The 230,686-nt window shown below is 35.0% G+C and carries 194 protein-coding genes, 2 tRNA genes, 3 rRNA genes and 12 pseudogenes (2 of these 211 running past the window's edge); 112 read left to right on the top strand and 99 right to left on the bottom strand.

From position 1 onward, the window contains the following. Window positions 1–61, bottom strand: partial view of a ribonuclease R gene (gene rnr / locus PC_RS05050; protein ID WP_232086061.1) — the start only. 2,213 nt of this gene lie to the left of the window's left edge; only the first 61 of its 2,274 coding nucleotides appear in the window; its start codon is at window positions 59–61; the stop codon falls past the left edge of the window. Between the two features lie 293 nt (window positions 62–354). Between rnr and leuS the strand changes: the two genes are divergently transcribed. After that, window positions 355–2,892 (top strand): leucine--tRNA ligase, encoded by a 2,538-nt coding sequence (gene leuS, locus PC_RS05045; protein ID WP_011175597.1) that lies wholly within the window; start codon window positions 355–357, stop codon window positions 2,890–2,892. Between the two features lie 102 nt (window positions 2,893–2,994). On the opposite strand, the gene PC_RS05040 is transcribed toward leuS, so the two are convergent. Further along, window positions 2,995–3,765: a class I SAM-dependent methyltransferase gene (locus tag PC_RS05040; RefSeq protein ID WP_011175596.1), complete on the bottom strand. Its 771-nt coding sequence runs from the start codon at window positions 3,763–3,765 to the stop codon at window positions 2,995–2,997. Window positions 3,766–4,077: 312 nt separating this feature from the next. Between PC_RS05040 and PC_RS05035 the strand changes: the two genes are divergently transcribed. Genes PC_RS05035 through PC_RS05025 form a run of 3 tightly spaced genes read left to right on the top strand, consistent with a single transcriptional unit; the run spans window position 4,078 to window position 6,121 of the window. Beyond that, entirely contained in the window at window positions 4,078–4,518 is a 441-nt protein-coding gene (locus PC_RS05035; protein WP_011175595.1) for a hypothetical protein, read from the top strand. Beyond that, window positions 4,487–4,927, top strand: coding sequence for a DUF423 domain-containing protein (locus PC_RS05030; RefSeq protein WP_011175594.1), 441 nt, complete (start codon window positions 4,487–4,489; stop codon window positions 4,925–4,927). Before PC_RS05035 ends, PC_RS05030 begins: the two co-directional genes overlap by 32 nt. 21 nt (window positions 4,928–4,948) lie before the next feature. Then, on the top strand, window positions 4,949–6,121 hold the full coding sequence (locus PC_RS05025) for a class I SAM-dependent rRNA methyltransferase (RefSeq protein ID WP_011175593.1): 1,173 nt from the start codon (window positions 4,949–4,951) through the stop codon (window positions 6,119–6,121). On the opposite strand, the gene ribD is transcribed toward PC_RS05025, so the two are convergent. Continuing rightward, a complete protein-coding gene (gene ribD, locus PC_RS05020) occupies window positions 6,118–7,224 on the bottom strand; it encodes a bifunctional diaminohydroxyphosphoribosylaminopyrimidine deaminase/5-amino-6-(5-phosphoribosylamino)uracil reductase RibD (RefSeq protein WP_011175592.1) in 1,107 nt (368 codons plus the stop codon). The two genes, PC_RS05025 and ribD, sit on opposite strands and share 4 nt — an antisense overlap. A 357-nt stretch (window positions 7,225–7,581) precedes the next feature. Between ribD and PC_RS05015 the strand changes: the two genes are divergently transcribed. The 7 genes from PC_RS05015 (at window position 7,582) to PC_RS04985 (ending at window position 20,975) form a co-directional block, all read left to right on the top strand. Continuing rightward, a complete protein-coding gene (locus tag PC_RS05015) occupies window positions 7,582–8,271 on the top strand; it encodes an adenylate kinase (RefSeq protein WP_181679062.1) in 690 nt (229 codons plus the stop codon). Between the two features lie 1,110 nt (window positions 8,272–9,381). Continuing rightward, on the top strand, window positions 9,382–11,988 hold the full coding sequence (locus PC_RS05010; protein WP_011175589.1) for a synaptonemal complex protein 1: 2,607 nt from the start codon (window positions 9,382–9,384) through the stop codon (window positions 11,986–11,988). A gap of 67 nt (window positions 11,989–12,055) precedes the next feature. Further along, the gene (locus PC_RS05005) at window positions 12,056–14,653 is read left to right on the top strand and encodes a hypothetical protein (protein ID WP_011175588.1); all 2,598 of its coding nucleotides are present in this window, start codon (window positions 12,056–12,058) and stop codon (window positions 14,651–14,653) included. A gap of 705 nt (window positions 14,654–15,358) precedes the next feature. Next, window positions 15,359–16,898, top strand: a 16S ribosomal RNA gene (locus PC_RS05000). A gap of 308 nt (window positions 16,899–17,206) precedes the next feature. After that, window positions 17,207–20,156, top strand: a 23S ribosomal RNA gene (locus tag PC_RS04995). Window positions 20,157–20,287: 131 nt separating this feature from the next. Next, window positions 20,288–20,402 (top strand): 5S ribosomal RNA (rrf, locus tag PC_RS04990). Together the 16S, 23S and 5S rRNA genes form the textbook arrangement of a ribosomal RNA operon. A 288-nt stretch (window positions 20,403–20,690) precedes the next feature. Next, the gene (locus PC_RS04985; RefSeq protein ID WP_011175587.1) at window positions 20,691–20,975 is read left to right on the top strand and encodes a hypothetical protein; all 285 of its coding nucleotides are present in this window, start codon (window positions 20,691–20,693) and stop codon (window positions 20,973–20,975) included. 56 nt (window positions 20,976–21,031) lie between these two features. Here the strand turns inward: PC_RS04985 and PC_RS04980 are convergent, their stop codons facing one another. Together PC_RS04980 and PC_RS11210 are read right to left on the bottom strand one after the other, a co-directional pair. Beyond that, window positions 21,032–21,232 carry a hypothetical protein gene (locus tag PC_RS04980; RefSeq protein ID WP_011175586.1) on the bottom strand — a complete coding sequence of 67 codons (201 nt, stop codon included), beginning with the start codon at window positions 21,230–21,232 and terminating at the stop codon, window positions 21,032–21,034. Between the two features lie 211 nt (window positions 21,233–21,443). Further along, window positions 21,444–21,545 (bottom strand): annotated as a pseudogene (locus tag PC_RS11210) (IS1 family transposase); the annotation flags it as partial. Here PC_RS11210 and PC_RS04975 point away from each other — a divergent pair. The 5 genes from PC_RS04975 to PC_RS09925 all read left to right on the top strand — a co-directional run bounded on the left by PC_RS04975 (window position 21,545) and on the right by PC_RS09925 (window position 29,783). Continuing rightward, entirely contained in the window at window positions 21,545–22,141 is a 597-nt protein-coding gene (locus PC_RS04975; RefSeq protein ID WP_011175585.1) for a ParA family protein, read from the top strand. The pseudogene PC_RS11210 and the gene PC_RS04975 sit on opposite strands and share 1 nt — an antisense overlap. Beyond that, window positions 22,141–22,572 carry a hypothetical protein gene (locus PC_RS04970; RefSeq protein WP_011175584.1) on the top strand — a complete coding sequence of 144 codons (432 nt, stop codon included), beginning with the start codon at window positions 22,141–22,143 and terminating at the stop codon, window positions 22,570–22,572. Before PC_RS04975 ends, PC_RS04970 begins: the two co-directional genes overlap by 1 nt. 511 nt (window positions 22,573–23,083) lie before the next feature. Beyond that, entirely contained in the window at window positions 23,084–25,072 is a 1,989-nt protein-coding gene (locus tag PC_RS09930; RefSeq protein ID WP_011175583.1) for a leucine-rich repeat domain-containing protein, read from the top strand. A 274-nt stretch (window positions 25,073–25,346) separates the two neighbouring features. Continuing rightward, window positions 25,347–27,551, top strand: coding sequence for a leucine-rich repeat domain-containing protein (locus PC_RS04960; RefSeq protein WP_011175582.1), 2,205 nt, complete (start codon window positions 25,347–25,349; stop codon window positions 27,549–27,551). 477 nt (window positions 27,552–28,028) lie between these two features. Next, complete coding sequence (locus tag PC_RS09925) at window positions 28,029–29,783, top strand: leucine-rich repeat domain-containing protein (protein WP_052278654.1); 1,755 nt, start codon at window positions 28,029–28,031, stop codon at window positions 29,781–29,783. 617 nt (window positions 29,784–30,400) lie between these two features. On the opposite strand, the gene PC_RS04950 is transcribed toward PC_RS09925, so the two are convergent. Both PC_RS04950 and PC_RS11205 read right to left on the bottom strand, forming a co-directional pair. Further along, window positions 30,401–30,592 carry a type II toxin-antitoxin system Phd/YefM family antitoxin gene (locus tag PC_RS04950; RefSeq protein ID WP_044044982.1) on the bottom strand — a complete coding sequence of 64 codons (192 nt, stop codon included), beginning with the start codon at window positions 30,590–30,592 and terminating at the stop codon, window positions 30,401–30,403. Between the two features lie 124 nt (window positions 30,593–30,716). Beyond that, window positions 30,717–31,921, bottom strand: a protein-coding gene (locus PC_RS11205) for an IS3-like element ISCpr2 family transposase (protein WP_181679061.1) whose coding sequence is annotated in 2 segments (ribosomal slippage) — window positions 30,717–31,597 and window positions 31,597–31,921 — 1,206 coding nt in all. Because the reading frame shifts where the segments join, the coding sequence is not laid out codon by codon here. Between the two features lie 847 nt (window positions 31,922–32,768). Here PC_RS11205 and PC_RS11200 point away from each other — a divergent pair. Continuing rightward, window positions 32,769–33,143 (top strand): tyrosine-type recombinase/integrase, encoded by a 375-nt coding sequence (locus PC_RS11200; RefSeq protein ID WP_320412033.1) that lies wholly within the window; start codon window positions 32,769–32,771, stop codon window positions 33,141–33,143. A gap of 77 nt (window positions 33,144–33,220) precedes the next feature. Here the strand turns inward: PC_RS11200 and PC_RS04930 are convergent, their stop codons facing one another. Together PC_RS04930 and PC_RS04925 are read right to left on the bottom strand one after the other, a co-directional pair. Next, window positions 33,221–35,308, bottom strand: coding sequence for a BTB/POZ domain-containing protein (locus PC_RS04930; protein WP_011175575.1), 2,088 nt, complete (start codon window positions 35,306–35,308; stop codon window positions 33,221–33,223). A gap of 379 nt (window positions 35,309–35,687) precedes the next feature. Continuing rightward, window positions 35,688–35,873: a hypothetical protein gene (locus PC_RS04925; protein ID WP_011175574.1), complete on the bottom strand. Its 186-nt coding sequence runs from the start codon at window positions 35,871–35,873 to the stop codon at window positions 35,688–35,690. Between the two features lie 80 nt (window positions 35,874–35,953). Between PC_RS04925 and PC_RS04920 the strand changes: the two genes are divergently transcribed. The 3 genes from PC_RS04920 (at window position 35,954) to PC_RS04910 (ending at window position 37,100) form a co-directional block, all read left to right on the top strand. Beyond that, window positions 35,954–36,139, top strand: a complete 186-nt coding sequence (locus PC_RS04920; RefSeq protein ID WP_011175573.1) for a hypothetical protein — start codon at window positions 35,954–35,956, stop codon at window positions 36,137–36,139. A gap of 356 nt (window positions 36,140–36,495) precedes the next feature. Further along, complete coding sequence (locus PC_RS04915) at window positions 36,496–36,726, top strand: AbrB/MazE/SpoVT family DNA-binding domain-containing protein (protein ID WP_011175572.1); 231 nt, start codon at window positions 36,496–36,498, stop codon at window positions 36,724–36,726. Next, window positions 36,723–37,100 carry a type II toxin-antitoxin system death-on-curing family toxin gene (locus PC_RS04910; protein WP_011175571.1) on the top strand — a complete coding sequence of 126 codons (378 nt, stop codon included), beginning with the start codon at window positions 36,723–36,725 and terminating at the stop codon, window positions 37,098–37,100. Before PC_RS04915 ends, PC_RS04910 begins: the two co-directional genes overlap by 4 nt. Before the next feature lie 368 nt (window positions 37,101–37,468). Here PC_RS04910 and PC_RS04905 read toward each other — a convergent pair whose 3' ends face one another. The 7 genes and pseudogenes from PC_RS04905 to PC_RS11190 form a co-directional block, all read right to left on the bottom strand. Further along, the gene (locus PC_RS04905) at window positions 37,469–37,738 is read right to left on the bottom strand and encodes a type IV secretion system DNA-binding domain-containing protein (RefSeq protein ID WP_011175569.1); all 270 of its coding nucleotides are present in this window, start codon (window positions 37,736–37,738) and stop codon (window positions 37,469–37,471) included. Between the two features lie 237 nt (window positions 37,739–37,975). Beyond that, complete coding sequence (locus PC_RS04900) at window positions 37,976–38,332, bottom strand: helix-turn-helix domain-containing protein (RefSeq protein WP_011175568.1); 357 nt, start codon at window positions 38,330–38,332, stop codon at window positions 37,976–37,978. Beyond that, entirely contained in the window at window positions 38,325–38,501 is a 177-nt protein-coding gene (locus PC_RS11195) for a hypothetical protein (protein ID WP_181679060.1), read from the bottom strand. Before PC_RS11195 ends, PC_RS04900 begins: the two co-directional genes overlap by 8 nt. A gap of 146 nt (window positions 38,502–38,647) precedes the next feature. After that, window positions 38,648–38,863, bottom strand: coding sequence for a hypothetical protein (locus PC_RS04890; RefSeq protein WP_011175566.1), 216 nt, complete (start codon window positions 38,861–38,863; stop codon window positions 38,648–38,650). A 210-nt stretch (window positions 38,864–39,073) separates the two neighbouring features. Then, window positions 39,074–39,196 (bottom strand): annotated as a pseudogene (locus PC_RS11975) (transposase); the annotation flags it as partial. 405 nt (window positions 39,197–39,601) lie between these two features. Further along, complete coding sequence (locus tag PC_RS04875; RefSeq protein WP_044044972.1) at window positions 39,602–39,847, bottom strand: hypothetical protein; 246 nt, start codon at window positions 39,845–39,847, stop codon at window positions 39,602–39,604. Between the two features lie 174 nt (window positions 39,848–40,021). Then, window positions 40,022–40,286, bottom strand: a pseudogene (locus tag PC_RS11190) (IS1-like element transposase); the annotation flags it as partial. Between the two features lie 211 nt (window positions 40,287–40,497). Here PC_RS11190 and PC_RS04870 point away from each other — a divergent pair. The 4 genes from PC_RS04870 (at window position 40,498) to PC_RS04855 (ending at window position 51,301) form a co-directional block, all read left to right on the top strand. Further along, window positions 40,498–42,438 (top strand): ABC-F family ATP-binding cassette domain-containing protein, encoded by a 1,941-nt coding sequence (locus tag PC_RS04870; protein ID WP_011175561.1) that lies wholly within the window; start codon window positions 40,498–40,500, stop codon window positions 42,436–42,438. Further along, a complete protein-coding gene (locus PC_RS04865) occupies window positions 42,431–43,669 on the top strand; it encodes a BaiN/RdsA family NAD(P)/FAD-dependent oxidoreductase (RefSeq protein WP_044044970.1) in 1,239 nt (412 codons plus the stop codon). Before PC_RS04870 ends, PC_RS04865 begins: the two co-directional genes overlap by 8 nt. A 414-nt stretch (window positions 43,670–44,083) precedes the next feature. Further along, window positions 44,084–46,894 (top strand): hypothetical protein, encoded by a 2,811-nt coding sequence (locus PC_RS04860; protein WP_011175559.1) that lies wholly within the window; start codon window positions 44,084–44,086, stop codon window positions 46,892–46,894. 1,533 nt (window positions 46,895–48,427) lie between these two features. Further along, window positions 48,428–51,301 (top strand): rhoptry family protein, encoded by a 2,874-nt coding sequence (locus PC_RS04855; RefSeq protein WP_011175556.1) that lies wholly within the window; start codon window positions 48,428–48,430, stop codon window positions 51,299–51,301. A 165-nt stretch (window positions 51,302–51,466) separates the two neighbouring features. On the opposite strand, the gene PC_RS11185 is transcribed toward PC_RS04855, so the two are convergent. From PC_RS11185 to PC_RS04830, 3 genes and pseudogenes are all read right to left on the bottom strand, one after another. After that, a protein-coding gene (locus PC_RS11185) for an IS3 family transposase (RefSeq protein WP_181679059.1) occupies window positions 51,467–52,569 on the bottom strand; the annotation gives its coding sequence in 2 pieces (ribosomal slippage) (window positions 51,467–52,320 and window positions 52,320–52,569; 1,104 coding nt in all). A 27-nt stretch (window positions 52,570–52,596) separates the two neighbouring features. Continuing rightward, a pseudogene (locus PC_RS11180) lies at window positions 52,597–53,318 on the bottom strand (IS1 family transposase). A 389-nt stretch (window positions 53,319–53,707) separates the two neighbouring features. Continuing rightward, entirely contained in the window at window positions 53,708–54,424 is a 717-nt protein-coding gene (locus PC_RS04830; RefSeq protein ID WP_011175552.1) for a hypothetical protein, read from the bottom strand. 587 nt (window positions 54,425–55,011) lie between these two features. Here PC_RS04830 and PC_RS11175 point away from each other — a divergent pair. Both PC_RS11175 and PC_RS04815 read left to right on the top strand, forming a co-directional pair. Then, window positions 55,012–56,216 (top strand): IS3 family transposase gene (locus PC_RS11175; protein ID WP_181679058.1). Its coding sequence is split into 2 segments (ribosomal slippage): window positions 55,012–55,336 and window positions 55,336–56,216, totalling 1,206 coding nucleotides; the frame shifts between segments, so codons are not numbered across the junction. A 118-nt stretch (window positions 56,217–56,334) separates the two neighbouring features. Further along, window positions 56,335–56,649, top strand: a pseudogene (locus PC_RS04815) (hypothetical protein); the annotation flags it as partial. Between the two features lie 81 nt (window positions 56,650–56,730). Here PC_RS04815 and PC_RS04810 read toward each other — a convergent pair. Next, the gene (locus tag PC_RS04810) at window positions 56,731–56,949 is read right to left on the bottom strand and encodes a type II toxin-antitoxin system Phd/YefM family antitoxin (protein WP_011175548.1); all 219 of its coding nucleotides are present in this window, start codon (window positions 56,947–56,949) and stop codon (window positions 56,731–56,733) included. Window positions 56,950–57,735: 786 nt separating this feature from the next. Here PC_RS04810 and PC_RS04805 point away from each other — a divergent pair. The 3 genes from PC_RS04805 to PC_RS04795 all read left to right on the top strand — a co-directional run bounded on the left by PC_RS04805 (window position 57,736) and on the right by PC_RS04795 (window position 58,798). Next, the gene (locus PC_RS04805) at window positions 57,736–58,077 is read left to right on the top strand and encodes a type II toxin-antitoxin system RelE/ParE family toxin (RefSeq protein WP_011175546.1); all 342 of its coding nucleotides are present in this window, start codon (window positions 57,736–57,738) and stop codon (window positions 58,075–58,077) included. After that, entirely contained in the window at window positions 58,067–58,369 is a 303-nt protein-coding gene (locus PC_RS04800) for an addiction module antidote protein (RefSeq protein WP_011175545.1), read from the top strand. Before PC_RS04805 ends, PC_RS04800 begins: the two co-directional genes overlap by 11 nt. Before the next feature lie 123 nt (window positions 58,370–58,492). Beyond that, window positions 58,493–58,798 (top strand): tyrosine-type recombinase/integrase, encoded by a 306-nt coding sequence (locus tag PC_RS04795; protein ID WP_011175544.1) that lies wholly within the window; start codon window positions 58,493–58,495, stop codon window positions 58,796–58,798. A gap of 517 nt (window positions 58,799–59,315) precedes the next feature. Here PC_RS04795 and PC_RS09920 read toward each other — a convergent pair. The 9 genes and pseudogenes from PC_RS09920 to PC_RS04755 form a co-directional block, all read right to left on the bottom strand. Then, window positions 59,316–60,761, bottom strand: coding sequence for a BTB/POZ domain-containing protein (locus tag PC_RS09920; protein WP_420885536.1), 1,446 nt, complete (start codon window positions 60,759–60,761; stop codon window positions 59,316–59,318). A 487-nt stretch (window positions 60,762–61,248) separates the two neighbouring features. Continuing rightward, window positions 61,249–63,000 carry a leucine-rich repeat domain-containing protein gene (locus PC_RS09915; protein WP_011175542.1) on the bottom strand — a complete coding sequence of 584 codons (1,752 nt, stop codon included), beginning with the start codon at window positions 62,998–63,000 and terminating at the stop codon, window positions 61,249–61,251. A 379-nt stretch (window positions 63,001–63,379) separates the two neighbouring features. Beyond that, the gene (locus tag PC_RS04780; protein WP_011175541.1) at window positions 63,380–63,565 is read right to left on the bottom strand and encodes a hypothetical protein; all 186 of its coding nucleotides are present in this window, start codon (window positions 63,563–63,565) and stop codon (window positions 63,380–63,382) included. Between the two features lie 320 nt (window positions 63,566–63,885). Further along, window positions 63,886–64,143, bottom strand: coding sequence for a type II toxin-antitoxin system RelE family toxin (locus tag PC_RS04775; protein WP_011175540.1), 258 nt, complete (start codon window positions 64,141–64,143; stop codon window positions 63,886–63,888). Next, window positions 64,143–64,391: a plasmid partition protein ParG gene (locus PC_RS04770; RefSeq protein WP_011175539.1), complete on the bottom strand. Its 249-nt coding sequence runs from the start codon at window positions 64,389–64,391 to the stop codon at window positions 64,143–64,145. Before PC_RS04770 ends, PC_RS04775 begins: the two co-directional genes overlap by 1 nt. A gap of 489 nt (window positions 64,392–64,880) precedes the next feature. Continuing rightward, entirely contained in the window at window positions 64,881–65,156 is a 276-nt protein-coding gene (locus PC_RS04765; protein WP_011175538.1) for a hypothetical protein, read from the bottom strand. A 20-nt stretch (window positions 65,157–65,176) separates the two neighbouring features. Continuing rightward, complete coding sequence (locus PC_RS09910; RefSeq protein WP_181679057.1) at window positions 65,177–65,455, bottom strand: DDE-type integrase/transposase/recombinase; 279 nt, start codon at window positions 65,453–65,455, stop codon at window positions 65,177–65,179. Continuing rightward, a pseudogene (locus PC_RS11900) lies at window positions 65,438–65,527 on the bottom strand (hypothetical protein); the annotation flags it as partial. The gene PC_RS09910 and the pseudogene PC_RS11900, both read right to left, overlap by 18 nt. A 191-nt stretch (window positions 65,528–65,718) precedes the next feature. Next, window positions 65,719–65,979 (bottom strand): transposase, encoded by a 261-nt coding sequence (locus PC_RS04755; RefSeq protein ID WP_011175536.1) that lies wholly within the window; start codon window positions 65,977–65,979, stop codon window positions 65,719–65,721. A 130-nt stretch (window positions 65,980–66,109) separates the two neighbouring features. Between PC_RS04755 and PC_RS10450 the strand changes: the two genes are divergently transcribed. Both PC_RS10450 and PC_RS04750 read left to right on the top strand, forming a co-directional pair. Next, window positions 66,110–66,283, top strand: a complete 174-nt coding sequence (locus PC_RS10450) for an RING finger protein (protein ID WP_079890411.1) — start codon at window positions 66,110–66,112, stop codon at window positions 66,281–66,283. 128 nt (window positions 66,284–66,411) lie between these two features. Then, window positions 66,412–66,789: a hypothetical protein gene (locus PC_RS04750; RefSeq protein WP_011175534.1), complete on the top strand. Its 378-nt coding sequence runs from the start codon at window positions 66,412–66,414 to the stop codon at window positions 66,787–66,789. A 184-nt stretch (window positions 66,790–66,973) separates the two neighbouring features. On the opposite strand, the gene PC_RS04740 is transcribed toward PC_RS04750, so the two are convergent. Next, complete coding sequence (locus PC_RS04740; RefSeq protein ID WP_044044959.1) at window positions 66,974–67,186, bottom strand: hypothetical protein; 213 nt, start codon at window positions 67,184–67,186, stop codon at window positions 66,974–66,976. 170 nt (window positions 67,187–67,356) lie between these two features. Further along, window positions 67,357–67,638, bottom strand: a complete 282-nt coding sequence (locus tag PC_RS04735) for a TraE/TraK family type IV conjugative transfer system protein (RefSeq protein WP_011175532.1) — start codon at window positions 67,636–67,638, stop codon at window positions 67,357–67,359. A gap of 539 nt (window positions 67,639–68,177) precedes the next feature. Here PC_RS04735 and PC_RS04730 point away from each other — a divergent pair. Continuing rightward, entirely contained in the window at window positions 68,178–69,563 is a 1,386-nt protein-coding gene (locus PC_RS04730; protein WP_158024974.1) for an MATE family efflux transporter, read from the top strand. A 57-nt stretch (window positions 69,564–69,620) separates the two neighbouring features. On the opposite strand, the gene PC_RS04725 is transcribed toward PC_RS04730, so the two are convergent. Next, a complete protein-coding gene (locus tag PC_RS04725; protein WP_011175530.1) occupies window positions 69,621–69,959 on the bottom strand; it encodes a TMEM14 family protein in 339 nt (112 codons plus the stop codon). 175 nt (window positions 69,960–70,134) lie between these two features. Here PC_RS04725 and PC_RS04720 point away from each other — a divergent pair, with 175 nt between their 5' ends. The 7 genes from PC_RS04720 to PC_RS04690 all read left to right on the top strand — a co-directional run bounded on the left by PC_RS04720 (window position 70,135) and on the right by PC_RS04690 (window position 76,950). Next, window positions 70,135–70,575 (top strand): globin domain-containing protein, encoded by a 441-nt coding sequence (locus tag PC_RS04720; protein ID WP_011175529.1) that lies wholly within the window; start codon window positions 70,135–70,137, stop codon window positions 70,573–70,575. A gap of 370 nt (window positions 70,576–70,945) precedes the next feature. Continuing rightward, a complete protein-coding gene (locus tag PC_RS04715; RefSeq protein ID WP_011175528.1) occupies window positions 70,946–71,389 on the top strand; it encodes a hypothetical protein in 444 nt (147 codons plus the stop codon). 90 nt (window positions 71,390–71,479) lie between these two features. Further along, on the top strand, window positions 71,480–72,046 hold the full coding sequence (locus PC_RS04710) for a DUF4019 domain-containing protein (protein ID WP_042282615.1): 567 nt from the start codon (window positions 71,480–71,482) through the stop codon (window positions 72,044–72,046). Window positions 72,047–72,204: 158 nt separating this feature from the next. Continuing rightward, the gene (locus PC_RS04705) at window positions 72,205–72,636 is read left to right on the top strand and encodes a LexA family protein (protein ID WP_011175526.1); all 432 of its coding nucleotides are present in this window, start codon (window positions 72,205–72,207) and stop codon (window positions 72,634–72,636) included. After that, window positions 72,617–73,927: a Y-family DNA polymerase gene (locus PC_RS04700; RefSeq protein ID WP_232086059.1), complete on the top strand. Its 1,311-nt coding sequence runs from the start codon at window positions 72,617–72,619 to the stop codon at window positions 73,925–73,927. The genes PC_RS04705 and PC_RS04700 overlap by 20 nt, the downstream gene beginning before the upstream one ends. 87 nt (window positions 73,928–74,014) lie before the next feature. Beyond that, on the top strand, window positions 74,015–76,279 hold the full coding sequence (locus tag PC_RS04695; protein WP_011175524.1) for a Tex family protein: 2,265 nt from the start codon (window positions 74,015–74,017) through the stop codon (window positions 76,277–76,279). Between the two features lie 74 nt (window positions 76,280–76,353). Continuing rightward, window positions 76,354–76,950 (top strand): NADPH-dependent FMN reductase, encoded by a 597-nt coding sequence (locus tag PC_RS04690; protein WP_011175523.1) that lies wholly within the window; start codon window positions 76,354–76,356, stop codon window positions 76,948–76,950. A 309-nt stretch (window positions 76,951–77,259) separates the two neighbouring features. Here PC_RS04690 and PC_RS04685 read toward each other — a convergent pair whose 3' ends face one another. Beyond that, window positions 77,260–77,457 (bottom strand): transposase, encoded by a 198-nt coding sequence (locus PC_RS04685; RefSeq protein WP_181679056.1) that lies wholly within the window; start codon window positions 77,455–77,457, stop codon window positions 77,260–77,262. Window positions 77,458–77,462: 5 nt separating this feature from the next. Further along, a pseudogene (locus PC_RS11720) lies at window positions 77,463–77,720 on the bottom strand (transposase). Window positions 77,721–78,286: 566 nt separating this feature from the next. Between PC_RS11720 and PC_RS04675 the strand changes: the two are divergent. The 7 genes from PC_RS04675 to PC_RS04645 all read left to right on the top strand — a co-directional run bounded on the left by PC_RS04675 (window position 78,287) and on the right by PC_RS04645 (window position 88,773). Further along, window positions 78,287–83,104, top strand: a complete 4,818-nt coding sequence (locus PC_RS04675; RefSeq protein ID WP_011175520.1) for a hypothetical protein — start codon at window positions 78,287–78,289, stop codon at window positions 83,102–83,104. A 13-nt stretch (window positions 83,105–83,117) separates the two neighbouring features. Further along, window positions 83,118–83,363, top strand: coding sequence for a transposase (locus PC_RS04670; RefSeq protein WP_155117138.1), 246 nt, complete (start codon window positions 83,118–83,120; stop codon window positions 83,361–83,363). A gap of 588 nt (window positions 83,364–83,951) precedes the next feature. Next, window positions 83,952–84,722: a hypothetical protein gene (locus PC_RS04665; RefSeq protein WP_011175518.1), complete on the top strand. Its 771-nt coding sequence runs from the start codon at window positions 83,952–83,954 to the stop codon at window positions 84,720–84,722. Beyond that, a complete protein-coding gene (locus PC_RS04660) occupies window positions 84,719–85,084 on the top strand; it encodes a hypothetical protein (protein ID WP_011175517.1) in 366 nt (121 codons plus the stop codon). The genes PC_RS04665 and PC_RS04660 overlap by 4 nt, the downstream gene beginning before the upstream one ends. A gap of 1,538 nt (window positions 85,085–86,622) precedes the next feature. Continuing rightward, the gene (locus PC_RS04655) at window positions 86,623–86,847 is read left to right on the top strand and encodes a hypervirulence associated TUDOR domain-containing protein (RefSeq protein ID WP_039358190.1); all 225 of its coding nucleotides are present in this window, start codon (window positions 86,623–86,625) and stop codon (window positions 86,845–86,847) included. 424 nt (window positions 86,848–87,271) lie between these two features. Next, window positions 87,272–88,126 (top strand): bifunctional methionine sulfoxide reductase B/A protein, encoded by an 855-nt coding sequence (locus PC_RS04650; RefSeq protein WP_011175514.1) that lies wholly within the window; start codon window positions 87,272–87,274, stop codon window positions 88,124–88,126. Window positions 88,127–88,485: 359 nt separating this feature from the next. After that, window positions 88,486–88,773 (top strand): hypothetical protein, encoded by a 288-nt coding sequence (locus PC_RS04645; protein ID WP_011175513.1) that lies wholly within the window; start codon window positions 88,486–88,488, stop codon window positions 88,771–88,773. A 241-nt stretch (window positions 88,774–89,014) separates the two neighbouring features. Here the strand turns inward: PC_RS04645 and PC_RS04640 are convergent, their stop codons facing one another. The 3 genes and pseudogenes from PC_RS04640 to PC_RS04635 form a co-directional block, all read right to left on the bottom strand. Continuing rightward, window positions 89,015–89,215 carry a YgaP family membrane protein gene (locus tag PC_RS04640; protein ID WP_011175512.1) on the bottom strand — a complete coding sequence of 67 codons (201 nt, stop codon included), beginning with the start codon at window positions 89,213–89,215 and terminating at the stop codon, window positions 89,015–89,017. Between the two features lie 145 nt (window positions 89,216–89,360). Further along, window positions 89,361–89,699, bottom strand: a pseudogene (locus PC_RS11970) (IS1 family transposase); the annotation flags it as partial. 45 nt (window positions 89,700–89,744) lie between these two features. Further along, a complete protein-coding gene (locus PC_RS04635) occupies window positions 89,745–89,924 on the bottom strand; it encodes a hypothetical protein (protein ID WP_079890406.1) in 180 nt (59 codons plus the stop codon). A gap of 245 nt (window positions 89,925–90,169) precedes the next feature. On the opposite strand from PC_RS04635, the gene PC_RS04630 reads away from it, so the two are divergent. Then, the gene (locus tag PC_RS04630) at window positions 90,170–91,174 is read left to right on the top strand and encodes a hypothetical protein (protein WP_011175510.1); all 1,005 of its coding nucleotides are present in this window, start codon (window positions 90,170–90,172) and stop codon (window positions 91,172–91,174) included. Here the strand turns inward: PC_RS04630 and PC_RS04625 are convergent. After that, window positions 91,171–91,440: a GIY-YIG nuclease family protein gene (locus PC_RS04625; protein ID WP_044045428.1), complete on the bottom strand. Its 270-nt coding sequence runs from the start codon at window positions 91,438–91,440 to the stop codon at window positions 91,171–91,173. The two genes, PC_RS04630 and PC_RS04625, sit on opposite strands and share 4 nt — an antisense overlap. 142 nt (window positions 91,441–91,582) lie before the next feature. On the opposite strand from PC_RS04625, the gene dcd reads away from it, so the two are divergent. After that, a complete protein-coding gene (gene dcd, locus PC_RS04620; protein ID WP_011175508.1) occupies window positions 91,583–92,149 on the top strand; it encodes a dCTP deaminase in 567 nt (188 codons plus the stop codon). Window positions 92,150–92,167: 18 nt separating this feature from the next. Further along, the gene (locus tag PC_RS11170; RefSeq protein WP_011175507.1) at window positions 92,168–93,169 is read left to right on the top strand and encodes a class I SAM-dependent methyltransferase; all 1,002 of its coding nucleotides are present in this window, start codon (window positions 92,168–92,170) and stop codon (window positions 93,167–93,169) included. Window positions 93,170–93,302: 133 nt separating this feature from the next. Here PC_RS11170 and PC_RS04610 read toward each other — a convergent pair whose 3' ends face one another. Together PC_RS04610 and PC_RS04605 are read right to left on the bottom strand one after the other, a co-directional pair. Further along, entirely contained in the window at window positions 93,303–93,920 is a 618-nt protein-coding gene (locus PC_RS04610) for a DedA family protein (RefSeq protein WP_011175506.1), read from the bottom strand. 77 nt (window positions 93,921–93,997) lie between these two features. Beyond that, window positions 93,998–94,486, bottom strand: a complete 489-nt coding sequence (locus PC_RS04605; RefSeq protein ID WP_011175505.1) for a ferritin — start codon at window positions 94,484–94,486, stop codon at window positions 93,998–94,000. A gap of 592 nt (window positions 94,487–95,078) precedes the next feature. Here PC_RS04605 and PC_RS04600 point away from each other — a divergent pair. The 11 genes from PC_RS04600 (at window position 95,079) to PC_RS04550 (ending at window position 106,076) form a co-directional block, all read left to right on the top strand. Continuing rightward, window positions 95,079–95,435, top strand: coding sequence for a hypothetical protein (locus PC_RS04600; RefSeq protein ID WP_011175504.1), 357 nt, complete (start codon window positions 95,079–95,081; stop codon window positions 95,433–95,435). A gap of 190 nt (window positions 95,436–95,625) precedes the next feature. Beyond that, on the top strand, window positions 95,626–96,150 hold the full coding sequence (locus PC_RS04595; RefSeq protein ID WP_011175503.1) for a ferritin-like domain-containing protein: 525 nt from the start codon (window positions 95,626–95,628) through the stop codon (window positions 96,148–96,150). Between the two features lie 111 nt (window positions 96,151–96,261). Continuing rightward, window positions 96,262–97,128 (top strand): SDR family oxidoreductase, encoded by an 867-nt coding sequence (locus tag PC_RS04590; RefSeq protein ID WP_011175502.1) that lies wholly within the window; start codon window positions 96,262–96,264, stop codon window positions 97,126–97,128. Between the two features lie 25 nt (window positions 97,129–97,153). After that, a complete protein-coding gene (locus PC_RS04585; protein ID WP_011175501.1) occupies window positions 97,154–98,158 on the top strand; it encodes a ligase-associated DNA damage response exonuclease in 1,005 nt (334 codons plus the stop codon). After that, complete coding sequence (locus tag PC_RS04580; RefSeq protein ID WP_011175500.1) at window positions 98,155–99,747, top strand: ATP-dependent DNA ligase; 1,593 nt, start codon at window positions 98,155–98,157, stop codon at window positions 99,745–99,747. The genes PC_RS04585 and PC_RS04580 overlap by 4 nt, the downstream gene beginning before the upstream one ends. Next, on the top strand, window positions 99,734–102,148 hold the full coding sequence (locus tag PC_RS04575; RefSeq protein WP_011175499.1) for a ligase-associated DNA damage response DEXH box helicase: 2,415 nt from the start codon (window positions 99,734–99,736) through the stop codon (window positions 102,146–102,148). Before PC_RS04580 ends, PC_RS04575 begins: the two co-directional genes overlap by 14 nt. Beyond that, entirely contained in the window at window positions 102,148–102,786 is a 639-nt protein-coding gene (pdeM, locus tag PC_RS04570; RefSeq protein ID WP_044044950.1) for a ligase-associated DNA damage response endonuclease PdeM, read from the top strand. The genes PC_RS04575 and pdeM overlap by 1 nt, the downstream gene beginning before the upstream one ends. A gap of 148 nt (window positions 102,787–102,934) precedes the next feature. Then, window positions 102,935–103,369: a thioredoxin family protein gene (locus PC_RS04565; RefSeq protein WP_011175497.1), complete on the top strand. Its 435-nt coding sequence runs from the start codon at window positions 102,935–102,937 to the stop codon at window positions 103,367–103,369. Window positions 103,370–103,946: 577 nt separating this feature from the next. After that, complete coding sequence (locus PC_RS11165; protein WP_181679055.1) at window positions 103,947–104,189, top strand: hypothetical protein; 243 nt, start codon at window positions 103,947–103,949, stop codon at window positions 104,187–104,189. A gap of 393 nt (window positions 104,190–104,582) precedes the next feature. Then, complete coding sequence (locus PC_RS04555; RefSeq protein ID WP_052278652.1) at window positions 104,583–105,320, top strand: hypothetical protein; 738 nt, start codon at window positions 104,583–104,585, stop codon at window positions 105,318–105,320. Window positions 105,321–105,353: 33 nt separating this feature from the next. Then, on the top strand, window positions 105,354–106,076 hold the full coding sequence (locus PC_RS04550; protein WP_011175494.1) for a DUF8085 domain-containing protein: 723 nt from the start codon (window positions 105,354–105,356) through the stop codon (window positions 106,074–106,076). Window positions 106,077–106,100: 24 nt separating this feature from the next. On the opposite strand, the gene PC_RS04545 is transcribed toward PC_RS04550, so the two are convergent. After that, window positions 106,101–106,679, bottom strand: coding sequence for a lipocalin family protein (locus PC_RS04545; RefSeq protein ID WP_011175493.1), 579 nt, complete (start codon window positions 106,677–106,679; stop codon window positions 106,101–106,103). Window positions 106,680–106,870: 191 nt separating this feature from the next. Here PC_RS04545 and PC_RS04540 point away from each other — a divergent pair, with 191 nt between their 5' ends. Further along, complete coding sequence (locus PC_RS04540) at window positions 106,871–108,277, top strand: MBL fold metallo-hydrolase (RefSeq protein ID WP_011175492.1); 1,407 nt, start codon at window positions 106,871–106,873, stop codon at window positions 108,275–108,277. Between the two features lie 806 nt (window positions 108,278–109,083). Here PC_RS04540 and PC_RS04530 read toward each other — a convergent pair. After that, complete coding sequence (locus tag PC_RS04530) at window positions 109,084–109,629, bottom strand: HdeD family acid-resistance protein (protein WP_011175489.1); 546 nt, start codon at window positions 109,627–109,629, stop codon at window positions 109,084–109,086. 304 nt (window positions 109,630–109,933) lie between these two features. Here PC_RS04530 and PC_RS11160 point away from each other — a divergent pair, with 304 nt between their 5' ends. From PC_RS11160 to PC_RS04485, 9 genes and pseudogenes are all read left to right on the top strand, one after another. Continuing rightward, the gene (locus PC_RS11160) at window positions 109,934–119,479 is read left to right on the top strand and encodes an Ig-like domain repeat protein (protein WP_011175488.1); all 9,546 of its coding nucleotides are present in this window, start codon (window positions 109,934–109,936) and stop codon (window positions 119,477–119,479) included. A 12-nt stretch (window positions 119,480–119,491) separates the two neighbouring features. Next, on the top strand, window positions 119,492–119,863 hold the full coding sequence (locus tag PC_RS04520; RefSeq protein WP_011175487.1) for a hypothetical protein: 372 nt from the start codon (window positions 119,492–119,494) through the stop codon (window positions 119,861–119,863). A gap of 8 nt (window positions 119,864–119,871) precedes the next feature. After that, entirely contained in the window at window positions 119,872–120,150 is a 279-nt protein-coding gene (locus PC_RS04515) for a hypothetical protein (protein WP_044044946.1), read from the top strand. Between the two features lie 306 nt (window positions 120,151–120,456). Continuing rightward, window positions 120,457–121,440 carry an ROK family protein gene (locus tag PC_RS04510; RefSeq protein ID WP_011175485.1) on the top strand — a complete coding sequence of 328 codons (984 nt, stop codon included), beginning with the start codon at window positions 120,457–120,459 and terminating at the stop codon, window positions 121,438–121,440. Between the two features lie 7 nt (window positions 121,441–121,447). Beyond that, on the top strand, window positions 121,448–122,062 hold the full coding sequence (locus tag PC_RS04505) for an HAD-IA family hydrolase (RefSeq protein WP_039358108.1): 615 nt from the start codon (window positions 121,448–121,450) through the stop codon (window positions 122,060–122,062). Between the two features lie 5 nt (window positions 122,063–122,067). Beyond that, complete coding sequence (locus PC_RS04500) at window positions 122,068–123,123, top strand: class I fructose-bisphosphate aldolase (RefSeq protein WP_011175483.1); 1,056 nt, start codon at window positions 122,068–122,070, stop codon at window positions 123,121–123,123. A 99-nt stretch (window positions 123,124–123,222) separates the two neighbouring features. Beyond that, a pseudogene (locus PC_RS11965) lies at window positions 123,223–123,384 on the top strand (hypothetical protein); the annotation flags it as partial. Between the two features lie 269 nt (window positions 123,385–123,653). Next, a complete protein-coding gene (locus tag PC_RS04490) occupies window positions 123,654–124,667 on the top strand; it encodes a phosphatidylglycerol lysyltransferase domain-containing protein (protein WP_011175481.1) in 1,014 nt (337 codons plus the stop codon). Between the two features lie 82 nt (window positions 124,668–124,749). Then, on the top strand, window positions 124,750–125,400 hold the full coding sequence (locus PC_RS04485) for a carbonic anhydrase (RefSeq protein ID WP_011175480.1): 651 nt from the start codon (window positions 124,750–124,752) through the stop codon (window positions 125,398–125,400). A 22-nt stretch (window positions 125,401–125,422) separates the two neighbouring features. Here the strand turns inward: PC_RS04485 and PC_RS04480 are convergent, their stop codons facing one another. After that, complete coding sequence (locus PC_RS04480; RefSeq protein WP_011175479.1) at window positions 125,423–125,881, bottom strand: YkgJ family cysteine cluster protein; 459 nt, start codon at window positions 125,879–125,881, stop codon at window positions 125,423–125,425. Between the two features lie 355 nt (window positions 125,882–126,236). Between PC_RS04480 and PC_RS04475 the strand changes: the two genes are divergently transcribed. The 5 genes from PC_RS04475 to PC_RS04455 all read left to right on the top strand — a co-directional run bounded on the left by PC_RS04475 (window position 126,237) and on the right by PC_RS04455 (window position 130,136). Then, a complete protein-coding gene (locus PC_RS04475) occupies window positions 126,237–126,977 on the top strand; it encodes a gamma-glutamyl-gamma-aminobutyrate hydrolase family protein (RefSeq protein WP_044045421.1) in 741 nt (246 codons plus the stop codon). A gap of 10 nt (window positions 126,978–126,987) precedes the next feature. Next, window positions 126,988–128,295, top strand: a complete 1,308-nt coding sequence (locus PC_RS04470) for an APC family permease (RefSeq protein ID WP_011175477.1) — start codon at window positions 126,988–126,990, stop codon at window positions 128,293–128,295. A 224-nt stretch (window positions 128,296–128,519) separates the two neighbouring features. Continuing rightward, window positions 128,520–129,194, top strand: coding sequence for a hypothetical protein (locus PC_RS04465; RefSeq protein WP_011175476.1), 675 nt, complete (start codon window positions 128,520–128,522; stop codon window positions 129,192–129,194). Between the two features lie 2 nt (window positions 129,195–129,196). After that, window positions 129,197–129,631 (top strand): hypothetical protein, encoded by a 435-nt coding sequence (locus tag PC_RS04460; RefSeq protein WP_011175475.1) that lies wholly within the window; start codon window positions 129,197–129,199, stop codon window positions 129,629–129,631. Window positions 129,632–129,665: 34 nt separating this feature from the next. After that, complete coding sequence (locus tag PC_RS04455; RefSeq protein ID WP_011175474.1) at window positions 129,666–130,136, top strand: hypothetical protein; 471 nt, start codon at window positions 129,666–129,668, stop codon at window positions 130,134–130,136. 74 nt (window positions 130,137–130,210) lie between these two features. Here the strand turns inward: PC_RS04455 and PC_RS04450 are convergent, their stop codons facing one another. The 4 genes from PC_RS04450 to PC_RS04435 all read right to left on the bottom strand — a co-directional run bounded on the left by PC_RS04450 (window position 130,211) and on the right by PC_RS04435 (window position 133,446). Then, complete coding sequence (locus PC_RS04450; RefSeq protein WP_011175473.1) at window positions 130,211–131,068, bottom strand: DUF2156 domain-containing protein; 858 nt, start codon at window positions 131,066–131,068, stop codon at window positions 130,211–130,213. Window positions 131,069–131,071: 3 nt separating this feature from the next. After that, a complete protein-coding gene (locus PC_RS04445) occupies window positions 131,072–132,580 on the bottom strand; it encodes a hypothetical protein (RefSeq protein WP_011175472.1) in 1,509 nt (502 codons plus the stop codon). 21 nt (window positions 132,581–132,601) lie between these two features. After that, window positions 132,602–133,042, bottom strand: a complete 441-nt coding sequence (locus tag PC_RS04440) for a host attachment protein (RefSeq protein ID WP_011175471.1) — start codon at window positions 133,040–133,042, stop codon at window positions 132,602–132,604. A gap of 134 nt (window positions 133,043–133,176) precedes the next feature. After that, a complete protein-coding gene (locus PC_RS04435) occupies window positions 133,177–133,446 on the bottom strand; it encodes a translation initiation factor (protein WP_052278651.1) in 270 nt (89 codons plus the stop codon). A gap of 112 nt (window positions 133,447–133,558) precedes the next feature. Between PC_RS04435 and tsaA the strand changes: the two genes are divergently transcribed. The 7 genes from tsaA (at window position 133,559) to PC_RS09905 (ending at window position 142,188) form a co-directional block, all read left to right on the top strand. Beyond that, window positions 133,559–134,383 (top strand): tRNA (N6-threonylcarbamoyladenosine(37)-N6)-methyltransferase TrmO, encoded by an 825-nt coding sequence (gene tsaA / locus PC_RS04430; protein WP_011175469.1) that lies wholly within the window; start codon window positions 133,559–133,561, stop codon window positions 134,381–134,383. Window positions 134,384–134,559: 176 nt separating this feature from the next. Further along, window positions 134,560–135,612 carry a Fic family protein gene (locus PC_RS04425; protein ID WP_044044941.1) on the top strand — a complete coding sequence of 351 codons (1,053 nt, stop codon included), beginning with the start codon at window positions 134,560–134,562 and terminating at the stop codon, window positions 135,610–135,612. A gap of 584 nt (window positions 135,613–136,196) precedes the next feature. After that, window positions 136,197–137,909: a protease-like activity factor CPAF gene (locus tag PC_RS04420; protein WP_011175466.1), complete on the top strand. Its 1,713-nt coding sequence runs from the start codon at window positions 136,197–136,199 to the stop codon at window positions 137,907–137,909. Window positions 137,910–138,099: 190 nt separating this feature from the next. Then, window positions 138,100–140,115, top strand: coding sequence for a monovalent cation:proton antiporter family protein (locus PC_RS04415; protein WP_011175465.1), 2,016 nt, complete (start codon window positions 138,100–138,102; stop codon window positions 140,113–140,115). An 8-nt stretch (window positions 140,116–140,123) separates the two neighbouring features. Continuing rightward, window positions 140,124–141,065 (top strand): cation diffusion facilitator family transporter, encoded by a 942-nt coding sequence (locus PC_RS04410; protein ID WP_011175464.1) that lies wholly within the window; start codon window positions 140,124–140,126, stop codon window positions 141,063–141,065. A 12-nt stretch (window positions 141,066–141,077) separates the two neighbouring features. Then, window positions 141,078–141,662: a DUF2937 family protein gene (locus tag PC_RS04405; RefSeq protein ID WP_181679054.1), complete on the top strand. Its 585-nt coding sequence runs from the start codon at window positions 141,078–141,080 to the stop codon at window positions 141,660–141,662. Further along, window positions 141,631–142,188, top strand: coding sequence for a DUF2878 domain-containing protein (locus PC_RS09905; RefSeq protein WP_011175462.1), 558 nt, complete (start codon window positions 141,631–141,633; stop codon window positions 142,186–142,188). The genes PC_RS04405 and PC_RS09905 overlap by 32 nt, the downstream gene beginning before the upstream one ends. Window positions 142,189–142,393: 205 nt before the next feature. Here PC_RS09905 and PC_RS04395 read toward each other — a convergent pair whose 3' ends face one another. Both PC_RS04395 and PC_RS04390 read right to left on the bottom strand, forming a co-directional pair. Then, window positions 142,394–144,625 (bottom strand): fibronectin type III domain-containing protein, encoded by a 2,232-nt coding sequence (locus PC_RS04395; RefSeq protein ID WP_011175461.1) that lies wholly within the window; start codon window positions 144,623–144,625, stop codon window positions 142,394–142,396. Window positions 144,626–144,776: 151 nt separating this feature from the next. Next, entirely contained in the window at window positions 144,777–144,968 is a 192-nt protein-coding gene (locus PC_RS04390; RefSeq protein WP_011175460.1) for a hypothetical protein, read from the bottom strand. A 274-nt stretch (window positions 144,969–145,242) separates the two neighbouring features. On the opposite strand from PC_RS04390, the gene PC_RS04385 reads away from it, so the two are divergent. From PC_RS04385 to PC_RS04375, 3 genes are all read left to right on the top strand, one after another. Then, window positions 145,243–146,094, top strand: coding sequence for a c-type cytochrome (locus PC_RS04385; protein ID WP_044044939.1), 852 nt, complete (start codon window positions 145,243–145,245; stop codon window positions 146,092–146,094). A 14-nt stretch (window positions 146,095–146,108) separates the two neighbouring features. After that, a complete protein-coding gene (locus tag PC_RS04380; RefSeq protein WP_011175458.1) occupies window positions 146,109–146,576 on the top strand; it encodes a DoxX family protein in 468 nt (155 codons plus the stop codon). 572 nt (window positions 146,577–147,148) lie between these two features. Beyond that, window positions 147,149–148,963 (top strand): glycosyltransferase, encoded by a 1,815-nt coding sequence (locus PC_RS04375; protein ID WP_011175457.1) that lies wholly within the window; start codon window positions 147,149–147,151, stop codon window positions 148,961–148,963. Between the two features lie 14 nt (window positions 148,964–148,977). On the opposite strand, the gene PC_RS04370 is transcribed toward PC_RS04375, so the two are convergent. Together PC_RS04370 and PC_RS11155 are read right to left on the bottom strand one after the other, a co-directional pair. Continuing rightward, window positions 148,978–150,294 (bottom strand): glycosyltransferase, encoded by a 1,317-nt coding sequence (locus tag PC_RS04370; protein ID WP_011175456.1) that lies wholly within the window; start codon window positions 150,292–150,294, stop codon window positions 148,978–148,980. Between the two features lie 216 nt (window positions 150,295–150,510). After that, window positions 150,511–150,780, bottom strand: coding sequence for a hypothetical protein (locus tag PC_RS11155; protein WP_181679053.1), 270 nt, complete (start codon window positions 150,778–150,780; stop codon window positions 150,511–150,513). 169 nt (window positions 150,781–150,949) lie between these two features. Between PC_RS11155 and PC_RS04365 the strand changes: the two genes are divergently transcribed. Then, window positions 150,950–152,221: a hypothetical protein gene (locus PC_RS04365; RefSeq protein WP_181679052.1), complete on the top strand. Its 1,272-nt coding sequence runs from the start codon at window positions 150,950–150,952 to the stop codon at window positions 152,219–152,221. A gap of 75 nt (window positions 152,222–152,296) precedes the next feature. On the opposite strand, the gene PC_RS04360 is transcribed toward PC_RS04365, so the two are convergent. Further along, window positions 152,297–153,235 carry a glycosyltransferase family 2 protein gene (locus PC_RS04360; RefSeq protein ID WP_011175454.1) on the bottom strand — a complete coding sequence of 313 codons (939 nt, stop codon included), beginning with the start codon at window positions 153,233–153,235 and terminating at the stop codon, window positions 152,297–152,299. A gap of 481 nt (window positions 153,236–153,716) precedes the next feature. On the opposite strand from PC_RS04360, the gene PC_RS11150 reads away from it, so the two are divergent. After that, a protein-coding gene (locus PC_RS11150) for an IS5 family transposase (RefSeq protein ID WP_420885535.1) occupies window positions 153,717–154,477 on the top strand; the annotation gives its coding sequence in 2 pieces (ribosomal slippage) (window positions 153,717–154,071 and window positions 154,071–154,477; 762 coding nt in all). A gap of 101 nt (window positions 154,478–154,578) precedes the next feature. On the opposite strand, the gene PC_RS04345 is transcribed toward PC_RS11150, so the two are convergent. Both PC_RS04345 and PC_RS04340 read right to left on the bottom strand, forming a co-directional pair. Next, window positions 154,579–155,556, bottom strand: a complete 978-nt coding sequence (locus tag PC_RS04345; RefSeq protein ID WP_232086057.1) for a M48 family metallopeptidase — start codon at window positions 155,554–155,556, stop codon at window positions 154,579–154,581. Between the two features lie 33 nt (window positions 155,557–155,589). Then, window positions 155,590–156,195: a LemA family protein gene (locus PC_RS04340; protein ID WP_011175450.1), complete on the bottom strand. Its 606-nt coding sequence runs from the start codon at window positions 156,193–156,195 to the stop codon at window positions 155,590–155,592. A gap of 270 nt (window positions 156,196–156,465) precedes the next feature. On the opposite strand from PC_RS04340, the gene PC_RS04335 reads away from it, so the two are divergent. The 5 genes from PC_RS04335 to PC_RS04315 all read left to right on the top strand — a co-directional run bounded on the left by PC_RS04335 (window position 156,466) and on the right by PC_RS04315 (window position 168,839). After that, window positions 156,466–158,871, top strand: a complete 2,406-nt coding sequence (locus PC_RS04335; RefSeq protein WP_011175449.1) for a hypothetical protein — start codon at window positions 156,466–156,468, stop codon at window positions 158,869–158,871. Window positions 158,872–158,997: 126 nt separating this feature from the next. Beyond that, window positions 158,998–160,311, top strand: coding sequence for a YihY/virulence factor BrkB family protein (locus PC_RS04330; protein WP_052278648.1), 1,314 nt, complete (start codon window positions 158,998–159,000; stop codon window positions 160,309–160,311). A 777-nt stretch (window positions 160,312–161,088) separates the two neighbouring features. After that, on the top strand, window positions 161,089–162,510 hold the full coding sequence (locus PC_RS04325) for an ATP-binding cassette domain-containing protein (RefSeq protein ID WP_011175446.1): 1,422 nt from the start codon (window positions 161,089–161,091) through the stop codon (window positions 162,508–162,510). A 175-nt stretch (window positions 162,511–162,685) separates the two neighbouring features. Beyond that, a complete protein-coding gene (locus tag PC_RS04320; protein ID WP_011175445.1) occupies window positions 162,686–164,299 on the top strand; it encodes an efflux transporter outer membrane subunit in 1,614 nt (537 codons plus the stop codon). Window positions 164,300–164,792: 493 nt separating this feature from the next. Further along, window positions 164,793–168,839, top strand: coding sequence for a hypothetical protein (locus PC_RS04315; protein ID WP_011175444.1), 4,047 nt, complete (start codon window positions 164,793–164,795; stop codon window positions 168,837–168,839). A 223-nt stretch (window positions 168,840–169,062) separates the two neighbouring features. On the opposite strand, the gene PC_RS04310 is transcribed toward PC_RS04315, so the two are convergent. Beyond that, a complete protein-coding gene (locus PC_RS04310; protein WP_011175443.1) occupies window positions 169,063–169,401 on the bottom strand; it encodes an RNA recognition motif domain-containing protein in 339 nt (112 codons plus the stop codon). Between the two features lie 526 nt (window positions 169,402–169,927). Between PC_RS04310 and mutM the strand changes: the two genes are divergently transcribed. From mutM to ribH, 4 genes are read left to right on the top strand one after another with little or no spacing between them, the layout of a single operon-like run. Next, complete coding sequence (gene mutM / locus PC_RS04305; RefSeq protein ID WP_011175442.1) at window positions 169,928–170,758, top strand: DNA-formamidopyrimidine glycosylase; 831 nt, start codon at window positions 169,928–169,930, stop codon at window positions 170,756–170,758. Window positions 170,759–170,778: 20 nt separating this feature from the next. After that, a complete protein-coding gene (locus tag PC_RS04300) occupies window positions 170,779–171,384 on the top strand; it encodes a riboflavin synthase (RefSeq protein ID WP_011175441.1) in 606 nt (201 codons plus the stop codon). Between the two features lie 7 nt (window positions 171,385–171,391). After that, window positions 171,392–172,630, top strand: a complete 1,239-nt coding sequence (locus tag PC_RS04295) for a bifunctional 3,4-dihydroxy-2-butanone-4-phosphate synthase/GTP cyclohydrolase II (RefSeq protein ID WP_011175440.1) — start codon at window positions 171,392–171,394, stop codon at window positions 172,628–172,630. Window positions 172,631–172,660: 30 nt separating this feature from the next. Further along, window positions 172,661–173,179 (top strand): 6,7-dimethyl-8-ribityllumazine synthase, encoded by a 519-nt coding sequence (gene ribH, locus PC_RS04290; protein ID WP_011175439.1) that lies wholly within the window; start codon window positions 172,661–172,663, stop codon window positions 173,177–173,179. Between the two features lie 332 nt (window positions 173,180–173,511). Here the strand turns inward: ribH and PC_RS09900 are convergent, their stop codons facing one another. Further along, entirely contained in the window at window positions 173,512–175,473 is a 1,962-nt protein-coding gene (locus tag PC_RS09900; protein WP_011175438.1) for a leucine-rich repeat domain-containing protein, read from the bottom strand. 93 nt (window positions 175,474–175,566) lie between these two features. Between PC_RS09900 and PC_RS11960 the strand changes: the two are divergent. Further along, window positions 175,567–175,699: pseudogene (locus PC_RS11960) on the top strand (IS982 family transposase); the annotation flags it as partial. 142 nt (window positions 175,700–175,841) lie between these two features. Here the strand turns inward: PC_RS11960 and PC_RS04280 are convergent. From PC_RS04280 to mgtE, 11 genes are all read right to left on the bottom strand, one after another. Further along, the gene (locus tag PC_RS04280) at window positions 175,842–176,228 is read right to left on the bottom strand and encodes a hypothetical protein (protein ID WP_011175437.1); all 387 of its coding nucleotides are present in this window, start codon (window positions 176,226–176,228) and stop codon (window positions 175,842–175,844) included. 115 nt (window positions 176,229–176,343) lie between these two features. Beyond that, window positions 176,344–177,045, bottom strand: coding sequence for a hypothetical protein (locus PC_RS04275; protein ID WP_011175436.1), 702 nt, complete (start codon window positions 177,043–177,045; stop codon window positions 176,344–176,346). 51 nt (window positions 177,046–177,096) lie between these two features. Continuing rightward, a complete protein-coding gene (locus tag PC_RS04270; protein ID WP_044044936.1) occupies window positions 177,097–177,852 on the bottom strand; it encodes a caspase family protein in 756 nt (251 codons plus the stop codon). A 297-nt stretch (window positions 177,853–178,149) separates the two neighbouring features. After that, window positions 178,150–179,253: a chorismate synthase gene (aroC, locus tag PC_RS04265; RefSeq protein ID WP_011175434.1), complete on the bottom strand. Its 1,104-nt coding sequence runs from the start codon at window positions 179,251–179,253 to the stop codon at window positions 178,150–178,152. Then, window positions 179,243–179,791 carry a shikimate kinase gene (locus PC_RS04260; protein WP_052278647.1) on the bottom strand — a complete coding sequence of 183 codons (549 nt, stop codon included), beginning with the start codon at window positions 179,789–179,791 and terminating at the stop codon, window positions 179,243–179,245. The genes aroC and PC_RS04260 overlap by 11 nt, the downstream gene beginning before the upstream one ends. Next, entirely contained in the window at window positions 179,788–182,583 is a 2,796-nt protein-coding gene (aroA, locus tag PC_RS10360; RefSeq protein ID WP_079890403.1) for a 3-phosphoshikimate 1-carboxyvinyltransferase, read from the bottom strand. The genes PC_RS04260 and aroA overlap by 4 nt, the downstream gene beginning before the upstream one ends. A 146-nt stretch (window positions 182,584–182,729) precedes the next feature. Next, entirely contained in the window at window positions 182,730–183,332 is a 603-nt protein-coding gene (locus PC_RS04250; protein ID WP_011175431.1) for a hypothetical protein, read from the bottom strand. A gap of 102 nt (window positions 183,333–183,434) precedes the next feature. Continuing rightward, a complete protein-coding gene (locus tag PC_RS04245; RefSeq protein ID WP_044045408.1) occupies window positions 183,435–185,072 on the bottom strand; it encodes a diphosphate--fructose-6-phosphate 1-phosphotransferase in 1,638 nt (545 codons plus the stop codon). 27 nt (window positions 185,073–185,099) lie between these two features. After that, window positions 185,100–185,891, bottom strand: a complete 792-nt coding sequence (locus PC_RS04240) for an alpha/beta hydrolase family protein (protein ID WP_011175429.1) — start codon at window positions 185,889–185,891, stop codon at window positions 185,100–185,102. Between the two features lie 95 nt (window positions 185,892–185,986). Then, complete coding sequence (locus PC_RS04235) at window positions 185,987–187,378, bottom strand: L-serine ammonia-lyase (RefSeq protein ID WP_011175428.1); 1,392 nt, start codon at window positions 187,376–187,378, stop codon at window positions 185,987–185,989. A 266-nt stretch (window positions 187,379–187,644) separates the two neighbouring features. Then, the gene (gene mgtE, locus PC_RS04230) at window positions 187,645–189,009 is read right to left on the bottom strand and encodes a magnesium transporter (protein WP_011175427.1); all 1,365 of its coding nucleotides are present in this window, start codon (window positions 189,007–189,009) and stop codon (window positions 187,645–187,647) included. A gap of 135 nt (window positions 189,010–189,144) precedes the next feature. Here mgtE and PC_RS04225 point away from each other — a divergent pair, with 135 nt between their 5' ends. Beyond that, window positions 189,145–189,345, top strand: coding sequence for a hypothetical protein (locus PC_RS04225; protein WP_011175426.1), 201 nt, complete (start codon window positions 189,145–189,147; stop codon window positions 189,343–189,345). 898 nt (window positions 189,346–190,243) lie between these two features. Here the strand turns inward: PC_RS04225 and PC_RS04215 are convergent. Genes PC_RS04215 through PC_RS04200 form a run of 4 tightly spaced genes read right to left on the bottom strand, consistent with a single transcriptional unit; the run spans window position 190,244 to window position 194,031 of the window. Next, window positions 190,244–191,281, bottom strand: a complete 1,038-nt coding sequence (locus tag PC_RS04215) for a polyamine ABC transporter substrate-binding protein (protein ID WP_011175424.1) — start codon at window positions 191,279–191,281, stop codon at window positions 190,244–190,246. Window positions 191,282–191,283: 2 nt separating this feature from the next. After that, on the bottom strand, window positions 191,284–192,051 hold the full coding sequence (locus tag PC_RS04210) for an ABC transporter permease (protein WP_011175423.1): 768 nt from the start codon (window positions 192,049–192,051) through the stop codon (window positions 191,284–191,286). Further along, window positions 192,048–192,917 (bottom strand): ABC transporter permease, encoded by an 870-nt coding sequence (locus PC_RS04205; RefSeq protein WP_042282148.1) that lies wholly within the window; start codon window positions 192,915–192,917, stop codon window positions 192,048–192,050. Before PC_RS04205 ends, PC_RS04210 begins: the two co-directional genes overlap by 4 nt. Further along, the gene (locus PC_RS04200) at window positions 192,910–194,031 is read right to left on the bottom strand and encodes an ABC transporter ATP-binding protein (RefSeq protein ID WP_011175421.1); all 1,122 of its coding nucleotides are present in this window, start codon (window positions 194,029–194,031) and stop codon (window positions 192,910–192,912) included. Before PC_RS04200 ends, PC_RS04205 begins: the two co-directional genes overlap by 8 nt. A gap of 372 nt (window positions 194,032–194,403) precedes the next feature. Here PC_RS04200 and PC_RS04195 point away from each other — a divergent pair, with 372 nt between their 5' ends. Then, window positions 194,404–195,294 (top strand): hypothetical protein, encoded by an 891-nt coding sequence (locus PC_RS04195; protein WP_011175420.1) that lies wholly within the window; start codon window positions 194,404–194,406, stop codon window positions 195,292–195,294. Window positions 195,295–195,308: 14 nt separating this feature from the next. On the opposite strand, the gene PC_RS04190 is transcribed toward PC_RS04195, so the two are convergent. Continuing rightward, window positions 195,309–196,268: a hypothetical protein gene (locus tag PC_RS04190; RefSeq protein WP_011175419.1), complete on the bottom strand. Its 960-nt coding sequence runs from the start codon at window positions 196,266–196,268 to the stop codon at window positions 195,309–195,311. Between the two features lie 471 nt (window positions 196,269–196,739). Beyond that, a complete protein-coding gene (locus PC_RS04185) occupies window positions 196,740–197,129 on the bottom strand; it encodes a transposase (RefSeq protein WP_011175418.1) in 390 nt (129 codons plus the stop codon). Between the two features lie 537 nt (window positions 197,130–197,666). Here PC_RS04185 and PC_RS04180 point away from each other — a divergent pair. Together PC_RS04180 and PC_RS04175 are read left to right on the top strand one after the other, a co-directional pair. Next, window positions 197,667–198,365 (top strand): queuosine precursor transporter, encoded by a 699-nt coding sequence (locus PC_RS04180; RefSeq protein ID WP_011175417.1) that lies wholly within the window; start codon window positions 197,667–197,669, stop codon window positions 198,363–198,365. Continuing rightward, window positions 198,362–198,547 (top strand): hypothetical protein, encoded by a 186-nt coding sequence (locus PC_RS04175; RefSeq protein WP_011175416.1) that lies wholly within the window; start codon window positions 198,362–198,364, stop codon window positions 198,545–198,547. Before PC_RS04180 ends, PC_RS04175 begins: the two co-directional genes overlap by 4 nt. A gap of 26 nt (window positions 198,548–198,573) precedes the next feature. On the opposite strand, the gene PC_RS04170 is transcribed toward PC_RS04175, so the two are convergent. Continuing rightward, a complete protein-coding gene (locus tag PC_RS04170; protein WP_011175415.1) occupies window positions 198,574–201,420 on the bottom strand; it encodes an aconitate hydratase in 2,847 nt (948 codons plus the stop codon). Between the two features lie 130 nt (window positions 201,421–201,550). Beyond that, window positions 201,551–202,336, bottom strand: a complete 786-nt coding sequence (gene surE, locus PC_RS04165; protein WP_011175414.1) for a 5'/3'-nucleotidase SurE — start codon at window positions 202,334–202,336, stop codon at window positions 201,551–201,553. A 207-nt stretch (window positions 202,337–202,543) separates the two neighbouring features. On the opposite strand from surE, the gene PC_RS04160 reads away from it, so the two are divergent. Then, window positions 202,544–203,557: a hypothetical protein gene (locus PC_RS04160; protein WP_011175413.1), complete on the top strand. Its 1,014-nt coding sequence runs from the start codon at window positions 202,544–202,546 to the stop codon at window positions 203,555–203,557. Window positions 203,558–203,561: 4 nt separating this feature from the next. Here PC_RS04160 and PC_RS04155 read toward each other — a convergent pair whose 3' ends face one another. From PC_RS04155 to PC_RS04145, 3 genes are read right to left on the bottom strand one after another with little or no spacing between them, the layout of a single operon-like run. Further along, window positions 203,562–205,388: a TraB/GumN family protein gene (locus PC_RS04155; protein WP_011175412.1), complete on the bottom strand. Its 1,827-nt coding sequence runs from the start codon at window positions 205,386–205,388 to the stop codon at window positions 203,562–203,564. A gap of 7 nt (window positions 205,389–205,395) precedes the next feature. Next, window positions 205,396–206,250: an AAA family ATPase gene (locus PC_RS04150; protein WP_011175411.1), complete on the bottom strand. Its 855-nt coding sequence runs from the start codon at window positions 206,248–206,250 to the stop codon at window positions 205,396–205,398. Window positions 206,251–206,303: 53 nt separating this feature from the next. Next, window positions 206,304–207,044, bottom strand: a complete 741-nt coding sequence (locus PC_RS04145) for a tRNA 2-thiocytidine biosynthesis TtcA family protein (protein ID WP_011175410.1) — start codon at window positions 207,042–207,044, stop codon at window positions 206,304–206,306. A gap of 175 nt (window positions 207,045–207,219) precedes the next feature. Here PC_RS04145 and PC_RS04140 point away from each other — a divergent pair, with 175 nt between their 5' ends. From PC_RS04140 to PC_RS04130, 3 genes are all read left to right on the top strand, one after another. Beyond that, window positions 207,220–207,552, top strand: a complete 333-nt coding sequence (locus PC_RS04140; RefSeq protein WP_011175409.1) for an SEC-C metal-binding domain-containing protein — start codon at window positions 207,220–207,222, stop codon at window positions 207,550–207,552. A 102-nt stretch (window positions 207,553–207,654) separates the two neighbouring features. Next, window positions 207,655–207,727 (top strand) — tRNA-Thr (locus PC_RS04135). 13 nt (window positions 207,728–207,740) lie between these two features. Beyond that, window positions 207,741–207,822 (top strand) — tRNA-Tyr (locus tag PC_RS04130). Between the two features lie 43 nt (window positions 207,823–207,865). On the opposite strand, the gene PC_RS11705 is transcribed toward PC_RS04130, so the two are convergent. The 5 genes and pseudogenes from PC_RS11705 to PC_RS04115 form a co-directional block, all read right to left on the bottom strand. Next, a complete protein-coding gene (locus PC_RS11705; protein ID WP_232086056.1) occupies window positions 207,866–208,324 on the bottom strand; it encodes a septation protein SpoVG family protein in 459 nt (152 codons plus the stop codon). Between the two features lie 205 nt (window positions 208,325–208,529). Further along, window positions 208,530–208,700: pseudogene (locus PC_RS11955) on the bottom strand (hypothetical protein); the annotation flags it as partial. An 85-nt stretch (window positions 208,701–208,785) separates the two neighbouring features. Then, the gene (locus PC_RS11950; protein ID WP_420885544.1) at window positions 208,786–209,034 is read right to left on the bottom strand and encodes an endonuclease V; all 249 of its coding nucleotides are present in this window, start codon (window positions 209,032–209,034) and stop codon (window positions 208,786–208,788) included. A 9-nt stretch (window positions 209,035–209,043) separates the two neighbouring features. After that, complete coding sequence (locus PC_RS04120; protein WP_011175407.1) at window positions 209,044–209,289, bottom strand: endonuclease V; 246 nt, start codon at window positions 209,287–209,289, stop codon at window positions 209,044–209,046. Next, window positions 209,265–209,927: a protein-L-isoaspartate(D-aspartate) O-methyltransferase gene (locus tag PC_RS04115; protein WP_044044922.1), complete on the bottom strand. Its 663-nt coding sequence runs from the start codon at window positions 209,925–209,927 to the stop codon at window positions 209,265–209,267. Before PC_RS04115 ends, PC_RS04120 begins: the two co-directional genes overlap by 25 nt. 109 nt (window positions 209,928–210,036) lie before the next feature. Between PC_RS04115 and PC_RS04110 the strand changes: the two genes are divergently transcribed. Next, complete coding sequence (locus PC_RS04110; protein WP_011175405.1) at window positions 210,037–210,468, top strand: DUF2267 domain-containing protein; 432 nt, start codon at window positions 210,037–210,039, stop codon at window positions 210,466–210,468. 238 nt (window positions 210,469–210,706) lie between these two features. Then, the gene (locus tag PC_RS04105) at window positions 210,707–210,961 is read left to right on the top strand and encodes a hypothetical protein (RefSeq protein ID WP_011175404.1); all 255 of its coding nucleotides are present in this window, start codon (window positions 210,707–210,709) and stop codon (window positions 210,959–210,961) included. A 384-nt stretch (window positions 210,962–211,345) separates the two neighbouring features. Here PC_RS04105 and PC_RS09885 read toward each other — a convergent pair. Both PC_RS09885 and PC_RS04095 read right to left on the bottom strand, forming a co-directional pair. Beyond that, window positions 211,346–212,250: pseudogene (locus tag PC_RS09885) on the bottom strand (erythromycin esterase family protein). Window positions 212,251–212,718: 468 nt separating this feature from the next. Continuing rightward, window positions 212,719–213,873: an erythromycin esterase family protein gene (locus PC_RS04095; RefSeq protein WP_269474221.1), complete on the bottom strand. Its 1,155-nt coding sequence runs from the start codon at window positions 213,871–213,873 to the stop codon at window positions 212,719–212,721. A 558-nt stretch (window positions 213,874–214,431) separates the two neighbouring features. Here PC_RS04095 and PC_RS04090 point away from each other — a divergent pair. The 3 genes from PC_RS04090 to PC_RS11135 all read left to right on the top strand — a co-directional run bounded on the left by PC_RS04090 (window position 214,432) and on the right by PC_RS11135 (window position 216,311). After that, complete coding sequence (locus tag PC_RS04090; protein WP_011175400.1) at window positions 214,432–215,178, top strand: hypothetical protein; 747 nt, start codon at window positions 214,432–214,434, stop codon at window positions 215,176–215,178. Between the two features lie 54 nt (window positions 215,179–215,232). Continuing rightward, window positions 215,233–215,511: a hypothetical protein gene (locus tag PC_RS04085; RefSeq protein ID WP_044044920.1), complete on the top strand. Its 279-nt coding sequence runs from the start codon at window positions 215,233–215,235 to the stop codon at window positions 215,509–215,511. Between the two features lie 79 nt (window positions 215,512–215,590). Further along, window positions 215,591–216,311, top strand: a protein-coding gene (locus PC_RS11135; RefSeq protein ID WP_076611751.1) for an IS1-like element ISCpr4 family transposase whose coding sequence is annotated in 2 segments (ribosomal slippage) — window positions 215,591–216,058 and window positions 216,060–216,311 — 720 coding nt in all. Because the reading frame shifts where the segments join, the coding sequence is not laid out codon by codon here. A 241-nt stretch (window positions 216,312–216,552) separates the two neighbouring features. On the opposite strand, the gene PC_RS11130 is transcribed toward PC_RS11135, so the two are convergent. Together PC_RS11130 and PC_RS11125 are read right to left on the bottom strand one after the other, a co-directional pair. Continuing rightward, window positions 216,553–217,200, bottom strand: a complete 648-nt coding sequence (locus PC_RS11130; protein ID WP_197970170.1) for an alpha/beta fold hydrolase — start codon at window positions 217,198–217,200, stop codon at window positions 216,553–216,555. Between the two features lie 622 nt (window positions 217,201–217,822). After that, entirely contained in the window at window positions 217,823–218,152 is a 330-nt protein-coding gene (locus tag PC_RS11125; protein WP_232086084.1) for a LysR family transcriptional regulator, read from the bottom strand. A 279-nt stretch (window positions 218,153–218,431) separates the two neighbouring features. Between PC_RS11125 and PC_RS11120 the strand changes: the two genes are divergently transcribed. Further along, a complete protein-coding gene (locus PC_RS11120) occupies window positions 218,432–218,596 on the top strand; it encodes a hypothetical protein (protein ID WP_181679048.1) in 165 nt (54 codons plus the stop codon). Window positions 218,597–219,128: 532 nt separating this feature from the next. On the opposite strand, the gene PC_RS04065 is transcribed toward PC_RS11120, so the two are convergent. From PC_RS04065 to PC_RS10345, 11 genes are all read right to left on the bottom strand, one after another. After that, window positions 219,129–219,419: a hypothetical protein gene (locus PC_RS04065; RefSeq protein WP_011175394.1), complete on the bottom strand. Its 291-nt coding sequence runs from the start codon at window positions 219,417–219,419 to the stop codon at window positions 219,129–219,131. 36 nt (window positions 219,420–219,455) lie between these two features. Then, the gene (locus PC_RS04060) at window positions 219,456–220,619 is read right to left on the bottom strand and encodes an N-acetylmuramoyl-L-alanine amidase family protein (protein WP_011175393.1); all 1,164 of its coding nucleotides are present in this window, start codon (window positions 220,617–220,619) and stop codon (window positions 219,456–219,458) included. A 451-nt stretch (window positions 220,620–221,070) separates the two neighbouring features. Next, window positions 221,071–221,205 carry a hypothetical protein gene (locus PC_RS11855; protein ID WP_269474211.1) on the bottom strand — a complete coding sequence of 45 codons (135 nt, stop codon included), beginning with the start codon at window positions 221,203–221,205 and terminating at the stop codon, window positions 221,071–221,073. 199 nt (window positions 221,206–221,404) lie between these two features. Then, window positions 221,405–221,848 (bottom strand): hypothetical protein, encoded by a 444-nt coding sequence (locus PC_RS04055; RefSeq protein ID WP_011175392.1) that lies wholly within the window; start codon window positions 221,846–221,848, stop codon window positions 221,405–221,407. Window positions 221,849–222,348: 500 nt separating this feature from the next. After that, a complete protein-coding gene (locus tag PC_RS04050; protein ID WP_011175391.1) occupies window positions 222,349–222,627 on the bottom strand; it encodes a hypothetical protein in 279 nt (92 codons plus the stop codon). 234 nt (window positions 222,628–222,861) lie between these two features. Then, window positions 222,862–223,620, bottom strand: a complete 759-nt coding sequence (locus tag PC_RS04045; RefSeq protein ID WP_011175390.1) for a hypothetical protein — start codon at window positions 223,618–223,620, stop codon at window positions 222,862–222,864. Window positions 223,621–224,153: 533 nt separating this feature from the next. Continuing rightward, a complete protein-coding gene (locus tag PC_RS04040) occupies window positions 224,154–225,161 on the bottom strand; it encodes an LIC_10091 family protein (RefSeq protein ID WP_044044919.1) in 1,008 nt (335 codons plus the stop codon). 355 nt (window positions 225,162–225,516) lie between these two features. Beyond that, the gene (locus PC_RS04035; RefSeq protein ID WP_011175388.1) at window positions 225,517–226,755 is read right to left on the bottom strand and encodes a hypothetical protein; all 1,239 of its coding nucleotides are present in this window, start codon (window positions 226,753–226,755) and stop codon (window positions 225,517–225,519) included. Between the two features lie 555 nt (window positions 226,756–227,310). Further along, window positions 227,311–227,733: a 2OG-Fe(II) oxygenase family protein gene (locus tag PC_RS10350; protein ID WP_011175387.1), complete on the bottom strand. Its 423-nt coding sequence runs from the start codon at window positions 227,731–227,733 to the stop codon at window positions 227,311–227,313. Window positions 227,734–227,895: 162 nt separating this feature from the next. Then, on the bottom strand, window positions 227,896–228,162 hold the full coding sequence (locus PC_RS04020) for a hypothetical protein (protein ID WP_011175386.1): 267 nt from the start codon (window positions 228,160–228,162) through the stop codon (window positions 227,896–227,898). 55 nt (window positions 228,163–228,217) lie between these two features. Beyond that, window positions 228,218–229,366: a cyclase family protein gene (locus PC_RS10345; protein ID WP_011175385.1), complete on the bottom strand. Its 1,149-nt coding sequence runs from the start codon at window positions 229,364–229,366 to the stop codon at window positions 228,218–228,220. Window positions 229,367–230,155: 789 nt separating this feature from the next. On the opposite strand from PC_RS10345, the gene PC_RS04005 reads away from it, so the two are divergent. Continuing rightward, the gene (locus PC_RS04005) at window positions 230,156–230,539 is read left to right on the top strand and encodes a DUF2608 domain-containing protein (RefSeq protein ID WP_044044914.1); all 384 of its coding nucleotides are present in this window, start codon (window positions 230,156–230,158) and stop codon (window positions 230,537–230,539) included. A 62-nt stretch (window positions 230,540–230,601) separates the two neighbouring features. On the opposite strand, the gene PC_RS10340 is transcribed toward PC_RS04005, so the two are convergent. Next, window positions 230,602–230,686: the 3' portion of an ATP-binding cassette domain-containing protein gene (locus tag PC_RS10340; RefSeq protein ID WP_079890400.1), read on the bottom strand. Its footprint extends 128 nt past the window's final position; 85 of the gene's 213 nt are visible here — the last part of the coding sequence; the start codon falls outside the window, past its right edge; it ends in the stop codon at window positions 230,602–230,604.

The following is a 230,686-nucleotide window of genomic DNA, read 5'->3' as shown; positions in this document are numbered from 1 at the left end:
TAAACTGTTCTGTAATTTTTAATAAATTATTGAATAGTTTTTCTTCTTTTGCACTCCGCATTGTGGGAGCCTTTTGTTTTGACTTTTTGCTGGTTTTTACCATAGAATTAATCAAATACCTTACGATGTGATTTAAAAAACGCGAGAAAATATAGATTCTGAGCTTTTAAACTCTTTCTTAAACATATCCTCATGATAAAAACTAAATGTTTTAAGCTTAAATTGCTTAAGATGTTTTTTTGTTTTTTTATTCATCATTTCATGTTTAGCAGTTAAAATACTCATTTTCGGTATTTTGTGTATAACACAGATACCTAATCTTCGCTAGAAAACTTAATTAACTTATGGAACAAAATGAAATACGATCATCAACAAATTGAAGCAAAATGGCAAAAGTTTTGGCAAGATAATCAAACCTATCGTTCAGACGATAATTTTCAGAAACCCAAATACTATGTTTTAGATATGTTCCCTTATCCTTCGGGAGCTGGATTACACGTAGGTCATGTTGTAGGGTATACCGCAACCGATATTATTGCCCGTTATATGCGAACTAAAGGCTATAATGTGATGCATCCAATGGGATGGGATAGTTTTGGTCTTCCAGCAGAGCAATATGCAATTCGAACAGGAACACATCCTGCCGAATCAACACAAGAAAATATTAATAATTATCGTCGCCAACTTCGAGCTCTAGGATTTAGCTATGACTGGAATAGAGAACTGGCAACAAGTGACCCAAATTATTATAAATGGACGCAATGGATTTTCACAAAGCTCTATGAAAAAGGGCTGGCCTACGAAGCTGAAATGCTTGTTAATTATTGTCCAGCTTTGGGAACTGTATTAGCAAATGAAGAAATTGAAAATGGAAAAACAAAAGATGGAGGCCATCCTGTTGAAAGAAGACCTCTTAAACAATGGATTTTAAAAATTACGGCTTATGCAGATCGTTTGCTTCAAGATTTAGACTTATTAGATTGGCCTGAAAGTTTAAAAAAATTGCAGATTAATTGGATTGGAAAAAGCGAAGGAGCTTATGTTCAATTTATCGAAAAAACAACCCAAGAAGCTTTTTCTGTCTTTACAACGAGACCGGATACTTTATTTGGAGTCTCTTATTTAGTTTTAGCTCCCGAGCATCCTTTGGTATCTCACATTACAGCTTCTAGCCAGCAGCAAGCAGTTCGCGCTTATCAAGCGCAAATAGCAAGTAAAAGTGATTTGGATCGAACCGAGCTTAATCGGGATAAAACAGGGGTGTTTACAGGAGCTTATGCAGTCAATCCCGTTAATCATAAGGAAATACCCATTTGGATTTCTGATTATGTATTGATGAATGTCGGAACAGGGGCTATCATGGCTGTACCCGCTCATGATGAGAGAGATTTTGAATTTGCGAAGACTTTTAAACTTCCAATCATTCCTGTCTATGATCCTGTTTGTGAAGAAATAACCATTCGAAATCAAGTCTTGGCTGGACAGCAATGCTGGCCGGGCCATGGTATTTGTGTCAATAGTGCTTGTGGCGATCTCTCCCTCAATGGTTTAAATCTAGACCAAGCAAAGAAAATTGTTATCAACTGGTTGGAAATTAACCATAAAGGAAAGTCTGCCACGACTTATAAATTACGCGATTGGTTGTTTTCTCGCCAGCGGTACTGGGGAGAGCCTTTTCCTTTACTCAAATTTGAGGACGGATCGGTTCGACTTCTTGATGAAGATGAACTTCCCCTATGTCCACCTGCAATTACAAATTACAAACCCACTGGCGATGGAAAAGGGCCATTAACGCAAATTAAAGAATGGGTAGAGATCATTGATACAAAAACAGGAAAAAAAGCCTTTAGAGATACAAACATTATGCCACAATGGGCAGGATCTTGCTGGTATTATCTTCGTTTTTGCGACCCACACAATACAGAAAAAGCATTTTCTCCAGAAAAAGAAAAATATTGGTTACCTGTTGATTTGTATATAGGTGGGGTAGAACATGCTGTCTTACACCTTCTTTATGCTCGATTTTGGCATAAGGTTCTGTATGATTGCGGTTACGTGCATACCCTAGAACCTTTTCAAACTCTTCGTAATCAAGGCCTCGTTGTTGCCCGTTCCTATCAAAATAAGATGCGTGTGTATGTTGAACCTCGCTATGTGGAACAAAGAGATGGCAAATATTTTGATAGCCGGACAGGAGAAGAGTTAACTAGCCAAATTGATAAAATGTCTAAAAGTAAACTCAATGGGGAAAGTCCGGATGAAATCATCCAAGAATATGGAGCTGACGCACTTCGTTTATATGAAATGTTTATGGGCCCTCTTGAAAAAGAAAAAGTTTGGAATACAGATGCTGTGTCAGGAACAAGGCGGTTTCTTAATCGATTTTATGAAATGGCATTTTCAGACAAAGTCACCAACGAAACATCTGAAGAAGGGCTTAAATTGGGACACCGTCTTGTTCATAGCGTAATGAAAGATATGGAATTGCTTCAGTTTAACACGGCAATTGCTAAAATGATGGAATTTATAAATGAATTTACTAAGTTGGTTACTTATCCAAAACAAGTTATTCAAATGGCAACTCAAGTATTAGCTCCCTTTGCACCTCATCTTGCAGAGGAAGTGTGGGAACATTTAAAATGTGAAGGATCTCTTTCTTTTACTCCATATCCGCAAGTGGAAGAAAAATACTTACAAGAGAATGTAATTACTTATGTTGTGCAAATTAATGGTAAGGTAAGAGGTCGATTTGATTTACCTAAAGATCAAACGCAAGAAAATGTCTTAGAAGCGGCTAAAAATAACCCTCATATCCAGCAATACATTAACAAAAAAGAAATTGGGAAAGTTGTTTTTGTTCCTAATAAACTCTTAAGCATTGTTTTAAGATAAAAATATGAGCTGATGTTGGATGAATAAGAATTTTTAAATTTAAAAAATTCATTCAACATCAGTCCATCGGTGCTAAATGATAAAATATTATTTTAATACAAATTATCCTTTTTTTCTTGCAATGAGTGCCATAAAAAGGGGAAATTCTTCGCGAGCTCTATTTTCCATCTTTGCAGCTTTCCCTTCACTGTTTTTATTGGAGCACCATTCTTCTATTCGATCTAGTGTAAAGCCAGCTTCTTGAAGCCAGTATGTATAAGTCGAAAGGGGATAATGAAATGACCATGTTTGTTGAGATTCGGTTCCTTGGCCTGGATGCATTTGGATAGGAATTTTCATTTCACTCATATAACGGTCCATTCTTCGGTATTGAATTTTGTTTTCTGTGTCAATTTTCCAAGATGATTGGCGGGGAATGCGAAAGCAAGGATGATTAATGACAATAACCAAAGGGGATAAAGGTTTTAAATGTTTGGAGGCATTTTGAAAAACTTTTAAAGGAAACTGGATGTTTTGCAAAGCTAAGATAATAGTAGCATGCGAAAAGTCTACTTTTTGTATAGGTAGTTTTTCGGTCACATCCGCACAAAAAAAATCACATTGAGCGCGACGATTATGTTGTCTTGCAGCTGTAATCAATTGTTTAGCAAGATCAATACCAGTGTATGAAATTTGTGAGGGAAGATGTCTACTCAAAACTCCTTGGCCACAAGCTAAATCTAATAATGATGCCTGTTCTTGGTCTGAAAAATTGAGTAGTTTGGTGACTTGTGGAATAATGACTTGTTGGTGGTAATAATGTCCTTGTTCACCAACTGAGTTGTCATACCAACGACCGACTGAATTCCACGACGTATCACGATTTTTTGTCATATAATCCTTATCTAAATGTATAAAATTATGTAATTATATATTTTTTTTAATAAGACTTTCAAAGAAAAAAAATAGTCATTCGATGGTAGCTATTATTAATAGTATTTTTTTATATAAAATATATTTTAAGTCTATCAGTTGACTCATTAGATAAAAATTGATACTATACTGCTATAGTTAAAAAGTTTTTATTGAAATTTATATTTTTCCTTTTGGCTTGCAGATTTCTAAGTATGGGTTATTGTTAATTAAAAGTTTAATCACTTTAATAGTAGTGGATAAGCAAGCGTAGGACTAAGCGGAGTATGCTATATGTTCAACAATACCTCTTTAGACGAAGTACCTTTTCTCAAGCAATTGGACGAAGTAGCCAATAAAATTGAATATTTCCAAAAAAAATATTGCCAACCAGGGGATTCTGTTACTAACCACGAAATTTCTGAATTTATAAAAGACCTTGAATTATATAATACATTGATCGAAGGAACCTTAGAGAATAGAAAATTAGTTTTGGCAAATGGACAAAAAAATAATCAACGAATTGAGCAAGCTTTAAATGCGGTTCTATTATTTCAAAAAGTGAATCCTGATGAAGGAACTAAAAAAAATATTCGACAAGTGATTGCTTCTTTATTTAATGATTCTGAGAAAGAACAAAGACGTTTTGAAGAATCTATCAAAAATTTAAGAAGTAAATGGGATAGTTACATGAAAAAAGTTCATGAAATCGTTAAAAGTAACAAAGTTAATTAATCTAGTTTATCTTTTTGAAAGTCATCACATGCAATTTCAACAACAGTTATTTTATCTTTTTGGATCTCTTTTTGGCATGTTGTCAATAGCTGCGGGTGCTTTCGGCTCACACCTACTCAAGTCAAGGTTGACATCTGAATATTTAGGAGTTTTTGAAGTTGCCGTACGTTATCAAATGTACCATGCTTTAACGCTAATTCTAATCGCATTTTTGATGAAAAGTTCTCAATCATCTTGGTTACCAAAAGCTGGTTGGACATTTATTATCGGCGTGTTTTTGTTTTCAGGTAGTTTATATACACTTGTATTAACTAATGTAAAACGATGGGGAATAATTACACCTATTGGTGGGGCAGCTTTGCTCATAGGTTGGTTTTTTTTAATGTTATTTGGTTTTTTTGACAAATAATTGATTAATATAGATTTATATATGCAACGGCATAGTGTTATTTTAAAGCCTGGTAAAGATAAAGCAATTAGGAATTATCATCATTGGATTTTTTCTGGAGCTGTGCAATCCTATCCTTCATTTAAAGACGGCCAGATTCTTCCTGTTTGTGCTTCCTCTCACCAATTGCTAGGTTATGGATATTTTAATCGTCGTTCGGGAATTGTTGGTAGAATGGTTTCGTTCAATAACGTTCCGCCATTAGAAACTCTTAAAAAACGGCTCATTTCAGCATGGAAATTTAGACAGCAGTTATTTGATTTCAGACAAACTAATGCTTATCGTTTTGTGCATGGCGAAGGAGATGCGATTCCTGGGTTGACGATAGACGTTTATCAAGATGTCTTTGTCTTACAAAGCTCAACTAAAGGAATTGACGAATTGAAGCCGTGGATTATTGAGACTCTCAACGAACTCTTTCAACCAAGATCGATTTTTGAAAAATCGATATTACCTTCTCGTAAAGAAGAAGGATTAGCAGATGTACAAAAGCATTTATCAGGAGAAGAAGTTGGCGACATTTCATTTTTTGAAAATGGTTTAAAATTTACAACGAATTTACATAAATCTCAAAAAACAGGCTTTTTTCTTGATCATCGCGAAATGCGCCAATGGATAAAAACTTTATCTTTCAACAAAAAAGTATTAAATGCTTTTTCTTACACTGGTGGTTTTAGCGTATATGCTATGGCTGGAGGAGCTAAACGAGTAGATTCAGTAGATATTTCTCAAGAAGCTGTAAATGCTTGTCAAAAACACTTTGTTTTAAATGAACTTTCCGAATTTGGCAGCCGATTCATTTGTGCTGACGTCTTCAATTTTTTACGTGAAGATGTTCTTGATTATGATCTTGTTATTTTAGATCCTCCTGCTTTTGCAAAAAAGCAAAAAGATGTCATAGCTGCTTGCCGTGGTTATAAAGACATTAATCGATTAGCAATGCAAAAAATGCCTAGAAGATCTCTTCTTTTGACCTGTTCTTGTTCACATCATGTTAATGAGCTTCTATTTCAAAAAGTTGTTTTTCAGGCGGCAGCAGAAGCAAATAGAAATGTACGCCTCATCGGTAGACATCAATTAGCCTGTGACCACCCCATTAATCTGTTTCATCCAGAAAGCGATTATTTAAAAAGCTTTCTCCTTTACCTAGATTAAACTTTTAGTAAATAATCTACTCGAAAGGAATTGTCGAACTGTTTGATATTTTGAATTTTTAACAACTTGGCTTTTTTTAGAGTCGGAATTTCCTTAGAAAATAGTGGAAGTCCGCTTTTACCTATTAATAATGGCCCTGTATAAACTGACAGACAATTAACAAGACCGATTTCTAACAAAGCACTTTGTAACGTAGATCCACCCTCGACAAGAACTTGAATAATTCCTCTTTTCGCAAGTAATTGCCATGCTTCGCGTAAGTTGACATGCCCATTTTTTGTTGCAGAAATCACAATGACCTCTGCCCCAGTTTTTAACCATTCATTTTGCCTCGTAATAGATGAAGCTTTCGTTGTTAAAACAAGAGTTGGGGCTAACTTTTGATCAAATAAGAGGCCTGTTGCAGGAGTTTTGCCGCTAGAATCAATTAAAATTCTTTGTGGTTGTTGAAATAGATGAATAGTTGGATGTCGAACTGTAAGTTGAGGCGAGTCAATAGTCGCAGTTCCAGATCCGATTACAACCGCTTGGGAATAAGCTCTTTGCAGATGCGCATCTAATCGTGCTTCAGAAGACGTTAACCATTGAGAAGTTCCATCCACAGCAGCTGTTCGACCATCAACGCTTGTCGCTATTTTTAAGACTGTATAAGGGATTTGGCTTTCACGTTGATATAAATAAGGGGTTAATACAACTTTTGCTTCTTTTTCACCAATTCCTACTTTAACATGAATACCTGCTTCTCGGAGTTTCTGAATCCCTTGCCCTCGAACTCGTGAATCAGGATCTTTTAAAGCCACATAGACATTTAAAATCCCTGCGCGAATAATCGCTTCTGTGCAAGGTGGTGTTTTTCCATGATGAGAGCAGGGCTCTAAAGTTACGTATAAAGAAGCTCCTTTAGCATTTTCACTAGCTGATTTTAAGGCATTGATTTCAGCATGAGCTTGTCCTGATGGATATGTATAACCTTTTCCAATGATTTTTTGATCTTTGACAATGACACATCCCACCCAAGGATTAGGAGGAGCATGAAGACGTGCTTTCCAAGATTCTGCAATGGCTTCTAGCATGAACGTATGATGTATTTCAGAGTTTTTCATTGAAAAATTATCCTAATAATTTAAATAAACTTATCTTAATTAACAAATGTTAACAATAAATCTAGAAAACTCAAAGCTCGAGCCAATTAAATAATATGAAATTACGGTTCTTATGCTCACATAAAAGTTTCAAAAGAATTTACTTACTCTTGGAAAAAGTAGGATATAAAAAGTTGGGAAGTAATCATTATTGAAACTTTTAATCAAATGGGGAAAACTTTTTTAGGCTTTTCTTGAGTAACGAATTTTTCAAGAAATATTAAATCAAATTGAAAATATCACTACTTTGAGTATAGTCCTTGATTAAGATTTTTATTTTGTCTATTCTATTTTTTTTTATTTAACTTTCCAATGATTATGATAAAAAGCACAAAACCTCTAGTCAGTACTCAAGCAGCCGTTGCTTTAATTTTACTTGGCCCTCCAGGCTCGGGAAAAGGAACTCAAGCAAAAAGACTTGCGCATGAATATCAAATTCCTCACATCTCTAGCGGCGATCTTTTTAGAGAGCATATGTCAAAAGAAACGATTATCGGTTTGAAGGCAAAAGAATTTATTCAAGCAGGAAAATTAGTGCCCGACGAATTTGTAATGGATATGCTGTTTGATCGACTTGCCCATCCAGATTGTGCTAGAGGATATTTACTAGATGGTTTTCCTCGTACTGTCGCACAAGCAGAAGCTTTAGCTGGTAAACGGGATATAAAAATCCCTCTGATTGTTTTATATTTAGAAGTTCCCGATGCAGTGATTGTTAAGCGAGCAGAAGGTCGGCTTGTTTGTAAGAATTGCGGAATGGTTTATAATCTTTATTCTTCTTCTCCTCGTCTTCCTGGAGTTTGTGATAAATGTGGGGGAGAGATTTATCGTCGTCCAGATGATGATGCCAACATAGTTTTAAAAAGATTAGAAGTTTATCATGAGTTGACAAGCCCTCTTATTCAATATTATACTGATCAAGGAATTCTGTTAAAATTTGATGGAAATCAAAATTCTGATACGGTTTATTACCAGTTGAAAAAATCTATTAATGAAAAGTACTTATAACTTCTATTAGATTTTTTAATTCTGATGCAATGTCTGTCAGTGAAAAGAATTCACACTCGAGTTAAAAGAAAAATTTATTGTGGTTTCACATTAAAATTTTTCATTTGTAAAATCCGTGAGGTCTAGCAAGTGCGCATGATCATTAATTTAAACTAATTTTTAAATTTTTTATTTTTAGCTACGATAAGTTTATTTAAATTATTTTTTAGAATTCTGAATAAAATTTATTAAGAAATTTAAATATAAAGACTGCAAATGCTTATTAAATCCTAGCCCAACAGCCTTTATTACTAAACTGTAGAAGCCAAACAAGTTTTCCATAGTCTGAAAGATACAAAATTGGAAATTTAGTTACAGCTCTTAAAGTTGAATTTTCGCTATTGTGGGATTGTAACCTATATCTACAGAATTTTGTTGAATTATAAAAACTTGAAATAGTTGTTGATTTAAAATAGCATAAGTCTCCTGATGAACTCAGTGTATGGTAAACCAACTTGAAATTACAGTTTGTGAATTAATTTTCCTTTATCGAATTTCATTTATAGATTAAGGTGATTCGAATTTTATAATATTGCTTGAGCATGATGTTTAAGAACTATTAAATGACTATGATAATTAAATTGTAATGAAGAGATAGTATTCTTAATAAACTTTAGACTTTCTATTTCTAATTTTTTTTATAATTCGAGAAGTTTAAAACTTATTTTAAGTATTTGTGTTAATTCAAAATCTGCAATTGTTAAGAATTGAGCAGAAAAATTCCTGCTTTTATTAAGCTGAGAATCGGTTTTATTTTTCTCTCTTTTAGTATAGCATTTTCTGTATGAAAGATGTGACATATCATTTATCAAAAATAGCAGTTGAGCTGATTAATCTAAATTAGAAAGGCAGACTCATTCAATTATTAATAAAAAATTAACAATATATTTATCCCATCTTTTTTTCCTTGAGGTAGATTGCAGTTCTCTATATGAATGAGAATTTGGATTAAATTCTATCTAAAAAATAGTTAGTGTTTAATTTTTATTTTTAATATGCATTATATTAAGAATTTATTGGATTTTCAAAATTATTTAATTTAATTAATTTTTCCAGTTAAGAAGGGATAACATGTTGGTTGGTGATCTACACACATCTATTCAATTTGGACAAAATTTTAATCCTTTCACAGCAACCGTCAATTCACTTGTGGAGACGATAACTTTTATATTTTTTAATACCATCACCCTAGGTACTTACGGTAGTTTGGAAATTTTAGCGAAAAAAAATAAGATAAATAATCTTGAACGCGTGCAAAAACAAATGCAAGAGGAATTATCTAATTTCATCCAGAAATGGAATGATCTAGAAAGCCGCTTAGCAACTGTTCGTGAAGAAATTTTAAATAAAACTCAAGGTGCGACTTTCATTTCAGAGGAAAATTTAACTACCTTAGAAATCGAAACTAAAAACTTAAAAAGACAATTTAGCTTATTATTCCCAGATTCAGATTTATCTATCAGTTTTGCTAATTTTTTAAAAAATTTAATAACAAATTTCTTAACTTTAGGTATTTACAGTGCCTATCAAAATTCTTTATTAAATAAAAAAGTTTCGCTTTTGATAAAGCAAAATAATTACATTAAAGATAAATTTCAGAGGGATAACGAGCAAAAAGAGCATCAAATTTTATCAAATATAAAAATCGCAAAATCATTTGTAAGTTGGCAAAAAGGTTTACAAGCTTATAGCCAAAATCCCCATATCATAGAAAATGAAATTTCAGAAATTAGACAAAAATTAATTGAAGACGAAGCTTGTTTAAGGAAACTAGAATCTGATAAAAAGAACTGGGAAACGCTTCATATTGATTTAACAAGATTGCAGGAGCAGTGCGTCAAACTGGACAGCCAACGTTTAGCATTAAAAAAAGTCTATGCAGACGTTTTTGAACAAATGACTTATGAAAAAACTTTAGAAGTTATTGGACAAGATAAGGCTAAAGTAAAGCAATTACAGCAAAAATTAGACCAAATTTCTCGTATAAAAAAACAGTCAGGAACGTCTATTCTTGGGCAGTTAAAACCGATAAATCCCTCAGACAAAAAGACATTAGATCAGTATGGAATCGTTTTAGCTGATGAAGAAGTACAAGGAGATTATGGTTTAAATAGTAATGATGATGAAGAGAATTTGTTTACAGATTACGTTAAACGAAATGAAAAAACAGTGACTCCGGAGAAATTCATAAATGAAAGTTTGACATATATTTTAGACAAAATGCTTAAATTAGGCAATGACTCAACATCGAATGTTAAATTTAATGATAGTGAAATGATTTATCTAGATCCAGACTATTTATATAGTAAAATGGCTATTTATCAACTTCTCGTATTAGATGTATTAGAGCATGGTGCTATTGTCAGAGACTGTCAAGGAATAAAATTGAAAATCGGAAGAGCTTCTGAGCTAGAAATGAGGCCTTCTAATCCTGCTCAAGTAGGAACTTTTGAAAATGGCCGCTTCGGAAGCAAAATCATTTTGAGAAATGAAGACCCATTTGGCCCAGTTTCGGGGACGGCAGGTTTACAATATGGAATAGATCCTGTAAGAGCAAAACGAATTTGGATTTTGTTGACTGAAGAAGAGCAACAATATCTTTATTATTGGCTTATGGATCCTTTTTTCGAAGAAGGAAGTCAAGAAAGTAAAAGTTTGAGAGAATTTGTTACAAGGGGGGATAAAAAAAGAGTTGCGCTTGTTAATCTTGTTTATGACCATGTTTGTGATATAGCTGCCTCTATTATGAAAAATTTTGAAAAGCATACAGGAGTCGTTTGGCAGGAAAAAATGACAAATGATAAACCTCTTGTAACTCCTTATAAGAAAGTAAGCATAAACATTTTGGATCAAATCGAAGACTCTGCACCTATTGTAGCATGGCAAATGAATATTGAAATTCTTGCGAAATATCCTTTGCTTTATACTGCTTTGCAAGAGGCTCAAGCAGATCATTCTATCTTACAAATGATGCAAATGATCCCTGGTTATTTGCAAAATCCTTTAAATAAAGCATATGCAGCTCAATGGAAGAGTGATGATAAAATCAAAGGACTCTCTGAACAATACTACGGGAGTCATGAATTGTTAGAAGGCTATGTTTACGATACTTCTCCTCGCGGGTGTTTGTTCTCCAATCTCTTAGCTATCATTATGACAAATGAAAATTATGTTAATAAAAGATATTTAAAATTTTTAAAAGAAGCGGTGGCAGATTGTTTAGATAACGAAGAAACAGCAAAAGAATTTAAAGATAGAATTAAACAAGATTATCATTGGTCTCTCAAACAATACCAAAAGTGGTTGAGAGGAGAATCGATAGAAATGATTTCCGAATATTCTGATATTGAGATTGAATTGACTGCTCGATTAATCGGGGTGAAAATAGGTGTATTTGTGCTTGGCCAAAATACGGCTCTTGATGAATCTGGAGCTATGATTCCAGCTGGTCAAATCAATTACTTTGGACCAAACACAAAAGAAGTTTATTACCTTTATAATCATCCGAGTGTCACTTACTATGGATTATTTTCAAAATATCATAAAGGTGAGAATTTAAAAACTTATCTAAGTTCATTTGATGAAAATGTATTTGGAGAGGGGATTGTCGAAAGGATTGAAAGCACTGTTAATAAATTGCACCTTTATTGGAGATTGTTAGCTCAAGCTAAAGATTAATTGCTTTAGGGTGTCTAAGGTATGAGAGTATAAATTAATACGAATTATCATAAGTATATAGGAATTTATGAGTAACTTGACAGTACAACCAAGCAGTTTAGGAAACGTTTATGCTCCTCAGTCTGAATCACTTATTGCATTCAATCATGTGACGTTTATTGTTTTAAATATCTTAAGTTTAGGTAAATATGGAGTCAGGCGTATTGTTGAACAACAACGAAAAATTCAACATATCAAGTGTAAACAGGCAAAGTTAGTATCTAACACGCGAGAACTTCTGGAAAGATTTGAAAATTTAAAAAATAAGATCTTTACATTAGAAAAAGAAGTTCAACAAACTGATTTGACCTTAAATTTTGATAACAGAATTGAAGATATAAATATAACGAATGAGCAGTTAAAGAAGCGGTCATTAGAAAGCATTTTGAACAACGAGCAAAGCCTTGTTATGCAAAATTTTGCAGTCCCACGCATAACTTTTTTAGGTCTTCTATTAGCTAATATTGTTTCTATCGGATTTTATAGTTTCTATCAATTTAGACAAAATAAATTACATATCGCGAATTTAAAAAGAGAAACCGAAAATTTTCAGGTTATTATTTCTCAACGACAAATAGAATTAGCTAAACAGATTAATAATCAATTAAATTTTTTACGAAGAACCAAAAGTTTAAAAGTTAAAATTGCTAGGTTACCTATCGGGAACGATTTTTTCCAAATTAATGAGAAAAAAGAGAGGCTTAAATGGCTGGCACAAGAAATTGAAAGATTGGATTCGGAAGTGAAAAACTTGGCTAAACAAAATGCTAGCTATGAGGTGGAAAAATTAGGATCCGTGGCTTTCTTAAAGTGCAGAGTAAAAGATTTAGAAAATTTAAATACTCTTATTATAGAAAAAGCTAAAAAAATGCTCTCAAAAAAAACTTTAGATAATCCAACATTAGCCTTAGAAGAGTTAAAAGTAAAAATTCGACGTGAGCAAGAACTGACACAGAAGTTATTCCAATTAAAAAAAGATTTGGAAAGAGAAAGTGCAGATTTGACACCAACTGAAAAGGTTTATAGCCAAATAGGCCAAATCAACCAAGCATATGCCCGAGTTGAAAATCAAGGCGTCATTCCAGGGGATTATGGACTAAATTTTGACGGAGATTTTGATCCATCTAAAGAAACAGAGTATGTAAAAAATTATAAAGGAATAAAGACAGCCCGAGAGTTTTTAGAAGTTCTTTACGCTAATTCATTTAAAGAATTAGTGGAATTAGCTAAACATGGAAAGATTAATTTTAATAAGCATCTCTATACAGTTAGCTATGAATGGAATTGCCAAGCCTTGTATCGATTTATGGTATTAAAATTTATGACTCATAGTCGATTAGAAGAAAATGGCTGTAGAGGATATTTATTAAAATTGAATGTAGACGGAGTTTCCCTTGCTGCTCCTGCACCTGAAATAGTGCTTGATTGCCCTTATGGTGAAACGGCTAATTCTGACCATTTACGAAGAATTAATCGAGTTGTGGATGAATTTACTTATGCAGTGGAGCCATGTCAAAATAACTCACTACCATCCTATGATCCTGAAAGTTTAAAAAGGTTGTTAGTTGATTTATCTGAGGAAGAAAAACTGCATTTATTTAATTTAGTAATGGAAGACTTAATTGAAGAAGATCATCCAGAAATGATTAATACGCGAAAATTTTTGCAGCAAAAAGATAATCAAAGAGTTGAAAAAATAAAAACAACTTTTCAATTAATTTGCAATCTTGCTTTGACGCTTAAAACAAAATTTGGTCCTCAACATTTAATCATTTTAAGGGATTTATATGACGATGAAGGGGTTAAACCTTTCAAAAAATTTAAAGTAGAAACTGGTGAATTGAAAACTGCCTCGACTTCTCAGACCGGGACAATTCCCTGGACTCCTAATCATGCTTGCTTAGACTCAAATTTGAAACATGTTATTCAGGATACAGTAAAAACCTATCAGGATTTTTATAGAGGCTTGAATCGTGAAGCTGTTAATCCAAAGGGACAAATCTGTCCCACAAATTATGTTGGAATAGATATGCAATATTGGCATAAACATCCCTATTTTAGCCCGCATGGGTGTTTGATGAGTGCGTTTTCCGCTTTATTGACAACTGAAAGGGAGCTTATATCGGAATCAACTGTAAAACAGTTGAAAAATGCCATTGCTGCTTATCTTGATATTCCTGAAAAGGCGGCACAGTTTAAAAATCAAATTTATAATGAATATAAACTCTCTATCGAGAAATACCAAAGTTATATGAGAGGTAAGAATTATCCAATTATTAATGTAAGTAATTTTGGCGATCTGGAAATTCAATTAATGGCTGAGGTCATTGGAGTGAAAATAGCGGTAATTATAGATTCAGGGATAGCGGCCAGGCAGGAATTAAATCAACCCCTTATTTTAAATGAATTTGGTTTAACAGTTCCTGAATCCAGCTATTACTACTTTGGTCCCAATACCTTCGAGGTTTTATATTTGTATAAAACTACCCTCCATGGGAATGGGAAAACGCCTACTTATGAGCCACTTTGGCCTAAGGTGAAAAAAAATTCAGCTTTGCTTACCCCAGAGTCAAAATCAGCTTATGATAAAATTTATCTGCATGCTTATTCTAATAGAGCTTTTTAATAAGCTTAATCATCAATTTATCTATCTTTCTTTTTCTATATATACGACTTCTTGAGTAGAAATTATAAAAATTGGTTTGGGTGTCTTTGGGTGTCTCTGATACCTCAACCTTTTTAAATTTACTTTAAGTAGCAATCGTTTCTTTTTTAACTTTTCTCCCGGATAAATTTTCAAAAATTTTTAAAACTAAAAAATTTTTAAATGAAATTTATTTTTTACTCAAGTTATTTATATTTAATTGTTTTAGTTGCTCTCGCCCTCCTTTGCACGATTCAAAACTATAAGTAAAGGTTGCAATGGCGATTGTGCAATGTTGGTATTAAAGCTTAAACTGACGGGAAGTTTATCTTGTAAAAAGTTAGAAGGTAAAAAAAGGAGCTAGTAAAGAAGAAAGAAATGTGGTGAGAGCAATACACTCAAGTTTTATCAACTCATAATAAGTTGTTTGTGCATTTTTTAAAGAGTTTTATTTTTTAGCTGTTGCATTAATTCCTTCATTTCGCTAATCTTTGTGTACTCTAACGATAAATTAATCGTAAGAATAGCGATCGTTTTGAGCGACGCGAGATTGTTTTGACAGTATAAGAAAGACAATGTGCAAGCAAACAATAGAGCTTGTGTGAGGCATGAAGATGCCCCACATATAGCACTACGTTTAAGTAGTGCAGATTAATATAATCAACTCAGGTTTTCAAGAGTTTATTTTTCTGTGAGAATTTGATCTTGGTTCAGATTGAATGCTGACAGCGTGGATGAGGCATGCAAGTCGAACGAAACCTTCGGGTTTAGTGGCGGAAGGGTTAGTAAGACATGGATAACTTGCCTTTAACTCTGGGATAACGGTTGGAAACGACCGCTAATACCGGATAGGGTGAAAAGAAGACATCTTTTTTTTATTAAAGTGGGGGATCGCAAGACCTCGCGGTTAAAGAGAGGTCCATGGGATATCAGCTAGTTGGTGTGGTAAAGGCGCACCAAGGCTAAGACGTCTAGGCGGATTGAGAGATTGACCGCCAACACTGGGACTGAGAACTGCCCAGACTCCTACGGGAGGCTGCAGTCGAGAATCATTCGCAATGGGCGAAAGCCTGACGATGCGACGCTGTGTGAGTGAAGAAGGCCTTAGGGTCGTAAAGCTCTTTCGCCTGGGAACAAGATGAGCTGGCTAACATCCAGTGATTTTGAGCGTACCAGGTAAAGAAGCACCGGCTAACTCCGTGCCAGCAGCTGCGGTAATACGGAGGGTGCAAGCATTAATCGGATTTATTGGGCGTAAAGGGCGCGTAGGCGGGGGTGTCAGTCAGATGTGAAATCCCGAGGCTCAACCTCGGAACAGCATTTGAAACTACATCTCTAGAGGGTAGGCGGAGAAAACGGAATTCCACAAGTAGCGGTGAAATGCGTAGATATGTGGAAGAACACCGGTGGCGAAGGCGGTTTTCTAGCTTATACCTGACGCTAAAGCGCGAAAGCAAGGGGATCAAACAGGATTAGATACCCTGGTAGTCCTTGCCGTAAACTATGTATACTTGGTGTAACTGGACTCAACCCTAGTTGTGCCGTAGCTAACGCGTTAAGTATACCGCCTGGGGAGTACAGTCGCAAGGCTGAAACTCAAAAGAATTGACGGGGACCCGCACAAGCAGTGGAGCATGTGGTTTAATTCGATGCAACGCGAAGAACCTTACCCAGACTTGACATGTAGTAGACCGGTCTAGAAATAGGCCTTTCCTTCGGGACTGCTACACAGGTGCTGCATGGCTGTCGTCAGCTCGTGCCGTGAGGTGTTGGGTTAAGTCCCGCAACGAGCGCAACCCTTATCATTAGTTGCCAACATTTAAGGTGGGAACTCTAATGAGACTGCCTGGGTTAACCAGGAGGAAGGTGAGGATGACGTCAAGTCCGCATGGCCCTTATGTCTGGGGCTACACACGTGCTACAATGGTCGGTACAAAAGGCAGCGAAGCCGCGAGGTGAAGCAAATCCCGAAAGCCGGCCCCAGTTCAGATTGTAGTCTGCAACTCGACTACATGAAGACGGAATTGCTAGTAATGGCGAGTCAGCAACATCGCCGTGAATACGTTCCCGGGTCTTGTACACACCGCCCGTCACATCATGGGAGTTGGTTTTACCCGAATCCGCTGGCTTAACCGCAAGGGAAGAGGCGTGTAAGGTGAGGCCGATGACTGGGATGAAGTCGTAACAAGGTAGCCCTACCGGAAGGTGGGGCTGGATCACCTCCTTTAAAGGACAGTTTGCTAACTTAGCAAACAGGTTGGGCAAGCTCTATGCTTCGTACATTGTCTTACTTATACTGTCAAACGACAGAAACTATTTTGAAAGTCATAAAAGTTTAAGAATCAAGTTTAATCTGAAACGTTGATTGTTCGAAAGAACAAGAAACGTGAAAAGTAAAGATGACAAAAGTCATCACAAATTCACTGATCAAAATCAGCGCTTGAGAATAATCTTCACACAAAAATTTAAGTGACATAAGCGATCAGCTTATGTGAGTCGTAACTCATACTTAATTGCTTGAGACTAAAATTTTTTGGTCAAGCTATTAAGGGCTATTGGTGGATGCCTTGGCATTAACAGGCGATGAAGGACGCGAAACCTGCGAAAAGCTTCGGTGAGCTGGAAAAAAGCATTGACCCGGAGATATCCGAATGGAGCAATCCAACCAGAGTAATGTCTGGTTATCCTTAACTGAATTCATAGGTTAAGGAGGCGACACCTGCCGAACTGAAACATCTAAGTAGGCAGAGGAAAAGAAATCAAATCAGAGATTCCCATAGTAGCGGCGAGCGAAGTGGGAAGAGCCCAAACCACTAATTTATTAGTGGGGTTGTAGGACTCATCACAACGGCTAGCGAACTTTAGCAGAACATTTCTGGAAAGTTAGGCGATACAAGGTGAAAGCCCCGTATGCGAAAAAGAGAGCTAGTCAGATGAGCACCTGAGTAGGGCCGGACACGTGAAACCCGGTCTGAATCCGGAGGGACCACCCTCCAAGGCTAAATACTCGTTAATGACCGATAGTGAACCAGTACCGTGAGGGAAAGGTGAAAAGAACCCCTGTTAGGGGAGTGAAATAGAACCTGAAACCAATAGCTTACAAACGGTCGAAGGCCTATGCCCAATGATTTGGGAATGGCTGACGGCGTGCCTTTTGCATGATGAGCCAGCGAGTTGCGTTAAATGGCAAGGTTAAGGGATCTCATTCCGAAGCCGAAGCGAAAGCGAGTCTTAAAAGGGCGTTAAGTCATTTGGCGCAGACACGAAACCAAGTGATCTATCCATGACCAGGTTGAAGCAAGGGTAACACCTTGTGGAGGACCGAACTAGTAACTGTTGAAAAAGTTTTGGATGAGTTGTGGATAGGGGTGAAAGGCCAATCAAACTTGGAGATATCTTGTTCTCTTCGAAATAACTTTCGGGTTAGCCTCGGACAGCCCTTTACAGGGGTAGAGCACTGAATTCACGCGGGGGTCTTACCGACCTACCAAAGGAAATCAAACTCCGAATACTGTAAAGTCGTCCGGGAGATAGACAGCGTGGGATAAGCTACGTTGTCAAAAGGGGAACAGCCCAGATCGCCGATTAAGGCCCCTAATTCTATGCTAAGTGAGTAAGGAAGTGGAGTTTCTAAAACAGTTGGGATGTTGGCTTAGAGGCAGCCATCATTTAAAGAGTGCGTAACAGCTCACCAATCGAGAAACTCTGCGCCGATAATATCCGGGACTAAAGCATAGAGCCGAAATCGCGGGTTTATTCTGTTAAAGAATAAGCGGTAGGAGAGCGTAGTATGCAGCGTCGAAGATGTACCGTAAGGAGCGTTGGAGCGCATACTAGTGATAATGCATGGCATGAGTAAACGATAAAGGAGGTGAAAATCCTCCTCGCCGAAAACCTAAGGTTTCCAGGGTAAAGTTCGTCTTCCCTGGGTTAGCCGGTCCCTAAGCCGAGGCTGAAAAGCGTAGGTGATGGAAAGCAGGTTAAATATTCCTGCGCCACCTAAAACATTGGTGACGGGTCGACGGAGTACGTTAAGCGCGCGGACCATTGGATGTGTCCGTGGGGCAATGAGGTTGGTTAGTAGGTAAATCCGCTAACGGAAGACCAGGTTGTCACTAAGGGAAACCTTCGGGGGAACCGATAGCGTAGCGCAAGGCTTCCAAGAAATAGACTCTAATCGTTGATGGTGACCGTACCAAAACCGACACAGGTGGGTGGGAAGAATATTCTAAGGCGCGCGAGAGAACTCTTGTTAAGGAACTCGGCAAATTATCCTCGTAACTTCGGGAGAAGAGGAGCCACAAGTTGTGATAGCACTCGCTGCTAGAGCATCCTGTGGCCGCAGAGAAATGGCCCAGGCGACTGTTTAACAAAAACACAGCACTATGCAAAGACGTCTAAGTCGAAGTATATGGTGTGATGCCTGCCCAATGCCAAAAGGTCAAAAGGAGATGTTAGCACGTTAAGTGCAAAGCATTGAATTTAAGCCCTGGTGAATGGCGGCCGTAACTATAACGGTCCTAAGGTAGCGAAATTCCTTGTCGGGTAAGTTCCGACCTGCACGAATGGTATAACGATCTGGGCACTGTCTCAACAAGAGACTCGGTGAAATTGTAGTAGCAGTGAAGATGCTGTTTACCCGCAATAAGACGGAAAGACCCCGTGAACCTTTACTGTACTCTGATATTGGCTCTTGACTTGTCATGTGTAGAATAACCAGGAGACTAAGAAAGCTCATCGTCAGGTGAGCTGGAGTCGTCGTTGAAATACTGGTCTTGATAAGTCGGGAATCTAACGAAATCCCATGAAGCTGGGATTCGGACATTGTCAGACGGGCAGTTTTGCTGGGGCGGTATCCTCCTAAAGAGTAACGGAGGAGTCCAAAGCTTGCCTCATCGTGGTTGGCAATCACGAGTAGAGCGTAAAGGTATAAGGCAAGTTAACTGTGAGACCTGCAAGTCGAACAGAGACGAAAGTCGGGCTTAGTGATCCGGCGGTGGAATGTGGAATCGCCGTCGCTCAACGGATAAAAGGTACTCCGGGGATAACAGGCTTATCGCCACCAAGAGTTCATATCGACGTGGCGGTTTGGCACCTCGATGTCGACTCATCGCATCCTGGGGCTGAAGAAGGTCCCAAGGGTTTGGCTGTTCGCCAATTAAAGCGGTACGCGAGTTGGGTTCAAAACGTCGTGAGACAGTTTGGTCCCTATCTTTTGTGGGCGTAGGATACTTGAGAGGAGCTGCTTCTAGTACGAGAGGACCGAAGTGGACGAACCAATGGTGAGCCGGTTGTTCTGCCAAGAGCATTGCCGGGTAGCTATGTTCGGAACGGATAAGCGTTGAAAGCATATAAACGCCAAGCCTCCCTCAAGATAAGGTATCCCTATCAGACACCATATAGACCATGTGGTTAATAGGTTGGGTGTGTAAGCGCAGTAATGCGTTGAGCTTACCAATACTAATCGGTCGATCGGCTTGACCACCTTTTTTTCTAAAGGATGAAAACCATTCCCTTTAGCACAAACAGTGTGGTGCGAAATAAAAAATCAAGCGTGTGAGATTGTTTTCAAGAGCTGATTTTGATAAGTGAAACTTAAACCTTTTATGATTTTCGTTTGGTGGCATTAGAGAAAGGGAAATACCTGAACCCATTCCGAACTCAGAAGTCAAGCCTTTCATCGCCGATGGTACTGCACACAAGAGTGTGGGAGAGTAGGTCGCCGCCAAACTTTTCTTTTTGGCCTTAAAACACCCCGTTTTAAGGCCCTTTTTTTTTGCCCCCTTTCTTCCCTTTTCTTTGAGGCTTCCTTGCCAACCGCCCATTATTTGCCCTGACACCCCCCAATAAAGCTACTCATGAAAATGAATATAAAGTTGTTAAATATTTGAAAGTTGCCATCAAATACTATCAGACAGTTTTCAATCTTGAGCCAAATCATCTAAAAGCAATTAAAGAATTTTCAATATTAAAACATAGAGATGTATACAATTAATTTTACTTATAAATCGGTTTTATTATGAAAAAAACTATTTTTAGGATTATAGCGTTAATTTACCTTGTTTGCGATCTTTCTGCTGAACTAAATTTCAAAGGAAAAGGAATATTGCAAAGTGATGAATTACAACAAATTTTGCTTTTGAAAAGAACTCCTTATGAAATTGGTTATCAGCACGATACTATTAAAAAAAATCTTATCCAGCGCAAAGTTGAGCGATTTATTAATCAAAAAATTTTACCTAGCAAAACACAACTTTCATTAAACAATTTTTTGATACTCTTCCCTTCGTTATTTCTCGCATAATTGATTGACTCTATTATCATAAGATTGCACTATCCTGTCATCATTGATAGGCTCATTCAACATTTTGGCCATCTCAATCCTATACTTCCTTTACCAGAAGTGATTAAAGCTCCTATCGCTAGACTAGCTAACTTATAATGTCGTTTTTGCATCAGAGAGTCTAAAAGTTTGGTTTTCCCATGCAAGTTTAAAAGGTGAGCTAGCTTGCGATCAGCCTTATTATCATTTTGATTTATTCGAATTCTTAAAGGAGTCAAAGTAAGCCTTTCTAATCATCTAAGTCAATATCTGAATTAGAATTAAGGTAGTAATAGTTTAAAAGAATCGCTATAAAAAACAGAATTCCGATAATGAAAAACGATGGGTGCATAAAAACCTTACGCTTAAACTTGTTGCTGCATTGTTAGCTTTGAAAAAATTAATGATTCTTGAACGGATTTAACACTATAAAAACAAAAATGGGTAGTGCTAAATAGGTAAGGCTCTCAATTGTCTATCGTAATCACAAATAAAGTATTTTATTAACCCAATGTGTTTAGTTAGTTTTTTAGAAAATGAAAGTGTTTTCCTTGGCTATTTTAAATGATAAAATTTCCTTAAAAGACATCATCAAGCCTACTTTGGTAGATAATCTTCAGATCGCTCCTTCTGGCGAACCAATGATTGATCTCGATTTAAAATTACATTCTTGCCCGATAAGAAGAGAATATAAGCTTAAAGTTGCACTTAAAAATGATTTAATATCCGAATATGATTTTATTTTAATTGATAACCCACCTCATATTAGTTTTACAACAGTAAATAGCCTTATTGCAAGTAACTATTATTTAGTGCCAGTGAGTGCAGAGTACCTTCCACTTGTTGGAATCCGACATCTTATTAAAACAATTGAGTTAATTAAGCCATCTAACCCATCCATATCAAATTTAGGATCTTTATTAACAATGGTAAATCGTAGAGAAAGTATTTCAAGTGACGTTGAAAATATACTGCGAGACACATTTCCTGGAGATATGTTTGAAAACGTCATTAGAGTTAATACGAAGTTGAAAGCATGTCCACAAAAAAGACAAACTATATTTCAAGCTGAAAATTCAAAAGGAAAGGGTCATTTCGATTATTTAAATGCGACAAAAGAACTTTTGCATAGACTGGAGAAAGCTTAATGGCAATAAATCCACAAGAAACAAAAAATAGTTTATTTAGTGGTTTGAAATCTACTTCTCAAAAGCCTCTTGAAGAAGTAAAACCAGAATCAGCCTCTTTAAACTACATTCATCAGCCAAAAATTAATAATGAATCTAGTGAACTTCAAGTTCAATCAGTAATAGGACAAAAGCCCAAATGGCAAAGCTTGGATAAGGTAACAGCTCTTTTAACTGCTGAACAAAAAGAAGGTCTTGACCAAGTCGCTAAAAAGATTATGAAATTTCGCTCACGTGATCTAAAAGGAAACGATTCTAAAGAAAGAATAACAGCAAATACTCTAATGAGGGCCTTAATAGATATATTTTTAGAAAAAGAAAATCATTTGTCTATGGAGATTCTTGTAGATGAAGATGATGTGAGAAAATGGATTACTAAATTATTTTCCTAACTCCTTAAGTTAGGGAATTCCTTATTTAAGGAAATTCAAACTATACAACTATTGATCTTAGAACACTTAAAATCAAAATGCTGAAGAGCCTACATAAAAACAACCAATAATCTGACATAATATAAAACGGAATTAGATGTAATGTCTGCGCGAAATTTATTTCTTAATCTGCAAAACGTATAGCACAAACAAAGCAATGAAACAAAAAGTATACTTAAAAATTTAGGCATATCAGAAAAAGATATTTGGTAGCTAATGAAGATGGCCTAAGAGCGGTTTATTTAGCTATTGAGGGCTATAGAATCAGAAAAGCTTCGGAATAAATTCTAAACTTGCAATATGGCTAATAAACAGATTTAAAGCAATTTTAATACCTACCTAAAGGATAAATTTTCTCTTAAAATGTGACTGCCTATTTTAACTTATTAATATTGCAATAATTTTATCTATAAATAATATTGTTAAAACATCTATAAAATGAAAATTTATTTTACTCAGTGGGATGGTCATTTTGAATATTTCTAATTTTGGGCTTAATTCTAGTTATCTTGTCAATACAACGAATCCATCTTACTATCCTCTTCAAGACATTAACGATCAACTTGAGAATGAAAATACTCCCTTAGACAATCCTTTGCCTAATCTAGAAGAAACTAGTGCGTCAACGATTCAACCTTCCACTCTTTCACCTTCATCTGAAGAAGTTCAACTAAGCTTTCACGAGGGAACTTCTCTAACTATTTCTCCTTCTCAGTTAGCTTTGTTAAGGGAAAAATCCCTTTATTTTAAAACTCTTTGGTCAGGAAATTTTCAAGAAACCCTGCAACACCCTCTCGATTTAACAAAAAAAGACTTTACGCTTTTGCTCAATTTCCTGATGGACGCTAACTTTAAAGTTCCCTTAGAAGAGATTATTTCTGCCATTCAACTAACCGATTATTATGAACTAACAGAAGTAGTGAAGAATTTAGAAAAACAGCTGATGGAGGAATATAAATCTCAGAGATTTGAACCTTTTAACTCTACTGAAGAAAGTTTAGTCAGATTAAAAGAGATTTTAAGTTTCGCGCAGCGCTGTCAATTAAATACATTGAAGAACTATTTAGAATTCACCGTTGTGAGCGAATTATTAAACAAGGCCTTTCTGTCGGATGAGTTTGGAAGAATTATAAATCATTTTTCAAATGAGATAAAAATTCTTAATCTTCCAAACAAAATTTTAAACAATGCCTGTTTTTTAGCATTAAAAAGTTGTGAAAATTTAAAAGTACTTCATTTTAAGGAATGCAGGCATCTCACCGATGCAGGATTAGCGCATTTAACACCCTTAACGGCTTTGCAGCATCTAGGTCTAGGCCAATGCTGGCGTCTCACCAATGCAGGATTAGCGCATTTAACACCCTTAACCGCTTTGCAGTATCTAAATCTAAGCGAATATAAGAATCTCACTGATGCAGGTTTAGCCCATTTGACACCCTTAACGGCTCTGCAGCATCTAGGTTTAAGCGGTTGTCAGAATCTCACGGATGCAGGATTAGCGCATTTAACACCCTTAATGGGTTTACAGCATCTAGATTTAAGCGGTTGCCAGAATCTCACCGATGCAGGATTAGCCCATTTGACACCTTTAACGGGTTTGCAGCATCTAAATCTAAGCAGGTGCAATAAACTCACCGACGCAGGATTAGCACATTTGACACCTTTAACGGGTTTGCAGCATCTTGATTTAAGCGGTTGCCAGAATCTCACCGATGCAGGATTAGCGCATTTGACACCTTTAACGGGTTTGCAGCATCTTGATTTAAGCGGTTGCCAGAATCTCACCGATGCAGGATTAGCGCATTTGACACCTTTAACGGGTTTGCAGCATCTTAATCTGTGTAATTGTAGAAAATTCACGGATAATGGATTAGCGCATTTAACACCCTTATCAGTTTTACAACATCTAAATCTAAGCAGGTGCAATAAACTCACTGATGTTGGATTAGCGCATTTAACACCCTTAACGGCTTTGCAGCATTTAGATCTGAGTAGTTGCTATAATCTCACCGATGTAGGATTAGCGCATTTGACACCTTTAACGAGTTTGCAGCATCTAGGTTTAATCTCTTGCGATAAACTTACCGATGCCGGATTAGTGCATTTGAAACTCTTAACGGGTTTGCAGCATCTAAATCTGAGCAATTGCAAGAATCTCACGGATGCAGGATTAGCGCATTTGACACCCTTAACCGCTTTGCAGTATCTATATCTAAACTGGTGCAGGAAACTCACTGATGCAGGATTAGCGCATTTAACATCCTTAACGGCTTTGCAGCATCTAGATTTGAGATATTGTCAAAATCTCACGGATGCAGGGTTAGCGCATTTGACACCCTTAACGGGTTTGCGGCATCTAGATTTAAGCCAATGCTGGCGTCTCACCAAAGCAGGGTTAGCACGTTTTAAAACTTTAGCAGCTTCACTCAATCTAGAAATAAGGCTGGGTAGCTTTCCATAAAGAAGGTAACTAGGGCCAAAAATAAAAGAGTGAGTATTTTGTTTTAAAAAGTTAAGGGATAAAATTTCATTAAAGTTTATCAATTCTCGTTGAGACGCTTCTCTAAGCGAAATATCCGCGATAAGATGTATTATAGGATGGAAATTAAGCTTATAAATCAATTTTATGTGACTGCCTATTTTAACTTATTAATATTGCAATAATTTTTATCTATTCATCATATTGTTAAAATAGCTATAAATGAAAATTTATTTTATTCATTGGGATGGTCATTTTGAATATTTCTAATTTTGGGTTTAATCCTAGTCAACTTGTCCCTACAACGGCTCCTTCTTACTATCCTCAAGAGATTAGTGATCCTCTTGTGGATGAAAACACTCCCTTAGACAATCCTTTGCCTAATCTAGAAGAAACCGGTGCCTCAACGATTCAAGCTCCCGCTCTTTCACTTTCATCTGATGAAATTCAACTAAGCTTTCAAGAGGGAACTTCTCTGACTATTTCTCACTCTCAGCTAGCTTTGTTAAGGGACAAATCGCCTTATTTTAAGAATCTGTGGTCGGGGCAATTTCAAGAAACCCTGCAACATCCTCTCGCTTTAATACAAAAAGACTTTACGCTTTTGCTTAATTGTGTCATGGATGCTAAATTTAAAGTTCCTTTGGAAGAGATCACTTCTGCCATTCAACTAGCTGATTATTATGAACTAACAGAAGTGGTAACAAATTTAGAAGAACAGCTGATTGATGGATACAAATCACAAAGATTTGAACCCTTTAACTCCACTGAAGAAAGTTTAGTCAGATTAAAAGAGATTTTAAATTTTGCGCAGCAATGTCGATTAAACCCTTTGAAAAACTATTTAGAATTCACCGTTGTGAGCGCCTTATTAAACCAGACCTCTCAGTTAGAGAAGTTTGAAAAAATTGTAAATCACTTCTCAAAGAAGATAGAAACACTTAATTTTTCAGAAAATGCCCGTTTAACCGATGCCCATCTTTTAACATTAAAAAATTGTAAAAATTTAAAAATACTTCATTTTAAGAAATGTTGGGGTGTCACTGATGCAGGATTAGCGCATTTGACACCCTTAACGACTTTGCAGTATCTAGATCTAAGCGATTGCGAGAAACTCACTGATGATGGATTAGCGCATTTGACACCTTTAACGGGCTTGCAGCATCTAGATCTAAGCTGGTGCAGCAGTCTTACCGATGCAGGATTAGCGCATTTAACACCCTTAACGGCTTTGCAGCATCTAAATCTAAACAGATGCGAGTATCTCAAAGATGCAGGATTGGCGCATTTGACACCTTTAACGGGTTTGCAACATCTAAATCTAAATAGGTGCAAGGATCTCACCGATGCTGGATTATCCCATTTGAAACCCTTAACCGCTTTGCAGCATCTAAATCTAAGCGAGTGTTGGAAACTTACCGATGCTGGATTAGCCCATTTGACACCTTTAACGGCTTTACAGCATTTAGATCTAAGCAGGTGTAACAGTCTTACCGATGCAGGATTAGCGCATTTAACACCCTTAACAGCTTTACAGCATCTAGATTTAAGCGATTGTCAAAATTTCACCGATGCAGGATTAGCGCATTTGACATCTTTGACGGGTTTGCAGTATCTAAATCTAAGCGAATATAAGAATCTCACTGATGCAGGTTTAGCCCATTTGACGCCCTTAACAGCTTTGCAGCATCTTAATCTGTGTAATTGTAGAAAATTCACGGATAATGGATTAGCGCATTTGACGCCCTTAACAGCTTTGCAACACCTAGATCTGAGCCATTGTAAGAATCTCACTGATGATGGATTAGCCCATTTAGCACCTTTAACGGGCTTGCAGCGTCTAGTTCTAAGTTGGTGCGATAAGCTCACCGATGCAGGATTAGCCCATTTGACACCCCTAACGGCTTTGCAGTATTTAGATCTGAGCTGCTGTGAGATCACCGATGCAGGATTAGCCCATTTGACACCTTTAACGGGCTTGCAGCATCTAGTTCTAGTCTATTGCTGGCAACTCACCGATGCAGGATTAGCCCATTTAACACCCTTAACGACTTTGCAATATCTATATCTAGGCAGTTGCAATAGACTCACCGATGCAGGATTGGCCCATTTGGCACCTTTAACAGCTTTGCAGCATCTAGCTTTAAACGACTGTAGGAAACTTACCGATACAGGATTAGCGCATTTAACACCCTTAACGGCTTTGCAGCATTTAACTCTAAACAGATGCGAGAAACTCACTGATGATGGATTAGCCCATTTGAAACCCTTAGCGGCTTTGCAGTATTTAGATCTGAGCTACTGTGAGATCACCGATGCTGGATTAGCCCATTTAACACATTTAATGGCTTTACAACGTTTAGATCTATATGGGCGTGAGATCACTGATGATGGATTAGAACGTTTTGAAACTTTAGCAGCTTCATTTAATTTAGAAATAAGGCTGGATAGATTTCTATAAAGAAGGAAACTAGGTCCAAAAATAAAAGAGTACTTTGTCCTAAGAGGATCAAGGATAAAATTTCATTAAAGTTGATCAATTTTCATTGAGACGTTTCTCTAAGCGAAATATCAGCTGTAAGATGTATTATAGGATGGAAATTAAGTTTATAAATCAATTTTAGTCACGGCATTTTCCGTCCACATATTTCCTAATCAAATAGACCCTCTAATCGCATCAAAGATCTTATAACCCGTTTGCTTCATGATCTTATCATCTCGCGGACTTAAGGCACTTTCAAATCAAAAGCTGAAGAGTTTATGTTTGAACTATATTGATCCTTATTTGGTTTTTAATTGTTCTTTATTGATAAGAATAAATTCTCTTTAAAATGGCTGCCTATTTTAACTTATTAATATTGCAATAATTTTTATCTATCCATCATATTGTTAAAATATCTATAAATGAAAATTTATTTTACTCATTGGGACGGTCATTTTGAATATTTCTAATTTTGGGTTTAATCCTAGTCAACTTGTCCCTACAACGACTCCATCTTACTCCCCTCTTCAAGAGATTAGTGATCCTCTTGTGGATGAAAATACTCCCTTAGACAATCCTTTGCCTAATCTAGAAGAAACTAGTGCGTCAACGATTCAACCTTCCGCTCTTTCACCTTTATCTGAAGAACTTCAACTAAACTTTCACGAGGGAACTTCTCTGACTATTTCTCACTCTCAGCTAGCTTTGTTAAGGGAAAAATCCCTCTATTTTAAAAATTTGTGGTCGGGGCAATTTCAAGAAACCCTGCAACATCCTCTGGCTTTAACACAAAAAGACTTTACGCTTTTGCTCAATTGCCTGATGGACGTTAACTTTAATGTTCCCTTAGAAGAGATTACTTCTTCCATTCACCTAGCCGATTATTATGAACTGGCAGAAGTGGTGAAAAATTTAGAAGAACAGCTGATTGATGGATACAAATTACAAAGATTTGAACCCTTTAACTCCACTGAAGAAAGTTTAGTCAGATTAAAAGAGATTTTAAGTTTCGCGCGTCGCTGTCAATTAAATAGATTGAAGAACTATTTAGAATTCACTGTTGTGAGCGCCTTATTAAACCAGACCTCTCAGTTAGCCGAGTTTAAAAGAATTATAAATCACTTCTTAAAGAAGATAGAAACACTCAATTTTTCAGACAATGCTTATTTAACAGATGCCCATCTTTTAGCATTAAAAGATTGTGAAAATTTAAAAGTACTTCATTGTAAGAAATGTTGGGGTGTCACTGATGCAGGATTAGCGCATTTGACACCTTTAACAGCTTTGCAACGTCTAGATCTGAGCTATTGCGAGAATCTCACGGATGATGGATTAGCCCATTTGACGCCCTTAACAGCTTTGCAACACCTAGATCTGAGCTATTGTGAGAATCTCACGGATGATGGATTAGCCCATTTAGCACCTTTAAAGGCTTTGCAGCGTCTAGCTCTAACTAACTGTAAAAATCTCACCGATGCAGGATTAACCCATTTGACAACTTTAACGGCTTTGCAGCATCTAGATTTAAGCCAATACTGGAAACTCACCGATGCGGGATTAGCGCATTTGAAACCTTTAACGGCTTTGCAGCATCTAGATCTAAGTCTATGCTATTATCTCACTGACGCTGGAATAGCGCATTTAAAACCCTTAACGGCTTTGCAGCATCTAGATTTAAGTCAATATAGAAATCTCACGGATGCTGGATTAGCCCATTTGACGCCTTTAATGGGTTTGCAGTATCTAAATCTGAGTGCGTGCAAGAATCTCACGGATGCTGGATTAGCCCATTTGGCACCCTTAACCGCTTTGCAACATCTAAATCTAAGTAGTTGCTATAATCTCACCGATGCCGGATTAGTCCATTTGATACCCTTAACGGCTTTGCAGCATCTATATCTAAGCGATTGGGAGAATCTCACGGATACTGGATTAGCTCATTTGGCACCTTTAACAGCTTTGCAGCATCTCAATCTAAGCAACTGTAGGAAACTCACTGATGATGGATTAGCGCATTTAAAATCTTTGGTGACTTTGACGCATTTAGATCTAAGTTGGTGCAAAAATTTCACTGATGAGGGATTAACCCATTTGACACCCTTAACGGGTTTGCAATATCTAGTTCTAAGCCTATGCTATCATCTCACTGACGATGGATTAGCACGTTTTAAAACTTTAGCAGTTTCACACAATTTAAAAATTATTAAATAGAAAAAACTTTCAATAAAAAGAGAAACCAGGCGGCGAAAATAAAAGCGTACTTTGTCCTAAGTAGATAAAAGATAAAATTTCATTAAATTTGATCAATTTCCATTGAGACGCTCTTCTAAGAGAGATATTCGCTGATTTTGGAGGCACTATACCAACAATTTTATGCTTGTAAACGCCAAAAATACTCTTAAATAAGGCGCCATTTTATCAAGAATAAGGAGGAGGACAAAAGAAGAGAGCTTCAAAAAAAGTAGAAAATATCAAAAAAAATAGATAAAAGTGGAGCTAATTCCTACGTTTATAGAATTTTTGCCAGAATTCTATGTTATTTCAATCCCAAAAGAATACGAAACTAAATTCGATTATCTGCTCGCCAATTTTACCAATATGCGTCTTTAAGCCAATTACGATTTTAAAATTTCAAATACACAAAAGATATAGGATTTAAGTTTTTAATGATAAGATAGTTGGTTATTTGGATCTCCAACTAAATGTTTATCTAGCAAACCAGATAAGTTAGCTAGTATTCTTAAACCCTCTCACGAAAAAAATTGATTTTTTAAGAGATAACTTAAATCCTTTTGTTGATTTAGGATTCAAATTCTGAGCTTATCTCATCAATGGCTGTTGTCAGTAGTTACATTATTAAATGCATTAATTTTTTCTAAATTCTCTACAGGGACAAAAGCACCTACAGTTTTTCCATTACGAGTAATCAAAAATCTTTCGCCTTTATATTTTGCTAAGTTAACACATTCTGACAAGTTTTGGCGAAATTCTACGAAGCTCATTACTTTTGCTTTTTCCATATCATTAACCTATATATTTTTTGATTAAATTAATAGATTTATTAGATCGCACGTTTATGACTATAAAATATAGTAAATAATTATATTGATAAATAGGTGGAGTTGCCCCTATAAAACCGGACCGCTAGCCTGCCATTTTTAATTTCCTTAAATACTCTCTTGGAGAGAGCATATTTAAAGCCTTGTGAGGGGCTTTAACGTTATAGTCTTCGATCCAAATAGGCAATTGCTGCAAAACAGCTTCAGCACTTGCCAGATTGCCGAAATAAACATAATCTCTTTTAAAAGTTTTGACAAAAGCTTCTGCCATGCCATTACTTTCTGGACTATAAGGTGGCGTGGTTCTAATGGTTAAACCAAGCATTCTACCAAAATTGACAGTTTCTTTAGCCGTGTAACAGCTGCCATTATCAGAGAGCCATTCAAGAGGTACTCTAGCTTTTGGCTGTTCAAATCTATATTCAATAGTCTCAAGCATCAAATCTCGAATCATCTGCCCATCAATACCTATTGTAGAGGCAATATAACGCATGACTTCTCTGTCACATGTATCCAACGAGAAGGCGACATGAACACGATCACCATTTAAGCATTGAATAGAGAAGCTGTCTGAGCACCATCGTGTATTGCTGTAGAGAGTCTCTACTTTGCCTGTATGTAAGCGTTTAGGACGCCTGTTTGGCCTTTGTAGCAAAAGATGATGCTGCCTCATCAGTCTAAAAACCCGCTTATGATTAATGACTTTAAGTTTTTTCTCTTTGAGAAGGCTATTGACAATCGCATGGACCCTACGATAACCGTAAGTCGGCCTGTTTTTAACCACCTCTTTGATTAAAGCTAAAACCTGTTCATTTTCCGCTTTAGAATAAAAGATTGGCTGATGAGGTAAATGCTTTTTAAGCTGCTCTATAAGATTGGATCTTGATACTTCCATCACCTCTGCTATTTTCCTTAGGCTAAATCGCTTAAGCTTGGCAATGGCTGCCGCGAGATGAGTTTTTTTTCCTGCCCAAGCCTTACAGCCTCTTTTAAAATTTCATTTTCAAGTGTCTTTTTCCCAAGCATCCGCTCTAGTTCTCTTATTCGCTTTTCCATTTCTTTCACTTGGCTTTTGGGAACTAGTTCTTCTCGGCTGCTAATTCCTTGTAGTGCTCCTTGTTCCATTTGCCTTCTCCATGCAAAAAGTTGACTTGGTGTTATATCATATCTTCTTGCTATTTGGGAAACAGATTGACCTTCTTGATATGTTTTTTCAATAATCTGTTTTTTTTCTTCTAAGGACCATCGTCTTCTTCTTTCTACTGATGTAATTAATTTACAATTAGTCATAAATCTAGTCTTACTCCTATATCTTAGAAGCAAGCCAGATGGTCCGGTTTATTTGGGGAGCACTACATTTAGCAATCTCTAGAAAATTATTCTAAGTTCCGATAACGCTTTCTTATCGGTAGTTAGAAAAAATAAAAAAATAGACAATGAAAAAATCAAAGTGTTAGAAAATTGAAGTCGGTAAAGATGGTCAATATGGAAAATCAGTTAACAATACAAAGAATTGAGAATTTTGAAGTCGGCGAATATCTTGATTTGTTCAAAACAGCAAAAGAATAGGCGGCTTTTGCAAGATCGTTTAATACCAACAAATCTTATCGATCTGATTGGAACGATTTTGTTTTTTTGTGCCAGGAAAAAAAATTAAGGCCATTACCAGCTTTACCTCAAACGATTGTCGTCTATTTGATTAGTCGAGCTGATAACGCATAGATCAATCAGAAAGGGAAATTACAAAAACCTCTCAAAATTTCTAGTTTAAGCCGTAGGCTTACCTCGATTAGCCAAGCTCACAAATTAGCTAAACAGTCTTTCGACAAAAATTGCCCCGAAATACAGGAAGTCTGGAAAGGAATAAAAGATAAATTAGAATCTGCTCAAACTCGTAAAGATCCGATTTTACTAAATGATTTACGCAAAATAATCGAATCAATCAATAAATGACATTAGTAAAGCAAATTCATTGTCAGGAGGAATACGTGACAAGGCTTTATTGTTACTGGGATTTGTAGGCGCATTTCGAAGATCAGAATTAGTTTCTTTAACGATTGATGACACTAAATTTGTTAGAGAAGGCTTACAAATTACGCTTAGGAAATCGAAAACCGACCAAGAATAGAAGGAGAGAATCATTGCTATTCCTTATGGATCAAACATTCTCACTTGCCCTGTCAGAGCCTTAAAAGATTGGCTTGATTGTTCTAAAATTAACGAAGGACCATCATTTCGACCGATCAATCGGCATGGTCAAATCATGGATAAAGCCCTAACTTCCAAATCCGTCGCATTGATTATTAAGCGGAACAAACATTTAGAAAATCAGAAACATTCATTCTCAGGGCATAGCTTACGGGCTGGATTTGCTACAACTGCTGCCATCTTTGGTGTTCCTGAGCATCTGATCATGAAGCAAACAGGCCATAAAAGCTCTGATACCATTAGAAGGTATATTCGATTGGGAAACATGTGGACGGAAAATGCCGCCACTAAAATTGGTTTATAAGCTTAATTTCCATCCTATAATACATCTTATAGCGGATATCTCTATTAAATAAGCGTCTCAATGGAAATTGATCAACTTTAATGAAATTTTATTCTTGATTCTCTTAAAACAAAGAACCTTTTTATTATTAGATAGAGTGAATTTGCTACAGTTTTAAAGCGTGCTAATCCTGCATCAGTAAGATTCTCACACCCTAACAGCTCTAGATGCTGCAAACCCGTTAAGGATGTTAAATGGGCTAATCCAGCATCCGTGAGATCATCACAATGGCTTAGATTTAGATGCTGCAAAGCCGTTAAGGGTGTCAAATGCACTAATCCTGCATCAGTAAGATTCTCACACCCTAACAGCTCTAGATGCCGCAAAGCCATTAAGGGCATCAAATGGATTAATCCATCATCAGTGAGATTCTTATAATCGCTTAGATTGAGATGCTGCAAACCCGTTAAGAGTTTCAAATGCACTAATCCGGCATCGGTGAGATTCCTACAGTTGCTTAGATTTAAACACTGCAAAGCCGTTAAGGGTTTCAAATGCGCCAAACCATCGTCAGTGAGTTTCGAACAGTAGCTTAAATCTAGATGCTGCAAACCCGTTAAGGGTGTCAAATGGGCTAATCCGGCATCGGTGAGATTATTGCAATTGCTCAGATTTAGATGCTGCAAACCCGTTAAGAGTTTCAAATGCACTAATCCGGCATCGGTGAGTTCATCACAATAGCTTAGATTTAAATGCTGCAAACCTGTTAAGAATTTCAAATGCACTAATCCGGCATCGGTGAGATTATTGCAATTGCTCAGATTTAGATGCTGCAAACCCGTTAAGAGTTTCAAATGCACTAATCCGGCATCGGTGAGTTCATCACAATAGCTTAGATTTAAATGCTGCAAACCTGTTAAGAGTTTCAAATGCACTAATCCGGCATCGGTGAGATTTATACATTCGTATAGATTTAGATGCTGTAAACCCGTTAAGGGGGACAAATGGGATAATCCTGCACCGGTGTGCCAGCAATTGCTCAGATTTAGACGCTGCAAAGCCGTTAAGGGTCTTAAATGCACCAAACCATCGTCAGTGAGTTTCTCACAGTAGCGCAAATCTAGACGCTGCAAAGCCGTTAAGGGTCTTAAATGCGCCAAACCATCGTCAGTGAGATCCTCGCAGAAGCTCAAATCTAGACGCTGCAAAGCCGTTAAGGGTTTCAAATGAGCTAATCCTGCATCGGTGAGTTGATTGTACCTGCCTAAATTTAGTTTTTGTAAAGCGGTTAAGGGTGCCAAATGAACTAATCCTGCATCGGTGAGATTATAGCTCGCACTCAGATTTAGATACTGCAAAGCCGTTAAGGGTGTTAAATGCGCTAACCCATCGTCAGTGAGAGCCCGGCACTTCTCTAAATGAAGCACTTTTAAGTTTTTACAATTTTTTAATATTAGAAGATGCGCATCAGTTAAATAACGATTGTTTGAAAAATTGAGTCCCTCTATCTTCTTTGAAAAGTGATTTATAATTCTTTCAAACTCCGCCAATTGAGAGGTCTGGTTTAATAAGGCGCTCACAACGGTGAATTCTAAATAATTCTTCAATCTATTTAATTGATAGCGATGAGCAAAATTTAAAAGTTCTTTTAATCCGACTAAACTCTCTTCAGTGGAGTTAAAGGGTTCGAATCTCTGGGACCTATATCCACTTATTAGCTGTGCTTCTAAATGTTTTATCACTTCTGTTAGTTCATAATAATCGGCTAGGTGAATGGTAGAAGTAATTTCTTCTAAGGGAACTTTAAAGTTAGCATCCATGACACAATTAAGCAGATGCGTAAATTCCTTTTGTGTCAAAGCGAGAGGATGTTGCAGGGTTTCTTGAAATTGCCCCGACCACAGATTGTTAAAGTAGCGTGATTTTTCCCTTAACAAAGCTAGCTGAGAGTAAGAAATAGTCAGAGAAGTTCCCTCTTGAAAGCTTAGTTGGACTTCTTCAGATGAAGGTGAAAGAGCGGAAGGTTGAATCGTTGACGCACTAGTTTCTTCTAGATTAGGCAAAGGATTGTCTAAGGGAGTATTTTCATTCTCAAGTTGATCGTTAATGTCTTGAAGAGGATAGTAAGATGGATTCGTTGTATTGACAAGATAACTAGAATTAAACCCTGTATTAGAAATGTTCAAAATGACCGTCCCAATGAGTAAAATAAATTTTCATTTATAGATATTTTAACAATATGATGGATAGATAAAAATTATTGCAATATTAATAAGTTAAAATAGGCAGTCACATTTTAAAAGAAAGGTTCATTTTATCAATGAAGAGCGATTAAAAAATAAGTAAGAATCAATTGAGCTTAAATATAAAATTTTTAGTTTTTAATCTGAAAATGCCTTAAGTCACGAAATTATAGGAACATGAAACAAACGGCTTATAAGTACTCTAATGTGATTACCCTGAATTTTGGATTTTCAGGCGGCCACTAAGAATAGGTGATGCTGTTCTGATAGAGTATAGATAACCTTTTAGGTTAGCGAGAGAGTGTTCAAAAACCTAAAAATGCTATTTTAAGAAAGAAGCTTTGACAAAAGCTAAATAAAAATGAAAATCTTTTGGATTGATGGTAAGGCTACAGACAGGTGATGGAAAAATTTCTCCGGCGATCCATGAAATCTCTCTGGAATTTGTCAAACGCACAAATAAAAGCTTTAAAATATAGCCCAGACGCTTAAGTAGTTGAGCGGACATTTGCTTGACTTGGGAAATAGTGAATATTTACTTTTTTGCTTCTCCTTAGTAATATGAAGGGAACATACAAGAGATAAAATATGAAATCCAAAACGCAACCTACCGAAAAAGAGACATCACCTAAAGAAAAAAGCCAGTTTAAAGAAAAATGTATGATTTCAGCTCAGGTTTGTCCTGGTGTTTACGCCAAGTCTTATGCCTTAAGATTTAAAAGCGGAGATCTTCGTTTAAATAATTTAAGCAACAAATTATTAAAATTATCATAGTATAATTGGTACATTAAGACGCACAATCGGGCAATTATTGGGTAAGCGTACAAAAAAAGCCTGATTGCGAGACAAAAATTGAATATCGGTCTTTGTAATCAATTTCACATAAAAGAATTGATGTTGTTTATGATCGAGTCATTTCTCAAGAATATGCAGTGAAAATCCATATTCAAAAATAAAAGATGCGCGAACAAAATTTTTTGTGATTTTTTGTCTAACACAAAAAGATTTTTGGTGACCTTTTCAATTCGTTTATATTTACCTATACCGTAATAAAAAAAGATTCCGTTATAACACTTGTATATACTTTAAATTTATAATATAGTAATATTGATTTATACGAGAGGTGTATTATGCAAGTTAAACATTTAGTTCAACATGGAAATAGTAAAGCCATTGTCATTGACAAATCAATTTTACAAGCTGCAGGGCTTGACGAAAATTGTTTGTTTCAAATAGTTGTAGATTCAAATACAGGTGTTACTATTCAATCGGTAAAACCAGTAAACAGCAAATTTGAAGAAGCTAAGAAATATGTTTTTAATGAATATGCTGAACTTTTCAAGAGATTGTCTGATCGATGATTTTTTTATCTGTTGAAGAGGTGATTTTGATTCATGATCATCTCGTTTCTGCATACGGAGGTCTACATGGTATTAGAGATATGGGACTTCTTGTATCTGCTATAGAAATGCCAAAGACTACAATGTTTGGTGAGTATCTACATGAATCAATATTTGACAAATCTTCTGCATATCTTTTTCACATTGTTTGTAATCATGCTTTCTTAGATGGGAATAAGAGAACAGGTGCTGCTGCGACTTTAATTTTTTTGAGCCAAAATGATTGTAAAATGAAATACGACATGCGTGAATTCGAGGAAATGGTTTGTAGAGTAGCTCAAGGATTATTTTCGAAAGAAGAAATTAGTAATTTCTTAAAACATCAAGACAAATAACTAGAAAGTTGATTGATCTCACTGAAGACTTTTCATTGGTTTTCAATTGCAATTTGTGATTAGTCGGCTTAAGATGAGTGTTGAGCATAAGCATATTAAAATACTGTTTAATTGGACATATTCCTTTGCAAACATTATGTTCAAGAGGTATATGAAAGGAAAATATAGAGGATAAATATGAAATCCAAAACGCACCTACCGAAAAAGAGCCATCACCTAAAGAAAAAATCCAATCTAAAGATGAAACCATAATTTTAGCTCAAGTTTGTCCAGGTGATTACGCCAAATTGTATGCTTTAAAATATCAAATTGGCGATCCTCGTTTATTTTTAAAAAGGAATATAATCTAGGCAACAAAATTTGAATGATCAGCATATAATTGATACGTTAAGACGCACAATCAGGCAATTATCTGGTAAGCGTACAAAAGCCTGATTGCGAGACAAAAATTGAATATCGGTCTTTGTAATCAATTGTTGATACCGCGTTTGTTGATTTAAACTCACCCCATCTCGAATGTCATTGGCTCCATAAGGCAGCCCTTTTTGATACTCTCTAATTTCTGGCTCCCCAAACATGTCGGCAAGGCGGCCAGCATGGAGGGGTTTTTGCTCAGCAAAGACAATTTTGGTGCACAATTGCCAATCAACGTTTGGCGGCCCATAAAATGCCTCTAATTAGACAAGGTTCTGTAATGCTTTGAAAAAGTCTGTTCATTTGCGGCGCGGTACAACCATTTTATTTAAAGAAGCATAAATTGCACATTCCATAGTTTATCAAGTACGCTAAGCATAAGAATCTAACAGTGAAAATATAAGCTAAAATTGTTTTGACTATTGCATCTTACTAACCATAAAAAATATTATAGTCGAGTGTTAACCATTAAGATGTTTGTTACTACTTTGTGCTCCTATCAAAGAGGCTAAAAATTGAGGGCCTCTATCCATAATTTCAAGTAGCCGAAGAGCCGCATGATTTGGTCTGCGAGAGCCTTGTTCCCATGCTTGAATTGTATTTAAACTAATATTAAGATAGGCAGCCAATAAGCTTTGAGAACAATTAAGTTTATTTCTCAGTTGTTTTATATCTTTTGCTTGATACTCTTTTGGCTGCTGTGGAATTTCTCCAGTATCGATCCTAACTTTTTTGACTCTAACATTTTTAAAACTCCCTTTTTCATAGGAAATAGCCTCTTCTAATCCTTCTTTAAGAAGGTCAAACATTTTACCCATGATTTACTTCCTCTTTTAATTGTTTCACCAAATGAACAATCAGTTTTTTTTCTTCAGCTGATAAATCTTCTTTCACATTTTTAGGATATAAGACAATGAGATAGAGCTTGCTCTTTTCTGGAATATCTAAATAGCCAACCCTAAAGCCCCCTCTTTTTCCTTTATTCATACTTTTTAATCGAGTTTTCCTTAGGCCCGACAAACCAGGGATAACATCACCTTCTTGAGGATTTTTAATTAGTTTCCAATTGTTACAATTTTTCGGATATAATTGAAATAATCCGTATTTTTGTATCAGAGGAAAAAACCATCCTATTAATTTTTTTTATGCTGTTTTTTGAGAAATTGTATTTCTTTATTTATAATGTCATATCTTTGAAAAAATCCGCGGCGGAGATTATTCTGCGTTTCTTTTAAATCATGCATTTCTTTCCAAAACAAAATATTTTCTTCTACAGGAGTACCTACATCCCAAAGACTTAATCGTCTTTCTGTGCCAATGAACTGTGTACAGGACAATTTTTTTAACATACCTTACAACCTATTTAGAATAAAATTTTTCTTTCGAAGAAGTCTTATATAATGTAAAAATTCATTCATATATAATTCTAAACACAATAAACATTTTCTTGTTCCCTCAAAGCTTGTCCTGAATATGCTTTTTCTTTTTCTCCCGTGAGAAGCTTGGTTTGTTTTTGATTGTATGATTTCATTTGTTTTTATCGTCCACACTACTGCTAGTGTTAGCACGAGCATCCATGCATCGATCTTTTTCAAATCGGTCATATGAGTATCTTCAAAGCAAAAACATTTTGTTTTTAGATATCCAAAAAGAGTTTCAATTGCCCATCTCTTCTTGTACATTTTTAATGCTTTATAGGGACAAACATTTGTTAACACGATTAAAAGCTCTCCTTTATAATTTCTCGAAGCAGCTATTTGAACGCTTACTCCCAATAATGTATGGTGGCTTTAAAGACTTTCTTTTTTCCACACTTAATTTCCTTACATATATCTCTCAAGCCCACTGTGTAGTTTCCTTTTGTGTGTAACACTTGAGTGTCTTCTTTAACTCGAATATAGCTCGGGATTTTTGAATTAATTAAAAATTCAAACCATTCGGATCCTATAAATTCCCTATCTGCTGTAAATGAATTAATATTAATTTTATCCATCACTCTTTTAAGTACTGATAGACGATCGAGGGTTTTGGAATTACCTGCTCTTCCTAAGGAAATCCAAGCTAGAGGAATGCTAATCCCTTTAAAATTAACTCCTAAGGTCAAAATATTGATGTGTTTTTTTGCCGAATTTCCAATCTGTCCTATCTAATGCCAAGTCATTTTTCTTATTTTTAAGATCTAAAATGATAATCACTAAATCTGTTATGACCTCTTGATAATCATTCAAAGAAGTTAGCCAGTTGAAAAATCTTTGTATTCGTTTGAAATTAGAATCAATTTTTGCCTTACTATATAAAACTGTTGCTAGCTCTGACAGGTTCACTGTCTTCACTATGAACAATCCCAATAATAAATTCGTCAATACAGTTAATCTTGACTTGTTCCAATTAAAATATTGACCTAAAAAATGTTATGCAGCTCGCATATGTGTTTCATAGTGCCTCCAGAGTGGTTTCTAAAGTATTATGTCACATATCGCGAATTTTTTTACATTTTCAAAAAAATTGTCCTGTACAGAGGGTTTGATAATGAAATTAATAAAATCTAGCAGCCATGGCATCCTTATAACAAAAATTCTACAAATTCCACTAAGAGACACCCTTTCCAAAAGAAATGTTCTGACAAGTTCCTTTGTTTATTCGTTAATAATTTTAGCTTCATTGTTTTCGCTCCACTTGTTTGTCACACTTTAAATAGCGAAAATTTTGCTTTTCCTGTCTTGTATAACCATTCTTCTTTACCAAATTTGATCCGCAGTTTGTAGATTTCATTGCTCTTCTCTGCTTGAATTAGAACAATTAATCTATCCAATTAGATCAGTTTATTGGAATAGCCTTACCTATTTAGCACTACCAAAAAATGCTATTTAACAAGCAACCTTAATAAGAAGATCAACTGATAATAGTTATGCTTTTTACCCTTTTCATGATAAAATCCCTCATTTCTCAATAAAATAATAAACGTGTAAACTGATCAGAATTTATGATTGCATTAATCGAATTAACAATGCGTTTTGGCGCTAAAATTCTTTTTAAACAAGTGAATCTTCAATTTAATCCAGGAAATCGATACGGATTGATTGGGGCTAATGGGTGTGGAAAATCTACTCTAATCAAAATTTTGACGGGGGAGGTTTGTGCTGATGCAGGTCACGTGGCCATCCCTCAACAGCTTACTCTTGGTTCTTTAAAACAAGATCATTATGTGTATGAAAATGAACGGGTAATGGATGTTGTGTTAAGAGGAAAACAGTTATTATGGCGCAGCTTAGAAGAAAAAAAACGCATTTTACAGCGAGAACCATTTACAGACGATGATTGCCAAGCCCTTTCTCGTTTAGAAAAAATAATTGAGGATCAAGATGGATACACTGCTGAAGGAGAGGCGGCAAAATTACTAGAGGGATTGGGAATTCGAGAAGGGTCTCATCAAAAGCCCTTACATTTTTTATCGGGGGGCTATAAGCTCCGGGTTCTTCTCGCTCAGCTATTTTTTGGTAAACATGCCATTTTAGTGTTAGATGAACCGACTAACCACTTAGATCTATATTCCATTAAATGGCTAGAAGGTTATTTACGCAATTTTCCTGGTACATTAATTGTGACATCTCATGATCGAGATTTTCTTAATAATATTTGTACGCATATTGCAGATGTCGATTATGGGACGATCAAAATTTATAAAGGAGATTATGAAACTTTTGCTAAACAGAAAAAGCAAGATCTTGAGCAAAAAGAAGCAATGCTCACTAAGCATGATAAGCGTCGAGAAGATCTACAAGGGTTTATTGATCGCTTTGGAGCTAAAGCGACAAAGGCTCGACAAGCGCAATCCAAAGCTCGTTTGGTTGAAAAAATAGAAGATGAAATGGATAGTTTAAATCTTCTTCCGACTTCTCGACTTTATCCAAATTTGAATTTTGTACCCGAAAGAGCTTCTGGTGTTACTGTTCTTAAAGCTAAAAATCTCTATAAAACTTATGGATCCAAAAAAGTTTTGGAGAATGTTTCATTTGAAATAGAACGAGGAGATCGTTTGGCGATTATTGGTCCCAATGGAATTGGGAAATCGACTTTACTGGAAATATTGACAGATCATGCCCAACCCGACCAAGGAGAATTTGATTGGGGATTTGCGACTCAAATTGCTTATTTTCCTCAAGACCATGCAAGAGAAGTGCAAGGTGACTTGAACTTACTTGATTGGCTGAGTCAATTTGATCGGACCAAAACTCAAGAGCAGGTCAGAGACCTTTTAGGTCTCGTTAAATTCTCAGGGGATACAGTTAAGCAGCCTATTCATACATTAAGTGGAGGCGAAACAGCCCGTTTAATTCTTGCTAAAATGATGCTGTTAAAACCTAATGTTTTGATTTTTGATGAGCCGACAAATCACTTGGATTTAGAAGCTATTGATGAATTAACGAAAGCTTTGCAAAATTATTCAGGAACTCTTTTGCTTGTTAGCCATAACCGTTATTTTGTTTCACATATTGCTAATCGCATTTTGGAAATTAACTATCAAAAAATAGAAGATTTTAAAGGAAGCTATCCTGAATACGTAAAAAAACAAGAAAAAGATCATTTATCCAAGCCAAAGGCTTTGAGTCAACGTTACGCACATGAAGAAGCAAAAACAAATTCTTTGTCAACTTATCAAGATCAAAAACGTCTAAAAAGTTTGAAAACTCAATTAAAGAAGCGAATATTTTTAGCAGAGGAAGAGTGTCATAAAATTGAAGAAAAGATTAAAGAAATCGAACAAATTATGACTTCTGAAGGATTTTATCAAATATCAACACGAGAAAAACAGCTAGAATATACTCAAGAAAAACAATTACTGGAAAATGCATTAATGACTTCTATGGAAAAATGGGAAACAGCAAGTTTGGAATTGCAACAAAGTGAAGCTGAAGATGAGTGATAAATCTTTGAATATTGTAGTTGTGGGAGGAGGAGCTGCTGGTTTTTTTGGAGCCATTTCTTGCGCCCATCATTTTCCTCAACATCAAGTCATTCTTTTAGAAAAAACGCGTCAACCGCTTGCTAAGGTTCGCATTTCAGGAGGGGGGCGTTGTAATGTGACGCATGCCTGTTTTGATCCTTCTATTTTGATTAAATCTTACCCAAGGGGAAGTCAAGAATTGAGAGGGCCTTTTACTCGTTTTCAACCAAAAGATACGATTGAATGGTTTGAAAATAGAGGAGTGAAACTCAAGGCAGAAGAAGATGGTCGTATGTTTCCGGTAACAGACCAGTCAGAAACAATTATTGCTTGCCTACAGCAAGCTGCTCGAGAAGCTCGTATAGATATTCGGCTTGAAAGAGGTGTCCAAAAAATCATTAAAGAGGAAAAAGGATTTACCCTACATCTTTCTAATGAAGAAATTTTAATTTGTGATAAATTGTTAATGGCAACTGGAAGCGCTCCGAAACTTTATCCCTTACTGGAAGAATTAGGACATACCATTATCCCTCTCGTTCCCTCCCTTTTTACCTTTAATGTACCTGATTCTCCCTTGTTAGATTTAGCCGGCGTTTCATTACCTGTTGCGCAAGTTCGCCTTGTCGATGAAGGAATCATGCAGCAAGGTCCACTTTTACTCACACATTGGGGCTTTAGCGGGCCAGCTGTTCTTAAGCTCTCAGCTTGGGCAGCTCGTGAACTTCACACTTTAAATTATAAAACCAAAATGGAAATCAATTGGCTTCCAAATTTATCTGAAGAAGAGATTAGGCTGACTTTTTCAAAAATGAAACGAAGCAACCCTGCTAAGTTAGTAATGTCGGAATCCTTGTTCGAATTACCTAAACAATTGTGGAAGAGGCTTGCTCAATTATCTAGTATTGATACTGATTTAAGATGGGCGATGCTTTCCAATAAACACCTTTCTTCTTTCATAACCTATTTGCGCGCTAGCCCATTTTTAATTCAGGGCAAAACTACTTATAAACAAGAATTTGTCACTTGCGGTGGAGTGGCTTTAAATGAAGTCAATTTTAAAACACTCGAAAGTCGCCGTTGCCCCCATCTTTTCTTTGCTGGAGAAATTCTCAACATCGATGGGATCACTGGAGGATTCAATTTCCAAAATGCCTGGACGACCGGATGGATTGCTGGTTGTTCAATGGGAATGCCGACATCCGTCCTCTAGTTTTCTGCTTCTTTTTTAAAAATTTTTTCTTCTTTTTAGCGATTATGAATAAAATTTAAAACCTAAATTATTTACTAAAAATCATAGGCGCAAAAAATTTATGCAATCAACAACAAATTCCCAAAAATACTGTCAAAAATAAACTGCATATTCTTAAATATACTAAATCTATTCAAAATAATTAAATTTTATAATTAACTTTATAGATTTAAATTTCTATTTAAATTTAAAGCTAATTTTATAAATGATGTAAATGTAAAATTAATTAATTCTAAGTAATCCATAATTAATTCATTAAGTCAATCTTTTATTAATTAATTATTTAATTAATAAATTAAGTGATAATATTGTATAATTAATTATATAATTAAATTTATATAATCATTTTAATAATATTATTAGTAAGGAGTAATTATGAATTCTGCTGACTTCTATAATCCTTCTTTAGTCGCCAGCACATCTTCCCCAATTGAAGGAATTCAAAAATCTTCAAAACAAATAAAGAAATCAACTGAAAAAACTATTGAGGAGGCTACCAGTAAATTAATGCCGCAGCCCACAGAAGAGGGAACGAAATTAACGCCTCTTGTAAAGCAATCGACTAAATTTTCTAAAGGAAGATTTTTATGTTCTTATAGTAAAAAACCTGATTTAAGAGCTTCAAGTATAGAAAAAAACACTTTACAAAGTAGAATTCGAATTGAATTAAATAAAAAAATCGAAAAAAAATTTAATAAAAAAACTGTAAAATCCTGGATAAATGCATACCCTCAGAGTACGTCGGAAATGATAGTTAAATTACCCCATGAAGGTTTGAGTGAATCAATTAGCATTCGACATAAGGATATTCTATGCGAGCAAAGTCAAGCATATCAAGAAATAAAAGTACAGCTAGATGAAAAAAAAATGCAATTGAATATTTTGCATCAGCGCTTAAATAATATTAATAAAAAATCTTATAATGATAAGTTAAAAGAATTAGAAGGATTAAAACGACTAAATTTAGATATAGAAGCTATTAATAAATTTTTACCAATATTTGAACAGTTTGCAGAAAGATGCCAAAAAATTGACTTGGAAAAATTAACATCTGAAGAAATCGACTTACTAAAAAAAGAACATGGGGAATTGAAAGAAGCTTATAAGAAATTTGAAAAAATAGTACAAGGTATTATACAAAAAGTAAACAAGTGTTTACCAAAAGGAAACAAATTTCAATTTAAAAATAAACATTTAATAAAAAATATGGGGGCCGTGTTAGACAGCATTGACAATATCCTTTTTGTAAGGGAAGCAAATAAATTAAATGAATTTATAGATAATTTCAAAGAAAGTAAAAAATCAATCGAACAAGATTTATTACCTTATACTCATCAATTGAATCAAGTCAAAAAGGAAGTTGATGAAACTTGTCCTTCCTACATAAAATCGTTTCTGGAAATTAAAAAGGGAAATTCAAAGCAATATAGTGAGTTTATTGACGCGATTCAATTAACTTTCGAACTGCACAATGATCCTGTTGATCCTGTCGTTCATATGGAAGTTTGGCAAACGCTATTGGAGGTTTTTAATTTTATTCAAACGCATGAACTATTTAAATTAACAGGAGAAATCAAAGAGGAGCTATGTAGAAAAAAGGATGAGGAGATTATTACTGATCGAGATTACGGCCCTTTAGATACCTACATTGAGAGTTATTTAAAACCCCTTTTGGCATTGCCAGCAGGATTAACGGCAAAAGTGCCAGCACCCGTATTTGAGGAAAAATTTAAAACTTTACTCGCATTACTTCCCGATTCTAATAATACAATGACCGTTCAACAGGCTAAAACAAAACTTACTTTATTTAATCAAGCCAAAGAAGATTTAGATAACTCTTTTAAAGTTTATCGAAACCTTTTAAATGAAAACATAGCTCAAACTAAAAAAGGACTGAATCAAGAAACAAGAATTAAAAAAGAAATTGATGAATTATCACATCAGCTAAAAGAATTAAAAGAAAAAAAAACTGTTATTTTGGATAACTTTTTTAGCGAAATTATAAAAAATGAAGATGAAAAAATTTCAGACTTATTACAAAAGGGTATTCAGCAAACTCAAGATTTTGTAGATATTTTTTTAGGCCATTATCTTGTTCATTCCCAAGAACGCTTTCCTAAACTTTTAGAAAACCATCGAGACTTTGCTCTTAGAGTCTTTGACATGTTCGAGCTATTAAAAGATCATTTATCTGAGGAGCAATTAGATAAAATCAAATTAGTTTTAAATGAATTTTTAACGCATCATATTACAAATCAAACAAGTGAGATTGAAGAAAGTTTAGAAACATCACTTAATCAGAGTAAAAAAAGTTTGGAAAAGGTTACTAAACCTGCCAAACCTTTATATAGAAAAGTTCAAGCTGCACATGAATCTGGTGATGCCTTTTCAATAGAATGCCAACGCATTAGTAAACAAGTCGAAGTACTTTTACCTTGGTTATTTGGAAAAGGATTTGTTGCTTCACCTCAAGCCGCGCATTTAGTCCCTTTTCCTGGAGTAGTCTCTTGGGATGCTAATTATCTGTCTACATTTTTTAATGACAAGCTTGGACTAGAGTTAAGCCAAGAAAAAACGGATCGATTAGACTTGTTTAATCAAAATGTGGAACCTTTTTTAAGTACCGTCCAAGTAAATGGAAAAATTCCTCAGGAATTGGTCAAAGAAGAACTACAAGCTAGGTTTAAGGTTATTGAAGAGCAATATAAGACCTTTCATTCCATTTTTAATGCTTTGATTTTTTTAAGTCATCTATCTTCTTTAGAAATGTCAGAAACTAGGCATTTACCAGAGTTTTTTAATCAGACAATGGATAAATTTTCGGAAACTGCTATAAATAATGAGAAAGGTGGTGCTAGAGGGTATAAGGTTTTATTAGGAGAGGCTCTCATTGACCTTATTGTTTCCCCAGATGAAACGCTATTCAATTTAAAAACGGGTTTGAGTGATAAACATGTAGAGTATTTACAAGCCACTATTAACACTGTTTCTGATCGACTAGAGCAATTGGCTTTCAAAAAAACGCAAAGTGGAAAATTAGCACCACTAGAGCTTGTAGAGTGCCATGCCCTGCAGAGTATTTATTTAGGAGTGAAAAATTTATGCGATCAAAAAGAATTGCCCACTGATATTCTACAAAATGAAGAACAAATTATTGAAAAAACTAAAGTTATTCTAAGTAATTAGATTCAACAGGCGGGCCTACCCGCCTATTTTAATGTTTGTTTTGCATTCTTTTTTTCACCTCATGAAAAAAAGAATTCTATTTGAATTTTAGATGTAACCAACCTAATAGGTGTAGCAAGTTATACTTGAGAAGCAAAAAATTTATCTATGACGCATTACACAAGTTCCAAAAACTTTGCACGTCAATAATCACTAAACAACTAAATCTATCATCTGTATATTTATTCCTATTTCTTAAATTTTTTATTTTATTATTAAGTGGATAATTTCTGTTTATTTTAATTACCACTAAATATCATATATTTAATTTAAATTAAAATATGTAAATCTTAATAAAAAGTCAATAAATAGACAATACCTATATCCAGAATAAATGTGGTTCTAAACTCTTTGTTCTTTAAACTAAAAAAACAGCATGAATCGACAAAGTTAGCAAATAGAAATCTTTACTCAAACAATTTTTAATGAATGGGTAAAAAAAATATGAAGTTAAATATTTTGTTTATTTTCTTGTAATTAATTTAACAGAAAAATTTGTAAGATATTTTGCTGGATTTAGGTTTGGAGGATTAGTAAAAACTCGATAAACGATGATCCTATCAATAAAAATAAAATCACAAATTTTGCCATCTACGGATTAAGAGCCTTCAATTAATAATGGATAAAAAACTAAATTCAATATTTTATCCTTGGCTGGATTATTAAATAAAACGCAGGAGCTGAGTATCCGTTTTATAATATTTTCTAACCAAGTTTTTCACTTTCATCTCTAAGCTTAACTGCTAATTTTTGTAGGAATTTTTCTATGATGTGTAAAGTTTGTGTTGTCTGTGCCGATTTCTAAATTAACTAAAATGAGAAGAGGCATTATCAATACATTTTCTTACCGAATAAACGAACTTTATAAAAATATTAAATAATATGAAGTGAATTGCTGTTTCAATTACGTTAATTATTTGAAAAATAAAAAATAAAATTAATTATCAAAATCCTTTTCATTTTTCCTATTAGGAAAGAAACTTGCTTACTTATCTGGTATCGAGACTAATTTAAGATAAGCAATGCTTTCCGATAAAAAACCTTCCTTCTTTCATGGGCCTATTTGCGTGCCAGCCCATTTTTAATTCAAGGCAAAACTATTTTTACAAACAAGAATTTGCCGCTTGCCGTGGAGTGACTTTAAATGAAGTCAATTTTAAATCACTCGAAAGTCTCCGTTACCTATCTTTTTTGCTGGAGAAATTTTCAACATTGATGAGATCACTAAATGGTTCAATTTTCAAAATACTTGGGGGAACCAACTGGACGAGTTGTTGGTTGTTCAATAGGAAAGCTTATACCCGTCTAACTTTTTAAGATTAAAATAATTAGCATTGTAAAATTTAATTTAAATATCAGTAAATATTAATAATACTAATGATTATTTAAAATACTCATTATTAATAATTAATATTATTATATTTAATTTAAAGATAATAAATTAGTTAATAATTTATAATTAAAATTAAATTATAATTATTAAGGGAGGTAGTTATGAGTAATCCTTCTGATTTTAATCCGTCTTCTTTGAACAATGGTTCGTCTTCAAGTGAGTATTCAACGTCTCTTATTAACGATCCACTTTCTTCTGATACAACTTCTTCAACAAGAGAAGTTCAAACGAATACAAAAGAAATACAAACTGTTACGGAAGGAATTACCAGTGAGATTTTTAGTGAATTCACTCATTCTAAAGACGAAACACAAAAATCACCATGTCTGACTGAACAAACTGTTAAATCATTTGTAAAAGGGAAATTTTTATGCGCTTATAATAAAAAACCTAATTTAAGAGCTTCTGAATTAGAAATTTCAAGATCATTTCAAGGTGAAATACGGGCCCGATTAAATGATCAAATTCACCAGACATTTTCTAAAAAAATCGTCAAATTATGGATAAAAACATGTCATGAAAACATCTCACAAGCTTCGGTTAAATTAATACGTTTATGCCAAACTGCACCGATAACAATTAATTATAATGACACAATAAAACAACAAATTCAAAGATATCAAGATACACAAAAAGAAATAGAAGAAACTAAAATAGAATTGAATGTTCTAAATAGGAAATTAACTAACATTGATAAAAAAAGTTATAGTGACAATCTAAAAGAATTAGAGGCATTAGAAAAAATACAAAAAAATATAGCAAAAATTAACGACTTTCTCTCAAAGCTTGAACAGCTTGTCGAAAAATATCAGAAATGCAATTTAGAGACATTAGATCCATCAGAATTAAATGCACTAAAAGAAGAATTATCTTATCTTAAGGAATTTCATTTTAGCCAACTAAAGAAAGAAGTAAGCGATACAATAACCGAGATAAATAATTATCATCGATTACAAAACAATAGAAATAAATTTCAATTAACTGATAATCAGTTAAATATAAAAACTAAGCGTGTGTTGGATAACCTTGAAAAAATTTTTTCGGGTGAAACACCAAAAGATGTCGCAAGGCAAATAGAGGAATGCAATCGGTGTATAATAGCTACTAAAAAAGATTTTTCTCCTTATACTGAAAAATTGCAGCAAATTAAGGAAGAAACTACTATAGATTGCCGCCCTACATATGAAAAACTTCTTCAAAAGATTCGGGATGAAAATTCTAATGATCTTTACCCCGAGTTTATTGCTGAAATTAAGAAGGGTCTTAAATCTCTGGATCCAGTAATCCGGAAAGATGCCCAACAAACTTTACTTTCTTCCTTTGATATTTTTGAAAAAGAAACTCTTAAATTAACTCGAAATATTCAAAATGGATTGCCTAAAGATGAAAATGAAATTATTCCCGAAAAAGATTATGATGTCCTTCAGACACATATTAAGTATTTAAAAGAAATTTTGGAATTGACCCAATTAACTTCATCTGACGCAAAATTACCGCAGTTTGAAGGCCATTTTAAAGGCTTATTTGCTTTGATTCCTGATAAAACTATAACAGTAAAAGAAGCTAATGCTAAATTAAATTTATTTAATCAAGCAGATGAAAGCCTTGCACGCTTAGTTGAGCCTTATAAAAGAGTAGTAAAAAAAGCTTATTCGGAAAGTAAACAAGAACTTGAAAAACAAAAACCTATAATACAAGAAAATATTAAAATACTATTACAGCAATTAAAAGAAAAGAAAGCGGATAAAAAACAAATTTTAAATGATTTTATAGAAGAACTCAATAAAATTCAATCTATTAACTTTTCTGATTTAATAATTTCTGATGTCGAACAAATTCAAGATTTTGTAGATATTTTTTTAGGCCATTATCTTGAACATTCAGAAGAACGCTTTCCTAAAGTTTTAGACAGTCATCGAGATTTTGCTCTTAGAGTTTCTAACATGTTCGAAATAGTAAAAGAGAATTTATCTGATCAGCAACTAGAAGAATTACAATCAGTTCTGAAAGATTTTTTATCACAGCATATTACAAACCAAAAAACAATGCTGGAAGAAGGCTCTGTTGAAACACGTACTGACCACAGGGAAAGAGCTTTAGAAAAGACTTCAGAATCTGAAAAACCTTTATATAGAAAAGTTCAGGCTATGCATGAGACTGAAGACGAATTTTCAGTAGAGTGTCAAATGGTTGGTAAAAAAGTTGAATCACTTTTACCATGGCTTTTTGGAAAGGGTTGTTTTGTTTCACCTCAAGCTGCGCATCTAGCTCCATTTCCAGGAATAGTTTCTTGGGATCTTAATTATCTGACTTCTCTTTTTAATCATAAGTTTGGCCTAAAGTTGCCGACCATAGAAAAAAATGATCAAGCTGAGCTATTTAATGAGGACGTTGCGGGCTTTATAAAGACGATCCAAAGCGAAGGAAAAGTTGACAATGGAATACTGGAAAAAGAACTCATTCAAAGATATGCTGATAGTAAAGAAGAGAAACAAGATACTCTTCATTTCATTTTCAATGCACTTGTTTTTTTAAGCCGTATTTCCTCTTTAGAAATGTCAGAAACAAGACATTTGCCAGAGTTTTTTAATCAAGAAATGGATAAAGTTTCGGAAACTTTAATAAAGGGTGGAGAGCAGAAAGACAGAGGATATAAACTTTTATTAGGAGAAGCTTTTATCGATCTTCTCGCTTTTTCAAAAGAAAGCTTATTAGATCCTCAAACAGCTTTAAGCGAGAAACATATAGAATATTTACAAGCCACAGTTAATGCAGTTTCCGAACGTTTAGAGCAATTAGCTAGTAAAAAACAGAAAACTGGAAAATTAACACCCTTAGAATTCGTAGAATGTCATGCTCTACATAGTATCTATTTAGGAGTGAAAAATTTATGCGATCAAAAAAAATTGCCCACTGATATTCTACAAAATGAAGAACAAATTATTGAAAAAACTAAAGTTATTCTAAGTTATTAGATTCAATAGACGGGCTTGCAAGCTTAATTTTAAATTTATTTTATTAGTATTTCTTGGGTAGTGCGCTAAATAGGTAAGATTCTCAATTATCTATGTTAATCACAAATAAAGTATTTTATTAACCCTGACCTTGCCCCCTGATTCCATCCAGAGTTAAATAGAGATTCAAGCAATTAATTTCTTGTTATTTTCACTTAAACTTCTAATAAATTGTTTTGGGCTTAGACCCTTTAAACTTGTATGAGGACGATACTCATTATAGTCTTCGCGCCACTTTTCAATCGTGCTACGAGCATCCTTAACATTTAAAAACCAATTTTCATTTAAGCATTCATCACGAAGCTTTCCATTGAAACTTTCAATGTAACCATTTTGCATTGGCTTACCAGGTTGAATATACTTCCAGCTAATTTTGTTATCCCATGACCACTTCAAAATAGCATTACTAGTAAATTCCGTCCCATTATCGCTTAATATGCATGCTGGCCTCCCCTCTGTCTCTATCAACTCAGATAGCTCTCTCGCAACACGAACTCCGCTGATCGAGGTATCTACCACCATCTTAAGACTTTTCCTAGTAAAATCATCCATAATTGTTAGAATCCGAAGGCGCCTTCCATTGGCTAATGCATCTGAAACAAAGTCAAGAGACCATCTTTGATTTGGCCTAGAAATCTCCTCAGGTCCTATTCTAGAACCTAAAGCTCTCTTTCTTCCACCCCTTTTTCTGATTTTGAGACCACTCTCTTTGTACAGTCGGTACACTTTTTTATGATTAATCTTTAATCCTTCCTTCTTCAGCAAAAGACAAATTCTTCGATACCCAAACCTTCTTCTTTCATGAGCTATCGAAATCATTTTATCCTTTACTTCTGTATCATTCTTCATTTTATGCTTATAGCGCCCAACAGACCTGTCGAAAGCAAGTAAACGACAAGCTCTCCTTTGACTTATGCCATGGTGGATGGTTAGATCATTCATGGCCTTTCTCTTAGCCTGCGGGCCTACCACTTTTTTGATAAAAGATCCTTCAAAGCCACATTATCAAGAGCATAATCAGCTACAAGCCTTTTTAATTTCCTGTTTTCTTCTTCTAGAGCTTTTAATCTTTGTGCCTCAGATACACTCATTCCACCAAATTTGGCTTTCCATGAGTAATAAGTAGCGGGAGCTATGCTATATTTACGACAAACTTCAGCTACTGCTGAGCCTGCTTCTACTTCTTTGAGTATTTGAATGATGTGTTCTTCTGAAAATCTTTTTTTCATTGGTTCGTTTCCTAAAATTTATTTATTTTAACACGAACCTCTATTTCTTCTTGGATGATTTTTAAGGGGCAAGGTCAACCCAATGTGATTAGTTAGTTTTTTAGAAAATGAAAGTGTTTTCCTTACAAGTCTTGCACATCTTTGTCTGCGAGTACAATTAAATCTTTCAATATAGCTTGTCTGACCAGATTGCTTGCTAACTGGTTGATGTTGACTCCAAGGATTGGTTTCATAATAGACATTAAATTTATCAGTGAAATAGAAGGCTTTTTTTAATGATTCGGGTAGTTTTTGCAAAAAGAAGCTCAGCGGTTTTTTTATCTCGAGGACCCACTTGCATAGCAAGCACTTGCCGACTTTTTTTATGGGAAACAAGCCATAACCACTGATCATTTTTCTTATTTCCTATAAAACTCCATTAAAGCTCATCTACTTCAAATTTAGCCACTTCCAACTCATCTTTCTCACGACAAGTGACTTGTGCATTTAAATCCTCAGGCAAATCATTGATAATGAGATTAATAAAATCTAGCAGCCATGGCATACTTACATCAAAAATTCTACAAATCCATTAAGAGATACCCTTTCTAAAAGAGCTTTTCTGATAAGTTCCTTTGTTTGTTAAGGATTTTAGCTTCATTGTTTTCGCTCCACTGTTTGCCACATTCTTAACAGCGAAAATTTTACTTTTCATGTCTTGTATAACCATTCTTCTTTACCAAATCTGAGCCACAGTGCGTACATTTCATTGCTCTTCTCCGCTTGAATTAGAATAATTAAACTATCAAATTAGATCAGTTTATTGAAATAGCCTTACCTACTTAGTACTATCCAATAATTTTTATCTATAAATTATATTGTTAAAATATTTATAAATTAAAATTTATCTTATACCATATGAGCGATAGAACCAATACCAATGTTACAATTGAATTACTACACCCTAATTTTGAAAATGAGGTTGAGGAATATTTCCATGAAATGATAGAGGGTAGCCGCCGCCCTTATCTAATTCAACATGTATGTAAAAGACCTAGACCTTCTGATGAAAAGTAACAAAATTATTGGTCTCAAGTGGGTCCTGAACAATATGATGAATGGCTATCTAAATAAAGATAGCCTATATATAGGACAAAATTTATTGTTCCCAAATAGGAGCAAATGTTCGTCCACTTTTACCCCAGATATTAACTAAATAGCTAACTTGATCAATTTGATTAGGATAATCGTAAGCAAGGACCTTTTTTAGACACTCTCTTGGCTCATCATTATATAAATAACCAAGCCTCTCACTAACAATTTCTCTAATAGATTTTTTAGCGTGTTCAATTGTTAAGCGCATAAGTTTCGATTCGGAAGGGATTTGTAATGTTCTAGCAAAATAAGACGTTAAAAAGGTATCATCCGCCGCTTGGTCTTCTATCGTTTTACTATATTCTTTAAGAATATCTCTAGCTAACTGATCAATACCAGCAACTGTATCTAATTTAGCAAGATTTTGCGTTTTAAATTTTTGATAAATGGCCTTTAATTCCTGTTCCATTTTGCTTTGATCCGCGTAAAAACTTGTAATTTTACTATCAAGCCATTTATGAAAAAAGCTATGAGAATTTAGTGGAGCTAATATACGCCAAGTGGCAATTTCTTCTGTAGGAAGCTTGTTTAATACTTCAATTGGAAGATCTGGATCTTGCGTATGTAACCACTCTGCAAAAGCATCTTTACACACATCCTTTACTTTAGCTTTTATTGGTAGGTTGGTTTGGACTACCTCTTTAGGTTTAGCTGCCTTATATGGCATATCCTGATCAGATTGATAGCCTTGTTTAGGAGAGCAAGGTTGTAAATACATCATAAATTAACTAAATTAAAATTGTTAATTATAAATAAACTAAAATCATTGTGTTTTATATGAATAATTCAATCCTAGTCTATTTGCTATTTTTTGATGATTTTTCTTTAGTTTGTTAACACAATAGAATAATAATTATTATACGCCTTAACGTAAATAAAATCAAAGTGTTGCTGCAAAGCTCACTAGTTTCTTCAAACCCGTATTATAATTTTACAACCCATGTTTAGGTAGCATCCTTACAGTTAGAAATATGAACTTATTAATATAAAACCATATTTTATTGTAATTGGGTTAAATTTGTTTGGACTAATAATTATTAGCCTTAAGGTCTCTGTCAGCATTTTATTTAATTTAGCACATATTGTGCAAAAGGCCTAAATCTCCTGAATTCTAGCAAAAGCAAATCATCAAACATTTTTTTATGTGATTCCAAATGAAATTTTCTCTGATGGCGTGACTTTCCATTTCAATGTTCAAAATTTATATTGATATTGGGTAATTAAGAGATAGCGTTCGGAGAGGTAGTGCTCCCCAAATGAACCGAACCATCTGGCTTGCTTCTAAGATATAGGAGTAAGACTAGATTTATGACTAATTGTAAATTAATTACATCAGTAGAAAGAAGAAGACGATGGTCCCTAGAAGAAAAAAAACAGATCATTGAAAAAACATATCAAGAAGGTCAATCTGTCTCCCAAATAGCAAGGAGATATGATATAACACCAAGTCAACTTTTTGCATGGAGAAGGCAGATGGAACAAGGAGCATTACAAGGAATTAGCAGCCGAGAAGAACTAGTTCCCAAAAGCCAAGTGAAAGAAATGGAAAAGCGAATAAGAGAACTAGAGCGGATGCTAGGGAAAAAGACATTTGAAAATGAAATTTTAAAAGAGGCTGTAAGGCTTGGGCAGGAAAAAAAACTCATCTTGCGGCAGCCATTGCCAAGCTTAAACGTTTTAGCATAAGGAAAATAGCAGAGATGATGGAAGTATCAAGATCCAATCTTATAGAGCAGCTTAAAGAGCATTTACCTCATCAGCCAGTCTTTTATTCTAAAGCTGAAAATGAACAAGTTTTAGCTTTAATCAAAGAGGTGGTTAAAGGCAGGCCGACTTACGGTTATCGTAGGGTTCATGCGATTGTCAATAGCCTTCTCAAAGAGAAAAAACTTAAAGTCATTAATCATAAGCGATTTTTTAGACTGATGAGGCAGCATCATCTTTTGCTACAAAGGCCAAACAGGCGTCCTAAACGCTTACATACAGGTAAAGTAGAAACTCTCTACAGCAATACACGATGGTGCTCAGACAGCTTCTCTATTCAATGCTTAAATGGTAATCGTGTTCATGTCGCCTTCTCGTTGGATACGTGTGACAGAAAAGTCATGCGTTATATTGCCTCTACAATAGGTATTGATGGGCAGATGATTCGAGATTTGATGCTTGAGACTATTGAATATAGATTTGAACAGCCAAAAGCTAGAGTACCTCTTGAATGGCTCTCTGATAATGGCAGCTGTTACACGGCTAAAGAAACTGTCAATTTTGGTAGAATGCTTGGTTTAACCACTAGAACCACACCATCTTATAGCCCAGAAAGTAATGGCATGGCAGAAGCTTTTGTCAAAACTTTTAAAAGAGATTATGTTTATTTCGGCAATCTGGCAAGTGCTGAAGCTGTTTTGCAGCAATTGCCTATTTGGATCGAAGACTATAACGCTAAAGCCCCTCATAAGGCTTTAAATATGCTCTCTCCAAGAGAGTATTTAAGAAAATTAAAAATGACAGGCTAGCGGTCCGGTTTTATAGGGGCAACTCCACCCGTTTGTTTCCTGATTCTTTCATCTCGTGGACTTAAGGCATTTTCAGATCAAAAACTAAGGAAATTATGTTTGTGCTATATTAACCCTTAATCTCACGGATGCAGGATTAGCCCATTTAACACCCTTAATCGCTTTGCAGCATCTAAATCTATTTGGCTGTAATAATCTCACCGATGATGGATTAGCGCATTTAACACCCTTAATCGCTTTGCAGCATCTAAATCTAAGCTACTGTATAAATGTCACGGATGATGGATTAGCGCATTTGACACCTTTAACGGCTTTGCAGTATCTAGATTTATTTGGCTGTAATAAACTCACCGATGCAGGATTAGCACGTTTTAAAATTTTAGCAGCTTCACTTAATCTATTAATAAATAAAGATATAAATAAATTTTCTTAAAGATACATATTATCACAGTTAATTCATGCAGTTCCGGTAAGAAAAAAGCTCTCTAGAGATAACTTAAATCCTTTTGTTGATTTAGGATTCAAATTCTGAGCTTATCTCATCAGTGGCTGTGTCAGCAATTACATTATTAAATGCATTAATTTTTTCTAAATCCTCTACAGGGGCAAAAGCACCTACGGCTTTTCCATTACGAGTAATCAAAAATCTCTCGCCTTTATATTTTGCTAAGTTAACACATTCTGATAAGTTTTGACGGAATTCTACGAAGCTCATTACTTTTGCTTTTTCCATATCATTAACCTATATATCTTTTGATTAAATTAATAAATTTATTAGATAACAAGTTTATGACTATAAAATATAGTAAATAATTGTATTGATAAATAAGTCATCATATTCTAAATAATATAAATTATATTTGGTGATAGGATAACGATTTAATTAATCAGCGTAATGTACACATTTGGCAATCTCTAAAAAATTGTCCTAACTTCCGATAATGCTGGTGTTAGTACGTTTTAAAACTTTAGATTTCTTACAACCCGTTTGTTTTGCTGTCATATAGCCTCGTAGACTTAAGGCATTTTCAGATTAAAAACTAAAAAACTTATATTTAAGTTTAATCAATTCTTACTTATTTTTTAATCGCTTTCGATTAATTTTATGTGCAATTAGAAGATTGAGCGGTCGAAACGACTGGAAAAACAAATTAAAGCCCTTCCAAAATCAACCCAAGCTGTATTTTATAAACTTTGTTCTGATTTGGAAAGACTTAAACCAAAACAACCTCAATGGCCCATTAGCTAAGCATCGAAAAGTGATACCTTCTGAAGCTTGTCATTGCCACTTAAAGAAGGGAAAACCTACTCCCTCATAACTGCCATTGCTAGTCTAAGCTTTGCATTAGTCATTTTAAAAGGAAGCTTCACCTTTTCGTCCACGAGCGCTAGCAGAAGCTAGGCCTGCCTTTGTTCTTTCTTTTTCAAAGGTTGTTTCCCAAGATATTGGCGAAATTCTCAAAATTTATAGGTTAAAATTTACTTGAATTATTGTATCCTAAAAGATACAATAAGCTATATGGAAGAGATCGATATTGAAATCTACGAAACCGCTAATGGTAAACGACCCTTTGAGATTTGGATCAAGGAAATCAAAGAAATCCATACAAGGGCTAAAATTTTAACCCGGTTAGACCGATTGAAGCTTGGGAATTTTGGAGATTGTAAAACCTTGCAAAAGGGGGTACATGAGCTTCGTATTCATTACGGCCCGGGCATTAGGATTTATTATGGAAAGATTGGAAACAAAGTCATCTTGCTTCTTTGCGGTGGTGATAAAGGATCTCAGGACAAGGACATTGCAAAAGCAATGGAGTATTTGAAGGATTATCAATCTAGGGAGTTAAGTTATGGCAAGTAATAAGAAGTATCAAGATTTTCTCTTAGAACAGCTAAAGGATCATGACGAGGCTGTTGCCTATCTAAATGCTGCTTTAGAAGAAAGCCTGAAGGGCGACGAAGAGTCGCAACAAGTTTTTTTGATTGCTCTTCGCAATGTAGCGGAAGCACAAGGTGGGATTGGAGCTTTAGCCAAAAAAGCGCATGTCGGCCGTGAAAGCCTTTACAAAACACTTTCAGGCGCTGGAAACCCTAAATGGCATACCTTGGTTTCTTTGTGTATGGCTATGGGATTAAATTTAAGATTAACTTAATTATTGAAGGGAAAGTTATGGCTAAAAAATTTAGCTGATGTACTCAACAGTGATTATAGACAATTTTTATAGGGATCAGCTTACTGGAATATAGGTTGTATCATCACTTATCCAGAAAGTGTTATGCAGAGCCTTAGAAACTATCTCGAAAATAGAACGGGTCAAATTTTTATCACGCGTTCGGGAAAACCTGTCATGATCAATCAAGTGGCTTTGACTTTTAAAAAAGCCGGTGTAAAAGCAAATATTCCTTTTAAAATCACTCCCCCTGTACTCAGAGCATCCACAGTAACCTATCTAAAAAAACAAGGTTTTTCGGATAGTGAGATCATGCGAGTGACGGGTCATGCTAGCTCAGAGCTTGTTTATGCCTATGATAAAGGGTCTCGAGCAGATAATGCGACTAAATTGATCAATCTGGTGATTTAAAAATGCTTGATTAGTGTTTTGTCCTTATTTGAATAAGACTGAATATGACTTGATTCACTTAAGTGATCTTCTCGTAAGGGTCCTGCAATAGATTAATAACCAAATTTACTTTATATGGTGTGTTCCTCGGCCTTTAAATCACCTCTAGTTTTATTATGGAGATATTTTTGATTAGAAATTTTTTCAATCATTGTTTTAACTTAGACTTATCTTTGTTACCTATAAACGTATAATTTTCCAAAACGACATTATCAAAACACAGAATTGCCCATGCTGAGGGATCTTAAAGCTTAAAAGAAGGGAATTTTTCTTACTACGTATAGTTTAAGGAAAACAATTTATCAACTGAATTTGTTAAGTTAATGAAAGTAGACATTCTCTAATTGTTTTCTTTAAAGTAACCTGGAATAAATATCATTCATTGATTCAAGGGTGATAATAGAATAACAAGAAAAACACTTTACAATGACTTATTGTGAATTATATCTTTAATCTTTGAAGTTAGTCGAATATCAGGTTATTGAATTAAAATGCTAGCTTTAAAGCTTGCTAATCCTGTATCGGTGAGTTTTCGACAATCGCTTAAATTTAGATACTGCAAAGCCGTTAAGGGTATTAAATGCGCTAATCCAGCGTCCGTAAGATTACGGCAACTACTCAGATTTAAATGTTTTAAAGCCACTAAGGGCCTCAAATGCGCTAATCCAGCGTCTGTGAGTTTATGGCACCAAATTAGTTTCAAATGCGTTAAAGCCACTAAAGGTGTTAAATGCGCTAATCCAGCATCGGTGAGCTCATAGCAATTAGCCAGGTCTAAATGTTGTAAAGCCACTAAAGGCCTCAAATGCGCTAATCCATCATCAGTAAGATTATCCCAATAGCTTAGATCTAGATACTGCAAAGCCTTTAAAGGTGTCAAATGCGCTAATCCAGCGCCCGTAAGATTCTCACATTTTTTTAGGAGAAGTCTCTGTAGAGCGGTTAAGGGTGTTAAATGGGCTAATCCAGCATCAGTGATGTTACGGCAAAAGCTTAGATCTAGATATTGCAAAGCTCTTAAGGATGTCAAATGCGCTAAACCGGCATCCGTGACTTTGTCACATCCCCTCAGACCTAGATGCTGCAAAGCTGTTAAGGATGCCAAATGCGCCAACCCATCGTCAGTGAGAGCTTGGCATGTCTCGAAAGTAAGTATTTTTAAATTTTTACATTCTTTTAATGCTGAGAAATGAGCATCTGTTAAATAAGTCTGATTTGAGAAATGAAGAATATCTATTTCATTTGAGAGATGTTTTATAGTTCTTTCAAACTCCGCTAACTGAGAAGTCGCGTTTAATAATACGTTCGCAATATTTAATTCTAAATCCTCCTTTAATTCATTTAATTGACAGCAATGTGCAAAATTTAAAAGTTCTTTGAATTCGATTAAACTCTCTTCAGTGTAGTCAAAGGGTTCGAATCTCTGAGAGTTATATTCATTTATTAGCTGTCCCTCTAAATGTTTCACCAATCCTATTAGTCCATAATATTGGGCTAGTTGAATAGAATAAGGGATCTTTTTCAAGGGAATTACAAACTTAGGAATCGTTAGGCAATTGAGCAAAAGCGTAAAATCTTCTTTTGTTAAATCGAGAGGATGTTGGAGAGTTTCTTGAAATTGCCCCGACCACAGATTCTTGAAATAGGGTGATTTTTCCCTTAAAAAAGTTAGCAAAGAGTGAGAAATAGTTAGAGAAGTTCCCTCTTGGAAGCTTAGTTGAACTTCTTCGGATGAAGGTGAAAGAGCGGGAGCTGGAATCGTTGACGCACTAGTTTCTTCTAGATTATCTAAAGAATTGGCTAAGGGAGTATTTTCATCCTCAAGATGATCGCTAATTGCTTGAGATGGATAGTAAGATGGGGTCGTTGTATGGACAGGATAACTAGAATTAAACCCTGAATTAGAAATATTCAAAATGACCATCCAAATGAGAAAAATAAATTTTTATTTATAGCTATTTTAATAATATGATGGATAGATAAAAATTATAGCAATATTAATAAGCTAAAATAGGCAGTCACATTTTAAGAGAAAGTTTCATTTTATCAATGAAGAGCTATTAAAAAACAAATAAGGATTAATATAGTTTAAATATAAGCTCCTTAGCTTTTAAACTGTAATTGCATTAAGTCCATGAAATGATAGAATCAGGAAACAAACGATTTATAAGTTCTCTGATACGGTTAGAGGGCATATTTAATTAGGAAATATGTGGACGAAAATGCCGCGACTAAAATTGATTTATAAGCTTAATTTCCATCCTATAATACGTCTCATAGCGGATATTTCTATTAGAGAAGCGTTTCAATAGAAATTGATCAACTTTAATGAAATTTTATTCTTGATCTACTTAGGACAAAGTACTCTTTTGCTTTCGGCGTTAGAATTCCTGCTTTTTTATTAAGGTTTTTTACCTAATAATTTCTAAATTGAGTGAAGTTGCTAAAGTTTTAAAACGGTCTAATCCATCATCCGTGAGATTCATGCAGTAGCTTAAATCTAGATACTGCAAAGCCGTTAAGGATGTCAAATGGGCTAATCCTGCATCGGTAAGCTTATAGCAGCCGCTTAGATTTAGATGCTGCAAAGCCGTTAAAGGTGTCAAATGAGCTAATCCTGCATCGGTGAGATTCTTACAGTCAGTTAGAGCTAGATATTGCAAACCCGCTAAAGGTGTCAAATGAGCTAATCCTGCATCGGTGAGATTCTTGTACCAGTTTAGATTTAGATGCTGCAAACCCGTTAAAAGTGTCAAATGGGCTAATCCTGCATCGGTAAGCTTATAGCAGCCGCTTAGATTTAGATGCTGCAAAGTTGTTAAGAGTGTTAAATGGGCTAATCCATCGTCAGTGATGTTACTGCAAAAGCTTAGGTCTAGATGCTGCAGAGCCGTTAAGGGTGTCAAATGGGCTAATCCAGCATCGGTGAGATTCCTGCACCAGTTTAGATTTAGATGCTGCAAAGCCGTTAAGGGCCTCAAATGGGCCAAGCCTGCATCGGTGAGATCCTTACAGCCAATTAGATCTAGATGCTGCAAACCCGTTAAGGGTGTCAAATGGGCTAATCCAGCATCGGTGAGATAGCACCCCCTTAGATCAAGATGCTGCAAAGCCGTTAAAGGTGTCAAATGCGCTAATCCAGCGTCAGTGGCGTTGCTGCAAAAGCTTAGATTTAGATGCTGCAGAGCCGTTAAGGGTGTCAAATGGGCTAATCCAGCATCGGTGAAATAGCACCCCCTTAGATCTAGATGCTGCAAAGCCGTTAAAGGTGTCAAATGCGCTAATCCAACATCGGTGAGATTCTCACAATCGCTTAAATCTAGATGCTGCAAAGCCACTAAGGGTGCCAAATGCGCTAATCCATCGTCCGTAATAGCCAGACATGCTTCTAAATGAAGCACTTTTAAATTTTCACAATTTTTTAATGCTAAGAGATGGGCATCAGTCAAATGGGCATTGTTTGAAAAATCAAGAGCTTCTATCTCATTTGAGAAATGATTTATAATTTTTTCAAACTCCGCTAACTGAATGGTCTGGTTTAATAAGGCGCTCACAGCGGTGAATTCTAAATAGTTTTTCAAAGCGTTTAATTGATATTGCTGCGCGAAATTTAAAATCTCTTTTAATCTGACTAAACTTTCTTCAGTGGAGTTAAAGGGTTCAAATCTTTGTGATTTGTACCCATCTATCAGTTGTTCTTCTAAATGTTTCACCACTTCTGTTAGTCCATAATAATCGGCGAGTTGAATAGAAGAAGAGATCTCTTCCAAGGGAATTTCAAACTTAGGATTCGCTAGGTAATTAAGCAAAAGCGTAAAGTCTTTTTTTGTTAAATCGAGAGGGTGTTGCAGGGTTTCTTGAAAATTTCCTGACCAAAGAGTTTTAAAATAAAGGGATTTATCCCTTAACAAAGCTAACTGAGAATGAGAAATAGTTAGAGAAGTTCCCTCGTGAAAGTTTAGTTGAATTTCTTCAGATGAAGGTGAAAGAGCGGAAGCTGGAATTGTTGGTGCACTAGTTTCTTCTAGATTAGGTAAAGAATTGTCTAAGGGAGTATTTTCATTCTCAAGTTGATCGTTAATGTCTTGTTGAGGGGGATCGTAAGATGGAGTCGTTGTATGAACAAGATGACTAGGATTAAATCCAAAATTAGAAATATTCAAAATGACCTCCCAATGAGTGAAATAAATTTTAATTTATAGATGTTTTAATAATATTATTTATAGATAAAAATTATGGCAATATTAATAAGTTAAAATAGGCAGTCACATTTTAAAAGAAAGGTTCATTTTATCAATGAAGAGCGATTAAAAAAATAAGTAAGAATCAATTGAGCTTAAATATAAAATTTTTAGTTTTTAATCTGAAAATGCCTTAAGTCCACGAAATTATAGGAACATGAAACAAACGGCTTATAAGTACTCTAATATGTTACCCTGAATTTTGGATTTTCAGGCGGCCATTAAGAATAGGTGATGCTGTTCTGATAGAGTATAGATAACCCTTTAGGTTAGCGAGAGAGTGTTCAAAAACCTAAAAATGCTATTTTAAGAAAGAAGCTTTGACAAAAGCTAAGTAAAAATGAAAATCTTTTGGATTGATGGTAAGGCTACAGACAGGTGATGGAAAAATTTCTCCGGCGATCCATGAAATCTCTCTGGAATTTGTCAAACGCACAAATAAAAGCTTTAAAATATAGCCCAGACGCTTAAGTAGTTGAACGGACATTTGCTTGGCTTGGAAAATAGTGTAAATTAAGCTTTTTTTCTGTTTCGCATAACTCTAGAGCCGTGGCTTTGACAGTTTCAACCTTATTTTAACATCAACAAATGCATTAACAGGTTAGTATAACTTAGACCTGTTAATAGCTGATTATTAAAAATTCTAAACGAGCGACTTTTTAAGAAAACCTTTTTTTTAGTCATATAGCCTCTAAAATATCGCAACTATGCTCTAAAATTTATGCCATCTACGTTTAGAATAGTTGGAAAATGCTTTTTTTTGACGAAAATATAACAGATTTCTTACGTATTAGATTTTTTGTTTTTTTATTCGTATACTTCTTTCCTATGACCCACGTTAACAATCAAAATGAGAATTTTTGAGTCATAAATTTCATAAATAATCCTATAGTCACCAACACGAATTCTATATGCGTTATCATTACCTTTAATTTTTTTTACTCCCAATGGCCTAGGGTTAGCTGCAAGTGATCTAATGTTATTTCTTATTTTTAAAGCCATATGCTTATCAATTTTAGATAGCGCTTTTTCAACCCTTGGGTTAACGAATAATTCATATTTCATTACAAATTATCCCAACCAAGTCTTTGTTCCAGCTCTTTCCAACTGATAACCCCATTATCTGCAACCTCTTTCCTTGCCTTGCCTAAAGATGAATCATCCAACTCATCTTCATAGTCTTCAATTGACATGATGACAGCTTGAGTGACAAAGTCTTTCACAGAGACTCCTTTCTTAACGCAAGCCATTTTCAGGTATGAATATTCTTCTATAGGGAAATCAACGCTTAGTTTTTTATATTGTTTTTCCATAACAAAATTCCTTGGTGATTTATTTTTATTATAGAGTTTTTCCTTTTTAGATGCAAACCTCTTTTGAGGAATACCTCACTCACTTACAAAATCGCATTCATGAGCGGCTTTTATATTACTGTTATTTATGTATTAACAATTGACAAAGCTTTAATTTTTTCCCTAATAGCCAAAATAAAAAAATCAAAGTAAGAATTAAATTGCTAAGCATGTTCAGCAACAACTTTTTTCATAGCCAATATCTAGGCATAGGGTTAGCTACAATATAAATTCATCTGTTTAAGATTGAATTTTCCATTTTTAGGTTATATTGTTCATTTCTATGCAATTTTGAGAAATGATTGCTACTAAAGTGCATATAATTAGTTGATTTGGGTTTATAAATCGTCTCTTAGAGATCTTTTATGCCTTTTGCTTCTTAAGAATATTCAAATGATTACGCTCAAAAGTGATTACGCTCAAAAGCAAAAGGCAAAGCTTTCTTTGCTATTAGTTATATAGGCTATTATAAATTGCTTTAAGGCGTTTTTCATATCTTTTTTCTTCGCTATGAAGTTGTTCTAATTCCTTTTCAACTAAAAGCATTGCTTCAAGTTTATAATTTATTTTTTCTTTCTTCTCTTTGCCTATTTGAAGCTGGGTTTCTAATTCGTGAATTTGTAGGTTTAATATCTGAATTTCTTCATTTGCTTGTTGTTGTTTCATATCTTCAATTTCCTTCATCATTACTGCTGTTTCTCCTATCATAAAACCAAATGAATTCATAGGCGAAGCCTCAAACCCTTCTAACTGATAATTTGTCTAGGATACCCTCTGTATTTAATTAACTCTTCCAACTCCCTTACCACTCTTAATCCGGAAAGAGATGTGTCTACAATCATTTTCAAACTCTCCCTAGTAAACTCATCTACAATATTGAGTAATCTGATTTTCTTTCCATTTGCAAGCCGATCCGACATAAAATCAAGGCTCCAAACTTTATTGATTTGTGAAGCTTTTATCCGCGCAAGCCTTATCCCAACTCCTCGTCTTCGAGCTCCTCTTTTTCTAACTTTTAGTCCCATTTCCTGATAAAGTCTAAAAAGCTTCTCATGGTTAATCTTAAAGCCCCTTTTTTTCAATATAAAATGAATGCGTCGATAACCAAATCAAGGTCTTTCAAGAGCCACTGCTTTAATGAGTGCTTTTACTTGTTCATCTCCTTGCCTTTTCGACAACTATCGCCCAACTGATCGACGGAATACCAACAATTTAAAAGCCTGTCTTTGGCTCAATCGATGGTTTTCTATCATCCATTTAGCACAAAGTCGCTTAGCAGCTGGACTTATCACTTTTTTGACAAGACATCCTTTAAAGCCACAATGTCTAAAGCTTGGTCAGTAACAAGTCTTTTAAGCTTAGTAATTTCAGATTCAAGGCTCCTTAATCGTTGAGCTTCGGAAACATTCATCCCACTAAACTTTGCTTTCCATTTATAATAAGAAGCTGTGCTGACTCCGTGCTTGCGACAAACTTCTGCAAGAGGTATTACAGAGTCAACTTCTTTTAGGATTTTAATGTTTTGTTCTTCTGTGAATCTTTTCTTCATACTGTTTTCCTTTTTTTAAAGGATAGCATGATTTTCTACTTTTTGTTGGACCTTTTTTGCGGGGCAATGTCACACACCTTCCGTTGAAGAAGATGTAGTAGAGGAATGCCTTAGTTGTTTTGATTGTCCTATTACTCTTCAACCTTTTACAGATCCTATTGTAGACGATTGTGGCCATACATTTGAACGAGAAGCAATTATGGAAATTTATAACAGAGCAATTGCTCAAGAAACACCATTTATATGCCCTTTGGACTCAACCAAGGTCCTAGATGTTACTAATTTGTTAAAAATTATAGCCTAGCTATTGCACAGGAAAAGGTAACCACTCTGACTGAAAAGTATACCGCTTTAAAAACAACAGATTTAGGCAAACTATCTGAAGAACATACTGCTTTAAAAATAACAGCTGTTCAAACAATTGAAGAGTTAATGCAAAAGCATAAAGTAGAGAGGCAGGAGTATAAAGTAGAGAGGCAAGAGCATAAGGCAGAGATGAAAAAAATGATTGGTGATCCTGAACAGTTTTTAAAAGATTTTAGGCCTCTTGCGCGTGAGACAGTAGAAAATCTAAATAAAATTGCTAATGTTTTACAGCAATGCTCTGTACTTGAGAGTAAAAATTCTATTTTGAAAAAAGAAGTTAAAAATTTACAAGACATGAGTATAGCAGATAGATTAGTGACCTATGTCTATCCTCATTATAATGATACTGTTTCTAAAAGAAATCTAACGCCTAAAGAACAAAAAGTCCTTAATCAATCTACTACGATAACTGCTAAAGAAATTAGTGCAGAAGAAAAAAATTAAGAGATTTAAAGGTTAAGATAGAAGAAAAATATTGGCCAACGACAGAGAAAAAAAGAGGTCTGGTTCAAAGCTTTCTGTCTGTTGGATATAATAACCTTTTATCTCCATCTTTTCTTTAGCTTGATTGCAAATCCACACTCTAGGAGGCAGAGCTGCTAACCCCTGGTTTGTTTCCTCATTCTTTTTATCTTTCAATGGGGGGATAGACGAGAAAATCAGCTCCTTCTTGGGTTTCAATGATTAGGCTTTCGATAGCTGTCACAGATGTACAAGGAATTCCCTTTGGTGCCGGACAATCAAATTTTTGTTTATAAATAGCACATGAAGGAAGTAAGAGGCACATCAATCCTAACAAGGGAAAAGAAGCAGGAAGAAAAGCCCTATTTTTACTAACCATGAGAAAGCCTCGCCTGCATTTGTTTTTCAATGAACGCTTGATTGGGAATTTCTTGACGATAAAGCTCTGCGTTTATCTCCACAGAGGGAACCGCTTGTTATGATCCTCTTGTTTCAAAAATTGAAAAGCCTCTTGAAATGCTTCCGTCTGCACGATATACGCTTGTTCATCTAAGCAAGGTCGGTTTTTTCTTGAATGATCCCCTTTAGAAGAAGGCGAGCTCCGCTGTAATTGAAATGCAAGGTATAGCCGCAATTTTCCAAGGTGGTCTGCTGGCCTGCAAGGAAAAATTTCCGATCTCCGAGCAAAGTCACCGTTAATTCTTTGGAATTGACGTAGACATTATTTAAGTAAAAAACGTAAGAAGCATTTTGTTTTTTTAAAGTCTCTTCCTCTTCCATCAACCTTTGTTTTAATAAAGCAAGATATTGAGGCTCGGTATGTAGACACATTTTAATGGGTAAGTATTCACTCCATTAAGTCAATGAAAATATTTTTTTAGGCTTGTTTTTAATTTTTCCCATTGAAAATTTATTTTTAAGTATAGTTAAGTTTTTAAAGAACTTTAAATTTAGTTTAGTGTATATCAAGCTATTCATTTCAAAGGGGGTTGACAATTCCTGCAACTTCTTCTATATTCAAAAATAATTTGAATAACCCTCAATAAAAATATTCGAAATCTACTATTGATTTTCTTTAGAGTGGGTGACAAGTACTCTACAATACTATGCAAATTTCGCATGAGAAACGATAGACCTATAATATATAAAATTCCTTTCTAAAAATTGCGCAAAAATAATTTGGTTTGTGATTTAAACTTTGAAAGTTTTTTTTCGAATTTATTTGCTGATCTTATGATGGTTTGAAAATTATTTTTTATCAGATCAGCAAAAAAATTGTGTGAAAAAATGTAAATTAAATCACTGATCAGTCGAAAAAAATCGTGAGACCAAAAGAAATTACTTTTGGACTATTGATGATAGGTGATTATATGATGTCTTCTCCTTTGTCTCCTTTGAATTTGAATAAATTAACAGCTTATCCTCAAGGTTCGATGGGGGAGTTGTGGCAAATTTCTTTTCCTTTAATGCTTTCTCTGATGTCTGTCAGTTTAATGCTTTTTCTAGACCGCCTATTTTTAGCTAACTATTCTCTTGAGGCTCTAAATGCTTCTGCTAATGCAGGAATTCTAGTTCAGTTTTTGCAGTTTTGGTGTATTTCAACTGTTAGTGTCGCTGAAATTTTTGTAGGGCGTTATAATGGATCAAAAAAATTTGAAAAGTTAGGTCAACCTGTTTGGCAAATGATTTGGCTTTCTTTAGCCTCTTTTTTTTGGTTTATTCCTCTTGCTTTATGGGCTGGCCCTTATTTTTTTGATGGTCATCCTTCTGCTTTGCTAGAAATAGAGTATTTCAAATATTTGTTGTGTTTTGGTCCTCTGGCAGCTCTTTCAGGAGCGATTTCTGCTTTTTACATTGGACAAGGACAGGTAAAGTGTGTGACTTGCGTAATGGCTGTTTCGAATCTGGTGAATATCGGCTTAGATTATTTGTTAATTTTCGGGTGGGAGCCGTGGATTCCTGCTTTAGGTATTAAAGGAGCTGCTATCGCAACTGGAATAGCTCTGACAGTTCAAGTTGTAATTTTCGGGTGGGATTTTTTCAAAGCCAGTAATCGAAAAGAAAAAGGGACTAACAAATGGCGAATTAATAAACGTCTTTTTCGGAAAAGCCTTAGTATTGGCATCCCCAATGCTTTTGCTCACACACTCGAATTGATGGCTTGGGTTTTGATTTTTCATTTGATGACAAAACTAGGAACAGATTACATCACAGTTGTGACAGTCGCGCAAAGTATTTTCTTTCTTTTCACTTTTATGACGGAGGGTGTTTCTAAAGGAGCAACAGCGATTGCTGCAAATTTTTTTGGAGCAGAGCAACATGAACTTGTGTGGAAATTACTAAAATCAGGTTTAAAGCTTTACTTATTCGTTTTTTTACTTTTAGGCGTCATTTTAGTTTGGTATCCAGATCCCTTAATCCATTTATTTTTAGTACAAAAAGAAGCTCTAAGTCCTGCCGTACTTTCTACTTTACATGCAGCATGTTTTTGGGTTTGGTTATTTTTTCTATTTGATGGAATTAATTGGTTGTTAGTCGGGCTATTAACGGCTGCAGGGGATACGCGTTTTATTATGAAAGTGGGAGGTACAGGTCCTTGGATTGTGGCTTTGTTACCCATTTACTTCTTCGTATTTAAGTGGGGAGCTCCGGCAAATATTGCTTGGATGTTAATTGCTCTGTATGGAGTTGTTTCTAGCCTCATTTACTTATGGCGTTTCAAAACCGAAAAATGGAAATATGCTTTTGTGACTTAAGCCGATGCTGAATGACGACACTGGAAGCTGCCATTCAGAATTGATTTATCTTTTTGGTTATAAAGAATTTTCTCGGCAGCAAAATGCTTTTAAATTTGTCAGCAAGTAGGCAAGTAAGGCTGTGGTTAAAACAAGCATGAGCCCAGCTGGCATGAATTTGTAAGACAGAGAAAATCGATATCCAAAGAAGGCCAAAAGAAGTCCGGCAATTAAAAGAGTTCCGTAGTAGCCCCAACTTTGTCCTTTATGGACCAAATAACCACATCCTAATAAAATAGCTGCGGTAATACTAGAAGCAATTAAAGAGGCTAGGCTGTTAGCCACGGCATGGCCGACAATTCCTCCAATCAATACAATAATGGCGTAAATCCAGATAACTTTAGGTAATCCTTGCATAGCAAACTCCTTATGCGGAAATTTTTTTCGTGTTGAAAAATTATTTTAAAACCAAACCAAAGAAATATTCAAGGTATAAACTCATTTCGGGTCTAAAGAATAAATGACAATAGATAAAATAGCTGGACAATAGAAAAATAAATTTGTTAAAAAGGAGTCTTTTTAAGGAATTTTTATGTCAATAGAAGAATTTTATGTTCCGCCCAGTGGCCCTCCTCAAGGGATTACCCCTGATTCACGCATTTATTCATTAATGGGGGAGGACAATATCTATAAAATGTTAGAAGATTTTTATTTAGAATTAGAAAAATCTTCTATTCGCCACCTTTTTCCTGCAGATATGAAAGCTGCTTCTAAAAAATCGGCCGCTTTTTTTGTTTTTATTTGTGGAGGACCTCCTTTATATCAACAACAATTTGGCTCTCCTCGCATGCGGCAACGACATTTACCCTTTGCCATTGATGAAGAAGCTAGACAAGTTTGGTTGCATTCTTTTAAACATATTCTTCAAGGTGCAGAGCAAAAATACTGTTTTCCAATGGAATATATGGGTAGTTTTTATCGCTTTTTGGATCAATTTTCTACTTGGATGATTAATACTCAATCTGAAAAATAAATTTATACTCCAGTAGACTCAAATTTTTTTCTTCAAGAGAAGGGACTTTTTTATTAAAAAAATAATTTGAATGCATTGACTTGTAGTTTTCATCCATGATATGGATAGATTATAACCTTCAATTTGAATTTTCTTTTCGAGATTTAACTTTTTGTTTGATTCGTAAAATAAAAATTCAGGCATAGGTTAACGCTCATTTTCGACTCCGACAAATTTTTACGTTAAAATAAGTTTTTTAAGTTCCTGTAATTGCTTAAAATACTGTGAAACTAGGCTCTTTTTTGGAGAAAACTAGTGTTAATATCAAATACCTATCTAGCCTGAGAAAGAGTCTTTTCAAAGGTTTGATAGTCTTAAAAGGGAGAAAACCATGTCTTGTCAAGATCAATCTTGTGGAACTCATCATCATCATTATCATTCCGACCATAGCTCGCATGGATGCTGTGAAAGCAGCTCCTGTGGAAGCCACTCTTATTGTGGAAATAGCTGTTCTTGTTCATGTGGTTGCCAAAGTTCTTGCTGTGGAGAGCAAGATCATGCTCAAAAATTTTTAGCTTTAGCAGACGCAGCATGGATGGAAGTTTTAAAAGAACGTATAAAAGAACATATCCGTGCAAACGATTCATGCATTGAAAAATTAGCACAAGCCATTTGCGAAGCTAATCAAGAAAAATGGGAAGCCAAAATGGCAAAAAAGAAAATAAAAGCTGACTTTGAAGAAAAACTTAAAAATATTCTTTGCTGCGATAGTCATTGTGATAGCCATTGTGAAACAAAGAATACAGGCAATGGAAATAAGGGTAACGGAAAATAATTTTTTAAGTGCTAATCCTAAAAATATTAAGGATTAGCACCTACCTTTTGAGGCTTGATGCTATTCTTAAAAAAATTTAAGGGAGATAAGATGAATAAGGACAGTTTGATAAAATTAGTAGGAAAAATTGGATTAGGAGTGATTTTAGTTCAAGGGTCTGCTTATGCTCAACCTTCTGTCACTTCGACATCACCATCGGCAGTATCCACACCTGTGCCAAATAGTAAAACACCTACACAAATAGTAAATCCAGTTCACGTATCTAATAATCAAGCTCAATCAGCACAAGTCGATCAAAAGGCTTGGGCAGCTTGGATGATTGAAGCAGCTCAAGTCGCTAAAGATTATGTCGAGACTCTGGATAAAGGGCAATATGCCCAGAGTTGGGAAAAAGGAGATACTCTTTTTCAACAAACAATTACTCAAAAAGAGTGGGAAACAACGCTAGATTTAGCAAGAAAGCGTTTAGGAGAAGTTCAATCTCGTACGCTGAAAGATGAAAAGCCAGCAATTGATCCCCATGGCCTTCCTAAAGGGTCTTATATGGTTATTGAGTACAACACTTCATTTGACAAGGCTCCTAATTCAGGAGAGTTACTGACTCTTAGAAGAGGCACTGATGGCCAATGGAAAGTGTTGACCTATCAAGTCAACTAAAAGCTAAGTCTGCCACGCCACTTGTCTTGATGACAAGTGGGGTTATCATTAAAAAAATCATTAGGGCTTGTTTTAATTAGATTTTCCTATCAGAATTAAAAATAAAACATTTATTTCCTAATCACTAGAATCCTAATAGTGATTTGAAGGTTAGCCCAATGACGTTGATTTTTTTAGAAAATATTTCTTCTGCTGAAAAACAATTTTATCATTTACCCTTTTACCAGCAGACGATTTCGGCAGGTTTTCCATCTCCAGCTGAAAATGAGATGGCAGATCGCATTGATTTGAATGCTTTGTTAATTAAGCACCCTTCCGCGACTTTTTTCCTTAAGGTGTCTGGTTCTTCGATGATTAATGCAGGGATTCATCATCAAGATATTTTAGTTGTCGACCGAAGTTTGCCTGCAGTGGATGGCAAAGTGGTTATTGCGTCTGTTGATGGAGAATTAACGGTAAAAAGATTAAAAATAGCATTTAAAAAAGTGCAGTTGATAGCTGAAAATGATCAATATCCTTCTATCGAAATTTCCGAAGAGATGAATCTGCATATTTGGGGGGTTGTGACTCATGTCATTCATGCTGTCTAATTCTGATTGCGTGGAATCATTATCAAGGGATCAATTCATTTTAGTAGATTGCAATAATTTTTATGTATCCTGTGAAAGATTATTCAATCCTAACCTTGAAAAGAAACCAGTGGTTGTTTTATCCAATAATGATGGATGCGTAATTTCCCGTTCTCAAGAAGCCAAGCTTTTGGGCGTTAAAATGGGGGAACCTTACTTTCAAATTAAAGCGCTTTGTGAATTTAGAAATATTCAAGTGTTTTCTTCAAATTACGCGCTCTACGGAGATATTTCAGAGCGTATCATGAACCTCTTATTCGAACATGCCCCCGACCTAGACATTTATTCAATTGATGAAGCTTTTTTAAAATATCCTTCTAGTGTTGCCCCTTCTGATTTAGTTTCTCTTTGTCACGAATTACAAAAGAAGGTTAAAAAATGGGTGGGAATGCCTATTTCTTTAGGCCTTGCTAACACAAAGACACTTGCAAAAATGGCCAATGATCTCGCCAAAAAAATTCAAAATTTCTATGTGTTTGATTTAAATTCATCGGTTCGTCAAAAGGTCTTACAAAATTATTTGATTGGGGATGTTTGGGGGATTGGACGAAATTTAAAAGAAAAATTAAATGGAATGAATATTCACACGGCCTGGGAATATGCACAAATGGATCCTTCCATTATTCGCAAACGACTGGGTGTGATTGGAGAGCGAATACTATGGGAATTAAGAGGAGTTAGCTGCTTAGAATCAGATGAAAAAGTCTCTAAAAAAAGTTTGCTTTATTCTAGGTCTTTCGGACATGTTCTTTCAGAGATAACCCCTTTGTCCGAGGCTTTATCTACCTACGTTTATACAGTGGCTGAAAAGTTAAGAGCACAGGGAAGCCTAGCAAAAGCGTTGTATATATTTTTAGAATATCAAATTCAGCCCGGAAAGAAGATGCGCTGTTATGATAGTATTACTGAAATATTTCCAGCTCCAACTAAAGACACAGGAGAGATGATTAAGGCCGCGAAACGAGGGTTAAATAAAATTTTCCGTCGTGAAGAAAGATATAAGAAATGTGGGGTCATTTTATTAGATCTTTTACCTGAATCATCTTCAAATTCTGATTTGTTTTTAAATCCTGTAGATCCCAAGCGAACACAATTAATGAATACCATGGATGCATTAAATGCTCGTTTTGGTAAAAAAAAATTATTCTTTGGAGCAATGGGAACAGACGTAAGCTGGAAGTCTCGAAAAGACTGCAGCTCAAAGCACAATCCTTCTAATTGGCAGCAGCTACCCATTGTTTTAGCTAAGTAATATTTGAGGCCATTTTTTTTCTAGATTGCAGTTAACAATAAGTACTGTTAAACTTTGACCTCCTTATGATTTTATGAAGAGAGGTTTATGTTAGAACAAACGCGCCAAGTATTTATGATTCAAATCGCTCAAGAACTTTCCCTTTCTGTCCATTCTGTCAAAGCTGTAGTTGATTTATTGGAAGCGGGAAATACGATTCCTTTTATCGCCCGTTATCGAAAAGAAGCGACCAGCAACCTAGATGAAGTTCAAATTAAAAACATTCAAGAACGACACAATTATTTAAAAGAATTAGAAGAAAGACGGCAAACAATTCTTACTTCGATTGAATCGCAAGGAAAACTGACAGATGCCCTACGAGAACAAATTTTAGCTTGTAATGTCAAAACAATTTTAGAAGATCTTTACTTACCCTATAAACCTAAACGACGCACGAGAGCGATGATTGCTCGAGAGAAGGGACTAGAGCCTTTAGCTCTTTTAATTTTAAGTCAACCTCTTCAAGGAAATCCGCAAGAAGCAGCCAGTTCATTTATTAATGAAGGAAAAGGAGTTTTGGATGTCAACCAAGCGATTTCCGGAGCTCTTGATATTGTAGCTGAAATGATTGCTGAAGAGGCTGCTGTTCGTTCGTATGTTCGAGAAATATTTGCAACAGAAGGTGTTGTTGTTTCAAAAGTGCGTTCTAGTGTCAAAGGACCGACAAAGTTTGAGCAATATTATGATTTTAAAGAAAAAGTTAAAACAATTCCTTCTCATCGCTATTTAGCTATTCGACGCGGTGAAAAAGAAGATATCCTCGATTTTTCAATTGAAATAGAGGAATTTTCTGTCATTTCACAAATTGCAAAATTAGTAAATCTTAAACCAGCTTCTCCCTTTAGTTCTCATTTATCACAAGCAGTTGAAGATTCTTTTAAAAGGCTTCTTTATCCTTCTGTAGAAACAGATGTCCGTTTAGATTTGAAATTAGCCTCGGATCGAGCGGCTGTAGATATTTTTGCCAATAACTTACGTCATCTTTTATTAGCTTCTCCCCTAGGTGGAAAGTCTGTTATTGGAATCGATCCCGGCATTCGAACAGGCTGTAAATGTGTGGCTGTCGATGAGACAGGTAAATATTTAAATACGATCACCATTTATCCTTCTCAAGGAGCAAGAGCGCATCAACAAGCAGAAAAAGACTTAGCGACTTTTATTCAGTTCTACAAACCTTATGCGGTTGCGATTGGTAATGGAACGGCAGGTCGAGAAACAGAAAGTTTTGTCAAACAACTGATCAAAAAAGATGCTTTAACGGGCACCCTGGTTGTCACTGTTAATGAATCGGGAGCAAGTGTTTACAGTGCCTCTGATGTCGCAAGGGAAGAATTTCCCGATTTAGACTTGACAATAAGAGGGGCCATTTCAATCGCTCGCCGATTACAAGACCCTCTGGCTGAACTTGTCAAAATTGATCCAAAATCAATTGGAGTTGGACAATATCAACATGATGTTCATCAATCTCTTTTACAAGACCAACTTGTTCATGTAGTGGAAAGTTGTGTAAATCATGTAGGAGTCGATTTAAATACAGCGAGCGCCCCTTTACTATCTTATGTTTCTGGGATCGGTCAGTCGCTTGCTCAAAAAATGGTTAAATATCGAGAATCTCATGGCGCTTTTAAAAGTCGTCAGCAGCTTAAAAAGGTCCCTGGATTTGGAGCTAAAACCTTTGAACAAGCAGCGGGATTTTTGCGTATCAGAAATGGAGAATATCCTTTAGACTCTTCAGCAGTTCATCCGGAGCGTTATGAATTAGTAGAACAAATTGCTAAAGATTTAAACCTCTCCTTGAGAGATTTAATTGATCATCCCGAATTTGTCGCTCAAATTGATTTAAAGAAGTATATGAGTGCCTCTGTAGGAGAGTTGACCTTAAAAGATATCCTGCAAGAATTAAAAAAGCCAGGTCGAGATCCGCGAGCAACTTTTGAACCTCCCAGCTTTCGCGAGGATATTTTATCTATTCAAGATCTTAAACCAGGGCTCCATTTAGAAGGAATAGTGACTAACGTAACAGCTTTTGGGGCTTTTATCGATATAGGTGTGCATCAAGATGGGTTAATTCATTTATCAGAGCTTTCCGATCACTATGTCAGCCATCCCAATGATGTGGTGAAAGCTGGAGATAAGCTAAAAGTAGAAGTTTTAACAATTGATGTTGAACGTAAGCGCATTTCTTTAACGGCAAGAGTAGGCCAAAATCGCTCTACTAAAGAGCCAATACAAGTTGCTAAAGAGTCTTCAAAGCCAAAAAGGCAAACCAGATCCCAAAGTAATTTTATTTCTAATCCGTTTGCTTCCCTTTAAAAATCCCCTGTTGCATGTTTGGAAAAAAGCTGTTAAAAGAGGTTTTTGAAGATTAAAAAATAGGAGAAATTGCGATGGATAACCAACCAAAAATATTAGCTTTTGCAGGCAGCTTAAGAAAAGACTCTTATAATAAAAAACTTGTTAAAAACGCGATGAAAGGAGCTGAACAAGCTGGAGCAAAAGTTACTTATATTGATTTAAATGATTATCCGCTCCCCATTTATGACGGGGATATCGAAGCGAATGAAGGGCTTCCTGAAAATGCTTTAAAACTTAAAAAGCTACTGTGGGAGCACGATGGTTTTATCATTGCTTCTCCAGAATATAATAGTTCTATCTCTGGCGTATTAAAAAATATGATTGATTGGACCACGCGTCAGGCTACACCTGAAGAAGTCTATTTAAGTTGTTTTATCGATAAAGTTGCTTTAATTATCAGTGCCTCTCCAGGAAATTTAGGAGGATTAAGAGGGCTTGTTCATTTAAGATCTATTTTAGAAAATATTCAAACTTGGGTCATGCCGAGCCAAAAAGCCATTTCCGACGCTGCTAACGCTTTTGATGAACAAGGAAATTTAAAAAAAGAACAAGATCGCAAAGCCACTGAAGAACTCGCGAAACAATTAGTTGAAAAAACAAAGAAACTTCAACTTGCCAGTGTTGCTTAAAAAGTCTTTAAATCATTTGCAGGCTTTTGGACGAAAGTTTAAATGCTTGCAATATTCACTTGAACAGATCGTTAAATGGAAATACTCGCAGCCGTTTTAGCAACCACAAAAACTTCACTTTCCCTTCTTATTCAGCTAACAAACGCCAGTTTAACGTAAGAAACCCTCAAAAATATTCTAGGAGCCTAGCAGCTTCGATTTCTGTCTTTGAAAAGAACAGTCGAGGCTTGGATGGGTTCAAGCAATAATTAGCAAAAGCAGCCATCAGATTGCTCAGAAAGTTTTATCGACTTCGGTGCCGATGATGTTTTATCTGACAGCTATTTTCAACAGATAATTCACACTTTCAATCATAGCCCTCTTTTTTAGCATGAGTTTATCCACTAACATGATCCATTGATTTTTCATCTTCTTTACTTTTGCGAAAAGATGTATTCCCTTTTGCATTAAAGTATGAGCCAGTTTTTCTGAAATAGACCCTCTATCTGCGAATGTTTTTCCTTTCATTCCTTCTACCATTTCTGGACGGGTTTGCGATCATCCATATTGCCAGTTGTCAACTTAAATGAGACAATTTCTGCATGATGATTAATCACAAGATGGAGCTTAAATCCAAAGAACCAACCGATGGTTGTTTTTCCCATTTAGCGTGGCTCTTTAAAGACACGATGGGAAGAGGCACGTTTGACATGGCAAACCGTTAATACGGTAGAGTCTATCAATAAAATCCCTTCACAGATACCCTGATGTTCTTGGATCAAGCAAAACATCGAAAAAAATGCTTCAAAGGTGAGTTGAAAAAAATCTTGAGTACCCAACAAGATGAGGGAATAGATATTTTAAAGTTGTTTTTACATGGTTTAAGTAGAAGTGTTTGAATGCTCTATCATTGAAACGATGAATGAGAAGCAAAATCGTTAGCACTTCACTTAAAGGTCTTCTAAAAGTTTTTTTGCGGATTTTTCTTTTCGTTTACTCCATTGGCGATGGATTTAAAGGCAAAGGAACAATAACACATCTTTTTAGTCGATGAGAGCGAATTAACTCTCACTTTCAGAAAAGCATAGCTGCTAATGAAGTTAAGTGAAAATGGTGGAGCTTTGCATCGACTAAAGTAAAATTTTTATCTTTTAGCTTGAAAGAATTTTGAATTGATCCCTTAGTGAGCTAGATTTAAAGCTTCAATACTTGAACCAAACTCTAGCAACCTAACTTTCTTTCCTCAGTCAGTTAAAATTCTATAATAAATTTTTCAAATTTTAAATTGATTGGAGTGTTTCTTTTTGATAGTATCTTTACGACGTGAATTTTTGTTAAATCAAAGGATAGCCAAGTCATGCAAAGCACTCATCCTATCTCGCCCCAACCTTTTAGTGAACAACCATCAAAATTAGAAGACTTAAAAAGCCTCGATGCAATTTTGGCTACTATTAAGAAGGAAAAATATTCTCGAGCCGTCGAGCAATTTAATTTTTTCATGGCCTTTTTGCCGCCCCATGCGGAAAAAGAGATACTCAAAAAAATTTTTGACTGCCTCTTGTTGCTTATTCCCGTCGTAGAGTCTCCTAAAGAGATAGAAGAAGGCATACGTTTACTGCTCAACTTAGCATCAGACGCCTGTTTTGCAGAAGAACAAAAGCAGTTAGCTAACGAACTCGCCAAATGGCATTACAAGCAAGGAAAACAAGAACGGTTAAACAAGAAACAATTTAAAGATCCCATCAATGCCCTTCATTACGCAGTAAAGGCTCAGAGCATCTCGATGGCTTCCCCAGAATCCCAACGCCAAGCTTCTCGCTACTTTAAAGTCGCTTCAACGTCCCTTAGCGTTTTTAAGCAACGTTTGAAAAAAGCAAGAGCCGAAGATAAGAGTCAGGAAGTTGTGCAACTCATCACAAACCTTGAAACGCGTTTTAAAGCGATCTGCTGCAAGGGTGAACAGCATGCTTTGATTAAATTATTCTATAAACAAGTACGTAAACTTATAGCGGCTCTATTTAGCAAGCGAGGGGGACAAAAGCCGATAGAGGCAAGTGGGCTGCATCATCTAAAACCAACGATGGATCGTTATTTAAACAGTAAATCTCTTCCCACGGCTTGCTTTATCACAACTACCTACCTAGAGAAATTAAAGGCTTATCGTGAAAAATTTCGAACACTCTATCAGGCGATCAATCCGCAGAAGTTTACGATAGAAGAGATGCGTGCTTTGCAAAAAAAAGTTTCGACGGACTTGATCACTTTTCTGCAAGGTTTAGTCGAGGATGCCATTGCCATTTTAGGAGATCCTCCGTGTTCGTACGATTTACGGGCAATGGGATCTCTAGCCAAAGAAGAGATCTGCCCCTACTCAGACTTAGAATGGTGCATTCTCATGGAAGCAATTGAGCATCGCCCGTACTTTGTAAAATTAGCTCGCCTATTAGAACTACAAATAATAGCCTTGGGAGAGGATCCCGCACAAGGCTTACCCGTCTTTACTTGTATCGGGACTAAGCACCGCTCCGGTTTCCATGTCGATTGTGGAGGCAATCCAGCGGTTGTCCCTGATCTTATCCATACCCCCGATGGATTGGCGCAGATGCAAAAAATAGAGGAGTATCCTTCTAATTCGCATAGTAATACGCTGCGCAAAACGATTTCTTTTCACCAGAGCACTCCTGAGCTCTTTGGCCTCTACCAAGCGCAAATGGGCACCTATCTCGATGAAGAGTTGCCGCAAACAGGAGAAATCAGGCGTAAGTGTCAGGCGCTACAGCTGCTAACGGATCGCCTGCAGACCTATGAACAGATTTGGTGCCATCCCTTTAAAGAGAAGATTATCGATCTAAAAAAACACTACACGGAGCTGCTCCATCATCTTTTAAATGATTTATCCCTTTATTTCGGCATGGAAGAAGCCAATACACTCGATCTCATTGATGCGCTCGTGAAAAAGGAAATTTTCACACCAGAAAGTGGCTTCTTATTGCAAGAAGCGGTGGCGGCCATTTACCTAAAAAGAGTGGGTCTCCATTTTATCTGTGGGGAACAAAAAGAAGAGGTTAGTCTAGAAGAATTTCGTGATGAAAAAGAAATCCTGGCCAAAATTTACTGGCTAGTCCTGCGCCCTCTTTACCGCAAACTAAAACACTGTCTCTCCAATCCAGAATGCTATGAATTGAAAATTTGCATTTCTAATCTGGATTCTCATTTTCAAAAAATCGATCTCCTTCGAGGAGCTTATTACGAAGAGGAGCTGTGCCCCGATAACATAGAAAATCTCAAGCCCTGGATCGCTCATTTCGTGCATCATCTCGTTTCCAGACAACGAGCTGATGCGCTTGATCCGGATCCGGCTTGGCATTGGCATGAAGCTTTCTACCAAAGACTCTCCCAGATGACTTTCACGGAACCTCTAAGAGAAATTTATCTTAAAGTCTTAGATAGCTATCCCGCGGAAGAAAATTTGGCTGCGTTAAGCGCTCATCTTGCCTCTATCCCTAATCCAAGTGGGGTTAGGCAAAGCCAGCGTTTAGAAGAAGAACAGTTTCAACAAGCAATTCTTGCCATGACAACCAACCAGCCGGATCCAGACGATCCCTTCCAAGTCAAAATCCGCTGCCCGGCAGTACCACATGCGCGGTATCTCAACCAGGCCGTGTGTGAACAAATCTTAGAAGAAACAGGCAATCTCAAACGGCAATATAAAAGCGCTCACCCTGTTGCGAGTGCAACCCATAACGGATATCAGCTGCATTTTAAACAAAAGCCGACCCATCCTTTGCTGGAATATGCCATCCATGCGCTGACGGCACGCATTGCGGGTCATTTGAGCTCCCCAACGCAGCTAGCACGTTTTGAGGTCGACATCAAAGGGAAAAAACGAGTCTATCCCGTCTTAATTTCTAAAACCATACAAGGGCAGACGTTAGAAAATGTCAAACAGCTAGACGTCAAGCAATTGACCTGGGCTTGCCTGTGTGCCTTATTGACACGTCCAGGCGATGGACGCTTCTCGAACTATGTTGTCGAAGAAAAGACGCACCGCATTTTCTGCGTCGATAACGATATTTCTTTTGTCGAACCGGTCATCCACCATTTCTTCGGACATAAGGTTCATTTTACTTCGGCTCTTTTTTGCTTAGATGCTAAGTACTATTTAGACTCTGAAGTGTTGCAGGCTTTTCTCCGTTTAGAGCCTAACCTCATTCTCAATAGTTGGCTTGAAGACTTAATCCAAAAAGATGCGGCTTATCGCGAACTTCAACTTTTTAATTCTAAAGAAGAAGAACAGTTATATGAAGAAAACCCAGAAGATCGCTTTAAAGGAACGCTCCTTTTACGCAACGGCACGGTGATGAATTTACTCGTGCAATTTTACCATCTGCAAGACCGCTTGCGCCAAGCTTTAAAAGATAAAAAAAGACTTGCCCCTATCGATCTTTTACCCTATCTCGTCAACTTACGGGGGAGTCACAAGCAAACCCTAGATCGCTGGGTTTATTTTAAATATAAGCAAGCTGCTGCAAGCAGTTTAGATCCCAAACAAAGGCTACAACAAGCGATCGACCGCCAAGTAGACATTTCTCTCACTTCCACCCAAGCCGACGCAGCCAGCTTTGGCAAGCCTCCGACGTTTGAAGAAATTCAACAGCGCGAAGAATACTCTCCTGAAAAAGCTCAAAGTGAGCTTTTTGCGTTTACCCTAAACCGGTGCACCTCAAATGTGGCGTTTGGGACAAACAAAGAAGGAGAATGGATTGAAGCAGATTTTAAGCACATGGTCAAAGGGGAAAGATTTGATCGAGAGCGGCAACGCCTCGTGTTACATGCCTTAATCTTTTTAATGAAAAATAAAGGTCTTCGACCCCGAAAAGTCACTTTAATGAACTGCGTTGTTTTAGATCACATTACGTTAAAACCTTTTTTGCATGTTGAACTCGACTATTTAAATGTAAGCGGTTGTTCATTTATTAAAGAAGAGGCCATTTTGGAAATCGAAAAGTGCTCTCCCAATCTCAAAACGCTTTATTTAAACCGTTGCGCTCAGCTGCGTGCGTTTGAAAAACCACGCTTCCCCCTCGCACCAACCTATTTGCAGTTTGCCAAATTAGAAGAATTGCAACTTAAGAGGTGTGTGGCACTTGCCTCGATTCAGCTAGATGCTCCTCTTTTGCATATTCTTAAAGCCGATAAAAATCCCCATTTAAAAACACTTTTTTTTACAACGTTTGCTCCCTATTTCAAAGGGAGTTTTATACGATGCCCGACTTTAGATTTAGAAACGGTCAAAAAAGAAAGAATAAGCAAAATTTTAAGGGAAATAAAAACCTCAGAAATTGACCGTATAGAATTATTTCAACTTTATAGGAATGATTCTTGGCTCAATTCGCTTAGCTTTAGTTACAGAATAATAAGTGATAAGAAAGCGGAAGTTATTGCTAATGGACTTGCTTTTAATACGGCTCTTAGTTTTCTTCGGCTTAATAGTAACCAGATAACCGATAGGGGAGTAGAAGCGCTTGCTCATGCTCTTGCTTACAATACTGCTATTAAACAATTCTGGCTTGACAGAAACCAAATAAGTGATGAGGGAGCGAAAGCAATTAGTAAAGCTCTTACTTCCAATAATACCTTTGAGACAATCTCCCTTGAATATAACCAAATAAGTGATGAGGGAGCGGAAGCAATTGCTCAGGCTCTTGCTTCCAATACAACTCTTAGGGAACTCTTTCTTAACGGAAACCAAATAAGCGATAAGGGAGCGAAAGCAATCTTTAAGGCTCTTGCTTACAATACTGTTCTTAAAAAACTTGCTCTAAGCTATAACCAAATAAGTGATGAGGGAGCGAAAGCAATTGCTCAGGCTCTTGCTTCCAATAATACTCTTGAGACACTCTCCCTTGAATATAACCAAATAAGCGATGAGGGAATGGAAGCTCTTGCTCAGGCTCTTGCTTCCAATACAGCTCTTAGAGAACTCTCTCTTAACGGAAACCAAATAAGTGATGAGGGAATGGAAGCTCTTGCTCAGGCTCTTGCTTCCAATACAACTCTTAGGGAACTCTCTCTTAACGGAAACCAAATAAGCGATAGGGGAATGGAAGCTCTTGCTCGGACTCTTGCTTCTCATAAGTATTTCCGGGTTAAGGGTAATCTAATAAAGCATTAAGAGGTTATAAACAATTAATCAAGCTCTTACTTCCAAACTTGTCCCAGAAACGATACAAGGGGTGAAAGGAAAAGCATTCGCAGATAAAGGGGATATGTCAGAAAAACTGACCAATATTCCACTACAAAAGGAAATGCATCTTTTCACAAAAGTAAAGAAGATGAAAAAACAATGGATCACGTTAGCGGATAAACTCATGCTAAAAAAGAGGGCTATGATTGAAAGTGTGAATTATCTGTTGAAAATAGCTGTCAGATAGAACATCATCGGCACCGAAGTCGATGGAAATTTCTGAGCAATCTGATGGCAGGTCTTGCTAATTATTGCTTGAATTCATCCAAGCCTTGACTGTTCTTTTCAAAGACAGAAATCGAAGCTGCTAAGCTCCTAGAATATTCTTGTAGGTTTCTTACGTTAAACTGGGATTAACAAAGCCCTTCAAAATAAATTATTTTAAAGGACTTAATTTTTACTAAATATGTTAACACATATATAAACATTCTATTCTAAAGCTTTTTCATAGTATTAAAAAATAATTTGATGGCTGGTGATGGTCAGTTTTCATGCCAAGTTTTATATCACCCAAACTTAAAATATTTTAATAAAAACAGCCTTATCATCTAAATGCAAAATAAATTTTAATATTAAAAAATTTTTAATTAAACTAATCTGTTTTCTACAGGCCTGACTTTAATGCGCATAAAGTTTAAAGTTGTTTAGAATGGGCTAATTATTAAATTTTTAAAATATCAAACCTTGAGTTTCAAAAACGAAAGTAATGATAAAATAAATTTTGAAAAAACAACTTGAATTTTTAACAAAAATGTATGATTAATTGGAGGAAATTATGAATCTTTGTGTCGATATTGTTAATTCTTATCAAGAGCTTAGTAAAGATGTCCATGTCAGTAAAGAAACAGGTCTTCCTGGTATTACAGATGAGGTGGCACAAAAATTTTTGAACCGAATCGGTTCATCGGCTTCTTTTTCACACATGAGTATTTCAGTTAGTATGACCACACAAATTCCTTTGGATCTTTGCTATAGTCTTTATAAATTTTATTTTTACCAAATTAAAAAGATTAATGATTTAACAGATGAAAATGCCATTTTAATACAGCTTGACAAAACTAAACAAATTGCGGATAAAGCTATTAAAGAATTTCGAGAATGTATGAAATTAATTGATGTAGGCGTAACACGAGAAATGGCCAAAGTTTTACCAAATTTCCTGTTAAATTATTTGTATGGGACTGAATTTGTGAAATTAACAGGTAAAATAAATCCAGGCTGCCAAATTGAAGAATTGACAAATTATTTTATTAGTCAAGTGCCTGAAACAAAGCTGGTCAATTTCCGCTTAGTTATTCAAAAAATGCGAAATATACATCTACCTTCTAACTTGTGGGCCATCGATGATTATAGACACAAAGTACCAAAACAAACAATGATACCAGCTGAAGTTTTTGCCAGGGTTCATCATCGAGCAATGGAAGATATGGTGCATCTATTTCATCAACATGCCGCTAATTTTGTAGATAAAATGCTAATAGATGAATTTTTTGAGGATTTCCCGGTTTTTCAAATCAATAAAGAAAGAGTAAGAGAGTTTATATGAATAATATTGATTTATGTGATAATAACAACAAACATTATTTAGCTGGTTATCAAAGTTGTCAAGAACAGGCATCCACACAAAAAAATATACAAACGACTTCTCTTTTTAGGTCGTTTAAATTTAGGGCAACTGTTACTTTATTCAAAATAGTAGATATTGTTTATCCTATATTTAAAATTTTCTTTCAGGTGCTTGAATGCGTTGGCCGTTATAGCTATTCATTAGTAAATGGACTTATTTCAATTAAAACTAAGTTTATAGGGATTGATTTTCACTTTTATTTCAATATTAATATTAATTATGATTACTCTAATACACAAAATTTACAGAATGCTGGTCCTGAACGCGCTTTGCTTTGCTAATTTTACGAGAGTATATTTTATTAGAATACCGCTAAATTAGAAATTTTTTGACAAATGAGAAATAATTACTGAACTATTAAATATTTTTTTACTGGACGTAAAAGTCATGTTGATTCACTTACCTCATATAAAATGAATTAATCGGAATGGGGTTAGGATAATGCTATTTCTAAAAATTCTCTTGAGAATAAATAATAAATATTTTAACACAAAAGTTTATAGTTTTTAAGAAAATCAAGCCATTTTCTTACAATTTCATGATTAGCCACAAAATGTTATAAAAACCGCTTCAATTATTAAAGTTGCGTATCGATAATCGTCAAAAAGTTTTTAACTGAGTATTATATTCAACTTTTTGTTGGGTAAGCAGCTGAACGAATTTGTGAATGTAAGCTAAACTTCATTTCGAATGAAACTATTTATATAAAAAACTTTTTAATTTCCCGCTCATTGAATATTCTGCCCAAGCGTTAAACATAGGATTGGATGTTTAATCCGTTTTTTACTGCACCCAAGAGTAAGGCCTATTTATTGCAAATATTCACGTATTTAATCAATTACTAGTTGATTCATAAATTTTGTTTTTTTTTTATTTATCTAAATTTTTGTTAATTTCCAAACCACATACTGCGGACGATCCAATCAAATCTAAGAATCAAATTTAACTTTAAGTAAAACAACAAGTGCTCGATTTAAATTTGTGTATGGATAAAAATAGGTAATGAAATTACTATTAAAAATAATTTTAAAGATTAAAAAGCACAAATTTATGTAAAAAAGTCGGGCTTAAGCGAAAAAAATACTTAAAAATGCATTAATAAAAAATTTAATAATTGGTAAAAAATGAACATAAGTAGCTTCAAATTACATTATCAAGGGTCATTAATCTGGTTAATTTTTTGGATGTTTGTTTTTTTTCCAATAGCCTTTGTTTTACTATTTACAAGCAGCACTTTCGAACTTGATCATTCAGTTTATTATCTTCGTTATAATGGCTCTCGTTTTTGGCTTTGCTTTTGGGTTTTGTTTTTTTTCCCCATTGCTTTCATTTTCATTTTTGTAAATGGCTTGTCTTTGTTTCAAGAGCGAATATTTTAACTCCTCTTTTGCCATCCATATTTTGTACACTTGTTAAAAGAAAGGAAATTTTTTTTGAAAAATTAGAATAAGAAGACGAATTTTATTCCATGATTTAATAAAATATAAACAAAGTATCAACACAAAACATCGCAAATTTTTAAATGATTTAACCGAAGAATTGTAAAATTTTGGCATCAGTTCAGTTATTCATAGCTAATTTTTCCCAATTGTTTACGATTTTTGGCTCACTACAAAGAGAAAATGATTTTTAGACTATTGATTGATAGTAAATTGATCAAAAAATCAAACTTAGTTATTAAAAATTGAATTATAATGCCTATTGGCCAAATTTGTTAAACTAAAATAAAATTTATAAAAAACAAAGCTAAGTAAAAAAATAATTTATAAATTAGATTAAATTTAGTTTGTAGATAAAAGAATAATTAAAAGGAGGAAAAATGACTCAATCTATAAAAAAGGGAGACTCTGTAACATGGAACTCTCAACAAGGCTCTATAAAAGGAAAAGTTGTTAAAAAAGTTGTCAAAGATGAAACTGTTAAAGTTGGGGAAAATAAAAAGCGACGGGTGAAAGCATCTAACGAAAATCCCCAAGTAATTGTAAAAAGCAATAAAACAGGAAAGCAAGCTGTCCATAAAGTAGAATCTGTAAAAAAACAGTAGGATAAAACACCCAAAAAATATTTTTAATAAAAAAATAAAAAATTTAGGCATGCTAATTTGATGATAATAATTGTCCTTTCGCCTAAAGGCTAAAATTTTTGGAGATTATCTCAGATGATTTATTCAAGTTTGAAAGATATTACGCTGCATTGAAATTCTTTAAAGCCTTACACCCATTTCGCGACAAAGATACCTTTTTTTGAAAAGATTTTCTTACTCAATTCACGCTGACGGGCGACCTGTATCACGCAAATAGGATTCACAAACTAATCTCAAAAAGACTTTAAACAAATTATAGAAATTTTGAGAATTAAATTGCCTCTCCCTTCTAATGTATTTATTTAAATACGCATTTTATTTTTTTTACTAAACTTGATACATAAGTGTAATTATCTTAAATTACCCTTAAATGATAAGGGGAAAAATGAAAAAATACCATTCTCTGACGCCGGAAGAAAATTCTGTCATCAATTTTAAAGGGACAGAATATCCAAACACAGGAAAATATAATCACTTTTCAGAACCCGGTGTTTATGTCTGCAAAAAATGTGATGCTCCTCTTTATTTATCTTCAGATAAATTCTTGTCTCATTGCGGCTGGCCTAGCTTTGATGATGAAATTAAAGGAAGCGTGGATAAGAAAGTAGATTCCGATGGGAGAAGAATAGAAATTTTGTGCCATCGATGTGGCGGACATTTAGGACATGTATTTAAAGGCGAAGGATTAACAACAAAAAATTTAAGGCACTGCGTGAACTCCGTATCTTTATCCTTCCTCCCTGCTTTAACGAAAGAGAGTTATGAACGAGCTTTATTTGCCGGAGGATGTTTTTGGGGAGTCGAGTATTTATTCCAAAAGCTTACAGGAGTTATTAAGACGAAAGTAGGATATAGCGGGGGAGTAACCATTGATCCTACTTATGAAGACATTTGTTCGGGAAGAACAAAACATGCTGAAACCTTAGAAGTTGTTTATGATAAGAATAAAATTACTTATGAAGCATTAGCGAAATTTTTTTTTGAGATCCACGATCCTTCTCAATTTCAAAGGCAGGGTCCAGATATTGGGAATCAATATCGCTCTGCTATTTTTTATTTAACAAAGCAACAAGAAGAAATAGCTCAGTGCCTAATCCAACTTCTTTCCACTAAAGGAATTCCTATCGTGACAGAAGTTATTCCAGCAAGTGTTTTTTATCCAGCAGAAAACTATCATCAAAATTATTATGGCAAAACAGGAAAGACACCTTATTGCCATATTTATACAAAGCGATTTTAATTCTTTGGTTATAAAAACAATAAAGATTAATAAAATTTTTTATTGATTGTTTTTTGTGGGGCGAATATGTTCGGGCAAAAGGCTCCAAACATTTATAAGAGCAAAAAAATTCAAAAATTTGCTCTCCCTTGGTGGTTATAACAATGAGGATGGGTGTTTGGAATAAGGTGGATTATCTTAATAAGTTATGAACTATTTGTTTCAAACGCTTTTCTTAATTTCTAATGTTACTCTCAATTCAAAAGGTTTGCTCTAAATCATATTTATTATATAAGGCGAATAAATAAGCGTTAAAAGCAGTTCTTCATAAATGTATTTTTTCATTTGATATTCATTAAACTCTCAATCAAGGAGTTCATATGTTAAAATTTTTTAAACAGCATTTAACGAAAACTTTATTTACTAGCTTAACTCTTCTTCCTTTTTTAGTTTTCGCCCATGGCGGGGGACGTTATCACGACCATCACGATGATCATCACTATCACCACTATTATGATCATGATCATTACTACCACAATAACTATTACTACGGTGGTTATTACGGAGGATATGCTTATCCGTATTATTATGGCACTCCTTATTATAATGCCTATCCCTATTATGAACCAGCTCCAAGTGCAGGAATTTATTTACAATTTGGGAAGTAAAAAAGGTAAAGTCGGCGTTAGTTAAATAAAAATTTAGCGCCGACTTTTAATAAGTTCAGCCGTTTAAACTGTTTGAGATATAAAATGACTTTAAAAATAGAAAAAGGAAAGATTGCAGAATCCGGAAACTGTATTTGTTATTAGGCAACATATTTTGAATTCCAACCACAGTAAACTAATTGAAATTAATTTATGAAGCTTAAAGGCTTTTAATTTTTCTAAAACACCAGTATGGAATTAATTATTTTTGATTTGTATCAATTGGGCAAGTATTCTTGCCGATAAGTTGATAGAAGAGACACCAACTAGCTACCGCTTCATAAAAAATAAAAAGGCTAAAAACTAGAGTTACCCAGCTACTTTCCCACCAAGCTAGAAATAAAAAAGTGAAGGCAAGGAATAAACGCACAAGACGATCGACTATTCCTATATTTTTTTGCATAATTGACCTTATCTTTCAATTCAAGAAATTTTCTTTTACAAACGTAAATCTTAAATATCTCTCTTTGGTTTTAAATTCAAGTCTATATTAAATAATGGTAGATATAGATGATAAAATTTGGATAGTGCTAAATAGTTAAGGCTCTTCATTGTGTATTGTAATCACAAATGAAATAGTTGATCATACCAATAGGATTAGTTAACTTCTTCGAAAAAAAGAGGGTTTTTCTCACAAGTTGAGAGCATCTTTGTCTAAGGGTGTTATTAAAACTTTTAATAGAGCTTGTTTTTCCCGCTTCCTTTCCAACTAAGTCGTTGTTGCATCCAAGGAGCTTCATCATACGCTGAGAATTTATCTGTATAAAAGAGGGCTTTTTTTAGCCTTCTAGTAATTTTCCCATTAGACATTCAGCATCTTTTCGCGTTCGCTTCCGGCCGTGCATGGCTAAAACCTGCCGCGTAGCAGTTTGAAAAACAAGCCACAATCGAGTCTAAAAGTTGACCAGCAACAAGCCTTTTAAAATTAACGTTTACAGCTTAAAGACTTCTTCATCGTTGAGCTTCGGAAACATCCATTCACCAAATTTTGCTTCCCATTGATAATAAGAAGCTATGCTGACTTCGTACTTGCAATAAACTTCTGTAAGAGATGTTTCAGAGTCAACTTCTTTTAGGATTTTAATGATTTGTTTTTTGAACTTTTTCTTCATACTATTTTCCTTTTTTTAAGATAGCATGATCAGGATTTGTTGCTTTTTGTTGGAACTTTTTGTGGGGCATGTCATCTTTTATGAAGGATAGCTTAGACGTAGCAACTTTTAGTTTGCTTGACAGAGTCAATCATTTTTTAAATAATAAAACATTAAAAAAAATACCGAGCGAAATTTTCTATTTTTGTTTTCATAATCTGTAGAATAAAAATAGAATGGAGTGAATGGAAAACAACAGGGTTTTTATGAAAGCATATATGACAAATAACCTAATTCGAACGATCAGTCATTTTAAAGAAAAAGAAGAATTTAATGCTTTTTTAGAAGCTTATAAGCAAGCAAGTGTAAACCTAGAAATTGACTCTTTTCAGCTTCATTTAAATTGGCCGTCTTTTTTAGAACTTATCGATTTAGAGGCATTATTTTGGTCTTTCCATCCATTAAATGAAGAAGATGCTCTTTATAGCTTTTTGCTCTCCATGTTAAATAAAAATGACCAACAAGTATTGTTAACCTGCTTGTATGATCAAGTTTTTATCGATTGTTTGACAAAAGTAAAAAACCTGCCTCAAATAGATCAAACGTTTCTTCTCAATCAAATTCAAAAAAAGCGAGATCTTATTCAGGTTCCTCTTGTTAAAGAATTATTTGCAGCTCCTTTAAATCATTATGAAAAATTATTACAAGTAGATCCTTATCATACTATTCATGATTTAACCCTCTATTTAGCTTGGGACCGTGTATGTATCAATCTCGCTGTGATCTTTGAGCATCCTTCTTTTAAATCTGTTGACGGATTGACTACATTGAAAGAATGCCTTATAGAGTCTTTTCAACATATTACGAAACAAGGAGAAACAGCCCCTGGTTTTTTTCGATTCATGGAAGCTTTGTATGCTATTTTAATGCGAGAGGAAAATTTACCAATTCACTCGGAAGAAGAGTGGTTAATTCTTTGCCAAAGTGCAGAAGCCCTGAGATCGCGAGAGGTTGTTTGCGATGCTCCTTATATCGATAAAATCCTAGTTGATAAATATTCAAATTCGAAAAAGCGTGCACAATTAATTCTAACGCTCGATTCTATAGAAAAAGTAAACGCTAGTTTAAAACTTGCTGAATTTGAAATTAAAAAATTAAATCAAGAGAAAATGGCTTGGAACTATTCTTTAGCACCAGTTGAAATTGTGTGTTTCAAACAAGAGGATCAAAAACTTCTTTTTAATACAATTATTAGACAAGAATATTTTTAATTTTCATGAGTTTGATGCTCAATTAATTCTATTTTTTGTTGACGATTCATTTTTTTTATAGAAATCTCCCGTTTAGTAGCCTCAGATCGATTAAGTTGTTTTTCTCTAAATACGATTTTTTCTGGTTCGGATATTTTAAAAAAACGGGCTCCTTTGCCTTGTTCGCGATGCTCTTTAAATCGCCTTTCAATATCTTTTGTAATTCCTGTATAAAGTTTACCAGAACGCGTTTGGATAATATAAACTTCCCAGTTGTTAGCAGTCATTTCCATACTTCCTAGATAAAAAGTGCGACATTAATAGATAAACAATCTAGCATACCATTAAAATTTTCATTTTTACTAGTGACAAGAGCGGAAGATTTTTTTACACTGAAATGAATTGTTAATATCTTAACCAGGAATCGCAATGAGTATTTGTTCGGATAATTGGATTATAGAGAAATGTCTTAAAGAGAAAATGATTGAGCCTTTTGTAGATAAGCAAGTGCGATTTGAGAATGGAGAGAAAATTATTTCTTATGGAGTTTCTTCTTATGGTTACGATATTCGAGTTTCAAACCAATTTCAAATATTTACTAATGTTTACGGTTCTATTGTAGACCCTAAGCAATTTGACACAAAAAGTCTTGTAAAAATAGAAGATGATGTGTGCGTTATTCCTCCTAATAGCTTTGCGCTAGCAATAACTTTGGAATATTTTCGCATCCCTGAAAATGTTTTGACGATTTGTGTGGGAAAATCCACATATGCCCGTTGTGGAATTATTGTCAACGTTACTCCATTCGAACCTGGCTGGGAAGGATATGCTGTCTTAGAAATTTCAAACACAACACCACTTCCGGCCAAAATATATGCCGGAGAGGGAATTGCACAAGTCCTGTTTTTTGAAGGAAAAGAGAAATGTTTGTATACATATGCTGCTAGAAATGGGAAGTATCATCGGCAAATGACACTGACGTTGCCTTTACTATAAATTATAATGGAAACCTTAATGAATCCTACTCCTCCATTTATTCTTCCTACCATTGTCGATGGAGAAGATAAAAGCTCACTATTGACGAATCGCATACGAAAAAATTATCGACACATTCGAAAATGGGCTAAGCGCACTCAAACCAATTGTTTTCGCATTTATGATAAAGAAATTCATCAATATCCTTTAGCCATTGATTTTTATGATGGTCGATTTTGTGTTCACTATTTTTCTAAAGCAGCCAATGATAATGATTATGATCCCCCTAAAGAATTAAAAGAGGCAACGATTCATGCGTTAAAAACAATTTTTAATGTGGAAGAAGAGCTCATTTTTTGGCGGACCAGATCTAAGCGAAAAGAAACACGCCAATATGAAAGGCAAGGAAATGCTAAAGAATTTTTTTCGATTGTTGAGTTTGGCGTTCAATTCAAAGTTAATCTTATCGACTATTTAGATACGGGACTTTTTTTAGACCATCGAGAAACACGTAAAATGGTGACGCAGGCTTCCATTAATAAAAAATTGCTCAATCTTTTTGCTTATACCTGTTCTTTTAGCGTTCATGCAGCTGCTTCAGGAGCTATTTTTACTAAAAGCGTAGATATGTCTAATACATACACAGAGTGGGGAAAAGATAACTTCCGACTCAACTCTTTGTCTCTTCAAAATAATGAAGTTATTCGTGCTGATTGTTTAAAATTTTTGGATGACGAAATTAAAAAAAACTTACAATACGATGTCATCGTAATTGATCCTCCGACCATTTCTCGATCTAAGAAAATGGATCAACTATTTGATATCCAAGTTGATTATGTATCAATGCTTTCTAAAGCCTTAAAATTATTACAAAAAGATGGCGTCATTTTTTTTAGTACGAATTTTCGCAAATTTGTTTTTAATCAAACTTTATTTCCCTTTTGTTTAATTCAAGATGTTTCTCATAAAACCATCCCTATTGATTTTCATGACTCAAAGATACACCGATGTTGGAAAATCATTAAGAAAGCTGATTTCTAAAAAAATTGTTAATATACCAGATATTATTCATGGTTGAAATGGCCAAGCTTTTATTTATTTTGATCAATATCAATTTAAAAAAGTTAAAAATATGAGGGGTGATAATTGCCTTAGGTTTGACTATAGTAGGTTTTTAATTCACAGTACTTTTTCTTTTTTTTGTAAAAGCATAGACAAGATAGGTTAAAGTTAATAAAACAATGATAAAAATTGTCGTTTGATCACCTTTCCCTAGATGATGGAAAAATGATAAGCCATAATCTCCAAAGAAGTAGCCGAGTGAGAGAAAGCTAGAAACCCAAACGAGGGCTCCGCTATAGGCGAAAAGAGTAAATTCTTTAAATTCTAAACGGGACATACCTGCTGAAAATCCAGTAAAATGTCTGACACCCGGAATAAAATAACCAATAAATAATGCCCATTTTCCAAAACGCTCAAACCATTGATGTGCTTTATCGAGATGTTTTTGGGTTAATCCAAACCATTTTCCTGTTCGATTAAAAAAATAGATGCCTGCTTTTAAGCCTAGTAAATAACTAGCAGTAATTCCGCAAACACTTCCTCCCAAACAAGCGATAATGGTTTCTGTAATTTTTAAACTTCCATTTTTCATCAAAATTCCGCTGATAACTAAAAGTGTTTCTTCTGGAACGGGAAAAGCAATAATTCCAAGAGCTAATAATGCAAAAAGAGCAAAAACTCCATATTGCTCAAGCCATGGTATTAAGGCATCAATATTGACATGTTCCATTTAAAATCCTTTAAAGTTCTGGGAAAGAGAGTAAAGGTTAAGGAGTATGTTTGTAAATACACTCCTTAATCAAATTTTTAGCTAATTTTCTTTTGGAAGTTTTGATCAATCACAAACAAGGCGGCTTTGTCATCACCAATTAATATAATTTGGTCTAAATTATCTTGAGCATTTTTTTCTTCTTCGACTTGCTCTGTGATAAACCATTGGAGAAAGACATGTGTTGCATGATCTTTTTCTTGAACAGCTAACTCATAAATTTGATAAATCAAATGCGTGACTTTTCTTTCCTGTTCAAGAGCAAGTTTAAAAATCTCTTCAATAGAATTAAATTTCACAGGAGGTTTATCAATTGGTTGAAGATCTACATGAAGGTTTCGATCGATGATATAATTATAAAACTTCATCCCATGCTCATGTTCCTCTTCAGCTTGTTTACGAAACCATTTTGCAAATCCATCTAAGGGAATATTATCAAAATACGATGCAATAGAAAGATAAAGGTAAGAGGAATAAAACTCGTGCTTGATTTGCTCATTTAAGGCTGTATAAATTTTGTCGTTCATAACTAAACTCCTTATGATTATAGATGATTTTTTGCTACATTCTAAACGTATTTATAATAATTTTATCACTCATCTATAAATTTGTTTTTTGAATTAAATATACTTCATCTAGATAGGCAATTAATTTTTAGCAAAAAAGTACTTTAGCAGGTTAGTTGATTATACCAAACTACTGAAATAAATAAAAAAATAAAATTTAATAGCATTCTTGAATAAAATGGCTAAAAATAGCTCTGAAAGGCAATTTTAACTTATATAAAATGAAAATTCCTAAATTTTGGAAAAAAAACATTGACGATTATTGCAATTAAATTTGTATAGGTTTTAAATGAATGGTGAACGACAAATCCTAAATAGTAAGTTTTAACTTTGCTATGAAAGGGGTCAATAGCTAAGGAAGTTTTTATAAAAGTGCTGTATTATCTAAAAAAAGCTAAAAAACTAATAAGAGCTAATATTAGATTATTTTCAGAAATAAAAATTTATCCATAGTGCTCCATTAATTTTGTCGATTCAAATTTGAATAAGTCCTTTTATTTGTTTTAGTTGCTAACATTTGAGTACATTCTTTTTTTTTAAAAAGGGGTAACATATGGCTAATAAAACTAATCGTCAGACTGAATCCAGTCAAAACCATTCTCAAAGTTCAAATTACAGAAAAAATGCCCAAACTCGTTATGAGGAAAAAGGTCTGCATCATCCTATGAGTCGCGAAGAAGCTGGCCGCCGAGGAGCAGAAGCTCGTTGGGGAAGAGAACACGATGAAGATTACGATGGACGTAGAAGCCATCGAGGCAGATCTTCAGGTGAGGAGCCTATGAGTCGCGAAGAAGCAGGTCGCCGAGGAGCGGAAGCTCGTTGGGGAAGAGAACATGGTAACGACGATAGCAAAACTTTTTCTGGAAATGATTATCAAGGCAATACTGATGAGCAAAACGATGAAAGTTAATATTCATTCATCTTTCTTAAATAAAAAAATAATGTTGTAAAAAATAAATGATAGGAAATCTTGATTTCCTATCTATTTTTCTTTAAGGAACGTTATCGATTCAAAGTTCTTCACGATTGAATTTTTATTAAGCAAGTATTCAATCTCGATTCCTTTTGATGGATAACATAAAAACATAAAGGATAGGTCAATGAAACAACAACAAACTGGCTTACATAAATTATTTATTGATGAATTGCAAGACATGTATAGTGCGGAAAAGCAAATTACAGAGGCCATGCCCAAATTAACTAAATCAGCTTCTCTACCTGAATTAAAAGAAGCACTCATGGATCATTTGAAAGAAACAAAAACTCAAGTAGCTCGTCTGGAACAAATCTTTGAGATAATGGGTTTACCAGCCAAAGAAAAACTTTGTAAAGCGATGGAAGGAATATTGAAAGAAGGAGAAGAGCTCACAAAAATTATGGAAAAATCAACTACATTAGATGCAGCTATTATCAGTGCTGCACAAAAAGTTGAGCATTATGAAATTGCTTCTTATGGAACGCTGTGTAGCTTTGCTAAACATCTTCAGTTGAATAGCCAAATCCGAGATCTTCTTAAAGATACACTTGATGAAGAAAAGGCTGCGGATAAAAAATTAACAAAGCTTGGAGAAGGCTCATTTTTTACATCGGGAGTCAATGCTGAAGCCGCAGAAGCAAAAAAATAATGCATAAATAAAATTAAAGGTTATTTCTTAAAGGACTTTTTACAAAATGCCTTCTATTTTGTAAAAAGTCCTCTTATTCTAAACTTATTATTCGAAATTTAGGAGATTCTGATGATTGAAAAACAGAAAGAAAAGACATTTCCTCCTCAAAAGCAAACTCCTCCTGGTGAACAATTTAAAATGTATCCTTTACCTAAAGATGAGAAAAAAGATTTAAAAGGAAGCGGTAAATTATTTGATCAAGTAGCCATTATCACGGGAGGCGATAGCGGGATTGGAAGAGCAGTAGCGATTAGTTTTGCAAAAGAAGGAGCTGACATTGTAGTTGTTTATTTAAATGAACATAAAGATGCGGAAGAAACAAAAAAGCTTGTTGAAGAGAAAGGGAGAAAATGTTTGTTAATTGCAGGGGACATTGGCCAGAATAGTTTTTGCCAATCCGCGATAAAAGAAACGATTCAAGCTTTTGGAAAACTCAATATTTTAGTCAATAATGCGGCTGAACAGCACCCGCAAGTTTCTATTGAAGATATTACTGAAGAGCAGTTAGAGAAAACTTTCAGAACGAATATTTATTCTTTATTTTTTATGACTAAGGCTGCACTTCCCCATTTAGAAAAGGTTAAAGGGACCATCATTAATACAACCTCTGTTACGGCTTATAAAGGAAAAAAAACTTTAATTGATTATTCAGCGACTAAAGGCGCTATTGTTGCTTTTACTCGTTCTTTATCTTTATCATTAGTTGAAAAAGGAATTCGGGTCAATGGCGTGGCACCAGGGCCTATTTGGACACCTTTAATTACTTCAACTTTTTCTGAAGAAAAAGTTTCTGTTTTTGGTTCTAATGTTCCTATGAAGCGAGCTGGGCAACCAGATGAAGTAGCCCCTTGTTATGTCTTCTTGGCTTCTCAAGATTCTTCTTATATTTCAGGACAAATTTTGCATCCTAATGGGGGAGAAATTATTAATGGTTAAAAAAATTGGAATTTAAGGCTCCCATATGGAAATTCCTTTAAAAGTCATTAAACAAGGTTTATATTGCCCAGACGGAGATTTCTTTATTGATGCTTGGCAACCAGTCCCTCGTTGCATCATCACGCATGCGCATGGCGATCATGCTTATGCTGGTCATGGACACTACATTGCAACTGATGAAACGATTAAAATTCTACGGAAAAGAATTGGAGGCGAGTTTGAAAGCGAAGCTTTAACATATAATCAGAAAATCAAACTTGGAAATACATGGGTTTCATTGCATCCAGCAGGGCATATTTTAGGATCGGCGCAAATAAGAATCGAAACACCTGGCTGTGTCACAGTCATATCGGGTGATTATAAGCGAGCAAAAGATGAAACGTGTTTACCATTTGAAGTAGTTGAATGTGATATTTTCGTCACTGAATCTACTTTTGCCTTGCCCATTTATCAATGGCCTCATAGTCACACCATTGCCAAACAGATCAAAGAGTGGTGGTTGGAGAATGCCACTCATGATTACCCTTCTATTTTATTTTGTTATTCACTTGGCAAAGCACAACGGGTTTTGTCGATGTTAGCGGACCAAGAAAATTTTGTGTATTTGCATGGAGCTATATGTTCATTGTCAAAAATCTATGCAGAAATGGGAATCAAAATGGCTCGTTTTAAGCCTGTTTCGGAAGGTGAAAAGGGGATGAAATTTTCTAAAGAGCTTATACTAGCTCCACCTTCGGCAGCGGGAACTCCATGGTTGAAACGTTTTCCAAGTTGTCGGACAGCTTTGGCGTCCGGTTGGATGCAAGTAAGGGGAACAAGGCGTCGCCACGCTTTAGATCGTGGGTTTATTTTATCTGATCATGCAGATTGGAAAGCATTGATTGAAACAATTTCACAAACACAAGCAAAAATTATTTTAACTACTCACGGGAATGCTTCTACGTTGGCTCAATATTTACGCGAAACGCGAAACCTCGATGCCAGAGAGTTAAAGGGGCTAGATGTTACTTTAGTGAGTGAGGATCAATGAAAAATTTTTCACTTCTTTTTGAACAGATTGATCAAACACAATCAACGAATGAAAAAGTCTCTTATATTCAAAAATATTTTGCTGATTCTTCCCCAGCCGATGGAGCATGGGCTCTTTTTTTTTTAAGCGGGCATCGTTTAAAAAGATTAATTAGTGGAAAGAAATTATTAAAGTGGTGTCAGGAACTTTTGCAACTTCCTGATTGGTTGGTAGAAGAATCATATGCAGCCGTAGGAGATACAGCAGAAACAATTTCTTTATTATTACCTTTTAAAGAAAAAGAAATTAAAAATAAACTGACCCTTTCCGAATGGATGGAAATGCGAATTAAACCACTTCAAGGTCTTCTAGAAGAAAAACAAAAAGAGCAGATTTTTCTTTACTGGAATGAACTGAACACTAAAGAGACTTTTATTTTTAACAAAATACTGACGGGTTCTTTTCGCGTTGGTGTTTCTTCTTTGTTAACATTAAAAGGATTAAGCCAAGCATTAGAAATTCCTCGTGAAATTTTAAGTCAGCATGTAATGGGAACCTGGGAACCCACAGCAGAATTTTTTGCTAGTTTGAGTATCACAGATGATCGTAAACAATATTTAAATCCTTATCCCTTTTATTTGGCTTATCCTTTTGAAGGCGATTTAAAGACATTAGAAAATCCGTTTGATTGGTTAGCAGAATGGAAATGGGATGGGATCCGAGCACAAGTTGTCAAAAGGGGAGGGGAATGTGCCATTTGGTCAAGAGGAAATGAATTAGTTTCTTCGCAATTTCCCGAAATTATGGAAGTTTGCAAACAACTTCCAGACGGGACGGTATTAGATGGAGAATTGATTGCTTATCAATCGAATCGCCCCTTAGCATTTGGAGAATTACAAAAACGCCTTGGAAGAAAAAATGTGTCAAAAAGTATGCAAAAAAATATTCCAGTAATTTTAATGATTTATGACGTTTTAGAATATCGGGGGGAAGATATTCGTAAATTACCTTTGGGCGATCGAAGAGACGTTTTGAAATGTTTAAACCTAGAATCCCCACAGCTTCTCATTTCGGATGAAATCTCTTTTTCAAACTGGGAAGAGTTAAGCGAAAAACGAGCTTTAGCTAGACAACAAGGGACAGAAGGAGTGATGTTAAAGAAGCGAAACTCTTTTTATGGTGTAGGACGTCAAAAAGGAAATTGGTGGAAGTATAAAATTGATCCGATGGTCATTGATGCTGTTTTAATGTATGCTCAAGCTGGTTCAGGTAGAAGGGCTAATTTATTTACAGATTATACTTTTGGTATTTGGAATCAAAATGAATTAATTCCCATTGCTAAAGCTTATTCTGGTTTAGATCAAGGGGAAATCAACAAGTTAGATCGTTGGATCCGAATGCATACCGAAGAAAAATTTGGCCCGGTTAGAAAAGTAAAGACAGAACAGGTTTTTGAGATCGCTTTTGAAGGGATACAGCGTTCTAATCGCCATAAATCAGGAATAGCTCTACGATTTCCTCGCATCAAAAGATGGAGAACTGATAAACCTTATCAAGAATGCGATGATTTAGAAACAATTATAAAAACGTTTTTACATGACTCTTCCTAAGCATTCACTCATTGAACAATGGTTTAATTTTAAAAAATGGGAACCTCTTCCCTTTCAAAAAGAAGCCTGGTTAAAATTTTTAGAAGGAAAAAGTGGGTTAATTTCTGTTCCGACAGGGGCTGGTAAAACATATGCTGCTTATCTTTCAGCTCTTTCTAAGCTTCATGAAGATCCCAAAAAAGGAATTCAAATCTTATACATCACTCCTTTAAGGGCTTTAGCAAAAGATTTGGAAAGCGCTCTTAAAGCTCCTATTGATGATTTAAAATTGATTTACCGCGTCGAAAGGCGCACAGGAGATACTTCCTATATAAAAAAAGAAAAGCAGAATAAACATCCCCCAGAAATTTTGATTACGACTCCTGAGAGTTTGGCTGTGATGCTTTGCAATGGTCACGCAACTTCTCAATTTAGCTATCTACAGTCCATTATTGTCGATGAATGGCATGAGCTGTTAGCTTCTAAAAGAGGCGTCTTGTTTGAGCTTTGTCTATCTCGATTAAAAGCTTGGAAACCTTCCGTACAAATTTGGGGATTAACCGCGACAATTGGCAATATTCAGCAAGCTGCACAAGTTTGTGTAGGAGTTGATCGCAGTCCCATCATTGTAAATGCAAAAATGGAACGAGAAGTCATCTTAACGGCTGTATTGCCAGAATCTTTGGATAAGCTCCCGTGGACAGGAAGATTGGGTTTACGATTACTCCCTTACGTTCTAAATCGACTAAACTTCAATCAATCTACTCTTATTTTTACTAATACACGCTCGCAAACAGAAAGATGGTATCAAGCGATATTAGAGGCGAGGCCTGAATGGAAAAACTTAATAGCCATTCATCATAGTGCCATCGATAAAAAAACAAGGGAAGGAATAGAAGAGGGGATTAAATTTGGTTCGATTCGTTTTGTTGTTTGCACCTCTTCTTTAGATTTAGGAATCGATTTACCAAGGGTTGAAAAAGTCATTCAAATTGGCTCCCCTAAAAGTGTTGCACGGCTTCTTCAAAGAGCTGGGCGCTCTTCTCATCGCCCTCTTACGCCTTGTTACATTGAAGTTGTTCCTACACATGCCCTAGAATTAATCGAAATTCAAGCTTATCGACTAGCTATTAAAGAACATCATATTGAAAGCCGTTTGCCTTTAAAAAATTGCTATGATGTTTTAATGCAGCACATGATGACATGTGCAATTGGAGAAGGTTTTCAAAAAGATGAACTTTTTTCTCAGATAAAAACAACAGCTTGTTTTCAAGATTTGAGTTTGAAAGATTTTGAAGATTGCTTGCATTTTTTAATTTCGGGAGGAAATTCTTTAAAAGCTTACCCTGAATATAAAAAGCTAGTTTATTCAAATGACAAATACATTGTTGAAGATAAAGGATTGATTCGTCGGCATAAAATGAGTATCGGAACCATTTCTTCTGATTCTCAAATTACCGTTAAATGGACCAAAGGAAAAGCGATTGGAATGATAGAAGAATCTTTTTTGACGAATTTAAAACCTGGAGATCATTTTCTTTTTGGGGGAAAACAATTACAGTTAGTTCAATATCGAGACATGACAGCTTATGTTCGTTTAGCCAAACATAAGCAAAAACATGCAGCCGTTTGGAGAGGAAGCCATCTTCCTTTTTCAGCGTCTTTAGGAGTAGAGCTAAGAAAAGTATGTGAGCAAAAAATATCGCTTAACTCGTCCGACCAAGAAAAATTTCTTTTAGATCAAATCATTCAATTACAACAAAAATTTTCGTATCTTCCTACGACAAAACAGCTTTTGATTGAATTAACAAAGTCTCAGGAAGGATGGCATCTTTTTGTTTATCCTTTTGAAGGTAAAATTATCCATCAAGGTCTTGCTTTGTTAGTTGCTCATCGTTTATCAAAAAAAGCGTCTCAAACTTTTACAATAAGTACAAATGATTATGGATTTGAATTGCTGAGCCGGAAGTCTTTCCAGGAGGAAATGCTAACAACGGAACTTTTTTCAACTCAATATATGAATGAAGACATCCAGGAATTGATTAATACTCAAGAAATTGGAAAAAGGTATTTTAGAGATATTGCTAGAATTGCAGGATTAATCTTTCCAGGTTATCCACACAAACATAAAACAAATAGACAAGTACAAATCAGCAGTAGCCTTTTATTTGATGTTTTACAAAAATATGACGCAAATAATTTGCTGCTACAGCAAGCTAAAAAGGAAGTATTAGATATTCAATTTGAAAAAATTCAGCTAAAAAATTGTTTAACACGTTTATCTCAAGCTCAATTAATGATAAAAAAACTCAAAAAATTTAGCCCCTTTGGATTGGAGTTATTTGTAGAACGCGTTAATGACACTTTATCTACAGAAAGCTTAACAGAGCGAATTAAGCAAATTCAAAATAGTTGGTTCTGATGAAATGCCTCATTGAAAATCAAACATGTCATTTTTTGCCTCAAAGAGGAGTTTATTGGGAAGAACAAAAAACGTTGATAATCGCGGATGTTCATTTGGGAAAAGCTACCACGTTTAGAAAAGCAGGCATACTTATTCCGGACGGAAGCATGGAGGCGGATTTACGGCAACTCAATTTATTGATACAGAACTTACAGCCAGATCATTGTATTGTTGTGGGTGATTTGATTCACGCGACGAGTGGTTTGTCTGAATATGTACAAAATACGTTTACTGATTGGTTAAAAATGCTGCCTTGTGACTTACATTTAGTCATGGGTAATCATGACAAAAACCTTGTTAAACATTTGCCTAAAACATGGTCGTTTCACATTCATGCTAATCATTTCTTGATGGAACCATTCTATTTCTGTCATATTCCTTGCTTACAAAAACCCTGGTTTGTTTGGTCAGGCCATCTTCATCCAAAAATTGAGCTAAAAAGTAGACATGATCGTTTAAGTTTGCATTGCTTTCAAATTTTTCCTAAGCTTGGTATTTTACCTGCTTTCAGCGAATTTGTTGGAGGTTCATTTGTGAAAAAAGACTCAGATTGTAACATTTTTGGTATCGTGGATTCTTCGGTGATTAAACTTTAATTTCCTTTTTTACTTTGTTAGAAAAACAAAAAATTTCACCTACATAAAATATTTTACATTTTTTTGGTGGGTATTTAAATTATCATAAATTTTCTATGATTTTTTAAAATAGGTGCTATACCGTAACTTTTAATCCTGAGATGAAAAAATGAAAGTTTTAAATTATCTTCTTTGCCTTTTTATTTGCCTGACAGCCTTGGTCTATAGCGAGATAAAATCTGTTAAAGATAAAATCTGTTGCGATCTTAATGCTTCTTCGATTGTTGAAGTCACTCAAGATAACTTTAAACAGCTGATATTTCCAGAAAAACCTGTTATTTTGATGATTTATGCAGAATGGTGTGGGTGTTGCTGTCGCTTTCAACCTATTTTGGAAACGTTTAGCGAAAGTTTTAAAGAATCTATCCGTTTTGCTAAATTAAATTATGATGAAGAAACTGATTTAGCTGATTCTTTCGATATCAACTATTTTCCTACATTTATATTTATTGATTCAGGGATCGTTATGGATAAAACTGATGAAATAGATACTCAAGAAGAGTTGGAATCTCAAATTTTTGCATGGATAAATCAATTAAACTAACCTAAATATGAATAGGTTTATCAAATTAGAATATTTAATTTAACTTCTTTTTTTAATAGATCTTTCTTCTCCCTGTGAATACTTTTTGAAAAATTTTAATCAATGTAAAGTTTTTTTTGATTAAAATTACAAAAAAATTCAGGTTGAGATTAACAGGTTATTTTTTCTAGCATACATTGCTTACGTAAACCACGTGAAAATTTAATCTTTGAGATACGCACCAGTCCTTTACAAAGGGAATAATACCAAGTGCTTAAATCAATGATAAACAACAAAAAGGTTTTTTATGAAAAAAGTAGGGCTATTTTTTTTTCTATTTTTGTGTTTTTTCACAACATCATACAGCTTCGCACAAAATAACAAAGGTAACCTTGACAATAAGGTAGCACAGAGAGATAACAATTACCAAAGCCAAGGTGAACAAGCTTTTTATGGTGCAAATAATTCAGATGCTTGTGCACTTGCGGAAAGGCCAGTTGGTGATTGCTACTCTTTGTACTACAAATATGAACCATGCTACTACAATAAATGGCACTGCAAATATGTTCCACAATTCATTCAAAAGAAACATTGCCGTATGGTTCCCCAGTACTATGAAAAAACATGCTGCAGATATATTCCACAATACTATTCTAAAATTTGCTGCCATCAAGTTCCTAAATACTACTATACAACAGATGGTCGCTATGTTCCAAAATATACTTGTGAACGTTGCTACAAACATGTCCCAAAATATTACTACAAACATACAACCAGACCAGTTCGTGGAACTTATTGCGCGCCATCTGCCTGTGCTCTAAGACGTGAAGATGCACGTTAAAAATTTAGCTTTTTTGACAGGTAGATGTTTTCTACCTGTCAATATCAATTTTAAAATAATTTATGACATATTTTATGCCAATTTATCTCTATTACCTTCCTTTTCCTTCTCTCATAGATTAATTTCATAAAAAAAATCAGAAATAATTAATATTTTTAGATTGGTTTGATTTGGAACATATGCTGTAATTGACAATTAATAAAAAATTTGTCAGAAGTGCACTCTTGGATGAGAGCTTTGATAAATTAAATTTCGTCTGCTAACGACTTCAAATTAATATTAAGCGAAAGTGGCGATAACAAAATCGTCCTACATATCCTTGAATTATTAAAAATCGGTTTTACAATGAAAAATGATCATTTCTTCCTCTTCTTTCTCTTGGGTGTATGTTCTTTGTTTGCTTCTTTAAGAGCAGACTATTATGAAAATCAAGGAGATCAAATATTTGTTGGCCCTGAAATATATCACGTTGAACGAACAAAAAAAGCAGGCGCTAAACAAGATGGTTACCTCTACGGTGTTAGGCTTGGTTATGAACGAATTAAAAAAGATAAAATTTATGTTGGCGTAGATTTTTTGTATGCAGAAGGATCTATGAAAGGGAAATTGGGAGAAGAAAAAATCAAGTCAATTTTGACTGATATCAATATTGAGGAAAGAATTGGTTATACCTTAGCGTCAAATTGTGGGTGGAAGCCTTCTTTTACTCCTTACATTGGTGTAGGGAAATTTTGGGAAAAGAATGAATATAAGCATCCTTCACCATTTCGATTTCATTTTTACAATAGTTTCTTATATATTCCTATTGGATTTTTATCTCATTTAGACTTTACAGATAATTTTAGGATGGGAATAAATTTTAAAGCTAGGTACATTTTAGATAGTCATCATACGATTACGCATGATTCTGAATTTGGTAAAATTCATCAAAAATATGAGGAAAAAGTTCAATATCGTGTTGAATTACCTATGACTTATTTTACTTGTTTTTCTCAAAAAAAAGTGTCTGTTAGCTTAGTTCCGTTTTATGAATATCGACATTATGGATATCGAATCAATTTTCCCTTTGATTTTATTGAAACTAAATTCAATTTGTATGGGGCAAATTTAAAGCTGCTTTATTTATTTTAATTTTAAAAAATTTAAATTCGAACAAGGAAAAATATGTATAAACAATATAAAAACTTTTTATTTTATACGTTTATTTTAGCGGGATATTTACCAAGCTTTGTTTGTGGCAGAAACATTAGTTTAGTCGATTCGGAAGGGCGGCTTGCTAACTTTTCTATTGCTCAAGAGGATAAGTTTACAGATGTGATCGATTGGCTTGAATGCTACTACAAAAACAGTTTGGAAAATATCCAGCCTGAAGGATTTCTTTCAAATGATTTAGCGTTGACGATTGTTGTCTCTAATAACGATGTATTGATTAGAAAAAGCACTACAAATCGTGATTATTATGCGGAAGTTTCCAAAGATGAGAGAAAAGATATCGATTTTATTGTAACGAGCCTGGCTTACGAATCATTGCTTAGTTTAGCCAGTTTACGCTCAGACTTGCAAGATGCGGGAAAACGTATTGATAAAGTACATCCACTTAATTTTTTAAAGGTCATTTTTACAGATGAAAAGCTGAAGACCGGAGTTCACGCAATCCGTAATAGAACGATTTGGAATGAATTTATAGCGGGAAATGTCACTAGTTTAAATGAAGAATTTAAAAAAAATAATCTGAAAGATGAATATATTCGAGATTTCTCTCGTAAAATCGGAGTCGATTTTAATAAAATTACTCCTTATATCAAACAAAAGAAATGGAAAGAATTTGTCAATTATCTTATTGATAATATTCCAAGAGCCAATGATCCTAACCGATATAATATGTAGAGGTATTGTTAACTAAAGCAGCATTTATTTTGTTGCTTTAGCAGAAGAATCTTGTTTGGCTCGAAATACATTTAAAATGTTTAAATCCGGCATCAAAAGAACAACTTTATCTAAAATTTGTTTATAAATAACTTCAGGTAAAAAGGGTGTGCGGCTTAATATCCACAAATGTTTTTGATCAGAATCACTAACAGCTGCGTAACTATAATCATCTGCTAAAATAATGATCCAGTAATCTCCAATAGGCAATCCTTTATACTGTTCTGTAGCCGGAAAGGTGATTTTCCACTTTGCCTGCGTTTGTTTATCAATAATTTCGGCTGTTCCTTCTGCCCTCTGGACAGATTTAAAAAAACTATTTATATCGCATTGATTAACAACCTGAATGATTCCATCACTTTGCATTGTATAAATAACCATTGGGTTATGATAACATCCTCTATCCCATGGCTCATCTAAACGGGCAATTTCATACCAGGTGCCCATATAACGATTTAAATCGACATTTGAAACTGTTTGAAAGGGAGGATATTCTATTCCTTGAATATTTTGGTAATAAAGAAAAAGACTAGAAAATAGAATTACAAAAAAATGATGTCTCATTATGCCTATCCTTAAATCACTATTGATCATTTCGATTTTTTATCGAAAAATAACGTTAATTTAAAGCAAAATGTATAAAATATAAAATTCTTTCGAAATTATGCTCAGATAAAATCTATTTATGGTAAACGGTTAATGTACTAAATACTGTGAAAAACCATTAATTTTTCCAAAAATGTTATAGTTAATATATGTTTTTTCAAAAAATTTACACTCCAGGCCTGGCAATTAATACTTATTTGTTAGGAGATGAAACGACCAAAGAATGCGTCGTGATAGATCCTACTCGTGTAGTTACTCCGATCATTATGGCTGCTGAAAACGCTGAAATGCACATCAAAGCTATATTGGAAACGCATGTGCATGCTGACTTCATTTCCGGGGCTAGAGAATTAAAATTTCAATTAAAAAATGCTCCAATTATTTATTCTTCGGGGTTTGGCGGAGAGCAATGGGTTCCCGCTTATGCTGATCATATTGTCAAAGAAGAAGATGTTTTGTCATTCGGATCTATTCGTTTAAAACCTCTGCATACGCCAGGACATACGCCTGAACATATCATGTGGATTTGTTATGATGAAACAAGAAGCCATGATCTTCCCTGGTTCATTTTTTCCGGGGATTGTTTATTTGTAGGTAGTGTAGGAAGACCGGATTTATTAGGAGAAAATGCGTTTAACTTTCTTGCTAAAGAGCTTTATCAAAGCTTATTCGTCAGGATTGCTCATTTACCGGATTCTGTTGAAGTCTTTCCTGCACATGGAGCCGGCTCTCTTTGTGGTAAAAACATTGGAGGAGTAGACGCAACAACTTTAGGTTACGAGAGAACTTGTAATCCTTATTTAAATCCAATTGAAGAAACAGAATGGATTAAAAGTATTAGTCAGGATTTGCCTGCAATTCCTCCCTATTTTTCTCTCATGAAAAAAATAAATGTCTCTAATCCACCTTTATTGAGTGAACTAAAAGTTGAAAAAGTCTGTTCTGAAAGAGATTTAGATTTGAATTTGTGTTTTTTATTAGATGTTCGTTATCCAGAACTTTTTGCGCGATTTCATCTTCCAGGGTCCGTCAATATCCCTATGACACCTTCTTTTTATTCATGGGCAGGATGGCTTATTCCCCATAATATCCCATTAATCATTATTACAAACCGTGAAAATCAAATGAATGATATCGTGTCTCAATTGCGCTTAATTGGCTTTGATCAGCCCTTTTATTTATTTGTACTAAAAGATGACGCAGAAAAAAAGATGAATCGTATTGAGTGTTTTAGTTATCTAACCCCAGAAGAACTTGCAAAAAGATTGCACGACCCGAAAGAAAATGTTTTTGTTTTAGATGTACGAACCACCTCAGAATGGCACTCTGGCCATATTGCAGATGCTTATCACGTGGAGTTAAATAATCTTTATCAATATATGCATAAAATCCCTCAAAATCGTTTAATTGCAGTCATTTGCCGATCTGGAATACGCGCGTCTACAGCAATATCCCTACTAAAAAAATATGGCTTTAATCACGTTGTCAATGTAAGAGGAGGAATGCAAGCTTGGATCGACCTTGAATTTCCTATAATTACTTCTGATAAAGAATAAAAAATAAGGCTGCTTATTTAATATCTTTCCTAGTGGTTTTTCAACCACACAAATCTCTGTTTAAGGTGAGCTAACCACTTATTTTTTAATGATTTTCTATTTATCAAACTTTAATTAATTATAAATTTAAATAATTATTTGATTTTATTCATTTATTTATCCATTCACTAAAATTGATAAATTGATCTGCAGGATTCCTAAATTATTGTTGAATTAACTAGTGTCAGACATTTGAAAATTTTGTGGGGACTCCATGAGCTAAGTTTTGGAAGCTAAAGAATCGTGAAAATTTAAATCTAAATTTCTCAAGTACTAAAATCTTACACATTTTTGCATATGACAAATTACAAGGATTTGAAGCTAATCCTGTTAAAAAAAAGTTAGTGCCATGTTTGTAACAATTTAACGGATTTACCCTTTCCTTTTCCTCATGTTGAAACATATTATATTAATTTTCTTTACCATCTAAAGACAAAACAATTTACCTGATTGGCTGTAACAGATTATTAGATCATTATATATCTCCTATTCTTTTTTCAAGAATCTTTTACTATCTATCCTCTAAGTTCAAGCGAAAGAAATGGCAATAAAGAGTTTTAGCTTTGATAAGCTTTTTGAAAACTTTTCAGACTGTCCCTCTAAACACTCTACGCATTAAAGAAAAAGGATTGGATCCGATTACAATCCTTCTTCTAATCGAATATATTCGGCTAAAGAGACGTTTTGGAATAAATAACATTTGTTTGGAGACGCGTTTAAAATTAGAGATTCAAAAATTAGAATGATTACTTACTTTTAAACACGACTTATTTTAATTGTTCCTGATCAATTTTAGTTATTCCTAAAGCTAAAAATGTAAGCGATAATCCAAAAAATAGTAAATTGATTCCGACCAAAAGGCCAAGTACCCAAAATGCTGTTTCTGGCCAGCCCATCCAAATGATTCCAGCCATCATTAATGATAAGGCTCCGCTAAAGATAAACCATATCCAGCTGTTAGTAGATTTCAGTTGAAATCCCATGATGATTTTGGCAACACCTTCAAAAATGAAAAAGAGCATTAATAGTATTGTTAACGAAATGACACCAGCGGAAGGGTCAATAAGCAATAAAATTCCAAATAGAAGATACATTAAACTCACAACGAAGGAAGCCCAAAATCCTTTTTCACGATAGGATTGAAATGTTCGATAGGTTTGAATAACACCACCTAACAAAATAAGCCACCCTATAAACAATTCTGTACTTAAAGTTGAAATCCCTGGTAATGCGATTGCTATTATGCCTAGAAGGGCAAATAAAAATCCTTCAATTATTAAAAGAGTCCGGTTTTTTTGAATAGATTCAAGCATGTTGTCTCCTCTAAACGTTTTAATAAAATCTAAATTTTTTACGAATTCGAATTTTAAAGGTTATTAAGAGATAAAACTTTTGTTTATCCAAACTTTAATTTTCTGTCCCGTTAATTTTTTATTACCTTAAACTAATTAATATTTATTTTAAATTAAAAGAAATGAATGAGTTTATATTTTTGCTTTTTAGACGGTTAAGTTTAATTATACGAGAAAATCAAAAAAAAATTACTGAATTAAAGCTAATGTTATATAGTCCGAATTTTTTGAGCACACTATTTTTGGGCACACTCAAGGAGTGAACATGCGTTTAATCAAAATTTTTCTGCTGTTTTCTTTTTTCTTTTCCATTTTTCATCTATTTGGGAATAACGATTTTATCGCTGCAAAAACTTTTACCTCTGTAACTAGTTGTAGACAACCAGATTTAATTGCCTATTTAACGGCAGAAAAATCTAATGAAATTATTCCTATTAACTTAAGCAATGGACGAGAAGGGGTGCCAATTATCATTGAGCCGGCAACTAAAATTTTAGCTATGCATGCGGCAACCAATGAAGTTTATTTTGTTGAAGAAGATTTAAAACAAATCAAATGTTTTCATTTAAAGACAAAAATGGTTCGAGAAGTGGGGAGTTTAAACCAAGTTCCCGCTAAATTTATCGTTCCGGCAGATAAAAAAGTTGCTTATCTCAGTTATGAGGATAGTAACGACATTGATTGTTTAAATCTATTGAATGGTCAATTGACAAAGGTTGTAAATTTAAAAATAAATCCATCCAGTATCGCTTTCGATAGTAAAAACCAACGCTTATACGTAAGCTTAAAAAATCAAAATGAAATTAAAAGTATTCATTTAGCTTCTTTAGAAACTACGTCTTTTGCGCTTTTAGATCATAACATAGAAAGTTTAACGATTACAAATGATGGGCAAAAAATTTACGCACTGCAAGAGAACAATCATCAATTATCAATTGTTGATGCACAAACACAAGCAATCACTCATATTTCGCTTAAAAATGATTCAGGTATTTTACAAAAAAAAACAAATTCTTTTGTGCTTCACCCCAACGAAAATCACATTTATATTCTTAAAGAATCTGCCGATCAAATCATTCCTGTCAATCTCTTGACTGGAGCGCTAGAGCCGCTCATTTCTGTTAGACAAAGCATTCAAAATATTAATTTTGATGATAAACAAGGAATAGTAGCTAGATTTAGTGTAAAGGAGGCAAAGTCTGGACTACCCACAGTTTTTGATGCTTCCGAAACAATTTTAATACATTCAGGTGAGGTCAGCTATGAGTGGGAGTTTGGAGATGGTTTAAAAGCTGTTTCGAGTCAACCCATCATTGAACATGTTTATGACAATACGGGCCATTTCACCGCAACTCTTACTATAACTCAAAAAGTTGAAAATGATTTTATTGCCCCTTATCTCGAATATTTAATGGGAAATCCTTTTTTAACTTCATCCACTAAGAAAAGTTTTGACATCCTTTCTTCAAAAAATGAAGGTTTAGAAAAAATAAGCAAAAAACAGCAAGCGGCTAAAAATACAGCAGATTCTGATTTTGTTGCAGAGCCTTCTATAACTCACGGACAACCTTCCCAAACAACCATTTTCTATGGACATACTGTATTTGATAGTGCTACTGTAACTGGATCTTTTACAGGGGGAACGCCAACTGGAACTGTGACATTTTTTGTAGAAAGTACGCAAGTTGGTTCACCGATAGCACTATTGGCAGGGTTAAATAATACAGCAGTTGCGGTTTCGGACCCCTATTATCCCACTTCAACAGGGAATTATCAGTTTAAGGCTGTTTATAGTGGAGATAGTAACTATGAACCATCTTCAGATTCATCTGCAACAAACACTTTTATTGTTAATCCAGCACCTAGCATAACAAATCTTACAACTAATATTAATCCTTCTTATTTTGGAGAGACAGTTCAATTAACCGCCACAGTAACATTGTCTAATACTCAAATTAATGAAACTCCAACAGGAACAATTACATTTAAAGATAACAATACAGTTTTAGGAATTGTAACTCTAACTTCTAGTAGTACAGCTAATCTTTCCATTTCTGATTTAGGAGTAGGAACTCATTCTTTAACAGCAATTTATAGCGGGGATGCCAAGTTTGCAGGTTCTACATCGAGCTTAGTTACGCAAACTGTGACTAAAGGAACCACGATGACCGTGCTAACCTCCTCTATTAACCCGACAATATTTGGCAATTCAACAACCTTAACAGCCACAGTTAATATCAATGATGGGTCTGGAACCTTAACAGGAGCTGTGACATTTAAAGATGGGTCAACAATCATTGGAACGGGAAATGTAAATGCAGGTATTGCCACTTTAAACGTTTCCAATCTATCAGTGGGGTCTCATTCATTGACAGCAGTATATGGAGGAGACAGCAATTTTAACACTTCTACTTCAACAGCTTTGACTCAGATAGTAAACAAAGGAACAACAACTTCTAACATTGTTTCTTTGACTAATCCCACGACCTATGGGCAACCGACGATATTGACTGCCTCCATCGCTGTTGCAACAGGGGTTGGAACCCCGACTGGATATTTTACTTTTAAAGACGGAAATTCTACCCTTGGAACTGCAAATATCACGGGCTCAAATGCGTCTCTAACAATCGCGAATTTAGCAGTCGGCGCTCATTCCATCACAGCAGTTTATAGTGGAGATTTGAATTTTTCTACTTCTACTTCGTCAGTCATTTCTCAACAAGTTAACCGAGCAACTCCTGTCATATCCCTGACTTCCACACTAAATCCTTCCAATTATGCTGAAGAAATCACTTTTACAGCCTCCATTTCCTCACCAACAACACTTGACTTACCCTCAGGAACAATTACCTTCTATGATGGTAATACATCGATTGGAACAGGAACTCTTGTGCAGACTGGTGCTAATAAAAGTCAAGCCACCTTTACAACGCCAAATTTGAATGGAGGAAACCATTCTATTACTGCTTCCTATCCAGGAGATACAAATTTTATTGCTGTGACTTCGTCAACATTAGATCAAACAGTTATTTTAGCTAATACCAACACATTAATTTTTTCTAACTCTCCTAATGCTTCTCAGTTTGGTCAACCGATAACATTACAAGCTAATGTGATCGGTTCTGTTGCGACACCTCCTCTCACTTCTTCGGGGACACTTTCATTTTACGATGGCTCCACGCTTTTAGGTGCAGCCCCCATAACTAAACTTTCGTCAAACGTAGCTTTTGCAACATTAACACTTTCAAATCTCTCTATTGGGCCCCATACTTTAAGTGCGAAATACAGTGGAGATGTAAATTATAATCCTTCCAATTCATCGTCTATGACGCAAACGATTATTTTTACAGCGACAACAATCACAACGGTGACATCTCATACCCCTTCGGTTTTTGGAGAATTAATCAAGTTTACAGCAACCGTGAATTCTCATATTCCGGGCATGGGAAATCCCACAGGAAAGGTAGAATTTTATGATGGAATTAATTTAATTGGATCGGGGACTTTAGCAGCTAGCGGAGCTAATCAAAGTCAAGCAACACTTCAAATTTCTAGCCTAGGCTTAGGGACACACCGAATTGGGTCGGCTTATTTGGGGGATGGAGATTTTACTGGTTCCTTAGCCCCCTTAATCAATCAAATTGTTGTAAAAGATACGACAACGACAACTTTGGCATCAAATTTAAACCCTTCAAATTTTGGAGATGAGATTACCTTAAGTGCAACAGTGACCGCTAATGCGCCGGGTTCAGGAATTTCAACAGGAACAGTGACTTTTAAAGAAGGATCCAAGGTATTAGGAACAGGAACGTTAAATGCCAATGGTGTTGCCACTTTTTCAACCATTAAACTTTATCCCGGCAATCACTCTTTAACGGCTACTTTTAATGGCGATTTTAACTTTATATCTTCGACTTCTAATACTTTCAAACAGACTGTTATCAACCAGCTACCGACAAAAATCAAACTCACATCTTTTAGAAATTCTTCGCCTATCAATCAAACAGTGACTTTCAGTGCTGAGGTAACTGCGTTAACAGGCATTCCAACTGGAACAGTCACATTTTATGATAATGGAGTGGCTTTTGGAACAGGAACGATTAATGCCAATGGGATAGCAACTTGTATTGAACCTGCCAATCGACTGAATACTTTAGGGTTACACCCCATTACCGCATCATATAGTGGAGACATAAACTTTATCACATCGAATTCGAGCACTTATAACCAATATGTTGTCCCTTATGATACTTCAACAGTATTAGTTACCTTACCCAATCATTCTGAACAAGCTAATGCTACATTGACAGCGACCATAACAGCAACTGGTTCTCCAATGCCTATTCCATCATTTACTGGCACGGTGGTCTTTTATGAAGGAGGAAACGCTATTTCACCTCCTATTCCTGTCGATCCATTGACAGGGATAGCTTCATTTATGCCTGATAATCTTCACTTCGGACCCCATCCTATCTCTGCTGTGTATAGCGGTGATCAAATAATATTTGCTACATCAACCTCTAATTCTATCGTTCAACAAGTTCAACAGACGGATATGTTAACAACAAAAACAGTTTTAACAGCTAGTCCAAATCCTTCTTATTTCTGTGAAATGGTTGAATTAACAGCAGCTGTCGTTGCTACTCAAGGATATTATACTCCGACAGGTACGATAACATTTTTTAATGGGGAAATCGCTATTGGAACGTCAATTTTGGATGCGAATGGAATTGCTGTGCTTCCTATTTCTAATTTAAGTGTGGGAACTCATCAATTAACAGCTACTTACAATAGCGATTCTAACTATGCTTTCTCCATTTCAAATACAATTACGCAACAAGTGAATCCAAATACGACGTTAACTACTCTTTCTGTTATTCCCAATCTTTCAAGTACTCCTTATGGACAAACTTTGACATTTGTAGCTACAGTCGATGGATTAGATGGGCTACCAACAGGTTCTGTGATTTTTTCTGATCAATCTGGGGAATTAGCAACCATTGAACTTGACGAAAGTGGAGAGGCAGTATTTACGACAGATAGCCTCCCGACAGGAACACACGATTTTACAGCGATCTATGATCCCAGCTGTTGCTCGGTCAAAAATCCTTGTTATTCACCTTCATCTGCTACTTTAAGTCATACAATCACGGCTGTGGATTTAGATACGATTTTGACAGCATCTCCCTCTCCGTCAATCTATGGTAATACCATCGCATTAACAGCAACCGTAGATTCTTTCACAACGGGATCCCCAACTGGTACAGTCACTTTTTATAATGGAAGTACTTTAATTGGAACAGCCCCAATTATTCAAGGCACCGCAAGAATTGATGCAAATAATGTCCAAGCTGGTGTAGCCATTTTTAATGCTCGGTATAATGGAGATATTAACTTTATTGCTAAAAACTTTCCTTCTAGACAGCAAATTGTCAATAAAGCACCCGTCAATGTTGCTTTGACTTCATTTACAAATCCATCGTTATATGGTCAACTAGTGACATTTAATGCTTCCGTAAGTTCAGCAGGACTCATTAGTGTTCCAACCGGAACGATTACATTCTTATCAGGGACGACAAATTTAGGACAAGCAACTCTTAACAACGGTGTTGCCACGTTTTCAACCTCTATCTTGAATGTTGGTTCAAATAGTATTACAGCGTTATATTCAGGAAGTAGTAACTTTTTAACAGCAACTTCTTCAGCTTTAACACAAGTTGTTAATAAATCAGCAACAACGACAACAGTTGACTTCTCTCCTTTCAATGCTTCTACTTTTAATAGCTCTGTCACAGTTAATGTGACTGTTGCTTCGGTGAGTCCAGGTGGGGGAATCCCAACTGGAGCTGTAACGGGATATTACGGGTCAGTTTCATTAGGAACAGCGACTCTGAACAATGGGATTGCTTCCTTTTCTACAACCATATTACCAACAGGAACGCCAACGGTAACCGTTATTTATGCCGGAGATGCGAAATTTACAGAATCGCAAGGATTAGCAACTCATACTGTTACAGCCGCCATGACAACAATGGCTACACTGACTTCGTCTAATAATCCTTCTGTATTTGGGCAATCACTTACATTAAGTGGAAAAGTGAATTCAACAGCAGGGATTCCTACGGGTCAAGTGACATTTTATGATGGAACCACAGAACTCGGTGTGGCTACGCTGGATAGTACAGGAAGGGCTGCTATCACAAGAACCAATTTAAATGTGGGAAGTCATTCAATAACCTTAAAATATTTAGGAAGTGGGAATTTTGCTGCTTCGACTTCTGCTGCTTTAAATCAAGTTGTGAATAAAACTCCAACAACAACCGTTGTTAGTTCTTCTCAAAGCATTTCAATTTATGGTGAACCGATTGATTTTATAGCCACCGTTGGTCCAATTAATCCAGGTAGCGGAATTCCTACAGGAACTGTTACGTTTAAAAATGGCTCGACAATTCTTGGAACTGTTTCTTTAAATGGGGGAGGGATTGCTTCTTTTGCGACGCCAATGTTATCTGCAAATAACACGCCCTATTCCATTACGGCAGTTTATAATGGAGATGCCAATTTTAATTCGTCAATCTCTTCCATACTGGAGCAAACTATTTTACAAGTTTCCACCAGAACAACAGCAACTTCTTCACCTAATCCTTCTACAATCGGAAATTTAGTAACAATTAATGTCACAGTAGAGCCTATTAATACAGATGTGTTTACTCCAACAGGTATCGTAACTGCTACTTATGGTTCAACAGTCATTGGAACAGGAACTTTAGATTCAACAGGAAAAATTACTTTTTTAACTACGACGCTTCCTGCAGGGACATTGCCAATTGTGATTAAATATGCGGGAGATTCTAATCACGCTCAATCTTCTATGACTTTATCTCAAACAGTTTTGCAAGCTAGTACAGTCACAAGCCTCACTTCTTCTCTTAACTCTTCCCACGTGGGAGAAACAATCACATTGACAGCCACATTAACCTCTCCATTTGGAACCCCCACAGGAAATGTTGCTTTTTTTGATGGGTCCTCTCTAATTGGGGTACAAGCACTGAATGGAGCAGGAGTAGCAATATTTTCTACCTCTTCATTAACGTTAGGAACCCATCAGATTAAAGCATTGTATCAAGGAGATGCAAATTTCACTGCTTCAACATCGCCTGTTTTATCTCAAAATATTATTGCGGCAACAACAAGCATAGCATTATCTTCTTCTATGATTCCTTCAGTATTTGGACAAACAATTACTTTAACAGCCGATGTTACTATATTAGCGGGTTCTGGAGTCGTGTCTGGTACAGTGACATTTAATGAAGGAAGTGTTGTTTTAGGAACAAGTGGAGTATCAAACGGTATTGCTTTGATTACTATTTCTAATTTATCGGTAGGTGCACATACACTAAAAGCAACCTATAATGGAAATTCCAGTTTTGGAAACTCAACTTCACCAAATTTAAACCAAATTGTCGAGCCAGGAACAACTAAGACGTTTCTATCCTCTTCTAGTAATCCTTCACAATTTGGAGATGTAATCACTCTAACTGCAAACGTAAGTACAACAGGCGGAAATGGAACCTTAACAGGAACCGTAACTTTTAAAAATGGTTCAAGTGTATTAGGAACTGGGACAATTAGTAATGATCAAGCCACATTCAGTGTTTCTGATTTAGGGGTGGGAACACATACTTTAACAGCTGTCTATAGTGGGAACACAAATTTTGAAGGTTCCACATCCTCAAATCTCAAACAAATTGTTAACAAATCGAGTTCATTAATTACACTTACTTCCTCCATTAACCCTTCCGAATTTAGTCAAACCGATACGTTAATAGCAACAATTCCAGCAGGTACTGCCTCTGTTACACCGAGGGGAACCGTCACATTTAAAGATGGTTCACTCATGCTTGGGACAGTGAATATATCTGAAGGCAGGGCAACATTAAATATGTCTAATTTAACTGTGGGTTCTCATGATTTAACCGCGACTTATAATGGAGATGGAAATTTTGCCGCTTCGACATCGGCTCTTTTGACTCAAATTGTGAAAGCAGCTGCTACGACAGTTTTACTAAATTCATCGACTAATCCTTCTGTTTTTGGAAACTCTATTAATTTTAGCGCTACTGTGGCGCCTATGCTCGGAACGGGTACACCGACAGGAACAGTCATTTTTAGAGATGGAAATGTTGTTCTTGGAAATGTTACTTTAGTAGGGGGAGTTGCCAACTTTACAACTTCTACGCTTTCTGTGAATACTCACGCGATTACAGCTGTTTATGTAGGAGATGGTAACTTTGCGGCATCGGTTTCTTCCCCGCTTTCTGAACAGGTTAATCAAGGAGCAACAGCCACATCACTTTCTACTTCAGCTAGCCCCTCTACATATGGGCAATCGGTAGTGTTCACTGCCAATGTCAGTTTAATCACAGGATCAGGATCTCCTTCAGGTTCTGTGACAATTTTGGATGGAACAACGGTGATTGGAACAGCGACAGTAGACAACTTAGGGGTTGCTACTTTGGCAGTTTCTAACCTTTCTGTTAACTCACACTCCCTGACTGCTGTTTATAGTGGAGATAGTCATTTTGCCACATCGACCTCTTCTATTTTGATGCAAAATGTGAACAAAGCTAATTCCTCAATTGATATTTTGACAACCTCTCCCAATCCATCCCGATTAGGAGAAAATGTCACTCTTTTTGCTACTGTGACTACGCCGATCGGAATTGCGAGTGGGAATGTCTCTTTTTATGATAACCAATCAACATTACTGGGAACGGTACCAGTTTATAATGGCTTGGCTATCTATTCGACAAATTTATTAGCGCTTGGAAATCATACGATTAAAGCCATTTATAATGGGGATGCAAACTTCAATGCTTCGACATCTCCAACAGTTGTCCAAACTGTTAATCAAACAAATATTACAGTCACAACAGTGACTAATTTGAATTCTGCACTGAATCCTTCTAATTTCGGTCAAAATATTGACTTTACAATAACTGTTGCTCCTATCACAGGTTCGAGTACACCAACTGGAATTATAACGTTGTATTTTGGCTCTGTCCCATTAACAACGTTGAATCTTGTGAATGGACAAGCCTCCTATTCGACGACAACGCTCCCAAGTGGCGAAATTACATTAGTTGCCTTATATTCTGGAGACGCTAGTTATTCCTCTTCGACAGATACACTTGTTCAATGTGTGAATAAAGTTGGGACGAATGTCAAAGTGGTTTCTTCTATCAATCCTTCAGCTTATAAACAACCTGTGACATTTACATCTACTGTTACCTCTGGCTCAGAAACTCCAACAGGAACAGTGACTTTTTATGATGGATCTATTCCTTTAGGTACGTCAGCATTAAATGAAGGAATGGCAACTTTAGAAGTCATCAGTTTAGCTCCAGGATCCCATTCAATTATTGCCGCTTACAATTCAGATTTGAATTTTGCTACTTCCACTTCACAAACATTGATACAGGTGGTGACGAGAGATACTATTCCCCAACCACCCCAGAATTTTTATGGCTGTCAAATTGTTAACCAATTCGTCGATAAAGATCATTTAGTGAACGTTTTATACTGGATTCCTCCTCAAGAGAATGCCAATATTGTCTTTTATGAAATTTATCGAGATGCTCAATTAAAACGATGCATTGGAAAAATTCCTAACCAATGTCCCTTTCAATTTGAAGATGGCAATCGCAAGAAAAACAAAGCTTATACTTACTATATTGTCTCAGTTAACAAGAAAGGAGTCAAATCTGCACCTATTAGCACAAAGGTTTTTCCTATCAAGAAACGTCGTTAAAGGAAAATGTTAATGAAAGAATTTGTCAATGCAACTTTTGGATTAGAAAAATCATTCATTTTAGAGTTTTGTTGGAAAAAATTCTCAAATAATTTTATTCCTTATCCAACATTTGCGTTTTTAAGCACTTTCTTACTTATTTTATTAAATTTAACTAATGTAGCAGCAAGCTTAGAAATCAAAGCAGAGGCAAAAAGTCAATTATTTTTTCCAGCTTCTAAACGTTTTCGTCGCATTTATGGAAATTGTATGGGAGGGTATGAAGGACAAGTCACCGTTTTTTTCCTAAATATTTTCAAGGATGGATCAATGTCGATGGAATGTCCAAAAAAGGCCATTCTTTTTACTTACATGATTTTACAAGAATATCAATTGTTAATATGAGCTTTGGCATGCAGTACACCTATATTTTGCCAAGAAATTTATCTTTCTATGTTGGATTAGGGCCGAGTTTTGGAATTGTCAAATTAGAAAAACAATTTTTTGGGATTCATACCAATAAAATATATTTTGTCTTTGGAGGAGTATTTAAAACTGGCCTTTATTATGATATCAATGCCTGTTTTTTCTTAAATATGTTTTTTGATTATCTTTATCAACCTAATTGTTTCAAAACACAAGTAAATCTCGGTGGAAATAAATTAGGGTTAGGGATAGGTTACAAGTTTTAGCAAAATGAAAAGATATTTATTAATTTGGCCATTTATTCCCCATATGTTTTTTAAACCTATAATTGAGGGCATTAAATCCTTAAAATTGTTTTTTAAATTTAACTTTAGTCTTTTACGCTAGATTTCTCAACTATCAATGTCATTTAATCTTCCATTAAGGCAGGATTTGTTGTCGCTAAAAACAATTTAATTATATATATCTTTTTTTAAGGGATTACCAAGCAAAATTGTTCCCCTTATGTTATTTGCTAATTTTCTTACCAACATAAGTTACAAATTTAAAAACTGTAAAACTGTATGGAAAATATGCTAAAAGAAACAGATTGTGTCATTGGAATCGATTTAGGGGGAACCAAAATTGGGATAGGAGTTTTGAATGTCTCCGGCACATTGATTGATAGTGTGAGACTTAAAACGGATTTTAAACACGGACCAGCTAGTGTCGAAAAACAAATCATGCAAGCGATTCAGGATTTAAAAAATCGGACAAAAGTTGAGATTAAAGGAATTGGAATAGGGGTAGCAGGTCAAATTGACGAAGAAACAGGAGTCGTTCGTTTTGCTCCAAATCTCCCAGGCTGGCATCAAGTAACACTACGCAAAAATCTGGAAAGAGAAGCTGAAATTCCAGTTAAGGTTGTGAATGATGTTCGCGCTATTACTTGGGGAGAATGGCTTTACGGAGCTGGTAAACATTATCAAGATCTTATTTGTTTATTCGTAGGAACAGGAATTGGCAGTGGTATCGTTTGCCAGGGAAAAATGCAAAAAGGGGATAATAATACATTTGGAGAAGTCGGCCATATGACAATCGATTTTCATGGCCCTCGTTGCACCTGCGGTAACAATGGTTGTTTTGAAGCTTTTGCTGGAGGATGGGGAATTGCTAGACAGGCCAAAGAACTCATTCTTGCCGATAACCAAAGTGGTCAATCCATTTTAGAAAAAGCAGGTGGATATTTAGAAAATGTTTCAGCTAAAGCTGTTATTGAAGCATACCACAGTGGAGACCCTCTAGCTCTATTAATTTTAGAAAAAGTCAAGCAAGCCTTAATTGCAGGTTGCATTAATCTTGTGAATGCTTTTAATCCTGCTTGTTTAATCTTAGGAGGTGGGGTTCTAGATGGTATTCCAGAAATCCTATCATTTATTGATAAAGGCATTCGAGAAACTGCTTTAAAAACGGCGACAGACAAATTACAGATAAAAACTGCTTTACTTGGTAAAAATGTGGGAATTATTGGATCTGGAGCTGTAATTTTAGACGTCTTAAAAAATAACGTTGGGTGAGAGGAGTATGAGTAAACAATTATTTACTTCATTATTTATCGATGTTGGCGGCGTCCTTTTGACAAATGGATGGGATCGACATATGCGTGAAAAGGCTTCACACATTTTTGAATTAAATTATGAAGAAATGAATAAACGACATAATTTAATTTTTGATACGTATGAAATTGGTAAAATTTCATTAGATGAATATTTAAAACGTGTGGTATTTGATCAAGAACGCTCTTTTTCTATTGAATCTTTTAAAAAATTTATGTTTGAGCAATCTCAGCCTTTTGATGAAATGATTGATTTTATAAAAAAAATCAAAAAAGATTGGAATTTACAAATTGTTGTCGTAAGTAATGAAGGCCGTGAATTGATGCAAAATCGAATCGATCAATTTAAAATGAAAGCGTTTGTCGATATTTTTGTGGTGTCAGGCTTTGTTCATCTACGCAAACCCGACAGCGATATTTATCAACTCGCATTGGATTTAGCTCAAGTAAAACCCGAGCAAGTGATTTATATCGATGATAGACCCTTGTTAGCAGAAATAGGAAAGCACATCGGAATGACGGCTATCCAACATCAAAATTATGAACAAACAAAAATGATTCTAGATAGTTTACTAAAAAGGTAATTTCTATGGCTAATCAAGCGATTTTAAATTTACTTGGAAACGATGCAAGTTATTTACTTGATCATGAATGTAAAACAATATCAAAAGATAAACTTCATTTACCAAGTCCTTATTATATTGATGAGATCATGAATTTAACAGACCGAAAAACGCCAGTTCTTCGTAACTTAGTTCAAATTTTTAATCAGGGGCGATTAAGCAAAACAGGTTATCTTTCTATTTTGCCTGTTGATCAAGGAATTGAGCATTCAGCCGGAGCAAGTTTTGCTATTAATCCTGATTATTTTGATCCAGAAAATATTGTGAAGTTAGCCATTGAAGGGGGATGCAATGCGATCGCCTCTACTTTAGGTGCACTTGGTTCTGTTGCTAGGCGTTATGCTCACAAAATCCCTTTTATCGTGAAACTCAACCATAATGAATTATTAAGTTATCCCAATACATTTGATCAAATTTATTTTGGCCAAGTTGAACAAGCGTGGGAGATGGGGGCTGCCGCAATCGGTGCAACCATTTATTTTGGTTCTGAAGAATCTCATCGCCAAATTCAAGAAACGTCTAAAGCTTTTCAAAAAGCGCATGAACTGGGGATGGCGACAGTGCTTTGGTGTTATTTGCGCAATAATGCGTTTAAGCAAGATAAAGATTATTCAACCAGTGCTGATTTAACCGGGCAGGCTAATCATTTGGGAGTTACGATCGAGGCGGATATCATCAAACAAAAACAAGCGACTAATAATGGAGGGTTCAAAGCTCTGGCGCATTATGGTAAAACAAATGAGCTTGTTTACCAAAAATTAACAACAAACCATCCGATTGATCTAACAAGGTATCAAGTTGCCAACTGCTATATGGGACGAATGGGATTGATTAATTCCGGTGGAGAAGCTGGTAAAAATGATATGGCAGAAGCTGTTAAAACAGCTATTATTAATAAACGTGCTGGCGGAATGGGCCTAATATCGGGGCGAAAAGCTTTCCAAAGGCCTTTAAAGGAAGGAATCGAACTATTAAATTTGATTCAAGATGTCTATTTAGATAAATCTATCACGGTCGCTTAAAAGGGAATAACATGGCTCAAAGGAACTTCCCAATAAGTAACTTCTAATTTTTTTGGAAAATTTTTATGAAGAGATGGAACTTTATTATCCGCTCTATCATTAAAAGAAGGAGCAAAAGTTGTTTTAGCTGGTTTTAAAAGTCATGAAATATGCAAAGGAAAGCATGGGGTGCCTTGCAAATCTGATATCGGTTTTCAAGTTGTTAAAGAAAATGAGTTTGATGCGCTCGTTATTCCTGGTCAATCGTCATTTTATTTCTAGCCGAACATTAGAAGATTTGCCAGCGTTTTGTTTGAGTATTATTCAAGAATTATTATCCACTCACAAACAAAAAACTGCATTCGTTTAGTAATTTAAACTTTGAGTTTTTCTGTATATGTCAGATTTTTTGCTACAAAGTAGGAAAAGCCGTTTTTAAGCAAATAGTCCACCCCTATTTTCCATACGTCTTTCTCTCAACGTGTCAGCACAGATTGACTATTGATAAGAAAAACTCAAATTTTAGTTTAGTAAATTTTAGGAGATAAGAAATGACCGCCGTCATGCCTACTTTAGATCAAGATGTAGATCCGCAATTTGATGCATTAATGCAAGTTAGACGTTTTGGAGGATCTTGTTCAGAAGCTATTTTAGATCCTCGATGCCAAATTTTTACTGATCCTTTTATTGATGGATTAATTGGTTATCGTTTAGAGAATTCACGAGCTATTGTATACGGAGATCCTGTGTGCCAATGGGAAGATACCCCTTTATTAATCAAATCTTTTACAGATTTTTGCCATCGAGAAGGCTATAAAAACATTATTTATGTCATTACAACGGAAAAATTTTGTAAATGGGCAATGGAAAACGTTTGCCATGCCTCAGTAGAATTTGGACATGAATTATTTATGGATCCTCACGATGATCCGAGAGCTAAAACTGGAGTTAATGCTAGTTTAGTTCGACGTAAAGTTCGACATGCCCAAAAAGAAGCCGTGGTTGTGGAAGAATACATTATCCCTAATCTCAGCCTTGAAGCTCAAATTGAAGAAGTCGCTCAAAAATGGCTTAAAGGAAGGCGAGGTCCACAAATTTATATCTCCCGCGTACATTTATTTGATAATCGAGCCGGTAAAAGATGGTTTTACGCTAAGCAGGGAGAAAAGGTTACTGGTGTTGTTGTTCTCAATGAACTTCAATCGCGTAATGGATGGTTGATTAATCGTTTAATGCATATCCCTGGTGCTGCCAATGGAACTCCTGAGTTTCTTTTAACAACTGTTATTGATACATTGGCTAAAGAAAATTGTCACTATGTTACTTTTGGGGCTGTCACGACTGGACAGCTAGGAAAATTAGAAGGGTTGAATTCTATTTCAAAATATATTGCCGAGCTTTCATTTAAGTTCGCTAACCGATTTTTTCATTTAGATGGAAAAATGAAATTTTGGGAAAAATTTGATCCCAAAAATGAGCTTTCATACCTTTTATTTACGAATCCAAGTATTCGTATAGGAGATATTTGGGCTCTCATGCATGCTTTAAATATTATTTCAAAATAAGGTTGATTGATTTAATTTATAGGCCTTTTTTAAGGAATGCTTTAAGCTTTCCTTGATTCAAATTTAAACCAGTTCATAGGTTATGAAAAAACTCATTCAAGGTATTGCCGATTTTAGACAAGGTTTAACTGAAGAAAGTCGTCATCTTTTTGCTAATTTGGCTCTTGGTCAAACACCTGATGTTCTCTTTATTGCTTGTTCGGATAGTAGGGTTGTCCCAAATTTATTTGCTTCCACGAATCCTGGTGATTTGTTTGTTCTTCGAAATATTGGAAATTTAATTCCTCCTTTTTCCGTAGATTCAGATAATAGTGCTTTGGCTGCCATTGAATTTTCTATTTTTTCACTTAATGTTCCCGATATTATTGTTTGTGGCCATTCTGAATGTGGTGCCATGCGTGCTTTAGTTGAAGGGATACAAGGAAATTGCTGTTCTCATTTACAGTCTTGGCTTAAGCATGGAGAAAACTCTTTAAATTTAGTGAGAAATGGAATGACAATTAATCCTTCTTTATCCGAGCATAATCAAATTTCTCAAATTAACGTTCTTCAGCAAATAGAGCATATTAAAAGTTATCCTTTTATTAGAGAAAGATTAGATAAAAACGAACTAAGAATTCATGGGTGGTGGTTTGATATTGCACACGCGGATGTTTATTGTTATAAAGAAGATTTTAATCAATTTGTTCTCATCGATGAAAAAGAAGCTCAATTGATTTTAGCAAGGACATAAATAACTTAGATAGCTTGGTAGCTCATTCATTCACTACATAATGCTCATTAGTCTGCATTTGAATCTCTTTCATTTCATCAATTTTTTCTTGTGAGAATACAGCCCCCTTACAGGTAATTCCTTCACAAAAATTTGCTGCTTGCTCCCATGTTTGTCGAGAAAGGAGATTTTCAGGCCAAAAAGGATATAAACGGCATTGAGACGGTCTGGCTGAATAAACAGTACATTTTTTATCTCGAAAAAATACACACGAATAGCCTTCAGGAGATTTTTTTTCAATTAAAAAAGTTTGATTATTTCTTTTTTTGATATACAATTTTTTAAAATTTTTGACTGAAATTTCTAAAAAATGTGCCATCTCTTGGATTTCTTGCTCACTGATAAGCACAAAACCAGGTGCCCCAGTGCAACATTTTCCGCACTCTGTGCAACTAAAGTGAAGTCCTTTTTTATACCAAGGTAATGAGGAGGAGTGCTTCATAAGAATTTAATTATTTTTAAATTTGTATATTTAACTAGTTAAAATGTAGATTTAACTATCATTTCTGTTTAACTTTACTAAATAATAATAAATATTTGCAAAAAAAACAATAATAGTATACAATATTTATAATTTAAAAAAAAAGAATATAAATGAAAATTGCTATTTTTTATCTATTTCCTATAAATAGACTTTGGTTCATTCAAATGCGTTCCCCATTCTACGCTGGGTGTTGTTCTAGTTCTTCTTTCTCTTCACAATAAATTTTTTTCTACAACAATATGTAAATGTTTTGTTAAAACGCTTTAATGCTAAAAGAAATAAACTTTATAAAACAAACTTATCGGTCAAAATTATGCGAAAATCTGCAACTAAAAAACCAATCATTGGAATTTCAACTAGTTTATTAATGATTGATAATGGGTGTTTTAGAGGGCGAGAGCGTATAATTGTAGGGCAAGATTATGTTCGATCCATTTTGTTTGCTGGTGGAACTCCAATTGTATTACCGATTTTGTCAGATCAGGAACAAATTGAGCAACAAATGGAATTGATTGATGGTTTATTACTTTCAGGGGGTTGTGATGTACATCCTCATTTTTATAAAGAAGAACCTCATCCTTTATTACAAGATTTATGCCCACAGAGAGATCTACACGAAATTCAATTAGTTCAGCTCGCTCATCAAAGCCGAAAACCTATTTTAGGTATTTGCCGAGGAGCTCAGCTTTTAAATGTTGCTTTTGGCGGAACTCTTTATCAAGATGTTTCTTTACACTCAAACCAAGTTTATCAACACATTCAACAAGCTCAGGTACATGTAGCAGCTCACGAAATTAAGATTTTGGAACATTCAATTCTAAAAAAAACCATGGAAGTTAGCCATACCACTATCAATAGTTTTCATCATCAATCGGTAAAAAAGGTCGCTCCGGGTTTTCGAATTAATGCAGTAGCAGGAGACGGCATCATTGAAGGAATTGAAAAAGAAGACAGTTCTTTTATTATTGGTGTACAATGGCACCCAGAATTAATGGCCGATAAACAAGAAGAAACGCGAAAGCTCTTTGAGGGTTTAGTCAAAGCTAGTCAATAGGGAGAAAACGATGGCAACAAATAAAATGGGGCTCATGAGCGCAATTTTGCTTGGGATCAATATGATTTTAGGATCGGGAATCTTTCTTCTCCCTGGAAAAGTTTCTGAATTAACCGGTGCATCTAGTCTGTATGTCTATGTCTTTGTTTCTCTACTTATTTTGTCAATTGCTTGGTGCTTTGCGCAATGTGCAGCTCTATTCGATCGCAATGGAGGTGCTTATTTATATGCTAAAGAAGCTTTTGGTGATTTTATAGGATTTGAAATAGGTTTTATGCGATGGATTGCTGGAGCGATGGCTTGGGCTTCGCTTATTGTAGGTTTTGTTACAGCTCTGAGTTCTATTTGGCCAAATGCATTGACAGAGCCTTTAAGGGGATTTTTGATCTTAATTTTTTTAGCTCTTCTTATTTTATTTAATATGGGAGGAACTGAAAAACTTAAAAATATCAACAATGTCGTGACGATAGCAAAGGTATTACCTCTTCTATTTTTTGTTTTGATTGGTTTTTTTTATACTAAGGGGAACTTTCAAGCGATTGATGTGTCATTATCCCATTTAGATTCTATTTCTTTTGGAAATGCCGCTATAGTTATTTTTTATGCTTTTGGAGGGTTTGAAACTCTTGTTATTGCTGCAGGAGAAATAAAAAATCCTCACCGTAACTTACCAATAGCGGTGATGGCTGTTATTAGCTTTTGCTCGTTTCTATATTTTTTAATTCAAATAATTGCCATGGAGATATTAGGACCTCACTTGGCTGAAAGTTCTATTCCTTTAGCTGATGCGACTGAACAAATGATTGGGTCCGCTGGGAGATGGATTGTAACTTTAGGTATGATTATTTCGATTGGAGGTGTGAATCTTACAGCTTCTTTTATTACTCCAAGAAGTGGAGCGGCTTTAGCAGAAGATGGTTTGGTTCCCAGATGGATCGCCAAAAATAATAAAGCCGGTGTTCCCGTAGTAGCTATCTTCTTGACAGCAAGTTTGACTACCATTGCTGCTTTGTCAGGGAGTTTTACTCAGCTAGCTGTGATCAGCGTTGTCTCTCGATTTGTACAGTATGGAGCGACATGTTTAGCTGTTTTTGTCCTTTATTATCGCAATAGGGCAACATTAAAAATGTTAAAAAAAATATCTCTGGTTATTATTCCTTCGTTATCTTTGATTGGTCTTATTTGGATGTTATTTCAAGCTTCTTCTTCTCAGTTATATTGGGGCCTAGGGGCGCTCCTGCCTGGAATTCCCATTTATTTTTTTCAGAAGTGGAAAAATAATTTAACGTTAGCGACAGTTTCTGAAATGGGTGATTAAATATCATAAATAAATATTTATCATTTTCAACTTTTTAATGGGTAGATTTAACTAAATTTAAATAACTATAGACAATTTCCAGTTTAAATTATATTTAAAGAATGAAAAAAGCAATGATAATTATAAAACTTCTATATCAATCATTAGAAAGTGGATTATTTTCTTGATACTAATTTAAACAATAAGTTAGATTCTATGACAGCTTTAATTTAAAGGAAAAAACGATGAGCATTAATTTTGAAACAATTAAAAATCAAGCTGTTGACTATTGTAAGCACTTTTCTAAACAAGCCGGCCAAGTAGCAGGAAGTACTAAAAATTACGGGATCAAATTTTTTAAGGGTGCGAATGAATTCTTTAAGAAAATTTTTAATATATTTCAAGAAAACATAGAAAAAGGCTTGAGAATTGCAAGAAAATATGCCGAAAAAAATTTAAAAGTTCTTAAGGAATACACCGTCAAAGGCTTGAACATAGCGAAAAGTCTATCGGCAAAAGGGTTAAATCTTGCTCGTAAAAGCCCTGCAATTATACAAGACAAAACTAGGAAAATTGTGGCTTTTAGCTCAGCAAAACTTCATAATCCTCATTATGCCTGTCCTGTAGTCGTGATTACAAATATAATTTTACTTCAGATAGTTTTCAAAGCTGTGGATTTATTATATGACAAAGTACAGGAAACTTGTATTAGAGAAGAAAATCTTACTAAAGATCAAAAAGACAAAAAAGATCTAGCCTTTTTAGCACTTGCTATTGCGTCATTAGTAGGTTTGCATACAACTTTTAAACGCATTTTAAAGCCCAATATATCTGTTTCAAAGTATGCCCTTATTTGTATAGCAACTTCTTGTGCACAAATTGGTTTTCAACTTTTACGTGCAGAATTTAGACAGAGTTAATCATGAATTTTAATATTAGTTTTGATTTTCTCGATGGATTTTGCCAAAATTCTTTAAAAGATCGCACGAAACATCCAACTTTTTTTAAAGATCATTTAATTTCTTTTGTAAGCCAAACTTCAAAATATACGCGAAATAATTACTTGCCTATTTTAGCGACCATTATTACAAGTATCGCTACAACAGAATTGGTGTTATTTGTTTCTCGATCGATTTCAAGATTTAGCCAATTTTATCCTGATCGGTTGATGGAAACAGAAAAAAATGTGGTAGCTTTCTTAACTTTTCCAATACTTGGTGGGATGATTATTGGATTGAATTATGCTGTTTTTCAAGCTTTAAGGCTACCTCTTTCACCTTTAGTTAGCACGGCTGTGAGTGCAGCAACAATTGGCATTTATTTGTTAATTAAAACAAAATTTTTGACTTTATATTAAGTAATAACCTTAAACTTTAACAATTGGAACTTTTATGTATCAGAAGATTGATTATGCAGTGATCAAGAACGGTATTCTTTCTGGTGTCGCTTATGCCGCTCACGCAGCTCACCAAACAAAAGAAATCTTTGGAAATTTAGCTGGACATGCAGTTAGAGTTATTAAATCAGGAGCGAATTACGCTCAGAGAGAAGTGAACCGGGCTCAACCTTACTTGAAAAATCCTTATATAGCTGCAACTTCTGTCGCTACTGTAAGTATTATAAACCTTATAATAGCTGATGCTATTGTAGCAATTGTTCGAAAGATTTTACCTTCGGAAACAAAGACCCAAAAATCTGTTAATGAAGTTGTTTCTAGCTTAACTGGTGTTGTGACTTGGCTTGGTGGTATGTGGGCTTATAGATATTATGCACAAATTCCTTTGTCTCTACCTATCTATGCTGTGAGCACTATAGCTGGCTCACTGATTCTAGGTATAAGCAACTCGCAAAAGTTTTTTTAATTTATTTTGATGAGTGACAAGGATTTGTTTAACATTCCTTGTCATTCTTTATCAATAGGATTTAAAAAAACTGACTAGGCTTCTTTATTCTTATCCCTAGCGCGTTGTTTAAGGATCATTCGGTCTGGCACATAGGAATGTTTAGCCTGCCTTAAAAAAGGTAATCCGAGATCTTGTTCTAGGTTGATCCACTCTGTTTGTTTAGATAGTATTTGGGCTTGATATTGATAAAGATATTGATAAAGGCCATGAATGTTAGCATCCCCTTTAGCAAAATGAATCACAAAACAGGTTGGTGTGAGATATTCTCCAATGGTAAAACCTGCAGGTTTGCCATCTATATAAATGATAACTCCTTCTAAATTTAAACATTCTAGCAATTTAATAGCTTCTAGACACGAAAAATAGTCTGTCTGTTCCTGTTGAGTTTGTTGATCTTGCCAATTGACTAAAATTTTTAAAGCATCGCTTTTGTTTTTTTGTGTTAGTTGGGCCGTTTTAATTTGATATCGATCGAATAGTTGCTTGACTAAATTTCTTTTTTTGCTTAGGTGCCTTCCTGAAAAAAAAGCTAGTTTTTCAACTTTAAATAAATAATCAGAGTCTGCATCTTCAAAGCTAAAATCCAATGGAAAGTCAAATAAAAGATTCCATTCTTCTGGAATGGGAAATAAGAAATAGCCTGTATTTAAGAAAAAAATAATTTCAGATGAAACTTTGGGATGAGGGATTGAAGTCAGCATCATAAAAGGGAGTTTTCCTCGATCAATTCCTTTTATGTAAATATCTTCTCCAAAAATAACTTCATATTCATGTTGTTTTCTAAACAAATAAAGATTTGCGAAAGAATATTCAGAAATTACTAAACTCATCTGCCGAAATTTTTGCGTTAAAAGAGTTTGATGAGATAAATTGAGAGGCTCTTTACGCATGGATTAATTTTGGTTAATTTGTTCGACTCGTTTAATACCGACCTTATCAACAACAACACGAAAAGTTTCTATCTCACTTTTATAAGTGAAATCGGGTTGTTGATAGGTATTTCGAATAATAATATTGAGATGGTAAACTTTAGGTAATAACCGCTCTTGAATTTCTTCAGTAGAAAGGTTAAGAGTCAAGTTTGGCTGCAACGCATTACTAGCTTTTTGCACAAATCGTTGAATATTGAGTCTAAAGATGGTTGTTAACTCTTTTCTTCTTCTTTGTAAATGGCTGGGTTGATAATAGAGAGAGACTTCTCTTTTGTAATGAAGAATAGATTCATGTCGATTTAAAGCTTGAAGTTCTTCGTGAAAATGATGATTCCGAATTTCCAAAAAATCGGGAGGTAATTGAGATGGTTCAATAAAAGCAAAATTTTCTGTTAAATGGCCGATTTTTTTTTCATTTTGTGTTTTGATTTCTGTTGAATAATCAGGAAACCACCGAGAAGCCTTTTTATAATAAATTTTTTTTAGTCCTTCTTTGATACGATCTTTTAAAATATAAAAAAACACGGCAAACATAATAAAAGGGAAAGAATTGATGACAAAAACGGAAATTTTCCAAACAAATAAAATCATATAGACAAACATAGCAATTCCTGCAGCTACACCGCCTAAAATGTTTCCATGCTTTTCTTCGAGAGAAGCGCGATAACTTTTTAGCATGAGTGATTCAAGCATAAATCGATTGAGCAATCCTTGCCGATATAAAATGGATTCATTATTTTGCTCATCATTTGACTTCGATTCTAATTTGCATTCTCTTCGATACTCTTTTTCTTTTGCTATATGTCTAGCCAATTCTTTTTTTACATGAATGTCACTTTTATCATTTTGAGTAAATTGTTTAAGAAGAATAAGGAAATATTCATCAATTGTGTGACTGATAAATTCATCTACATACTTACAAGCATAATTAATTTGAGAAGAAGAATTGTGTAAGAGTTTCTTTTGTATTTCACGATAGTGAAATGTGACTTGTTGAACTTGTTTAGTAAGCTCTTCGATGATGGAAGAATAAAGAATCATCGTTTGATTTTCCATTTTTTCTAAGCTTTGTGAAATGTGAAAAATTCGATCTCTCAAAGCTGTTTTGAAAATATTTGCAAATAGTTGCAATTCATCGATAATACTTTTTTGATTTGTTAAATTAGCTTCGATAATTAGTTGTAAGCGATTAAGAGGCGAGGAAGAATATGAAAGATCGATTAATTCAGATAAACTCATCCGAGGCGTTTTATAACGAATCAAATTTGTTTGATCAGAGAAAAATTGAGCCTTAGTGAGGGTCTCTGAATTAATTTGTAAAGGACTGGGAATAAAAAAATAAAATTCTTGTTTATAAATATTTTTGACCAGCGTCTGATTAATCATAAATTCTGATTTTAGCTCAAACTGCCACTGATCTCGAACGTGAATTCCACTTTCTCTTAGCTCGCTCCAAAAATAATTGATCATTTTTCATTGCTTTTCGAATATTTAATTAAAAAAAGGAAGATGAGTCATTATTTCATCGGGAGTCATATGCGTCATATCTTTATTAAGTTCTCCGCAAACCAATTTTGCCGTTGGTGTATGCAGAAATTGCCGCAATAACCCCAATAAAGAAGGAGAAGCAGAAATGTACAGTTTTTTAAATTTCCCATCATTACGTGCAGTTTCTAGATAACTTGCTAGTTGTTTAGCAAAAATATTAAATTCATTTTGTTTTGGCGTTGTATGAGGCTCCATGCTATGCCGAGTCTGATCAAAACTTTCAAAATCACGGCCAGGTTTATCTGAAACAAGATCACGATTATGCAGCCGGCTTTCAGGGTGTTCAAAAGTCTCTACAATAGCTAATGAACGAATTGTTTCAATTTCATAAATTTTAGCTGAGCTACTATTGGCGATTAACAGCCAGGAAGTTGGTTTTTTCATTTCATTCCCTCGTTTTATTAATAACAAGAACTGTGGTTTTCACAAATTTCTAGTGATTCTATTTTTAGTGTATTCTTATAAAATTTATTTAAACATCAAACTCGGAAAAAAAGGTATTTATTTTTTTATTGTTTTTAACTCTTTTTTAGCTTGAGATGATCTTTGACTCTTTGCACTTTATCTCCTTGTAATTCAATTTGATTAGATTTAACAGCACCACCACACCCAAATTTTTGCTTAAGCGTTGAACATAAAAATTTTAGCTCTTCAGTTTGTAATGGAAGATTTAAAATAATAGTCACAATAGAAGATCCTCTTTTTTCTTTGATAACTTTTATAGGATGTTTAGATTTAATGGCTGGCATTGGCTCAGGGATCCATTCGCCACCAATTGTAAAAGGCATGTTTTTCCTCTGGCAAAATAGTAAAAATTCAATAGAAATCAAAAATTGATTCCTTTTAACAATGAATATGTGAAAATTAATACCAATTTTCTCCGTTTATTTGAAGGAAACAATGTTAGACGACAAAACACAATTTTTCATGAAGCCTATTGGTTATTTTCGAGCTGAGCAAATAAAAAAATATCAAGTTCCTAGACAAGCGCCTCTTTCTGACAGCGAAGGGCTTATTGAATTACTTCCCCAGGTTCAATTTGAACAGGCCCTTACAGGTTTGGAAGGATTTGAAAGAATATGGATATTATTTCGATTTCATTTACATACCCATTGGAAACCAAAAGTACTCCCTCCAAGAGGAGAGAAAAAACAAGGTGTTTTTGCAACGCGTTCTCCTCATCGCCCTAATTTAATAGGACTTTCTTGCGTCAAATTGAAAAAGATTTGCGGATTAAAACTTTATATTGTCAACCATGATTTGCTAGAAGGAACTCCTATTCTAGATATCAAGCCTTATCTTAACTATGCCGATTCTTTTCAATGCCAAAAACAGGGGTGGTTGGATGACCTTACTGCTGCTGACGAGGTATTTTCTATCCAATGGTCATCACAAGTTCTCGAACAGCTCCAATATCTAGAAAAAGAGTGGGATTGCTTTCTGCAAGCGAAGATCACATTGCGTTTACAAGTAAATCCTTTTCCTTCTTCCAATAATCGTATTAAACTTATTAAAGGTAACAATTATCAACTCGCTTATCAAACATGGCGGGTCAATTATTCAATTGATAATTCCATCCTTCTTGTTTTTTCTCTTATCACAGGATATGACAAAGAAACATTAAGAGGGAATAGGTCTTCTCGATGGGAAGATGTTCCTATACATCAAGCTTTTATACAAAGATTTGGGGGAATGAATAGCTGTGATAGCGAGGTTGCAACTTAACAAAGATAGCCCATCCTTTGCGATTGCTTTGTTAAAACAAGATTTCCCTCTTTTAATTTCATTTGAATTCATCAATCCCTTTAACTTCCTTAATTTTTAAATAAAAGTAGAAAAATAGGGGAATCTATTTTATAAATAGGGTAAAAACTAGCCATTATTACCCCATTTATACATATATGCATTCATTATCCCTTAGTTATTTAAATTCGCTTCGCTTTTCAGAAGAACATCTGTCAACTTTGCGTTTACTTGGTGAATATCGAGGAAAGCAGGCTTTGTATTTCAAGCAATCCCCTGAGATTTTAAAAAACTTACAGCAAGTTGCGGCCATTGAGTCGAGTGAATCATCTAATCGATTAGAAGGAATTACAGCTCCGCATAATCGAATTGCTGATTTAGTGACTAAAAATAGCGCTCCCATTGACCGGTCAGAACAAGAAATTGCCGGTTATCGTGACGCTTTGAATTTGATTCATCAATCTGGCCAATACATGCGTTTAACAAATAATGTAATTTTACAGTTACATAGTTGGCTTTATCGCTATCAATCCCAGAGTGGGGGACAGTGGAAAAAATTAGACAATCAAATTACAGAAATCCATTCAGATGGGACAAAACGTATACGCTTTAATCCAACATCTGCTTTTGAAACTCCAAGTGCAATGCATGCATTAATTGAAGGATATGAAACAAACATTCAATCTATTCAAAAAGAGCCGTTGATTATTTTGCCTGTGACAATTTTAGATTTTTTATGCATCCATCCTTTTAGTGATGGAAATGGAAGAACTGCTCGATTACTCACTTTATTACTTTTATATCATTTTGATTATCAAGTAGGCCGTTATATTAGTTTAGAACGCATTTTTGAAGAATCTAAAGAAAGTTATTATGCAACACTAGAAAAAAGTTCCAAAGGTTGGCATGAAGGAAAGCATGATGTGATGCCTTGGATGACATATTTTTGGGGAGTGCTTTTAAGAGCCTATAACGAATTTGAAGCTCGTGTAGGAACACTAAAAATTGGTCAAGGCAGCAAAAATGCTTATATTCGTCAAACTGCTGAAAGAATGATAGGCCCCTTTGCCATTTCGGATATTGAAAAGGCTTGTCCTGCTGTCAGTCGAGATACAATTCGCCTAGTTTTAAGACAACTAAGAGATGAAGGAATCATTATCCCTCAAGGTAAGGGACGGGGAGCAAAATGGAAACTTGCCAACTCTTCCTAATGAATAGAAGAACGAAGATCAACTAAAAAATATTGCACAATTACGAGTATACGAAATGATTTGTCCCTAAGCTTTTCTAAGTAAGTTCAATAACTGGAGCAACTCCAATCAAGGTTGCTTGTTGGAAACCTTAATTAACAACTTTTGTGATTAAAGTAATTCCTACACAAACAACCAACAGGTTATCGGGCTTTACAAATGGATTGAAAAAGATGAGGCAAGAAAGCAAAAGTTTTTTCCGCAAATGCCAGAATTGTTCCCTATGTTTTCATTTTTATATATTAATGATTTTCCTGTATAAAATGTTTTTTAAGATGAAAAATCGTTTGATAAAATGAGATCGTTCGTGAACATCAACCAAATAAATAATCAGGTATCCTTAGCCTATAAATACCTAACTAGTTTCAAAACATTAGCAATTATTTACCCAATGTTTGATTTTTTGTCTTAAAATTCATTATTAGTGATGAATAAATCTTTGTTCAATTATTTTATATTTTTGTGTAGTATTATTATGTGATTCATTGAATAGAATAAAAATATAGAAATAGGCCTTAATCTCTTTTAAACCAGAAAAGGTAGAAATGAATAATTTTTTTCTTAACACTTTCAGAAGTTGCGCAATTTTTGTTTTATTCTATGCTTCATTGAGCTTTGCCTCTACAGAGGATATAAAGAAAGAATCGATGATTGAAGATCTTAAAATGATTAAGCATGCCTTCGATGTAGGGTATGCTCCTTTGGAATGGAAAAAAAATTATACAGGATTGAATTTAGACGAGGAATTGAATAAATCAATTGATCTTATTTTATCGAATCCGACCCTGACCCATAAAGATTTTCAAAGAATTGTTAAAAATTTCTTGGCTTCAACCAAAGACTATCATGTTGATGTTATTTTTTTTTCCACAGAAACTGCCACCCTTCCTTTTGATGTTAAAGGAGTCAATAATCGTTATTTTATTACATGGATCGATGAATTAAAATTACCTCCTTCTACTTATACGATTAAAGTAGGAGATGAAATCATAGAATTTGATGGTCGCCCTTTAGGCGATGTGATCGAAGAGTTAAAACAACATGGAAGTAAAAATTCTAATCCTCTAACAGATCAAGCATTGGCAGAAATTAAATTGACTAATCGATTAGGATGGCTTGGAGACATCATTCCTCAAGGACCTGTAACTATTAAAGTTCACTCTCGTTCAAAAGAAGTTCCTTTGAGCTACCAACTCATTTGGGATTATCGTCCCGAATTGATTTTTTCACCTTCTTTTTTCCTACAAACTGTGGAAAGTTTTTTTCCTAACAAAAAAATCAGTGTTAGAAGTCCTTGCATGACGATGATGAATTTGACGCATCGTAAAATGATGTCTGAAACAAAGCGGGATGGAACATTATGTGCTCGAAAAAGTTTTATTCCTACTTTAGGGCCCCGTGTTTGGATGTTTGATAAAATTGACAAAGAAAAAGAAATTTCCTGGTATGCCTATATTTATAAAATATCTGAAGAAGAAAAAATCGGATATATCCGCATTCCTCATTATATTGGTTATAAAGAAGAGAGTAAGGAGTTTGGAGAATTACTAAACTATCTAGAGCAAAAAACAGATGCTTTAGTGATCGATCAGGTGCATAATGGTGGTGGCTATGCTTCTTTCCAATATGAATTAGCTTCTATGCTTGCTTTAAATCCGCTTAAAACACCTAAACACCAAATGAAAATTACACAAAAAGATGTTTTGACTGCTTATCAAATTTTAGACGTAATTGAAAAAATTCAACAAGGAATAGATGATGAGATAGAAGAAGGTCCTATTGATTATCAACATTTATTATTTCTCAAAGCTTTCTATGAATTTACAATCCAAGAATGGGACGGGCAGCGAACTTTAACCGATCCAACGCATCTAGAAGGGTGTGACTGGATTAATCCTCATTCTGATTATCGTTATACAAAGCCTATTTTAATGTTGATCAATGAACTCGACTTTTCAGGTGGCGACTTCATGCCAGCTATCATGCAAGATAATCAAAGAGCTGTTCTTTTTGGAACGCGTACATCTGGCGCAGGTGGATTTGTTTTACAGGCCAGTTTTCCAAATAATAATGGAATTGCTGCATTTTCCTATACGGGTTCTATTGCAGAAAGACCCGAAACTTTATTAAAAATAGAAAATTTGGGTGTCACTCCAGATATTGTTTATTCATTAACTGTTGATGACTTGCAAAATGGTTATCAAGGTTATAAAGCCGCAGTCAATGAAGCTATACAAGCATTGATTAAGAAAAAATAAACTTTTATAAGATTCAAATCTCCAAATTTTGAATACCTTTTCAAAATTTGGAGCCCTAGAATTAATTTGATTAGAACGGCTTTTTGAAACTAGCAAAAAATCATTTCTTTCACTTCAATCTTTAATTTGCTAATTAAAACTCTCTGGCTTAAAAAACAAAGCTCCATTTGCAAGTAAAGTAGGATTCGATATGGAATTATTTCTATTTACAGATTTATTAATTCTGTTTGCTATATCGATTATTATCCTTCTAGTGGGTTATCGATTTAACATTCCTCCTGTTGTTTGTTTTCTTTTAACAGGTATGTTAGCAGGCCCGCACGGATTAGCCTTCGTGCAAGAAAGTAAAGATGTAGAAATGTTAGCTCAATTGGGAATCGTTCTCCTTTTGTTTGGAATTGGAATGGAGTTTTCCATTAAAAAACTTTTTCAGATTAAACGGCTCTTTTTTTTAGGAGGTTCTCTACAAGTTGGCTTAACCATTCTATTTACTTATATTTTAACCCAGCTCATGCAATTGCCATGGAAAGAATCTATCTTTATCGGCTGTTTAATATCTATGAGCAGCACAGCAATTGTTGTTAGACTTTTAGATCAAAAAGGGGAGAGCTTAAGTCCTCAGGGTAAACTTTCCATCTCGATTCTGATTTTTCAAGATTTGATTGCAATTCCAATGATTTTGTTTATTCCTATGCTTTCTGGAAATATGGAAGAAAAACAATTTCAAATAGAGTGGACAGTTTTTAAACCTTTTATGGTAGGAATGTTAATTTTAGTTGCTGTCTTTTTTAGTGCGCAACGGATCGTCCCTCGTTTATTACTACAAGTGGCGAGAACGCGAAATAAAGATCTCTTTTTATTAAGTGTATTAACTCTTTGCTTTGGTGTTGCATGGCTGACGTCAACCTTAGGACTTTCCTTAACGATCGGTGCATTTTTAGCTGGTTTAATTATTTCTGAATCAGAGTATAGCCATGAAGCTGTGGGTCATATCTTTCCTTTGCAAACGCTTTTCATTAGCTTCTTTTTTGTTTCCATAGGCATGTTGTTAAATATCGATTTTTTCATCCATCATTTATTTACTATTCTAGCTTTAGCTACCCTCGTCATTATTTTAAAGATTTTCGTGACAGGATTAACAACATTGATGATTGGTTTACCCATGCGAACAGCTATTTTAACAGGTTTAATGCTAAGTCAAGTTGGAGAATTTTCTTTTGTCTTAGCAAACGCTGGAATGCCTTTTAGACTCCTAACGGATTATGAATACCAACTCTTTTTATCAATTTCACTTGTTTCTCTTGCTATTAGTCCAATTTTGATTTCTTTTTCTCCAAAAATTGTTAGTTTCATCTGTTCTTTACCTTTACCACAAAAATTACTTTCAGGGCTAAGAGAACAACGAAAAAGTGATGATAGGTCACTCAGTAATCACGTGATTATTGTTGGGTTTGGGATCAGTGGGAAAAATCTAGCGCGTTCAAGCAAATTAGCAAATATTCCTTATACAATACTAGAAATGAACCCAGATATTGTCAGGGAACAACGGACACTTAATGAACCAATTTATTTTGGTGATGCGACACATCTAACTGTCTTAGAACACTCCCACATTCATAAAGCCAAAGCAATTGCTGTTTTAGTTAATGATCCTATTGCAGCAAGACGAATTGTTAAAATTGCACGAGAATCTAATCCAACCATTTACATTGTTGTAAGAACGCGTTACATGCGAGAAATGCTGTTAATGCATAAATTAGGTGCTGATGAAGTAATTCCTGATGAATTGGGAACTTCTGTAGAAATTTTTTCTCGTGTATTAAAACAATACTATATCCCAGATGAAGAAATCCATCAACTTGTCACAGAGGTTCGAGCAGATGGATACAAAATGTTACGCGATCAACAAGCTCCTTTAACAAATTTATCAGAAGTTAAGCTAAATTTATCAAACGTTGAAATGGGAACTTTCCGTTTACACGAAAATTCTCCCCTGGTTGGGATGCTTTTATCTGAATCAAATTTACGTAAAAAACACGGAATGACGGTTTTATTAATTAGGCGCGAAAAAGCTGTTATTTCTAACCCCTCTCCGGATACTCAATTACTCGCTAATGATGTTTTAGTTGTTGTGGGTGAAAAGACGCCTTTAAAGCAAGCACTAGAATTATTTGGAAAATTAGAAAAACAATCGACTATTAATTAAAGGTTTTCATGGCAAAATTTCCCAAACCCGTTTTTCTTCCAGCGGATGTTTATCTCAAAAGAGCTCAACGCAGTCAACTTATTCTTCGATCTGCTAAATTGGGAATAAAAATACGACTAGCTATTATTGTTTTTGAACTTTTTGGTGTAGCGTTGATCAATAGCTCTACTCTTTTCTTAGATGCTATTTCCGGTTTAATGGATGTTCTATCGACTATTTTTTTGATTATATGCATAAAATTAGCTCGTAAACCACCTGATGAAGATCATCCTTTTGGACATGGTCGCTATGAACCTTTAGGTGGTCTTTTAATTGGCTTAATTTTAATTTTTATTGGAGCCATTATGTTGTTCCAACAAGTCAATGGATTTATTCAGGAAGCTCCTCAACCTTTTTTACATCCCTGGGCTTGGATTTTTCCTGCTACAGCTATGATTCTTTTAGAAATTTGTTATCAGTTAATTTTTAGAACGGCAAAAAACGAAAATAGTCCAGCTCTAGCTGCAGACGCGGTCCATTATCGAATAGATGGGTTAACAAGCCTATTGGCAACTTTAACATTAATTGCAGCTGCCTTGGTTCCTGAATGGAGCGGAATCGTTGACCATATAGGAGCTATTCTGATTGCTTTATTTATGATAGGTCTTGGGGTTTTTGCTGCACGTGAAAACTTTAATCAACTAACAGATAAAGTCCCTAATCAAGAGTTTTTTAAAACCGTCAAAAAAGCTGCGCATGAAGTAGAAGGAGTGCAAGCGACAGAAAAAATTCGCATTCAACTTTATGGTCCAGACGCTCATGTGGATATCGATGTTGAAGTGGAACCAAAACTTACAGTTGATTTCGCACATCAAATTAGTCAACAAGTACGCGCAGCTATTCAAAAAGCTTGGCCAGCAGTTCGAGATGTGACTGTTCACATCGAACCTTACTATCCAGGGGATCATTAGATTGTGCCGGAGTTGAAAAATAATAAAAGAACTAGGCATGATAAAATAGACGAATTAGGTAATTTGATGAAATTTTGGCAAATCTTGGATAAGTTTTTGGATCGTTTTTTCGTTGTTTTAGGGGCATTTTTAGGAAGTCAAATCCCTGAATTTTTGCAACAATACGTGCAGCGGTTAGCGGGTCATGTTGATGAGTTGAAATATATAATTGATCAATTAAGCCAATTAGCTTCTGCCTCTAATAAATCTTTAGAACAATATATCCAAAAATTTGTTCATAGTAGTGATTTAGATTTCGTCAAACAAGGGGAGTTCATGCAGGCATTAGTCACTCGTTGGCAAAACCTCAATGATAGTTTAAGAAGTTTGGCTCAAAGCTCTTATTTTGAACGCCCATTTGTTTTCCTAAAAGAAATGAATTACCCTATTGCTCAAGAAACCTTTTATTCTTATCAAGCAGGTATTAATTTGACATTGGAAGGCTTGGGCTATACGGCAATCGGAATTATAGTAGGGATTTTATTGTATCAATTGATATCAAAAATTTTTAAATTTGGATCACAACGTGTTGCTTCCTTTTTTAGACCGCGCGATTAGCACCGCTCTATTTTATGGGGGATGGTGTTGGTGTTTAAATGATGCCGCACATAACCACACACATTATTATGGATTTTGGTTTGTTTTATTTATCATTATTTATCAGATTTATCGATCGAATTCTCGAAAAGCAGATTTTTTGTTGGTTTGTTTTATCTGTCTCTTAGGACCTTTGTCAGATGCCTTATATGTTCAATTTGGTTTAATCAATTATCATCATTCTTTTCATTCAATCATTTGGCTTCCTCCCGTGTGGATTTTCTTACTTTGGGCTCTGGTAGCTGTTAACCTTCCTCTTTTTTCTTGGCTTAATCAAAGATGGGTATTGGCAGCAGTTTTAGGTGCTTTTGGTGGCCCTCTTAGTTATTTTTCGGCTATCCGGCTCGGAAGTATCAGCTTACTTAAGCCGCTACCTTTAACTTTGATGATTCTTGGAGGTGTATGGCTTATTCTTTTTCCTTGCTTACTATGGCTGAGTAATAAATTTAAACAGTGGTTTGCAGCAAGACATTCCGAATGCCCTTAGGCGTGAACGAATGGAATCGATTAATTCAAGTTCTAAGAGTAAAAATAAAGAAATTTTTCAATTGTTTTTAGAAATTGGCTTTATTTGATAAAAAATCAGTGACTTGTAAGAGTGTTTGAAAAACAGAACAAAAAATCTACATAAATAGCCCTCTAAAATATAGAGTCGATACTGTGTTAAGTATCGACTCCAAAAAAGAAATTTCCTAATAATTAGGATTTCTAACATGCCCTTTTGGCCCACCTTTATCAATAAGTTGCTGCCAATAATTTTGCATATCATTTGAAAAGTATTTTTTAAGCTTTTGAAAAGGAACTGGCCATCTATGATGATGTTCAGTATCAATAAAAGCTAGCTTTCCATTTTTGCAAAAAGGGACATTAAAAGCATAAACAGAATCATACAGCCCTAAATCGTCAAAAACTTGATAAATTTGGTCTAATAATTTGCGAGTCATACGATGTTTATAGGCCTTTTCATTTTTGTCATGACTCAAAATACGCATATTTTCTGCGACTAAAATAAAATTTTTTCGCATGTATCTAGATGAATTAGGAGGAGAGGGATATTCTGGTAAAGGATAAATCCATTTCTTAGGAACACTGAAAGTGGCTTGTAAGTTATTATTAGCAATCCAGTTTCTTATCACTTTTGCCCCTTCAATGCGATGAACAAATTTATGCCACTCTGCCCGTACAACAAGATCGCTATCTGGAAATGCCTTGATAAAGTGGTGAGGTAAATCAGGGTGGGGGGATGCCATGATGCGGCTAGCACGTCCTTGTTGATAGCGTTTAAAACCAGCCTTTTTAAAAGTTTCTGGTGTTAAAATCACGCGAGTTGCCGAAAACATACGATCTAATTTAGGCTTAACCGGATGGTTTTCTGGCAATAAATAGGGTCGCACATGTTCCCAAATTTGATCTGGTACATAAGAAGATTTTTGATAAGCTTTGATTTCTATTAAAGGTAAAACTGGTGTTCGATGATAAATTTTATAGAGTTTAATTAGGCTATTGTCAAAAGTATCGTAAGTGTTAGAAATTTGGGGTAAAAAACTTTGAAAATATGGATAAGAAAGGGGTAATAATATTCTTTTAATAATTTGTTTACCATCTTCTTGTTCAACAACTTGCAAAACGTTACGTGGTTGAATAAGTTCCTCATCATAAACATGGATAAGGGAAGAAGGGACTGAGTATTGTCCATTTTTCCGTGCAATAATACGATAGTATGCTAAAGATCCATCTACCAAAATTTTAGTTTCTTTAATAATTGCAACTAAGTTGTTATTAATTTCTATATCTGTGATTTTCCCGTCTTCTATTGCATTAATTTGCAAATTTGTATAAGGAGTAGGAATAAAATCTAGAGAGTTTGATCCGAAAACCAAATATTCAATAGCCGGATCATCAATAGATTCTCTCTCCCAACTTAGCTCAAAAAGCTGACCCTTTTTTTCAAATTCTACTAATGCAACTGGATCTGGTTTTTCAACGGTAAAGGCAAAAATTCTGGACCAAGCACCCCATTTACCATCAGAGAAGCCTTTAATTCGGAAATAATAAATGCTTCCCGCATTAAAAAATGTTTCAGTTGTCGGAGATAAAATGACTTCTGTTTTAAAAGGCTCAATTTGTTCAAAATTGGAGGGAATAAAATTAAAAGTAGGGTTAGGGGAAATTTGCCACCAAATTTTTTCTGCAGGCACTTCACCTAGATCCATTAAGTAAAAACAAGGAGAAGTAAAATCAAACACTTGGGATTGATTCCCAACTTGTATATCCCCAGGTACAGGGTCTTTTAAATCATCTTCATCAATATTAAATGGATTAAATTCGCTCTCTGTATCAAATATTTGTCCATATAAGCCACTTTCTTGCTCGACCAAAAAAGGTTCAGTAATCGAGAATTGGGCCAGTTTTATAATACTTTTTTCAAAGTCAACATCAGTATCATAAAGTGAATCTTTACTTCTTAAAGCTAAAAATGGATCGTCCATTAAATCTTCGGAAGAGGCTAGTGTTTGATTGTCTAAAGTTAGATAAACTTGTTTTTTTTCTAAATCAATGAAGATCCATTCGTCGTCATAGCCAAAATCAAAGGCAAAAGCATTCTGTTTACTACTTAATCGTGTGCGAATGCCAAGTTGATGACAAAGTTTAATAAATTGATAAGCAAATTGTTCTTGTGAACAAATTTTCACAGAATTTAATAAGTCAAGAGGAGTGCAAGATAACTCTTTAGATTGATCGGCAATCTCTATAGAGGAATCCCAGATTTTAAAAAGTGCTAAAGCTGGATATTGTTCTTGAGAAATTTGACTCGCTAAATAATCCAACGTCATTTTTTTTTCTAGTTGAGGGACAGCAATCACAACAAGCGGAAAGCTAACTATACCTAATAGAAAAATCAACGTTTTATGCAAAAGTTTCACAGTAAAAACTCACTTTAAAATGTTTCGCTAAAGGCCCTCGTGCGGATTCAATCGCACATTTAAACTTTTTTGGCTGATTATCATCCCATAAAAATTAGGGGAATTGATTTAAGTAAGACTATCTTTACAAAATAAAGTGAATTTCGCAAAGCTATTTTGTAAAAACTTGAACTAGCCAGCTAATCATAATAAAAGAAGTCAAAACTAAAAGAGAACTTAAAAAAGCAGCCGATAAGCTATTCCAAAAAGTATGAGATTCATTATAAAATAAGTTTGCACCTAAAATAAAAATTAAGAGGGAGGCGATGTAGCCAAATCGACGGATGGTTAAACTCGCAGACATACTTATATTCCTTTATCCGTAAATTGAATTTTAATTTTTCTTAAGCTTTGTTATTTAAAGTGCAAAAAAAAGAATTTAAAAAAAAGCAATTATACTGCTCATTAAAAAAATGATGAATCTTTCTTGCCATTTTCTATAAAAAAGATTTAATAATTCAATCAACATGGGTTTAAACAAAAATATTGTCAAAACTTTTTGATACTTAAAAATTTTATGGGTAAAAAAGCTATCAACTATTTTACTTACCTACATTAACCATACATTGCATATTAACATGATTAAATCTATCTCTTTCATCTTAGCAATTCTTTTAGGAATTAGCCTTTTCTGGGCTATTAAGCATAAAGCTCGTGAGATTGAATGTTATGATCGCTGCTCATTTAAACATGGACTTGCTTTGACTCAAGCTCATACAATTTATAGTGTAGATTTGCAAGATCCCGAACAAGCCCCTTTAGATATTCGAGATAGTGTCATGAGAGGATATCGACTCATCATGAATACACCACACTATGCGCCTGAGTATGTGAAAAATCAACTTTCTTGTACAAACTGTCATTTTTTGGGGGGAGACACTTTAGGAGGAAAAAATGGCGGAATTGCATTGATCGGAGTCACAACCAGCTATCCCCGTTTTTCTAAACGGGACAATAGAGAAATCAGCATTGAAGAGCGTATTGACAACTGTTTTCAAAGAAGTATGAACGGAGTTTCTCTTCCTAAAAATTCTCAACATATGAAAGATATAGTCACTTATTTACAATGGATTTCGAAAGAAGTTGAACATATTAAAGATATTCCCTGGCTAGGTCTAAAATTCTTAAAAAGTGAATATAAAGGAAATTCTCAGAAAGGGGAAAAATTATATATTTCTTATTGTGCATCTTGTCATAAAGAAAATGGAGAGGGGGGAGCTACATTAACGGCATTAGAAGGAAAAAGCATTCCCCCTTTATGGGGTCCTCAGTCATTTAATGATGGAGCTGGAATGACGCGATTAGATATGCTTTCTTCATTTATTTATTGGAACATGCCTTATCAAGATGCTTCTTTACCAGAAGACGAAGCAATTGACATTGCTGCGTATATTATTAAGCAAAAGAGACCTCAATTTCAAAGATCTTAACTCGGTGGATATGTATGTTTAAAGAACGAGCTAAAGCCTACCAAAAGCTTATCACCTTTGCAACGAATTTAAAATCTCCGATTCTAATGCTTTGTCGGCTATATTGGGGAACGTTATTTTTGTTAGCAGGATGGGGAAAATTAACTCATATGGATCCCTTTATCAGTTTATTAACCCAATTTGATTTCCCAGCTCCTTATTTTTTTGCTTATTTGGCCGCTTGTACGGAATTTTTTGGAGGGATTTGTTTAATCTTAGGATTGGCTTCTCGAGTTGCTGCAATCCCTTTAATCATCACTATGTTAATAGCTTATGCAACTGCACATCAGGAATCGTTAAAATCTATCTTTAGAAATCCAACTGAATTTGTAGCTGAAAGTCCTTTCAACTTTCTTCTCATCTCTTTATTTGTTTTTGCTTTTGGTCCAGGTCGCTTTTCAATTGATTATTTAATTGAAAAATACCTTCTTGAAAATAAGTAATTGTCAAACGCACCTTTATTAAATAGCACTTAATAATTAAGTAGATGAATTTGGAAGTAATAAGGTTTTCGAACTTTTCAAAAATTTCGCTTGCATGAGGTTTTATTGAAAATGCGGAAATCCTTATTTGCCTAATTTTTTTTAAAAAAATTGAACTTCCAAAATACTCATACTAATTTTGAAGTTGTTTCTGATTGATAAAAATTTCTTTCTTTTAAATCGATAGATTATGGGAATAGCCTATAGAATCTTGTTAGCTTACTTGGCTTTTCAAAATCACAAGCTTCAAGCAATTGTTTTACTTTAGCGATATGAATTATATCCAAAAATTTTTCAATATTAATAGCAGAAATCCCAAGTAGACTAAAATTATTTTTTATTAATAAATACCAAACCTAAATTTTTTACTTAGTTATAATTTAAAAAATAAAAAACAAGGGGCGAAAAAAGAAGGGAATAAAAGTTAAATTTTATGCGCTAATCAATTAAACAATTGATTAAGGCAAATCTAAACTTTCTGCATTAAATAGCTTTATGTTATTTTCCAATATTCCATATTACAAAGAACCATCATGAAAATATTTCATCATTCCAAGCGCATTTTTATTTTGTTAAAAGATTGTATTTATCCTCTTTTCAATTACTTAAGACAAGGATATCGATCAAATCTGCTCAAAGTTCATTGGGCTAGTTTTGCAAAACACAGCTTCCGTCATCTTCAATCACTAGGAGCAGCTTTAAATAAAGAGTGTCGTGATTTAGGAGATTTACAGGGCCCTCGAATAAAAAAGCTTCGCCAATTGACTATTGGTCTGCATACTTTAATGTCTTCCTCTGAACCTTCATTTTCTTATTCAATTTTAATTCCTGTTTCAGATTCACTAAGAAAAAATTGTTTTTGCAAAGCTCTTTTTTCTGCTCTCCAACAAACAGCACCTAACTTCGAAATTTTGGTTGGTTATAACAAGGAGCAACAAACTAAAGAAATTGAGACACTAATTAAAGGATATCAAAATGAATATCCTCAATTAATTAAAACATTTTCATTTTCTGATCATTCTCTCACACAGATTTTAAACTCTCTAGCACAATTTGCTGAAGGGAATTTCCTTTTTGTTTTAGACCCTGAAGATTGGATTCGACCAGATTTTTTCTTCCGGTGCGAACAATTTTTAAGACTCATAAAAGAAAAGGAGAATGGGTGTATTTATACAGATGAATATGAAATCACCGAAAACGATGATCCCATTCCAGGGAGGCTCTTTTCTAAACCAAACGAATTAGTTTTTCCTTATCTTTTTCATCAAGCTTTAGGGAGCAGTGTCTTAATTCCACGTCAATTATGGAATAGAGCTGGAGGAATGGAAGAAATTAATAAAGAGGAATTATATTGGGATTTGGCTTTAAGATTAGATTTAGCTGGGGCAAAATTCTACCATCTACCTTTTTATCTATATGCGAAGCGTTGTATAAATCCCCACTTTCAACCAAAAGCAGCATCTCTTTTATTTGTCAAACAATTAGAAAAATATAGCTTAGCAAAAAAATTAACATGGTCATGGGGTAAAGGATTAATTTCCCAAACCTACCGAGCTATTCCAGCTTTAACCGCTGTTCCAAAAGTTCAAGTAATCATCCCTTTTAAAAATCAAAAAATTCTGACTTTAAAAACGATCCATAGTATTTTGAAGCAAAAAAATGTTCAAGTCTTTGTGACAGCTATTGATAACGACAGTCAAGATGAAACAATTGCTTCAGAAATTCGAAAATTGGGTAGTGAAGTAATTATTGTTAAAGAACCTTTCAACTATTCGAGATTAAATAATATTGCTGTTGAGAGAACTATTTATGCCAAGAATTGCGATTATCTTCTCTTTCTTAATAATGACGTAGAACTTGAAGAAGATGCCTTAGAGGAAATGTGCCGATGGATTGATCAACCTATGATTGGAATGGTGGGATGTCAACTGCATTATCCTAATGGGTTATTACAGCATGGGGGAATTGACATTAAACGCGATGCACCAGCTAATCAATTAATGTGGATTAACTCAGAAAAACTTGCTCCAAAAACGAATCAAAAAATGACAAAAATCATTCGTTTAGTGGATGCTGTCACCGCAGCTTGCTCACTAATGAAAAAAACTTTATTTGTAGAAGTCGGAGGATTTGATGAAATATGGTACCCGATTGCTTACAGCGATACTAATTTAGCAACTAAAGTTAAATCTAAAGGTTTTTATTGTTTATATACTCCTTATGCAAAAGGAATCCACCACGAAAGTGCTTCACGTAAATTTGAAAATATTGAAGATGTGGAAATGTCTAGCTGGCTTGATAAGCAATTTTTTGAAAATTATTCGCTGAAGAAACAATCAAAAATTTAATTATTCATTCTTTTCTATCTCCATTTATTGAACATTTTCCTTAAAATAATTTTGGCTGTATTTTTAAAGCCTTTTTCATAAACTTGATGGATAACAAAAGTTGTCAATATTTTGATCACTTCAAAATTCATGGATGGATTAGGCGTCTTATCAAAATTCGCTATCATATGGTTGATCGGTTCAATAATTTTGTTCCAATAAAACAAAGGACGAATAGATCTTAATTGATTTTGAAATTCGGCTATTAAATCTGGGTGATCAACCATTAAGGTAATGGCATTTATTAAAGATTCCTCATCGTTATAAGAAATCGTAATTCCCAGTTTATTTTGTTCAATCAATTCCGCAAAAGAGTCACCTTCGGTCGCTAAAATGGGAAGTTCAGTCCAAATATAATCTAACATTCTTGTTCGAAAAGAATATCGGGTTTCTAAATGGTCAAAGTGAGTAGAAACACCAATTGTGGCGTCCAAAAAACTATTATGTCTTTCATTATAAGGAATCCAGTCATGGTTAAAAAATACATGACGATCTAAAATATTTAATTCTTCAGCAAGTTTAATAGCTTTTGAAGCCATCTCCATTTCAGGAACTGAAGGATCCGGATTCTTAATTCCCAGGAAAACAAGCTTGATATCCGATCTTGTCATGCTAAGTTTTTTGACAGCTTTGATAAGGGTTAATGGGTCAAACCAATTCCAAATTCCTCCTCCCCATAAAAGAATTTTATCTTTAGAATTAAAGGAATATTTTTCTTTAAGCCCTGGTCCATCCTTTTTAGCTATTTTGTTTGGAAGGCCAAAAGGGACGACATCAATAAATTGCCTTAAGCCTTTATCTTGATCATAGCGAGAAAGCGTAATTAATTTTTGGCTTAGTAAAAATCCTATCCATAAATCTCTTTGTTTTTCGCTTGCACAAAGAATTCCGTCGGTCATTTTAAAGTTAAAAATAAGTTGATTAAGAGAAGAGTTTAAACTTTCTTTTCTTTTGGCAACGATATCGTTTTTAAAAAGTTCTAAAATTTCTAGGGGTAGGGGATCATAAGCATCGATAATAATTTTAATTCCGTTTTTCTTAGCATGCCATGCCATGGATATAGTTAAATTTTGTGCAATTAATATTTTTGCCTTTTTAATCCACTGCTTTAATTCAGAGCTTTGTTTTGCAATAATTTGAAATCCTTCTCCTTGCATTTCTGTTTGATTAGGAATAACTAAAATAACATGATGAGATGAACTTAAAGCTTTCGCAAGCTCCCAACAACGAATTGCAGGCCCTGCCATTTTTGAATGAACAACGTTAGGTGTGTAAATGAGAATTGTTGACATGGCTTCGAACCTTTAAATTTTCATCACAGATTATAAAAAATTTGATATTTTGACAAATTCTACTCGCATATAAACAAAAAAGTTTTTTTATTTTTAATTTAAGATTTTGTAAAAATATGATTAAAAGCATTGTTTATGTGAATTTTTTCTAGATAAATTATAAGGTGTGATTTATGATTTCATTTTAGTTTTATAAATAATAATTGTAAAATTGATCTAAATCATCATATCACATGTTTTATACAGAAATGATGAAAATTTCTTAGAAGGTAATTTAATGATACCCAGCGCATCACTATCAAACTTAGAAAATTTTAGTTTTACAGCATATTTTACAAAACAAATGGCGAATGTTAACCATTCATTTGTATTAGGTTCTGTTAGTTCTCGAATTGTTGGTTTTGTTGCCATCCCATTTACATCTTTAGCAGATGCTTTCGCGCACGCCTGTTTGACAGCAAGTAAATTTGCAACCGGAATAGTCATTTCTCCCTATAATATTACAGCTAGCTTGTTTTTTCCGGATAAAGCCGCACCAACAGATTTAGAATTATCCTCTGCTTTAATTCACTTGATAAGAGTCGTTGAATGTGTCGTGACTGGAATTTTGCTTCCATTTGTTTGTTTATTAAATCCTGAGCGTGCTAAACAATTCATGAGTCAAAGGCTCCCTAAAAATGAAAAATCAGCTCAGCCATTTTCAAGGCTATCTCGACACTCTTCGTATAAGGAATATTGGCCTGAAACAACAACCGTAAAAAAGAATAAATTAGATTCAACTCCTGGTTTTATGCCACCTAATCTGGTTACTGAAAAGCCTGCAGTAAATTCGCAAGCACAAGCTTCCAGTTCAGGAACAACGCCATTCAGAGCTTCTGTGAAATCGCAACCTACTGTTTCAACATCTCAGAGCAGCACTCCATTTATTCCACCCGCACCACCTGTAGTTGGACCACCACCGCCTCCTCCTCTTCCTTCTCTTTTTTCTTCTTCTCAGATTTCCGTATCGACTCTGCAAGCGACAGCAAATAAACTTTCAAAGTCAACTCCCATTGATGGCATTAGCATTAATAAACGTTCTCCTAAGCAAACTCCACCTGTTCAAATTTCACTCATAGAATCACTTAAAGTAGCTATAAAAAAGAATGGTAAAAAAGGAAAAACAAAATTTTCAACAACACCTCCCTTAAGCCCTTCAAGAATAAATGCTGCAAGACCCCCATTTACTAAACCAAATCCAGCAAATATTTTAAATCCCCATTTATTACTACTTAATGATACTAATCCCCATGTGCCAAGAAGATTGAAAGAGCAAATTTCTATGGTTTTAGATATATCGACGTTTAAATTAAAAGAATATGATGATTGTGAATTGGTGCAAACCTTGAAAAAAGATGTCCTATGGAAAGATTATCTGGAAAGCTCAGATGAAGAGGATAATAAAATTGAAACTCTTGTATCTTATTTTCAAGAACTGGAAAGTTTAAATGATAGAAAACGTGAAGCTGCTGCAAAACTAAGAAAATCCGCCTCTGCTATAATCACAACAAGAAGTCCTACAAAAACAAAAGGTATAACTCCGGCAGGAGCAACTAAAAAACCAGTCACGCCAAGTAAAAATTGCAAGCTGGAAAAACTTAAAATTGAAACGTTAAATCAATTAAGATTCAAAGATGGTACTTACAACTGCCCAGTTTTAGTTGGTAGGAAATTAGCTACTGTAAATTTCAACATTGCTAAACATAACAATGAGATGTCCAGAAATATAATAAAACTTATAAATTATCAAGATTTTACTAAACGACACGAAGCTTTAGTTAAAAAAATAATAGGGGCCAATTCTGAATCTATATTGGAAAGTGTTGCTATGAAAAATGAAATTGGTTTAATTATTCTAGTTGTAAATGAAATTAAAGATCTTCGATAACATTTTATTCTATAGGCCATGTTTTAATTAATATCGCCTATAGGCAAGTTTAAATTTTATTTCTCTATAAAATTATCAATATTGACAAAGGAATGTTTTCAAAAATCGCAGAAACCCTTGTTTATAAAATTGATATTTTAAAGTTTGAAGTTTTTGCTTGACATACGGTAATGTCCTTAATTTTGCGTAAGACTGCAATATGTTTCTATTCTTCTCGTTCAGTAATAGTTTATACCGCTCTAATATCATTTCTGCGTGATGATAGGAGAGAAGTGCTGCATCTACCTTTTTATTTTTTTCCTTAGAATTTTGAGTAAAATAGTTTAAAATACTGTTTTGTTTAGCTCCAGTATCGTTTGAAACATGCTGCCGGTACAGTAACGTAGGTTGCTTAATATTTCCGATTACTCCAAAACAAGAGGCTACTAAAGCTAGCCACCAATCGTGCATTGCGACATTTTCAGGAATGGGTTTTGCGAGTTCAACTAAAGATCGATTTATCATTGAAGTGCATCCTGTCACGTTATTTTGAATTAAAAGACGATTCAGGCTCGTCAAATGAGGATTTAAACGTGTATACTTCCAAAATGAGGGATGGATAATAGACAAATCTTTTGATGCAACAACTAAGTCTGAATGAATAAGTAGGGGAGTCGCATGCCCGTGCTTTTTTTCTAATTCTTGCATCTTTTTTAGACTCCATTCTAATTTATGCGGAAGCCATTTGTCGTCTTGATCAGCAAGGCAAATGTAAGGGGCCTGCGCATAATCTAAAAGGCATGAAAAATTTTGAGTAATTCCTAAATTTTTATCGCTCAAAATCAAAGTAATTTTTTGAGGGTAGGCTAGTGCCCATTGATTTAATAATTGCCCTGTTTGATCGGAAGAATTGTCATCTCTTATCCACAAATGAAAATTTTGATAAGTTTGTTCTATAATCGAACTAATTTGCTCGTCAATATATCTAGAGCCTTGATAAGTAGCTAGCAAAATGTCAATTTTAGGGTTATCCATTTCAAAATCCTGAAAATCTTTAAAATTAAGATCCAATTTATATCATTAAATTTCAAATTATCAAAAAATTTTCTATGTTTTAGCAGAAAAATTTCATAATCATGATAATGGCGATAGTGGTTACCATGAATGACAGTAAAAGATTTAAAAATACTTTTCAGAATTTTATTCTGTGCTTATTCGAAACTCTACATTTTTTCTCAGAAAAAATTAATGAGAATAAATTATTCTCATTTTTTACAAAATAAAGGAAGGTAAACAAATTATGAACAAAAGTTTAAGCATAGTAAAAAATTTTTAGCCGAACAGCTCTTTTGACACGTAATCATCTCGTTCATTTGCTTATTAAAGCCAAATCGCTCTTATATTAACTTTGCCGACAATACCTAAATGAGAATGCAAACCCTAGATAGTGTAGTCACGAGAAATGAAATAAATGCTTAAATGTGCTACTCTTCTAAGCTCATCAATGGAGCATCTTATGGAAGCGCACAGAAGACATGATATATCCGACAGAGTTTGGAATTTACTGGGACCTCATTTGCCAGGAAGAAGAGGGACTTGGGGTGGTATAGCAAGAGATAATAGGACTTTTATCAATGCAGTATTTTGGATATTAAGAACGGGAGCTCCATGGAGGGATTTGCCTCCAGATTACGGTTGTTGGAGCAATACTCATCGGCGATTTATCCGATGGCGCAATCAGAGAGTCTGGGAAAGGTTGCTTGAGGTGCTGATTGACGATCCAGATTATGAATGGCTTGTGATAGATGCTTCGCATTGTAAAGTGCATCCTCATGCAGCGGGAGCTAAAGGTGGTAATCAGAGCATGAGTCGTACAAAAGGGGGCTCAATACAAAATTGCATCTTGCCGTGGATGCGCATGGTCTGCCGATCAGGGTCATTATTACAGAAGGCACAACAGCAGATTGTACTCAAGCAAGCAATTTGATCGCTGGTCTTACAGCTGAGTGGTTACTGGCAGACAAAGGATATGATAGCGACGCAATCGTTGAGCAAGCTATAAGTCAGGGAATGCAAGTAGTGATTCCTCCACGAAAGAATCGCATAACTGGTCGAGAATACGATAAAGATCTCTATAAGTTAAGGCATTTGGTGGAAAATGCATTTTTACATTTGAAGCGCTGGAGAGGAATAGCGACCCGTTATGCAAAGAACACAGCCTCATTCTTGGCTGCAGTCCATATTAGATGTATTGCTATATGGGCAGAAGTCTCGTGACTACACTATCTAGACATTTTAATTTTTTCCTTTGATAGTTTAGGTGCTTTAGTAAAATTTTGTGAAATTTTTCATTAAGTGCAGGGGAGGGCAATGCAATATCATTTTTGATTAAGATCCACATATTTATGACCTTCAATCGCTGCAATACGATCTTCAATTGGAGGATGACTCGCGAATAAACGCTGCCAAAAAGAGGTATGCTCATTAAAGTATAAATGAGCAAAAGGTTTTCCACTTTTTGGCATATCAGAAAGTTTATAGTTTTGGATCTTCTTTAAAGCACTAGAGATCCCTGCAGGATTGCGTGTATATTGGACAGAACTTGCATCCGCTAAATACTCCCTTTGGCGACTCACCATGGCTTGAAGAATAGAGCCAAAAAACCACATGAATGCTCCCACTAACGTGAAAATCATACCTATCGCTGCAACAGGATTACCACTTTTACGTTCTTCCTTATCATCTCTTCTTGCATAAGGGGCGGTTTGTAACATTCTAAGTCCAATATAAGAGACAATAAAGAATCCCATAATCATAGCCGCAACACGCATTCCAATCAGCATATCTCGATTATATATATGCCCGAATTCGTGAGCTAAAACTCCTTGCAATTCATCTCGATTCAAAGCTAATAAACATCCTTGTGTGACAGTTATAGCTGCATTATCGTACGAAGTTCCTGCCGCAAAAGCATTGATTTCTTGAGCTTCTAAAATGTACACAGGAGGAATAGGTAAAGAAGTGGCCAAAGCAATTTCTTCCACGATATTCAATAATTGCCTTTCTTTACCATCGCGCGTATTAGGGTCGACAAGTCTCGCACCTAAAGACTCTGCTACGTAACTACCTCCATTTTGCAAATAATTCATATAATTGAATCCGGCCACACAAAAAATAACACTTAAAAATCCTAAGCCTATATAAGGAAAATCAGTATGGTAGCCATCTTGTGCAAAGCCTCTCATCAATATTTCTGCAAGTGTTGCTGAGATAAGAGTAAGAATAAAGAAGATCACTAAATAAAGAGTTGTTTTTGTCTTTGCTTCACGCTGAGCTTCCCAAAAGTTCATGGCCATCACTGAATCCTTCTATTTTTTAAAATAAGTTACTTAATCAAAAGATATTTTTGGAGCTAGTTTAGCTTTTTGATCATCAATTTGAAATAATTCCACTGAATGATGCCCAAATATTGTAACAAATAATACTGCGGGGAATTCTTGCTGAGCTGTATTATAAAGCATGACATTATCATTGTAGGCTTGACGAGCAAAGGCAACTTTATTTTCTGTTGAGCTTAATTCTTCTTGAAGCTGTTGCATATTCTCACTAGCTTTTAGTTGCGGATAATTTTCTGCAAGAGCCATAATATTTGTAACAGCGCCTCTAACCGCTGCATCAGCTGTAACTAATTTTTTAACAGCACTGGCAGAACTCTCAGTGGGACCGCCACTTTGGGTAATTTGGCCGCGTGCAGCTTGAGCTTGATTGCGCGCACTAATTACAGCTTCTAATGTGTTTTTTTCATAACTCATATATCCTTTAACAGCTTCCACTAAATTGGGAATTAAATCATAGCGACGTTGTAGTTGAACATCAATCTGGCCCCATGCATTGTTGACTTGATTACGTAAACGAACAAGAGTATTGTAAACTCCCATACCCCATAAAAAAACTACAATGACGATTCCCAATAAAATTAAAAGTGCTGTAGCCATAAAAAAACTCCTTTCGAGGTCGATTTCGTTAATTTAAATTTATTTCCTAATCATAGCCTTTTATTTTTTTTAACGCATCTGGAGATCAAATAAATTAACTCCCTATAAAAGAAACATAACATATGTTATCAGACGTTGAAAATTGTTCTAAAGAACTTTATATTTAATATTAACAACAATTAAATTATCCTTATTAAATAATCTTTGCGTTGACTTTTAAAAAAAAGTTTTTATAATTTTTTATTTTATTTATTATACAAGGGGCCAAAAATGAAAATTCATGGATTAATTCCTTTAGAAAGGTTGATGAACCAAATTCAAAACGATATTGCTAATGGGAATTTAGCTAAAGCAAATTTAAAAATGCTTGCAATTCCCATTTTCGAAGCTGCTGGATGTATTTGTGTAATAGGAAATATTCTTTTTAAATCAGTACAAAATGAAGGATTTAAAAGAAATCCGGAACCTTTTTATCGTCTTTTAGGGAAAGCAGGATTGTTGGCTTTTAATATTTTATTCGGCCCTTATTATATGCAAAGAAATCCCAAAGCATGTTATCAATATCACGTTTATACTGGATTAATCTCTGATAATCGAATTGTACCGTCAAGCAATTCAGCTTCTCTTTCTTCACCAATCTGTATTCCTAGATCTTCATCTTCATCCTTTATTACCCCCACAGGATCTAATATTACGCCCACAAGATCTGAAAAACAAATTCCACGTAACTCAATAAGGCAAGGTTCAATCGCTGTTACTTCACCTGATTCTACTGATATGCAAAAACTTACGATGCCAACAGTTAATCCAGCCACAGAAGGATTATCAGCTAAAAATTCTACTCCTCATTCAATAAATGCTATTTCAATAGAAATACCACAAGTTTTGCCTACTGCAACGCCAGCTCGAGCAAATCAACCTAACTCAAAAAGCATTGAATTACCCAATATTACAGTTGAATTACCCAATATTACATCTGTAACAACTCTACATCAACAAGTAACTGTATTAGAAACAAATGCATATGTAGATTTGAAAGCAAAAGTTACCCAATCTAATGATTTTTATCAGAGTTCTTTTAATTTAGCTGAAGACCAACCGGTTTCTCCAACGGCTCCTCGAAATTATCTTGAAGAAACACCTTCTTTGATAGCTGAAAAAGAAGGTATGAGAGTCGAAAATTTAGTTGATAATTTCCAAACAGAAACAAATTCTATCCCTTCAACTCTAGAGGCACTGAAGGAACCTGCTACTGTAACAGAGACATGTTTACCAAATGCTAATTTGAACCCAAAATTTCCTTTACATCAAGCTACAGAAGAGCCTGCTATAAAACAAATTAGGCCGATCAAGACGACTTCATCCAGTGACCAAACTTCTAAACAGGTAACGGAAGTTTCTTCTCAAGTGACTGCTTCTACCCCTTCCACCACTTCACCTGTCAATCTTAAGCCTATAAGTTCAGATTTTTTTGATTTGCCAAGCTCTTTTTGGGATTCAAATTTACCTTCCGCTAGTACTGCTACCAAGACACTCATTGAAACTCCTATTTTTTCTACCCCTCAAAAAGATAAAATAAAATCTAAAACAAAAAGACCCCCTTCAAGCCCAGAAAAAGGAACTGAATTAAAGACCGTATTAAAAACCGAAGAAGATAAAGTCATAGAAATTCAAAATTCTATCAACTGGTCATTGCGTTGGCTAACATCATTAAAAATTGATCCTACACAACGCTTTCAGTTAAAAGTTAAATCTACCGCTATTCAAACGAAAGATTATGGAAAAATTTCGAAACGAGTTTTAGAATTTAAAAAATTGGAAAAACCAACTGATATAACAGTTATAAAAGGAAAATTCCTGGAATTAATTCAATCTAGTAATTTTAGCAAATCTGTATTGGATCAATGCTCTTATGATCAACTTAAGAACTTGTATGAAAATTTAAATATTATCAAAAATCACATAGATGATTCTAGATTGATTATTCCAAAGTTATGTCAAGATTTAGAAAATCGTATGATCGATAAAACAATTCAAAAATTTGCAAGTAGCGATACTCTTAACTTTCAATTACATCGTTTAATCTCCTCAATGTTGTCTAGACTTTACCCTTCGCAAGGTGTTCCAGAAGGAAGATCTGAGGGCCCAAGCCAACGTCTAATGCGACAAAATAATCCATCTAACACCCTAGATAAATTAGACGAATTTTTTTATCAAGACGTTGATCCATCCTCTTTTACTATTTTTGAATCTTATGCCATTCTTAAAAGAATTTTGATGCGAATATCAGGACCAAATGATGAGGACAGTCAATTTAAACACATTACGGCCATTTTTAGTGACCTTAGAGATGCAATATCTAAAGATGCGTTCATTAATAAAGTGGTAGAAATTTCAGATTTGACAAAGCGTGCCTTTGTCATAGATCTTCTTTCTTTGCTTTATGGAACGTTGCAACAAGTTTGGTTGCCAGAAGAGGAAGAGAAATTAAAAAAAGACGTTTATAATCCTGACGTTCAGCGCAATACGGCTAATGCAATGCTAACAGGAGGAATGATTATCGCTTCATTATTTTGTCCAACTCATTCCTACATAGTGTCACATGATATTTTAATTGATGTATTACTCGACTACCCTAAGCAATTTAAACGACTTAAAGCATCTTTTTCCATATAAGCTGTTTATTAAGCGAATAGAAGTTTATTTCTATTCGCTTAATATTAAGGGAATCTTCGAAAAGTTTATTGACAAAGTCCTTATTGCATGTAATGTTAGAATCCTAATTTTAATATTAAAAAATTTATGACTGATAGTCAACAGCACATACATTCAAGTCCTTCTCCTGAAAAATTTATTTCTCCTTCTTTTTTTAAAAGGTGTTTTCGCGTTTTAGTTAATACCTGTAAAGGATTTATTGATGATGATTGTTATGCTAAAGCTTCTGCTTTGACATTTTATACTTTATTATCAGTTGTTCCTGTTTTGGCGGTTTTATTTGGAATTGCTAAAGGATTTGGATTTGAAAAAGCTTTAGAATCAGAGCTTAACCAACAATTTCTTGAACAAAAAGAGCTTGTCGAAAAAGTGATCGAATTTGCTTATACATGGTTAAAAACTGTTCAAGGCGGTGTCATAGCAGGGATTGGAACTTTAACCTTACTTTGGACAGTTTTTGGGCTTTTGAATAATATTGAAATGGCTCTGAACGCCATTTGGAAAACCAGGCACACACGTCCCTATAGCCGAAAAATTAGCGATTACTTAGCAGCCATGCTTGTGGCTCCTCTTTTTCTCGTCACTTCAAGTAGTATAAATGTTTTTATCAATACACAAATCACTCAAACAGCACATAATAATATTATCGTAGAAGCACTTAGTCCGTTTCTTTTTTATCTTTTAAAGCTTTTCCCCTATTTTTTGGGCTGGCTCCTCTTTACTTTTGTCTATTTATTCATGCCTAATACAAAAGTTTATTTAAGATCCGCTTTGATTGCAGGTATTGTCGCAGGAACAGCTTTTCAAATTTGGCAATGGATTTACATTAAATTCCAAATTGGGGTTGCTAGCTATGGAGCTATCTACGGAAGCTTTGCAGCTTTACCCCTATTTTTAATTTGGCTCCAATTTAGCTGGAATATTTTGCTAGCTGGCGCTGAAATGGCCTTTGAAATTGAAAATGATTTATTTCTTCCTGCAAGGCGTCTCACTCCCCTTTCTAATAAAGCTATTGCTTTACTCATTACTTATCGATGTGTTGAAGCTTTTGTAAAAAATGAAATGCCTTTAACTGATCGAGCTTTATCCCATGAATTAGGCATGTCACTTAATCACCTACAACTTGTTTTGGAGGCTTTACAGAGCGATCGCATTTTATCTGCAATCTCTTTTCATGATAAAACAATTGGTTATCAACCGGCGCGAGCAGTGGAAAGTATTACAACGAAAAAAGTTTGCGATGCCATAGACAAGAGTGAAAGGTTAATGGCCTCAGTACGCCCTTCCCCTCAAATGGATAGGATTAATAATTTTTTAAAATTGATTGATGAATCTATAGAAAACGCTTCTGATAACCAATCACTTTATACCTATGTTTCTCAAAAGGCTGATATGAATTAAATCCAATCTTGATGTATAGATTAAACTTTTAATTTTACTAATTTACGGTTATGAATAAGTTTTCAATTTGTACTACATAATATGAAGTTGATTTTAAATTTTTCTGAAAGATCACACAAATAAAGTTGATGTGCTCGAAAAAACATATTAATCTTAATATTTTTTGTAAATTCTCATTATCAATAAAGTTATAATCAATTAATTTTATTAACTAATTTTATAATCTTACAAATTTATTAAAATAAATATATTTTTATATTTATTCCCATGTTAATATTATTTAAAATTTAAATAAAATATTAAACTTTAATTAATAAATAATATTTTACATACAAAGAATTCAACAAAAAAAATTGATAAAAACATTTACTAATAAATTATATATTTAATTATCTAATTTTTAAAGAAATATAAAGGCATAAAGAGGGGCAGAAGTAGGCAAAACTATTAATATAAAAATTTAAAAATGAAATTATTATGTTTCAAAAAAGATAGTCATAAGTATTTGATAGTTAAGGAATTAAAATTTTAAATCATAACTTGTCGATAAGTTGAATGAATGATAAAGTGTTGTTGTCATTTATTTTCAATAAGCCCATAACTTTATAAAATTTTGTGGTAGAAGCATTATAGCTAAATATTTTATAGAACTTAATAGAGGAAGAAATGATAATAACAGGCATAAATATATAAGTATTATTTTAATTTTTCTATATAATTTTTTTTGAAAGATTCTAAATAAAAACACATTTAAATAGCGGCTTAGCAAAACATTTTATGTTTAATACCTCCTCCTCTACTCCGAAGACACTTAAGCAATTTTGGATCCTTTTAACAAATCGCTGGGCATTTGGATGCTTTGCCCTCCTCACTTTTCAACAACTTATCGAAGCTTCATCAACAATTTGGCTAGTAATAATTGTTAAAAAAATTACAGCGGGAGAAGCTTTTTTTTCTTATTTATTTATCTATCTTACTTCCTTAGTATTTCCCTATATTCCCGGTTGTATGGCGAGCATTATAAAAATTTCTTGGCGCCAGGAAGCTCAACGCTCTTTCATCAATGCATTTGTCTCGTCTAATCGCAATCAAATTGGTGAATGGAATAATAAAGGAATAAGAGAAGAAAAACTTTCTATTCTAACTGCAGAAGCTCCCAACGCTTTACAAACTCTAATCGATTATGTTTATGATTTGTATGCCTATGTGATTAGTGTGTTTTTTAACATCTTTGCTCTGTCAATTGTCGTCGAGCCTTTGTTTGGACTAGCGTATGCTATTAGTGTTTTAACAGTTTTGGTTGTGATGAAAGCTAAACGACGCTTGCAAAGGCGTTTAACGAAAAAAGCTTTAACAGCCCGGATAGATCTTTATCAATCTTTATTGGCTGCGTGGGATAATGTATTATTAGGCAACCGGTATAATTTTAAATTGTGGGAAGATAGAACGACCCAACGTTTAAATCGATGTTTGCAAAAGAACGTAGATTTAGAGCGATTTGATCAAGTTTTAGCAATTGTTATCTCTTTACTGACCTGCATTCCTTCACTTATCGTTGTTGTTTACCATGTTTACACAAATCGTCATAGCGTAGCTAATTTAACAGCATTTTTAGTCACTCTCCCTATCCTTTTTAATATCTTATCTTATACTTATCAAACCCTTAGCTTAATTTTCCGCTGGACAATGCATCGGAGTAAGCTACTATCAATTTATAAAACCATTCAACCCGCTACTGATGCTCAACAAATGATGGAGAAAAAAATCAAATGGTCAAAAATTCAATTAGATGCTTCTAATTTACCTAAAACTGACCATGTGTCTTTATCAGTCCCTCCAACCTTAAGTTCCCACTTAGATTTGTTAACTTTCACTCAACAATCTGGTCGAATTACATTAAGAGGTGAAAATGGAGCAGGAAAGTCAACAGTCCTTATGCTTGTAAAAAATGCACTTTGCGACCGAGCTTTTTTTCTCCCGACACAAAACCAGCTAAGCTTCATTTCTGAGACAAATAAATATTCTACAGGCGAGTCTTTGCGAAGTAGACTCTTAGAAATTATTGACAAGGTTGATGTAGATGTTCTTTTGCTTGACGAATGGGATGCTAATTTAGACAAAGACAATCGCGAAAGTTTATCAGCGTTAATCGATGAACTTGCTGAAAAAAAATGTGTCATCGAAGTTTGTCATCGATAAACTTTTTTTAGATGTTTTTAAACCTAAATTTTGTTTTTCCGCGAAATAAACTTTTTACAAAACTATATTTCCTTTATATGTTAATTTCATTAATTGGTTGCTTACCTAACCATTTCCAAAACGTAATTTTAGTAACCAAAACAAATCTATAAACGAACTCGAAACGTAAGTTAACATGCAAGTTATCAAATTTTTTATTTTTCCCACTTTAAATCGTTTTTTAATTCTGCTGTTGATTTGTGTAAGCTTTCAAAGTTGCCGATTAATTGCCCCATATCAAGCCCCTCTTATAACGACTCCTCAGGTCTGGAAAAATGCAAGTAAGATAAGCACCCCTGAAAAATGGGAAAAGGATTCCGTTAATGAAGGCCCTTCCAATTTAGCAAAGAAAGAAACATCAAGTTTTAATCAAGAGCAAGAGCAACGTTTCGAACAATCAAAAAAAGATTTAGATTACTGGTGGGAAATTTTTGATGATCCTATTTTGAATAAGTTAGAAGAGCAGGCTTTGGAATTAAATCATACTCTTGGGGCAGCATTCGAACGGGTGATACAATCTCGGGCAATTGCTCGTATTGATCGAGCGTCTCTGTTTCCTACTGTCAATTTTTCTCCTTCTTATGCACGATCTGGAATGTTACAAAAAAACGCCCTTGGAAAAGCGATTCCTTCTTCCCAACAAAACAATCCACCAGATGCAATGTTCAGCAATTTACCTCAGACTGTTCGAGGTATTCAATCTCAATATTTTTTATCCTTTGATTTTAACTACGAATTAGATTTATGGTCTAAGCTAACCAACACCTATGAATCAGCTATTTTTCGATCTCAAGCATCTACTCAAGCTTATTTAAGCATTTTACTAACGTTAACAGCTGATATTGCTTCAAACTACTTCCAATTGCGTGATTTAGATTCTCAACAAGCAATTTTACAAAGAACAATTGAAGCAAGACAAAAAGCTTTTGATATTAATCAAGCACGCTTTAATGCTGGTTTAATTGTTTATTCTGATGTCAGTCGAGCTAAAGTAGAGCTTGCAAGAGCTCGCTCAGATCTTGCCAACATCCAACGTCTTCGAAGTTTACAAGAAAATATTATTGCAACTTTAACCGGAACCCCCGCCACTGTTTTTTCTATCAAATTTAACCCCATTAATGCTCTTCCACCTTCCATCCCAACGGGGCTCCCTTCTGAACTTCTTTACAGAAGACCAGACATTGCGGAAGCTGAAAGAAATCTTGCAGCTTCTTACGCGGAAATTGGAATTGCTTATGCTTCTTTTTTTCCCACAATGAATTTAAATGCGGGTTTTGGACTTGAAAGCCCGTTTGTTCATTCTTTAATTTCTTGGAAAGCTCGGCTTTGGGAAATTGGTTTGAATCTAATACAAACTGTTTTCGATGGAGGAAGAAATTGCGCCAACTTAGCTTTCACAAAATCTCGTTTTCGAGAGACTCTAGCTAATTATCAAGAAAATGTATTAATTGCTTTTCAAGATGTAGAAGATTCATTAGTTAATCTCCGTCAAAAAGCCTTACAAGCAGAAGCATTAGAAGCTGGTGTGAAAGCTGCAAAAGAAACCCTTAAATTATCTCAAATGCGCTACGAAAGAGGTCTTATTAATTATTTAGACGTTGTGGATGCTGAACGCACTCTTCTGGAAACAGAACAAAATACTGTTATTGTACTAGGTGAGCGATATATTTCAACAATTCGTTTGATCAAAGCTTTAGGAGGAGGATGGAATACCCAATTTTATAATCCTAAATGCTGGGAAACAGATTAAACCATATAGGATAAAAAATAAATTAAAAATTTATTAAACTTAATTCCATTAGCAAGCTTTTAATTCTAAGAATAACTAAATTTCTTTTAATTTTTATTAAATTACTTCATTTTTATACTTAAGTATTATTAATTTATCTTATTTAAGATTTTTTTCTCACAATTAAAATCTCACATTGCTACGAATTTAGCCCCATTTAATCAAAACCAAATAAATAGTTAATCAAATCTTAACATCGATTGACATTTAAGATTTTGTAAATTATCTTATAGCTTCTCTCAAAGAGGAAAATTGTTTTTATACATAAGTGGATTCGAAAACTAAAATTTTGGCTAAGCTGACAATCTAGATTTGGAGTTGTTAAGCATTTCATCTGTACATACACGAACGTTAGAATATATTTCAAAGACGGTAAAGAATAGCAACTTAGCCAAAGTCCATTTTTTAAATTTACCTGTATAATAAAAGGTAAAACTTTATAAGGCTACAGTTCATGCGCTCTTTTTTTTCATACCGTTTATCGTATCTATTATTGTTTTTTTGCATTCTTCTCGGAATTGGATTAATCACTTTGCCTTCCATTATAAGTTCTGAATGGGGTAAAAAACAGGTTGTTACTTGGATCAATCGTTCGATTCCTGGCCAAATTGAAATAAATTCTTTAAATTTGCGGTGGGGAAAAGGGCAAATTATTGAAGGAATATTGCTTAAAGATCCAGAAGGTCGCTCTGTTATCGGAATTGAAAAATTTTCTACCGATGCTGCTTTCTGGCAATTTTTACTTGGAAGTACAGATTTAGGAGAAACCCATTTACAAGAATTAAATGTGGCAATTGTCACTGATAATAAGGGAGATAGTAATCTTCAAAGAGCATTTGGTTATGACCGCCATGTAGAATATGCACCTTTGCCACCAACCACAATCTTACTTTCTGATGTGAATGGAACAATTTCTTTTTTCTCTAAAGGAAAACCTTTAGCTGCTCATCTGAAAGGTAATACTAAACAAGAAAATCTTTCAGGAAATTTTGAAATTGACATCACATTACCTGGACTCAAAGCCAGTAACTGGGAAAATTTATCTATTAATGCTCAAAATTATTTAACTATAGATGGAAGCAAAGATGCTCATATATATGCAAAAATTGTTAATTTCCCCGTTGAGTTATTAGATCGCTTTATAGCATTAAAAATGCCCGGCTTAAATACAGTTTTTTATTCTTTATTTGGAGATCGTCTCAATTTACAAATTAATAAAGAACCGAGCTCTGAAGGACTAGCATTTCATTTGAATGCTTTATCACCTCAAATGCAAGGAGATGTCAAAGGAAAAATTTCTAAAGGAGTCTTCAGCCTTCGAGAACCTGGTCGATTCACTCTCAATCTAAGACCCGAATCTATCAACCTTTTTACACCTCATTATTTTCAACTCCTTGAATCATCGCAACTAAAGCTATTAGTTTATGATTTTCATCTCCCCCTTACTTTTTTTGATTCCAATAGCATGATCGATCCATGCCAAATAGCTTTTAAAACCCAAGCAGAAATTCCCACCATTTTTTTAGAATTGCCTTCAATCGGAGAAATTAAAGTTTTTTCTTTAAAAACAGCTCTAGAATCCACCCTTTGTGCCCCAACGGCTAATTTACAATTAATTGGTCAAGGACAACTCGAACAAGAAAAATTCGATCTCCGTTTTGAAACGGTAGTCGTTAAACCAGAAAATTGGCAGGATTTACAAACTGAACTAAAAAAAGAAATGGAATCTTCCTTAAAGATTTCTAATTTTCCTTTAAAATTAGTTCCTTTTTTAGAAGACCACCCAGAATTAATCAAACAAGCAGGTTCCTTTGCCGACCTTCAATTTTCAATTAAAGCAAAAAATGAAGGTGAATTTTCTTTATCTTTATCTATACAAACCCCGCAAATTGTTCTTAATCAAGCCCAATTTAAAATTGGAAAGGAGATTAAGCTAATCTCGCCTTTAAATTTAAGTTGGATTTTTCCTTCAGATTGTTTGAAATCAATGTTTTCTTCAGAACAATTTGCTCTAGATCAACCCTGCCCAGTTTTAATTACAATTAACAAATTGCATATTCCATTAAATGGTCAAACAAATAGCCGCTTACAATTAGAATCAACGATAAAACTGATCCAACTTTCTTATCTTACTGATTTAGGAACCGTACAATTAAAAGACATTCAATTAAAAATAGATGGCGATAATTTCTCTACATTTCAAACTCACTTATCATCGCAACTTTCTTTTTTAAAAAACGATGGGTTTTACTCTCCCCTTTTAAACAGACCTGTGCAATTTAATCTATATACTCTTGCACAAATGGAAAGCCATAATCATCTTAATTTTCCATTTTTATTACTTCAAATGCAAAATTCAAACTTTAAGGCTGAAATTGAAGGAAGCCTAATGAATGAGGTGCTTGCTTTAACAAAACCCTTACAGATTAATTATTTGTTAGTGCCGGAGGCTTCTCAAGAACTAAGTGCAGCTTTTCAGCTTGGTTTACCGAAACTTAAAAAACCTTCTTTTATTCAATTAACTGCAGAACCAACTCAAGTCAATCTTGAATCAAAGAATCTAAGTAGCCTATTGTTAAACGGTAAACTTAGCATCGATCGGATTGAGACAGAAGAAAAAAAACAGGGAACATTATTAACACTTGAGCAGTTGCAAGTTGATTATTCTTTGCAGGCGATGAAAAATATTGCTCAGTTTGATTTAGAGGGATTAGCATATACTGAGGGTCAAAAACAAAAAAACAGTCAAATCGATGCAAAAATTATTGTTAATAACTGGTTGTCCCCCAACTTTGAAATTGATTTAAATCATTCTTCAACAGATATTACAACGGATATTAGATGCCTATCCACCAAATTTTTCAGTGCTCTGCTCAATCTCAGGGATTTAACTCCACTAATTGGGCCTCAGTTGGATATAGATTTAAAGACACTCATTGCTCCGGATCGCCAAATACCGACTTATTGGGATCTCTTCTTTGATAGTGATAAATTGCATGCAAAAGCACGCTTGAGAATTGATAAATTTATTACTTTATATGAATCAGCTAATCCTTCAGGAGAAATACGCTGGACAATAACACCGGAAGCTTACCAACATCTCCAAACTATTTTTTCTTCTGACAAAATGACCTCCTTAACTTTGTCGGGTCCTGTCACACTTAAAGGAAACCTTAGCCATTTATTAATTCCTTTTCCTTGCTATACCTCAGAAAATTTAAAAAAAGGAATGATTGATTTTGAATTCACTACAACACCTATTAAGTGGAAAGAACACCCTACACTTCTCCCTTTTTCCGTCCAAGGACAAGTTAAAAGTCGAGATCTCATTGAAAGCATTGATATTAATTTAACTTCTACTTCTTCCGATTCTTCTTTCGCAATAGATGGAAAAATTAGCCAATTATTTACTTCAGAAGGAACGTTAAAAAATTGGCAGGAAGTTAACATTCAATCTCAGCTCAAAGCTCGAAAACTTCCTTCATTATGGATTCAAACCTTGTTATTCCTAAATGATAAGCAGTATCAGCGTTTAAATGCCCTTGTTGGGGAACATATTGACGCAAAGATTCTGTGTGATCTCAAACACTTAACAGGCCCTCTTCAACTTGAACTTGAGGGAACAAACGGACATGTAAAATTGAATGGACTATTGAATCAGGGGACCCTCACTTTATTAGAGTCATTTAATTGGGAAATACAAATGACTCCTCTGCTTAGTCAAACACTTTTAGAAGACAGTATGCCTTTACTAAGCTCTGCTATTAAAGCCCAACATCCCATTAATTTGCAGATTGCTCCTACAGGTTTTGCTTGTCCTCTATTTCCCTTTGATTTGAATAAAATTTCTATTGAAAAAGGATCTGTGGAGCTAGGGAAAGTTAGTTTTCGCAACGAAGGTGAATTAAAAAACACTTTAGATTTAATTCGACCTATTTTGGAAAATCCCTTTACCATTTGGTTTACTCCTCTTTATTTTAAATTAAATAAAGGAATTTTAAATTTAAAAAGATTAGATTTTCTAGTTGGCAACCAATATCACCTAGCAAGCTGGGGAGAAATTGATTTAACGCAACAGAAAATGAACTTAGTACTAGGATTAAGTGCGCAAGCCTTAAAGTTTGCTTTCAACATTCCTGGATTAGAAGATAATTATTTATTACAAATTCCTATAAAAGGAAGAAAAGGAAGTGTTGAAATTGATAAAAAGCGAGCGGCAGGTAGGATCAGCGCTTTAGTTGCACAGTTGAATGGGGATCCAAAAGCTAAATTGCTTGGAAACGTATTAGACGCTGCCATGTCTAATCTTCTCGATGCGACACCACCTGCTCCCACCACTATTCCTTTCCCTTGGGAAAAAGATTTTAACGAAGCAAAAACAAATAACAATGAGAATTTGTCTGACGATGAAAACAAAAAATTCTTTGATTTGAATCCTAAAGGCCTTATAAAAGAAGTGGAAAAAGGAGTTTCTAACTTTTTAGATAAATTCATAAAATAAAAAACCGTGCCAGACTAATTTGTATCTAAGCATCTAATTTTTTTAGAATCTATTAAAATTAAGTATTGATTTTCCTTAAAAACAAAATCTTCTTGTCTTTTTCTTATGTAATAGAATAAGCATTCTATTGAAATCAATTTAAGTTTAGCTCAATAAAAAAGGCAAAAGTAATAAACTTTTGCCTTTTCTAATCTATATGAGTTGATTAGTCAGAGATGTTGAATTACGAACGGTAATTAGAACGTCTGTCGCCGCCGAAAGATGATCTGTCTCTATCTCCACCACCGAAAGAACGTGGCTCTCTTCTTTCGCTACGATCTCTTTCTTGCGCTAAGCTTACACGCAAACTACGATCAACTAAAGGCTTGCCATTTAATTCGCGAATAGCATTTTCTGCATCGTTTGCACTTTCCATTTCTACAAAGCCGAAGCCTTTAGATTTGCCTGTCATTTGATCAGTAACGATCTTGGCGCTAACAACTTTACCGAAAGCTTCGAAATGAGCTTTAAGCTGCTCTTCCGATGTTTTCCAAGAAAGGTTACCAACAAATATTTTCTTCATATAATTCTCCATAGGATTTAGTTAACAAGGGGTCTAACTTGTGCTTATTCAGCTCCCCTCGACTCTGAACAAGGACATGCCTTTTTGCCTTGGCAAAAAAGCCTTTACTGCAGAAGTATAAGCAAGGGGGAAACAAGTTATCTTATACTGAGCTTAATAGATCCATTGGGAAAGATGCGACATCGCTATCAATTCTAATAGGGCTCAAAAAGTATACTGTGAACCTCTTTGCGCTATACAAACCGTATGCGTAAAGGGTATGTGATAATTGACTGAACTACCTCAACTCATGTACTGATTAAATTGTATCATTTTTTTCTTTTTAGTCTAGAATAATGTCAAAAGATTCACATAATATTTAAAATATTAAAAAAATCGAATTTTGAAAGAAGTCTTTTTCTTAAAATGATACAATTCATAAAAGATTCCCTAAATCCCTAAAATTGGGCAAAATTTCCTTTGTAATTAAATTCTATTTTGCAGCTAATCAATAATTAAAAATGATTGTAACTAAAATGAATTAACTATGCCTGAACTCCCCGAAGTCCATACCATTGTCCAAGATTTGAAACAAAGTAGGCTTATTGGTAAAAAAATTATTTCTACAGAAATTTTTTGGCCTAAAACGCTTGCAGTACCTACACCTGAAATTTTCTGTCAGCAAGTCCAAGGTCAATCTATCCAAAATGTTGACAGAAGGGGTAAATACATCATTTTTCAACTTTCCAATCAGATGTTCCTCATTGTTCATTTAAGAATGACAGGCCGGTTTCAATTTGTTACAAGCCAAACCCCAGCCTCTCCTTACGTTCGAATACAATTTAATTTTGAAAATGGCGATCAGCTTCGTTTTCATGATACACGCAAATTTGGTCGTTGGTATTTAGTTTCTGATGTAGAGGAAATTATAGGACACTTAGGTCCCGAACCTTTACTTTCCTCTTTTACATTCGAACTATTTGAAGATATGATGAAAAATCGAAAAACTTTATTAAAAAGCTTACTACTAGACCAAAGTTTCATTGTAGGTCTTGGTAATATTTATGTGGATGAAGCTCTGTGGGAAGCAAAACTACATCCTTTGATTCCCGCCAATCAAATAAATCTAAAACACCTAAAGATTCTTTATCATAGCATTAAATATGTCCTTGAAAAAGGGATCCAAGCAAGAGGAACAACGCTTGGACCTGGGCGAACACACTATTATCGCTTAGATGGTTCAAAAGGAGAACACCAAACTCTTTTAAATGTCTTTCGAAAAACTGGACATCCTTGTCCTCGATGTGGTCATTTAATTGAAAAGCTAATTGTCGCGCAGCGAAGTACACACATTTGCCCCATCTGCCAAAAAAAATGATACAAGCTTAAAAGGAATTTATGTTTACTGGGTTAGTAGAGGAAGTGGGATGTCTCACAAAGATTGAAAAACGGGGTGATGGAATTCGTTTTCAGATTGAAGCATCAAAAATTTTAGAAGATATTAAAATTGGAGACTCAATTAACGTTAGTGGCTGTTGTCTAACTGTTGTAGAATATTTCAAACAATCATTTTCTTGTGATTTAGTCGCGGAAACCCTGCAACGAACTTATTTTCATCACTTATCGATAGGGGATTTTGTAAACCTCGAAAGAGCCATTAAATATAGCGACCGCTTAGGAGGCCATCTTGTACAAGGCCATATTGACGATATAGGACGCATTATTTCCTATTCAACCTTAGAAGGGGGGGCTTACTGGGTAACAATCAAAATTTCTCCTCCTCTCTTGCGCTATGTTGTTCACAAAGGCTCTATTACTATAGACGGTGTTAGCTTAACTATTGCTGAAATTGGCGCAAGCCATTTTTCCTTTGCTATGATTCCACATACTGGTCAATGCACAATATTGGGAAGAAAAGGAAAAGGTGATTTAGTTAATGTAGAAGTAGATTTAATGGCTAAATATATTGAAAAATTGATGACTCCCTATCACAACCAAGGATAATGAATTCATGAAAACCTATCGATTAGAAGATGCGCTTTTAGCCTTAAAAGAAGGAAAATTTGTTATTGTTGTTGACGATGAAAATAGAGAAAATGAAGGAGATTTGATTTTAGCTGCAGAAAAAGCACATCCAAGTTCATTGGGATTTATGATCAGGCATACTACAGGCATTATCTGCTTAGCCATGAAAGGACAACGTCTAGATGAATTAAAACTCCCTCCAATGGTTACAGATAATACAGATCGTAAACAAACAGCTTTTACAGTCTCTGTTGATTATTTGCATCAAGGTGTAACAACTGGAGTTTCGGCTGAAGATAGAACTAAAACAATTTTATCTCTCATTCACCCTCATACAAAACCAGAAGATTTAGGCCGCCCGGGACATATCTTCCCTCTTCGTTACAAAGAAGGGGGCGTTCTAAAAAGGGCAGGTCACACAGAAGCTGCTGTTGATCTGACAAACTTAGCCAAACTTTATCCGGCAGGTATCCTTGCAGAACTTATCAATGAAGATGGTTCCATGATGCGTTTACCAGAATTGGAGAAATTTTCCGACCTTCATCAAATTCCCATTATTACGATTGCAGAGCTTATTCGTTTTAGAAGAAGGCATGAAAAATTAGTGAGCTGTTTTTCACAATCCCCTATTCCTACTCCATTTGGAGATTTTAACGCTTATGTTTATGAATCACAATTAGATGGAATTCAACATATTGCATTAGTGAAAGGCGAAATAAAAAATCAAAAAAACATTCTTGTAAGAATGCATTCGGAATGCTTAACTGGCGATGTTTTTGGTTCTAAACGATGCGATTGTGGCTCCCAGCTAAAACTTGCCATGGAAAAAATAGAGCAAGAAGGACGAGGAGTGATTATTTATTTACGAGGGCATGAAGGAAGAGGAATTGGAATTGGTCATAAATTAAAAGCTTACAATCTTCAAGATCAAGGGAAAGACACATTAGAAGCTAACCTTGAACTAGGTTTTCCAATTGATTCTCGCGAATATGGAATAGGAGCCCAAATTTTAGTTGATTTAGGATTATCGACAATCCGATTAATGACAAATAATTTAGCTAAATATAATGGGCTAGCAGGGTATGATTTAGAAATTACTGAAAGGGTGCCTTTACCTGTTTGTGTAACAAAAGAGAATAAACATTATTTACAAACTAAAAAAGACAAACTCGGTCATTTGATTGACTTAAGTGAAGATAAATTAGAAATTCATCATTCGACGTAACTTTTTCTTTAAATAAACAGGAATCATTAGATGAAAGAATATAAGGGTAAATTAAATATTTCAAAAGCTCGTATTGGAATTGTTATTTCTCGTTTTAACGAAACCATAACCAAAAATCTTCTTGAGGGGTCCTTAGATGAATTAGAAAGATATGGAATATCAACACAAAACCTTCCTGTTGCTTGGGTACCTGGTGCTTTTGAAATTCCTTTAATTGCAAAACAAATGGCCCTTTCAGGAGAATTTGATGCCATTATTTGTTTGGGAGCTATTATTCGTGGGACCACCCCCCATTTTGACTATGTTGCTAGCCAATCTGCTGCAGGAATTCTGAATGTTTCTTTAGAAATTAATCTTCCGGTTGTATTTGGAATCTTAACAACGGATACGGTGGAACAAGCCATGGAACGCTCAGGAGTGAAAATGGGAAATAAAGGGCGGGAAGCCGTTCAAACAGCCATAGAGATGATAGACTTGACTGATCAACTCTCTTTGCTTAGAAATCATCCCCATTCTTCGACTGCCAATAATACTTCTGTTTGTAAATAATAACTAATAAATGGTATTTAATTAATAACAGGAAAATTTATATAAAATTACCATTTTTTATAATAAAATAATATAAAAACAAAAATGTTCATATGAATCCTCTTAGGAGTTTTCAATCTAGTTATGGCAATGGAGAGACATCAGAAAAAATAAAAAAACCAACCCATAACCGCTTTTCTTTCTATTTGCAAGCGGATCCGACATAAAATCCAAGCTCTAAACTTCGTTAACTTGTGAAGCTTTTATCTGCGCAAGCCTTTTCCCAAATCCTCGCCTTCGAGCTGCTTTTTTTTAACTTTTAGTTCATTTCCCGGTAAAGCTTAAAAAGTTTCTTAGTGTATTATAGCTGCTAAGAATTTAAAATGCGCTAATCCAGCGTCCGTGAGCCCATCACAATAGCTCAAATCTAAATGCTGTAAAGCCACTAAGGGCCTCAAATGCGTTAATCCAGCGTCCGTGAGCCCATCACAATAGCTCAAATCTAAATGCTGTAAAGCCACTAAGGGTGTCAAATGCGCTAATCCAGCGTCCGTGAGCCCATTACAATAGCTCAAATCTAAATGCTGTAAAGCCACTAAGGGCCTCAAATGCGCTAATCCAGCACCCGTGAGCTTATAGCCTCCACTCAAATTTAAATGTTGTAAAGTCTCTAAGGGTGTCAAATGCGCTAATCCAGCGTCCGTGAGATTACGGCACCTAGCCAGAACTAAATGCTGCAAAGCCGTCAAGGGTGTTAAATGGGCTAATCCATCGTCAGTGAGTTTACTGCATTGGCTTAGATCTAGATGCTGCAAAGCCGTCAAGGGTGTTAAATGGGCTAATCCATCGTCAGTGAGTTTACTGCATTGGCTTAGATCTAGATGCTGCAAAGCGGTTAAGGGTGTCAAATGGGCTAATCCTGCATCGGTGAGATGATAGCATTCGCTCAAATTTAGATGCTGCAAACCCGTTAAGAGTTTCAAATGGACTAATCCAGCGTTCGTGAGATTACGACACCTTTTCAGATCTAGATGCTGCAAAGTCGTTAAGGGTGTTAAATGGGCTAATCCTACGTCAGTGAGCTTATCGCATCCACTCAGATCTAGATGCTGCAAAGCGGTTAAAGTTGTTAAATGCGCTAATCCTGCACCGGTAAGTTCCCAGAATTCTCTTAGATCTAGATGCTGCAAACCCGTTAAGAGTTTCAAATGGACTAATCCTGCATCGGTGAGTTTATCGCAAAAGCTTAGATTTAGATGCTGCAAAGCCGTTAAGGGTGTCAAATGAGCTAATCCTGCATCGGTGAGTTTATAATAGCACCTGCTTAGATTTAGATGCTGCAAAGCCGTTAAGGGTGTCAAATGAGCTAATCCTGCATCGGTGAGTTTATCGCAAAAGCTTAGATTTAGATGCTGCAAAGCCGTTAAGGGTGTCAAATGAGCTAATCCTGCATCGGTGAGTTTCCTGCAATCGCTTAATTCTAAATGCTGCAAAGCCGTTAAGGGTGTCAAATGCGCCAAACCATCGTCCGTAATAACCTGACATTTCTCTAAATGGAGTACTTTTAAATTTTTACAATCTTTTAATGCTAAAAGATGGGCATCTGTTAAATAAGCATTGTCTGAAAAATTAAATGCTTCTATCTCATTTAAGAAGTGCTTTATAATTTTTTCAAACTCCGTCAGTTGAGAGGTCTGATTTAATAAGGCGCTCACAACGGTCAATTCTAAATAGTTCTTCAATGTACTTAATTGATAGCGATGTGCAAAATTTAAAAGTTCTTTTAATGCGACTAAACTCTCTTCAGTGGAACTAAATGGTTCAAATTCCTGTGTTCGGTATCCCTCAATCAGCTGTTCTTCTAAATTTTTCACCACTTCTGTTAGTTCATAATAATCGGCTAGTTGAATGGAAGAAGTGATCTCTTCCAAAGGAACTTTAAAATTAGCATCCATGACACAATTAAGCAGATGCGTAAACTCCTTTTGTGTCAAAGCCAGAGGATGTTGAAGGGTTTCTTGAAAATTTCCTGACCAAAGAGTTTTAAAATAAAGGGATTTTTCCCTTAACATAGCTAACTGAGAATGAGAAATAGTCAGAGAAGTTCCCTCTTGAAAGCTTAGTTGAAGTTCTTCAGATGAAGAGGAAAAATCGTGAACTTGAATCGTTGGTGCACTAGTTTCTTCTATATTTGCCAAAGAATTGCCTAAGGGGATATCTTCATCTCTAGAAAGATCGCTAATTTCTTGAGATTGATAGTCAGAAGTGGTCATTGTATTGACAAGATAACTATAACTTAGAGTAGGAATATTCAAAATGACCATCCAAATGAGTGAAATAAATTTTTTAATTTATAAATATTTTAACAAAATTACATATAGCTAAAAATCATTGCAATAGTAATCTGAATTTTGGCTTTTCAGCTTAACTCTGTAAGTGTTGCTAATGTCTTCCATTGCCGAAACTTTACCAAAAGGGATTTTTGGGAAGTCATTTGGCGATAAGGGAGTGATTTCGAAAGCACTTTCAAAGGGGCTTTTTTAACAAGGTCTTGGACAATTGACGATTATAAGTTCGAATAGGAAGCAGGAGCTGAAATTTTTACATTAAGATGAGACAATAGATTCAAACTAGTCTCCATAAGTTTTGAGGGAGCCAATGCAATAAGCATCGCCCCCTTTCATTAAACCATGATCACAGAAATATTATGGTTTAGGTTGCGATTTTTGAAACCATCTACAGCTAAGCTTATTCCAATGGCTAAAATAGCGCCTGATAATAGATTGACTCGATAATGAGAAAAAGTATTAATTAATACCTGGCTCAAAGCAATGCTTGTCGCAATTTGAACCGCTGAATGGTACCAAGTCACAGTTGCATGTTGCTCAGCAGCAAACATTTTGCGAAATAAGGGAGTGGTTAGTGCACTAATTAACGTTGCAACAACTGCAGTGCCACTAACAGCTAGTGCTTGCTCGGCATTGCCATAAATAAGTGCATCAATGGCAAAAGTAATCACACCACTTTTTAACAAGCTTTCAGGAAAATCAGAAGGAAGACGGTTAAACATTAATTACCTCATTTATTTTTTATAATTATTTAATTACAAATTATATTTAAATATAAGTTTAATTTGCAATATTTAATTAAATAAAATTATAATTTTATTCATATGAGAAATAAACTTAGCGAGTCAAATCTTTTTTACGTCGCTCAAAAGCATCAAACCTCTCTCCAAATGACTGAGCAATTTCAGCCACATTTGTTTGGATTTGCTCTATGATTTTATCCGTCGGACCAACATGCAATCCTTTCTTTTCCCAAGTAATAGCTTGAAATGCCATGGCAGGATCTAAAACAAACCGTTGTAAACTTACTGATTCAAATAATCTTCCCTCACACGTCACAACATAACCTTTATCTATCGGATAAGCTAATATTTGAATTTGAAAAGCTGGTAAAGGGGGATGCCCGGGAGCAGCTAAAGTCACAGGATTAATGTTAAATTTTTTAAAGATTTGATCAACGATATTTTTTAAACTTTCCTCCGAGATAGCTAAAGGATCTGATTCAGGTTTGATAATAGAAACATAAACACCGATATTGCTAGACACATTCAGAAGATGATCTCCACCCTCCCACGTATTATTTCTAAACACGAGAATACCAGGATGTAAATAAGTGGCTTGCTGAGGAACTAAAGCTGGAGGTGAAGCAACGGGTTTTAAAGAAGAAAGAGTGGGATTAACAGTAGGTGTTATGGGAATGGGGTTTAAAGGTTCGAGGCGATTCGATCCTGTTATCGTTTGTGTTTGAGCAATCGCAGTTGCAGAAAACAGTAGGGCAAAAAAGCAAATTTTGTAAAAAAAGTTTGTGGTATTTCGCATAAGTACTCCTTGATAAGAAAAATAAAAATTTAATTTATCAAGAAATTGTTATCAATGGTTGATTTCACAAACAGGTATTTGCACTTGTTGAATGTAACCATTGGCTCTTTCTAAAACTTTTTTCCAACTAGGAAATTTTTGAGATATTTCTCTGTTTAAGCTAACGAGAAAACACTGTGAATATAATCCTCCAAAAGGAGATCCGTAAGAGAAATTTCCTGGACTGCAGCTACAAACAATAATATGCCCTTTTGCTCGGCAAAATAACTGGTTGTAACCAGAAGGATCTGTTTCTACTAAACGTAAATTGACAAAGATATTTTTATTCTCACCTAAAAAGCCTTTTTCAATGTAATTGTTGCAACAATCCCCTAAAACTAAAGAAAAACGGGGTTTTTTAGACCGAATAATTTCGTCAATCCATTTTAAATCCATTCCATGCTTATCAAGCTCAAATATTAAAAAAGGCCAAGGTGATTTTTTGTCTCGCGTTCGATAACCATGTCCAGAGAAAATGAACACTACGGCGTCGTCATGATTAACGGAAAAATTTTTTAAATAATCAACAATGAGTTGTTTGCGGAAACGTTTCCCTTCAAAAGTTATCTCTTTTAAAATCATATGCGTAGATTGAGCAATCATCTGCAGTTCTTTTTGCCACCTTGCCAAATCTGGGACCGTAATGGAATTGATGTCATGAATCGTGTCAGCCACTAAAATTGTATGTAATGTAGCTGCCGAAATCATTTGTCCACAGCAAAATAAGCTTAAAAATAAAATAAAATACAAAGAAGGATTTTTTTTCATAAGAATTCCGCGAATGACTAAAAAATTTTGTTATTTTCCCAGTCGTTTTTTCTAACAGAATCGTTGATTTTAAGACGGCCAAGTAGGTTTTGTTATTTCGAGGCGTTTAAAACAAACAGAGGCATAAAAAGGCATGGGTAAATAAATTAGGGGTAAGCAATGCATCAACTTAAATCAATTAATAAAATAAATAGTATAAATTGATTTAACTTTATAAGTTTTTACAATAAAAGTTTTAAAATATCTATCTATTTAATTAAAAATAGATAAAATAAAGAACATCTATTGCTCAAAATTTCAATTCAGCTGACAAAATTTGCTCATCAAAAAAGCATCAACTAATACTAATGCCATCATAGCCTCAACAACAGGAACAGCGCGAATGGCAACGCAAGGATCGTGACGAGATCCAGTGGGTAAACGATAATCACAAATTTCACCTTTCTCATTCAAAGAAGTCTGCACCTTATTTATGCTTGAAGTTGGCTTAAAAGGGACTTTAATGATAATAGGCTCCCCTGTTGAAATTCCCCCCAAAGTTCCTCCAGCATGGTTAGTTACAAAAGAAATTTGATCATTTTGGATTCCAAATAAATCATTATGTTCAGTTCCTCTCATCTGAGAAGCCTTGAATCCCTCTCCTATCTCAAATCCTTTAGAAGCTGGAATAGACAGCATAGCTTTTGCCAAATTTGCCTCTAATTTTTCGTAAACAGGGTCACCCCATCCACAAGGAACATTAAAAGCCATTGCTTCAACAATCCCTCCCACAGAATCCCCCTCTTTTCTGGCTTCTTCTAAAACGCCTTTCATTTTTTCAGCAGCTGGTGAGGGAGAAAAAAGGGAACTATTGCGAATGGTTTGTTGCAATAAAGGCACGTTATTTACATGGTCTGATAATTCAATTTTTCCCTCTATTTCTCCTATGGAATAGAGATAAGCAACCACTGAAATTCCAACGTCTGATAATATTTTCTTTGCAATGGCTCCAGCAGCGACACGGCAAACAGTCTCTCTTGCTGACGCTCGGCCACCTCCTCGATAATCAAAAATCCCGTATTTATTTGAATAGGTATAATTTGCATGGCCTGGACGAAAAAGGGTATGCATTCCTTCATAAGCGCTGGAATTTACATCTTTATTCCAAATGATCAAAGAGATAGGGGCTCCAGTTGTTTGTCCATTAAATAAACCCGATAAGATTTCTACTTGATCTTCTTCTAGCCTTGGTGAAGTTAGTTCATTGCGGCCAGGTTTCCTCCAATATAGCTCTTGATTGATGTCCTGCTCAGTTAGAAAAATTCCAGAGGGACAGCCATCAATCACAACGCCCATCGCTTTTCCATGAGATTCCCCCCAAGTCGTCATTTTAAATAAATGACCAAAACTGTTAGATGCCATTATTTTCCTCTTTAACAAATTGAAGGCTCATGAGTAGATGAACAGAAAAATCGTTGTTCATAGATCCGTTCATATCGATAGTTTGGTCTGCCCAATTTTCATAAATTAACGTTCTGCTTGCATAGAGTTTTTTCAAAGATACATCCGAAGATTGTTCTTGAGAAATATAGGCTGGTAACTCAGTTTGACTGAAAATACGCTCTTTCCAGTTTGAAAAAGAAAGTTTCAAATAAATTAACCGACAATATTTTTTTAGCGCATTTCGATTTTGATCATTATAAATCACCCCACCTCCGGTTGCAATAATCACCTGTTTAGTTGGCTTTAAGTCATCAATGACATCCCTTTCTAAAGAACGGAAATAGGACTGCCCAAATAATTGAAAAATTTCTCGACATGTTAACGTAGGATGTTTTTGTTGAATTAGCCAGTCTGTATCAATAAAGGCATACTCAAATTTTTTAGCCAGCCATTGCCCCCATGTTGTTTTCCCACACAAAGGTAGACCAATCAAAGCAACGCTTCTTTTAGAAATCATGTAAACCGAGCCCCAAGTTTTTTTAAATCTTGAATAAAGTTGGGAAAACTCTTTTTGATGCAATCAATCCCTTTCACTTCAGTAATGCCCTCGCTAGCCAGCCCAGCTACGATTAAAGCCATTGCTAGACGATGATCATCATAACTCTCAACAATAGCCCCTCGCAAGTTAGAGTTACGAATCAGTAACCCATCATCTGTTTCCATAATTTGCGCCCCCATTTTTTTTAACTCAATAGTGATACAGCTCAATCGATTACTTTCTTTTTGTCGAGCAATTGCTGCATTGATTAAATGGGTCTCCCCTTTTGCAAAACAAGCAAGAACAGCTAAAATAGGAACAGCATCAATAAAGGGGTTGACGTCGATAGTTGTTCCCTTCAATAAAGCCCCTGGTAAAACTGTTAACGTGTGACTTGCCTGATCAATTTGAATATCAGCTCCCATTTCTTGGAGAACATGGATTACTTGTTTATCTCCTTGTACATCACTCATATCAACGTTATACAAAGTGATTTTTGATTGAGTTAAAATAGCTGCTGCTACAGGAAAGGCGGCAGCACTCAAATCGCCTGGAATATTTACCTCAAAATGAGGTCTTTGTTGAATGCCTTCAATCTTAAAGTATTCATAGTTTTGATTAATATAAGAAACTCCTAGACGGTTCAACCAGTGAAGAGTGAGGTCAATCCAAGGTTTTTCACCTGGATATTTAACGAAAATTTCTGTTGTGCCATGAATAAATGCTGATGCCATCAATAGAGCGGAGACGGGTTGCGAATCCTGTCCTTCTAATTCTGCTGTTCCTTCATAAATAGGTCCTTTGATAATTAAAGGGGCGTACCCATTCTCTCTTGTTGATTTGGCAAAAGCTCCCAAACATCTTAGCCCATCTAAAAGTGGTTGTGCTGGACGGTTAGAACAAATTGAATGATCGCCCGTGATGACAGTATATCCATGATTTAAGGCTGCAAATGCCCCCGCAAATCTTAGAACTTGACCTGAATTTCCAACATCAATTATCCCTGAAGGGGTTTTAGGTTGGCCAGCAACACCTGAAATTAAATACTCATCTTGAACCTGTTCAATTTTAGCTCCTAATGCTATAGCCGCCAACTTAGCATGTTCCACATCGGGAGAATCTAATAAATTTTTAACACGTGAAATGCCTTGAGTCATTGCCCCTAATAAAATAGCTCTAATTGAATGAGACTTTGAGGGAGGTAAAGAAATTTCTCCCGCTAAAGCGCTTTTTTGAACAGCAACTTTTTTTTGATTAAATGGCATTGGAAGTGCCTCTCGTATTGTTTGTTCAATAAGTTTTTGATCGAACTGTTTATTAAACCAAAAACCAAATTGAAAGGCAGCTTGATGGATAAAAAGTTCGATCCCGTGATGAATTTCGCAACCTTTTAAACGCGCTTTTTGCAAAAAAAGAGTCTCGAAAGGGTGTGAAATCACGTCTAAAGCAGTAATTTGTTGGGGAATCCAGTCAGCCGAAACAACTAGTGCATCCACATGAGGTGACATCCCCACAGAAGTCGTCTGAATTAGAATATCACATTCATTTTTTTTAGCCTCTTTAAGTTGTTCAAAGCCTCCCCACTTTACCTGAATCTTTTCAGCAACATCTTTAGCACGTAAAACTGTGCGATTTAAAATCGTAACTTCCGCTCCTCTTTTTTTTGCTTCATAAGCAATTGCCTGGGAGGTTCCTCCTGCTCCAAGTAAAATCAATTTCTTATCTTTTAAGTCTTCGACTTTTAGTGCTTTTAAAGCTCCGATTCCATCTGTATTAGTTCCGTTAATTATTGAAGAGCTGAACAAAAGAGTGTTACAAGCTAAATGACTCTCATCATCCATATTCAAAGCAAGAATTTTTTTTACTCGTTCTTTATGAGGCATTGTCACGCTAAATCCACGAACAGAAAAACGTTGGATATGCTGAAAAAACAATTCCAATTCTGTCTCTTCGACATCAAATTTAATATAAACAGCATTCTGATTTAAATGATCTAAAACAGCATTATGGGTCAAATGACTCAAACTTTTATCGATTGGATGTCCAATTAAACCAAAAATTTCCGTTTGCTGGCTAAGTTTTTTAAAGCGATAAGTTTGAAAAAGCGTTTGAAATGAAATCTGTCCAGGGGCAGATTCTAAGCCTTCTTTTAAAGAAGCAAATGTAAATGGTTGACCCGTTACTGGAGCTAAAATTCGCGTACACTGCCCCTTCATTCCGAGGCCGATTGTACACAGGCGCCTCGAATGTTTATTTTCTTGCTGAGCCATTTCAAGAAGTTTGAGAGAATCAATGATAGAATGGGTATAGCAAGCTAATTTATAATAATTTCCAGGCAAGGCATATAATTGATCTAAGCAGGTTTTTAGATGAGGTGTCTCCTTCACTTCGTGCCAAGAAATAATCCACTGTGTCTGAGGAGAAATTTTTTGAAGCTCTTGAAGCCATTCTAAAGGAATATCCGCTTCTATATCGACAAAGTCAGGCTGTCTTTTAGCTAACTCTTTAAAGATTAAAAACTGTTTTTGAATATTTCCTAAAAAATTTCCTCCTTGTGATTTTTTTCGAAGTGTCCAAATTAAAGGACGATGAGCTATCTCTTTTAATCTATCTAATTCTGCAAAATCAATTTTTAACAGCTTATCTAATCGAATTTCAATTAAGTCCACTTGCGAAGGAAGTTGTTGAATTTGATAGATAAACGCATCGCAGGTAAGATCAATTAAAGAGACACATAATTGACAAGAATGAAAAGAGGGCTTTTGTGCCATAAGATTCAATGCAATTAAAATCAATAAAAATTACTTAACTGCTAGAATACTTATCTCAGGGTTAAGTTTTCAATTGTTATTTTTTACAGCATTTTTGAATCAACTTTCGCCTGTAAATAAGAGAATGTTAATTCTTTATTACAATGTTAAGACGGTATTTTAGACAAGAGACGAAAAGATTCAATAAAATGTTTGTAATCAGCTATATCATAATCTCTATTTCTAGCAACGTAAGTTAACACATAAACAGTTTTATCTATCATAAAAGACTTTCCTTCAATATCAAATTCTTTATTGACAAGATGAAAATCAATAGCTGACTGCTCTTGGAAAATGGCGTCTCTTTGCTCTAAAAGATGGTTAGCTGGATCACTAGCAATTAACTCATCAATAACTGATCGAACAATTGCATTTTTATTGGTTGTATTGAAGTCTTGGGGATAAGTGATGACACTGATCATGAAAACGGTCCCATTAATTTTTTCAGCTGCATACATCGCATAACGACGTTTAACATCTGTATTAGGAACATTTACAGCTTCTTTAGCATATTGAGGCATAGAAGGAAATAAAACTTTAAAATCTCCTGATTCAGAAGTAAATTCTCTCCATTCTGCATAAGGAGGAACAATTTTTTCGCTTTGTGTTGGCCCCGGAAGCACTTTATAAGCATCTTTCATATTTGCAGCTAAAAAAATCACTCCCACCATCAAAATTGCAAAAATAGACATGATCACATTTTTATACATATTGCCTCAAAAAAACTAAAGATGCCGTTCAAATTTGTTAAACTTCTTTCAAAACTTATTTAATTTCTATATAGCGCTCTAAAAATTCTTTGCCAAACTTTTTTAAAGCAAAAGTGAAAGAGGCTTCACCTCAGTCAGATTTTTAGGTCCTTCAAACTGAATGGGGCCGGGCGAACGATAGTCATCAGTAATTTGCCATTGGTCTCTTACTGAGGCATACTGTTTAAAAAACGGTCCTTGCAAATCGACAAGAAATTTTCGAATCACAGATTTTTGTTTACCTTGTCTTTTTTCTATCTGAAGCATTCGATAAATTGGCACTCCCATAGGGCTCCATCTCTCAATAGGCTCTGATAATTTTTTTAGACAACTCATATAACCCGTAACACCGGATTGAACCAACAAAGTAGCTACAAATCCGAGAGCATAGCAATATTGACAATCAAAGTTGCTTGGTAATCCAGACCGTCCTTCATAACCACAAAATTGAGGTTGAGGGCTAAATGTTCCTTTATAAATGCCTTCTTGCTTAAGTCGTTTTAGCTCTTTTTCTACTAACTTTATTAATAAACGTTCCGTTTCTATTTTCGATACCTGTACATTTCCATGTGAGTCTCTTTCTAACAAAAGTTGATCGCGTACCTCTTTTGGGAGGGCTAAAAATGTTTTTGCTTCGTTTGAAGTAAGCTGAGAAATAATATAATTATCTTTTTCTTCCGTTATTAATAATCCTTCTATTTTTTCTGAGTGAGAAAAAAGTAATTCATTGAGCTTCTGAATCAACGCTCCAATTTCAGAGATAGATTCTATTAAACCTTCCGGTATTAAAATCACTCCGTAGTGAAGATTTTTTTCAGCTCTTTTACAAATCATGGTAGTGATTTGCCCAACAATTTCTTGAAGAGTTTGTTTCTTTTCTGCAACTTCTTCACTAATAAAAACTAAATTAGGGTGTGTCAATAAAGCGCACTCGAGAGCAAGATGAGAAGCAGAGCGGCCCATCAATTTAATAAAATGATAATATTTTTTTGCTGATAAAGCATCTTTCAAAATATTTCCAATACATTCCGCATATATTTTACTAGCAGTATCAAATCCAAATGAAATGTCTATAAATTCATTTTTAAGGTCCCCGTCAATTGTTTTTGGAACTCCAATAACAGAAGTTTTTACGCCAACTTGTTTAAAATATTCTGCTAAAATAGCTGCATTGGTGTTAGAATCGTCTCCTCCAATAATGACTAATCCATCCAGCGCTAAAGTTTGAACAGTTAACATGGCTGCTTCTAATTGAGCGGGAGTTTCGATTTTTGTTCTCCCAGATCCGATCATATCGAATCCTCCTTGATTGCGATAGGAATCGATCACCATTTTTGTTAATTCGATAGAGGTGTTCTTCAATATTCCTAAAGGACCGTCAAGGAAACCCAGTAATATGCTTTCTGGATGGATTTGCTTTAAGGCATCAAATAAACCGGCAATCACATTATGTCCTCCTGGAGCCTGACCTCCAGATAACACGACACCTACTTTTAAAGGTGTGGCTTCTTTTTTGTTGCCGCGGCGAAAAGTAATAATAGGTTGCTGAAATGTTTGTGGAAACTGCTCTTGCAAGGCAGAATCAGAGAGACAAATTGATTTTTCAAAATTTGCTGCAATTACACTTAAATCTTGCAAAAGGAGGGGAAGCTGAGGTTGATACTTTAAACGGTGAATTTGCAACGGGCTAAAAGAAATCATTGCTACCTCAATGCTCATGATCATATTTTACAAAGTTTCTTTAAACCAAGTACAGGTTTCCTGAAGTGCCTTTTCTCGCTCACTTTTATCCGAAAAATCATGATCAGACTGCGGGAGCAAGATAAATTTAGTATTTTCAATGGATTCTCGAGCATTTTTATAAGCTTTTGCATGTTCAATCTTTACAATAAGATCTTTTTCGCCATGAATATGTAAAATAGGAACATTCTTAATATGTGTTAGTTTTTGCTCAATATTCAGCTCAAAAAACTGTTTTAAGAACTCTTTATTGGGAGTAAGTGAAGGCAGATGTTTTAGAATTTCATTTGTAGCTAAAAGAGAAGGATTAGATTGAATTAAGTCCCATAATTTTTTCCATGGTCCGCTCGTGAAAACAGGAGCCCAGAGTGCCAAGCTTTTAATAGAAGGATATTCGCAAGCAGCTAAAACAGCAATTGCCCCACCTAAAGAGCGCCCAAGTATTCCTATACGGTTAAGATCAATTTGAGGATCTTTGGATAAAAAATTTAAACAGGCTAAAGTATCACTTAGTTTACTTTCTAAAGTGAGATCTTCAAACTCCCCTTCACTATCCCCAGCGCCTCGATAGTCGAATCGAAGAACAGCAATTCCTTGCCTCGCTAATTCTTTACCCAAATTAACAAAAATTCGAAATTTACCATTTTTGGTGCCTCCAAATCCAGAACAGATGACAACAGCGGGAACCGGAGTAGTTTTGAGAGGGCGGTGTAAAATAGCGAAAATTTTTTCACCTTGATTAGTAAGGGTAATGGCTTCTCGTTCTTCAACTTTTTGCATGGAATCCTAAAAATATTGAAAAAATTAAAAGGCAATGACAAGACTAAAACAACTAGATTTTTAAACAGCTTTATTTTTGCAGTTATTTCTTTAGCCTAACATTCTGGTACATTAACAGCCAGCCCACCTTGAGATGTTTCTTTATAAATAGACATCATATCATGGCCAGTTTGTTTCATTGTGGCGATTACTTGATCTAAAGTTACTCGGTGCGTACCATCTCCATGTAGTCTAGCTAATCTTTCTGCATTAATCGCTTTAGTAGCCCCCATTGTATTTCTTTCAATACAAGGAATTTGCACTAAACCTTTAATGGGATCACAGGTTAATCCCAAATTATGTTCCATTCCGATTTCTGCTGCATTTTCAATTTGTTCATTGCTTGCACCAAGAGCGGCTGCAAGGCCAGCTGCTGCCATTGAACACGCAACCCCAACTTCTCCCATACACCCCATTTCTGCCGCTGAAATCGAAGCTCCTTCTTTGTATAAAATTCCAATTGCTCCAGCAACTAATAAAAAAGTGATAATTCCTTTAGAATTTGAATTTTTTATAAATTTTTCATAGTAATGAAGCACAGCGGGAATGACTCCGGCTGCTCCGTTCGTTGGAGCTGTGACAACACGCCCTCCTGCTGCATTTTCTTCATTGACAGCCAATGCCCACAGACTGACCCAATCTATAACTTCAGCACGATCTCGCTTTTCTAAAGGTTTTAATTCTTGTTCTTGTAAATATCGATAGATACTTGCTGCGCGTCTTTTAACATTTAGGCCCCCAGGTAATACCCCTTCTTTTTCGCAGCCATGCTTTACACAAGTCTGCATGACATTCCAAATATTGAGAAGTCCTATTTCAATTTCTTCTTCTGTACGCCAAGATTTTTCGTTTTCCCACATCAATTCAGCAATTGAAAAATTATGTTTTTTACAAAGAAGTAATAATTCATCCGCCGTTTTAAAAGGATAAGGTAAATGATGATCATTTTGACAAATTGTTTCATCTTTCATGGCTGCATGATGATCGACAATAAAGCCACCGCCTACTGAATAAAAAACTTCTTGAGATATTTCTCGATGGCAGGTATTAAAGGCTGTAAATCGCATTCCATTGGGATGAAAAGGAAGCTGTTTATCAGAATGGAAAATTAAATCAACTTCTTCTTGAAACTCAATCAATCGAGAATTAAGTAAAGAGATTTTGCAATTTTCCCGAATCCATTTAATGCGTGGCTCTACATCTCTTGGGTCGATTCCTTCCGGAGCATTTCCTTCTACGCCAAGCAAAACAGCAATATCTGTGGAGTGTCCTTTTCCTGTTAAAGCCAATGAGCCATAAAGCTCCATTTTTATTCTGTGGACATCCACTAACATATCGTTTAACTGTAAATTGACCACAAACTGTCGCGCTGCGCGCATGGGTCCAACTGTGTGCGAACTCGAAGGGCCAATACCAATCGAAAATAAATTAAACACACTGACAGCCATAAAAAATCCTTAATTAATGATTTTTTGCCTATTCTTGACAAGAGATCGAATATTTTAGCAAAAAAGTTTCATTACACAAAGAAAAATTATTTGAAGATAAGTCTTTTAATAAAATGAATTAATTTTATTTGTTTAAAATACGGAAAATTTGCTAATTAAACCTTTAAAATAACTTAAAGAATTTAAAAATCATGAGACAGTTACGCCAAATACTCCTTAGCCTGAATAAAAAGTTTTGGCAGAGATAATTAATTATTACGCATTGGCTATAAAAGCGTTCCTTTCAACAGAAAGATAGCAACCATAAAATAAATGATTAGCCCCACAACATCGACCATTGTTGCAATAAAAGGAGCTGAAGAGGTGGCTGGATCAAAACGAAAATAGCGCAAGACTAAAGGAAGCACAGCTCCAGAAAAAGTTCCCCATAAGATCACTCCGATTAAAGAAAAGTAAATAGTAAGAGCAATTAAAAACCAATGATCTCCATAGATATTTGAAAACTGACTCCAAATAATGACTCTTAAAAATCCAATTAACCCTAGAATTAACCCCAAAACAACTCCTGAAGCACATTCTCGCTTAACTATTTTCCACCAATCTTTAAGTTTAACTTCTTCAAGTGCCATCGCACGAATAATTAATGTCGCAGCTTGCGAACCGGCATTTCCTCCGCTGGAAATCACTAAAGGTAAAAATAAAGCTAAAACAACTGCTTGAGCAATTTCTTTCTCGAAATACCCCAGCGCTGTTGCAGTCATCATTTCACCTAAAAATAGAATGACCAACCAGCCAGCTCTTTTTTTAATTAATTCTAGAAAAGGTGCTTGCATATAAGGTTTGTCTAAGGCTTCCATTCCCCCAATTTTTTGAATATCTTCGGTTGCCTCTTCATCTGATAAACGAAGAATGTCATCAATTGTCACAATTCCTAATAAGACTCCTTCATTGTCAATGACAGGTAAAGCTGAGCGATCATGCATACGGAACACATTAATAGCTCTTTCTTCATCTTCTTTAACTGAAAGAGCAATCACATTTCCATTTAAAATACTTTCCACTCGCTTATTCCGCGATATAAAAAGAAGATCTCTTAACTTAATGTCATCAATTAATCTACCTTTGTAATCAATCACATAAATATAATCGATTGTTTCACTGTCATGCCCATATTCTTTAATATGATCTAAAACTTTTTCAATTGTCCAATGCGGTAAAACAGCTAAATAATCCGTTGTCATTAAGCGCCCAATACTCTTTTCTGGATAACCTAACAATTTTAAAGTGAGCAAGCGCTCGCTAATAGGCAATAATTTGACAAATTCATCTACTGTTTCTTTAGGTAAAACTTCTAGAAAAGCTGTTCGGTCATCAGGTGCAAAAGATTTGAGAAGCTTGGCTGCTTGATAGGAAGGCAATGCATGTAAAAGAAAGTTCTGTGTTTCCTGAGAAAGATAATCAAAACATTCGAATGTTAAATTTTCAGGAAGCTCTTTGAACATACGTAATTGAAATTTTTGAGGCTGATTATTCAAAAATTCGGCAATTTCATACCCTGTTAAGGCTTTTAAAGCCTTTCTGAGACGTTTTGTATTTCCTGAGCGAATCAATTCATTCATCAAGTCTTGCATATTTTTTGTCTCACATCATTTTTTTTAAAACTTAAAAAAACAGTTTCTAAATAAATTTTATAAAAAAACAATTTTTTGTTGTAAAAAAAGTTTATTCTGTGTATAGTGTTGGTCTCAATAACCAAAGGGATCTAAATGAAGGGAAAACTTTTCTTTATGTTTCTAACTCTCTTTACAGAGTGCATTGCTTATTCATGTGACTATCAACGTCTATACACATTAAGCAGAGTCGTGGAAGAAGAAGACGAGAATGATGAAGAAGAAACTTATGAAGCCCTAACTGAAAAACAGATTCAACAAAACCCTAATCCTCCTTATAAAAAGTCGACAGCCTAACCTATTTAAATTAAGCAATAGCTGATCACCAAAAAAACGACTTATCAATTGGTCAATTTATACCATATTCATTCTATTAAATGTGTGGTTCAGATTTAAAATTAACCTTTATAATCCAAAATAAACTTTTTAATTTTTCTTTAATTTTTTCTGGTTTTAACATTTTTCGTTAAAACTTATGAATTACATACCCATTTCCAAAAAGGCTTGTACATAAATAATTCGTGAGTTATCGCTTTGAGAAAAGCTCTAGCCAGCTAGTGACAATAACTCAATTGAGCAGACATTGCTTTTGTTTAAATTTCGAAGTAATTAGTTACAAACTAAGAAAAAATAATGAAAAATTTAATGTTTTTTTTACTTTTAACCGGATCCTTTTGTGTGAATGCAACCGAATGCATGACAAATGATTTCTTAAATCTTTTAAAAAACCAATTTCCGAGTTCTAATGCGCAAGATTCTGATTGTCTATTTAGATGCAATAAATGCCATCCTAAAGGATCGACAGTAAAATAAAAAACTTTAGCCGGTGGGATTTAACATCAGCTAGACTTCAAAGGATATTATTTTTTTAGTCTTTTGAATTTTTATTAATACTTTTCATCCACAAATATAATGGCCTCAAATTTAAATACATTATTCGTTAAGTAGGATGAATTGACGCGCAAACTGTTCGGTCTATTTATGAGCAATTAAGCAAGTTTTATGAGCAAGATAGAATAAATAAAATAGCAAGTGAGGATGAACAGGCTATAGCTGCTTATTATTCTCAATTCAAAATCAATGACAAGATCATTTGGAGCCCAGCTTATATCGCAACGTTAACTTTCTTGAGCTAACAACAACCTTTTGACGACAGGTAAGAATCAGCTGTCAATAAAGATTTTGAAAGCGAGCATTAACTCGCCTTTACTTTATCCCAAGCTTTGTTGTAAAGAATACCCTTTTCACCCAGATATTTAATCAACTCAGCTTTATCTAAAACCTCTTTCGGCATAAATAGAACAGTATTATTTTTTAATTCACTGGATAAATACTCATAAGCAGCTAGATTTGGACTTAAAAAGAGAGAATGCTCGATGTTTTCAGCAGCTACTTTACCATCTAAAAGGAAATTAATAAATGCATGAGCCAATTCTTTTTGAATAGCTTCTTTAGGAATCACCATAAAATCCATAGAAAAACTAATGCCTTCTTTTGGATAGAAAAAATTCACATTTTTGTTTTCTTTCATAACTTGCAATGCATCCCCATTATAACCATTGACAATGAGATACTCAGCACTAGAAATCCCCGCTTTATATTGTTCGCTTTCAAATTTGGCTAAATTAGTTTTCCAATCGATGAGCACTTGCGCTGCTTGATCGATTTGTTGCAATTGAGTTGTATTGGCACTATAGCCTAAAAATTTCAAGGCAGCGCCTAAAGTCTCCCGCACGTCGTTAAGCATCGTCATGCGACCTTTATAATTCGATTTGCCAAATACCCCCCAAGAAACTTCTAAATTTTCAACTTTATCTTGACGATAAACGATTCCAGCACTGGAAACCATATAAGGAACACCTAAATTGAGCAATGAGCGATCGACTTTGTTAGTATACGCAGGATCTAAATTTTTAAGATTGGGAATTAATTCTTTATTTAAAGGCTCGAGCATATTTTGTTGATTCATGATTTGCATGAAATAGTTGCTTGGAAAAATGATATCATAACCACCGGCTCCTAACTTTACCTTAGCATACATCGATTCATTAGAATCAAAGGTATCAATAATAACACGACAATGGTGACTTTCCTGAAATTTTTCTATGATTTCAGGTTTGATGTAATCACTCCAAATCATGATGTGCAGCTCTGGAACAAGCGTATTTTGGCATGCCGTAAAAATACTAAGGCTAGCGAACAGGGAAAGTAATAAGAGAAAGTATTTTTTCATGCTCAATCCTCTTTAGATAAACGTTGTGTAAAAAATATAAATACAAATGTCACGCCCAAAATCAGAACAGAAAGCGCATTCACTATAGGTGTCGATCCAAACTTAATCATATTGTAAACATAAACAGGCAACGTCAAAACCCCTTGCCCCGCAACAAAAAAAGTAATGACAAAATCGTCAATAGAAAGAATAAAAGCTAAAAGAGCTCCAGTCATTAATCCTGGTGCTAATAAAGGAAGTAAAATCTTTTTGATTAAGGTCCAGGTATTTGCTCCTAAATCTTGTGCGGCTTCTATCAAAGTAAAATCAAAATTCTGCAGTTTTGAAAGCATAACCATTGTAACATAACTCATGCAAAATGTGGTGTGTGCAATAAAGACCGTAAAAAGGCCCAATTTTACATTTACAGTGACAAAAAATAGAAGAAGACTAATTCCTGTTAGAATATCAGGAATAAGTAGCGGGGTATAAATGAGTCCGTAATGAAAATTTTGTAATTTGGATTTATAAAGGTGTAAAGCAAAAGCTGCACACGTTCCTAAAAAAGTCGACACAATTGTCGCAGACACACCTACGATTAAAGAATTACGCAAAGCATACCACATTTTATGCTCATTCCAAAGCCGATCATACCATTTATAAGTAAAACCAACCCATTGTCCACCAAATCGTGAATCATTAAAAGAATTAATGATTAAGACGAGAATGGGAACGTATAAAAAAATGAGAACAAAAACTGTGATCCAAAAACTTAATGGACTTTTTTTCATTCTCTGTTCCTCACTTCTACTTCAATTTTTTTTTGCCGAGTAGAAATAAAAACATAGGCTAAAAGTGGTAAAAAGATAACTAAAGACAAAAGAGCAGAAAGAGCGCTTGCTTGGGGTAAATGACGATCAACAAAGACTCTTTGAGCGATTTTATTCCCAATCATTTCACTGCTAAATCCTCCTACAAGATCCGGAATTACATATGCACCAACGGCAGAAATGAAAACCATCATTGTTCCTGTTAAAATTCCTTTAGCTATTCCAGGAATAAACACTTTAAAAAATGCTTGGTTTTTTGTGGCTCCTAAATCCATAGCAGCTTCAAATAGCTGAAAATTGAATTTGGAAGCTGCTGCATAAATAGGAAAAACGGCAAAAGGTAAATAAGTGTAAACCATAACTAAAATGACTGAACCTAGATTATAAAGGAGAGATGTATCAGCATCTATCAGGTGAATAGAAACAAGAAAATTTTTAATATACCCTTCGGGATGTAAAAGCATTTTCCAAGCAAAAATCCGAATGAGAAAACTACTCCAAAAAGGAAGAACTAACATGAGCATGAGCAAACGTCTAGCTCGTTTTGAAATCAATGTCATCTGGTAGCCAACTGGCAACGCTAAAAGCAAACAAAATAGCGTCGTCGCTATTCCCAAAAAAATCGTTCGGAATAGTAAAACGTAATAATTAGGATTGATTAAATCTTTAATTGCTTCTAAAGACCACCCCTCGCCAACTCCTCCATAAATATTATTTGGCTTTAAAGCATAAGCATAAATGATACAGGTTGGTATCAAAAAAAATACTAAGAGCCAAATAAAAGAAGGTAGGGTTAAAACCCACTCATTTTTAGTTTTGCTATTCATTGTTATTCTCGAGCTTTTGGCATCGCTCCAAGATAAATCCATCATCTGAATGCCACCAAATCCACACTACATCTTTCCATTTAATGGGGGCTTCATCGAGAAGGAAACGACTGTGTTGTTGATTGACAGAAATTTTTCGATCTCCGACTTGAATACCAAAATGAGTATGATCCCCTTTGTAAATGACATCATCGACAATCCCCTGAAAAACATTTTGGAGAGGATGGGCCTGAATTTGTTCGCGAGAGATATGAATTTTTTCTGGCCTTACACTAAGATGAACAGCATCTCCTTTCGATAGTTGTTTATCATTAAAACAATAAATTTGAGGAAATCCTTCTACATCAACAAGACTGTATTCCTTTTGAGCCGTCTCTTTTACCCAACCATCAAAAAAATTGGTGTCACCAATAAAATCTGCCACAAAACTACTTTTGGGCATTTCATAAATTTCTATAGGATTTCCAATTTGCTCTAAACTCCCTTTATGTAAAACAGCAATGCGATCACTAACAGCCATAGCCTCGCTTTGATCATGAGTAACAAAAATAAATGTGATTCCCACTTCATCATGAATACGATCTAAATCTAAGAGCATTTTTTGGCGTAATTTTAAATCCAATGCCGCTAAGGGTTCATCTAGTAATAAAATGCGAGGATGGTTGACTAAAGCTCTTGCAATAGCTACACGTTGCTTTTGCCCCCCGCTAATTTGATCAGGCTTTTTATGTCCGTGTTCTTTCATCTGAATTAAACCCAGCATCTGCTCGACTTCTCGTTTGATTTCTGTTTCAGAACGCTGAGCGATGCGAAGGCCAAAAGCGATATTTTCCCAAATCGTTAAATGAGGAAATAAAGCATAGTTTTGAAAAACGGTGTTGATAGGTCGTTTATTCGCAGGGAGTTTAGTGATGTCTTGCCCGTCAAGTAAAATCCTTCCTTGATCAGGTTTTTCAAATCCTGCCAAAATCCTTAATAGTGTTGTTTTTCCACATCCACTAGGGCCTAGAAGAGAAAAAAACTCTCCTTTATTAATAGCAAATGACACATCATTCAGGGCTATACTATCTGCAAATTTTTTTGAAACATGTTCAAAAACGATGCCTTCTACCATCAATACCTCTTTTCAAGCTAACGATTATTTTAATTTATAAACTTTTTCGCATGATTAAAAGCCTAATAAAAACTTCTAAGCATAACTCGATTTTTCTAATTAGGCAATACTTTAGCAACACTCGTAGCTGTTAGCTAAAAACACCTCTCCAATTAGAAATTCATAATCTTTTTAAGAATAGATCATTAAATAAAATGAATCGCTAAACTTTTAATTACGTTTTTTCTCGTTCATCATTACATTTTTAACATTAAAAATAATGTGTTTTTTAAGGAGTAGGCTTTTGAATTTTTTTTATTTTCAATACTCTTTCTTGCTCCATATCATCAACTTTAATATAATGTTGGCAATTTCTAAAAAAGATATTATCTTATGAAAAAAGTTTGTTGCGTTTTTTTTATTTTTTCTCTTTTATTTTTCTCTTCAGCATGGTCTGAACTATTAAGTTTTGATTTAAAGCTCACTAACGGTTATCGGTCCGATTCTCTGAATACGCAGCGTAAATTCTTGAAAGCATACGAGCCCTCGTTTTCAAATGATCAACTTAAACTACGATCTATCTCTCTTTATCAAGTCGGTTTCAAAGCTAATCTTTGTCTACTGAGTTTATTCGTCCATTTAGATGCCGATTATGCTTGGGCAGGATCAGGAGGATGGAAAGAAATCCAACATCTCTATTCCCAACAACATGCTCGTTTCGAATCTAGCAAACTCAAAGGAATGACTAAGGATGCTATATTGGGAGTAGGATATCAATTTAACTTGATTCCTTTTTACCGTTTAATCACTTTAAGACCTATGCTTGGATGGTCTTATCATGAACAGCACTTTAAGACATCACATATAAAAGCAAGAATTAATGATGTGTCAAAAACTGCAAATTTAGGCTATTCCAATCATTGGGAAGGACCTTGGGCCGGGATTAACCTAAAAGGTTTTTTGGATGAATTTTCTATCGACCTAGGTTATGAATATCATTGGGGGAACTGGCAATCTAAAAAAAATATACACGGCTTACAAGCGTTAAAAGATCAATTAGCTCGTAAAGGTTGGTCAAAGCACACGCACGGACAAGTTTTTTATATCGATGCAACATGGCACTTTAATTTATGTTGGTATATCGGACTTGGTTTGAAACTTCAGGAATGGAAGGTTGCGCAAGAGAAGCTAAAATCTCCCAATGAAAGTGTTTTGAATGAAAAATCTCATCACACAGCATGGCGATCTTTTGCTGCAACAATAGATATTGGATTTGGGATTTAAATAATCAATCCAACTTATTTCTGCTGACTGGCTGCATTCATCAATTCAGAAAAAGCCTGTTTCATCGAGCGATTTTTGTCTTTTGGATTAATCAATAGTTTAAAGACATAAGAAACTCTCCAAATATTTTCATGAGCAGGAAGTTTAGATTGTTCAATCGCATGAACAATATCTCCCTCAAAAATGACTAAACGCATATGCTTAGCATCAGCACAAAATGATTGTTTATCATTTTTATCAAAAAAAACTGTCCCTAAACCGTATTCTGAAGCAAAAGCCTCCGATGTGGAATAAAGCATAGCCGAAACTAACCAAGGCTTGCCTTCGGATCCATTGAAAAAAATATTAAAATGAAATTTAGGAGTCTCTGAATACAAAATGGGTATTCCAAAAGCAATGCCTTGCTCTGTATCATAATCTTGATGTTTCCCCATCTCCATACTTTCTAACGTTTTACTTTCAACTCGATTACTAGCTACAGCTGGTACGCAGAGGTCTGCCTCATACATTTCCCAAGGGAGGGTAGAAATATCGGCATGTAAACGATCCGCCAACCAATTTAACAATTTAAAAAGTTCTTGAATGGCAGGTCCAGGATTTAAAAAGAAATTCCATTTTTCTTCCGGATCCATCGCACGATCAGGTGTCTCCCCTTTTGATCGACTATTTTGATCGGCAAAAATCTTCGTCTTAAAATGTGCTTGCTTTGAAAAATTTCGTAAACTTTCCCCTTCCTCCTCGGTAAAATAGCGATCAATCAGATAGATATCTTTTTCATTAATTAATTCATGACTGATTAGACTTTGTTTTAATCGAATGGGAGGAGATTTGAAATCAATGGATACAAAATGAAAAACCGTTGGATTGGTTTTTTCTGTTTGATAATGATAACTGATAATAGAAGCGTTTTCTTTTCTTAATTGAGGAGTTTCTAATTTGTGAAGAAGTTGAATCTGCTCTTTATTATCATCCATTTGTTTTCCTCGGTGAAATTTAAGCTGTCTTCTAAAATCTCGTAATTTTGACCATAATCTCGAATTTCACCCTTGTCAATAGTTAATCAGGTATTCAAATCTATGCCTGGGATAAACGCCTAATTTCAAGATAAAAAAAGATAACAGAAGGTGTTTAATTTCATTTCTTTCTTTAACGATTCTTATTTTTGTATCTCACTCTGCGTGAAAACGTGAAAACAAATAAGCATTTTATGAAACCGTTTTTACGGTTAATGAAAAATAAGCAGGACCTAATCTGAAAAAATCTTAGCTAATTCAACGCCAGTTTAACGTAAGAAACCCTCAAAAATATTCTAGGAGCTTAACAGCTTCGATTTCTGTATTTGAAAAGAACAGTCGAGGCTTGGATGGATTCAAACAATAACTAGCAAGACCTGCCATTAGATTGCTAAGAAACTTCCATCGACTTCGGCGCCGATGATGTTTTATCTAACGGCTACTTTTCAACAGATGATTCACACTTTCAATCATAGCCCTCTTTTTTAGCATGAGTTTATCCACTAACGGGATCAATTTATTTTTCATCTTCTTCTTTACTTTTGTGAAAAGATGAATTCCCTTTTGCATGAGAGTATGAGTCAGTTTTTCTGAAATATCTCCTCTATCTGCGAATGCTTTTCCTTTCATCCCTTCTACCATTTCTGGAACGGGTTTGCGATCATCAATATTGCCAGTTGTCAACTTAAATGCGACAATTTCTGCATGATGATTAATCACGAGATGGAGCTTAAACCCAAAGCACCAGCCGACGGTTGTTTTTCCCCTCTTAGCGTGGCTCTTTAAAGACACGATGGGAAGAGGCACGTTTGACGCGGGCAAACCGTTAATCCTGTAGAGTCTATCAATAAAATCCCTTCACAGATCCCTTAGTGTTCTTAGGTAAAGCAAAACATAGGAAAAAATGCTTCAGATGAGGAACTGATGTTCCCTGAATACATGGCCAAGCATAGCCATGGAAAAGATAATAAAGATGATGACAAAGAAGAAGTATTTGATCTTTCATAAAAGATTAGAACTATACAATTTTCTTATTAATCTTTTTTTAAAGTTAATGTTCATTTGGTGATGGGATTGGGTTTACAACGCTATGTTAGCCCAGGTGGTTTAACCATTGATAAAAATTAAAGGGGCCTGGTTTTTCCCACTTATATTGGCTTTAAACTGAAAGAAGGCATTGGGATAGTTTTACTTGCCAACAAAAGTCAAAGGCAAATTACTCCATTAGATCGCTTATTACTCAAGCAATTCGTTTTTGTTCACAAAAGTTGACTCTGTTCCCCCCTAATTTCTTTAAATGACTTAAAAAGTCTAAACTTTTAAGATGAATGAATAAATAATCAACGAACTAAAAGTTTAATGCGCTATCAAAGCCCCCTCACTTCTTTTGACTACTATTCCCCCATTTGTGCCGTTTTTTGCTTGGTCACTGTATTATCCAATATTCTTTCCGCAAAAATGGTTTTTCTGCCTCTCTTTCAGTTAAATATCCCGGCAGGATTATTGACCTATCCTTTGACTTTTCTATTGAGCGATTTGATTACAGAGCTGCTTGGCGCTAAAAAAGCAAAAGAGATGATTTATACTGGATTGGGAATAAATATTCTAAGTTTTGGCTTAATCGAAGTAGTGCTTTTATTACCCACTTCTATTGGAAATGACCAAGGAGCTTTTAAAGAAATCCTTGGATTAAGTGGTCTGAGAATTTTTTCTTCTTTAACAGCCTACCTAATCGCTCAAATTATCGGAATTCAAGTTTATGCTTTAATAAAAAAATTCACAGGTTCTCGTTTTCTTTGGCTACGCAGTAATGGAGCGGCTTGCATTTCTCAGTTGCTTGACTCAATTGTCATTGATATGCTTTATTTTTATTGGGGTCTAGGCATGCCAATATCCTATATTTTACCAATTATTTTCTTTTCATTTGCTTATAAAACTTTTTTTAATTTTTCGACAACACCTGTTTTTTATTTTATTGTTTATCTTTTCAAAACAGTTTGGCAGGGAGAAAATTTAAAAAGAAATAAAAAAGAATATCTCATTAAGGACACATCATGAAACAAATCACACCATTTAAGATTTTTTTAACTTTTTTTATCAGTTTTTTAGTTTATTTCATTATTTCCTATCAGCAAGCTGCTGAAAAAGAATCTCAATTTCAAGCAACGCAGGAAAGACTTGATAAGCTCGAACAACAAATGCAACAACTAAAAGAAGAAATACAATTGTTAAACAAATAAAAAAAATAAGTTTCATAACGAATGTCTTATCGTTGATTTAAAATATAGCGCAGTACATAAGGGAGTATTCCTCCATGTCTATAATATTCAACTTCAATAGTCGTTTCCAATCTAGCTCGGAGATTAACGAGCTGGATTTTATCTTCGCTCTTAATTTCTAAAATCAATTCTTGATTGGGCTTTAATGCTTCCTCAAATCCTTTAATAGAAAACAACTCTTCTCCTATAATTCCTAGGCTTTCCCAACTTTGCTCAGGTAAAAACTCTAGAGGTAAAATTCCCATTCCGATGAGATTACTTCTGTGAATACGTTCAAAACTTCGAGCAACAACAACGCGAACGCCAAGTAGGGCTGTGCCTTTCGCTGCCCAATCGCGAGAACTTCCCATCCCATAATCTTTACCTGCAAAAATGATCAAAGGAACTTCTCTATCTGCGTAAGCTTGACAAGCATCAAAAATGGGCAATTCCATACCATCCGGCATTAAAGTCGTCAAGCCCCCTTCTCTATCATCCACCATTCTATTACGTAATCGAACATTCGCGAATGTCCCTCGCATCATCACTTCATGATTTCCTCGTCTACTGCCATAGCTATTAAATTCTTTTTCAGAAATACCCAAAGACATTAAATATTTTCCAGCCGGAGAATCAGGTTTAAAACTACCTGCTGGAGAAATATGATCTGTTGTAACAGAATCTCCAAATAAAGCAAGCGGGCGCATGTCCTGTAGTTTTTTCAAATTGGGCAATTCCAGAGAAAAATTTTCAAAGTAGGGAGGCTGTCTAATGTATGTGCTTTCACTTTCCCAGTTATACTGCGATCCTTCTTTTGTGATAATTTTATCCCAAACTGGATTGTCTTGCGAAATACTTGAATAACGAAGCTTAAACATGTCCGGTTCAATAGCCTGTCGAATAGTTTTTTTAATTTCATTTTCAGAAGGCCAAAGATCTTTTAAGTAAACAGGTTGGCCATTTTGATCATATCCAATGGGTTCATTCGCTAAATCGATATCAATCCGCCCAGCAAGAGCATAGGCCACTACTAAAGGCGGAGACATGAGAAAATTTGCTTTAACTGAGCCGTGAATGCGTGCCTCAAAGTTTCGGTTACCACTTAAAACACTTACCGTGATCAAATCAAAATGTTTAATTGCTTTTTCAATTTTTTCATCCAATGGCCCACTATTTCCAATACAGGTTGTGCAACCATAAGCCACCAGTTGAAATCCTAATTGATCTAAATACTGCTGTAAATTTGATTTAGCTAAATAATCCGTGACAATTCTCGAACCTGGAGCCAAACTAGTTTTAATCATCGGATTGACTTTTAATCCTTTTTCAACAGCTTTTTTTGCCAAAAGCCCTGCTGCTAACATCACATTTGGATTACTCGTATTGGTACAACTTGTAATAGCAGCAATAACAATCGAACCATGCGTTAAAATGATTTCTTCATCAATATGATTGGCATAACCCGGATTGACGACAGGAGGTGTTAATGGTCTATTAGCGAGCATTTCAAACTCACTCCAAGGCTGCTCCTTAGTCATGCGACCAAAAACAGATGTTCCTCCCCATTCGTGCCGATGATCTAAGAAAAATACGCCACCCGAATGCACTTTAATATGAGGCTTTTCTTCTGCTTTTCCATAACCTCCATTTGCAATCGGAATTTTTAGTAATTGGTCAAACTTTGCTTTAACGTTTGATAAATCAATCCGATCTTGAGGTCTTTTTGGTCCTGATACACACGGTTGAATTTGTGTTAAATCTAATTCTAAAATTTTTGTAAAATCGATATCCCCTTTTCTCGGAATTCCAAATATTTGCTGCGAAGTTAAATATTCTTTAACTAATTGTACGTGTTGCTCATCTCGACCCGTCATACGTAAATACTCTAGGGTCTGGTCATCGACAGCGAAAAATCCCATTGTTGCACCATATTCAGGAGCCATATTTCCGATTGTTGCTCGATCAGCAACTGTTAAACTAGCCGCTCCTTCACCGAAAAACTCGACAAATTTTCCAACCACTTTCTCGTTTCTTAAAAGTTCTGTAATGTACAAAGTTAGATCTGTGGCTGTAACTCCATCTTTCAACCCACCGGACAAATGAACTCCAATAACTTCTGGCATTTGAATAAATATAGGCTGACCTAACATGGCCGCTTCAGCTTCAATTCCTCCTACTCCCCACCCAACAACTCCCAATCCATTAATCATTGTTGTGTGAGAGTCTGTTCCCACTAAAGTGTCTGGGTAAAGCCAATGAATTCCCTCCATTTTTTTATGAACCACAACCTCAGCGATATGTTCTAAATTAACTTGATGAACAATTCCAATGCCGGGAGGAATCACTTGAAAAGTTTTATAAGCTTTTTGTCCCCATTTCAAAAAAGAATACCTTTCTCGATTTCTTTCGAACTCAATTTTTAGATTGAATAAAAATGCATCATTAGTCCCTGCACGATCCACTTGCACTGAATGATCTACAACTAAATCCACAGGAACTTCGGGCTCTATGATCTTCGCGTCTAATCCGAGTTTAGCTACAGCATCCCTCATGGCCGCTAAATCGACCAAAAGAGGTACGCCAGTAAAATCTTGTAAAATAACTCTAGATACAATAAATGGAATTTCTCCTTCAGGTGTCATCCGGCTATTCCAATTTACCACTCTTAAAACATCTTCTTCTTTGACGAGATGCCCATCACAATGACGCAGCATAGATTCCAGCATGATTCGAATAGATATAGGAAGCCTTCGAATAGAAACCGAAATATGTTCCTCAAGTTTAGGCAAAGAATAATAATAATGGTTTGAGCTCAGTTTCTGAAGAGTATTAAAAGGATTAATTTTAATAGACATCTCTTGTCCTCGTAAATCAAATAAAAATTTTATTGTATTCTTTTTTTATTTTTCGAAGGAAATAGAAACCCATTCTTCGTTCAAAAAATGTAAAAAAAATATTTAATCATTTTATTTTAAGAATTTTAAATCAATTCACAAAGGTTTCAAAAGCCAGTTTTTCTTTTAAAAGGTGGGAATGGTTTGTCAAATCTCCAATATGCAAAGGAACCACCGTAGCAAACCCTTTTCTTAGTAAAAAAATATCGCTATCTTCACGCTCATCATACTCAGCCAATTTTGAACCCAACCAGTAATAGCTATTTTGTTCGGCAGGATGTTGGCGTTTTTCTGGATTTTCAGCCCAATATTCTTTTCCTTGCGTCGTTAAACGAATGCCTTTAATAGGGCCATGTTCAGTTTTAGGGAAATTAACATTTAAAAAAGTTCCTTCTTGCATAGCATTTTGCAAAGCATAGTTGACGATGCCCGGAATAAAAGATTCTATCAAATGATAAGAGGGATTAAAATAATCGCCGTAAGAAAAAGCAATTCCAGGGATTCCCTGCATAACTCCTTCCATAATAGCTGCAACAGTCCCACTATAAAAAATATTTCGTCCAGCATTCGTCCCTCGATTGATACCTGACACAATTAATTGTGGTCTCTTTGGTAAGACAACATTTAAAGCTAATTTAACGCAGTCAGCAGGCGTTCCATTCACAGACCAAACATCAGCTTGGGCATTTAACCAATCTACTTTTTCAATATGTAGCGGACGTCTCACTGTAATAGATAAACTAACAGCTGACTGTTCTTGTTGAGGAGCAACGATAATGAGATCAGCAAGATCTTGAATCGATTGCCATAAATGGCGAATCCCTTTAGCATGAACTCCATCATCATTAGTTACTAAAATTAAAGGCTTTGAGCTCATTTTTATTTTTTCCATTATAAAATGTGTAATTATTAAGAAAAACAATAAAATTTATTTTATACAACAAATAATTTAAATCATTTAAAATATAAGTATAGTTAAAATAAAATTAATTAAAAAAATTTATTTTTTACTTATTTCTTGCAAAAGAAAGAATTAACTTATCAAAATTTGGTTTATTTTCCCTTCGGTCAATGATGAGGTTTTATGTCTGAATTTATAGCAGAACCCAATCCCGATACAAATGAAAGTAAACAACCACTATTAAACTCAACATTTAATATTGAACAATTATCAAGACAAATTCAGTCTACTCCTTTTCTTATTAAGCAAGCCCTGGAAAGTGATCGCATTTTACTAGATCATCTTCAAAATTTAACTGAACGCACAAAAGCCTGTATCATGCATTTTAATGAACAGAAACAAACGATTTTAACTCGTTTTGATAATTGGCTAGCACCACTTGCTAGCGATGTATTAGACGAATTTATTAAACAAGCTCAGTTATTAAAAAGTGAACTAGATGAAACTCTTCTTAATTTAAGAAAAATTGACACAATCGACTGGGATAAACATGCCAATTCTTGGTTAAACCTTTACCACCAGTGGAGCGATCATAAAGAACTTAATAAAAAAATTTTAAAACTCGTTTCCGATCGAACTGAACATTTGATTGATAAAGACTTAAAACTCATTAAAGAGTATCAAATTCAATATTTATCAAAAATGGAAGAAGAAGACCCCGATCTAATAAACTTAGAAAATCGACTTGCTAAAGCAATTGAAGAACCTCTTAAGCATCTCGTTGAACTGAAAACACATGTGAAAAATGCAGAGTCAATGCAACAAGCTTCTGAATGGATTGAAAAACTTGATTCTCAAAGAGAAAATTGTTTCGACCAATTGTTAATGAAAATTGACTCCGTTGTAAAAGAAGTCGTTTTACCAGAAGCTGAAATTGGTTCTGAAGATTTAAAAGAAATTGAAAATGAGATGCATTTTGTCGCCCAAGAACTCAAGCATATACATGAACTATTACCCAAGCTTGATAAACATGATGAAAAAGAATTTTATTTTACTGAAGTTCGTTTAGAAGGGCTTAGAGATCATTTAGAACAATTCGACTCTTTAAAATTACCCTTTTCTACGAGAGATCGCTTAGAAACACTATTCGCAACTATTGAAGCAACGCTTTCAGAAGTTTTAAAAAGAAATGAATGAGTTATTAATAAATATATTCATCCGCTATTTCTCTTTTGTCATGTCCGTCAAGGACATGAAAAGCTCTTAATTTATTAAGTGTGATTGGAGAAAGCTGTCCGATCGGAATATAAACAATTTTTTTACCAAATCGACGCGCAAAACTTTTTAATTGGCTTCTAGGTGGCGTACTCGCCACATAGACGATAATAGGCTTAACCGCGTAATCTATTGCAGCCATCAAAAGAACTTCCGATTTGAAACGGCAATCAAAATAATCTGGGTCAAACCAAATATTGCGCATTCTTCTTGGAGGATAGGACATCATAAATCCTCCATACTCACAGCGACTTATTCCGGGCCCTACAACATGATGAGAAAGAGAGGTTGCATAAAAAGACATGTCCGACTCTTGTTGATGTTCTCCAATCCATGTCGTTCGCCAAGGATATTTTTCTTGATAAGGTTTACCCTCTTCAGCCTTATCTTCATCAAAAATCAAACAAATTGAGCCCACTCCCGCTGGAGGTTTTCCCTTTGTTTTCACAAATAATTTTCTTTCATGCCAATGACGAATTGTTTCTTTGGTATCTATTCCATCTTCAATACTAGAAGAAAAAGGAATCGTGCGAGCCCCTTCTTCAGCTAAAATTTGGCAACCTTTCTTTTTCAAAAAATCACCAAATTTTTCAATAGCAATATCTTCTGGAGGATATGAACAAATACTAAAAGGATTCGGTGGGGTAAAACGAAAAGAGGACCGATCTTTACGAACTTTTGGAATAGAATTTTTTCGCCCTTTCTCTTTGAGATAAAAACGAATTTGTTTGCTATAACCCCAAACATCTTCAATAGAAAGATCTAATTCAGGAAGATTATCAATATTTTTAAGAAAAGGATAAAAAGTTGCTAACTCCCAAACTTCATAAGCATAGTTATTGTCAACACACCCTTTAGCAGAAGATAAAATTTTATAAAGATCAGGCATTAACTGCCCTCCGACTAATGCATAGTTACGCACAAACTTCATAATATTGCGTAAGTGATAACCAGCAAAAAAATTACCTGTGCTTTCCACATATTTTTCAGAGGCCTCTTTATAAAGCTGCAAAATAACTTTTTGCCGATCAACGAATTCTCCATCGAGAAAGTTTTCTCTCATGGTTTCATATTTATAAGAAAGATACCCCCATTCAAATAAGATGTCTCTTGCAGATTCCGGCGTAAGCGTACAAAGTTCAATAATGCCTCGATCTGCATGATAAACTTCCGGGAAAGAACGATTATCCACTAATTTCAACACTTGAGAAAGATGCGCCATTCCCCCTACAAACAAAATACGATCATATCTAAGAGATAGTTCTTTTAAACGACGAGCCATATAGATTTCTCTTTCCTGATCTAAATGATTAAATGGCTGTCGATTTTCTTTTTTTGCTTGCTCATAAAGATTATAGTAAGCTTTTAAACCTATTCGTTGAATTGCATACGGATCGGGAACTTGTTCGTGAATATCAGGGTAGTGATCAACGTCTAAATCGATACAATAGGCGGGAACTTGATGCTCCATTGAGCTTCGCAGCGCTTCAAAAATTGGGTCGCATGGCTCTGCCATAAAATAAACAGGGTCATGATCTTGGTTATAGGTTAAGACAACGCTAATGTCTGGTAATCGAGAAGCTGCGTGTAACATTTTAACTTGCATTGTCTCAGGTAATTCAACAGCGACGCAATCGGGTTTAAGCGTATCAAAAGCCCATTTAACTTGCGTAGCCATTTCCATATTATAATGAATAATAGGAACAGCGTAAATATGCCCTTTTTGAAGATAAAATAAATCGTTTGTGAGCATAAGACCTCTAAAGCACGTATATTAAAGCTTCATCTCCCAGAGTCATTAAAATAGCCTCACGCAATAAATTTTCAATATTCCCACTATTACCATTTAAGCTTTTAATTCGTTTAGCAGCATAACGAGCAATGTTAATTCCGTCTCGGATCGTATAATTTTCACGGCTTGTATGAGCTTTTTGTAGGAAATTGACCACGTATTCCATGATGTATTCATCAACGAAGGGAAGATTTTCTCGAAGTATCCGGCGTTCTTCTTCTGCTTCAGGAAAATCGAGATAGATTTGTGGTTGAAGGCGGCTATGGATATATTCTGGAATTTCAAATGTTGAAGCATCATCGTTCATTGTCACGCAAATACGAAATTCTGGATGAGCTGAAACCTTTAAACCGGCAACTATGGACTCGATATAGCGACGTGTATCTAAAAGAGGGGCTAAAGAAGCCCATGACTTTTCACTCATTCGATTCGCCTCGTCTAGAATACAGACACCTCCTCGAATCATGGCTGTTACAAGAGCCGAAGCTACATATCTTATCCCCCCACCTTGATCAACAACAGGAGTAATTAATAAATCTTCTGGGCGGGTGTCCATTGTACATTGGAAAATATAAACAGGCCTGTTGATTTTTTTTGCTGCAGCATATGCCAAAGTTGTTTTACCAACCCCTGGTTTACCAATCAAACGGGGATTAAGTGGAATATCATTTTTATCAATCACTAACCAAGCAGCAAGTAACTGTTCCATAACATCTCTTTGACCAATCCATTCAAACTTAAATTCATCAGGAAATCCTAAAAAGATTTCAACTCCTTGAATTTGTACGCTGCTTTCATGCTCGCTTGGAAGAGAATATGCCATTTTTAATCCTATAATTAATTAGGTAAATGATAAAAAATTTGATCTTGTAATTCTCAAGGTGTCGCGGCTTTTTGAGAACCGTAAATTAGACCAGCTTTAGCAATATTTTCACGAGCATGAGGAAAAAGAGTTTCGATTTCGATTAATAATTGGTCTACTTGTTTACGCATCGAATTTTGCCCGACGGGACAACGACACATAATTCTTGCAAAACCTTGCTGTTGTGCAAAAGTTCGAATATTTTTCTCTGCTATGTAAATCAACGGTCGAATAATTGTCACACCATATTCTTGCATGTGAATTTTTGGAAGATTACCAGCAAATTCAGCTTTATGCAATAAATTCATCAGAACAGTCTGTGTATGGTCATCACGATGATGACCAAAAGCAATCGTCGTAATCCCCAAACTTTTGGCAGCTTCAAATAAAAGCCGTCGCCGTTCTCTCGAACAACTGTAGCATTCCAATTTTTCTAATTTTTGAGTTGAAATTCGGGTCGTTAATTGAACTCCGATTTCTTGACATATTGCTCGTAAATAATCTTCATTGACTCCAGCCCCACATGAAAATTCTCCAGATACGTGAATTGCATGAATTTCTAAATTTGGAAATCCTCTTCCAGAAATAGCTTTTAATAAATAAAGAAGTGTTAAACTGTCTTTTCCCCCACTTAATGCGACAGCTATTTTAGAAACATCTTTGAGCATCTCATAGTCAAATAAAGCCTTTCGAAAAGTACTTTCTAATTTTTTTCCTAAAGAGGTCCAAGGGGATTGAGCAATTGGAACAGTCATAATAGTCATTTTTGTAATTGTTTTAAAAAATATGATTAAATTATACTTAGTTTATTAGATAACGTAAAGTTTACAATCATGATTTAATAAAAAAATGTGAAAGCAAATTTTATACTATTATACATAATTGTTTAATTCTCTTATGTATAATTTAGGCTTCGAAAAAAGAGGATATATGTCATCAGAGAAAGCTGGAAGAAATGATCCCTGTCCGTGTGGATTAGGCAAAAAATATAAAAACTGTTGTATGCAAAAAGAACAACAAAAAAACCGTACTCAAGTCACTTCATTAGGAAAACGTAAATTTACTGCTAAAATTCTCAGCAGCGGTGGAACACAAAAAAGTGTAGAGCAACCACAAGAGCAGCAAAAAGCAGCTATAGATTATTCAACATTAATGGAACGCTCTTTTGGTAATGCCATACATAACGAAGAAAAACCCCCTATTCCTTCGAATTTCGACCAATATTTGATCAAAAAATCTGATTCGAATTCCCCTACAAGTTAACTATACATCGGCTTCAAAAATCTTTTTGAGGTCGATTTTACTTTTTCATTAAAAAAACATTGTCGATAAAAAACTGTTTTTGCTATAAATATCCCTTCGTTCGCTGGCATAGCTCAATTGGTAGAGCACCCGACTTGTAATCGGACGGTTGTGGGTTCAATTCCTACTGCCAGCATTTTCTCATTATTGGGGGTGTCGCATAGTGGCAATTGCAAGGGACTGTAAATCCCTCGACTTCGGTCTCCGTTGGTTCGAGTCCAACCGCCCCCATCCTTTCTGGCATTTCTTATAGCCCACTAAGGTAGTAAATAGTTCACAAGTATCTAGATAGATTTTTACCGTCTAATTTTAAGTTCTGAAACACAAAATTCAAAAGTTGGCGTTTTTCATCGACTTCAGAACTTTCGAAAATCTCCCTAGCACGAGCGGTCAGGTTCATTACCATGTTGGCAGTGATATAAAAGTTTTGATTTGCTTTCTCATGGCGTGCCATCTGCTCAACGATTTCAGCTTGGCGAGCTTTATAATCTCTAACCTTGTCAATGACTCTCTCAATTTCTTTGCTGAGTGATGCTTGGGTTGGATGGAAAATAGTTAAATTTTGTTCTCCAACTTTCCGAGTGGGATAGGTGATTCTATAACCAGCGCCATCGCGTCTTTTATGGACACCAATGGAGCTAACATAGAACTTGTGATCAATCTCCACACATGCAAATGCTATCAAGCCTTTCTGTGGCCTGATGGGAAGAAGTTCCACTTTGGTTATGCTCATAAAACTCCGAATGATTACGTCTGTCTATTTGAAGAAGCAGATCAAAAAAGCTCCAAGACGACAGGGATTCGTTAATGCTGATGATTCAGCAGAAATCTTCTTTGACGGCATGGGAGCTTTAAACTTGCTATCTTCCATGCCCTAATTTTAGAAAAATCTAGAGAAGATGTAACGACGTCGGAAAGCGTCCAACCGCCCTAATCCATTACGATCCAAGGGTTATAACGTTCGCCTTCCAGTTGAAGATATAGTAAGACCTCAAGAAAAGGGAAAAATTTTTCTCTCTACTACCAGGCATTTTATGTCCGCTGTTTGTGGTTACCCGTCTGACTGCTTCTAGCAGTCTGGTGGAAAAGGATTTGGTCAAAAGCCTTTGTAGATTTTTGACCTATTGAAATGCATTCTTCTTAAGAGCCTTCACGATAGGTGCCTGTATTCTTTGCACAATCTTGTTCTATCTGTCACAAATTTATCTGGAGCCAGTCGATCTTTCTGTAAGGATTCGCTTCAATAGCTTGCGCTATCATCATACACTTTGCCTTTGTTGCTGTCTTACAAGTTTCCCATGCTAAAGCACCCGATGGAAGTGGTCTCACTTTCGTATTCAGAACATCAGGTCGCCTTTGCAGGCGCTCAAATGCATGAACAAGAGAGGGCGCTTCTCGAAACCCTAATAAACCTAGGATATAAGGAGGAGTCTGCTCTTCTATAACTCCCTCCTACTCCACTAACTGAAACTCGGGGAATTTAAGCACGACAATTGTTGCATAAATGAGTTGGCTAGGATCATAGAGGTTATTACTGACATCCATACCACCGATCCACTGAGGCTCCTGAAAAGGATCTTCTACAACCACCTTTTCGGCCATGACCTTCTGTATTTTTTTTGCTTCCTCTGTAAATGAGGGAAAAGCCATGTCGAGTTGTTTTATGCATAGGTTTATGACGAGCTTGTAGTTTGCCACCCTTCTTTTCCAACGAGCGGTACAAATTGTACAGATCCTAAGTTCTCGTAGCGATAATGATCAGCATCCTCTCGCATAACACGCATTAATTGCTGGCTCTCCAAACTAGGTCCCACAGGAATCACCAAACGGCCGCTTATGGCTAGCTGTTTCAAAAGAGAAGGAGGAATTTGAGGCCCGCCTGCCGTCACAATAATAACCTCATAAGGAGCAAACTCTTCCCATCCTAGACTTCCATCCCCAACTGATACTGTCACATTATTATAGCCAAACTCTTGCAGCCGTTTTTTTGCCAGCTCTGCAAGCTTTGGATACCGCTCCATAGAATAGACATGAGAGGCCAGTTGACTTAGAATGGCAGCAGAATAGCCTGAGCCGGTACCAATCTCTAACACCTTATCCTGGGGAGTTATTTGGGCCTGCTGAGCCATGACTGCAACAATGAAAGGCTGTGAAATCGTTTGCCCCTCATCAATGGATAAAGGTCGGTCTTCATACGCGAGTGGAGCAATGTGCTCACTCACAAACCTCTCGCGCGGCACTTTTCCCATTGCCTCTAATACTCGAGGATCTTGTATTCCTCTCGCGGCTATTTGTTTCTCCACCATTTGCTTTCTTATCTCTTGATAGGAATCCATTTAATTCTCCAGGCAAAGATTTTTTAATCCTATTTTAACCGAATTGAACTATTATTGAACTATTATTGAACTTAATAAAAAGAAAAAATTCTCAAGAAGGAGGTAAAATATGCAACGCACAGAAGTAAAGGTTATTGAAACAACAGTTCAAAAAACTAATTTTTGGTTAAAAGAGCTGTCTGAGCATATGGGATGGAGTGACCAACATCTCTCTTATATAGCTTTAAGAGCAGTTCTTCATGCTTTAAGAGATCGGCTCCCCATCGAAGTCGTAGCAAAATTGGGAGCTCAGCTTCCTATGCTAATTCGTGGAATTTATTATGAAGGCTGGGTCCCAGCACATACTCCTATCAAAGTTCATCGGCTTGAGGATTTTCTCTCACTTGTTGCGAATTATTTAGGCAATGATCTGCTCTTTTCAGAGATAGCCCAACTCACAAAAAATGTTTTCATAGTCATGGAAAATCATTTAACCGAAGGAGAAATCGATCACCTTAAAAAGGTGCTGCCAGGTCCCATTACTTCATTTTTTTCTCCATGAGGGAAGAATTGATCTCTCTGGATAGAGCAGAAAAATTAAAATCTCATTAAGAAAAAAGGTTCTATAGATTGGGAACCGGGTTAAAAAATACAAGCATGTTTTCTCTTAAAGTGGAGGTTATATGATAAAGACTACACGCAATCCAACTGTGGAAAAAGAGTTTAGCCGAGTGAAGAGCAGCTAAAAGAAGTTCTCTTTTTACCAAAAAAAGGGGGATTAAAATTTAGAAGGAGGATCTATGGCGTCAAAGCTAGAAGAAGCTCAGTCCATTCTCAATAATATACTAAGTGAATGGGATCATTTCTCAACGCCTCTCCAAAATATCAAAGAAGAAGAGTTAGAAAAAGATTTATTTTTTCAAATTGATTTTCTTTCTCAACTCGATAAGGTGAAAGCAAGGATCTCTTTTCAAATGCAGCAATTAGAAAAACATTTAGAAGAAATGAAAGAGGTAAAAAAAACTCTCTTCCAAAGAACAGCTTCAACAATTTAATGCTTTTAAAGAAGAAGCCGAGAAAACTTTAAAGCATCTTAAACCTAAACTAGAGATTGCAAACGAATCTTACGAAGAAATCGCAGAAGAAGTACTCAGCCGCTGTCAAGATCGGATCGACGAGCTGACAAATAAAATTTTAGAACAGCGACAGAGATCCTTATCCTTAAAAGATAAAACAGGTTTAAAAATAGATGAGGAGAATGAACTGCGAGACTTACAAGATAGTTTAGAGATGTACAGAGAGACCCCGGTTAGAAACATTGATGCTCAAGCCAGCGATCCTATTATTGATCAAATAAATTCTCTCAGATGGTTTCGTGTGATAGCGCTCTTCTGATTGGTGAATCCAGCTTATAGGCCGGATTCATCCATCAAAGAGAGTCAAATACCAAAAGGATAGGTATCTGCCGCCTCGGATAAAGGTTTGGGTGAAAGGGGCGTCACAGCATAGGTATGATCCAACCAAATATACTCATCAAATTGATAGGGCAAAACTGAATATAAGTAATGATTTTTCAATTCATTTGCAGGTTGGTAAATAACACCAATGGCGCGATGCAGGAGACGAATCATTAGAGCCTCTTTGGTCTTTCTTGCAGAGGCAGAAAGAATGAAGGGACTTGAGTATCATGGAATAAACGCTCGATACTCTGGGGATGAGAGTCTTTGACTTCTTTAATTTGCATTTCTCCTCCCCAAGAAGAGGCGGCAGCAACGATTCCCTTATGCATTCCAAATCCAATCAAATAGGCTTTCTCTCCATATTTTTCTTTGCACAGTTGCCCTAAATTGAATTGACCTCTTTCGTAAAAATCTGTTGCAGCTGTATTTCCCACATGAGAATTATGCACCCAAATAACAACTTTTGCATCTTGAAGACTCATCAGAGTTTCTAAGGTTTCAAACATATGCCGATCCCTAATGCCGATCCCTAAGATTCCAAGAAGCCATCCTTGATTGATAAAGACTCCGATAATCTCCTCTGCGTTGGTAATCGACAGGGCATTTTGAAAAATAGGTAAAAATTCTTCTTCATTAGGTCGCTCATTTGCTGCATAGTTCTCCAACAACTGGATTAACATGGAGACCGCTTCCTCTTCGCACTCTTTCGTTTGGCCCAACAAAGCTGCCCAAACATAATGAGCGGGGTATTTTCGCCAAGTAAGAAGACATTTGTATTGCTGGCGTGCAATCTGAGCTAGTGGAGGATTTTTCTGATCTAAGTAGGCCAGGATATGTTCGATCGATTGATACAAATTATAAAGTTCCAATCCATAGAGATTCACAGGGGAAGAAGGGCTTTGCTTTGCGTGATACTGCCTAAGCCATAAGATAAAAGCATGAAATTACTCGTTTTTCCACATCCATCTTGGAAACCGTCTAAAGGCTTTTTTCTCGATCAAGCCCCGCGGTAAATGACGTGCAAATCGATTGACAAGCTCTACATCAGGTCAATCAGCCTCAAGGACAACACTGTTGGAATCCCTTCTTTACAATCAGTTCTTGTGTGATTCGGCTGCGCATTTGATAAAACTCTGATGTCCCATGCGTTGACTCGCCAAGCAGGACAAGATGAGTATTTCCAATCCGTGCAAGCAATCCATCTAAAGATGCGTTCTCAATGTGATTAAAAGGATCCGCTACCTTAGCAAGTGTTGAACTACCTCTGCCCTTTCATGAGAAGAATTAAATTTATGTCGGATCTCTGCTGAGCCTAAGTCGAATTTTCCCATAAACCCTCCTAGTGGTTTTCATTAAAGTCCAAACGGATAGGTATCTGGCATCCCTTGAGGCGCTGTTAGAGACAGTGGAGTAATCGCCCGCGTCTGATCAAACCAAATATATTCATCAAATTGCTCTGGTAAAATGGCATGAAAATAATGACTAAAACGTTCAGTGTCAGGCCGGTAGATGACCCCAATGGCTCTTTCTAACATTGGCATCATTAAGCCTTGTCTGACTTTTTTTTGATACGGTGAAAGAAGAGGTAGGAAAAATTTCCCTACTCCTGTCTCATGGAAGAGTCGCTCATAGCTTTCTTTATGAGAATTCAAGACTTTTTTAATCTTCATCGGACCGCCCCATGACGCGGCTGCAGCGACCGTTCCTTCATGTGTTCCAAACCCCACAAGGTAGGCTGCATCCCCATAGTGCTCTTTGCAAAGCTGTCCAACATTAATTTCTCCACGCGCTTGCATCTCCGTTGCTTTTGCATTGCCCACATGAGAATTATGTTCCCACACAATAGCTTTAGCTCCCTCACCTTTAACAGATAATAAAAGATTTAGAGTCTCGAACATATGTCCATCACGTAGATTCCAAGAGGAGGTTGAAGAACCCCACATTATGCGGTAATATTTTTCAGCATTAACAACTAAAAGTGCATTTTGAATTGCATCTAACACTTCTTCATCCTCAGAAAACAAACCTTTAGCCACTTGCACTTCTAATAGCTTTCTAAGGACAGAAAGAGCTTCCTCTCTACAATCTTTATTTTCTCCTTGTAGAACAGCCAAACCATAATCCGAAGGAGACCCTTGCCATACCATAAGACAGTTATAACTTTGCCGGGCAAGCTCAGCTAGGTGAGGATGGTTAAGATCCAGATAGCGAATTACATTATCGATCGATTGGTACAAACTATACAGATCAAGACCATACAGTCCTACATAGTTGCTTTTAGAAGGAATGTTGCTATTATACTTTCGAAGCCACTCGACAAAATCATGGAATTCCTGGTTTCTCCACATCCACTGTGGAAAGCGATTAAAAGCTTTGTGCTCGGGAACACCTCCAGACACATGACCCACATAGCGATTCACAAGCGCCGCATCCGGCCAATCGGCTTCAATCGCAACTATATTAAACCCACGCTGTGCGATCAGCGCTTGGGTGAGCTGAGCACGCATCTGATAAAACTCTGAGGTGCCATGAGTTGCTTCTCCTAAGAGCACCACACGAGCATCCCCGACTCGATTTAAGAAATCAGAGAGAGGTGCTGTGGATATCTCATCAAAAACAATCGCTTCTTCTCTGATTTGATTGATAAGCTCTGTTTGATCTATCATAAACACCTCTTGAAGTATTTTTACTTGTCTATTAGCAGAAGCCTTCATCCGACTCATATAAAGCCTTTGAACCGCCTGAAAATTGTAGACACTATTTCACTAGCGTTTTCATTTCTTCCTCGTACTCAAAGGGACTCTTTTATCCTAACATTGAATGCAGTTTTTCTCGATTATAATACGTCTTCTACGTATTAAAACACTCCTGTTGCGCCTGTTTTAAATCTTCAAATTCTTTTTTCCCTCTCATAAGTTAAGTTCTCTTTTTAAGGTCGAAAAAACTTTCCATGACCGCGTTTCCATAGCAAACTTTTCCTCGATTCATATAGATTGCGTGCTTTAATACAATAATAAAAGAGAAAATGATAAAATCTTAAGAGACAATAAAGAAGGAGGAGAGTTATGAAACAAAACTTATCCATACTCGAGCAAGGGGATATTTACTTCTTTTATCGTTCGCGTGTCCAAACAAAAAAAGCTCATCGCCCAGATGATATTCAGAGGCTTTATTTCATCCTAAAAGGAAAGCAAAGTCCTCATTATAGGCTCATCATCGTAGGTAAAAAACAGTTGCCTTCTTATGATGAAAGCCCAATCGAATTTGCTTTTGTAGATACTGTTTCTAAAAGCTTCAAAGAATTAATTTCAACATTGCAAGAGCAGCATTATGAAACTAAGACACGCGGCGAAAGAGAGCTTCCTGCAGCCCGCCTCCTTGCAGAAGGAAAATATGTTCTTCTTAACGATGGATCAAACACTTATTTAGCCTATCAACTAGACCGGCCTCAAAAATTGGGCCCGCCTCAAAAACAGTTCAACTTGGCAAATGAGGGCAACTGGGTTATCTCTATAAAGAATCCCAAAATTCCCACTGAAAAAGGACTTTCTCCCCAGCAAAAGGCCGAATTTCCTAAAGAGCTCTTAGAGCAATTTCAAAACCGCAAATTCATCCCCTTAGCTTCTCCAGATTATCTGGGCTACCCAGGTGCAGAGTTACTCCTGATTGGAGAGAAGTCTTCACCGGAAGAAAAATGGGGCAACACGATTAAAGAATGGTTTATCTCCTTTCCTCACCAGAGTATGAATGAGATGCTTGAAATAGAAAAAAGCTCAATTCCAACTCAGCCGCTCTCCGACGTGAGGGAATAAGAGGAGATCACTAAGGATGAAATAATCGCTCTTGTATTAGAGAAATTAGATTGGATGCAGCGTGAAAAAATTTGGCCAAACGGCTTGCGCTATCTTTGGACAGACGCTTTTGGCCTAGTTCTACTTGTGTCTCTTTATAGAGGACTTCAGGAGGAGAAATATCTGAAGCAGGCTGAAGAGCTTGTGAGAGATGTTGAGAAAGTATTAGGTCGAAAAAAGGGCTTACGCATTGGTGAGGCAAAAGACCATTATGGTCAGTATTTTCATTACTTGATGATGTGGACCTATGTACTTTCAACTCTTGGGCTTTTTCTGGTAGCCCTAAATATGTAGTGCTAAACGGTTAAAGAAAATATTGGGTAAGTGCATAATAGGCGGCGTCTTTTAAAATGGAGTCACCTATGGAATGTATATGCCCCTCTTGTACGTCAGATTGGATCAAAAAAAAGGTCATATCCACAACGGAAAACAGAAATATCAGTGTTTGGCATGTGGAAGACAGTTTGTGCTTAACCCATCCCAGAAAATCATTGACGAAAGAACCAGGCTTTTGACCAAGAAGACTCTATTAGAGTGCATTGCTCTTGAAGGAGTATGTTGGGTATTTGACGTCAGTATGCCTTGGCTTTTGGAATTCATAGGGGAGCTGACCAAAGAGCTGCCAGAAAACTTGAATGCGGAAGTAGTGTCAGAAAATGATGAGCTTGAAGTAGTTGTACTTGAAGTAGATGAATTGTGGAGCTACGTCGGCTCGAAGGCCAACCCACAATGGTTATGGTTAGTAATGCACTCTAAAACGCGACAGGTGGTTGCCATGCAAATAGGGCCTCGAAATAAAGAGACCGCAGAGAAGTTGCTCTACAAGCTACCCACACCGTTAAAAAAAAGCCGAGTACTATACTGACTTCTTCGCTGTGTACTTTGAGAGCATCCCATTTGGACAACATAGACCGGTTGGCAAACAATCAGATAAAACATCTTATATTGAAAGACTTAATTGCACCCTCGGATACCGATGCTCACGGTTCGTAGGGAAAACCCTTTCGTTTTCTAAGAAGCTTATAAACCACATAGGCATGATCACATCCTTCATCTGTGACTACAACTTACACATGAGAGCACTACATGTTTAGGACTACCCTCAACCAGGTGGGGGTAAGCCTACACAGAGGCCTACGAGAAATGGATTTTTCAATTATTTGAAGGAGTGCATGTACTGATTCATCAAACAGCTTTGGGGAGTAGAGAGCTGATATTAAATATGAGTGCTGTTAGGCGCCATGTGTTGTCACTTTTAGGCCCCCCATTTGAAAAAATGTATTCAGCCGCTTAAGGGGTACGGAATGCAAGTTACAGTCTTCTTGAAACAATTTTTTATCTAAGGTATCCCTGCCACTGTTTGGGCTGGTCATAAGGAATCCCATGGCCTGCTTTCTCGATCTGTACAATCCCCAAACGTTGATTGAGCCTAGCAAGTTTTGCGGCAAGCACGGGAGAGACAACACCGCCAACACCCCCAATGATGAGCAAGCTAGGAATAGCAAAAGTGCAGATTAGCTGACTGTAATCAGGATTCGGCGGGGTCAAAATGCCGAAGGCATAAATGCTGGTTTGAAATCTTGCCTGCACGAATAATTCAATAAATTCAGGAGAGCGGTGGCTATGTCGAGTTCGAAACTCGGACAAAAAATCTTCTCTATATCGATTGTGAATTCGATAGTGCTGAGCTGCAACATCACTCACGTAAACTTCTTGTTGACGCTGCGGCGTTAGAAAAGTTGGGTCAGCCAGGATAAGCCCTCGCAGTCGTTTGGGGTTCTGACCGGCAACCATGGCCGCTGTCAAGCCTCCCATAGAGTGGCCAAGTAGCACTGGGTTGGTGAGTCTGAGGGCTTCGATAAAACTCAAGACATCAAGGGCAAGGTTATCATAGGAGTAGCCTTGGTTCGTGGCGCTAGAGTTACCGTGGCCTCTAGCATCCGGCATGATCACATCGTAATCTTCCTCCAGCGCTCGCGCCAAAGGAGCTCAGCACGCTCCATTCATCGTTAATCCATGCAGCAAAACAACAGGCGGTTTGTCGCCGCCGGTTCGAAGATAGTGTGCGTTGATCCCATTTGCCTGAGAGATGCCCATTGTCCATCTAGTCATCGCTTTCTCTGTAGACCCTTTCTACGATCTGGGTAGATTTTTTAAAGAAATCATGGCGAAAAGAGACAAAGCATTCCAGTCGAAAGTTCTGAATGCGTCCAACCGCCCCCATTCTTTCATAATCAAAGAGTTATTCAACTCATCAGTCTAATTAGTATTTTGCCCAGGTTGTTTTTGTCCAACTCTTTTATTTGAGTATGTGTTGGTTGATTGACGAATCAAAATTCTTTATCTTCCAAACAAACCCACCAGTGTGTTGGAAAATTGCTACTATTTGTTGAGTAATCTTACCTCATAAAGGTCGTCGGCTATGGCAAAAGTTTCATAAAACAATCAAAAAAGGATCTAAATACACGACTAAAGAATCAATTTTCAAGGGCTTGATATTTTGATTGAATGCCAAGTAAAAGGCATTTTAATCATAGGAGATGTTGGGCATGTATCTAACTCAACAATTGTGCCTGTATGGCCAAATCTTAAGACAGGTTCTACTTCATTTGCTATTTGAGATAACTGTCCTAAGTATAAGGTGGAAGTAAAGAAAGCGCAAAACTATGCGTGCAAGCAAACGATAACCTTCCCTTAAATGTCCTTTCTGACTCATTAAAGGCAACTTCAATTTCAAAAAATATAGTAAAAAAATTTGTTTGCACTTATCTAAAAGTAATAGCCCATCTATCTTAAGCTGAAAGCGTTTCTTTTCATGAGTAATCAATTGCTTTCCTAAAGTAATCTCTAATTTATGAATTGCTTGGCTAATCGCAGACTGGCTAACAAAGTTCTCCTTCGCAGCCTTTGAAATGCTTTTTTGTCTGTCCTGCACTAAAAAAATAACGAATAAACGCAAGGTTTGACACAAACTTCATAAATACCTGCTATAAGTTTTACTTATAGATAGTATCAGTTTAATTAAATTTTTCTAAATCTGATTTTATATTAGTCTTAGGGATCTAAAAGTTTTTTAATTACCAACGTGGATGAAATATGAAGAAATTTTCTTTAACACTTTTGATGGCACTCTGCATTTTCTCCTGTCATGCACAAATTATACAAATAGATGATATGAAAGAGGAATTTATTCAACCGTGGAAGACCTTTTGTTATGGGACCACAAAATCTGTTTAAACACCAATTGCTAACGCCCGAAAGTCTAAATAAAATGCATCATTTGCATTGTTTTACTAATGCAGAGCAGACGATGGGTTATGGATATGGATTAAATGTCGAATGGCTTTCATACCATAATCATCCCATAAAGCATATCTGACATAGAGGGCAAATCGAGGGATTTTCTAGCCTTTACTCCAGATACTTAGAAATCGATATAACTCTTATTATACTTACAAATAATGATCGCCTTATGAATGAGATTAAAAACATTAAAAAAGAGTTGATTGTTTTTGCTTGAAGAGCCGATATGACAAATTCTACACTCTCATCTATTTTTCCTTATGATGCTTTGGTTATTGAATGCATCATTAGTTGGTGAAATGCCATTTTTTGTCCATTCAGCCCATTTTAATAAAATATCCCAATTGCCCCAAATGGGGGTAGCTCGTTGCCCTGAAAGAATTTCAATATCTTGTTTACATTTTTGGAGATAAGTAGAAAAAGTGAGGACGATATTTAAATGAACAGTCTCTTGTAACTTTATGCAACTGAAAATGCAATACTTTGAGATGAAGACATTTGTATCTTCTTGAGCGAGAATTCGTAAAATAGCAACGAAACCTGTATAGTACTTACTGTAGAGTGACTCTAATTCAAAAAATAGATTTTCTATTTTTTCGTGATCAAGTTTAGTTTTTTAGTAATTCATCAATTGAATAACTTGCCTTGTACTTTCTACCAATCATTTTTTGAATTCCTTTGAGACATTTTGCCCCTTCTCTAAATAACTCTTTTAGATTTTGAATTAAAGGAGCATGAGCAGCTTCCTTTTGCTCATTTATCGAATCAAGAATTTGTATAGTTGGAGGATTGGTTCGGATAAACTCTATAAAGCTAGAGAAATCAACGATCCAATCACAAGAAAAAGGTACCCCTAGCCTTTTTAGACGCTTGGCAAGCAATTCGCTTACATCTTTCATAATTTTTTTAATTAATTAAATCCAGAGCAGATTGTATTATCTATTTTTAAAATACTCCTTGATTCCTTCATAATAAGCCTGAGCAACCGCTTTAACTCTTTTGGGACAAGGGATATTCTCAACAGGAGTGTCAGCTTCTGACAGTTTATAAATTTCATCTTGGTTATTTTGGACGAGTGTTTCACCATAACACACAGGGCTATGGACAAGGCGTGTTAAAGCTAGATTGCGACTATAAATACCAGGTTTTTGAATTAAACATGCGCTATCTATATATGATGTTTTTTCATATTCAGAGATGAGAGGGATACCCAACTGTCTGATAAACTGTCCAGTAACATACTCGCTTAATTTAAGCGATTCATTAATTTGATTGGTAACAATTAAGCGCAAAAATTCATAACGATCTCTAATGGTATTTAACTCGTCTGCGCCAAAAGCACCTGGAATAAATGCTAGGTTGTAGTTAGTTTTAGTAAGAAGACTTTTGTTCTTTTTTTCCTCATCAGTTAAATGAGAATTATAATGAATAACAATTGTAACATCGGGAGAAAATTCATTGATTATTTTAGCACGCTCTTTCAAGTCTTCTTTGTTATAATAATTACGAAAAACTTGAGATAGGGAGGAAACATTCTGGATAAGGTCAGAATGTGTTTTTATCCATTCAAAAAAGTCTTCTTTGATTGCTCCCTGCCCTATCCCAGAACGCGTAAGTAGAACCACAGCGCCCTCGTTCTCCAGCAAGCGCTGTAGCTCAAGAGCCGTCAAATAGGTGAGGTCTCCTTCATGAAAACAAATAGGCTGATTGTTTTTTGTCATCTCTGCAGGAATAGCTACATAGCGTTCTTCCAACTCAGCAAACGATCCTCCAAAATGCCCTGGATCTATTGCGATCCTTATATTCTTCAGACCATTGTATTTGCTATGCTTATTAGGAAGAATCGGTGAATTCGTATTTAATTTTAAAATGTAGTCTATTTGTTGATGATCTAAATCACCAATATAAAGAACTTGAGGAGTAAGGCGATAAAATCTTTTAATCGCTTCATTTTTTTCTAAGTAAGTTTTTATTTTCCATTCGATTTCTTTAGCTGTTAATCTCGATTGGTAAGAGTCAAAATCGTGAAAATCACACCCAAATGAGCTTTGTGATATTAAAATAAAAAAAACAAAAAAAATGCAGCGAATTAAGGACATTTTTATTACTCTTTTTAGTTTTTCATTAAGATAAATGGTAGATGAATATTAAATTTAGACCAATCAAAAGTCCTGAATACGTCTAGCTGCCCCATTCTTTTTGGCATTTCTTATAGTTTATAATGTCAAAATCGTTTGCACTAATATTATAAAAAGACTTTGCTGTTTAATTTTAACTTTTGAAACATAAACTTCGAAAGTTGACGCTTTTCGTCTAATTTATAACTCTAAAAATTTTTCTAATATAAACCAACAAGTCTATATGTTAGCTAGTTATATAATTTTTTTGCTCTACTTTCTCATCACAAGCTAAATGGTTGACTTCAGGTACAATTAATTTTGATCTTTATTAAAAATAGAAGCTTGCGTAACCAACTATTTTTTCCTCCTGTTCTTAACGTAAAGAGCCTTTCCAGCTAAAAAGCCCTTTTTTTGAACATTCCAAGGATTTTTAGGGCTCATGGCCAACTCCTCTTTCATCTCTTAAGGAGCGTTTTTTTAGCCGCGGTCCACTTTCGCCCAAATTTAACTCTTGATCAGCATCCATCTCGTATTCATGGATATCATTCTCATTTAAAAGGAACATCGTAATATCACCAAAAGAAAGTGAGATCATATGAAGAGATTATACAAATATAAGTGAAATGAACAAAAAAAACGTGAAGAAAAGTGGGTAAAATTAACATAAAGAAGCCGTGTATGGACCGTATGCATGGCGCTTTAGGAGGATGGAGCCATCAGGCTCCTCCTACTCGACATCTGATATCCCGTAAAATCATAGTATTTTAAGAGTTAATAACGTCATCAACGATCGACGGCTTAATCACATCAAGCTCAACAATCATAGTTTTTATATGAGGTAAAGCAATACCTTCCACTAGCTTTTTGCCGATTTGTGGGTCCTGGACAACCATTCCAAAAACTTGGAAGGACATCTTTAATCTTGGGACATCATCTACTGCAGGATTAATGCCATCCATCATCTTCACAAAGAATTTGCTAGTTCTTTCGTCCATTTCACTCAGGGCCTGCTGCTTGAGATCTATATGGGTAGCGACAAATTCAGGCCATTTCATCGTGCCAGATTCAGTTACAGTCTTTAGCACTTCAATGACTACACGCGAGACAGTTTGGGTTGCTTTATCCACAAAGACTTTTTGGTTTGGGTTCATTTCTTCTGACTGTGTAGCAGTGGCTGCTACTGCAGGTATTGATGATGTTGGTGTCATATAATATCTCCTTTAATTTTAAAAGGGCAATTATATTGTATTGCATTTAATCGTTAATTTGTAAATAAGTTTTTATATATTTATGTATTTAGTTATATTTATAACTTAGTAATTAACATAGTTTATGATAAATTAAAAAAACTAGACTATTCACTATTCATATTTGAATAGTATATTTGTTGGAGGCTCACAGGAATGACTAATTTGAACCAATCAAAAGTTTTGAATGCGTCCAGCCGCCCCCATTCTTTTTGGCATTTCTTATAGTTTATAATGTCAAAAACGTTTGCGCTTAATATCATAAAAAGACTTTGCTGTTTAATTTTAACTTTTGAAACATAAACTTTGAAAGTTAGCGCTTTTCTTCTACTACAATTAATTTTGATCTTTATTAAAAATAGAAGCTTGCGTAATCAACTATTTTTTCCTCCTGTTCTTAACGTAAAGAGCCTTTCCAGCTAAAAGACCCTCTTTTTTCCCATGAACAGCACACAAGGTTTTTAGGGCTCATGGCCAACCCCTCTTTCATCTCTTAAAGAGCGTCTTTTTAGCCGCGGTCCACTTTCACCCAAATTTAACTCTTGATCAGCATCCATCTCGTATTCATGGATATCATTCTCATTTTCTTTTTTTTCTTGGTAAATCATTTTATCAAAAGGTAAAAAAGGTTTTTCGAGTTGATTCTTCTTAGTTTTTTCAATTTGTTCATTTTCTGGCATTAATAAATTTTTTTGAAAAATTTCATTATTTTTGTTTTCATGTTCCTTATTTGTTGTCATATTAACCTCTCTTTTTATTCCATTTATATTAAATAAATTCGCATTTATAAATTAAATATCTCAATTTAAAATGATCACTATTAGATGAAAAAACTGGTAATAGAATATTTTCCTATGCGCTTTCGGGAAGTTTATTTGCCACGTACTTCTCTTCGTTCCGGGACATTTTCATAAGGCTTTAATGTCTTACCTTAAATCCGTCGTCATATTTGAACAATAGTAAATAAAACGTGTTTAAGACTTATGGCTGCTAAATTTTAAGTGTAAAAAAGGCCATTTTTCTTCTATAAATCGAGCAATAGGTCTTGATTCTTGAGCAATGGCATACAAGCTCATAAGATCTTCATTCAAGAGAGAAGTTTTTTCTTCGGCTGAGCATTTTTGATAAACGTGGAACATTAAATCGATAAAATTTCTAGCGTCGCTTACTCGATATTGTTTAATGGCCTTATATGTACATTCAAATAGCTCTATCCATATTTCTTTATCAGTTTCTTCACGTGCGAGCTTGTTAATGTATTTATTAACGATATAGGGCTGGTAAAGACAGCGCAAAACCCAGAAACGATGAAATAAAATAGCAAAAATAATAGCTGTCACCATCGCGATAAAGAGTTGGCTTAAATATATATTTTTATCCAACATGTGCTGAAGAGCAATAATCAGGAAACAAAAAATAGAACATGACATTAAAACATAAATACCAAAATGAGCTAGAGGAGTATTGAAAATTCGGGAATAAAATCCTGGAGATAGTTTTGCCTCGACTGTTTGAAAAGGGACCATTGTTAAAAAGACAATAATACCAAAAATAGATATGGAAAAAAAACCTAAATCAAAAAATTTTTCTATTTCTATCTCTGGAAAAGGAAATCCTGCATAGCTCAGACCAATAAATATTAACCAAATAATTCCCGTTAAAAAAACAGTAGATAAATAAAGAGCAATAAAATTAGAAGATCTAAATTGTACGACTTTTTGAGGTGATTGCATATTAATCTCCTTAAATTTTTTCTAATTATCGTCAACAATCCAATAAAGATCTAAATCAAGACTGTTCATTTTTGATTTTAAAATCAAGAGTTTTAGTAGTTAAAATAAAGATTTGAATAAATATTATATGGGATATAAATTTTTATTTATTTAACTAAAGAACTAAATTTTTTAGTTTGGTTTTTATAATCCTGGCTACTTCCCCATTTTCTTCCAAAAAGTTGGCAAATTTCTAATTGCAATTATAGGAATAATAATTTTTGCGATTTTTACTACTCTTTGATTTTTTTCAATCAAATACAAGCACTTTTCTTCTCTGAAAAAAATATAACTTTCGTATGTTTAGATCCTCAAATTTTATCTACCTTGTGCAAAGGGCTAAAGTATTTGATGATTGAGCCTATTGCATTACTAGGCAGGCTTTAAAGTCTTTGTTGAGAACAATTTTTAAAAAATTCTTAAAAGATCAATCTACTTTCAGAAAAAGTTGTCTTTAATGCTAAAATATCCCAATTCTTTATACTAAGCATTTTTTAAAACACAGCTTCAAATAACTCTTCATTATCAAAAGTGCTTGCCAGAACTTCTCTGCCTAATATTGTTTTTTGATGCAATATTGTAATGTATTCAGTATTAAGCTGCCGAAGTTTGGGACAATTAATTAGTATTGTATCGTCTTGCAGCATAGATTTAATGGATTTTGTGAATGCATATTTATCATTATCCGTATGCATAAAATTACAGATATTGCTCAAATAAAGAGTGTCGATGGCAATATTATTGTGATCTAGAAATTTCCTAATACTAGCAAACTTTTCAAAATTTGTGATGTCTTCGGTAATAGCAATAAGACGTCCCTCAGAAACTAATTTTCTAATGAAAAGATATGTTTCCTCGCTTTGTAGCCAACTTCCTTCTCGAGATAATTCTTGCTTAATTTTATCTGTCGGTAAGCCTTGCTGATCCGTATGAAAAAATAATTTTTTCTCTTCTTCCTGTAAAGAATTAAGATAATCAATCATGCTCTGCTTAAAAACCTTTCTAGTATTAGAAGCATTTATGATATCAATCGTTTTGTTTATGAAGGCAGCATTTTTTGGATTAAAATCGACAATCAATCCATAACTAGACTTTCTTTCACATATCATATCAAAATTATGCCAGGTCGCACATCCGATGTGAATTGTTTGCTTCTCATTTGCTTGAGGTGCCTCTCTGAGCCGTTGATAAGTGGCTGCTAAATTAGTTTCATTAGTCGTGATATAGATGCCATAAATTTGCCCCTGCACATGAGAGTTATTGAAGCTGGCAAGTTTTTCGGGTATGGAGTTTCTTAAAAGGATTTTTTTGCCAATAAAATAAGTTTTTCCTTGATCTGTAAGTTTCTCGTAGTATCTATTTGCCGCTTTAAAAGGATGATAGAGCCAGCCAATAAAGAAAAAAGCTGCCCAGGCAGCTATTTTTTTAGAATTATTTTTTTGATATTTCCAAGGAAAACAAATCAAATGTGTGCATGTGCTAATAGCTTGAATCAATGACATATATGAGCCCACAAAGTAATAATAAAGTTAACCATCTATATTAATATATTACTCATAATAATAAATAACCTATAAAAAAGACTTCCGTCAGCTGTTATATAGCCTGATAAAGATAATTTTAGCCCTCAAACGTCTCTGCTGAGTATCCATAGTCATTATAATTATATTTGCCATTTCGATACAAAGAAACCGCTACACATATATGATCATCGAACTATCAAAATATTTTTCGGAGCTAAGTGCAAAAACAGACGGGATGAGGATTTGATTTTACAGGGCATGTGGATTTCAAGCTGACAAATAAAACTATCCAAAAAAACTATTAAATAAATAATTCAAAAAAAACGTTGTTCCTCTAATTTTCTCGATGCTTGAGAGCATTGAAAATGCTGATAATTTTTTGCGTATAGTTCTTAACTTTATAAAGTATATTTAATTTATGTGTACTTTCGAGCGAAATTGTTTCTAAATCTGAAAGTTTTTTTTGAGTTTGTTCTAATAAATTTTGGCGCTGCCAGTTTTTTTTAGAAGAATAAATAAATGAAAAGGCAAAATATGATGTAACTAACAGAGCAATGGTTACCTCAATGATTCGTGATTTTGGCTGAATTAAAAAATTGGCTACTTCAACAAAACCTAATTCCCTAGCAATATTGGGAATCCCCCCTACAAATACAAACATGGAAGCAAATCCCCCCCAAATTGTGGGAGTAAGACCTAATAACAATTGATCAAAATTTCTTTTTATCCAAGGCAAAGAATTCATGGATCGATATCTAGGAATTCCATAAGCAGGATTCGTTAATACTTTAAGAAAAGGTAAACTAGGCATAATTTGGATTTGCCTATCGAATTTTTGCTTTGTGAGAGAGAGATTTTCTAAATATTTGACGTGTTTAGCAAAAGTTTTCTTGATGAGATAACAATTTTGTTGAATCTGTGTTTGATAAAATTCATAAGCGGAAGAATCTTGAACCTCATCCATACGTTGTTTGAGCGTCGCTTCTAAGTTTTCAAACCATTCATAAAATTCATTAATTTTTATAAATTTAAAAATTGGCTTTTCTTCATCAGAATCTTTGGCTGTTTTCAAAATAAAAATGGCTGAATTTAAATAATGAATTTGGGCATTTGCTTTTTCAGTAATTTTATCAATAATTGCTTGAAGAACACGCAGCTGTAAATTTAGCAAGCGTTGTTTATCAATCGCTAAAGTTGCTTGTCTCTGTGTCATATTTAAACTGATAAATCCAATCATTCCACTGACAAAAAAAGCCAAGAGGGAAATTGTTGTTAAAACTTTATAGGATCCTAACCCGCATCCGATGCATCCTGATAAACCCATCCAAGCACCAAAAGTACTTGTCAGAATAGTATTGATAATCAGTGACATATTTCCAAATTTTTCGACTCTTGTTGCTAAAATTTGTTTTTTATGTTCCTCTCGAAGCTCTCCCCAGTTAAATAAATCTTCTAATTGACGAGTCGTTAATAGCGATTTTAAATGATCTTGACCTAAGGTAAGATGTTTAAAAAGTATTTGAAGTTGTGAGAGATCAAAGTCTTTTAAATGCTCCTTTTGTCTTGTTATCACTTTATATTCCTTTGGCATGTCTTATAAAGAAAAGCCCTTAAATCAAATTTTTGTTTTCAAATTGTAAACTAAAATTGAATGTTTTTTCTTAAAGTAACTATTTTATGAGCATTGCCTCAAAAAAGCTATTTAAAATATGTAGAAATTTTAAAACCACTTTCAGACAACATGTACGTATTTCAGTAAAGAAATTAGAATTGCATAAGAAAATATAGCATAAAATTAATTCAATAACTCAAAATATAATTTTTAATTTCTAAATAAGATAAGTAAGCTTTTTAAAAGCAAATGTAAAATATGATTGTCTTCACAGTGGAAAAAATTCCCTTATTGAACCCGATATGATACGACTAGCTCAACAACTTTATCTTTTTAACAACACGATAAAGAAGCGCCCTATTTTAAGAATTAGTATCAATTTCAAGGCTTTGAACTTTACTGATTGGCCGTAAAAATTTTGTTGCATGATTAAAACGTTGTCATCAACTCCTGACTAAATAAATTTAAAAAAATATCCAATTTCTTAATCGCAGATTAGATTTTTAAGGATAAGCCTTAAGAACGAGGTAAAAAATATTTGGAAAACTCTTGATGCGATAAAGCATAATTAAATCCTACATCATGCGTTTGCACACTCCCGTAGGTTCTTTTATTATACATCAGAGTACTTTGAAACGGTATAAAACAAACCATTGAAAAGCGACCGAGTTTTGCTGTTTTTTCTGTTGCAACCACGCGATGATACAAAGCTTTTAAATCTCCTTTTGACCATAATTGAAGTTGCACGGCTGGAATGATTACTGTTTGTTTTTCATCAATAGGCATGGCTTTCCATTCCAGCTCTTTTAAACAGCAATATTGTAATCCCTCATCACTTTCAAAAAGGTGAAGAGTAAAACCACCTTGTCGACATGTGGAGCTGCAATTACAAACCTTTCTTGCTGGTCCCCGAAATAATGTAAGTAACGAAGAATCCATTGAGATTTACTGCTTTTGACCTCTTTTAAAAGCCCATCAATTTTATATTCTTCTTCAACTGCGTGTGAAAACTCTAATATCAGGGGCTCTATTTTATCGAGAAGAATTTTTGCATCATTTAAAAAAGAAAAAGTTCGTTGATTAGCAATTTGGATAAGCCGATCAGTGAAAAAGCGTGACATGGAAATTTTCTTTGAGGTCTTTTTTCCATCCTTTGTCTTCTTTTAATTCATAACCTGACCCATCTCCGTGATTGTCTTCAAGAAAAGCAAAGGCTAATTTTTCCTCCGCAGGCAAATAACAAAAATTTTTCCAAGATTTGATTGCTTCTTCAACCGATTGTCTTAATTCATCAGGATAATTTATGTTGATAAGACCAAACTCTCTCAATTCATTTAAGGCATTTGACCTCTGGTACTTTCTTTGCATTCATTTAATTTTTCTAACATTGATGTAACGATCTTAAAAAGAAAAAACATATTTGTCATCCAGGAAACATTCCTAAAAGACGAATAGGAGCTTCAGTCCCCTTCACTATGGGTATGGGCATGACAAAAACGTAACTTCCAACAGCAGGTAATAAATTTGCCTTGGCAACATTTTCAACAATGTATTTACCTGCCCCTAAAATTATCTGATGAACTGGAAATTTGCTATCTGGTCTGTCAGGAGAAAGGGTGTCAATGCCAATACCTCGAATATCTTTAGATACGAGATATTCAGCTACTTCCTGGGTGACGGAGGGAAAATCGAAATGATTATGATATTTTTCAGGTTGCTTCCAAAATCGCTCCCAACCCGTATAAAAAATAACGAAAGTATTTTTACAAATATTTCCATATTTCCTTTCAAAATTTCTTATAGTTAGAATATCAACCGAATAGCGGTCATGAGCTTCTTCAGACACATCTATCACAACACAGGGAGAAATTAAAGATTGTAATGGCAGATCTATAACTGTTTTACTGTGGGGATAACAATGCGCTGGAGCATCTATATGTGTTCCAGCACCCGCCAACATTTCAATGCTTTGAATCGAAAACTGACAGTCAGTTGTCCCCTCTTCATATGTCGAAATTTCTTTGTGTTTAAATCCACAGTTTCTATCCCAAGTGGGAATCTTTTCAGAAAGTTCATGTGTCAAATCAACCCACTTAAATATTTTTGGAGAGATGATTTTATTTAAATAAACGATTACATAGCCAAGATCAGCGTTTCTACGCTCAAACAAAGGTCTAAAACCAGCTTTAATATAAAATTCAAATCCTTTTAAATGTTCATTTTTTAATGGAATTCGTGTTTCTGCGGTCAAAGAATAAATAGAATGTTCTTGGCAAAACATTTCTGCATGACAAAGTAAAGCCTTTTCGATTTCTTGTGTCGGCGAGTTTTCTTTAACCCTTATCCAATCAATATGCGCTGTCTGAACAAACGGAAATTCAAGAGCAAGTATTCCTAAACAAATTCTATCTATAAAGTATCCGAAAAAACATTTTTCTTTAGTAACACTTTGCTCTTTCTCTTCGGTTTTAGAATTGCCAAAAAGCTCGGGCAAGAACCCTAACATTTCATGATAAGCTTGTTTAGCCTCAAAGGAACTTAGTAAAGTAATCAATGTTTTAGAATTTTTCATTAATTTCCTAAGTTAACGTCATCAAATAGACTGGAATAAGTTTTTAGAATACTTATTGCTAAATTAAAAAAATTCATTGGATCAAGATTTCCCTTAATTTGCCAACAATAGGCAAATACAAGTTGAACGTAATATCATTGAAGTACAACACCAAAGCAGTCTGAAGAGGTGCTTAAGATCGTGAATAGGTGCCTTGGCACCTGCTCATTCTTCGTTGTATTGGAAAACCAATACTCCCCTTTGGATCTATCACTAGCCATTGCTTTCCATGAGACAAATAGATTATTTTGATGTAAATCCCCACAACGTAAGAAGAATTTAGAAAATATTTTTGCTAAAAGTCGATTTTTATTTGTTCTAGCTTTTTGTAAATGCTTGTCTGGCACCTCCTCATTCTTTATTTAGCTTCGCTAAAACCATCCTTGATCGTTGGAAATTTAATCTATTGCAAACATGGTGCTTAATGTAATTCATGTATTACTTTGCAAGCTATTTCTATGTTTTTTACTATTTTTGCTTGCTTAGCTTTTAACAAATTAGTTATTTTAAACTTAGATATTTACAAATTAATTTAATTAATAATTGAAAAAATAATTTATTTAAAGTGAATTTATTTATATTAAAATCTCCAATTAAAAGGAATACTTATATGCAAACATCTTTAACAAATCCTGGATTATCTTTTTTAAAAATTGATACACTTACTCACTTTGAAAGCTGCTTTTTTGATAACACCTTTTCAAACACTAGATGGGGAAATTTTTAGTATTAGATTTCGATTAAACACTTGTGAAAGCAAACACTTATTTGGGTTCTGAAGATTGGTATAAATTTGTCACTGCTTGCAATAAGTCAGCTATAGACTTACATTACGATGCTCATTATAAATGGTCTATTAAAGTAAGGGAGTTTGTTGCTTATGAATCATGTGAAAATTCTTTAAAAATTGCAAAATTAATAGAAAAGCTTAGAGAAAGACATTGGACTGTAGTTATTTTAACTACACGCAAAAAAGATATGGAACATGTTACATTACAACATATCCAACAAACTGGATTGCCCTTTACAAAAGAAGCAATATTTGATTTTATGAAAAAATTTGCGCAGGAAGAGCAATTTCCTTTCATGACTAAAGAAGAATACCAGATAGCTAAATCTTCAAATATGATTTAGTTTTTTAATTTTGTTTGTAAAAGGCAAAGCCAAAAGGCTTTGCCTTTTCCCATTATTAGTTTTCACATTTGAGTTCTCTGTCCAAAAGCCTTTCCTATCTGATAACCTACTAAAATATGCCTGTCTTTCCAAGGAATTCTTCCTAAC

The organism is Candidatus Protochlamydia amoebophila UWE25 (assembly GCF_000011565.2).
In the GTDB taxonomy this organism is placed as follows: Bacteria; Chlamydiota; Chlamydiia; order Chlamydiales; family Parachlamydiaceae; genus Protochlamydia; species Protochlamydia amoebophila.
The sequence above is the reverse complement of the archived record's forward strand: the minus strand, read 5'-3'. Positions and strand labels throughout refer to the sequence as shown.

Excerpts from the sequence above, each read along its gene's own strand:
- PC_RS04240 (WP_011175429.1), bottom strand. The coding sequence starts at position 185,891 with ATGCAAAAAGTTGAAGAACGAGAAGCCATTACCCTTACTAATCAAGGT.
- PC_RS11705 (WP_232086056.1), bottom strand. The coding sequence starts at position 208,324 with ATGAGCATAACCAAAGTGGAACTTCTTCCCATCAGGCCACAGAAAGGC.
- PC_RS04085 (WP_044044920.1), top strand. The coding sequence starts at position 215,233 with ATGCAGCGTGAAAAAATTTGGCCAAACGGCTTGCGCTATCTTTGGACA.
- PC_RS04040 (WP_044044919.1), bottom strand. The coding sequence starts at position 225,161 with ATGTCATTGATTCAAGCTATTAGCACATGCACACATTTGATTTGTTTT.
- PC_RS04415 (WP_011175465.1), top strand. The coding sequence starts at position 138,100 with ATGGAATTATTTCTATTTACAGATTTATTAATTCTGTTTGCTATATCG.
- PC_RS04735 (WP_011175532.1), bottom strand. The coding sequence starts at position 67,638 with ATGTGTCTACATACCGAGCCTCAATATCTTGCTTTATTAAAACAAAGG.
- PC_RS04585 (WP_011175501.1), top strand. The coding sequence starts at position 97,154 with ATGGAAATTCCTTTAAAAGTCATTAAACAAGGTTTATATTGCCCAGAC.
- PC_RS10350 (WP_011175387.1), bottom strand. The coding sequence starts at position 227,733 with ATGGATTCTTCGTTACTTACATTATTTCGGGGACCAGCAAGAAAGGTT.
- PC_RS04360 (WP_011175454.1), bottom strand. The coding sequence starts at position 153,235 with ATGGATAACCCTAAAATTGACATTTTGCTAGCTACTTATCAAGGCTCT.
- PC_RS04675 (WP_011175520.1), top strand. The coding sequence starts at position 78,287 with ATGCAAAGCACTCATCCTATCTCGCCCCAACCTTTTAGTGAACAACCA.
- PC_RS11160 (WP_011175488.1), top strand. The coding sequence starts at position 109,934 with ATGCGTTTAATCAAAATTTTTCTGCTGTTTTCTTTTTTCTTTTCCATT.
- tsaA (WP_011175469.1), top strand. The coding sequence starts at position 133,559 with ATGTTAGACGACAAAACACAATTTTTCATGAAGCCTATTGGTTATTTT.
- PC_RS04470 (WP_011175477.1), top strand. The coding sequence starts at position 126,988 with ATGGCAACAAATAAAATGGGGCTCATGAGCGCAATTTTGCTTGGGATC.
- aroC (WP_011175434.1), bottom strand. The coding sequence starts at position 179,253 with ATGGCATCTAACAGTTTTGGTCATTTATTTAAAATGACGACTTGGGGG.
- PC_RS04865 (WP_044044970.1), top strand. The coding sequence starts at position 42,431 with ATGAGTGATAAATCTTTGAATATTGTAGTTGTGGGAGGAGGAGCTGCT.
- PC_RS04155 (WP_011175412.1), bottom strand. The coding sequence starts at position 205,388 with ATGCTCACAAACGATTTATTTTATCTTCAAAAAGGGCATATTTACGCT.
- ribD (WP_011175592.1), bottom strand. The coding sequence starts at position 7,224 with ATGAAAAACTCTGAAATACATCATACGTTCATGCTAGAAGCCATTGCA.
- PC_RS04045 (WP_011175390.1), bottom strand. The coding sequence starts at position 223,620 with ATGCAATCACCTCAAAAAGTCGTACAATTTAGATCTTCTAATTTTATT.
- PC_RS04925 (WP_011175574.1), bottom strand. The coding sequence starts at position 35,873 with ATGTCCGCTCAACTACTTAAGCGTCTGGGCTATATTTTAAAGCTTTTA.
- PC_RS04235 (WP_011175428.1), bottom strand. The coding sequence starts at position 187,378 with ATGGCTGTCAGTGTGTTTAATTTATTTTCGATTGGTATTGGCCCTTCG.
- PC_RS11195 (WP_181679060.1), bottom strand. The coding sequence starts at position 38,501 with ATGAATAAAGGAAAAAGAGGGGGCTTTAGGGTTGGCTATTTAGATATT.
- PC_RS04460 (WP_011175475.1), top strand. The coding sequence starts at position 129,197 with ATGAATTTTAATATTAGTTTTGATTTTCTCGATGGATTTTGCCAAAAT.
- PC_RS04775 (WP_011175540.1), bottom strand. The coding sequence starts at position 64,143 with ATGAAATATGAATTATTCGTTAACCCAAGGGTTGAAAAAGCGCTATCT.
- PC_RS04250 (WP_011175431.1), bottom strand. The coding sequence starts at position 183,332 with ATGTATAAAAATGTGATCATGTCTATTTTTGCAATTTTGATGGTGGGA.
- PC_RS11855 (WP_269474211.1), bottom strand. The coding sequence starts at position 221,205 with ATGTTCCTTTTAAATGAGAATGATATCCATGAATACGAGATGGATGCT.
- PC_RS04175 (WP_011175416.1), top strand. The coding sequence starts at position 198,362 with ATGAAACAAATCACACCATTTAAGATTTTTTTAACTTTTTTTATCAGT.
- mgtE (WP_011175427.1), bottom strand. The coding sequence starts at position 189,009 with ATGCAAGACTTGATGAATGAATTGATTCGCTCAGGAAATACAAAACGT.
- PC_RS04475 (WP_044045421.1), top strand. The coding sequence starts at position 126,237 with ATGCGAAAATCTGCAACTAAAAAACCAATCATTGGAATTTCAACTAGT.
- PC_RS04750 (WP_011175534.1), top strand. The coding sequence starts at position 66,412 with ATGCAAAAGCATAAAGTAGAGAGGCAGGAGTATAAAGTAGAGAGGCAA.
- PC_RS04625 (WP_044045428.1), bottom strand. The coding sequence starts at position 91,440 with ATGACTGCTAACAACTGGGAAGTTTATATTATCCAAACGCGTTCTGGT.
- aroA (WP_079890403.1), bottom strand. The coding sequence starts at position 182,583 with ATGGCACAAAAGCCCTCTTTTCATTCTTGTCAATTATGTGTCTCTTTA.
- PC_RS04200 (WP_011175421.1), bottom strand. The coding sequence starts at position 194,031 with ATGGTAGAAGGCATCGTTTTTGAACATGTTTCAAAAAAATTTGCAGAT.
- PC_RS04640 (WP_011175512.1), bottom strand. The coding sequence starts at position 89,215 with ATGCAAAAAAATATAGGAATAGTCGATCGTCTTGTGCGTTTATTCCTT.
- PC_RS04390 (WP_011175460.1), bottom strand. The coding sequence starts at position 144,968 with ATGTCTGCGAGTTTAACCATCCGTCGATTTGGCTACATCGCCTCCCTC.
- PC_RS04510 (WP_011175485.1), top strand. The coding sequence starts at position 120,457 with ATGCTAAAAGAAACAGATTGTGTCATTGGAATCGATTTAGGGGGAACC.
- PC_RS04440 (WP_011175471.1), bottom strand. The coding sequence starts at position 133,042 with ATGAAAAAACCAACTTCCTGGCTGTTAATCGCCAATAGTAGCTCAGCT.
- PC_RS04650 (WP_011175514.1), top strand. The coding sequence starts at position 87,272 with ATGAAAAAATACCATTCTCTGACGCCGGAAGAAAATTCTGTCATCAAT.
- PC_RS11155 (WP_181679053.1), bottom strand. The coding sequence starts at position 150,780 with ATGACTATTCCGGTTGCAAATTTACTTGCTGTCAAACAGGCGTGCGCG.
- PC_RS04270 (WP_044044936.1), bottom strand. The coding sequence starts at position 177,852 with ATGAAAAAAAATCCTTCTTTGTATTTTATTTTATTTTTAAGCTTATTT.
- dcd (WP_011175508.1), top strand. The coding sequence starts at position 91,583 with ATGAGTATTTGTTCGGATAATTGGATTATAGAGAAATGTCTTAAAGAG.
- PC_RS04465 (WP_011175476.1), top strand. The coding sequence starts at position 128,520 with ATGAGCATTAATTTTGAAACAATTAAAAATCAAGCTGTTGACTATTGT.
- PC_RS04740 (WP_044044959.1), bottom strand. The coding sequence starts at position 67,186 with ATGGTTAGTAAAAATAGGGCTTTTCTTCCTGCTTCTTTTCCCTTGTTA.
- PC_RS05005 (WP_011175588.1), top strand. The coding sequence starts at position 12,056 with ATGAGTAACTTGACAGTACAACCAAGCAGTTTAGGAAACGTTTATGCT.
- PC_RS04515 (WP_044044946.1), top strand. The coding sequence starts at position 119,872 with ATGCAGTACACCTATATTTTGCCAAGAAATTTATCTTTCTATGTTGGA.
- PC_RS04260 (WP_052278647.1), bottom strand. The coding sequence starts at position 179,791 with ATGATTTCTAAAAGAAGCGTTGCTTTGATTGGTCTACCTTTGTGTGGG.
- PC_RS04280 (WP_011175437.1), bottom strand. The coding sequence starts at position 176,228 with ATGTTTAACCGTCTTCCTTCTGATTTTCCTGAAAGCTTGTTAAAAAGT.
- PC_RS04310 (WP_011175443.1), bottom strand. The coding sequence starts at position 169,401 with ATGAAGAAAATATTTGTTGGTAACCTTTCTTGGAAAACATCGGAAGAG.
- leuS (WP_011175597.1), top strand. The coding sequence starts at position 355 with ATGAAATACGATCATCAACAAATTGAAGCAAAATGGCAAAAGTTTTGG.
- PC_RS04145 (WP_011175410.1), bottom strand. The coding sequence starts at position 207,044 with ATGACTGTTCCAATTGCTCAATCCCCTTGGACCTCTTTAGGAAAAAAA.
- PC_RS04800 (WP_011175545.1), top strand. The coding sequence starts at position 58,067 with ATGGCAAGTAATAAGAAGTATCAAGATTTTCTCTTAGAACAGCTAAAG.
- PC_RS04720 (WP_011175529.1), top strand. The coding sequence starts at position 70,135 with ATGTCAATAGAAGAATTTTATGTTCCGCCCAGTGGCCCTCCTCAAGGG.
- PC_RS04170 (WP_011175415.1), bottom strand. The coding sequence starts at position 201,420 with ATGTCTATTAAAATTAATCCTTTTAATACTCTTCAGAAACTGAGCTCA.
- PC_RS11120 (WP_181679048.1), top strand. The coding sequence starts at position 218,432 with ATGGGACCACAAAATCTGTTTAAACACCAATTGCTAACGCCCGAAAGT.
- PC_RS04690 (WP_011175523.1), top strand. The coding sequence starts at position 76,354 with ATGGATAACCAACCAAAAATATTAGCTTTTGCAGGCAGCTTAAGAAAA.
- PC_RS04150 (WP_011175411.1), bottom strand. The coding sequence starts at position 206,250 with ATGGCATATTCTCTTCCAAGCGAGCATGAAAGCAGCGTACAAATTCAA.
- PC_RS04765 (WP_011175538.1), bottom strand. The coding sequence starts at position 65,156 with ATGAATTCATTTGGTTTTATGATAGGAGAAACAGCAGTAATGATGAAG.
- PC_RS05035 (WP_011175595.1), top strand. The coding sequence starts at position 4,078 with ATGTTCAACAATACCTCTTTAGACGAAGTACCTTTTCTCAAGCAATTG.
- PC_RS04890 (WP_011175566.1), bottom strand. The coding sequence starts at position 38,863 with ATGTTAAAAAAATTGTCCTGTACACAGTTCATTGGCACAGAAAGACGA.
- PC_RS04300 (WP_011175441.1), top strand. The coding sequence starts at position 170,779 with ATGTTTACTGGGTTAGTAGAGGAAGTGGGATGTCTCACAAAGATTGAA.
- PC_RS04805 (WP_011175546.1), top strand. The coding sequence starts at position 57,736 with ATGGAAGAGATCGATATTGAAATCTACGAAACCGCTAATGGTAAACGA.
- PC_RS04610 (WP_011175506.1), bottom strand. The coding sequence starts at position 93,920 with ATGGAACATGTCAATATTGATGCCTTAATACCATGGCTTGAGCAATAT.
- PC_RS04545 (WP_011175493.1), bottom strand. The coding sequence starts at position 106,679 with ATGAGACATCATTTTTTTGTAATTCTATTTTCTAGTCTTTTTCTTTAT.
- PC_RS04685 (WP_181679056.1), bottom strand. The coding sequence starts at position 77,457 with ATGAAAGGAAAAACATTCGCAGATAGAGGGTCTATTTCAGAAAAACTG.
- PC_RS09920 (WP_420885536.1), bottom strand. The coding sequence starts at position 60,761 with ATGGTCATTTTGAATATTTCTAATTCAGGGTTTAATTCTAGTTATCCT.
- PC_RS04530 (WP_011175489.1), bottom strand. The coding sequence starts at position 109,629 with ATGCTTGAATCTATTCAAAAAAACCGGACTCTTTTAATAATTGAAGGA.
- PC_RS04490 (WP_011175481.1), top strand. The coding sequence starts at position 123,654 with ATGACCGCCGTCATGCCTACTTTAGATCAAGATGTAGATCCGCAATTT.
- PC_RS04915 (WP_011175572.1), top strand. The coding sequence starts at position 36,496 with ATGCAAGTTAAACATTTAGTTCAACATGGAAATAGTAAAGCCATTGTC.
- PC_RS04810 (WP_011175548.1), bottom strand. The coding sequence starts at position 56,949 with ATGGAAAAAGCAAAAGTAATGAGCTTCGTAGAATTCCGTCAAAACTTA.
- pdeM (WP_044044950.1), top strand. The coding sequence starts at position 102,148 with ATGAAATGCCTCATTGAAAATCAAACATGTCATTTTTTGCCTCAAAGA.
- PC_RS04855 (WP_011175556.1), top strand. The coding sequence starts at position 48,428 with ATGAGTAATCCTTCTGATTTTAATCCGTCTTCTTTGAACAATGGTTCG.
- PC_RS04370 (WP_011175456.1), bottom strand. The coding sequence starts at position 150,294 with ATGTCAACAATTCTCATTTACACACCTAACGTTGTTCATTCAAAAATG.
- PC_RS05040 (WP_011175596.1), bottom strand. The coding sequence starts at position 3,765 with ATGACAAAAAATCGTGATACGTCGTGGAATTCAGTCGGTCGTTGGTAT.
- PC_RS04660 (WP_011175517.1), top strand. The coding sequence starts at position 84,719 with ATGAATAATATTGATTTATGTGATAATAACAACAAACATTATTTAGCT.
- PC_RS10345 (WP_011175385.1), bottom strand. The coding sequence starts at position 229,366 with ATGAAAAATTCTAAAACATTGATTACTTTACTAAGTTCCTTTGAGGCT.
- PC_RS04020 (WP_011175386.1), bottom strand. The coding sequence starts at position 228,162 with ATGCAAAGAAAGTACCAGAGGTCAAATGCCTTAAATGAATTGAGAGAG.
- PC_RS04410 (WP_011175464.1), top strand. The coding sequence starts at position 140,124 with ATGGCAAAATTTCCCAAACCCGTTTTTCTTCCAGCGGATGTTTATCTC.
- PC_RS04730 (WP_158024974.1), top strand. The coding sequence starts at position 68,178 with ATGATGTCTTCTCCTTTGTCTCCTTTGAATTTGAATAAATTAACAGCT.
- PC_RS04780 (WP_011175541.1), bottom strand. The coding sequence starts at position 63,565 with ATGTCCGTTCAACTACTTAAGCGTCTGGGCTATATTTTAAAGCTTTTA.
- PC_RS05015 (WP_181679062.1), top strand. The coding sequence starts at position 7,582 with ATGATAAAAAGCACAAAACCTCTAGTCAGTACTCAAGCAGCCGTTGCT.
- PC_RS04970 (WP_011175584.1), top strand. The coding sequence starts at position 22,141 with ATGGCAATAAATCCACAAGAAACAAAAAATAGTTTATTTAGTGGTTTG.
- PC_RS04210 (WP_011175423.1), bottom strand. The coding sequence starts at position 192,051 with ATGAAAAAAAGTCCATTAAGTTTTTGGATCACAGTTTTTGTTCTCATT.
- PC_RS04105 (WP_011175404.1), top strand. The coding sequence starts at position 210,707 with ATGGCGTCAAAGCTAGAAGAAGCTCAGTCCATTCTCAATAATATACTA.
- PC_RS04860 (WP_011175559.1), top strand. The coding sequence starts at position 44,084 with ATGAATTCTGCTGACTTCTATAATCCTTCTTTAGTCGCCAGCACATCT.
- PC_RS04335 (WP_011175449.1), top strand. The coding sequence starts at position 156,466 with ATGAAAATTCATGGATTAATTCCTTTAGAAAGGTTGATGAACCAAATT.
- PC_RS04630 (WP_011175510.1), top strand. The coding sequence starts at position 90,170 with ATGAAAGCATATATGACAAATAACCTAATTCGAACGATCAGTCATTTT.
- PC_RS04565 (WP_011175497.1), top strand. The coding sequence starts at position 102,935 with ATGAAAGTTTTAAATTATCTTCTTTGCCTTTTTATTTGCCTGACAGCC.
- PC_RS04605 (WP_011175505.1), bottom strand. The coding sequence starts at position 94,486 with ATGAACGACAAAATTTATACAGCCTTAAATGAGCAAATCAAGCACGAG.
- PC_RS04725 (WP_011175530.1), bottom strand. The coding sequence starts at position 69,959 with ATGCAAGGATTACCTAAAGTTATCTGGATTTACGCCATTATTGTATTG.
- PC_RS04425 (WP_044044941.1), top strand. The coding sequence starts at position 134,560 with ATGCATTCATTATCCCTTAGTTATTTAAATTCGCTTCGCTTTTCAGAA.
- PC_RS04380 (WP_011175458.1), top strand. The coding sequence starts at position 146,109 with ATGTTTAAAGAACGAGCTAAAGCCTACCAAAAGCTTATCACCTTTGCA.
- PC_RS04520 (WP_011175487.1), top strand. The coding sequence starts at position 119,492 with ATGAAAGAATTTGTCAATGCAACTTTTGGATTAGAAAAATCATTCATT.
- PC_RS04330 (WP_052278648.1), top strand. The coding sequence starts at position 158,998 with ATGACTGATAGTCAACAGCACATACATTCAAGTCCTTCTCCTGAAAAA.
- PC_RS04435 (WP_052278651.1), bottom strand. The coding sequence starts at position 133,446 with ATGCCTTTTACAATTGGTGGCGAATGGATCCCTGAGCCAATGCCAGCC.
- PC_RS04695 (WP_011175524.1), top strand. The coding sequence starts at position 74,015 with ATGTTAGAACAAACGCGCCAAGTATTTATGATTCAAATCGCTCAAGAA.
- PC_RS04920 (WP_011175573.1), top strand. The coding sequence starts at position 35,954 with ATGAAATCCAAAACGCAACCTACCGAAAAAGAGACATCACCTAAAGAA.
- PC_RS04160 (WP_011175413.1), top strand. The coding sequence starts at position 202,544 with ATGTCTGAATTTATAGCAGAACCCAATCCCGATACAAATGAAAGTAAA.
- PC_RS04500 (WP_011175483.1), top strand. The coding sequence starts at position 122,068 with ATGGCTAATCAAGCGATTTTAAATTTACTTGGAAACGATGCAAGTTAT.
- PC_RS04245 (WP_044045408.1), bottom strand. The coding sequence starts at position 185,072 with ATGATTTCTTTTAGCCCGTTGCAAATTCACCGTTTAAAGTATCAACCT.
- PC_RS05030 (WP_011175594.1), top strand. The coding sequence starts at position 4,487 with ATGAAATCGTTAAAAGTAACAAAGTTAATTAATCTAGTTTATCTTTTT.
- PC_RS04755 (WP_011175536.1), bottom strand. The coding sequence starts at position 65,979 with ATGAAGAAAAGATTCACAGAAGAACAAAACATTAAAATCCTAAAAGAA.
- PC_RS04900 (WP_011175568.1), bottom strand. The coding sequence starts at position 38,332 with ATGGGTAAAATGTTTGACCTTCTTAAAGAAGGATTAGAAGAGGCTATT.
- PC_RS04770 (WP_011175539.1), bottom strand. The coding sequence starts at position 64,391 with ATGGAAAAACAATATAAAAAACTAAGCGTTGATTTCCCTATAGAAGAA.
- PC_RS04115 (WP_044044922.1), bottom strand. The coding sequence starts at position 209,927 with ATGGATTCCTATCAAGAGATAAGAAAGCAAATGGTGGAGAAACAAATA.
- PC_RS04450 (WP_011175473.1), bottom strand. The coding sequence starts at position 131,068 with ATGCGTAAAGAGCCTCTCAATTTATCTCATCAAACTCTTTTAACGCAA.
- PC_RS04710 (WP_042282615.1), top strand. The coding sequence starts at position 71,480 with ATGAATAAGGACAGTTTGATAAAATTAGTAGGAAAAATTGGATTAGGA.
- PC_RS04715 (WP_011175528.1), top strand. The coding sequence starts at position 70,946 with ATGTCTTGTCAAGATCAATCTTGTGGAACTCATCATCATCATTATCAT.
- PC_RS04870 (WP_011175561.1), top strand. The coding sequence starts at position 40,498 with ATGATTGCATTAATCGAATTAACAATGCGTTTTGGCGCTAAAATTCTT.
- PC_RS04315 (WP_011175444.1), top strand. The coding sequence starts at position 164,793 with ATGCGCTCTTTTTTTTCATACCGTTTATCGTATCTATTATTGTTTTTT.
- PC_RS11170 (WP_011175507.1), top strand. The coding sequence starts at position 92,168 with ATGAATCCTACTCCTCCATTTATTCTTCCTACCATTGTCGATGGAGAA.
- PC_RS04635 (WP_079890406.1), bottom strand. The coding sequence starts at position 89,924 with ATGAAGAAAAAGTTCAAAAAACAAATCATTAAAATCCTAAAAGAAGTT.
- PC_RS04445 (WP_011175472.1), bottom strand. The coding sequence starts at position 132,580 with ATGATCAATTATTTTTGGAGCGAGCTAAGAGAAAGTGGAATTCACGTT.
- PC_RS04050 (WP_011175391.1), bottom strand. The coding sequence starts at position 222,627 with ATGACAACAAATAAGGAACATGAAAACAAAAATAATGAAATTTTTCAA.
- PC_RS04140 (WP_011175409.1), top strand. The coding sequence starts at position 207,220 with ATGTCATCAGAGAAAGCTGGAAGAAATGATCCCTGTCCGTGTGGATTA.
- PC_RS04655 (WP_039358190.1), top strand. The coding sequence starts at position 86,623 with ATGACTCAATCTATAAAAAAGGGAGACTCTGTAACATGGAACTCTCAA.
- PC_RS04985 (WP_011175587.1), top strand. The coding sequence starts at position 20,691 with ATGAAAAAAACTATTTTTAGGATTATAGCGTTAATTTACCTTGTTTGC.
- PC_RS04705 (WP_011175526.1), top strand. The coding sequence starts at position 72,205 with ATGACGTTGATTTTTTTAGAAAATATTTCTTCTGCTGAAAAACAATTT.
- PC_RS04600 (WP_011175504.1), top strand. The coding sequence starts at position 95,079 with ATGGCTAATAAAACTAATCGTCAGACTGAATCCAGTCAAAACCATTCT.
- mutM (WP_011175442.1), top strand. The coding sequence starts at position 169,928 with ATGCCTGAACTCCCCGAAGTCCATACCATTGTCCAAGATTTGAAACAA.
- PC_RS04060 (WP_011175393.1), bottom strand. The coding sequence starts at position 220,619 with ATGTCCTTAATTCGCTGCATTTTTTTTGTTTTTTTTATTTTAATATCA.
- PC_RS04540 (WP_011175492.1), top strand. The coding sequence starts at position 106,871 with ATGTTTTTTCAAAAAATTTACACTCCAGGCCTGGCAATTAATACTTAT.
- PC_RS04950 (WP_044044982.1), bottom strand. The coding sequence starts at position 30,592 with ATGGAAAAAGCAAAAGTAATGAGCTTCGTAGAATTTCGCCAAAACTTG.
- PC_RS04365 (WP_181679052.1), top strand. The coding sequence starts at position 150,950 with ATGAGTCAAAGGCTCCCTAAAAATGAAAAATCAGCTCAGCCATTTTCA.
- PC_RS05025 (WP_011175593.1), top strand. The coding sequence starts at position 4,949 with ATGCAACGGCATAGTGTTATTTTAAAGCCTGGTAAAGATAAAGCAATT.
- PC_RS04225 (WP_011175426.1), top strand. The coding sequence starts at position 189,145 with ATGAAGGGAAAACTTTTCTTTATGTTTCTAACTCTCTTTACAGAGTGC.
- PC_RS04590 (WP_011175502.1), top strand. The coding sequence starts at position 96,262 with ATGATTGAAAAACAGAAAGAAAAGACATTTCCTCCTCAAAAGCAAACT.
- PC_RS05010 (WP_011175589.1), top strand. The coding sequence starts at position 9,382 with ATGTTGGTTGGTGATCTACACACATCTATTCAATTTGGACAAAATTTT.
- PC_RS04420 (WP_011175466.1), top strand. The coding sequence starts at position 136,197 with ATGAATAATTTTTTTCTTAACACTTTCAGAAGTTGCGCAATTTTTGTT.
- PC_RS04910 (WP_011175571.1), top strand. The coding sequence starts at position 36,723 with ATGATTTTTTTATCTGTTGAAGAGGTGATTTTGATTCATGATCATCTC.
- PC_RS04375 (WP_011175457.1), top strand. The coding sequence starts at position 147,149 with ATGAAAATATTTCATCATTCCAAGCGCATTTTTATTTTGTTAAAAGAT.
- PC_RS04095 (WP_269474221.1), bottom strand. The coding sequence starts at position 213,873 with ATGCGTGCTCAGCTCACCCAAGCGCTGATCGCACAGCGTGGGTTTAAT.
- PC_RS04090 (WP_011175400.1), top strand. The coding sequence starts at position 214,432 with ATGAAACAAAACTTATCCATACTCGAGCAAGGGGATATTTACTTCTTT.
- PC_RS04595 (WP_011175503.1), top strand. The coding sequence starts at position 95,626 with ATGAAACAACAACAAACTGGCTTACATAAATTATTTATTGATGAATTG.
- PC_RS04340 (WP_011175450.1), bottom strand. The coding sequence starts at position 156,195 with ATGGCTACAGCACTTTTAATTTTATTGGGAATCGTCATTGTAGTTTTT.
- ribH (WP_011175439.1), top strand. The coding sequence starts at position 172,661 with ATGAAAGAATATAAGGGTAAATTAAATATTTCAAAAGCTCGTATTGGA.
- PC_RS09910 (WP_181679057.1), bottom strand. The coding sequence starts at position 65,455 with ATGGGACTAAAAGTTAGAAAAAGAGGAGCTCGAAGACGAGGAGTTGGG.
- PC_RS04320 (WP_011175445.1), top strand. The coding sequence starts at position 162,686 with ATGCAAGTTATCAAATTTTTTATTTTTCCCACTTTAAATCGTTTTTTA.
- PC_RS04700 (WP_232086059.1), top strand. The coding sequence starts at position 72,617 with ATGTCATTCATGCTGTCTAATTCTGATTGCGTGGAATCATTATCAAGG.
- PC_RS04215 (WP_011175424.1), bottom strand. The coding sequence starts at position 191,281 with ATGAAAAAATACTTTCTCTTATTACTTTCCCTGTTCGCTAGCCTTAGT.
- PC_RS04550 (WP_011175494.1), top strand. The coding sequence starts at position 105,354 with ATGTATAAACAATATAAAAACTTTTTATTTTATACGTTTATTTTAGCG.
- PC_RS04455 (WP_011175474.1), top strand. The coding sequence starts at position 129,666 with ATGTATCAGAAGATTGATTATGCAGTGATCAAGAACGGTATTCTTTCT.
- PC_RS04385 (WP_044044939.1), top strand. The coding sequence starts at position 145,243 with ATGATTAAATCTATCTCTTTCATCTTAGCAATTCTTTTAGGAATTAGC.
- PC_RS04480 (WP_011175479.1), bottom strand. The coding sequence starts at position 125,881 with ATGAAGCACTCCTCCTCATTACCTTGGTATAAAAAAGGACTTCACTTT.
- PC_RS04485 (WP_011175480.1), top strand. The coding sequence starts at position 124,750 with ATGAAAAAACTCATTCAAGGTATTGCCGATTTTAGACAAGGTTTAACT.
- PC_RS04205 (WP_042282148.1), bottom strand. The coding sequence starts at position 192,917 with ATGAATAGCAAAACTAAAAATGAGTGGGTTTTAACCCTACCTTCTTTT.
- PC_RS04190 (WP_011175419.1), bottom strand. The coding sequence starts at position 196,268 with ATGGATGATAATAAAGAGCAGATTCAACTTCTTCACAAATTAGAAACT.
- PC_RS04795 (WP_011175544.1), top strand. The coding sequence starts at position 58,493 with ATGCAGAGCCTTAGAAACTATCTCGAAAATAGAACGGGTCAAATTTTT.
- PC_RS04645 (WP_011175513.1), top strand. The coding sequence starts at position 88,486 with ATGTTAAAATTTTTTAAACAGCATTTAACGAAAACTTTATTTACTAGC.
- PC_RS04065 (WP_011175394.1), bottom strand. The coding sequence starts at position 219,419 with ATGAAAGATGTAAGCGAATTGCTTGCCAAGCGTCTAAAAAGGCTAGGG.
- PC_RS11165 (WP_181679055.1), top strand. The coding sequence starts at position 103,947 with ATGGTTCCCCAGTACTATGAAAAAACATGCTGCAGATATATTCCACAA.
- surE (WP_011175414.1), bottom strand. The coding sequence starts at position 202,336 with ATGAGCTCAAAGCCTTTAATTTTAGTAACTAATGATGATGGAGTTCAT.
- PC_RS04295 (WP_011175440.1), top strand. The coding sequence starts at position 171,392 with ATGAAAACCTATCGATTAGAAGATGCGCTTTTAGCCTTAAAAGAAGGA.
- PC_RS04665 (WP_011175518.1), top strand. The coding sequence starts at position 83,952 with ATGAATCTTTGTGTCGATATTGTTAATTCTTATCAAGAGCTTAGTAAA.
- PC_RS04830 (WP_011175552.1), bottom strand. The coding sequence starts at position 54,424 with ATGATGTATTTACAACCTTGCTCTCCTAAACAAGGCTATCAATCTGAT.
- PC_RS04345 (WP_232086057.1), bottom strand. The coding sequence starts at position 155,556 with ATGGCCATGAACTTTTGGGAAGCTCAGCGTGAAGCAAAGACAAAAACA.
- PC_RS04110 (WP_011175405.1), top strand. The coding sequence starts at position 210,037 with ATGCAACGCACAGAAGTAAAGGTTATTGAAACAACAGTTCAAAAAACT.
- PC_RS04180 (WP_011175417.1), top strand. The coding sequence starts at position 197,667 with ATGCGCTATCAAAGCCCCCTCACTTCTTTTGACTACTATTCCCCCATT.
- PC_RS04580 (WP_011175500.1), top strand. The coding sequence starts at position 98,155 with ATGAAAAATTTTTCACTTCTTTTTGAACAGATTGATCAAACACAATCA.
- PC_RS04275 (WP_011175436.1), bottom strand. The coding sequence starts at position 177,045 with ATGCGAAATACCACAAACTTTTTTTACAAAATTTGCTTTTTTGCCCTA.
- PC_RS04195 (WP_011175420.1), top strand. The coding sequence starts at position 194,404 with ATGAAAAAAGTTTGTTGCGTTTTTTTTATTTTTTCTCTTTTATTTTTC.
- PC_RS04505 (WP_039358108.1), top strand. The coding sequence starts at position 121,448 with ATGAGTAAACAATTATTTACTTCATTATTTATCGATGTTGGCGGCGTC.
- PC_RS04055 (WP_011175392.1), bottom strand. The coding sequence starts at position 221,848 with ATGACACCAACATCATCAATACCTGCAGTAGCAGCCACTGCTACACAG.
- PC_RS04325 (WP_011175446.1), top strand. The coding sequence starts at position 161,089 with ATGTTTAATACCTCCTCCTCTACTCCGAAGACACTTAAGCAATTTTGG.
- PC_RS04575 (WP_011175499.1), top strand. The coding sequence starts at position 99,734 with ATGACTCTTCCTAAGCATTCACTCATTGAACAATGGTTTAATTTTAAA.